Consider the following 221,708-nt stretch of genomic DNA (forward strand, 5'->3'; position numbering starts at 1 on the left):
AGTGGAGCGCGGGACCTGAACTTGTAGTAGTCAAGCGATGGGGTGACGCAGGAGGGTAGCTCCGCCAGTGAGTGGTAGTACTGGTGCAAGCGTGTAGGGCGAGTTGTAGGCAAATCCGCAACTCATTAAGCCTGAGACGTGATGCGTAGCCGATTGAGGCGAAGTAGAGTGATCCCATGCTGCCGAGAAAAGCCTCTAGCGAGCTTTCACGCGGCCCGTACCCCAAACCGACACAGGTGGTCAGGTAGAGAATACCGAGGCGATCGGGCGAACTGTGGTTAAGGAACTCGGCAAAATGCCCCCGTAACTTCGGGAGAAGGGGGGCCGTAGCGCTTGAAGCCTCTTGCAGGCTAGGGCGAGACGGCCGCAGAGACCAGCGAGAAGCGACTGTTTACTAAAAACACAGGTCCATGCGAAGTCGCAAGACGATGTATATGGACTGACGCCTGCCCGGTGCTGGAACGTTAAGGGGACCGGTTAGTCCTTCGGGGCGAAGCTGAGAACTTAAGCGCCAGTAAACGGCGGTGGTAACTATAACCATCCTAAGGTAGCGAAATTCCTTGTCGGGTAAGTTCCGACCTGCACGAATGGCGTAACGACTTCTCGACTGTCTCAACCGCAGGCCCGGCGAAATTGCATTACGAGTAAAGATGCTCGTTACGCGCGGCAGGACGGAAAGACCCCGGGACCTTTACTATAGCTTGGTATTGGTGTTCGATTCGGCTTGTGTAGGATAGGTGGGAGACTGTGAAGCGGCCACGCCAGTGGTTGTGGAGTCATCGTTGAAATACCACTCTGGTCGTATTGGATGTCTAACCTCGGTCCGTGATCCGGATCAGGGACAGTGCCTGGTGGGTAGTTTAACTGGGGCGGTTGCCTCCCAAAGAGTAACGGAGGCGCTCAAAGGTTCCCTCAGCCTGGTTGGCAATCAGGTGTTGAGTGCAAGTGCACAAGGGAGCTTGACTGTGAGACTGACGGGTCGAGCAGGGACGAAAGTCGGAACTAGTGATCCGGCCATGGCTTGTGGAAGCGTGGTCGCTCAACGGATAAAAGGTACCCCGGGGATAACAGGCTGATCTTCCCCAAGAGTCCATATCGACGGGATGGTTTGGCACCTCGATGTCGGCTCGTCGCATCCTGGGGCTGGAGTAGGTCCCAAGGGTTGGGCTGTTCGCCCATTAAAGCGGTACGCGAGCTGGGTTTAGAACGTCGTGAGACAGTTCGGTCCCTATCCGCCGCGCGCGTAGGATACTTGAGGAAGGCTGTCCCTAGTACGAGAGGACCGGGACGGACGGACCGCTGGTGTGCCAGTTGTTCTGCCAAGAGCATTGCTGGTTGGCTACGTTCGGAAGGGATAACCGCTGAAGGCATCTAAGCGGGAAGCTCGTTCCAAGATGAGGTATCCCACTCTTCGTGAGTTAAGGCCCCCAGCTAGACCACTGGGTTGATAGGCCAGAGGTGGAAGACCGGTAACGGTTGGAGCTGACTGGTACTAATAGGCCGAGGACTTGTTACAAAGACGCTACGCATCCACTGTGCGGTTCTGGGAGAACAACCAGAACCGATCGAACCCACCGGCAGGCAAGTGTGCTGCTGGTTCGGGGTTCTAGGTTGTGAATTCCATAGTGTTTCGGTGGTCATAGCGTTGGGGAAACACCCGGTCCCATTCCGAACCCGGTAGTTAAGCCCTTCTGCGCCGATGGTACTGCACTGGTTACGGTGTGGGAGAGTAGGTCGCCGCCGAACATAATTTGCCCTGCGGGTCGAGCGCCACAAGCGCTCCCCGCAGGGCTTTTTCACGTTCAGAACAGCTTGCTCGCATGCGCTGTGACTGCCGGCGCGTCGCAGTCCCGGAGCAGCTTCCGCAGGATCGCCGCGGCCTTGCGGTCGGAGTGGGCGTATCCGAGCTCGGCGATCAAAGCGCCCACCGGACGTCGCCGTCCACGGCGTCGGCCGGCTCCAGCCACCCGCCCGGCAACCGCATCTGCCGTCGGCCGTTGCCGACTCGACTTCAACCCCTGAAGTCACGCCTGCGAGGTCGGGAACACACCGGGTTTCGTTTCCGAGATGTTTCTTCTCCGGATGGACTAGTGCGAAATCCGCCTGAACAGGGTGAAGATGTGGACCATGGAGCACCGAGCCCGCACCTCAGGACTGCGCCGCAGCCGCACGGTCACCACGCCGAGGCTCGGTGAGCTGTTCAACGGCTATCTGAATCCCGCGCGGCCCCATGCCGGTGCCTACGACGAGATGTTCTCCACGGACAGCGGGGTGCGGAGTGCTTACCGCGCGCTGTACGAGTCGGTGGCTCCGTCGCAGGTCAACGAGCTGAACGCGCGTTCCGAAGCGTTGGGGCGGGCGTTTGTCGACCAGGGGATCACGTTCTCGCTCAGTGGGCAGGAGCGGCCGTTTCCGCTCGATCTGATTCCTCGCATCATCACGGCTGGGGAGTGGTCGAAGCTCGAGAAAGGCATCGTTCAGCGGGTGCGGGCGTTGGAGATGTTCCTCGCGGACATCTACGGCGACGCGCAGATCGTCAGGGATGGGGTGTTGCCTCGGCGTCTCATCACGAGCTGCGACCACTTCCATCGGGAGGCGGCCGGCATCATTCCGCCCAACGGGGTGCGCATCCACGTGTCCGGTGTGGACCTCGTGCGGGACGAGCAGGGGACGTTCCGGGTTCTCGAAGACAATCTTCGCTGTCCTTCTGGCGTCTCGTACGTCATGGAGAACCGGCGGACCATGGCTCGGGTGTTTCCCGACTTGTTCGCACGGCATCGTGTGCGCGCGGTGGGGGACTACGCGGTCCATCTGCTCCGTGCGCTCCGCAACGCTGCCGCGCCCAACGCCGCCGATCCGAACGTTGTGGTGCTTACTCCGGGGCTGGGCAACTCCGCCTACTTCGAGCATTCGTTGCTCGCCCGGCAGATGGGTGTGGAGCTGGTCGAGGGGCGGGACCTGTTCTGCCGCGACAACTTCGTCTACCTGAGGACCACGGAGGGGGAGCGGCAGGTCGACGTCATCTATCGGCGCATCGACGACGACTTCCTCGATCCTGTGCACTTCCGGCCCGACTCGGTGCTGGGGATCGCGGGACTCCTCAACGCGGCGCGGGCCGGCAACGTGGTCGTGGCGAACGCGGTGGGCAACGGGGTGGCGGACGACAAGCTCGTCTACACGTACCTGCCGGAGATCGTGCAGTACTACCTGGGCGAGAAACCGTTGCTGCCCAACGTGGACACGTTCCGGTGCTGGTTGACCGACGAGCGGGCGCACGTGCTCGACAAGCTCGACGAGCTGGTCGTCAAGCCCGTCGAGGGGTCCGGTGGGTACGGGATCGTGTTCGGGCCGGACGCCACGGTCCGGGAGCTGAACTCGCTGCGGAAGCGGATCAGGAACAACCCGCGCGGCTGGATCGCGCAGCCGGTGGTGCAGCTGAGCACGGTGCCCACCAAGGTGGGCGACAAGCTGGCGCCGCGGCACGTCGACCTGCGGCCGTTCGCGGTCAACGACGGCAACTTCATCTTCGTGCTGCCCGGTGGGCTGACGCGGGTGGCGTTGCCGGAGGGCAGTCTCATCGTGAACTCCTCGCAGGGTGGCGGGTCGAAGGACACGTGGGTGCTGGCGGCCAAGTCGTCGACGCAGGAACGGGAGCTCGCGGAGCCCGGGCTGGCGGCGACGGCCCAGATGGAGGCCGCGGCGGCCGAGCAGGGGCCGGAGCTGACCACTTCCCAGCAACAGCAACAACAGCAGCAGTAGGGAGGCGCGCGGAATGCTGGCACGCAACGCTGAGTCGCTGTACTGGATCGGCCGCTACGTCGAACGGGCCGATGACACGGCGCGCATCCTGGACGTCTCGGTCCATCAGCTGCTGGAGGACGCGACGGTCGACCCGGACGCCACGTCGCGGCAGTTGCTGACGGTTCTGGGGATCACGCCGCCGGCCGGAGGTGAGCAGTTCGACGTGTGGGCACTGACGGAACTGGTGGCGTACAACAAGGACAACCCCAGTTCGATCGTGTCGTCGGTCAACAGCGCGCGCGAGAACACGCGTGGTGCTCGTGAGGTCGTGTCGACCGAGATGTGGGAGTGCCTCAACGCGATGTGGAACGCCGTCGCGGAACGGCAGACCTACGCGCGCACGATGGGGCCGCACGCGTTCTTCAGCTTCGTGGAGGAACGAGCGGCGATGTTCGCAGGGCTGGCGGACTCCACGATGTCGCGGGACGACGGGTGGCGGTTCCTCGTGCTGGGGCGTTCGGTCGAGCGCGTCGACATGATCGTGCGGCTGCTTCTGGCTCGTGTGGGCGACAAGGCGTCTTCTCCTGGATGGGTCACCGTGCTGCGGTCTGCCGGTGCCCATGACACGTACCTGCGGACGTACCGCGGGGCGTTGGACGCGTCGAGAGTGGTGCAGTTCCTTCTTCTCGACAGGCTGTTTCCTCGGTCGGTGTTCCACGCGCTGAGGCAGGCCGAATCGTGTCTTGAGCAGTTGGAGAACCAACCGTCCGTGCGCGTCGGTGCGCGGGCGGAGGCACTGCGGTTGCTCGGCAAGGCGCGCAGTGAGCTTGAGTTCCTGCGGCCGCACGACCTGATCGACGACCTGCCGAAACGGCTCGCGGCGCTGCAGCGGACCGTTCGCGAGGTGGGCGAAGCCGTTTCGCAGCAGTACTTCCACGTGGCGCCGTGGGTCGCCTGGACGAACACCGAGGTGGGCTGACCATGAGCTGGCGAGTGCGTGTCGTGCACACGACGGGTTATCGGTACGAGGCACCGGTCGTGCAGTCGTACAACGAGGCACGGCTGACCCCGCGTGGTGACCGCAAGCAGAACGTGGTCGTCTCACGCGTCGAGACGACGCCGGCGACTCGTGCGTACCGGTACACGGACTACTGGGGCACGGAGGTCACGTCGTTCGACCTCCATGCGCCGCACAAGGAACTGCAGGTCGTCGCGTCGTCGGTCGTCGAAACGAGCGCGGAGATCGAACCGGTCACCACTGGCACGTGGGGCGATGTGCGTGCGGAGAACATCGTCGACCGCTACACGGAGTTTCTCGAGCCCACGCTCTACACGCCGCGCCACCGCGAGTTGCTCGCGGTGGCGCGTGACCTCAAGAAGGGGCAGTCGCCGTCGGGCGCGGTGCTGGCGGCCTCGCAGTGGGTGTCGGAGCAGTTGACGTACCAGCCCGGCTCGACGGGCGTGCACAGCTCGGCCGTCGACGCGTGGCACGAACGCAAGGGCGTGTGCCAGGACTTCGCGCACCTCAGCCTCGTTCTGTTGCGCGGCATGGGGATTCCGGCGCGGTACGTCTCCGGGTACCTGCACACCAAGAAGGACGGCGCGTTGCGGGAGACGGTGCGGGGCGAGTCGCACGCGTGGATCGAGGCGTGGACCGGCGGCTGGTGGGGCTACGACCCCACCAACGCGATGCCGGTCGGGCCCCGGCACGTGTGGGTGGCGCTGGGCCGCGACTACGCGGACGTGGCGCCGTTGAAGGGGATCTACTCGGGCGGGGCCGCGACGGCGCTGGAGGTCACGGTCGACATCACGCGCCTCGCCTAGGAGTCACCAGGGGAGCGTGCCGTGCGCGGAGAAGAAGCCGCCGGTCGGTCCGCCGGTGTCCTGCGCCGTGCGGACGATGACCTCGGCGCCCTCCTCGACGGTCTGCGTGCCCGTGTTCGCGTTGAGGTCGGTCCTGGTGTAGCCCGGTTCCACCGAGTTGATCCGGATGTGCGGGAACGCCTTCGCGTACAGCACGGTGATCATGTTGACCGCCGACTTGGACGCCGGGTAGGCGACGCCGGGGTAGACGTAGGCGGGTGAGGCCGACGCCCCGCCGATCGAGGCCAGGCCGCTGCTGACGTTCACGACGACAGGTGCGTCGGAGCGGTCCAGCAACGGCAGGAACGCGTGCAGGACCCGCACGACGCCGAAGACGTTGGTGTCGAACATCGTGCGCATGAACTCGCCCGTGGTGTCGGCGGCGTTCACCACTCCGCCATCGGGCGTGCGGACCTCGATGCCGGCATTGTTGATCAGCACGTCGAGTCCGCCCTCGGCCTCGACGGTCTTCGCGGCCGCCGCCACCGACTCGTCGTCCGTGACGTCGAGGACGAGCAGCTTCGCGCCGAGCTCGTCTGCCGCCCGACGACCGCGTTCGGGGTCCCTGCTGCCCAGGTAGACGGTGTGGCCCGCGGCGATGAGGCGGCGGGCGGTCTCGTAGCCGAGGCCCTTGTTCGCTCCGGTGATCAGTGTCGTCGTCATGCGACCCAGAGTCGTCCCGGAACCGCGGGGTCAACCAGTCGACCGGTCTTCCTGGGACTGCCGGTACCAGGCACGACGGCGGGCCGAAGAGCAGAATCGACGGCGTGGCGGCGACGGAGTTCGGACGGGCGGTGCGCCGGTGGCGTGACCGGCTCTCCCCCGAGGCGGCAGGACTTCCGGCAGGCGTGCACCGGCGTGCGGCCGGGCTGCGCCGCGAGGAGCTCTCCGGCCTCGCCGGGATCTCCGTCGACTACGTCACGCGTCTCGAACAGGGGCGCGCGTCCAACCCGTCGTCGCAGGTCGTCGAGGCACTGGCACGGGCGTTGAGGCTGGCGCCGGCCGAGCGCGAGCACCTCTTCCGGCTCGCCGACCTCGTGCCGCCGAACGCGGCCATGGTGCCCGCGTACGTGACGCCGAGCGTGCAACGGATGCTGGACCGGCTCGCGGGCACGCCCGTCGCGGTGTTCGACGCGAGCTGGACGTTGCTGGTGGCCAACCAGGAGTACGCGGCGCTGATGGGCGACCCGTCCGACCTGCGCGGCAACGACCGCAACGGGGTGTGGCGCACGTTCCTCGGCAACGGGGGCCGGGCCAGGCGGACACCGGACGAGCTGGAGGCACTGCAGGCGGCCCAGGTCGCCGACCTGCGCTCCGCCGTCACCCGCTACCCGGCGGACGGACGGCTGAAGCGCCTGGTCGAGGAGTTGCGGGCGGCCAGCGAGAGGTTCGCCGAGCTGTGGGACTCCGGCACGGTCGGACGGCACGCGGCGGCGCGCAAGACCATCGACCACCCGCGGGTGGGTCCCGTCACGCTGGACTGCGACGTTCTCTCCGTGGCCGGCAGCGACCTGCGGATCATGATCTACACGGCGGAGCCCGGGACCGAGGACGCTGAACGACTCGCGTTGCTCGCCGTCCTCGGCACCCAGGACCTGGAGGTTCAGCGCCAGCCGTGACGTTCGCGCAGGGCGTCGACGACCTGGCCGAACGCGGCGGGGGACAGCACGGCACCCTCACGCCGGATGTCGTCGTCCGAGTCGAGGGCGAAGACGCGGTCCAGCCGCAGGTAGGACGGGCGGCCTTCGCGGTCCCAGGCGCCCGCGCCCAGTTCCAGGAAGTCGTCGCGCGGCTCCTTCGAGGAGAGCATCAACGCGACCAGGTCGCCGTCCGCGTGGCCCACGACCAGCAGCGGGCGGTCCTTGCCGCGGGAGGCGTCCTCCTCGAACGGCACCCAGGCCCAGACGACCTCGCCGGGGTCGGCGTCGCCGTCCATCGTGGGGGAGTAGTCCAGCTTCGTGGCCCGTGCCGCGTCGAAGATCTCGCGGACAGCACCCTTCTCGGGGCGGGGGTCCTCACCGTTCATCTGCACGGACGCACCCTAGTGGTGCAGAGCACGCCAGCCTCTATGGGACCATAAGGGGACACCCGTCCGATTTTTTGTTGAGGACTGCCTTGACCACGTTCGCCGACACGACCTTCACGCCGCCGGAGCTCATCCGGAACTTCTGCATCATCGCGCACATCGACCACGGCAAGTCCACGCTGGCCGACCGCATGCTGCAGCTCACCGGCGTGGTCGACGCGCGGGCGATGCGGGCGCAGTACCTCGACCGCATGGACATCGAGCGCGAGCGCGGCATCACCATCAAGGCGCAGAACGTGCGCCTGCCGTGGCAGCTCGAGGGGCAGGACCACGTCCTGCACATGATCGACACGCCTGGCCACGTCGACTTCACCTACGAGGTGTCCCGCGCGCTGGAGGCCTGCGAGGGTGCCGTGCTGCTGGTCGACGCCGCGCAGGGCATCGAGGCGCAGACGCTCGCGAACCTGTACCTGGCGATGGAGAACGACCTCACCATCATCCCGGTGCTGAACAAGATCGACCTGCCCGCGGCGGACCCGGACAAGTACGCCAAGGAGATCTCGCACATCGTCGGCTGTGAGCCGGAGGAGGTGCTGCGGGTCTCGGCGAAGACCGGTCTCGGCGTCGAGGCGCTGCTCGACGAGGTCGTCCGGAAGGTCCCGGCCCCGGTCGGCGCCTCGGACGCCCCGGCCCGAGCGATGATCTTCGACTCGGTCTACGACACCTACCGCGGCGTCGTCACCTACATCCGCGTCGTCGACGGCAAGATCACGCCGCGCGAGCGCATCAAGATGATGTCGACGGGCGCGACCCACGAGATCCTCGAGGTCGGCATCGTCTCCCCGGAGCCGAAGCCGTCGCAGGGTCTCGGCGTCGGCGAGGTGGGCTACCTGATCACCGGCGTGAAGGACGTGCGCCAGTCCAAGGTCGGCGACACCGTCACCTCCGAGCGCAAGGGCGCCACGGAGCCGCTGGCCGGCTACCGCGAACCGCGTCCGATGGTCTACTCGGGCCTCTACCCGGTCGACGGCTCGGACTACCCGGAGCTGCGTGAGGCGCTCGACAAGCTGCAGCTCAACGACGCCGCGCTGACCTACGAGCCGGAGACGTCCGCCGCACTGGGCTTCGGCTTCCGCTGCGGCTTCCTCGGCCTGCTGCACCTCGAGATCACCCGCGACCGCCTGGAGCGCGAGTACGGTCTCGACCTCATCTCCACCGCCCCGAACGTCGTGTACCGCGTCGTGATGGAGGACGGCACCGAGCACGTCGTGACGAACCCGTCCGACTGGCCGGAGGGCAAGCGCGCCGAGGTCTACGAGCCCGTCACCAAGTGCACCATCATCGCGCCGTCCGACTACATCGGCGCGATCATGGAACTCTGCCAGGGCAAGCGCGGCCAGCTCGGCGGCATGGACTACCTGTCCGAGGACCGCGTCGAGCTGCGCTACACGATGCCCCTCGGTGAGATCATCTTCGACTTCTTCGACTCGTTGAAGTCGCGCACCCGCGGTTACGCCTCGCTGGACTACGAAGAGTCCGGCGAGCAGGACGCGGAGCTCGTCAAGGTCGACATCCTGCTGCAGGGTGAGACGGTCGACGCGTTCAGCGCGATCGTGCACAAGGACTACGCCTACGCGTACGGCACGCGCATGGCGACCCGTCTGCGTGAGCTCATCCCCAGGCAGCAGTTCGAGGTGCCGATCCAGGCCGCGATCGGTGCCCGCGTGATCGCCCGCGAGACGATCCGCGCCATCCGCAAGGACGTGCTGGCCAAGTGCTACGGCGGTGACATCACCCGTAAGCGCAAGCTGCTCGAGAAGCAGAAGGAAGGCAAGAAGCGCATGAAGATGGTGGGGCGCGTGGAGGTGCCGCAGGAGGCCTTCGTCGCCGCGCTGTCGACGGACGAGCCGAAGGGCAAGAAGTAGCTTGTGGTCGACCAGGGGCCGGATCCGCTTGTCGGGTCCGGCTTTTTGGTTGGCGTGAACACCGCCGGGGCGACCCAGCAGGTTCAGCTGTTCGAGCGACTGTCGGCGTCTCCGGGCTTTGCCTAACGTCGGGAGTCATGACCTCCGTGACGAGCCATGAGATCGATGTTCGCCGGTTCCAGAAGTGGGACGTGAACGGAGACGGGATCATCGACCGCAGCGACTACGAGGCCGAGGCCCGCAGGATCGTCGCCGCGTTCGGCGAGAGCCTGAACAGCGGGCGCGGACGTGCGGTCATGGAGGCGTTGATCGTCCTCCACAGGCGTCAGGCCGACGCGGCGGGCGTGGGTGCCGGTGGTGCCATGAACCAGCAGCAGTACCTCGCGGCGAACCAGGAGCTGATGTTCGGTCGCGGCGACTCGGGTTTCGACGAGCTGCTGCGGCCTGCCATCGCGGCGATCGCGGACCTGTGTGACAGGGACCGCGACGGGCTGGTGAGCAAGGTGGAGCTGCGGAGGTGGCTCGGGTCCGCGGTGGGGTTGAGCGAGGCCGACTCGGATGCGGCGTTCGACCGCATCGACCTCGACGGGGACGGGAACCTCACGGTGGACGAGCTGGTGATCGCGGTGCGCGAGTACCACTACGGGCGGCTGGACATCGCGTTGCTGGGCTGAGTCAGGTCTGGTGGAGCAAGGGTTCTGGAGCGCTGGCTGCCTGGTGTTGCTGAGTTGGCAACGTAGATTGCCAATCCGGCACGGGGAAGAGCACGGTGGAACCATGACGACCGCACAGGAGTTCTGGGAGACCTTCTACTCGGAGCGGGACCAGGTCTGGTCCGGCAACCCGAACCCGTTGCTGGTGCGCGAGGCCGAACGGCTCGCGCCGGGCAGCGCCCTCGACATCGGGTGTGCTGAAGGTGGCGACGCCGTGTGGCTCGCGAAGCGGGGCTGGCGGGTGCTGGGGGTCGACGTGTCACAGGTCGCGCTCGACCGCGCGATCCAGCACGCGTACGACGCCGGCGTCGAGATCTCGGTGGAGCGGCACGACCTCAAGGCCACGTTCCCCGAGGGCCTGTACGACCTGGTGAGCGCTCAGTTCCTGCACTCGCCGGTCGAGGAGGACGGGGAGCGCAACAGCATCCTGAAGAAGGCCTCGCAGGCCGTGGCGCCCGGCGGGTACCTGATCGTCGGTGGGCACGCGGGCGCGCCGTCGTGGTCCGAGCACCAGGACTACTACTTCCCGACGACCAAGGACGTGCTCGACCACCTGGGGCTCAAGGACAACTGGATCATCATCACCGACGAGGTGGTGGAACGGCCGCTCACGGGGCCGGACGGCCAGCAGGAGATGCGCAAGGACAACGTCCTCACCCTCAAGCGGTTGTTCTAGAAACGCGAAGGCCACCCTCGGCAACGTTGCCGGGGTGGCCCAAGGGATGTCCGTCAGGCGGAACGCAGGAGGCGGTCCATCGCCTGGCGGTTGATGATCGAACGGAGCTCGCTCGTCTCCTCCGCGCTGTGGCGCGACAGGATGGCGTCCAGTTCGAGTCGGTCGCTCTCGGTGGTGTAGCTGGCCAACTGCCGTTCGAGGCTCTGGCGCTTCACACGAGCCGCGCGGCGCGTGGCCAGGCTCGAACGCAGGGACTTCACGGTCAGGTCTTGGCGGGTCATCTCGTCCTTCCAATCTTGGTTACGTTTCGATAATACACCCTGTTCAAGAGACCTGTACCGTTTAAGAAGCGAGTTAGCTCACGTACTCCTCGAGCAACCCGAGGGCCCGCGCGTACTTGGCCTTCAAGCGATCTTGCGTGGCCTCGTCGAGGCGGGCCATCCGGGCGGGGGAGAGGTTGTCGCCGATGTCCGCGTACTTCACGGAGAGTGCCAACGGATTGGCGGCCACGCGCCTCAGGTAGTCCTCCTGCGGCTCCTCCGGCAGGTGCGACAACGCCACGACGGCGTCGACCACGACGGCGGGGCAGCCTCGTGCCGTCAGGTCGGCCGCGGTCACCGGGGTGTCCTCGATGACGTCGTGCAGCACGGCGGCCATCTGCGCGTGCTCGCCCGTCACGGATGCCATGACCCGCAACGGATGTCCGATGTACGGCCGGCCCGACTTGTCGACCTGCCCGTCGTGCGCGGAGGTGGCCAGAGCGATGGCGTCTTCGAGGGTGAACACGACATCAAGCTAAACCAGGGCTTGACCTGACGCAGTGGTCTAGTCCATTTTTAGTCCACTCACAACATGGCCGCCGCATGATGTGTGGAGGTGGACCATGTCCAAGACCAGACGAGCAGCCATAGCGCTGCTCGCCGCGCTCTTCTCGTGCGCCGGTCTGGTGTTGGTGATCAACGGCAGCGCTGCCGCCGCGAACCTCGCGGCCAACAGCGGCTTCGAGGCCGGCAACCTCAGTGGTTGGACCTGCACCGAGGGCACGAGCGTCACCAACAGCACGAAGCGCACCGGCACGTACGCACTGCAGGGCGCACCCGCCGGGCAGAGCAACGCGCGGTGCCAGCAAACCGTGACGGTGCAACCGAACACGGCCTACAAGCTCAGCGCGTGGGTGCAGGGCAGCTACGTCTACCTCGGCGTCACCGGTGGCGTCGAGAAGAACACCTGGACCCCGGGCACGAGCGGCTTCTCCCAGCTGACCGTGGACTTCACGACCGGCAGCGCGACCAGCGTCACGATCTACCTGCACGGCTGGTACGGCCAGCCCGCCTACTACGCCGACGACGTCAGCCTCGACGGTCCCGGCACGCCGCCGACGACCACGAGCACCACGACGTCGACCACCACCACTACGACGACGACCACGACGACCACCACCACGACCGGCAACCCGCCGAACACCGGTCTGCCCAAGCACGTCCTGACGGGCTACTGGCAGAACTTCTACAACGGTGCGCGTGCTCTGAGGCTGGCCGACGTCCCCACCACCTACGACATCATCGCGGTCTCGTTCGCCGACGCCACGGCGGTGCAGGGCCAGGTCGCGTTCAACCTCGACCCCGGCCTGAGCAGCCAGCTCGGCGGCTACACCGACGCCCAGTTCCGCGCTGACGTCAAGACCGTGCAGAACCGCGGCCAGAAGGTGATCATCTCCGTCGGCGGTGAGAAGGGCACGATCAGCGTCGGCAACTCGACGGCGGCCACGAACTTCGCCAACAGCGTCAAGAGCCTCATCTCGTCGTACGGCTTCAACGGCGTCGACATCGACCTGGAGAACGGCGTCAACGCCCAGTACATGGGCCAGGCGCTGCGGGCGATCCACGCCGGCGGCGGCACCGTCATCACCATGGCGCCGCAGACGATCGACATGCAGAACGTCAACGCCGAGTACTTCAAGCTGGCGCTGGCCACCAAGGACATCCTGACGATCGTCAACATGCAGTACTACAACTCCGGTTCGATGCTCGGCTGCGACCAGCAGGTCCACAGCCAGGGCACGGTCAACTTCCTGACCGCGCTCGCGTGCATCCAGCTCCAGAGCGGTCTCCGGGCCGACCAGGTGGGTCTCGGCCTGCCCGCGTCGCCGTCCGGCGCCGGTGGCGGTTACCAGTCGCCGTCCAACGTCAACAACGCGCTCAGCTGCCTCGCCCGCGGTACGAACTGCGGGTCGTTCAAGCCGAGCACGACCTGGCCGTCCATCCGCGGCGCCATGACCTGGTCGATCAACTGGGACGCCTCCAACAACTGGCAGTTCGCCAACACGGTCGCTCCTCATCTGGACTCCCTGCCCTAGATGATGGAACCGGTCGGCGCCACGTCCACAAAGGACGTGGCGCCGGACGTCCGTTCGGAGTAGTCCTTGCGTCATCAAAGACACAGGGCTTCACCAGGCATTTGTCGCCCGATCCAACTAGGTTGTCCTCTATGTTCCACACGCTGGCCGTGCCTGTGATCGCCGCGCCGATGGCAGGTGGCCCCTCCACTCCCGAACTGGTCGCCGCGGTGAACGAGGCAGGCGGGTTCGGGTTCCTCGCGGCGGGCTACCTCACCGTCGAGCAGCTCGCGGAGAAGATCACACGCACGAGCGAGCTCACGAGCAAGCCGTTCGGGGTCAACCTGTTCGTCCCCGGCACCCGGTCGACAGCCGACATCTCGTCCTACGTGCGGCGCATCACGCCCTTCGCGGAGAAGGTCGGCGCGGTGCCGGGCGACCCGCGCTGGGACGACGACAACTACGCGGCGAAGCTCGAGCTCGTGCTGGCGCTGCGGGTGCCCGTGGTGTCGTTCACGTTCGGCCTGCCCGACGTCGACGACGTCCAGCGGCTCAAGGCTGCCGGGTCCACGATCGTCGTGACGGTCACCACCCCCAGCGAGGCACGGCAGGCGCAGCAGATCGGCGCGGACGCCGTGTGCGTGCAGGGGTCGGACGCGGGCGGCCACCGCGGCACGTTCGCCGACGACGGCATCTCGCCCGGCGGCGGTGAGCTGTACGGCACCCTCGCCGCGATCAGGCTCGTGCGCGCCGCCGTCAGCCTCCCGGTGATCGCGACCGGCGGCCTGGTCAACGGCGCCGACGTCGCCGCCGTGCTGGCGGCGGGAGCGGTCGCGGCCCAGCTCGGCACCGCGTTCCTCGGCTGCCCTGAGGCGGGAACCAATGCGGCACAACGGGAAGCGCTCGCTGAAGGAGCCCGCCGCACGGCGCTCACGAGGGCGTTCAGCGGCCGGCCCGCACGGGGTCTCGTGAACAGGTTCCTGATCGAGCACGGCCCGCACGCGCCCGCCGCGTACCCGAACGTCCACCACCTGACGCGCCCGGTGCGCGCGACCGGCGAGGTGGAGGTCATGTCGCTGTGGGCCGGGACCACGTACCCGCTCGCGACGGCCGAACCCGCGGGAGTGATCGTGCGGCGGATCGGTGCGGAGCTCACCGAAACGATCAAGACCTTGGCGGACCGGTTCGGTCGCGGCTAAGAAGGAGGGCGTGACCTCGCTCTCAGATGAGACCTTCCAGGCGATGATGGACTGGAACCCGTTGTTCGCCACGCTCGTCGGTGTTCCAGGCTGGGACGACAAGCTCGAGGACCACAGCCCGGAGGGCCACCGCGAGCTGCGGGCGCGGCTCACGGACGTCCTGAGCCGCGTCGACTCGAGCGACGAGGACGCGGTGTCGCGGGACGTGATCCGGCACCAGGCCGAGTCGATCATCACCATGATCGACGCCCGGCTCGTCGAGCACAGCGTCGCCAGAGGGCTGAACTCCCCGGTGACGCTCCTGCTCAGGAACACCTCGCAGGTCGACTTCTCGCAGCGCCGGCACGCGGTCCCGCACTTCCTGGAGCAGGTGGCGGGGCGGTTGCTCGACACCGACCGCAGGCCGTTGCGCCGGCACGTGGAGAGCGGGGCGGCACACGTCGAACGGTTCCTCGCCTCGCCCCGCCAGGAGTGGGAGGGCGATGCAGACCTGCGTCCGGCGTTCGCCCGCTACCGCGAGGTCCTGCTGGGGCTTCCCGGCCGTGACGACGCGCAGGCGGGCCTGTGCTGGCTGCCCGAGGGCGAGGAGAACTACCGCAGACTGGTCCGCGACTACACCACGACGTCCTACACGCCGGCCGAACTGCACCAGCTCGGGCTCGAGCTGATCGCCGGGCTGCGCGAGGAGTACGCGGAGATCGGGTCGCGGGTGTGGGGGACCTCGGACGTACCGGAGATCTTCCGCCGGTTGCGCACGGAACTGTTGTGGGCCAACGAGGACGACATGCTCACCAGTGCGGCGGAGGCCGTCGTCCGGGCGAACGCCGAGGCGCCGAACTGGTTCGGCAGGCTGCCGAAGGCGCGGTGCGAGGTCCAGTTCACCCCGGAGCAGGACCGCGCCAACGCGCCGTTCGCGTACTACGTCGACGCGGCGCTCGACGGCTCCCGTCCCGGCGTGTACTTCCTGAACCCCTTCGACGCCACCTCGCGCAGCCGCACGCTGTCGGAGGTGACGGCGTTCCACGAAGCGGTTCCCGGCCACCACTTCCAGATCTCGATCGCCGCCGAGACGGAGCTGTCGAACGTGCGGAAGTTCGCGTTCGTCGACGCCTACCTCGAAGGCTGGGGCCTCTACACCGAACGCCTGGCCGACGAGATGGGGCTCTACTCGTCCGACGAGGCACGTCTCGGCATGCTGGGCCTCGACGCGATGCGCGCCGGGCGGCTCGTGGTCGACACGGGACTGCACGCCCTGGGCTGGTCGAGGCAGCAGGCCGTCGACTACCTGCGCGAGAACACCGTGATGGACCACTCGGAGATCGACGGCGAGATCGACCGGTACATCGAGACGCCGGGACAGGCTCTCGCGTACATGGTGGGACGGCTGGAGATCCTGCGGATCCGTGCCGAGGCCCGCGCCGAGATGGGGCCGGATTTCGACATCAGGGCGTTCCATGATCTGGTGCTGGAGAACGGCATCGTACCGTTGTCCACACTGGGCGGTCTTGTTTCCGAATGGTCTGGGAGGGCCTGATGTCACTGGCGGATGAGATGTTCCAGGCGGTGATGGACTCGTCACCGCTGTCCGCCGCGATGTTCGGTCTGCCGGGCTGGGACGACCAGCTGGAGGACCTGGGCGTCGAGAGCGAACAGGCGATGAACGCGCGGATCCAGGACATCCTCGACCGTGCCGAGACGAGCGACGAGGACCCCGTCACGCTCGCCGTGATCAGGCACCAGGGCCGGGCGATCATCGACCGCACGAACGCCAGGCTGGTCGAGCACACCGTCGCGCAGGGACTGACCGCGCCGGTCAACGGCCTGCTCATGATCGCGACGAAGGTCGACGTGTCGCAGCGGCTCGACAAGTTCCCGCGCTACATCCGGCAGGCGGGGCAGCGGTTGCGCGACTCCGACCGCAGGCCGTTGCAGCGGCACGTCGCCGTCGGCGTCGAACGGGTGGAGGCGTTCCTGGCGTCGCCGGTGCAGCCGTGGGAGGGCGAGCACTCCGCGGCGATCCGCGAGGCCGTCGCCGAGTTCCGCGACGTGCTGGCGTCGATCGAGGACGGCCGCAGTGACGAGCACGCCGGCCTGTGCTGGCTGCCCGACGGCGAGGAGAACTACCGCAAGCTCGCCCGCAACTACACGACCACCTCGCGCACCCCCGATGAGCTGCACCGCCTCGGCCTCGACATCATCGCGTCGCTGCGCGAGGAGTACGCCGAGATCGGGTCACGGCTGTGGGGCACCTCTGACGTGCCGGAGATCTTCCGCCGGTTGCGCACGGAACTGTTGTGGGACAACGAGGACCAGATGGTCGAGAGCGCGGTCGAGGCGATCGAGCGCGCCCAGGCCGAGGCGCCGAAGTGGTTCGGCCGCATGCCGAAGACCGACTGCCAGGTACGCCTGGTCGACGAGGCCGGACGCTCGACGGCGCCGATCGCGTTCTACATGCCCGCCGCACAGGACGGCAGCCGTCCGGGCATCTACTGGCTCAACCCGCTGGGCGCCACCGAACGCAGCCGCACCCTGTCCGAGGTGACGGCGTTCCACGAGGCCGTGCCGGGCCACCACTACCAGGTGAGCATCGCGGCCGAGACCGACATGCACAACATGCGCAGGTTCGCGTTCATCGAGGCGTACCTGGAGGGCTGGGGCCTCTACACCGAGCGCCTCGCGGACGAGATGGGCCTGTACTCGTCGGACGAGCAGCGACTCGGGATGCTGGGCCTCGACGCGATGCGCGCCGGACGCCTCGTGGTCGACACGGGCATCCACGCGTTCGGCTGGTCGCGCCAGCAGGCCATCGACTACCTGCGCGAGAACACCGTGATGGCCGAGCCCGAGATCATCTCGGAGATCGACCGGTACATCGAGATGCCGGGGCAGGCGCTCGCGTACATGGTGGGGCGCCTCGAGATCCTGCGCATCCGGTCCGAGGCGCAGGAGAAGCTGGGCGACCGGTTCGACATCCGCGCGTTCCACGACCTGGTGGTGGGGAGCGGCGCGGTGCCGCTCTCCACCCTCGACCAGATCGTCACCGCTTGGGCCGACGCTCCATGACGGAGTGCTTCTTCGAGTAGGCGAAGTAGATGATCAGGCCGATCACGAACCAGACCGCGAACCGCAGCCAGGTCTCCGGGTTGAGGAACGTGATCAGCCAGATCGAGAAGATCACGCCGATGATCGGCACCACGGGCATGCCCGGCGTCCTGAACGTGCGCGGGAGGTCGGGCTGCTTGTAGCGCAACACGATCACGGCCACGCACACCACGACGAACGCCAGCAGGATGCCGATGTTGGTGAGCTCGGCGGCCTCCGCGATCGGCAGGAAGCCGGCGATGATCGCGGAGGCGATGCCCAGCACCCAGGTGATGCGCGTCGGAGCGCGCTTCACCGGGTGCGTCTTCGCGAACCACGGGGGCAGCAGGCCGTCCCGGCTCATGGAGTAGCCGACGCGGGCCGCGCCCATCAGGAACGTGAACAGCACCGTCGTGATGCCGAGGATCGCGCCGACGCTGATGATGATGCCCAGCGCGGGCAGGCCGACGTCCGCGAACGCCGTGGCGAACGCGGACTCCGCGTCGACGTCCTTGTAGTTCACCATTCCGGTCAGCACCAGGCAGGCCAGCACGTACAGGACCATCGACACCGCGAGCGAGTAGATGATCGCCTTCGGCATGTGGCGCTGCGAGTCCTTCGACTCCTCGGCCGCCGTCGACATCGCGTCGTAGCCGAACACCGCGAAGAACACCGTCGCGGCACCCGTGAGGGCGCCCGAGATGCCGAACGGGAAGAACGGGTTGTAGTTGTCGGTGTTGATGTGGAACGCGCCGACGACGATGACCAGCGCCACGACCGCGATCTTCAGGTACACCAACGTGGTCTCGAACCGTGCCGCGTTCTTCATGCCCGTGTTCAGCACGTACGCGATGAGCAGGCACAACAGGACCGCGAACAGGTTGACCTTGTACGTGCCCGAGGCGACGTCGCCCGTCTCGGTGCCGGGTGCGCCCAGCATCCACTGCGGTAGATGGATGTTCAGCAACGACAGCAGCTCGGTGAAGTAGCCGGAGATGCCGATCGCGACCACCGCCACGATCGCGGTGTACTCGAGCAGCAGGTCCCAGCCGATGAACCAGCCGACGACCTCGCCGAGCACCGCGTAACCGTAGGTGTAGGCGCTGCCGGCCTTGGGGATTAGGCCCGCGAACTCCGCGTAGGAGAACGCCGCCGCCGCGCTCGCGATGCCGGCCACGAGGAACGAGATCAGCACGGCGGGGCCGGCCGTCTTGTTCGCGACGGCGCCCGCGAGCGAGAAGATGCCCGCGCCGATGATGCCGCCGATGCCGATCGCCGTGAGCTGCCACAGGCCCAACGTTCTGGTGAGCCCGTCGCCCTTGTCCTCGGCGATCTGTTCTATGGGCTTGCGCCGGAAAACGCCCTGCGTAGTCATGGGACAACTGTCACGCGGTTCGCGCACACCCGCTGACCAGCAGGGCGTTTTGTGCCTTTTACGGGCGGCTGAAGACGATCTTGCCCGCCGTGTCGCCCTCCAGCATCGAGCGGAGGCCCTGCTCGGCGTCCTCGAACTTCAGCTCGGCGCCGATCTGCGGCTTGAGGTCGTTGAGCGCGCAGAACCGCATCAGGTCGCCCAGCTCCTCGCGGGTGCCCATGGTCGAGCCGACGACCCGCAGCTGCAGGAAGAAGAGCCGCTGGAGCTCGGCCGCGGACGCGTCACCGGACGTCGCGCCCGAGATCACCACGATGCCGCCGGGCTTGAGGGCCTTCATCGAGTGCGACCAGGTGGCCTTGCCGACGGTCTCGAACACGGCGTCGACCCGTTCGGGCAGCCGGGCGCCGGACTCGAACGCGTCGTGCGCGCCGAGGGTCTTCGCCAGCGCGCGCTTCTCCTCGCTGCGGCCCGTGACCCACACGCGGAACCCGGCGGCGCGGCCGAGCTGGATCAGCGCCGTCGACACGCCACCCGACGCGCCCTGCACGAGCATCGTCTGACCGGGGCGCAGCCCGGACTTCACGAACAGCATCCGGTACGCGGTCAGCCACGCCGTGCCCATGCACGCGGCCTCGGCGAACGAGAGGTCCGCGGGCTTGGGCAGCGCGTTCTGGGCCGGGACGACCACGTGGTCGGCGAACGTGCCCTGGTGCTTCTCGGTGAGCAGCGTGCGCCTCGGGTCGAGCGTCTCCTCGCCGGCCCAGTTCGGGTCGCCGATGACGGAGTGCAGCACCACCTCCGTGCCGTCGTCGAGCACACCGGCGCCGTCGCAGCCCAGGATCATCGGGAACTGCTCGGGCTTGATGCCGACCCCGCGCAACGTCCACAGGTCGTGCATGTTGAGGCTGGCCGCCTTGACCGCGACGCGCACCCACCCGGCGGGGACCTCGGGCTCGGGGCGCTCGCCCACGCGAAGCGAGGCCAGCGGGTTCTCAGGACTGGGTTCTGCTGCGTAAACGGCGAACATGGTTCGCAACATACCCACCTGGATCGTGGCCAAATGCCGTGACTCGGGTCACGCGACTACTCTCGGGTCCGTGGACTGGCTTGTGCAGTGGTGGGACGGGGTCGAGCTGTGGGTGGTGCAGCTGCCCGTCGCCGTGCAGTTCCCCGTCGTGATGATCGTGGTGCTGCCCTTGTGCCTGGGCGTGGCGCGGCTGATCGACCGGGTCGCTGACTGGGGCGCGAACAACCCGGCGTCGGTCCCGGAGCCCGAGCTCGAAGCGGAGAAGGTCACAGCGTGAGTCCTGGTCGTCGCCTGACCGTCGCACTGGTCGGGCTCGTTGCCCTCGTCGTGGTCGGGTGGTTCTTCAAGGACACCTCCTCGACCTCCGAGACGCCGCCCGCGAGCATCGCGCCGTCGGCCTCGCAGCTCGCCGTCCCCGGCGGGAAGTCCGGGCTGGACGTCCAGGCGCTGTCGAAGCTTCCCGCCGAGGCCGCGAAGACGTGGAAGCTGATCGAGGCGAAGGGGCCGTTCCCGTACCCGCGCAACGACGGCGTGACGTTCCAGAACCGCGAGAAGCGGCTGCCCGCCAAGGACTCCGGGTACTACAAGGAGTACACCGTGCCGACACCGGGAAGTCCCGACCGGGGCGCGCGGCGGATCGTCACCGGGTCGGAAAAGGAAGTCTTCTACACCGGCGACCACTATTCGTCGTTCGTCGTCGTGGACGTCAGCAAATGAAACGGCACATTCTCGTTTCGGAGAAGGTCGCCGCGATCTCGGCCATTGCCGCGGCGCTCGACTTTCCCGAGTGGTTCGGGCAGAACCTCGACGCCCTGTACGACAGCCTGACCGATCTCTCGTGGCTGCCCGCGGGGGAGTACGTGCTGGTCGTGCCCGCGGACCTGGACTCGTCCGTGCTGGAAGTGCTGCGTGACGCCGCGAAGCAGACCGCCGAACCGGGTGACCGGAAAGTGCGCGTGATTCGCACAGAACGGTGACGTGGGCTGCGGGTTTCGCGTCCGGAGTGGACAGTGCCGTTCCATGGGAACGCAATTCCGCCGCTCGAGCTGTGCGCTCGGCGTCGTCGTGGTTGTCTCGATTCTTTGTCCGGCGACGTCGTTCGCCGGTGACCCCGACTGCTCGCAGGAGGGGCCTTTCACGCCGTTCGAGACGATCGACGGCGACAACCCCGTGACCATGCTCAACGGTCGCGTGGTCGAGCTGCGCGCGTCGAACAAGTCCAAGTGCGCGTGGGGCCGCATCTCGCACGGCACGCCGGGCGAGGAGATCTGGACGGACCGCAAGGAACCCTCGGCCAACGGGCACGAGGGCTTCCTCGGCTACACCAGGATCGACTCGGGTTCCGCGAAGTACACCGACGCGTTCAAGAACGACGGCAGGCTCATGCGCGCCTGCGGGTCGTCGCAGGGCCGCATCGAGTGCACCGGCTGGTTCTAGTGGTGTGACTCGGAATGTCGGCGAGGTGATCCACGCTCAGCAGCGCGCCTCGCGGCGCCGCCCCCACGCCCCCCGTACAACCAGTACGAGGACGTGGGGGCGACACCACGATGCACCCGTCTGACCGCGAATCCCCCCGGCGACGTTCCGAGCCACACCACTAGACCGGATCAGCTCTCGGCAGGCACCCAGGAGGGCTTGCGCTTCTCCCTGAACGCGGTGATGCCCTCCTGGCCCTCGGGGCCTCCGAAGTGCTGCGCCGACAGCTTCAGCATGTCCGCGAAGACCTCGCCGAGGTTCGTGGACCGCTCCTGCTGGAGCATCTCCTTGGTGGCGGCCAGCGCGTTGGGGGCGCCGAGCGCGAGCATGTCCGTGTAGCGGCGGACCTCCGCGTCGACGTCGTCGGTCGCGGCGTTGAGCAGGCCGATCTCCTTGGCCCGCTGCGCGTCGAACGTCTCGCCGGTGAGGAACAGCTCGTGGGCCTGGCGGGGGAGCAGGCGCGGCAGGACCGTCACGGAGATGACGGCCGGCACGACGCCGATCCGGACCTCGCTGAACGCGAACGTCGCCTTGGCGTCCGCGATGGAGATGTCGCACGCAGCGACGATGCCGACGCCACCCGCGCGGGCCGGGCCCTTGAGTGCCGCGACGACCGGCTTCGGACTGGTCCAGAGCTGTTCGAGGATCGCGGGGAACTCGTTGACGCCCTGGTCGCCCGCGCTCGCCCCGGCGGCCTCCTTGAGGTCCATGCCGGAGCAGAACACGGAGCCCGTGTGGGTCAGCACGACCACGCGCACGGTCTCATCGCTCGCCGCGCTGTTCAGGTGCTCCTTGAGCTCCCGGCGCAGCTGCGAGGACAGCGCGTTGCGGTTGTGGGGAGAGTCCAGCGTGATCGTCGCGATGCCGCGCTGCACCTCGTAGTGGACCAGCTCGTCTGCCATGCCGCTGACCTTAGCCGGGCGGTTGTTTGACAGCATGCTGTCACTTATGACAGTCTACTGTCATGACACAGACGGTGTACCTCGTTCTGACCGACCAGCTCGCCGACTGGGAGTACGGCCACGTGGCCGCGCAGGTGAGCCTGCAGCAGTTCCAGCAGCAGCCGGGGCGGTACGAGATCCGGACGGTCGGCCTGACCGCGGACCCGATCCGCACGGTCGGCGGTGTGCGGATGCTGCCCGACGTCGCGATCGGGGACGTGTCGGTGGAGGACGCGGCGATGCTCGTGCTGCCGGGAGGCGACGGGTGGGAGACGCCGGCGGTGGCCGAGGCGTTCGGCAAGCTCGCGCGGCGGTTCCGCGAGGCCGGCAAGCCGGTCGCGGCGATCTGCGGGGCCACGGTCGCGCTCGCGGCCGAAGGGCTGCTCGACGACGTGGCGCACACGTCGAACTTCCCCCAGATGCTCGGTGCCTACGGCGGCGCGGCGCTCTACCGCGACGAGCGCGTGGTCCGGGACCAGGGCGTGATCACGGCGGGTGGCGCGTCGTCGCTGGAGTTCGCGCGCGAGGTGCTGGCGGAGCTGGAGACGTTCTCGCCCGGGACCCTGCACGCCTGGTACGAGTTCAACCGCGTCGACTCGGTCGAGGCGTTCGGGAAGCTGGTGGCGAGTGTCCAGGAGTGAGCCGGCGTCCCGGAGCGAGTCGGGTGACGTTCTCACCGACGTCGTGATGAGGACTTTCCGCTTGTACGGAACGTTTCTCGAGGCGGCCGAGGTGATGACGAAGCCGGTGGGCCTGACCGCGGCGTGGTGGCAGGTGCTCGGCGCGGTGCTGCGCGAACCGTTGTCGGTCTCGGGTGTGGCGCGGGAGATGGGGCTGACCCGGCAGTCCGTGCAGCGGATCGCGGACCTGTTGGTGGACAAGGGTTTGGCCGAGTACCTGCCGAACCCGGCGCACGCCCGCGCGAAGCTGGTGCGGCCGACCGAGGAGGGCTACGCGGCCATCGAACGGTTGCGGGACGCGCAGTACGAGTGGGCGAACCGCGTCAGTGCGCAGGTCTCGCTGGAAGACCTGCGCACGACGCTCGCCACCATGACCGCTCTGGTCGCGGCTAGTTCCTGATGCCCGGCAGGGGGTGGGGCACCAGGGACTAGCCGATCGTGGTCGTGGTCAGCACGGGGCTCGGGTCCGGGTAGCCCTTCGCGGCGGCGTTGATCGGGAACCCGATGACCACCACCACGGCGGTGAAGGTGAGGCCCGGGGCGTCGTAGCTGGTGCCGCCCAGCTTCGTGGTTATCGTCCCGGTGCCGCCCGCCTGGAGGTCGATCGTGACGGTCGGCAGCTCGAAGTCGGCGCCGCCCTTGATCGGCCCGGGCACGGTCAGCACGACGTCGTTGCCCTGCAAGGCGACCGTGGGCGTGCCGCCCAGTCCCGAGCCGCCGGACAGCGCCGCGGAGGTGAACTTCGAGTTGGCGGGCACGGGCAGCCTCAGCGCGAGACCCTTGATCTCCCGCACCTGCCGTCCACCGGCCTCGGTGGGGATCTTGTTGGGTGCCGGGTCGATCGTGACCTTGACCGCGCCGTTGGGTGCGACGGTCGCCGGTGCCGACGCGTCGACGCCCTGGTCGAGCGTGAAGTCCGACGACTGCCCGGCGGCACTCGCCCGGAGCTTGTAGGTGATGGTCTGCGGAGCTGCTGACGCGTTGACGGCGAACATCAGCATCGGTACCAGTGCGGCTGCTGCGATTCCGGCTGGCTTCATGGCCTCTCCCCGTTGAGTGGACGAGGGACATCTTCAGCACGCGGCGTAACCAATTGACTACTCATGAGTAGGTTTCACGTCAACAGTTCACACTTCACATCGCCCGAACGGCGCTGTGGGTTCGATCTTGTGGCGGCGGCGGAAAGTGGTGGTTCAGCGCCGCTTCGCGGTGCTGTGGCCCAGCCCGGCGATCGCCGACAGCACGAAGCCCGCGAAGAACAGTCCGAAGCCCAGCCCCAGGTTCGGGCCTCCGACGCTCGGGGACGGGTGCTGACCGGGAACCGGGAAGGCCCTCGCGGTGGTCTGGAACTCGGGTGGCAGCGCCTCGACGGGGAAGTCGGCGGGTATGTCGGCGGTGGGGAAGGCCGGCGTGAGGCGGGTGCTGGCCGGGTCCGGTCCGTCGAACGCGCCCAGGAGGCCGAACACCACGATCCCCATGCCCGCCAGCGCGACGAGGGTGCCCGTCCACAGGAGCACCTTGACCCACACCGGTGCGCCCGACACGTCGTGGCGCCCGGAGCCCTCGCTCGACCGCGGGAAGGGCGGGAAGCGGTGGTGACCGTGGTGGCCGTCGTCCAGGTCCTCGAGGTCGTCGATGCTGCCGTCGAAGATGCCGTCCCGGACGCTGCGGTCCTGGAAGTCGTCGGCGCTGCCGTCGAAGAACCCGTCCCGGACGCTGTTGTCGAACTGCTGCGGATCGCTGGTCACGTCGCCCCCCCGGAGTCGTTCGGCAGTTGGTACCACGCCGGGATCTGGTGCCGGGGTGTTTCGGCGGAGTCCGGGACTCGGGCCGCGACCGTCTGCCGTGCCGGGGCGTGGGGCAGCGGTTGGGGTCAAATGTGCTACGCTGGCCGCATAGCCTCTGCCACTAGGCGGAGGAAGTGAGCCCAGGTGCGCTTCCGGACGGTTGCTGCCTGGGCTTCGCGCTTTTCAGGGTTCGATGCGGGTCACCACGGGGCTGATTCGCCGCACCCAGTCACCACCGGCTCCCAGGCACCACGCGACGGCGTCGCTCACCCACAACGCCGGCTCGGCAGACGACTGGATGTGTTCGTAGACGATGCCCGCGTCGCGAGCCTTGGTGTGCGCCAAGATCACGCGATCGCGAGCATTGCCCGCGTGGTCGCGCGAGTCGAGAACGAGCCTGCTGACCCCTCGATCGACCGCTTCGGTCACCAGTCGTTCGAGTAGAACGGCTCGCGCGGAGTCGCCCTTCCTGCAGCTGGACACCACGACCACTTCGAACGTCCGTTCAACGATGCGCGAGACGATGAACTTGCGGCGGCTGTCCTTCTCCGACTTGAAGTGCACGCGCCGCTCACCGGGCAGCAGGAGGCTCCGCATCAGCGATCGGGTCGAGTGCAGGGCTGCGGGAGCGACGAGCGTGGCGGCCAGTAGGTGGCCGCCACGTTCGGTCTCGTCGACGAACATATGCATCCAAACAGGATCGCAGGTGACCCCGACAATTCCCGCTCGGGTAGTTGCACACAATCCAAGGACTTGCTTACCGCACAACCTAAGCAGCGACGATCTGCCGTGCCAGAGCGGAGTCGTAGCGGTCGAGCACGAGCTGAGCGACCTCCACGTCGTCACCCAGCGGCCGCGCCACGACGGCATCGCCCGCGAGCTTCGCCACCTTGTCCGGCAGCAGACCCGGCGCGAGGAACCACGACGCCACGGCGATCCTCTTGGCGCCCTTCGACTTCAGCTTCTCGATCGCCTCGGGCACGGTCGGCGAGGCGATCGACGCGAACGCCGCCTCCACCCCGGCCCAGCCCGACTCGCGCGCCCAGCGCCGGGCCACGCGGGCCACGGCCTCGTTCGCCGGTGCGTGCGACGATCCCGCACCGGCCAGGACGACACCCAGAGACCTGTCCCCGAACGACACCCCGGTCTCGGAGAGCCGCCGCAACGCCGCCGACTCCAGCCGCGGATCCGGTCCCAGCACGTCGGTCACCACGGCGGGGACCCGGGACTCGGCGACCGCGGCCGGAACGTCGACGCGGGCGTGATAAGCCTTGCCCAGCAACAAGGGCACGACCACGGCAGGCCCGCGCAGCACGTCGCTCAGGCGCGGCGCGCACAGGTCCAGGAAGCACCCGCGGACGTCCAGCTCGGGCCGCAGCGACCGCACCACGTCCAGCAGGGCGTGGATCGACGCGGCCGAACGGGGGTCACGACTGCCGTGCGCGACGGCGACAAGAGGAGTCACAACGCCCCCGTGAGTCCACGCGCCCGCAGCACGGCGCGTTCCAGCGGACGGAACAGCAGCAGCTCGATCCCGATGCCCACCAACAGGATCAGGAAGATCGCCGCGATCACCATGTTGATGTCGTTCAACGACGACCCGTTGTGCAGGTACTGACCGAGCCCGACACCGAGCTGGGGCGAGGTCGCGATGATCTCCGCGGCCATCAGCGACCGCCACGAGAACGCCCACCCCTGCTTGAGTCCCGCGAGGTAACCGGGAAGGGCGGCGGGCAGCAGGATGTGCCGGGCCGAGGCCAGTCGCCCGGCCCCCAGAGCGCGTCCCACCCGAGGCAGCAGCGGCGGGATCTGGTCGATGCCCGCCACCAGCCCGTTGGCGATCGACGGCACCGAGCCCATCAGCACGACGAAGTAGATCGTCGACGGCGTCACGCCGAACCACAGGATCGCGGCCGGAACCCAGGCGACGGACGGAAGTGACTGCAGACCGGTCAGCAACGACCCGATCGCCGCGCGCACCACCCGGACCTTGGCGATCAGCAGACCCAGCGGCGTGGCGATCAACACCGCCGCGAGGAACCCGAGCACCGCGCGGTGCAGCGAGGTCCACAGGATGCCGAACGCCTCGCCGGTGGAGACCGAGCGGACGAGCTCGTTCCACACGTTGACCGGCGCGGGCAGCTGGAACTCCGGCAGGATCGCCGAGGCCCACAACCCCTGCCACACGCCCAGAAGCAGCGCGAAGGCGATGATCGGGGGCACGCCGGTCTTCAGGAAACGCTGCCACACCGACGCCCTGTGCGCCTCGGCGGGCACGTCCAGGGCGTCGAGGCCCGCGCCGACCTTGTCGAGCGTGTCAGGAGGCGTGGCCACTGATGACCTCTCGCAGATGGGTGTTGATCTCGTCCAGGACCTCGTCGCGCGAGTCCTTCACGTCCCACTCGCGCACGACGCGGCCCGGACGTGAGGACAGCAGCACGACGCGCTGGCCGAGACGGACTGCTTCACGCACGTCGTGCGTCACGAAGATGATCGCGGTGTTCGTGGTCTCCCACACCCGGATCAGCTCGGACTGCAGCACGTCGCGCGTGATGGCGTCGAGCGCGGCGAACGGCTCGTCCATCAGCAGCAGGGCGGGAGCGCCGTCCGCGGACACGGTGGTGGACGCCAGCGCGCGAGCCAGAGCCACGCGCTGACGCATACCACCGGAGAGCTCGTGCGGACGCTTGTCCGCGACGTCGCCGAGCCGCACCAGTTCGAGCAGCTCCTGGGCGCGACGCTTGCGCGCGGCGCGGCCGACACCGGCGAAGCGCAACGCCAGCTCGACGTTGCGGGACGCGGTCAGCCACGGCATCAGCGCGGGCTCCTGGAACATCACGGCCGGGCGTGACGTGTTGAGCTCCAGCGAGCCCGACGTCGCGCCGTCGAGGCCGGCGACGATGTTCAGCAGCGTGCTCTTGCCGCAGCCGGACGCGCCCAGAAGGCACACGAACTCACCGGGCTTGACCTTGAGATCAACCCCGTCGAGCGCCACCACGGCCGAGTTGCCGTGGCCGAAAACCTTGCGGATGCCGGTCAGTTCGACGGCCGTATCCACAGTGGACAGAGAAGCGGTCTCGAGCGTGGCGGTCATGGTCGTGTGCCTTCCCCTCGACGTCTCGGAACTACTTCTTGTCCAGGCCCGCTGCTTGGACCTGCGGCTTGCCCTGTGCCTGGAGAACCTTGTTCAGCAACGTGAAGTCGGCGTACCCGGCGACGTTCGCGGCCTCCTTGGCCACGCCCGCCGTCACGGCGTCCTTCGCCAGCTGCGGGAAGTGCTTGGCCTGCGCGTCGGTCGTGAGCTCGATGTTGTCCCACGCGGCATCGAGGATCTTGTCGCCGAGCTTCTTGGACGTGAGCTTCTCGAGGTGGGCGTTCGCGGCCTTCTTGGCCTCGTCGGAGTTCGCCTTCGCCCAGTCGATGGCGGCGACGTGGCCCTTCAGCACGGCCTCGACGGTCTCGGGGTGCTCCTGCAGGAACTTCGTCCGCACGATGACGACGGTGGTCGGGAAGGCCCCGCCCTCCCACAGCGTCTTCTCGTCGAGCAGCACCTTGCCGCCACCCTCGGCGACGATGCGCGCCGACCACGGCTGCGGCGCCCACGCGGCCTGGATGTCGCCCTTCTTGAACAGGTCGAGCGACGCGGCGTTCTCCACGTTCTGCACCGTGACCTGGTCCGTCAGCTTCTTCTCCGCCAGGTACTTCTTCAGCGACACGTCCTGCGTGTTCGCGAGCTGCGGCGTGGCGACGACCTTGCCCTTGAGGTCCTCGATCGAGTTGATCTCCGGCTTCACCACGAGCTGCGCGCCGCCCGAGGTCGCGCCGGCGATGAGCTTCACGGCCTCGCCCTTGGACTTCGAGTAGGCGTTGATCGCCGGGCCGGAGCCGATGTAAGCGATGTCGAGGGACTCGCCCAGCAGGGCGTTGACCTCGTCGGGGCCCGCGTTGAACGTCTGCGTCGTCAGCTTGGTGTTGCCGAGCTCCTTCGCGTACAGGCCCTTCTCGACGCCGATCAGCGCGGCGGCGTGGGTGATGTTCGGGAAGTAGCCGAGGCGGACCTCGGCTGCGGCGCCCTTGGACTCGGCGGCGGGGGTGTCACTGGTTCCGGCACGGCTGCAACCGGAAAGGGCTGTCAGAGCGACTAAAGCGACGGCGATGGCGGGCTTGAGGTTCACAGCGAAAGGGCCTTTCAGGGACCGGGGGAGACGAGGGCGTGGTTGTCAGGGGTAGCGGCGCTACCCCCGGTACAGCTCTCCACGCCGTTCTCGAGGAGCGGCAGCGGAGCCCCGACCAGTCCAGCGGCGAGAGTCGATCCGTCACTCGCGTCGATCACCAGGAAGGACCCGGTGCGCCGGCTGAAGCTGTAGTCGTCCAGCGGTACGGGCTCCGCGAGACGCAGAGCCACTCGGCCGATCTCGTTCAGCTCCAGCGAGGCAGGGCTGTCCACACTGGACAGGTTCTGCTCGTCGAAGCGGTCGCGCAGGTCGGTGACCATCGCCTGCACGGTGCGCGTGCCGTGCTTGACGAGGACTCGGGCGCCGGGCCGCAGCGGCTTCTCCGCGAGCCAGCAGAGGGTGGCGTCCAGCTCGTCGGTGACGTTGGGCTCGTTGCCCGCCACCGAGATCAGGTCGCCGCGGGAGATGTCGATGTCGTCCGCCAGCAGCAACGTCACGGACTGGCCGGCCGCCGCCTCCGCCAGTTCACCGTCCGCCGTGTCGATCTTCGTGACCGTCGAGCGACGGCCGGACGGCAGCACCACGATCTCGTCGCCCGGCTTGACCGTGCCGGCCGCGACCAGACCGGCGTAGCCCCGGTAGTCGAGGTGCTCGGCCGTGCGCGGGCGGATCACGTACTGCACCGGGAAGCGGAACGGGGCGTCGTGCGGGTCGGGCTCGACCGGCACCGTCTCCAGGTGCTCCAGCAGGGTCGGGCCGGAGTACCAGGGCGTGTTCGCGGACTTGTCCACGACGTTGTCGCCCGCCAGCGCGCTGACCGGGATCTCGACGACCGAGTCCTCGGTGTAGCCCAGGGCCGTGGCGTGCGCGGTGAACTCCTTGGCGATGCGGGAGAACGTCACCTCGTCGTAGCCCACGAGGTCGATCTTGTTGACCGCGAGGACGAGCCGCGGCACGCCGAGCAGCGCGAGCACCGCCGCGTGGCGCCGGGTCTGCTCGATGACGCCCTTGCGCGCGTCGACCAGCAGGACCGCGAGCTGCGCGGTGGAGGCGCCCGTGACGGTGTTGCGGGTGTACTGCACGTGGCCCGGGGTGTCCGCGAGCACGAAAGACCGTTTGGGCGTCGCGAAGTACCGGTAGGCGACGTCGATCGTGATGCCCTGCTCGCGTTCCGAACGCAGGCCGTCGACCAGCAACGACAGGTCCGGGGTCGCGAGACCGCGGTCGGCGCTCGCGCGGTGCACGGCGTCGAGCGTGTCCGCGAGCACGGACTTGGTGTCGTAGAGCAACCTGCCGACGAGCGTGGACTTTCCGTCGTCCACGCTGCCAGCGGTAGCCAACCTCAACAGGTCGCTCATTTAGAAGTAGCCCTCCCGCTTGCGGTCTTCCATGGCGGCCTCGGACAGCCGGTCGTCGGCCCGCGTGGCGCCGCGCTCGGTCAGTCGGGACGCGGCGACCTCGGCGATCACCGCGTGGATGTCGGCGGCGTCGGACTCGACGGCACCCGTGCAGGAGCCGTCGCCGACCGTGCGGTAACGAACCGTCTTGCGCTCCAGCGTCTCGCCGTCGCGCGCCGTGCCCCACGGGCCTTCGGCGAGCCACATGCCGTCGCGCAGGAACACGTCGCGCTGGTGCGAGTAGTAGATGTCGGGCAGCTCGATGCCCTCGCGCTCGATGTAGTTCCAGACGTCGAGCTCGGTCCAGTTCGACAGCGGGAACACGCGGACGTGCTCACCGGCGCGGTGCCGGCCGTTGTAGAGGTTCCACAGCTCGGGCCGCTGGCGCTTCGGGTCCCACTGGCCGAACGCCGTGCGCAGGCTGAAGATCCGCTCCTTGGCGCGGGCGCGTTCCTCGTCCCGGCGACCGCCGCCGAAGACCGCGTCGTACTTGTGCTCGGTGATCGAGTCGAGCAGCGGCACCGTCTGCAACGGGTTGCGCGTGCCGTCCGGACGTTCCTCGAGGCGGCCGTCGTCGATCCAGTCCTGGACCTTCGCGACCTCCAGGCGCAGACCGTGTTGTGCCACCACGCGGTCGCGGAACTCGATGACCTCGTCGAAGTTGTGCCCGGTGTCGACGTGCAGCAGCGGGAACGGTACCGGCGCCGGGTAGAACGCCTTGATCGCGAGGTGCAGCAGCAGCGTCGAGTCCTTGCCGCCGGAGAAGAGGATCACCGGCCGGTCGAACTCGCCCGCGACCTCGCGGAAGATGTGGATCGCCTCGGATTCGAGACGTCCCAGGGTGTCCAGAGCCAGTGTCATCCGTGCAACCCACATTCCGTCTTCGACTGACCGGCCCACCGGCCGCTGCGCGCGTCCTGGCCCGGCAACGGCTTCGCGGTGCACGGCAGGCAGCCGATGGAGGGATATCCCTCCTGCACCAACAGGTTCTCGAGGATGCCCTTCTCGCTGATGTAGGCGTTGAACTCGTCGTCGCTCCACGGCGCGATCGGGTTGATCTTCACCAGGCCGTTGCGGTCGTCCCACTGCACGATCGGCGTGTTCGCCCGCGTCGGGGCGTCCACGCGGCGCACACCGGTGACCCACGCGTCGTACTTCGCGAGCTCGCGGCGCAGCGGCACGACCTTGCGCAGGTTGCAGCACGTGGCCGGGTCCGACTGGTAGAGCAGGCCGAACTCGCGTTCCTGGTCCTCCACCGACTGCTCGGCGGCGGCGTTGACGATGCGCACCTCCGGGTAGACGACCCCGACGGCGTCGCGCACGCCGATCGTCTCCGGGAAGTGGTAGCCCGTCTCCAGGAACAGCACGTCGAAGTCCGGCTTCACCTTGGCGGCGAGGTCGATCAGCACGGCGTCCTGCATGTTGGAGGCGACGATGTAGTTGTCGCCGAACGTCCGCGCGACCCACTCCAGCGCCTCTTCGGCGTTCGCGTCCTTCAGCTCCAGCTCGGCGGCCTCGGCGACGATCTTGAGGTCCTCCTTGAGATCGCTCACTTCTTCACCTCCTGCGGCAGGTTGAGCCCGACGAACGAGACCTTGAAGACGCGGCGGCACCCGGTGCACAGCCACGCGTAGCTGGGTTCCTCCTGCGGCCGCAGGTCCTCGTCGCCGCAGTAGGGGCAGTAGAACGGCGTCGCGCGTTCGCTCATCGCAGCGAACCCTCTTCCGCGCGGGCGACCCACTGGGCGAACCGCTCGTCGGTCTCCCGCTGGGCCACGAAGTTCCGCACCACGCGCTCGACGTACTCGGGCAGCTCGTTCGCGGTCACCTTGTGGCCGCGCAGCTTCCGGCCGAAGCCGGCGTCGAGGCCGAGGCCGCCGCCGAGGTGCACCTGGAAGCCCTCGACCTGGTTGCCGCTCTCGTCCGTGACGATCTGGCCCTTCAGGCCGATGTCCGCGGTCTGGATGCGGGCGCAGGAGTTGGGGCAGCCGTTGATGTGCACGGTGATCGGCGCGGTGACGCCGTCGACGATGTCCTTGAGGTTCGCTTCGAGCTGCGTGACGAGGTCGAGGGCACGCGCCTTGGTCTCGACGATCGCGAGCTTGCAGAACTCGATGCCGGTGCAGGCCATGATGCCGCGGCGCCACGGCGACGGGTCGACCTGCAGGCCGAGCTTCGCGAGGTCGCTCTTGAGGGTGGGGATCTCGGCCTCGGGCACGTCCAGCACGATGATCTTCTGCTGGGGCGTGAAGCGGACGCGGCCGGAGCCCGCCCGTTCCGCGTACTTGGCCACCTCGACGAGGATCGAGCCCGAGACGCGGCCCGCGACCGGCGCGGCACCGACGTAGAACAGGCCGTCCTTCTGCTTGTGCACGCCGATGTGGTCGAGCGGCTGGTCCAGCTGCTCGGGCGCCGGGCCGTCGATCATCTTGCGCTTGAGGTACTCGTCCTCGACGACCTGGCGGAACTTCTCCGGACCCCAGTCGGCGACGAGGAACTTGATGCGCGCGCGGTGGCGCAGCCGGCGGTAGCCGTAGTCGCGGAAGACGGAGATGACCGCCTCCCACACGTCCGGCACCTCGTCCAGCGGCACCCAGGCGCCCAGACGCTTGCCCAGCATGGGGTTCGTGGACAGACCGCCACCGACCCAGAGGTCGAAGCCGGGCCCGTGCTCGGGGTGGTTCACGCCGACGAACGCGATGTCGTGGATCTCGTGCGCGACGTCCTGCAGGCCGGAGATGGCGGTCTTGAACTTGCGCGGCAGGTTCGAGAAGCGCGGGTCGCCGATGTAGCGCTCGAGGATCGTGTCGATCGCCGGCTGCCCGTCGATCACCTCGTCCACCGAGATGCCCGCGACCGGCGAGCCGAGGATGACGCGCGGGCTGTCGCCACACGCCTCCATCGTCGTCAGGTTCACCGCTTCGAGCTTCTGCCAGATCGTGGGAACGTCCTCGACCCGGATCCAGTGGTACTGGATGTTCTGGCGGTCGGTGATGTCCGCGGTGTCACGCGCGTAGGTCTGCGAGATCTCGCCGAGAACCCTGAGCTGCTGCGTGGTGAGCGCACCGCCGTCGCTGCGGACGCGCATCATGAAGAACTCGTCGTCCAGCTCCTCCGGCTCGAGCGTGGCCGTGCGGCCGCCGTCGATGCCGGGCTTGCGCTGGGTGTACAGGCCGTACCAGCGGAACCGTCCGCGCAGGTCGGCAGGGTCGATCGAGTCGAAACCGCCGTGGGCGTAGATGTTCTCGATGCGGGCGCGGACGTTGAGCGGGTTGTCGTCCTTCTTGCTCCGCTCGTTGGGGTTCAGCGGCTCTCGGTAACCGAGTGCCCACTGCCCCTCGCCGCGACGCTGCTTGGCGCGCGGTGACGTCTGCGGCGTGGCCATCGCCATCCTCCGGGGTTTCGAGGCGCTCGGTGCGCGTAGCGAAGCCCGGAGGTGCTCGTGGTGGGGGCGTCGTCAGCGCGCCGGGCGCTGACGGGAACAAATCAGCGCGCGGTCATGCCGAACGACGGCACATCGCGCTGGAGACACGACGGAAGTCGACGTGGCGGCGGGCCACGAGGCGGACTCCAGTCGAATGCATGTCCTCAGTGTGCATGCCGTCCAGTGCGTGGTCCACCGCCAACCGAATGCTGGGATTGACGAGGGGAAGTTGACATCCTAGGCTGGTTTCACTCCGTAATACTTCTGTCACCGACAGATACTTCCCCTGGTCGAACACCGCCATTCGGGCCGTGTAGGGGACACTGGGAGTCATGCCCTCCGCTTTGCCCGAAGGCGAGCCCGCGCCCGCTGACGGTGCGCTTCCCGCGTCCGCTCTCGCCGGTGTCGGTTCACGCCCCTTCGGCGTCTACGTGCACGTGCCGTTCTGCGCGACCCGCTGCGGCTACTGCGACTTCAACACCTACACGCCCGGCGAGCTCGGCTCCTCCGCGTCACCGGAGTCGTGGCTGGAGGGCCTGCGCCGCGAGCTCGACCTCGCCGCGTCCGTCCTGGGGACCGCGCCTTCGGCCGAAACCGTGTTCGTGGGCGGGGGAACGCCCTCCTTGCTCGGCGCCTCGGGTCTTTCGGACGTGCTGGACGCCGTGCGCCAGTCGTTCGGCCTCGCCCCCGGCGCCGAGGTGACGACGGAGTCGAACCCCGAGTCGACGTCCGTGCCCTTCTTCGAGGGGATCCGGTCCGCGGGCTACACGCGCGTGTCGTTGGGCATGCAGTCGGCCGCGCGCCACGTCCTGGCCGTGCTGGACCGCAAACACACGCCAGGCCGTCCGGGTGAAGCAGCCCGTGAGGCGCGCACGGCCGGGTTCGACCACGTGAACCTGGACCTGATCTACGGCACACCGGGGGAGCGCCCCTCGGACCTGGCCGCCTCGCTCGACGCCGTGCTCGACGCGGGCGTCGACCACGTGTCCGCCTACGCGCTGATCGTCGAGGACGGCACCGGCCTCGCCCGCCGCATCCGCCGCGGCGACCTGCCGATGCCGGACGACGACGTGCTCGCCTCGTCCTACGAGATGGTCGACTCGGTGCTCTCCGGCGCCGGCTTCTCCTGGTACGAGGTGTCGAACTGGGCCACCTCGGTGGAGGCCCAGTGCCGCCACAACGTCCTGTACTGGAAGGGCGCGGACTGGTGGGGCTTCGGCCCCGGCGCGCACAGCCACGTCGGCGGCGTCCGCTTCTGGAACGTGAAGCACCCGGCCCGCTACTCGTCCCTGCTCGCCGAGGGGCACTCACCCGCCGCGGGCCGAGAGACGCTGACCGCCGAGGACCAGCGAGTCGAACGGGTGCTCCTCGAACTGCGCCTCTCCGAGGGCCTGCCCGTGGACGTGCTGGACTCCGCCGGCCGCGAAGAGGCCGAGCAGGCGATCGCCGACGGCCTGCTGGAGCCCCTGGACGACCGCTGCGTGCTCACCGACCGGGGCCGCCTGCTGGCCGACGCCGTCGTCCGGCGCCTGCTGCCCTGAGATCAGCGGGCGCGCAGGTCGTGCTGGCTGTGCACCTCGGTGATCTTCTCGCCGTCCTTGACGTAGGTCGCGGTGCCCCACCACAACCCGTCGCGCCGGCGGCTCTCCTCCCAGACGACGGTGCCTTCCCACCACGCGTCGTCGCTGTGGACCAGGCACGCTCTCCCCGGTTCGGGACCTTCCTCCTCCGGTGGCCGCAGCCACACCACGTTGCCCACGTTTGGACCCTAGCGAGTGCCACCGACAAAAACCGGAGCCCTGATCGAGCACGACTTCAGAGCGGGCACCGGGCACGAATCCGGCTGGGTAAACTCGGTAGTAGTGGACACGGAGGTGAACAGCGATGAACGCCGATGAACGTCGGTTCGAGGTGCTGCGCGCCATCGTCGCCGACTACGTGTCCAACCAGGAGCCCGTCGGGTCGAAGGCCCTGGTCGAGCGGCACAACCTGGGAGTGTCGAGCGCGACCGTGCGCAACGACATGGCCGCGCTGGAGGACGACGGGTACATCGCCCAGCCGCACACCAGCGCGGGGCGCGTGCCGACCGACAAGGGCTACCGGCTCTTCGTCGACAAGCTGAGCGAGATCAAGCCGCTCTCGCAGGCCGAGAAGCGCGCGATCCGCAGTTTCCTCGACGGGGCGGTCGACCTCGACGACGTGATGCGCCGCAGCGTGCGGTTGCTCGCGCAGCTCACGCGGCAGGTGGCGGTGATCCAGGTGCCGACGCTGTCGCGTGCGGCCGTGCGTCACCTGGAGGTGCTGCCGATCACGCCGTCCCGGCTGATGCTGGTGCTCATCACCGACACCGGGCGCGTCGACCAGCGGATCGTCGAGCTCGGGGACGTCATCAGCGAGGAGCACACGGCCCAGCTGCGCGGTGTGCTCAACCAGGCGATGGCGGGGCAGCGGCTGGCCGAGGCCAGTGCCAAGGTCGCCGAACTGCCCGAGGAGGTTCCGTCGAACCTCCGCGACCCGATGCTGCGAGTCGCTACTGTGCTCATCGAGACGCTGGTGGAGCACCCCGAGGAACGGCTGGTGCTCGGCGGTACGGCGAACCTCACGCGGAGCATCACCGACTTCCCCGGCTCGCTGCGGCAGGTGCTGGAGGCGTTGGAGGAGCAGGTCGTCGTGCTCAAGCTGCTCGCCGCCTCCCGCGACCCCGGTCGCGTGCTGGTGCGCATCGGCGAGGAGAACGAGGCCGCTGAGATGCGCAGCACTTCCGTGGTGTCGATCGGCTACGGCAGCCGTGACAATCCGCTCGGGGGTCTGGGCGTCGTCGGACCGACGCGCATGGACTACCCCGGGACTATGGCGGCCGTGCGCGCGGTTGCCAACTACGTCGGTGAGATCCTGACCGGTCGTTGACCAACATGTACTTGCTAGTTGATGAACATGAAAGTGAACAAGGTGGCCAGGGATTACTACGGCATCCTCGGTGTCTCGCAGGAAGCGACACAGGATGAGATCAAGCGCGCCTATCGCAAGCTCGCCAGGCAGCTGCACCCGGACGTCAATCCCAACGAGGAGGCCCGCTTCAAGGAGGTGACGGCCGCCTACGAGGTGTTGTCGAACCCCGAGAAGCGCCGCGTCGTCGACCTGGGTGGCGACCCGCTCGACTCGGGCGGTGGTGGCCGTCCGGGCGGGGACCCGTTCTCGGGCTTCGGTCTCGGCGACATCATGGACGCCTTCTTCGGCGCCTCGACCGGTGGTGGCCGTGGACCGCGCAGCCGTGTGCAGCCCGGTTCCGACGCGCTGATCCGGCTCGACATGACGCTGGAGGAGTGCGCCGCGGGCGCCTCCCGCGAGCTGACGGTCGACACGGCGATCCTGTGCGACCGCTGCCACGGCGCCGGCACCCAGAACAACTCCAAGCCCGTCCAGTGCGACACCTGCCACGGCCGCGGCGAGGTCCAGTCCGTGCAGCGCTCGTTCCTCGGCCAGGTCGTGACGTCCCGCCCGTGCCCGGTGTGCCGCGGCTACGGCGAGGTCATCCCCGACCCGTGCCAGCAGTGCGCCGGTGACGGCCGCACCCGCTCGCGCCGCACGATCTCCGTCAACATCCCCGCCGGTGTCGCCGAGGGCATGCGCGTGCGTCTCGCGGGCCAGGGCGAGGTCGGCCCCGGCGGTGGCCCCGCCGGCGACCTCTACGTCGAGGTCGAGGAGCACCCGCACGAGATCTTCGAACGCGACGGCGCCGACCTGCACTGCGTCGTGCAGATCCCGATGACGACGGCGGCCCTGGGCGCCACGTTGCCGCTGAAGACCCTGGACGGCGAGGAAGAGCTCCAGATCGACCCGGGCACGCAGCCGAACACGCAGCTCGTCATGACGGGCCGCGGCATGCCGAAGCTGCGCTCCACGGGCCGGGTCGACGGCCGCGGCGACCTGCACGTGCACCTCGAGGTCGTCGTGCCGACGAAGCTCGACGCCGCCCAGTCCTCACTGCTGCGCGACCTCGCCGAGATGCGCGGGGAGAGCGAGCCCTCGTTGTCCCACAACGGCAAGGGCGGCGGCGGGCTGTTCTCCCGCCTGCGTTCCTCGCGCGGCCACCGGTGACCCTGCCCGTCTTCCTCGTTCCCGCGCTGCCGCGGGGCGAGGAGCTCGTGCTGGACGGACCGGAGGGCCGCCACGCCGCCACCGTGAAGCGGATGCGCGTGGGTGAGGAGCTCGTGCTGTCGGACGGCTCCGGTGCCCAGGTGCGCTGTTCCGTGGTGGCGGTGGAGAAGGACGCCCTCGCGCTGCGCGTCGTCGAGCGCTGGGTGGAGCCCGAACCGGCACCGCGCGTCGTGCTCGCCCAGGCCCTGGTGAAGGGCGACCGCGGTGAGCTCGCGGTCGAGCTCGCCACCGAGGCCGGAGTGGACGGTGTGGTGCCCTGGCGCGCCACCCGGTGCATCACCAAGTGGGAGGACGGGCCGCGCGGCGCGAAAGCGTTGGGGCGCTGGCGATCCACGGTTCGTGAGGCGGCGAAGCAGGCCCGCCGGGCGCGCGTTCCGGTCGTCGACGAGCCCGTGAGCACCACTCAGCTTTCTCATCGCGTGTCGTCCTCGGCGCTCACTCTCGTGTTGCACGAGAGCGCCACCGAACGCCTTGCTGACGTCGAGTTGCCCGATTCCGGAGATGTGCTGCTTGTGGTGGGTCCCGAAGGCGGAATCACGCCGGAGGAACTGGATGCTCTGCGATCTTCCGGTGCTCGCGTGGTCCGATTGGGTCCAACTGTTTTGCGTGCTTCCACGGCCGCCGCGGTTGCTCTTGGTGCTATTGGGGTGCGCACGACCCGCTGGTGACCCCGATCACTCCGAAGGTGAACATCGGATGGATTGGCTTGACGGAAGTTGTAGCGAATCGCAGGCGGATGGGGTTACCCTTGGTGGCAGAGGGGCTGATTGGTCTATCCGGAAACGGAGTAGACGATTAGGCTCTTCTGACCAAAAGACTCGCCGGACACCTCCCCCCTCGGTCCGGCGTCGGCGCCTCGCGGCGAAGCGACCCCCAGGCTTCGGACCGCGAGGCGCCCCTTTTGTTTTTCGGGGGTTCTTTCTCACTTCGCGTAAGTTCTGCGTGTGCAGCGAATTGCTTACGGTGACCATCCCAGTCAGTTCGGCGAGCTTTACCTTCCCGAGAACGCGACTCAGGGTGCCGTTGTCGTCATTCACGGTGGTTTTTGGCATCAGCGCTACGGACTAGAACTCGGCCGGCCCCTCGCGGACGCGCTTGTGGCCGACGGGTTCGCCGTCTGGAACATCGAGTACCGGCGCGTGAGCGGCGGCGGTGGATGGCCGCAGACGGGCCAGGACGTGCTCGCCGCGATCGACGCCGTCGACATCGGGCCCGTCGTGACGCTCGGGCACAGCGCGGGCGGCCATCTCGCTGTGTGGGCGGCCAAGCACAGCGCGCGAGTGGTCGGAGCGGTCGCCCAGGCGGCGGTGCTGGACTTCACCCGGCACATCACGCCGCGCGCCCTCGAACTGTGCACCGAGGAGCAGTTCGCGGAGGCCTCACCGGCCGCGTTGGTCCCCATCGGCAAGCCGGTGGTGTGCGTGCACGGTGACCAGGACGAGGACGTTCCGGTCGAGCAGTCGATCGGGTTCTGCGCCGCCGAGCCTCAGGCCGAGCTCGTGGTGGTGGAAGGGGCCGGGCACATGGACATGATCACGCCGGGCACCGAGTCCTGGGAGCGGTGCCGGACGGCTGTCGTCCGGCTCGCCCGCGGCTGCTAGAAAGGGCCGGTGCCGAAGGTTGTCGACCACGAGGAACGCCGCCGCGAGCTCGCCGAGGCAGTGTGGCGCATCGTGCAGCGGGACGGGATAGACCACGCGTCCGTCCGTGCCGTGGCCGCGGAGTCCGGGTGGTCGAGCGGCTCGTTGCGCCATTACTTCCCGACGCAGGACGCGTTGCTTGGCTTCGCGATGGAGCTCGCGTACCGGCGGTTCCTCTCCCGGCTGGAGAAGATCGACACCACCGCCGGGAACCGGGAGGTGGTGCGGTCCCTCGCGCACGAGATGCTCGCGATGGACGAGGACCGGCGCGTCGAGGCCGCCGTGCTCTTGTCGTTCCTGCCGCGCGCGATGGTGGAACCGTCGTTGCACGAGCTGGAGCGCTTCGGCACGCGACAGCTCTGTGACGAGATCGCGCGCGTGCTCACCGCCGCGCAGCACGCCGGCGAACTGCGGCCCGGCGTCGTGCCGTTGAAGGCCGCACGGCTGCTCATCGCGTTGATCGACGGCCTCAACATCCACCACGGCCTCGGGCCCGACGAGGTGACGGTCGAGGAGATGGTCGAAGCCCTCGACGAGCGGCTGGACTCGCTGTTCGGTTGACTCGGGGCATGTCCTGTCTGTTCTGCCGGATCGTCGCCGGTGAGGTTCCCGCGACGATCGTGCACGAGACCAAGACGACGCTGGCGTTCCGCGACATCCAGCCCAAGGCGCCCGTGCACGTGCTGCTGATCCCGCGTGAGCACGTGCCGAACGCCGTCGACCTCGACGGTGACCAGCTCGGCGACCTGTTCGCCGCGGCGAGAGAGGTCGCCGACACCGAGGGCGTGGCCGAGTCCGGCTACCGGCTGCTGTTCAACACCGGCCCGGACAGCGGGCAGGAGGTCTTCCACGCCCACCTGCACCTGCTGGGCGGCAAGCGTCTCTAACCGAGCGCGTGCGACGCGGGCGCGAAGTACCGCGAGCGGTCACCGGGCACGTCCGCGGCGCCCGCCACCATGAGCCTGCACCCACCGTCGCGCTTCTCGAAGCCTTGTCCCGCGAGGAAAGCGCCGACCTCGGCGTTGTCGGTGTCCACCCGGACCCTGTCCTCACCGGCCGCCAGGTCCGCGATCAGCCCGCACGCGGCCGCCGCCGTGGGGGCGATCAGCGGACCGATGGTGACGCCGTCGGGGTTCGGGCGGGTGGCGACGACGCCGTCGTCCGACATCAGCACGCGGTACGGCGACGCCGGGGCGAGCAGCCGTTCCCAGAGCACGGGCCGGGTGTAACCGCTGACCTCGCGGTCGAGCGCCGCGAGCGACGCCGCGTCGGCGGGAGTGGCCACGCGCGTGACGCCGGGGGCCTCGCCGGTGAACACGCCGTGGTAGTCGGCGGTCTCCCCGACGGGGTGAAAGCCGAGCCGCGCGTAGAGCGGTTCCCCCATCGCCGTCGCGTACAGCGCGGACGGACTGACGTTCATCGTCTCGGCCATCAGCCGGGTGCCTATGCCACGGCGCCCGGCCCAGGACGCGACCAGTACGCCGCTGATCGCCTGCATCTCGGGATAAGGCGTCGTCAACGCCGTGCCGAGCAGTCCGGACGAGTCGAAGGCGCCGTACCCCGGACCGAGGGCGAGCATCATCTCCCACTGCGCCGGGGTCCACGTCCAACCGCGGTCCGTGATGAGCTTCATGCACTCGGGTACGTCCTCGACGTCAAGCCTGCGGATCTCCACAGCTCCCGAGCACACACGGTGAGCAATCCGGTAGCCACCCATTTTCGGCCGGACTAGCATCGTCGGCACCAGATCCGAGCGACAGGAAGCAGGCCGGGGCCACGTGGCCGAAGAAACCCAGCAGAGCAACAAGGAAGGTCAGTCCCGGTTCGCCGTGCCGGAAGGTGCGGTGCTCACGCTGCTCGGGTCGCGCGACGAGAACCTCCGGCTCGCGGAGGAACTGCTCGACGCCGACGTGCACGTGCGCGGGAACGAGATCACCTTGTCCGGCGACCCCGCCGACGTGGCCTTCGCCGAACGCGTCTTCTCCGAGCTCATCACCCTCGCCGGCCGCGGCCAGCCCATCGACCAGAACAGCGTCCGCCGCATCATCGCGATGCTCAGCGCGAACGACGTCGAGTCGCCGGCCGAGGTCCTGAGCCTCGACATCGTGAGCCGCCGCGGCCGCACCATCAGGCCGAAGACGCTGAACCAGAAGCACTACGTCGACGCGATCGACAAGAACACCATCGTGTTCGGCATCGGCCCCGCCGGCACCGGCAAGACCTACCTCGCCATGGCCAAGGCCGTGCAGGCGCTGCAGAACAAGCAGGTCAACCGCATCATCCTGACCCGTCCGGCCGTCGAGGCGGGCGAGCGGCTCGGGTACCTGCCGGGCACGTTGTACGAGAAGATCGACCCGTACCTGCGGCCGCTCTACGACGCGCTGCACGACATGGTCGACCCGGAGTCGATCCCGCGGCTGACGCAGGCGGGGACGATCGAGGTCGCGCCGCTGGCCTTCATGCGTGGACGGTCGTTGAACGACGCGTTCATCATCCTCGACGAGGCGCAGAACACGACGCCCGAGCAGATGAAGATGTTCCTCACCCGGCTGGGCTTCGGCTCCAAGATGGTGGTGACGGGCGACACGACGCAGGTCGACCTCCCCGGCGGCCAGCGCAGCGGCCTGCGGGTCGTGCGGGACATCCTCGACGGCGTCGACGACGTGCACTTCTCGGTCCTGACCAGCCAGGACGTGGTCCGCCACCGCCTGGTCGGCGACATCGTCGACGCGTACGACAAGTGGCAGGTCCAGCAGGACGACCTGGACCAGAACGGGCAGCACCACGGACCCGGTGCACGGCGGGGTAACCAGCGGCGAGGACGATAGGCGCCGTGAGCATCGAGATCGCCAACGAGTCGGGCGTCGTGGTCGACGAGGGTTCCATCGTCGCCGCCGCCCGGTTCGCGCTGGACCGCATGGGCGTGAGCCCGCTGGCCGAGTTGTCCGTCCTGCTCGTGGAGCTGGACGTGATGGCCGACCTGCACGAGCGCTGGATGGACCTGCCGGGTCCGACGGACGTCATGGCCTTCCCCATGGACGAGCTGGACTCCGCGCGCCGTCCCGACGCCGCGGGCCTCGGCCCGGCGCTGCTCGGGGACATCGTGCTGTGCCCCGCGTTCGCCAAGGACCAGGCCAAGAAGGCGGGCCACGGCCTGCTGGACGAGCTGCACCTGCTGACCGTGCACGGTGTGCTGCACCTGCTCGGCTACGACCACGCCGAGCCCGCCGAGGAACGTGAGATGTTCACGTTGCAGAACCGCATCCTCGGCGACTTCCGCACGGCGCGGGACGACGCCGAACGGGCCGCGCACCAGCGCAGCACCGACGACAAGGTGCTCGGCGCGGTCGGCCTGGACGAGAAGAACGAAGAAGCCTGACGCGATGACCGGGAACCCTGCCAGTGTGATCGTGCTGGCCGTCCTGCTCGTGCTCGCCGCAGGCCTGTTCGCGTGTGTGGATGCCGCTCTCGGCACCGTGTCACGCGCACGGGTGGAGGCCCTGCAACGCCAGGGGCGCTGGGGCACCGGGCAGTTGCTGCAGGTCCTCAACGACCGGCCTCGGCACGTCAACCTCCTGCTGCTGCTGCGCCTCGCGTGCGAGATGTCGGCGGCGGTGCTGGTCACGACGGTGTTCCTCGACTACGTGGAGCAGGACTGGCTCGCCGTCCTGTACTCGTGCCTGAGCATGCTCGTCGTGTCGTACGTCCTCGTCGGCGTCGGGCCGCGCACCCTCGGCCGTCAGCACCCGTACGGCGTGTCGCTGCTCGCGGCGGGCACGGTCCGGCAGCTCGGCCGCGTGCTCGGTCCGTTGTCGAAGCTGCTGATCCTCATCGGTAACGCGATCACGCCCGGCAAGGGCTTCCGCGAGGGGCCGTTCAGCTCGGAGGTGGAGCTGCGCGAGCTCGTCGACATGGCGCAGGAACGCGGCGTCGTGGACGAGGGCGAGCGCGAGATGATCCACTCGGTGTTCGAGCTGGGCGACACGATCACGCGCGAGGTCATGGTGCCGCGCACCGAGATCGTGTGGATCGAGCAGTCCAAGTCGTTGCGGCAGGCGCTCGCGTTGTCGTTGCGCACCGGCTACACCCGCGTGCCGGTGATCGGGGAGAGCGTCGACGACGTGCTCGGCGTGGTGAACCTCAAGGACCTGATGAGGGCCACGCTCGCGGAGGACGAGGACCCGAAGAGCGTCTCCGAGCTGATGCGTCCGATGAGCTTCATCCCGGACTCGAAGCCCATCGCGGACCTGCTGCGCGAGATGCAGGTGTCGCGCCGGCACATGGCGATCGTCGTGGACGAGTACGGCGGCACCGCGGGTCTGCTGACCATCGAGGACATCCTCGAGGAGATCGTCGGCGAGATCACCGACGAGTCCGACACCGACGACCGCCCGCCGATCGAGCACCTGGACGACGGCGCGGTGCGCGTCAGCGCGCGTCTGCCGGTGGATGACCTCGACGCGTTGTTCGGCACCGAGCTCGACGATCACGAGGTCGAGACCGTCGGCGGCCTGCTGGCCCAGCGGCTCGGGCGCGTGCCGCTGCCCGGCACCGAGGCGGAGATCGCCGGCCTGCGCATGCGGGCCGAGGGCGGCAAGGACGAACGCGGCCGGATCCGGGTCACGACGGTGCTCGTGCGCCCCGCGCAGAAGGAGACCGAGGATGAATGACATCGCCCCCGAGGACGCCAAGCTCGTGACGCTCGCACGGTCTGTTCGTGCGCGTAACGGCTCCAAGGAGGGGGCGGCCGTGCGTGATCTCGACGGCCGCACGTACAACGCGTCCGAGGTCTGGTTGCCGTCGCTGAAGCTGACCGCGTTGGAGGCCGCGGTCGCCGCTGCCGTGTCGAGCGGTGCCGAAGGACTGGAGGCGGCCGTGGTCGCCACCGATGCCGCAGCCCTGGACGAGGAGTCGATCCGGGTGGTGCGCGACCTGTCGCCGAGCGGCCCGGTGATCCACGTGAACGCGGCGGGGGAGTTCGTCGAGCAGTTCTAGGGACCTGGGGGATCGGGTTTGCGGAGGCCAGGGACAATGGACTGATGGATGGTTACCGCTCCGGGTTCGCGTGCTTCGTCGGCCGCCCGAACGCAGGGAAGTCGACGCTGACGAACGCACTGGTGGGCACGAAGGTCGCCATCACGTCCAGCAAGCCGCAGACCACCCGCCACACGATCCGCGGCATCGTGCACCGCGAGGACGGCCAGCTCGTGCTGGTCGACACGCCGGGTCTGCACCGGCCGCGCACGCTGCTCGGCCAGCGCCTGAACGACCTGGTCCGCGAGACGTGGTCGGAGGTCGACGTCGTCGGCTTCTGCGTGCCCGCGGACCAGAAGGTCGGCCCCGGTGACAAGTTCATCGCCGCCGAGCTGGAGAAGGTCGCGAAGCGCACGCCCGTGGTCGGCATCGTCACGAAGACGGACCTGGTCCAGCCGCAGCAGGTGATGGAACAGCTGCTCGCGCTGCAGAAGGTCATGGAGTTCGCGGAGATCATCCCTGTCTCCGCGGTCGACGGCTTCCAGGTCGACAAGCTGAGCGACCTGCTGCTGGGCAAGCTGCCGGAGGGCCCGCAGCTGTTCCCGGACGGCGACCTGACCGACGAGCCCGAGCAGACCCTGGTCGCCGAGCTGATCCGCGAGGCCGCGCTCGAGGGCGTGCGCGACGAGCTGCCGCACTCCATCGCCGTCGTGGTCGAGGAGATGGCGCCGCGCGAGGGCCGGGACGACCTGATCGACATCCACGCGTTCGTGTTCGTGGAGCGGCCGTCGCAGAAGGCGATCATCCTGGGGCACCGGGGTGAGCGGCTCAAGCAGGTCGGCATGGCGGCGCGCAAGCAGATCGAGGGACTGCTCGGCAGCCGGGTCTACCTGGACCTGCACATCAAGATCGCCAAGGACTGGCAGCGGGACCCGAAGCAGCTGCGCCGCCTGGGCTTCTAGATGGCCAACCTGTACCGCGACACCGGAGTCGTGCTTCGTGTGCAGAAGCTCGGTGAGGCGGACCGGATCATCACCTTCCTGACCCAGCGCCACGGCAAGCTCCGCGCCGTGGCCAAGGGCGTGCGCAAGACGACGTCGAAGTTCGGCGCCCGTCTCGAGCCGTTCTGCCACGTCGACGTGCAGTTCTACCCCGGCAGAACGCTCGACATCATCACGCAGGTGCAGACGCTGGATGCGTTCGGCGTGGGCATCGTGAAGGACTACCAGCGCTACACGGCGGCGTGCGCGATCGCCGAGACCGCGGACCGTCTCACGGCCGAAGAGGGCGAGCCGGTCCTGCGGCTGTACATGCTCGTGGCCGGGGCGTTGAAGGCGTTGTCGACGGGGGAGCGGGACCCGTCGCTGCTGCTCGACGCGTTCCTCATGCGGGCGATGGCCATCGCCGGGTGGGCGCCCGCCGTGAACGAGTGCGCGAAGTGCGGCGATCCCGGTCCGCACCGGGCGTTCAGCGTCCAGGCGGGTGGCTCGTGCTGCCCCAACTGCCGTCCCGCCGGGTCGTCGTCGCCGTCCCAGGACACCCTGGCGTTGCTCTCGGCGCTGCTGCACGGGCAGTGGACCGTGGTCGACGAGATCCCGCAGATCGCCCGCCGCGACGCGAGTGGGCTGGTCGCGGCACATCTGCAGTGGCACCTCGAACGGCAGCTGCGTTCGTTGCCGTTGGTCGAGCGGAAGGCGCAGTCGGCGGACGGCTAATGTGGCGCCTACCGACAACGGTTTTCGGTCGAAAGGATGCCTAGCCCCATGCTGCGTCGCCGCCGCTCTGAGCGTGAGAAGCGCGTACCGCGCCCGCCGGAGCCGCACGAGTCCGGTGCGACGCCCCCGGACATCCCCGCCGACCTGGTGCCCAAGCACATCGCGATCGTGATGGACGGCAACGGCCGTTGGGCGAACCAGCGCGGGCTGTCGCGGGTGGAGGGGCACAAGCGCGGTGAGCAGGTCGTGCTCGACGTCGCGAAGGGCTCCATCGAGCTGGGCGTGAAGTGGCTCTCGCTCTACGCCTTCTCGACCGAGAACTGGAAGCGCAGCCCCGAAGAGGTTCGCTTCCTGATGAACTTCAACCGCGACGTGATCGCGCGCCGCACCGACGAGCTCGACGAGATGGGTGTCCGCATCCACTGGGCCGGCCGCTCGCCGAAGCTGTGGGGCAGCGTCATCAAGCAGCTGCAGGAGGCCGAGGTCCGCACGGCCGAGAACGACGTGCTGAACCTCGTGATGTGCGTGAACTACGGCGGCCGCGCGGAGATCGGGGACGCCGCCCGCGAGGTCGCCCGCCTGGTCGCCGCCGGGAAGATCAACCCGGACAAGGTCGACGAGCGCACCCTCGCGAAGTACCTGTACAAGCCGGAGATGCCCGACGTCGACCTGTTCATCAGGCCGTCCGGTGAGCAGCGGATCTCGAACTTCCTGCTGTGGCAGTCCGCGTACGCCGAGATGGTCTACCAGGACATCCTGTGGCCCGACTTCGACCGCCGCGACCTGTGGCGTGCCGCCGAGAAGTTCGCCGGGCGCGACCGGCGCTTCGGCGGTGCCGTCGACAAGCCCGGTGAGGAGGCGGTGTCGTCGTGAACGCGAGTGGTGAGGCCCTGGAGGCCGCACGCAAGGCGTTGGAGCTGTTCCACGACGTTTCCGTGGACGACGACGGAGCGTTGAGCTTCCGCCACGGCGACGTGCCGTGCGCGGTGCAGGGCATGGAACTGGCCGAAGGGCTGACGGTCCTCTCGCTGACGGTCGTCGTCGCGTGGGACCTGCCCGCCGAGGCGGCCGGATGGGTCGCCGAACGCGCCGGTCAGGGTCTGTTCGGCACGCTCGGCGTGATCCACTCCGAGCGCGGCACCGACGTGATGCTCCGCTACGCCTTCCCGGCGGACGGCCTCAAGCCCGAGCCGCTGAGCACGCTGCTCATGCTCGTCGTGTCGACCGCGTCGCAGGTGCGCGGCGAGCTCCTCTCCCGCTTTTCTTGAGAAAGGACCCTTCCATGGGTGGCGTGATCATTTACGAGCCGGAAGAGGACTCGGACGTCAACGAGTTCCCGTGGACCGTCACGTTCGAGCCGTCGGGCGGCGACGAGTGGGACTCGTTCATCTGCGGCCCGTACGAGCGTGACCACGCCGTCGCGCTGGCCGAGGCCGTGGCGCTGGACGACGAAGAGGGCGGCGTGCTCGCCATCGTGAAGCCGATGCTGCCCGCGCTGTCGGCGCAGGACGTCTCCGCCACGATCGAGGAGCTCCGCGAGGCCGCCCTCGAGGAGGAGGCCGACGACGAGGAGACCGTCAACGGCACCCCGGTCGACTTCGACGACGACGACCTCGAGGAGGAAGAGGCGGAGTTCGACGAGCCGCCGTCGCCCGAGGAGATCCGCGAGGGCATGGCGCGCCAGTACCGGCGCCTGCTGGACCTGGACGCGGACGCGGAATGACGATCACCGGCGAGATCCGCTCGTCGAAGCGGCGCTCCGGCGGGCCTCGGCTGAAGATCACGTCGTTGGAGGTGCTGTGCGGGATCCTCGTTCTCGCACTGCTCTTCCAGTCCCGGCTCGTCGACCTGCTCGACGTGCCGAAGCTGCGCACGGCGTCGACCGTGTTCGTGGCGATCTGCGTGCAGGCGATGCCGTTCCTCGTGCTGGGCGTGCTGATCTCGGGCGCCATCGCGGCGTTCGTGCCGGCCTCGGCGCTGCGCAGGCTGCTGCCCTCGAAGACGGCGCTGGCCGTGCCCGTGGCCGGTGTCGCGGGCATCGCGCTGCCGGGCTGTGAGTGCGCCTCGGTGCCGGTGGCCAAGCGGCTCATGCAGCAGGGCGTGGCACCGGCCGTGGCGCTGACGTTCCTGCTGGCCGCTCCCGCCGTGAACCCGATCGTGCTGGTGTCGACCGCGGTGGCGTTCAACGACGCCCCGATGATGGTCGTCGCGCGGTTCGCCGGCTCGCTGCTGACCGCGATGGTCATGGGCTGGCTGTGGGTGCGGTTCGGCAAGATGGAGTGGATCGCCGAACGGGCGCTGGCGCGGATGGCGGATCACACCGGCCGTTCCAAGTGGGCCGTGTTCGCCGAGAGCGCGCGGCACGACCTCGTGGACGCCGGCGGGTTCCTGGTGCTCGGCGGCCTCTTCGCGGCGGCGTTCAAGACGTTCGTGCCGGTCGCGTGGATGCAGACGCTCGGCGGCCAGATCGTGCTCGGGGTGATCGTGATGGCCTTCCTGGCCGTGATCCTGGCGCTGTGCTCGGAGGCAGACGCGTTCGTGGCGGTGGCGTTCTCCGCATTGCCCCTGTTGCCGCGCCTGGTGTTCCTCGTCGTCGGCCCGGCCGTCGACGTGAAGCTGATCGCGCTGCAGGCCGGTGCGTTCGGCAAGTCCTTCGCCTTCCGCTTCGCACCCGCTACCTTCGTGGTGGCGATCTTGTGCGCTGTCGTGAGTGGAGTGGTGCTGCTGTGAGGCGGGAAACCCAGAACATCCTCCTGGTGCTGCTCGGCGGCGCGCTGCTGAAGATCAGCTTCTCCGGGCTGTACCTCCGGTACGTGCAGAAGTCGCTGCTGCCGCTGCTGATCGCCGCCGGCATGATCATGATCGGCCTGGCGCTGTTCGCGATCGTGCAGGACATCCGCAGGGGCAAGGCAGCCGAAGAGCACGACCACGAGCACTCCCACTCGTCGCGTTCGACGTGGCTGATGCTGCTGCCGGTCCTCGCGGTGTTCCTGATCTCGCCCCCCGCGCTGGGTGGCGACGTCGTGAACTCGGCCGCCGACACGAACCAGACGCAGCGCTCCCGCAACCTGCTCGGCGAACTGCCGTCCGGCGGCGTGATCCCGTTGTCGATGACGGAGTTCGTCACGCGCACGGCGTGGGACGAGTCGGGGACGCTGGACGGCCGCCGCGTGAAGCTGACCGGCTTCCTGCTGCGCGCCGAGGGCGAGACCTACGTCGCGCGGCTCGCGATCTCGTGCTGTGCCGCCGACGCGCGGCCGTTGAAGGTCAAGGTCACCGGGGACGTGCCCGCGCTGCCCGACGAGCAGTGGGTCGAGGTGACCGGGCAGGTCGTGCCGAAGTCGGCGAACGAGAAGAACTCCTGGGTGCCGAGCTTCACCGTGGAGTCCTTCACGCCCGTGGCCGAACCGGTCGAGCCCTACGAGAGCTGAGGGCCTACTTCAGGCCCTTGGCCGTGCACTCCGCGCACGTCCCGAAGATCTCAACGGTGTGGCTGACCTGCGAGAACCCGTTCTCCGCGGCCACCCTGTCCGCCCACTTCTCGACGGCGGGACCCTCCACCTCGACCGTGCGCCCGCAGTGCCGGCACACGAGGTGATGGTGGTGGTGCGCCGAGCAACGGCGGTAGATCGCCTCGCCCGAGTCGGTGCGCAGGACGTCGACCTGGCCCGCGTCCGCGAGGGACTGCAGGGTGCGGTAGACCGTGGTCAGTCCGATGCCCTCGCCGCGGCGGCGCAGTTCCTCGTGCAGCTCCTGGGCGCTGCGGAAGTCGTCCAGCTGGTCGAGCAGGTTCGACACCGCGGTGCGCTGCTTGGTGGACCTCAGTCCGGTCACAACTTCTCCTCGACGTGCGTCACAGCGTCCACCACGATGTGCGCCAGGTGTTCGTCCACCAGTCTGTACACGACCTCGCGGCCGTGCCTTTCGCCGTGCACCACTCCCGCCGACTTCAGCACGCGCAGGTGCTGGCTGATCAGCGGCTGCGCCACCCCCAGCGCCTCGACCAGCTCGTGCACGCAGCGGTCGTGTTCGCGCAGCTGCAGCACGATGGCGATGCGGACCGGGGCGGCCAGTGCCCGCAGCAGGTCGCCGGCCTCGGCGAGGGTGTGCGCGGAGCGGGGTGCCGCGGGCGCGGGGGCCTCGCGTTCGGGGGAGTGCTCGCCGTGCAGTTGAACGGTCATGGCGGCGCACCTCACCTGGTAGGGATTTTCACAACCAATTCTACGGTGATGACGAGCAGTACCAGCAGGACCACCACGCGCAACGTGCGTTGAGCTGGGGAAAGAACCTTCCAGGTGGCTGCCAGGAGCACCGCGGCGCCCAGCATCAGCACGCCGAGCAGCACCGCGCCGAGGGTGCCGCCCACGAGGACGCCGGTGATGAACAGACCGAGCACGAGCACGAACGCCACGACGGGACGGACGCGCGCCAGCGGGCCGTCGCCGGGCAGGAGAGGGCGCTTGGAGGTCACCATGCCATCCTTGCACCGTGCTGCTGGTGTGCCGCTTCCGCGTGTCCGACCCCGAGACCTTCACCGTGCGCGTCGAGCAGGCGTTGAAGCTCCTGACGGCCCAGCCGGGGTGCCGCAAGGGCACGTTGGCGCGGTCGACCGACGAGGACGACCGTTGGGTGCTGACGGTCGAGTTCGAGTCCGTGGTGGCCTACCGGCGCGCGATGTCGCCGTTCCCCGTGCGTGAACACGTCATCCCGTTGCTGTCCGAGGCGCTGACCGACGAGCCCGCGATGTACGAGCCGACGCTGACCAGTGAGAACGGCGAGGTCGAGACCCACACGAGCGTGCTCGCCGAGGACGCGTTCACGGTGCGGCTGGGCGAGGCCGCGGGGCCTGCGAACCCGAGGCGATAGCTTCCATCTCCTCGACCCACTCCTCCTGGGAGTCGTGGGGGAGCAGCTCCAGCGCCCTGCGCGCGGCCTCGGCGGCCTCCTCGGTGCGGCCCAGCGCGTGCAGCGTCTTGGCCTTGCCGCTCTCCGCGTACGCCTCGGGCGTCTTCTCGAAGGCCTCCAGCGCTTCCTCGAAGCGGCCGTTCTCGAAGTAGAACCAGCCGAGGTTGTTGTGCAGCGGGCCGAGCCAGCGCACCAGCGCCGGGTTCGCCACGACGATCTCGAGGCCCTGGCGCGTCCACTTCTCCGGGTCGTCGACCAGCGACGCCATGTGCGCGGCGTCGACGGCGAGCGACAGGTCACCCCGGGTCTTCGCCAGGATGAAGGCCGCGACGAACAGCGGTTGCGCTGCCTCCGGGTCGCCTGCGGACCGGTGCAGCCTGCCGCGTTCGAGCAACGCCCGCACCCGGCCCGTCGAGTCGGGCGCGACGAGCACCTCCGCCTCGTCGACCAGGGTGTGACCCGCGGCGAAGTTCTCCCGCAGGCCCTCGACGCGGGCGAGCTGGGTCAGCACCTCCGCGCGCTCGTCCTCGGTCCCCACCTCGCCCAGGAACGCGCGGAACCTCGCCTCGGTGCCGTCCAGGTCGGCGAAGTCCCACAGCTCTCGCAGCCGGTCTTCCATTCGTGCAGGGTAAGGCTCCGGTCGCCCGTTCGGGGCGCAACGTGACGGGCTAGGCTTGGGCCCCCGATTCTCATTCCCCCGATGGAGTTCCCCTTGCCCGCCGATCGCATCGAGACCGTTGTCAGCCTCTGCAAGCGCAGGGGGTTCGTCTACCCGTGCGGGGAGATCTACGGCGGTACCCGCTCGGCATGGGACTACGGACCTCTCGGCGTCGAGCTCAAGGACAACATCAAGCGCCAGTGGTGGAACTTCATGGTCCGCGGCCGCGAGGACGTCGTGGGCCTCGACTCGTCGGTCATCCTGCCGCGTGACGTGTGGGTCGCCTCCGGTCACGTCGAGGCGTTCGTCGACCCGCTCGTCGAGTGCGAGTCGTGCCACAAGCGGTTCCGCGCGGACACGCTGTCCGAGGAGTACGCGGAGCGCACCGGCAAGGAGGTCGCCGAGGGCGACGTCTCCGACGTGCCGTGCCCCAACTGCGGCGTGCGCGGCACCTACACCGAGCCGAAGATGTTCAACGGCCTGCTCAAGACGCACCTCGGTCCGATCGAGACCGAGGAGGGCCTGCACTACCTGCGCCCCGAGACCGCGCAGGGCATCTTCACGAACTTCCTGAACGTGCAGACGACGTCGCGCAAGAAGCCGCCGTTCGGCATCGGCCAGATCGGCAAGTCGTTCCGCAACGAGATCACGCCGGGCAACTTCATCTTCCGCACCCGCGAGTTCGAGCAGATGGAGATGGAGTTCTTCGTCGAGCCCGGTACGGACGAAGAGTGGCACCAGTACTGGATCGACGAGCGCACCCGCTGGTACACGGACCTGGGCATCTCCAAGGAGAACCTGCGTCACTACGAGCACCCGAAGGAAAAGCTGTCGCACTACTCGAAGCGGACGGTCGACGTCGAGTACCGCTTCCAGTTCGGCGGCCAGGAGTGGGGTGAGCTCGAGGGCATCGCGAACCGCACCGACTTCGACCTCACGACGCACTCGAACCACTCGGGCGTCGACCTGTCGTACTTCGACCAGGCCACGAACTCGCGCTTCAAGCCGTTCGTCATCGAGCCCGCGGCCGGTGTCGGCCGCCCGATGATGGCGTTCCTGCTGGAGGCCTACACCGAGGACGAGGCCCCGAACGCCAAGGGCGGCGTGGACAAGCGCGTCGTGCTGAAGCTCGACCGCCGGTTGGCCCCGGTCAAGGTCGCGGTGCTCCCGTTGTCGCGCAACGCCGACCTCTCGCCCAAGGCCCGCGACCTCGCGACGGCCCTGCGCCGCAACTGGAACGTCGACTTCGACGACGCCGGCGCCATCGGCCGCCGCTACCGCCGCCAGGACGAGATCGGCACGCCGTTCTGCGTGACGGTCGACTTCGACACGCTCACCGACCTCGCCGTGACGGTGCGGGAGCGCGACACGATGTCGCAGGAGCGCGTGGCGATGGACCAGCTGGAGTCGTACCTCGCGGCGCGCCTGATCGGCTGCTAGTCCGCCCGACCACCCCGAGGTGGACGGCCTGGCGATGAGCCCGAGCCCGGCCGTCTCCACCGCGGTGATGTTCGCCGGCGTGGAGGCGGACCGGAACGCCGAGCGCGCCGGTGATCCCGGTTCGCCGCCGCGAGCAACATCCTGCGGCTTTCCCGCGTGTCCAAGACATGGCGTGGGCGAGAGGGCAGACGGCGGCGGGAGTGGTGTGCGTCGTCTGGGTGGTGGTCGTCGCGGCGGTGGCCGAGGTGGAGACCCCGCGGGTGTTGCTGGCGTCCGCGGTGAGCGGTGGGCTGGTGTCCCTGTGCGCTGCGGTGGGCGGGGTCGTGGCGCTGCGATCGACCGATGCGGAGTCGGCCGCCCGGCTGCGACACGTGTTCGTGGTGCTGGAAGGGGCCGCGTTGGTGCTCTTCTTCCCGTTCTACTGGTTCGGCTTCGGCGTCGAACCCGTCGGGAAGCCGGGCACCTTCGCTGCGGGGACCGTGCTGCTGGTCGCGGTTCCCGTGGTCGCCGCACTGGTGCTGGTCGTGCGGCGGAGTTTCGTCGTGCACGACCTCGTGCCGGACTCCGGTGAGGGCGCGCCGGTCCAACGGATCCGCGTGCTCGCCACGGTGCTGATCACGGCCGGGCTCGCGCTGTCGGCCGGTGTGGTCGCGGTGGCGGCGGTCGCGACCGAGCACCGGGCGATCCTGCTGGTCGTCGGCCTGCTGGTGACGCTGATGCCGGTGCTGCTCGGGGTGCGGCTGGCCGGCGTGACGGACGTGCACTCGGCTCGCCGCCGCAACGCCGGCAACTACGTCGTCGTCCCCGCCGCAGCCGGGATCGCCGTGTTCGACTTCTCGTCCACGACGGGTCCCGCGGGGACGTTGTTCGGGGCGCTGGCGTTCGGGGCGGTCGTGCTGCTGGTGGTCGCGATCCTCGTGATGCGCGAGTTCACCGGCGAGTGGGACCGCCCGTGGCGGGAGCCGCGGGGACGCTCGGTCAGCCGTTGACGCCCAGCTTCCCGAGCACGGCCGTGGCGACGGCGTTGATCGACTGCCTGGCGGTGGTCCACGACCCCGTCGGGTTCGTGGTGAGCACGGCTACGGCGTAGCGGTTGTCGAGCACGCCCGCGCTGTGCAGGTAGACGTCGCTCGGCAGGTAGTACATCCAGCCCTGCTTGGCGTAGACGCCGGTGATGCCGAGCAGGCCGAACGCCTGGTCGAAGCCGTCGGCGGCGGTGGCGGGGGCGGCGGAGAGCGCCGCGACGATCGTGTCGCGCTGCGGCGAACCGAGGATGTACTGGTAAAGCCGGACCATGTCATTTGCGGTGATGACGACCTCTCCCCACTGCGAGGGGTCGTCAGGAGCGTGAGTGCCTGTAAGGCCCGCTTCGGCGGCGACACGGCCGATGGCGTCCATGCCGTCGAACCTCGTCCACAGCACGTCCATGGCGTTGTCGTCGCTCGCGCTCAACGCGCGGTGGATCAGGTCCTGGTCCTCGTCGGTCAACTGCTGCTGCAGCGCGTCCACGGCGAGGATCAGCTTCGACAACGACGCCGAGTAGAACGGCTTGTCGCCCTGCTCCGAGACCGCCTGGTTCGTCTCCAGGTCCAGCACCGCGACGCCGACGTCGGACGCCCCTCCGGCGGCCGCGACATCCGCTATGCCAGCGGCTGATATATCGGATATCGCCGAGCTGGCGTCCGACACATCGCCGGGATCGAGCGAGCCGTCGCCTGAATCCAGGACATCTGGCCCACGCGATATATCAGCCGCGGGCTTGCCGTGTGCGAGGCACGCCGACGTCTCCGGCACGACGAAGACCGCCGCCACGAAGAAGAGGATCAGAGCCCACCGCACACATCCACGGTCCGTCTCACAGGACCCTGGTGTCGAGCTTTTCCTCCTGTGCGGTTGCTGAAGAATCGTCCCTGACCACCACGTATGCGCCTGAGCCGGGACGTTCCGTCACCGCTTCGACCAGTTCGGTGCCCCGATAGAGCAACCCGACCCCGTCATCGGTGCAGTAGGTCTTCGGCAGCACCCCGGCGGCCACCGCCTCGTGGATCTTCGGGCGGCGCTGCTCCTCCGAGTCGTAGTGCACGCCGTTGCCGTAGGGCAGGAAGCCCAGGCCGTTCGTGACGATCCGGAGGTCCGGGCCGAACGAGTCAGTCGCGCCGCCCGAGTGCCAGCAGATCGAGCCCGCGGACACACCGCTGAGCACCACGCCCGCCTCCCACGCCGTGCGGAAGACCGCGCCGAGGCCGTGCACCTCCCACACCGCGAGCAGGTTCGCCACCGAGCCGCCGCCCACCCAGATGACGTCGTGGGACAGCACGTAGTCCTCGAGGTCGTCGGTCGGCGGCATCGTGAAGAGGTTCAGCACCGACACGTCGACGCCCGCGACCCTGCCCGCCTCCGCCATGTTCGCGTTCATGGCCCGCTGGTCGCCCCCGGCGGTGCCGACGTGGCACAGACGCGGTGCCCGGCCCTCGACGCCGGACAGGTCCAGGGCGAAGTGGATCAGCTTGTTGAACTCGACGAGGGTCCGGCGCCCGGAGCGCAGACCTCCCGACGTGGCGAGGATGGTGGGCTGCTCAGCAGGCATGACGAAGATCCTCGCAGGGGCGTCAACGCACCGTGCGGCCGGTTCTGGAAGCATGCGGGGTGTGCGGACCTCGCCCCTCAGACCACTCGCCCGGATTCGCCGGATCGTGTTGCGCCTCGTTTTCGGGGCGTTGGTCATCGGCGTGCTCGTGGGCGGCGGCACGGCGTTCCGCGTCTGGCAGGTCGCCCGCGTCGACGACTGGACCAAGGCCGACATGGCGATCGTGCTCGGCGCCGCGCAGTACAACGGCGTCCCGTCCGACGTGCTCGCGGCCCGCCTGGAGCACGCGCTCGGCCTCTACCAGGAAGGCGTCGTCGGCTACATCGCGACGACCGGCGGCCGCCAGCCCGGTGACAACTTCACCGAGGGCCAGGTCGGCAAGTTGTGGCTGGTCAAGCGCGGTGTGCCGGAGGACAGGGTGCTCCAGGTCGGTGAGGGCGCGGACACGCTCGGGTCGCTGCGCGCCGTCGCGTCCGTCGCCAAGGAACGCGACCTGAAGACGGCCGTGATCGTCAGCGACCCGTGGCACTCGCTGCGTGCCCGCACGATGGCCGAGGACGCCGGTCTGCGCGCGTGGACGTCGCCGACCCGCAGCGGCCCGAACGTGCAGACGCGCGAGACACAGTGGTTCTACATCAAGCGCGAGACCGGAGCCCTGCTCTACTACCGCCTGATGAAGGCGCACGCCGGCGTGTTCGACGAGCTCAAGCTCCCTAAAATCGGCTGATGGGATACACCGGCCACGACGCGGAGCGCCTCCTCTCCGAAGACCCGAAGAGCGCCGCGCTGCCGGGCGCCCGCACCGACACGCGCACGCCGTTCTCCCGTGACCGCGCCCGCGTGCTGCACTCCGCGGCGTTGCGCAGGCTCGCCGGCAAGACCCAGGTCGTCGGTCCCGGTGAGGGCTCCGAGGTCACCGGTGTGCCCCGCACGCGCCTCACGCACTCGCTGGAGGTCGCGCAGATCGGCCGCGGCATCGGTGAGGAGCTGGGCTGCGACCCGGACATCGTCGACACGGCCGGCCTCGCGCACGACATCGGTCATCCGCCGTTCGGGCACAACGGCGAGAGGGCGCTGAACGAGCTCGCCGGTCCGTGCGGGGGCTTCGAGGGCAACGCGCAGACGTTCCGCATCCTCGCGCGCCTCGAACCGAAGACCGCGCACGGCCTGAACCTCACACGCGCGGTGCTCGACGCGTCGACGAAGTACCCGTGGACGCGCACGCCGGGCACGGTGAAGTTCGGCGTGTACGACGACGACCTCGAAGTGTTCGAGTGGATGCGTGCGGGTGCGCCGGAGCGTGAGCGGTGCATCGAGGCGCAGGTGATGGACTGGTCCGACGACGTGGCGTACTCCGTGCACGACGTCGAGGACGGCGTCCTGGCCCACCGCATCAGCCTCGGCGCGCTGGCCCGTCCCGACGAACGCGGCGCCATCGCGTCGCTCGCCGCGAAGACGTTCTCCGACGAGTCCGTCGCGACGCTCGAAGCGACCGCCGAGGAACTGCTGACGCTGCCGGTGATCGCGTACTGGACCGACCGCGAGTACGACGGCTCGCTCGGCGCGCAGGTGGCGTTGAAGAACCTCACCAGCGAACTGGTCGGCCGCTTCGCCTCCGCCGCCGTCACCGCGACCCGCGCCGTGCACGGCGACGGCGCGCTGACGAGGTACAACGCCGCGCTGGAGGTCCCGAGGCAGGTCGCCGCGGAGGTGGCGCTGCTCAAGGCGATGGCCGTGCGGTACGTGATGAGCGACCCGGCCCGCCTGGCCATGCAGGCGACGCAACGCGATCTGATCACCGATCTGGTGGGCCGCCTGATGGAGCGCCCCACGTTGCTCGACCCCGCGTTCCGCCCGGTGTTCGCGGCCGCTTCGTCCTACGCCGCACGGCTTCGCGTCGTCGTCGACCAGGTCGCGCTGCTCACCGACGCCCAGGCCGTGGCCTGGCACCGCGCATCGGCGTAGCTTCGAAGGGATCCGTGCCGAAGTCCGATCCTTGGGAGAACCTGTGACCGACCAGGCCGACTTCGCCCTCACCCTGCACCGCGTCGCCGTACCTGATCCGTCCTCGAACGCGTGCTGGTCACCGTTCTCGGTGGCCAGTGCGCTCGCGCTGGCCCGCGAGGCGGCCCGCGGCGAGACCCGCGCCGAGCTCGACGGCCTCCTGGCCGGGTTCGACCCCGCGGACGCTCTCGACGTTCCCGAACTCGCCGTCGCCAACACCCTCTGGGCCGACGACGACCTGACGATCGACCCGGACTTCTCGCTCGCCGGCTCGGTGCGGCGCACCGCGTTCTCCGACCCCGCGACCGTCCGCAAGCTCGTCAACACCGACGTCGCCGAGACCACCCGCGGCCTCATCCCCGAACTGCTGACGGACCCGCCGCCCGCCGACGCCGCCGCGATCATCGTGAACGCCCTGTACCTCAAGGTCGGCTGGCTGAACCCGTTCGCGGCCTGGGACACCTCCGCGAAGCCGTTCCACGCGCCCGGCGGCGACGTGGACGTGCCGACGATGAAGGTCACCGAGAAGTTCCGCTACGCCCGCCACGACGGCTGGCAGACGATCGTGCTGCCCGCTGACTCGGGCGTCGAGACGGTGATCCTGCTGCCGGACTCCTCGCTGGAGCAGCCGCTGCACCCGTCCGTGCTCACCGCGCAGACCTTCACCCGTCTCGAGCTCTCACTGCCCAAAGTGGACGCGCGGGAGCGGTTCGCCCTCAAGAACACGTTGCGGCAGCTGGGGGTCGAGCGCATGTTCACGCGCGACGCCGACTTCTCCGGCCTCTCGCCGGACGAGCGGATGTTCGTGGACGACGTCGTGCACGAGGCCGTGCTGCGCATAGACGAGGAGGGCCTCGAGGGCGCGGCGGCCACCGCCGTCACGTTCAGGACGGTGTCGTTCGAGATCCCGGTGGACCCGGTCGTGGTGACGGTCGACCGGCCGTTCCTGCTCGCGGTCCGGCACGCGCGGTCCGGCGCGCTCTACTTCCTCGCGCAGGTCGCCCGCCCGTGACCGACCGGACCACCTTCGCGCTGGATCTCCACCGCGTCGCCGTGCCCGATCCCGGATCGAACGCCTGCTGGTCGCCGTTCTCCGTCGCCAGTGCGCTCGCACTGGTCCGGGAGGCCGCCAGGGGCAGGACCCGGGACGAACTCGATCCGCTGGTCGGCGGGTTCGACCCGAAGGCCGCGCTCGGCGTCCGGAACCTGGCCGTCGCGAACGCGCTGTGGGCGGACGACGGCCTGCCGCTGAACCCGGACTTCCCGTTGACGTCGTCGGTGCGGCGAGCGGACTTCTCCGACGCGAAGACCGTGCGCAAGCGGGTCAACGCCGACGTCGCCGAGACGACCCGAGGGCTGATCCCCGCACTGCTGCCGCCTCCGTCCGGTCCGTACCAGGGGGCGATCATCGTGAACGCCCTGTACCTGAAGGTCGGCTGGTCGACCGCGTTCAAGGCCCACCTGACGGAGCCGAGGCCGTTCCACGCACCCGGCGGCGACGTCGAGGTGCCGACGATGACGACGACGGCCTCGTTCGGCTACGCCAGGACCGAGGGCTGGCAGACGATCGCGGTGCCCGCCGGGCCCGCGGTGGAGGCGTTGGTGCTGCTGCCGGACTCCTCGCTGGAGCAGCCGTTGCCGCCCTCCGCGTTCGACGTGGGCGACGGCCCCGCCCTCGAGCTGTCACTGCCCAAAGTGGACGTTCGGGAGAAGTTCGAGCTGCGGGAGACGCTGGAACAGCTGGGGGTGGGCACGATGTTCTCGCCGGACGCCGACCTCGGCGGTCTCTCACCGGACCCGTTGTTCGTGAGCGACGTGATCCACGAGGCCGTGCTGCGCCTCGACGAGCAGGGCCTGGAGGGCGCGGCCGCGACCGCGGTGCGGATGACCAGGGGTGGGCGATCGGAACCGCCGGAGGACCCGATCGTCGTGCGGGTCGACCGGCCGTTCCTGCTCGCCGTCCGGCACGTCCGCTCGAAAGCGCTCTACTTCCTCGCGCAGGTCGCCCGTCCGTGAACCAATCGCCCCTGATGGGCGAGCGTTTCGCGCGGCGAGATCATGATCATGGCTTTACCGTTCCAGGCATGACCCAGCACGGTGCCGGCGAGCAGCTCGTCGTGCTCGCCGCGGCGGGCGCCACGCGGATCACCTGCTTCAGCGGCGTCACCATTCCCGTCCTGCTCAGAACCGAGTGCTACGCGAAAGCGCTGGCCGGGGCGCTGGGCCTCGCGCCGACGCCCGAGCTCAAGAGCGACGGCGTGCTGCCTCAGTGCGTGTTCTTCATCCACGAGTACGCGCTGCGCACCGTCGTCGGCGGCGACCGGCTGATGGAGGACCAGGTCCTGCACCTGCTGTTCCACGCGCCGTCGATCCGCGTCGTGCCGGCCAGCGCGGGCGGGGCTGCGGCGGTCGGGCTCGACTACGCGCTCATCCAGTACGAGCACGAGCCGCCGCTGGTCTACCTCGCGAACTGGACACTGGCCAGCGACGCGGCGACCGTGGAACGGGCCGTGGCGATCTTCCAGCGCATGCACGCCGTCGCGCTCGACAACGAGAAGTCGCGCGACGTGCTCATGGAGTACGTGGCCGTGTACGACCGCTAGGGCGTGTTGCGGCGCAGGAACAGGCGCATGCCGTCCTCGCCCGGTAGCGCGCACAGCAGCAGTTTGACGTTCTGGTGTCGCACCGGGACCGCGCACGAGTCGCCTGCCAGCAGCGTTCCCGCCAGGAGGCCGGCCGACTCGTGGTCCATGTCCAGCACGAAGTCGTTGCTCATGCAGGGACCCTATGAGTAGACCGCCTCGCGCCCCAGTCACCCAAAGGTGTCACGTTCCGGCGGGCTGTCTCGTCCAGGGTGCATGACGAGGATCAAGGGAGTTGCCCGGAAGAACACAGGCCTGCTGCTCAAGGCCGTGTACTGGTTCGCGCGGCGCGAGTTCGGGGCGGTGCCGGAGCCGGTCACGGTGATGGCGCACCACCCGAAGCTGCTGATGGCGAGCGGCCGGCACGAGCTGGCGGTCAAGAAGGCGATCCACGGGCCGTTGTTCGAGCTGTGCGTCTACCGGACGGCCGTGAAGCTCGGCTGCTCGTGGTGCGTCGACTTCGGCGCCATGCTGATGAAGCACGGGGGTCTCGACGTCGAACGGCTCAAGCACATCGACGAGTACGCCACGTCGCCGCTGTTCACCGACCTCGAACGCAAGGCGCTCGCCTACGCCGACGCGATGACCGACACGCCTGTCGCCGTCACCGACGAGCAGGTCGCCGAGCTGGAGAAGTCGCTGGGGCGCAAGGAACTCGTCGCGCTGACCTACCAGATCGCGCTGGAGAACCAGCGGGCCAGGTTCAACAGCGCGTTCGACATCAAGGACCAGGGTTTCACCAGTGGTGACGCCTGCCGCGTACCGACAAACTAGAGGTGTGGAGAAGATCGCACTGACAGGTGCGCAGGAGACCATGCTCGCCACGCTCTACGGCCGGGCGCTCGACAGCGAGCGCCCGGCGTCCGTTCTGCACGACGACGAGGCCAAGCGTGCCGTGGACCGCATCGACTACGACTTCGGCAAGACGGGGATGAACACGACCAGCGCGGTCGGCGTCGCCATCCGCGGCCGGGTGCTCGACGACTGGACGCGCGAGTTCCTGCGGCGCACCCCGTCCTGCACGGTGCTGCATCTGGCCTGTGGGCTCGACACTCGCGCGCATCGCATCGAACGGCCGGACACCGTGCGGTGGGTCGACGTCGACATGCCGGACGTCGTCGCGTTGCGGCACAAGCTCTTGCCCGAGCCGCGAGGGGACTACCGGCTGGTGGCGTCGTCGGTCACCGAGGAGGCGTGGCTCGCCGAGGTGCCCGCCGACCGTCCGGTGGTGGCGGTGTTCGAGGGCCTGTCGATGTACCTGACGCAGGCCGAGGGGCACGCGTTGATCAGCAGGATCACCAGCAGGTTCCCGAGCGGTGAGCTGCTGTTCGACGTCTACGGCTCCTGGGGGATCAAGCTGCAGAAGCTCGTGCCCGCCGTGCGCAACGCCGGCGCGACCCTGCACTGGGGCGTCGACGATCCGCGTGAGATCGAGGCGTTGCGCACAGGACTGACCACTGTGGACCAATGGCGCAGCGTGGACCTGCCGCACCTGGACGCGTTGCCCAGGTCCGGCAGGATCCAGATGAAGGTCGTCAGCGCGATCCCGAAGCTCCGCGACGTCGGGAAGCTGCTGCGGATGCGTTGGTGAGCTCTGGGGTGGTAGGTCAGATGTCGAGGACGAAGTCGAACTTGGCCGTGTAGCGGTTGCCGACGAGCGGGCCGAGCTCGACCTCGCACTCGCGGTCGAGGTAGGCGTCGCGCCGGTTCAGGTACGGCACGTTCATCCCGTACGCCCTGAGGTTGTCGGGGAAGAACAGCTGCGTGGTGAGGATCCGGCCGCCACGCGGCTGCGCCTTGACGTGGATGTGCGGGGTGCGGCCCGGGTAGTCCTTGGGCACGATCGTCTCCAGCACGTACGCGCCGGAGGCGTTGGTGAACTGGTGACCGCGCATCTTGAACGTGGTGTTGTCGTACACACCGCGGTCGTCCGACTGCCAGAAGTCCAGCAGTGCGTTGGGGATCGGGGCGCACTTCATCGTGTAGACGAACCCGGTGATGCTGAGCACGATCCCGGTGACGCCGGGGGTGCGCAGGTTCGTGCGCTGCGGGGAGTTCCGCTTGAAGTAGGGACCCTCGATGTTCGACGGGGTGTCGTCGTCATCGACGCAGGTCGGGGTCAGGGGGAGGGGCGCGCTGCGCGCCGTGGTGGTGCCGGCGGCGGTCAGTGCGACCACTGCGGCCGCACCGGTCGCCAGGAACGCCCGGCGTGAGGGGATGTCGTGTTCGGGCATGGTTCGAACTCCGGTGGTCGCGACCCGCGGCAGGGGGCTTGGGCAGCGCGTCGGACGTTAGCCACGCCGCGGTCCCGGCTCCAGTTACGGTCCAGACCAAAACCCGTCAGAACGTGACGTGCGTGAGCTTGTCCGGGTTCGCGATGTCGTAGATGGCCGCGACCTTGCCCTCGTGCACCGTGAAAGCCGTCACACGCGACGTCACCTCGCCGTACGCCGGCATGAGCACGCCGATGTCGCCGTTGACGAACGTCGGCCGGTGCTCCTCCGGGTAGCCGTACTTGCGCATCAGGCCGAGGAAGAAGCGAGCGACCTTGTCCGCGCCGGAGACAGTGTGGACCGCCGTGCGCACCTTGCCACCACCGTCGCCGATCAACACCGCGTCCGGGTGCAGCAACGCGAGCACGCCGTCGAGGTCCCCGCTCGCCATGGCCCGCAGGAACTTCTCCAGCACCTCCTGCTGCTCGGCCAGGGCGGAACGGGGCGGCGGCTCGGCGTCCGCTACGGCCTTGCGGGCACGGGAGGCGTGCTTGCGCGCAGCAGCCTCCGAGACCTGCAGCACGTCGGCGATCTCGTTGAACGGCAACGAGAACGCGTCGTGCAGCACGAACGCGACGCGCTGGTCGGGCGTGAGCCTGTCGAGCACCACGAGCGCGGCCATCCGCACGCCGTCGGCCTGCACCACGCTCGCCAGCGGGTCGTCCTCGCCGGTCGTGAGCAGCGGTTCGGGCAGCCACGAGCCGACGTAGGTCTCCCGGCGCACGGCCGCGGAGCGCAGCCGGTCGAGGCAGATGCGGCTGACGACGGTCGTGAGCCAGCCGCGCGCGTCCTGCACGCCCTCGGCCTTGGCGAACCTCGGCCACGCCTCCTGCACGGCGTCCTCGGCGTCGGCGAAGCTGCCGGTCAGCCGGTAGGCGACACCGATGAGGTGCGTCCGGTGGAGTCCGAAGACGTCGGCGGTGGTCACGGTCGGCAGTTTGCCAGGGGATTAGACTCGGTCGTGTGGCAGGACGCATCAGAGAGAGCGACATCGCGTTGGTGCGTGAGCGCAGCCGCATCGACGAGGTCGTCGGTGACCAGGTTTCGCTGAAGCGTGCCGGTGGAGGCGCCCTCAAGGGGTTGTGCCCGTTCCACGACGAGAAGTCGCCGTCGTTCAACGTGCGCCCGTCGCACGGCACGTTCCACTGCTTCGGCTGCGGCGAGGGCGGCGACGTGATCGCCTTCGTGATGAAGGTCGAGCACCTGTCGTTCGTGGAGGCCGTCGAGCGGCTCGCGGACCGGGCGGGCATCCAGCTGACCTACGAGGGCGGCGGCGCCACGATCCAGCGCGACCGGGGCACGCGCAGCAGGCTCATCGAGGCCCACAAGGCGGCCGCCGAGTACTACGCCGAGCAGCTCGCGACGCCCGAGGCGCAGCAGGCGCGCGAGTTCCTGGCCGAGCGCGGGTTCGACGAGGCTGCGGCACGCCAGTTCGGCTGCGGGTTCGCCCCCGGCGGCTGGGACAAGCTGACGAAGCACCTGCTCGGGCGCGGGTTCGAGCTGCAGGAGCTGATCAAGTCGCAGCTCACCAAGGAGGGCCGCCAGGGTCCGATCGACCGGTTCCATCGGCGGCTGCTGTGGCCGATCAAGGAGATCAGCGGCGACGTCGTCGGGTTCGGCGCGCGTCGGATCTTCGACGACGACCCGATCCAGGCGAAGTACCTCAACACCAGCGAGTCGATGATCTACAAGAAGTCGCAGGTGCTGTTCGGCCTCGACCAGGCCAAGCGCGAGATCGCCAAGCGCAAGCAGGCGGTCATCGTCGAGGGCTACACCGACGTGATGGCGATGCACCTCGCGGGCGTGCCGACGGCGGTCGCGTCCTGCGGCACGGCGTTCGGCACGGACCACATGAACGTGCTGCGCCGGCTGCTGATCGACGACGACGTGAACGGCGAGGTCATCTTCACCTTCGACGGCGACGAGGCGGGCCAGAAGGCCGCGCTGAAGGCGTTCGAGGGGGAGCAGCACTTCTCCGCGCAGACCTACATCGCGGTCGCGCCGGACGGCATGGACCCGTGCGAGCTGCGGCAGGCCAAGGGCGACGTGGCGGTGCGCGACCTGGTGGCGCGGCGCATCCCGTTGATCGAGTTCGCGATCAAGGCCCAGCTCAAGGCGTACGACCTCGACTCCGTCGACGGCCGCGTCGAGGCGCTCAAGAAGATGGTGCCGTTCGTCGGGCAGATCAAGGACAGGGCCAAGCGCGACGGCTACGCGACGCGCCTGGCGTGGTGGGTGGGCTGGGACGACGAGGCGATGGTCGTGCGTCGCGTGCGTCAGGTCTCCAGCGGCAAGGGGCCGGTCGCCGCCCCCCAGCGGGTCGACCCGAACCAGATGGCGCTGGGCGTGGAGGTCGACGGCCCGGCCCGGCCGAACCCGCGCGACCCGAGGCTGATCTTCGAGCGCGAGGTGCTCAAGATCGCGCTGCGGCTGCCCGAGTACGCGGGGCCGTTGTACGACTCGCTGCCGGACGAGTCCTTCACGGACCCGGCGTACGTGGCGCTGCACCGGGCCATCCGCGAGGCCGGCGGCGCGTCCTGCGGGCTGGAGGGCTCCGCGTACCTGGACGGGATCTCGCAGGCGTGTTCGCACGCGTCGGTGCGGTCCGTGCTGACCGAGCTCGCGGTGGAACCGTTGGCCGTCAAGCAGAACGACGAGTTCCGCTACGTGTCGATGGTGATCGCGCGGCTGCAGGAGGTCCAGGTCGGCAAGCAGGTCGAGGACGTGAAGTCACGTCTGCGGCGGTTGTCCCCGATCAAGGACGCCGACGAGTACCGGGCGCTGTGGGGCGACCTGGTGGCGCTGGAGGAGTACCGCAAGGCGCTCCTGCAGCAGAGCGCTGGAGTGCTGTAGTGGGGTTGTTCCGACGGTTGTTCGGCAACGGTGCGCCGGACGGGTTCACGGGAGTGCTCGACCCGGAGGAGACGGTGATCGCGCACGCGCCCGTCCAGACCGGCGGGCACCTGGTGGTGACGTCGTTCGGGCTGTGGGTGCCGGGGGAGGAGCCCCGCCGGATCGGCTGGCACCTCATCAGCAAGGCTAAGTGGGAAGGCGCGCTGAGGCTGGTCGAGGCGGCGGAGGCCTCCACGGAGGGGCCCGTCGTGCTGCTGGAGGACCTGCCCGCGCACCGGTTCCCGCTGGAGAACCCCGAACGGGTGCTGCGGGCGATCAGCCAGCGCGTCGAGGGGTCGATCCGGCACCGCGAGCGCGTCGAGTCGCCGGGCGTGTGGATCCTGCAGCGCAAGATCCCCGGCCAGGACGGCGTGGTGTGGCAGGCGCGCGGGGACGCCGGGGTGGACCTGGCGGCCGTGCGCGAGGCCGTGGAGCCGTTCGTCGCGAAGCTTGCGGGCTAACAGTACGCGTGTACTGTTAGCCGTATGTGGGATCCGACGCAGTACCTGGCCTTCGCCGATCACCGGGCGAGGCCGTTCTACGAGCTCGTGGGGCGCGTGCGGGCTGATGAGCCCCGCCGCGTCGTCGACGTGGGCTGTGGGCCCGGCAACCTGACCTCGTCGCTGTCGCAGCGGTGGCCGTCGGCCGTGATCGAGGCGTTCGACTCGTCCGTGGAGATGGTCGAGGCGGCGCGTGAGGCCGGCGTCGATGCTCGCGTGGACGACGTCACGACGTGGGAACCGTTGCCGGACACCGATGTCGTGGTGTCCAACGCGGTCCTGCAGTGGATCCCGGAACATCCCTCGATCGTGTCTACTTGGCTGTCGGCGCTGACTGCCGGCGCGTGGCTCGCGTTCCAGGTCCCCGGTAACTTCGCGGACCCGTCGCACCGCCTGATCCGTGAGGTCGCGGGAGCGGGGCTGGCGCACGTCTTCCGTGCCGACAAGCCGGTTCTGGCCCCCGTGGAGTACGCGGACCTGCTCGGCGACTGCTCCACTGTGGACGTCTGGGAGACGACGTACGTGCAGCGGCTGTCCGGCCCGGACCCGGTGCTCGAATGGGTGAGTGGCACGGCTCTGCGGCCTGTGCGAGCGGCGTTGTCCCCAGCGGACTGGGACACCTATGTGGCGGAACTGGCGCCGCGGCTGCGCGAGGCGTACCCGCAGCGAGCCGACGGCACCACTTGGTTCCCTTTCAGGCGGATCTTCGCGGTGGCCCAGGTGTGAAGACCGTCACACTCGCGGGGTCGTCGCGGGAGGGGTGAACGCCTTGCCGTTCGTCCCCTTCTCTTCCTCCTGGTGCTTCCAGGGAGCCTTCTCGGCCGCTTTACCTGCGGCGTCCGCCGCCTTTCCTGCTGCGTCCGCGGCCAGGTCCTTGGCCTGGACCGCGGCTTCGAACGCCTTGTCCTTCGCCTGGGCCGCCGTCTTGCGCACGGTCGGGTTCGCGGTGAAGCGGTGCCAGAGGCGCACGATCTGGTCGTAGCGCTCCCGCCCGGCCTTCGCGCCGAGCACGTAGCCGACCGCCGCACCGACCAAGATGCCCTTCATGTGACGTCTCCTCTCGCATCTTGCCTGGTCAAAGCCTATGTGGCCGCAAAGTGGGGGGTGCTTGCAAAACCCCTTTCGCGACTCATGTAGAGTTACCCACTGTCAGGAGGAACCAAGCCTGACAAGCTAGAACAACAGAACATTCCCCCATAGCTCAATTGGCAGAGCATGCGACTGTTAATCGCAGGGTTACTGGTTCGAGTCCAGTTGGGGGAGCCAGAGCGGCCGTCAGACTAGATCTGGCGGCCGCTCTTGTTTCTTCGTGGGGTCAGCCCCAGGACCTGACGACCCCAGTCGACCGACTGGGGTCTTTTGCTTTGGCGGGTCTTGCGTCAGCTTGGGGGCATGGCCCGCTTCGCGAACCTCCGCCGCATCTCCGCGCTCGACCCCGTGGCCGACCACGAGGAGATCATGCGCATCTCGGCCGGCCTGGAGTTCCCGTGGGACTACCAGAAGTCGCTGGAGATGGCGCTGTTCCGCACGTACTGCGTCCCGACGATCTCGGGGCTGCTGGAACGCACCGGAGAGTTTGAACGGCGCCCGCAGAAGCGCTACGACGACACCGCCGTCCTGATGGCCGAGCTCGTGGAGCACGGCTACGACTCCCCGCGCGGCCGTGAGGCGTTGCGCGTGGTCAACCGCCAGCACGGCCGTTACGACATCTCGAACGACGACATGCTCTACGTCCTGTCGACGTTCATCTACGACCCGATCGAGTGGCTTTCGCAGTACGGCTGGCGCCCGCTGACCCGCAACGAACAGCTGGCCGGCTTCCACCTCTACCGCGCGGTCGGCGCCCGCATGGGAATCCGCGACATCCCTTCGGGCTACGACGAGTTCCTGGCGTTCAAGACGGCCTACGAGCAGAAGCACTTCGTGTACGCGCCGTCGAACCGCCGCATCGGCCAGTACACCCTCGACCTCTTCTGCTCCTGGTACCCGTCCGTGGCGCGCCCTGTGGTCGCACGGGCCGTGGTCGCGATGCTGGACCCGGCGATGGTGCGCGCGTTCGGGTTCGTGGCGCCACATGCGTGGGTCGGCGCGTTGGGCAGGCGTGCGTTGCGCCTGAGGGCTTTCGTCGTGCGCCGCCTACCGGTCCGCAAGGCCCTGAAACTCACCAGCACCCCGAACCGCACCTACCCGGGCTACCCGCGCGGCTACCGGCCGTCGGACCTCGGCGCGACCTCCAGCACGGCCCGCTGACCGTTGAGGACGAAGCCCAGGGACTCGAGGAACGCGTTGCCGGGCTTGAAGCCGTCGAGCCGCACGTGCACCCGCGAGACCTCCGGAAAGCGCGCGGCCAGAGCCTTCGCCATCTCCCGGCCGATGCCCCACCGCCGCAGGTCCCGCGGCACCAGGAAGAACCCGATGCTCGCCTCACCCGGTGCCGGGTGGTGCAGCACGAGGTCGACGAACCCGATCATGCCCTGAGCCTGCGCGACCAGCAGGTGCTTCTGCTCGAACGCCGCGCCCTCCGGCAACGCGTAGAAGAGGCTCTGCACGTCACCGGGTCCGGACGGATGCCCCGTGGCGGCCTGGAACCAGTCGTCGCAGTCGGCGAACAGCGCCAGCACCTCGGGCTCGTCCGCCGGGGTGAAGTCGCGGAGGGTCAAACGCACGCGTCCACCCTATGTGTCGCTCGCCACGGGGGTGCGCAAGGGCCGTTCGGCGTGATCGGTATTCTCCAGCACGCAGCGTTAGCGGGTCGGGGTCCGCTGCTGCGAGGGGGCAGTAGCTCAACCGGTCAGAGCAGCAGACTCATAATCTGTCAGGTTGTCGGTTCGAATCCGACCTGCCCCACCAGTCTGACCAGCACGGACGGGCCGTTTCAAGATCCGCTAGTGATCATCTGTCCATGTTGCTGTCCATTGACACCGGGTTGACCATGGGCACATGACCAGGTCAAACGGCTCCGAAGACCGCCGGACGCGAGGCAGTATCCGCGTACGCGGCAACTCGCTCCAGGTCCGTGTGTTCTCGGGGAAGGACCCGGTCACGGGCAAGGATCTTTATCTCACCGAGTCGGTGAAGGGCACGGACAAAGCGGCGTACAAGGCTGCTGACAAAGTGCAGACCCGGCTACTCGCTGAAGTGGACGCTCAGCGCGCGACAAGCTCGAACGCCACGTTTGCCTACGCCGCTTCGGAATGGCTGCGCGTGACCGAGCTGGAGGACAGCACGCGCGAACTCTATGAGGGCTACATCAACCGCACGATCAATCCCGCCTTCGGCCCGACGCCGGTCCGGAAGATGACCACGCGGATGCTGGAGAACCTCTACGCGGAGCTTCGTCGGTGCCGCGTGCGCTGCGACCGAAAGCCGTACGTGGAGCACAAGGCCGAAGGCGACCACGACTGTAAGAAGGCCAGGTGTAAGCCACACAAGTGCTCGCCGCTGTCGACTTCGGCGGTCCGGCAGGTCCACTCGATCATCAGCGGAATTCTCGGCGCTGCTGACCGGTGGGACTGGATTCCAGGCAACCCGGCCAAAGCTGCGAAGCGACCGAAGCAGAAGCAGCCACAACCTGAGCCGCCTTCGTCCGCAGATGCCGCACGTCTCGCCGAAGAGGCGTTCCAGATGGATGACGACTGGGGAACGCTGGTCTGGTTCGTCATGACCACGGGCGTCCGGCGTGGCGAACTCTGCGCCCTGAAATGGTCCTCCATCAATCTGGACGAAGGCGTGGTCGAGATCCGCCGGAGCTACCGTCTTCGTCGCGGCGTCGGCACCGAGAAGGACACCAAGACTCATCAGATGCGGCGGATCGCACTCGACACCGAAACCGTCGTGCTGCTCATGGAACACCGCGACCGGTGGCGTGATCGGCTCGCTGAAGCGGACGTCGAACTGACGGACGACATGTACGTCTTCACTGGCGTGCGAAAGGCAGACCCGACCGTCCCGTACTCGCCGCACGCGGTGTCGAGCCGCTACAAGGAGATGGCGGATCGGCTGGAGATCAAGACGCATCTTCATGCTCTGCGGCACTACTCCGCGACCGAGCTTCTCACCGCCGGAACCGACCTTCGCACGGTCGCGGGACGACTCGGACATGGCGGCGGCGGTGCAACGACGTTGAAGGTCTACGCAGCGTGGGTCGCTGCATCCGACCGGAAAGCGGCGGAACTTCTTGGTTCTCGGATGCCGAAGGTCACGCGCAAGCCGCGTGACAAGAAGTCAGCCGACTAGAGCCGCAAGCCGATTGCGCTGACGCACCGAACCCACCTGAGCCGCCAGCAGCCGTGCACGTTCCGCGTGCGTGGCTGCTGCGTCTTTCTCGCCGGTTGTGGTGAACACCTGAGCAAGGTCAACCCGAAGCGTGGTCTCAGCACGGGTAAAGCTCGTGTCGAGCCGCTCCAGCACATCGGAGAGAACGTCAATCGCTTCGGGCGCACCGAGTCGAGCGAGGGCATTGCCGCGCCACCGTGACAGGTGGGTGGCGTCGAAGACGAGATACGGCGTGTCCCCGTTGTCAGTGGTTGGCATGGAGCGCGCGGCATCGTCGAACGCCCGCATGGACCGCGTGTGTTCGCCGTTCGCTGCGCACGCTTCGCCGTAGCCCGCGGAAAGCCATGAGAACAGCAAACTAGGCACGCGCCCTCTCGCTTCTGCGAGCACTTGCTCGGTCAAATCGACGGCTGCCTGTGTCTCGCCGATGTCGAGCAGAACGACTGCCTGCCCTCCACGCGCATAGGCCTCCAGCGCGGGCGATTGCGCGTACCTCGCTGCTCGAATCGCCCGGTTGTAGTTGGCCCACGCATCGCTCGTGAGCCCCTGATCGAGCGACTGCCATCCGGCGAGTGCGGAAGCGTCGACCAACACAGCGGCCAAACGTGACTGCGTGGACTGATCGAGTACATCGTCCAGAACGCCGTCCATCTGGTCGATCTGCGCACGAAGCTGACCGATCAACGCGGCCGCGCCCAGCCTGCGGTCGATCACGCGCGTGATGTCGAGTTGGTGCTGGAAGAGCTTCACGGTCCTTTCGTCGATGTTGCGTCCTGCCGCGATGCGGGCTTGCAGTCCCAGGTCCTCGGACACCGGGGAAAGCGGTACCCGCACGGGTTCCAGTAGCCGGGAGATCGGCAGGTTGAACATCTCTTCGAGTAGGCGGCGCGTGACGGCCCTAGGAGGCCCGAGCGGACGGCCGTCGGCACGGACGCCGGAAGCCAGGCGTTGAACGTGACGCGGGCCGAGTGTGGCCTTCATGCCGCGCTCTCGCGCGAATCGCTCCGTCTCCCTGCTGAACTCCTCAGCCGTCAGCCGGCGCTGCCGCAGCAACTCGCCGAACAGCGTCCCTGGGTGCCCGCTTCGATCTCGCGAACTCATCGGCTGACCTCTCCGTCTCGCTAATGTCAGCGCCAAGGAGTGTAGGTCGTGAGAAGTCGCTATAGGTCTTTGCCTGGTCATTTACATCCGATGTGCTGCTGGCGAAGCTGATGTTGGCGGATCTGATGTCGACAGAGGCAGGTGACGGATCATGGTGTGGGACGCAACGGGGCTCTTGCTGTTCCTCGTCTGGCTGGTGCTGCCTCCGCTCTACGTCGTGGTGCTCGGCAGGCACTACCTCCGCCGCTGCGCTGACGCCGCACAGAAGGCCGTGTGGGCGCGCGAAGAGTTGCGGACGGCACTCGACAGCGTTCGGGCCGTTCTTCGAACCGGGGCGAGGAACTAGACATGCCAAAGAAGATCTCTACCGCGCGGGGGCGGGAGTTCGGCGCTGGCTTGCGGGCGGCCATTGCAGGCGCGGGTCTCACTTCACGCGCGCTCGCCGAAATCCTGGACTGGGACGAAGCCAAGCTCTCGGGAGTAGTGAACGGCAAGGGCGGGGCCAGCCTGCTCGAAATCGCCACGCTGCTGGGTGTGTGCCGAGTCGTTGCCGCCGAACGTGAGCACTTGCTCTCGCTGCACCCAGAGGTGCACATCAAGGGCTGGTGGCAGCAGCACGGCATGTGTGCGCCTATCAGTCTTCGCACGCTCTGCGAAAACCTTGCCGTGGCCGAGTCGCTGACGAGTTGGCACACGCACTTGGTGCCGCCGTTCCTTCAGACCGTCGACTACATGCATGAGGTGCTGCTCGCATCCTCTACGGTGCCGAAGGCCGAGGTGCAAGATCGGGTGAAGGCGCAGTTCGCGATGCAGGAGTTGTTGCGCGGCGGCAAGAAGTGCTTCTTCTTCATCCACGAACTCGCGTTGCACCTGTGCGTCGGCGGTGCCGAGGTACACGCTGCGCAGTTGCTGCACCTCCTACTCATGGCCAAGTGGTCGAACGTTTCGATCCGGGTCTTGCCCGCAGCGCTCGGCGCGCATCCTGGCTTGGCAGGGCCGTTCACCCAGTTGACCTTTGCAAAGTACGAACCGCTGGTGTGGATGGACACCGAGAACTCCAGCCTTCTCGACGAGTCGACGGACGCGATCGCGGGCTACGGGAAGGTCATTCGCGCGCTCGATGAGATGAGCCTGGACGAGGCTGACTCCAAGGACCTGATCGTCCGCCTGTACGACGCTTCGTGCCTTGCCGACGACGAAACGGCAATGCGTAAACCCGTCTGTTGAGGACACAAGAGCTGCCAGCCTCCGGACTCCGTCACACGACCGAGGTTGGCTAGGAGCCGACGCGGCGCCTCACCGCGTCGGCTCCGCCCACGTACTGAGTGAGCCGAGATGCCCAAAGACTTCAAGTCCAACCTCCAGAACCGTGCGGTTGGTCGTTCGCTTGCGTTGTGGCGCAGGGAAAGCGGCTTGAGTCTCGCGGAGGTAGGCGAACGCGTGGGCTGGTCGTCGGCGAAGACGTCGATGATGCAGAACGCGCTCGTCCCGGTCGCCGACGCTGACGTTGTCGCGCTCGCCCTGGTGTACCGGGTCAGCGGTGAGCGACGGAAGCCGGTCGTACTAGGCGCGCAACGTGCGCGCGATCCTCTGCGGTTCGATCTGCTGACCGGTGACGACGCAGCCTGCGTCGGCTGGACATACGACGAAGTCGAGGCCGAAGCGAGCTACGTGCGGGCCGTCGCGCTAGAGGCGTTGCCCCCGTTCGTCCGGACACCGGAGTACGAGGCCGCACTTCGAGGCGCACAAGTCGATGCGGTGGCCGAACAGGACCACCGCCACTACAGCGACGTTCACCGCAAGCGAGTGATGCAGCACCTCAGCAAGGGGCCGTCGCTGCGTCTGGATCTCGTTGTGGGTGAGGCCGTCCTGCGGCGACCGGTGGGGAGCGCACTGGTGATGGCTGATCAGTTGTTGCGGTTGGCCGCGCTTGCCGAACTTCCTGGCGTGCGGGTGTGGTTGATGCCGGACGAGGTCGGCGCCTTCGCGGGGATGACGTCGTTCTCCACGCTGTCGTTCCGTGAGGACGAGTTTGAGGACGTGGTGTACCTCGACACCTTGCACGGCGGGACGTGGCTTGAGGCCGAACGTGAGCGGCGTCCCTACGCGGAGACGTTCGAGCGGTTGGTCAGGATGGCCCTCCCCATCAAGGACACCGTTGATCGGTTGTTCGAGGCTGCCCAGTCGCTGAAGGACAGCGCGGCTGAGTGACGGGTCGGCCGTGTGCTGTGTCCTTCCCGGCAGGCACGGCACACGGCCGTTTCGCAGCGTTTGTGACGGGTCAGCCGTCACGCGTCACACCCGTCACGGCGGCCCGTTCATGCAGCTGGGAACCGGTTTCTGACCCGTCACAGGTTGTGTGACGGCGCGACGGGTCGCTGGGACGGGCTGTGACGGGTTACTGGCCATCGTCGACCACCTCACCGTCGATAGCAGTGGCCTCCCGTGCGCGCTCGATCGCCGCGCGGATGTCGGCGACGTCGTAGCCGCGCACTTGGCGGACGCGGTCTCCGTCGTTCACCCGGTCGCGTGTCGGCCGACAGCCAAGCTCCGCCATCTCACGCCCGAAGGCGGTGGGCTCGACTTCGAGCGCGTCGATGAGTTCTGCGGTGGGCACGAAGTCCCTGACAGCGTCACCGTTCAGTTCGTCCGCCAGGTAGTCCACAAGGGACGCCAGAGGCTCCGCAAGCTGCGCAGCCGGTACGCGCTCGGCCGCCACCGCAGTGCTGCCGATGGCCTTCGCCACGGCGGCGTGGTCGAGCGTTGGCGGGGTGGCTTGTCCTACGGCGTGGCCGGTGAGAGTTCCTTCTTGTTCGCGTAGGGCACGGCCTTGTGCGCAGATCTCCCGCCAGTCCTCGTTGGGCATGTAGAACGTCCGCACCGTCAGCGCCAGCACATCGGCCCCCGCTTGGGTCTCGCCGTCCGGTCGGAGGATGCCGACGCCCTTGTGGGAGGGCAGCAGTCGGCTTGAGTCGTAGCCTCGGGTGTTCATCTGTTCCCCGAGGATGATGTTGCTGTCGCGCCAGTCCATCACCCGGAGCGCGAACCTGGACCCGAGCACCGCCCGCAGCCCGGACGGGATCGTTTTGCCGTCCGGCCGCTGTGTCGCCAGCACGAGGATCACCCCGGCTGCCGGGGCCTTCTTCGCCAGCCACATCAACAACTCTCCGATGTACTCGCCTGCGGTCAGCTTCTTCCCTTGGACCTCCACGGGTGTTCTGTCTTCCAATGGGATCTGGACCTCGTCCACGATCAGCGCGGTGATCGGCATTCCGAGTGCGACGTCTCGGGACATGGCCGGGGTGACCTTCGACTCCGGGCACGTGACGTCGTCCAGGTCCTGCATCCGTCGGTAGCGCGCCTGCACGTCGGCGACCAGTTCCACGAGCCAATCGACGAACCTGAGCACGTACTCGGAGTCGTCGCCCGCCATGAACCGGTGGGCGACCTGTTCGGCGGCTTTCCAGTCCTTTCCGTTCTTGAAGTCGGCCACGTAGAGCCGCACGTACGGGTCCAGGATCAAGCCCGCAGCCGCCAGTCGTTCGGCCATTGTCTTGCCCTGCCTCGGGATTGCGCCGATCAGCACCGACGTCCAGACCATCGGCAGGTCGATTCGCCGGCCGCGTGCGTCGGTGCCGAACGGCACCGGCCGCCACGCGTCCCACCGCTCGACCGCCAGCAACGGTGTCCGGATCGGCGGTGCGGCGTAGGGGTCCTCATCGGCTACCCACATCGCCACCCGTCCGGCGTGGCCGCCGTTGCCCCGGACGCGTTCCACGCTGAGCTGGATCTCATCCACCGCGAGCGCGGACGCCAGTGCGTCTCGGTTCTTCACGACGTCGACCGCCTTGCGGGTGGCGGGGAGATCGACCGTGACCGCCCACCCTTCGCCCTGCCGGGTGGCGCGGTGGACCAGGCGCAGTGTCTCGTCCTTCCCGATCAGCTTGGCGTCCCGGAAGGCGTCCACGAGCACCTGCGGGTCCATCGTCCATGTGAGCGTGCGTGGTCCGGCGAGCACGGCCCGTCGTCCGGGGCTGCCGTCGCGGCGGCGACCGAGCACCGCCAGCGCTACCGCCACGACGGCCCCTGCGATCCACAGCGCACGCGGTCCGTAGAGCAGCCAGCCCACCAGGCCCACGATCGGCACGGCGGCGGTCACGGCCCCGGTGACCTTCCACCGGAACAGTGTCAGCGCGCGGATGTCGGTGAACTTGTCGGCAAGCTTCTCCGACTGCTCGGCAGCCTCCCGGTAGTCCCGCACCGTCACCCACGACCGCCACCACCGCACCCCGACCACCAGGCCTCGCACCACCGCCCCGAGGAACCGGAACGGCGAACGCAGCACAGCCACGGTCACGTCCTTCGCGGCCTGCACCGCGTGAACACGGTCCTTCGCCCACAGCGGCACACGCGGTGAACGCCGCCACGCGTTCATGAACCGCTGCCACCGCGACGGCTGTGGCACGGGCGGAGCGTCGTTCACGAACTCAGCGTTGAACACCTGCCGGACAGGAAGATCGGCATCCGACGTCGATGGGCGGTGGTTCGCGTGTTCAGTCATGACCGCCACCGCTGTCTACTTCGGCCGCCAGCGTCGCCGCCAACCGCGACGACAGCCCGCGCGAGCACCCAGTGACACCACGGACCCACAAGGGGCTCACAGCGACACCAGGCGACCACGCTTCACGCGCGACAGACAGGTACTCCTCGAACGACACGCGTGCTGGTTTCTTGTTGCGCTGCTGGGGTTTTGCAGGTGTGCGGGTGACCTTCTGGGGCAATTCCGCGGTGACCGGTTTCCCGTACCCGGACGCCTCCGTGAACGCTGCCGACACAGCTTCGGTGAGCTTGTCTCGAAGGTCCGTGACCGCTTCGGCGGCGACGAACACCACGAGCGGCGGAACCGAGTGCAGCACCACCCCGGACACCGACCCGGCGGCCCACGAGTGCCACGTGTTCATGACGTAGGTCGCGGCGAGCGTGAACCACTTCGCCCGCCTCGTCCACGGACCCGTGCGCACCCGGTACCGCGCGGTCACCTGCTCCGCGCGCAGGATCGCCAGCAACACCAGCGACACCGTGGGGTCCAGCAGCCATGCCGCTAGCCACGGCAGCGACCACGCCGGCGTGCCTGCTGTCGCGAAGCTCTGGACGTTGGTCATGGTGAAGCCGAGACCGAGCACGATCCCGGACCAGCACAACCGGTCCACCTGAGCGCGAACCCGCTCGACCCGCAGCGCGATGACGTCCGGGTGCGTCGCGTACGCCCGCAGCTCCGCTGCCTCCGCAGCATCGGATGCCAGCCTTGCGGCTGCCGGGGCGGCGGGTGGCCGCCCGAAGGCGGCCACCCCTTCCCGAACCCGTTCCAGCGTCCTCATCGCCGATCACCCCGGCCACGCGGACCCTCATTCGTCGTGATCGTCAGTGCCTTCGTCAGCGTGTACGCCGCGAACAACGCGGGCAGACCCAGCACCACAAGCAACACCACCACGTCGCCCCGGTGCGTGATCACCACCCACTGCACACCCACGATCGCCCCGGCCATCACCAGCACCCGCCCGGTCAGCGACAGCAACCGAGCACCAGCACGAGCCGCGTTCGCCGTGGCCTTCGCCCGCCGGGCACTGGCCCGCCAGACCCACAGCACCACCACGACCACACCAATCGCCGCAAGGATCTGCGTCGGAGTCAGGTTGATCGTCATGACGACTCACCGCCTTCACGGCGAGCACGCCACACCCGGTACACCTCGCGGCGGTCCTCCTGCGACAGACCACCCCACACACCGACCGTGTCCTCACCGGCCGTGCGCAACTCCAGCTCCAAGCACACACCCCGGACCGGACAGCCCGAACACATGCGCGTGGCAGCCTCGCGGTCGGTGATTTCCTCTTCTTCCCACTCCGGGCCGTCGTTCTCGTTGGCCCACAACCACATGCACGCACCGTCCCGCGTCACGATCTCCAACAGGACCTCGTCCGGCACCTTCGCGTAGCGGTCGAGCTCCGCCGCCACGACCTCGTAGTAGTTCTCGGGGTTCACCACGCACCCCCGGTCGCCCGCTCGAAGTCACGGGCGTTGCGGCGGTCGGCCGCCATCTGCGCGACGTCGACAACGCCGCTGGACTCCGCTGCCTGCCGGGCAAGCTCCTCAACCGCCCGTGCCGGAACCACGTACCGGGTGCGCACCCGCACAGCGGGAAACGCGTCCTCCCTGATCGCTCGGTAGATGGTGGCCGCGTCGACGCGCAAGATCCGCGCGGCCTCTGTCACCGTGTAGAAGATCGGCGAGTGCTCACCCGCCGTACTGTTCGATGTCATTGCTGTTAGCCCTTCAGAAGCATGATTTCTTCGATGAAGGCGCTGACATTGGCGGCAATAACTACCGATTCTCCGCTGATGTCTGCGCTAAGTCCGCTTTCTGCCTGCAAGCCGCGCTAATGTCGGCGCTGAGGCGGAGCACGGAGGCGCACGTGGCGGAGGACTGGTCGGCGGTCGCGGAGGCAATCAATGCCCGCGCGGCAGAGCTGGCTTTGAAGCAAAAAGAGATCGCCGAGAGATCCGGCGTATCGCACGCGATCGTTCGCGAGATGCAGCAGGGTCGAATTCAACGCCGGCGAAACCCGCGCACCCTCGAAGCGCTGTCGATCGCGCTCGACTGGCACCCGCAGCACCTGACCGCTGTGCTGCAAGGGAAAACGCCACCCGAGGCGGACGCTCAGACCACGGCCGCGGACGACCCTCTGGTCCCGCTGCTGCAAACCATCATTCGTGAGCTCCGGGGTCTCCGGGCTCAGGTCGGAACGCTGGCAAGCCGTATTGACGATGGGAGCCGTCAAAAGGACTAGCCGGAATTCCTGAATCAGTTGCGGTGTCGCTGTCATGTGAACAGCAGACCGCCGAGAAGGGGGTGGAAATAATTGCTCGCGGTTAGCAAGCCGCGTGTTAGGAGGAGTTAAGTACGCAGGTCACGACCGTTGGGGAACGGGGGAGCGTGACGAAGAGAAAACGGGGAGAACCGCCGCGCACACACTTGCAGGCGGTACGAGAAGAGCTGGGCCACACCCAGGAGCACGTCGTCAGGTACTTCCTGACGCGCGGTCCGCAGATCGGTGTCGCCGTGGCGTCGCAGTCGGCGCTGAACATCATGATCTCGCGCTGGGAGAACGGCCACGTAGAGGTGACCGAGCCCGGCTACCGACGTCTTTTCCGGGAGATCTACGGCCGCTCGAACGAAGAGCTTGGCTTCCCGTCGGAAGTCCTCAACCACTCCGCTGAGGAGCTTCGAGACCGTCTGGTCATCGCGCGGAACGTCGACACAGCAACGCTTGACCTGTTCCAGCGACAGGTCAGCGACCTTCGCAGCTCAGACCGCCGCTTCGGCGCGGTCGTAGTGCTCGACCAACTCAACAGCCTTGTGCGTCAGATCGAGGCCGTGCGGGTCTTCAGTGTCAGTTCGCACCTACGTCAGCGCTTGGCCACGATCCTCACCGATGCGCGGACGTTGGCAGGGTGGACAGCGCTAGACAGGGGTTCGCAACTCCAGGCGTGGCAGTACCACGAGGACGCGAAAGTCTCTGCGAGAGAAGCAGATTCGCCCTATCTGCTGGCGCACGCGGCGGCTCAGCAAGCCGTGATCCTGCTCGACATCGGTGAGGCCGATTCGGCGGTCGAGTTGCTTGAGTACGCGCGGTACGTCGCGGAGAACCGTGCGCCGTCGCTGCTTCGGAGCTGGCTCGCCGCCGCGCATGGTGAGGGCCTGGCAGCAGCCGGACAGCGCGATGCGTCGTTCCGTGCCTTCGACGTAGCAAGTTCTTTATTGCCAACGAATCCGGTCGATCCGGCGATGCCGTTCCTTCTGCTGAACGAAGGTCAGCTCACGCGTTGGCGCGGCAACGCACTTCTCCGCCTAGGGGACCCTGAGGCGATCGTCCAGCTTGAAGCTTCCGTGCGGGATCTCGCCAACCCGGAGTGGTCGGCGGTGCGCGGTCTGACGAACACCTATGTGGATCTGGCGTTCGCGTACGCCGCCGCTGGCGACAGCAAGGGAGCAGTGCAGCACGCGCAGACTGCGCGTCAGCTCGCCAAGCGCATCGGGTCCGACCGTCAGCGGCAGCGTCTCGCGAAGCTGGAGCTACCGAGTCCCAGAGGTCCCGGTGTTGCGTGAGGCTAGGTAGTAGAGGAGGGGGATGATTGCGCCGGAGCCGAGCACTTCGCCGCGCCGGACGAGGTCCAGGACGCGGTCAATCGGAATCCACTCGATCCGCGCGGCTTCTTCGCCGTCGGTGGGTTCACCGACCTTCTCGGAAGCGTGCCACACGTAAGCATCGACAGGCGCATCGATGATGCCGGGCAAAGGCTGGAACGTCCCTATGTGCTCAGGCTCGCCGACCGGACGCCAGCCAGTTTCTTCCACAGCTTCGCGTGCAGCTGTAGCTGCTGGTTCTTCGTCCTCTTCTACGAGACCGCCGATCAGTTCGTATCCCCATTGGTCGACGGCGAACCTGTACCGCCAGAGGGTGAGAACCTCTTCTTTTTCGTTAACCAGAAGCGCTACAGCGACATGGTCAAGGGCAACGACATGGTGTTCAAAGCGACTACCGTCCGGCGGCTCTACTTCAACGAGTTTGACCTTAACCCACCGATTGTCATACACGGTGCGTTCGCCGTGCACCTGCCACTTGAGCTCATCAGGGTACTCCGTCACCCACAGAATCCTAGTTCAAGTTTGGCTGCTGCGATAGCTGTGGTCTCTGGCATTTGATTTTGGAGATTCAAACCCAGTATTTGAGATAGTGTTCATGATGGAAAGCTATTCGTCTACTGAAGGTCGGTGAAGATCTCTAAAGCTCTTTCCTTCAGTTCGTCTTCGCTGGGTGGCGGTGACCAACGCGGTTGCTCATGACCTTCCTCTTCATCAATGTGAAAAAACTCTTCTCTTTCGAACGCGCCTTCTGCTTCCCGCGGCCTGTGATCAACCTCGTGAGGCTCCGGGACGTAGTTCTCGATCGATTCAATCCTTGCTTCGATTTGGTCGAAAGTAGGCTCTAGGTATTCGGCAATTCCTAGATAGTCGCTGACCTCTCTGATGGTTTCGACGCGATCACTGGAGTTGAAGACTTCTTCGTCGCTGCTGTCTGCGATATCGTCAAGCTCCCTTTGGTACCAGTCTTGGGCGGCTTGTTCGAGTCGGTCATCGAGATCACATGAAATGACGATGTAGCTGTATTTGAAGTCTTGACCGAAGTCGCAGATCACGCGCCAGCCATCGTCATCGACGACAGCTTCAATCCATGCATCTACCCAAAACTCGTAAACGGCTCGTTCAAGGCTATCTGGATTATGCCCAACCGAGTTCTCGTGCAACAATTCGACGATCGCATGGACTCCGCTAAAAACTGACGAGTACCGCCTGCCACCGTTTCGGCCTAATGTTGAGATCAATTCGAATAGCCAGTCTTGCCATCCAAGCTTTAGCTCTCTATTGACCTCGATCAGGCTGGCGATCGTCCGCTCAATGCGAAGGAATTCCCCTTGCGTTGCTTCTGCGAGGAGGGGTGAGAACCTGTTGGCTACAGCCTCCCGTATGGATTCCGCGTTGTGGCGAACGTAATTGCCCAAGCCGGTAAACTTCCGTGCGGGAGATTCGGTTGATTGCGCGGCTGAGTATGTGAGTAGTGTGCAGATATTCGATATGTCCAGTTCGTGGTCGAGCAGTGTCGCCACATACTCTGGGTTGATGTCTATGTACGACAGAATAAAGTCGCGGCAACTCGGATTGGCAAAACGAACGACCTGACTGTTCGGGCCTGCTCTGTAAGATTTCTCAATCTTTATCCAGTCGCCTTCCAGGACTCGGAGAGCCTGTGTGTAGCCGATTGGACTGGCTTCTCTGGAGGCTATCTGTCGTAGCTCGGCAACTCCTGCGCCGCCGATTGGAAAAGTAACGAGTGTAAGAAGGACGATGCGCGCGGTCTCGGAGAGAGTGTTCTCGAAACTGGGAGCCCAAAGATCGATTGGCCTGTGAAAGGCATCTTGCAACGCTTTCGCTAGACTATTTCCGGATGGATGAGTTCGGCGAAGTATTTGTTCCACGGTTCTCGGAGTGAAGTTCGCGTGGCGCACTAGCGCCCAAACTGCTTCACGGTCATTCGCTAGCTCACGTACTACGTTTCTGTCTTGGTTGGAGAAGTACAGATGGTTATATAGGACGTAGGATCGCTGCGTGTAGTCAAAGTCTTTGATTTCAACCACGCATTGCAATGAACTTATTCCTGAACGGGCGAGTGGCTCATTTCGGATCTGGGCTTGTCCAAGGATATGCGAGCGCGTCGTCAGGACTAGCCGCTTGTCGGGAGTTGCTGCAACGCGATCAATGAACTTGACTAGGCTAGTTGATTCGTTCTTTTTGCCTGAACGTTCACTTAGGTCGGTTTGGCCTAGAAAGTCGTCGTAATAGAAGATCTGGCGTGTCTCCTTTTTCCAAGTATCCCAACCTTCGTCAATGTCGGAGTTGATGGTTATGACTTGCCAGTCTTCCTCGAAATGTGTCAACATAAGCATCTCTGCCAGCATGCTTTTCCCGACGCCCGGAGGTCCTGTGATGGCCACCACCCTTTGGGTAGACAGCACTTCACTCGCTCTGGTGTAGCTTGCGTTCGTCACATACAAGCGGACTCGGGACTGAATGCTCTCCATCAGAGCTTCTGAACGCTCCCAGATGCCACTTTGCACGATCCGTTCCAAGACGGAACTGGATGCAAGCCATAGCTTGAAGTGATTCTTCTCGACGTTGGGGTGCCTGCTTAGAAGCTCGTTGACATCGGCTCTTCCTATGATATCCGATGGACTCTCTATTAAACCTCCCAAAATTCCGAATAGTTCGTCTCTTTGGCCCCTGCTCAACTCTTGGGTAGTAGCGAAGATGTAGACGTCAGGGTTCTCCGCCTCCATCTTCTCTGCCTCCTTTTTTGCGGCTGTCTTGAGATTGGAAAAGGTTGAACTGGCGTAATGCTTGCACTGCACGATTATCTTGTAGCCATCTACGATGGAGCGTAGGTCTATTCCGCCGTCGGGCCCTCGCGAGAATGTCTCGAAATGAACTTGATGCTCTACTTTGAGAAGGTCGCGCATGAGGATCTCAAAATCGTACGGCGAGAGCGAGGTGAAATCGTAACCGTGCATCGGCGTCCCTCGGGCAGTTGACCTACTGTTGACTGGGTATCGCCGAAATATCAAAGAATGTTACCGAGCTAAGCTGGGTGCTTTGATAACCTGAGTCAGGTGGCTTCCGATCTGCATAGGCTGGTTGTGTGTATGCGTGTTGGGTGTACGAGTCACTCGACAAGGCTGCGGCAACGAATCCCGAGGTGCCTGCAACGCGGTGATGGCTGTTAGTGGTGGCGCTTATTTGGGCAGGGTGCTAAAGATCAAGACGTGCGACAGTGCCACTCATGGACCTAGGTCCAATGTGGACGTGACTGTCCATGAGGATGTCCATGAAGAGGGCTCAGTTGTAGCCCCTGGCGCGACACTTGCTGTGCCGTGAGTCGGCCATTGCCGCAGGCGGCAGGTCTGTGCGGTGTGGCCTTGGACACTCATAATCTGTCAGGTTGTCGGTTCGAATCCGACCTGCCCCACCAAGTCACTCGGTGTGTGGACCGCTCCGCCCGGCTCGGCGAGCCGGAACCGCGATCCCTCTCCGCTCAAATCGCATGCGAGCACACCTGTCCTCTGCGTACTGTGCGCGGGACGAAAAAGGGGGGTGCGGCATGACGAAGCTGAACCAGATCATCGCGGTGGAGAAGAGTGTCAAGGGAGGCACGCTTCGGGACCTCACCGACGCGCACCACGGGCTGCAGAAGCCCGCGCTGCTGGCCGGTATCTCCCGGACGTACCAGCCGAAGGACGAGGACGGCGAGGTGTTGCCGCCGGAGTCCACGCGCGTCCAGGTCAAGGCCGAGGACGTGCTGCGGCGGACCGCGACCGTGATGGCACGGCTCTTCGACGTCACGGCGACCAAGGACTGGGCCAACTGCGTCGCCAAGGCCGACGTCGTGGTCGACGGGCAGACGGTGCTGCGCGACGTGCCCGTGTCGTACCTGCTGTTCCTCGAGAAGCAGCTGACCGACCTGCACACGTTTGTGAAGAAGCTGCCGTTGCTGGACGCCGCCGAGGACTGGAACTTCGACGAGTCCGCTGACTACTGGCGCACCGAGCAGGTTCGGACCATCCGCACCAAGAAGGTGCCGCGCAACCACGTCAAGGCCGAGGCGACGGAGAAGCACCCGGCGCAGGTCGAGGTGTACTACGAGGACATCCCGGTGGGGTACTGGACCACGGTGAAGTTCTCCGGCGCGCTGCCCGCGCGGCGGGTCAACGAGCTCGTCGACCGGGTGGAGAAGCTGCAGCACGCGGTGAAGTTCGCCCGCGAGGAAGCCAACAACATGGAGATCACCGACCAGCGCGTCGGTGACGTCGTTTTCGACTACCTGTTCCGGTAGCGTCCACAGACTCCCCCGCTGGAGCGCGGGGGAAGCGTTCCCGTGCCGGGAGCGCGAAAGCTGAAACTGAACGTCAGCCTGAACCACTCGGTCACAAGTGGGGGTTCGATTCCCTCTCCCGGCACCACCAGGCCGGGATAGCCCAAATGGCAGAGGCAGCCGAGATCAAGATCAGACTCTCGCTCCAGCTTCAGCATCACCGCCGAACGCCAGATCACCCGAGACCGGACAAGACTCGCCGAGGTGCAGGTTCGAATCCTGCTGGCCGCTCTGCTCATGCGGCCGTAGCTCAACGGAAGAGCGCGGCGACCTAAGGACTGATCCGACTCTTAAACGTCGCTGGTGTGCGCAATTGGGCGGACAAGCGGGGCCCCGGACTGGACATGTCCGGGGCCCCACCTCCGTTCTAGGCGTGCACGCCTTCGAGGTAGAGCGACAGGAACCGCTGCCACTCGCCAGGCGAGTCCCGGATCACCTGGGCCATCGCCATCGTCAGGGTGGCCAGGTCCGTCATCGAGTAGTCGGCGCGCAGCACGCCCGCGGCCAGGGCTCGGTCGACCAGGACTCCCGCGTGGCCGGCGCTGCGGTGGCACGCGCTGCGCACTTCGGGCGCGTCCGTCAGGTCCCTGGCCAGGATGTCGTTGAGGCCCCGGTCCTCGGCCTGCAGCGCGTACAAGTCGTTGAGGTAGACGGTGAACGCGCGCCACGGGTCGTCGTCGGCCAGTGCCTTCTCGCCGATGACGTCCAGGGTGGCGAGGCGCTCGGGGAAGATCGCCGTGAAGAAGTCCTCACGGGTCGGGAAGTGCTTGTAGAGCGTGCCGATGCTGACTTCCGCGTGGCGCGCGATGTGTTCCATCGGGACTTCCAGGCCGCGTTCCGCGAACAGCGAGGCGGCCGCTGCCAGCAGTTTCTCCCGGTTGCGTGCCGCGTCCGCACGCAGGGGCCTCGACGCGGTGACCATGGGCGGATCCTACTCGGCGGCTAAGTCGAGGGTGCCCTCAAGTTCTGTGGTAGCGTCGGCCGCGTAAGTCGAGGGTTGCCTCGAATTAGCGTTCGGAAGGACGGAACCCATGTCTCCCACCGCAGTCGTGCTCGGGGCCGGTCCCGGGCTGGGCATGTCCATCGCGCACCGGTTCGGGCGTGAGGGCTACGACGTCGTGCTGATCTCACGACGCAGCGAGCGGCACGCGGGGTTCCTCGCGTCGCTCGCCGACGCCGGGGTGAAGGCGCGGGCGTTCGCCGCGGACGTGCTCGACCGCGAGCAGTTGGCGTCCACTTTGGACTCCCTCGGGCCGGTGGACGTCCTGTACTACGGGCCGGCCGCGACCGACCTCAACGTGCTGCCTCCCGAGATCACGGTGACCACGTCCGACGAGGTGCGGGCCGCCATGGACTCGGTCTACCCGGCGATCGACGTCACCCAGCGGGTGCTGCCCGGCGTGGTCGAACGCGGCGGTGCGCTGCTGTTCGCGGGCGGGCTGAGCGCGGTGCGGCCGATGCCGGTGCTCGGCGCGCTCACGCTGTCCTCGGCGGCTGTGCGCAACTACGCCCTGACGCTCAACGCGGCGCTCGCCGAGAAGGGCGTTTACGTCGGGACGCTCACGATCGGCGGCGTCGTCGAACGCAGCGACATCCACAAGGTGGTGGACGCGAACCCCGAGGAGTTCGGCGGCCTCTCCGAGATGCTGCTGAACCCGGACGACATCGCTGAGGTCGCGTGGCAGATGACCGTGAAGCGGGACCGTGCCGAGGAGGTGTTCTCGGTGCTCTAGAGGTACGAACCCGGGGTGTGGCCGAGGGAGCGGCGGAAGACGTCGATGAACGCGCTCGCGGTGGCGAACCCGCACCGCAGTGCGACGGCGGTGACGGGCTGGCCCTCGGCGAGCAGGCGCAGTGCGTGGTAGAGCCGCAGCTGCGTGCGCCACTGGGGGAACGTCATGCTCATCTCGTCGCGGAACAGCCTGGTCAGCGTTCTGCCGCTCGCGCCGGCCGCGCGGCCGAGGGCTTCGAGACCGCGAGTGTCCGAGGGGTCGGTCTCGAGTGCCGCGCAGACCGCCGCGAGCCTGGGGTCGTGGGCGGTGGGGACGCGCACCGGTTGTTCGGACGCGGTGGCGAGCTGGTCGAGCAGCACCGAGCGCATTCGTTTGCCCGCAGGGGTTTCTCGGTCGGTGAGCTCTGTGTAGGTGATCAGCAGCTCACGCAGCAGAGGGGAGACGGCCAGCGCCGTCGGTTCGTGGAGCTTCAACGGGTTCTGCGTCAGGCCGAGGAAATGCAGCCGTGTGACGCCATACGCGCGGTGCGAGTGCACGGCGCCGGACGGGATCCACAACGCACGGTGCGCGGGCGCGATCCAGCGTGACGTCTCCGTGTGCACGGCCACGACGCCGCGGCTGGCGTAGACGATCTGGTGCTCGTCGTGCCAATGCGCGGTGACACCACTGGCGGCCGCCAGGTCGCGGCTCGTGGTCGGTGCCGCCGGCAGATGGCGAGAATTCGACATACATCGGCAGAATATCGGAATCGCGAACGCGTGGGCGGGGCCACGATCGAGGTGTGGACAACTCTCGCCGGCGCATGTCGGTCCTGGTCGCCGGGCACGTGGTCGACGACCTCTATCAGGGCGCAGTGCCGGCCGTCGTGCCGTTCCTCGTCCTGGAACGCGGGTACAGCTACCTCGCGGCGGCCGGCATCACGGTCGCCGCGACGGTGCTCTCGTCGGTCGTGCAGCCGCTGTTCGGGATCCTGACCGACCGGCGCCCCCTGCCGTGGCTGGTGCCTCTCGGCATGACGCTGGCGGGGGTGGGCATCGGGTTGTCCGGGCTGAGCGACTCGTACCTGCTGACGTGGCTCGCGATCGCGTTGTCCGGCCTGGGCGTCGCCGCGTACCACCCCGAGGCCGCGCGGCTCGCCCGTCGCGTCGCGCAGGACAGCCACGTCGGCATGAGCTGGTTCTCGGTCGGCGGCAACATCGGGTTCGCGCTCGGCCCGGTGCTCGTCACGCCGGTGCTGGCGTTCGGCGGGCTCGCGTGGAGTCCGCTGCTCGCCGTTCCCGCGCTGGTGGGAGGTACGTTCACGATGGTGGCGCTGCGCGGGGTGCAGGGCTCCGCGGCGTCGGTCACGGCGTCGGCGGGCCGTGACGACTGGGGCCAGTTCAGCCGGCTGACGGTGGTGATCGTCGCGCGGTCGATGGTGACGTTCGGGCTCGGCACGTTCCTCGCGATCTGGGTGACCTCGCGCGTTGGCGGCGGTCCGGCGTCGGGGGCCGCGGCGCTCGTCGTGCTGTTCGGAGCGGGTGCCGCGAGCACGTTGCTCGGCGGTGTGCTGGCCGGGCGGTTCGGGCGCGTCCGCGTGCTGCGGGTGTCCTATGCGGTCGCGGTGCCCGCGGTCGCCGGAGTCGCGTTGGTGCCCGGTCCGGCCGTGTACGTGATGGTGGCCCTCACGGCCGTAGCGCTCTACGTCCCGTTCTCGCTGCACGTCACCCTCGGCCAGGACTACCTGCCCAACCGCCTCGGCACCGCCAGCGGTGTGACGCTCGGCCTGGCCGTCAGCGTCGGCGGTCTCGGCTCACCGGTGGTCGGCGCCGTTGCGGGCGTCACGAACCTCCAGTGGGGACTGCTGTCTCTCGTAGTGATGCCCATCGTCGCGTGGGTGGCCGCACGAGGTCTGCGCTCACCCGTGCGCGTCTAGACGCTGTCCTGCAAGTCTCGTCGGGCGAGAGCGGCGGCCGAGGGCCCCGGAAACGGCACCGCCGCAATGCCCGAACACGCCCGGTATGAGGTCATCGCGGCGGCACCGCTTCCGGGACTCTCACCCGCGTCTCTCACCTGACGAACTCGCAGGACAGCGTCTAGCTCGATGCGGCCTCTAGCCCGGATGACTACCGTGGGGCACGTGCGAGTGGCGACCTGGAACGTGAACTCCGTCAAGCAACGCGTGCCCCGCCTGCTGCCGTGGCTCGACCAACGGCAGCCGGACGTCGTGTGCCTGCAGGAGACCAAGCTGGCCGACGACGCCTTCACCACACTGCTGGGCGACGCGCTGAAGGAACGCGGCTACGAGTTCGCGTTGTTCGGCGAAACGCAGTGGAACGGCGTAGCCCTCCTCTCCCGCGTGGGCCTGGAAGACGTCGCAGTGGGCGTAGCCGGCGCACCGGGCTTTCCGCACGTAGAGGCCCGCGCCGTAGCCGCAACGTGCGGAGGCGTGCGAGTCCATTCGCTGTACGTGCCCAACGGCCGTGAGCCGGAGTCCGACCACTACAAGTACAAGCTGGAGTGGCTGGCCGCCCTGCGTGACGTGCTGGAAGCGGGCCCCGAGGACGCGCTGGTGTGCGGCGACATCAACATCGCGCCGGCAGACGCGGACCTGTTCGACCCCGAGGCGTACATCGGCCAGACCCACGTCACCGAACCAGAACGCGCCGCATTGCAGGCCATCGAGGCGTTGGGGTTCCACGACGTCGTGCGCGACCGTTGGCCGACCGAACGCATCTTCAGCTACTGGGACTACCGCGCCGGCATGTTCCACCGCGACCTCGGCATGCGCATCGACCTGATCCTCGCGTCGAGCACGGTCGCGCCGCGGACCAAGGCGGCGTGGATCGACCGGCACGCACGCAAGGGGACCGGGCCGAGCGACCACGCGCCGGTGATCGTGGACCTGGACGAGGCGCCGGACGGGGACATCGGGCCCGTGGTGCCGCCGCCGTCGTCGTCGCCGGGCTCGAAGAAGAAGGTCAAGCTGCCCCAGGCGAAGTAGGCCGCGCCTGCTCCCAGTGCCTGCGCAGCCACTCGCGCTGACCGGCGGTGGGCGTCGCGTGCAGCGGCTCGCCGTGGAACCGGGAGTACTCGTCGTAGCTCGCGAGGCTCGGGTGCACGTCGATGTGCAGGGTGTTCGGGTGCACCGCCAGCAGGCCGTCGTCGAAGAGGCGGTGGATGTCGCGGCGCATCAGGAACCCGCCGTCGGCGTGGTGCTCACCGGACTCGGCGTAGCTGTAGAGGTGCGCCGCCTCCAACACCGCGGGCGGCGCGCTGCCGCTGAACGCGCACTCGTTGCCGTACCTGGTCAGCAGGTCACCGCGGAACGCCTCCTGGCCGACGCGCACCCGCACGTAGGCCTTCCGGTGGCCGCCGGTCCTGCACTTCGCCGCCGCGTCGAGCCGACTCAGGGTCGTCGGCGCGGGGACCGATCCGATCGCCTCGCGGAAGCGGTCGTAGTCGAGCTGGCGGATGCTGTGCTGGGACGTCGGCTGCAGCGCCAGGTCACGGAGCTGCTTGCTGCTCATCCGTCCGTAGAGGTCCATCCAGTCCACGTCGTGCTTGGTGCGGTAGGTGACGACGTCGACCATCAGGGCCGGCAGCTCGTCGAACTCCGCGCCGCACCCCTTGCTGTAGCACTTGATCGGGGGCGACACGGTGGCCCGCGGTTCGACCTTGGAGCTGCCGCACCTCCCACAGCGGTAGGTGGCCTTCTGGCTCCTGCCGTGCGCGATCGACTCGATGACCGACGCACCGAGGAGACGGTTCTTGTCCCGCAACACGATCACGTGGCCCGGCTGCGGACCCTTGTGGTTCGGGACCTTGCTGTCCCAGCTGTAGTGGGACGACGGGAAGTCGTCGTAGCCGTCGTTGCTCGCCCGTGAACGGTCCTCACCTGCGGCCAACACCAGCCAAGCGGTCGTGTCCCCCATGGTGGGGAGATCGCAAGATCAGCCGATCGTGTTAGCGGGTGGCTGCAGCGTCACGGTGAACGCCGCCCCGCCCTCCGCCGCCGGCCCCGCCACGATCGTCCCGCCCATCCGCGTCACCAGCCCGTGCACCAGCGCGAGCCCCACGCCGGTCCCCACCGGCCGGGACTCCTGGTACCGCGCGTGCAGCACCCCGCGGTCGAACGCCACGGGGTAGTCCTCGGCGGCCAGGCCGGGCCCGCCGTCGCGCACCTCCAGGACGCCGGACAGGGCGAGCACGACCGGGTGGCCGGCCGGGGTGACGCGCAGGGCGTTCTCCATCAGGCCGTCGATGACCTGGCGCAGGCGGCGGGCGTCCGCCCAGACCACCGGTGAGGACGCGACCTCCAGCGTGAAGTGCACTCCTCGGGCGTGGCAGCGGGCGTGCCAGACCTCGGCGGCCGAGCGGACGACGGGTTCCAGGGAGAGGGCGGCCATGTCCAGGCGGAAGTCGTCGGCGCCCAGGCGGGCGAGGTCGAGCAGGTCGGTGACCAGGCGGTCCAGGCGGCGGGCCTCGTCCAGGATCACGGTGCCGACCGGCGCCACCTGGGTGCCGGTGACGACGCCGTCGGCCAGGGACTCGGCGAAGCCCGTCACGGCGGTCAGCGGGGTTCTGAGTTCGTGGGAGACGGAGAGCAGGAAGTCGCGTTGGCGGGCCTCGCTGCGTTGCAGGGCGTCTGCCAACGAGTTCACCGCCTGGCTCACCTCGGCCAGTTCGTGGGTGCCGGAGATCGGGACGCGCAGGTCCCGGCGGCCCGTGCTCATCGAGTGGGCGACCGAGGCGACTCGGCGCAGCGGGCGGGCCAGGAACGAGCCCAGGGCCAGGCCTGCCAGGACGGCGACGCCCAGGCCGACGCCGAGGGCGACCATGATGTTGCGGATCAGCTTGCGGTAGGTGCCGGAGGTCTCGGTCTGCTGGACCAGGGCGAAGCCGCCCGCCCCCGACGGACGGGCCTCCACGTTCAGACGGCCGCTCACCCCGGACACGGCAGAACCGGACAGCACCGCGCGGTAGTCGACGGCGCGCACCGCCCGAACTGCCGCGCGGTCGGGGCCCGTGACGTCGCCATCGGCGGTGATCCGGACGATCGCGATGTCCTGGCCCTCCAGGATCTGCTCCACGCGGTTGTTCGAGATCTGGCCCGCGACCACGTCCGCCTGCGAACGCAGGAACTCGCGGCTCACCTGTTGCGACGTCGAGAGCACCAGGCGGATCGACACGAAGCCCGCCACGGTCACGGCCACGAACGCGACTCCCAGACACAGCAACGCGATCCTGCCCGCGAGGTTCACGACGCGTCCGCCGAGTAGCCGACGCCGCGCACTGTCCGAATTGGACTCGACGCGCCGAACTTGGCACGTAGCTGAGCGACGTGGACATCGACGGTTCGTGTGCCTGCCACGGATGAGTAACCCCACACGGCGGACAGCAACTGCTCACGCGAGAACACTTGCCGTGGGTTCTTCATCAGGTACGAAAGCAACCCGAACTCCGTCGACGTCAACGAGACCTCTGCATCACCGGCGAACGCACGTCGTTCGCCCACATCGAGCCGTACGGAACCCACCTGCAGAACGTCCGACACGGCGCCAGAGGACCGACGCAGCACCGTCCGCACGCGCAGCGCTAGCTCGCGCGGGCTGAACGGCTTGGTGATGTAGTCGTCGGCGCCCAGCTCCAGGCCGAGCAGGCGGTCCACCTCGTCGTCGCGGGCCGTCACGAACAGCACCGGCGTCCAGTCGCCGCCCGCCCGCATCGCCCGGCACACCTCGATGCCGTTCAGCACGGGCAGGCCGACGTCCAGCACCACCGCGACGGGCGAGAGCGAGCGGACCGCGGCCAGTGCCGCGTCCCCCGAGGACTCCACGTGCACGCCGAAGCCGTCGCGCCGCAGGTACAGCGCCACCAGTTCGGCGATCGCCGGTTCGTCCTCCACGACGAGCACCAGGCCACGTTCCACGCGTTCACCCCGGCTGGTTGAGATCCGACTCGATGCTGTTCAGCGTTGATTCCACATCATCGAGGTCCGACACCGGAGCCTCACCCCGGCACGCCGTCAGCGCGAACAGCAGAACGACGGCGGCGACCCACCTCACCTGGACCCGCCTCACTTGGACCCGCAGTGCTCGGACTTGAACTTGGCGACGCGCTCGCCGGACTTCGCGAGCTTCACGAGCTGGGCGTCGCGCAGCTTCAGCCGTGCGTCCAGCACGTCCGCGCGCGCCGTGTTGCCGTTCTTGCGGGCGTCCGCGGCCTTCTGCTCGATCCACTTCTTCGAGCCCAGCGTCTCCGCGGTGCCGTTGATCTTGTCGGTCAGCGCCTTGACCTTGGCCTCGACCCGCGGGACGCGGTTCGAGCAGATCTGCTGCACCTTCTCCGGGCTGATCGTGATCGGTTCCTGTGCCGACGCGGTGCCCGCGCCCAGCAGCAGCATCCCCAGCACGAGCCCACCGATTCGCGAAATGTTCATGGCACAGAACGATGACGGGCCACGGTCAGAACGAGGTCCGCCGAATGTTCGGATTCTGCAAAGATCAGCGCCCGCACCGTCAGCGCGGCCGCGTCAGCGCAGGGCGATCCCGCGCGACGCCGCCGTCTGCACCATCGGCCGCAGCCGGTCCCACACGCGCTCCGACCGCAGCTCCTCCGCCGCGTTCACCGCCCGCATCCCCACCGCCTGGCCCTGGTCGAGGTCGCCGTCGTGGAAGTGGCACGAGGCCAGCGAGATGAGGCAGAACGTCCGGCTGCGCGCCATCTCCGGCCCGAAGCTCTCGACCGCCGACAGCAACGCGGGAACGGCCGCCCGCGTGTCCCCGAGCTCGGCGTGGATCACGCCGATCATCGCCGTCAGGTCCGTCTCGTCGTGGAACTGCGCCCAGTCCGGCACGTGCGTCAGATCTGCGCGCGCGAACGAGTCCTTCGCCTTCCCCAACGCCTGCAACGCCTCAGCGGAACGGGCTTGACGGGCGTATGCCCACGCCTCGTTCGACGACATGATGCTCGCCGCCAACGGCGCGAAAGCGCCCCTCTGAAAGTAAGCCAGTGCATCACCCGGTGCGCCGTGATGCAGATGCACGCGCCCACGTCGATAAACGATGTTGGTCGTCAGATCTTCGTCGTGACGGGCGAAATCCAGCGCGCGGTCGAAATGGTGGTACGCCGCCCCGATCTGGCCGCTGTCGAAGGACGTCCACCCGGCGAGGTTGTGCAGATCGGCGACCGCGGACAGCAGACGCGCCCGCACGGCGTCCGACGCTTCGGCGGCCAGCAGCTGCTGGGCCCAGTAGATCCGCACGACGACCGCGTCACGGCACGCCCCTCCGCCGTACCGGTAGTCCACCGAACGCAACGACCGGGTCTGCGCCTCCAGCTGTTCGACATCGCTCGCACCGATGCGGCTGGAGTGCGGGGGAGGGAAGTACGCAGGATCCGCCATGGAGTACACCTCTGCGCCGCCGTTGGAGTCCGAGCGTAGGGCGCGGAAGGGCGGGTGAGAAGGGGTTCTTCGCCGGCTGGAATTCGGTGCGGCCGGCGGTTGAACAGGTATTAATGCGGGTATGCGCGCTCGGCTCGAGGAAGCAGGATCTTCCTCATGAGGCGACGCGCGCACCTGCGGCTGGTGACCTCCTCCGAGGCCGAGGACACGACTCTCACGGCGGTTCTCAGCGCCGAGGACCTGGCCCAGGAACTGGGCCTCGACCCCTGCTCACGGGTGACGTGCGCTCTGCACCGGTGCTGGCTGCACCAGTGCCTCGACGCGGTGGACGCGGCCTCGGACCGCCAGGTTCTCAGGGCCTACCGCACGAGCCTCGCCGCGACGCACGCCCAGTAGACCGGCTCGCCAGAACGACCCGGAAGCGTTAAGCCTGGTGGGTGAACGCCGCCGCCTCCGGGAGGTAGCTCGGGGGCCGTCGGCTGTCCTCCGGCACGTCGAGCAGGGCCCACACGATGTGCCGCCCACCTCCGGCCGGCGTCTCGCCCATCGTGAAGTTGCAGACGGCGATCGACGCGACGTTGCGCCGCATGATGTGCCACTGCTTGAGGTCGAAGCGTGCGGTCGTGCGCACGGCAACGGACAACTTGTCCCCACGCATTCGCAGCAGCAGCGCCATCGGGCTGTCGTCCTCGATGTGCGACACGAGCTCCACCGCCACCTGTGGCGCGACGTCGAGCATCGACTGGACGCCCCACCGCTCGCAGGCGCGTTCGGTGATCCGCTCGGCCACGTGCGGCAGGCAGCGGCACGTCGGCAGCGGCGCGTCCACCCGGTCCTCGTGCTTGTGCCGCACGACGGCGGCCACGGCGGCAGAGGTCGTCGAGTGCATCGGGATGTGCCGGGGCAGGCCGCGCGACTCCAGCGTGGAGCGCAGCTCGTGACCACTGACGACGAGGCTCAGCGAGATGCCGGGCCACCGCGCCGCCGAGAGCCACACGACGTCGAACACCACGAGCAGCGCGGGGGATTCCGCGACCAGCTCGTCGAGCTCCACGACCACACCCACGAGCTCCTTGGTGGCGTAGTCGAGCAGCACGTCCTGCACGCGCATGTACGTCATCCAGTCGAGCCGTCCGCTGAACCGGATGACGACCACGCCGTTCTGCTCCCGGACTTCCACGCCGAGGCTGTCGCCGGCCATGAGTCCCCCTCCCGCAGGCGTGTCCCAAGCCTTCAAGACTGAAGTGGTGACCGCATGCTCCCTAGGGGGTAACTACCCGTGTTTCGCCGTTGGTACCTCCGGGGGACCGCGTTGCAGCAAGAGATCGCGCGCACCTAGGGTGCGGCTGTGGGCGGTTCGCTTTCCCCAGCTGGCAAAGGTAATTTGCCTGCTGACACAACTACTTTCGTCGGCCGCAGGCACGACGTCGCCGAGGTGCGGAGACTGCTGTCCGAGTCCCGCCTGGTCACCCTGACGGGTGTGGGTGGCGTCGGGAAGACGCGGCTGGCGTTGCGTGCTGCCGCCGAGACGAGCAGGGCGTTCCGCGACGGGGTGTGGTTCGTCGAACTGGGCGGCCTCACCGACCCGCAGCTGGTCGTGCACGCCGTCCTGGAGCAGCTGGGCGTCCACAACGACACCGTACGAATGCATCGCACCGTTCTGGTGGAACACCTGCGCGACCGGCAGCTGCTGATGGTCCTGGACAACGGCGAGCACGTCATCGAGGCGACCGCCGACCTGGTGGGCGCGTTGCTGCGCGGGGTTCCCGGTCTGCGCGTGCTCGTCACCAGCCGCGAACGCCTGGGCGTCGACGGCGAACACCTCTGGCAGGTCACACCGCTGCCGCAGGATCCGGCGCTGATGTTGTTCGCCGAACGTGCCGCCGCCGTCGAACCCGGCTTCGTCCTCGACGCGCGCAACCACGCGAAGGTCAGCCAGATCGTCACGCTGCTCGGCGGGATTCCACTGGCCATCGAACTGGCCGCGGTGCGGTTGCGCGTGCTGAGCCTTGACCACTTGTCGTCCAGATTGGACAACACCTTCCGGGTGCTCGCGGACGGCAAGCGCGGCGGCGACCCGCGCCACCAGACGTTGCACGCCGCCGTGGACTGGAGCTTCCACCTCTGCACGCGGTCCGAGCAGATCCTGTGGGCGCGCGCGTCGGTGTTCTCGGGCACGTTCGACCTGGAGGCGGCGGAACGGGTCTGCTCCGGCGACGCCGTCCCGTCCGAGGAGGTCATGCACTCGCTGATGGGCCTGGTCGACAAGTCCGTCGTGGTGTCCGAGCAGCAGCCGTCCGGCACGCGGTTCCGGCTGCTGGAGCCGTTGCGGCAGTACGGCCTGGAGAAACTGCGCGAGGCCGGCCGCGAACAGGTGATGCGCGAACGGCACCGCGACCACTTCATCGAGTGGGCCGAGCGCCGTGAGAAGGAGTGGTTCGGCCCCGCCCAGCCGCAGATCTTCTGCCTCACGCGCCTGGAACACGCGAATCTCCGGTCCGCGCTGGACTTCTGCTTCGACCACGACGGCGACCACTGCGTGCATCTGGCGAGCACTCTGTGGTTCTACTGGGCGGGCTGCGGCATGCTCGGCGAGGGCCGGCACTGGCTCGACCGCGCCGTCGCGAGCGCGAAACCGGGTCCGGCGCGAGCCAAGGCGTTGTGGGTCAACGGCTACGTCTCGACACTGCAGGGAGACCTCTCCGCGTCGATCCGGATGCTGGACGAGTGCCGCGAGTACGCCGTCGAGTCCGGCGACGGGGTCGCGCTCGCCTACGCCACCCACCGCATCGCGTGCACGCACCTGGTCGGCGACGACCTCGACCTCGCGGACAGCGGGTTCGCGGAGGCCATGCGGCTGTACCGGGGCCAGGGCACGGTCAACAGCCACACCATGCTCGCCGGCATCGAGCTGGCGATCTCGGCGACGTTCCGGCACGACTTCGCCGTCGCGGAACGGCTCTGCGTCGAGGCCAAGGCCGTCGGCGAGCAGCACGGCGAACTGTGGGCGCACGCGTACGCGATCTGGGTGCTGGCGCTGTGCGCGTGGGTGAGCGGCGACCTCGCAGACGCCGACCGCCTCGGCCGCGAGTGCCTGCGGATCAAGCGCTCGTTCCACGACCTGCTCGGCATCGTGCTCGCGATCGAGGTGCTCGCCTGGATCTCCGCGTCCCAGGGCGACGCGCAGCGCGCGGCCACGTTGCTGGGTGCCACCAACGAGATCTGGCAGTCCGTCGGCTACCCCATGTTCGGGTCGCGCCACTTCGGGGCGCCGCACGGCGAGTGCGAGTCGGCGACGGTGTCCGCGCTCGGCGAGCACGAGTTCCGGGCCGTGTTCCGCAAGGGCATGGACCTCGAGCTGGAGGACGCGATCGCGTTCGCCATCGGGGAGGAGGCCGCCCGGGAGGAGGCGCCGGTGGTGACGCTCACGCCGTTGACGCGGCGGGAGCAGCAGGTCGCCGACCTCATCGCCGGGGGGATGTCGAACAAGGAGATCGCGGCCCGGCTGGTGATCGCCCGGCGGACCGCGGAGGGGCACGTGGAGCGGATCCTGCAGAAGCTCGGGTTCACCTCTCGGGCCCAGATCGCCACCTGGGTGACCGAGCGCCGCCACTGACGGCGCGGGACCGCTAGTGAATGCAGGGAATGCCGTCGTTGGGCGGCGGTGGCGGCGGCGCGGTCGCCAGTTCCGTCACCTTCGCCCGCACCTTGGCCTGGTCCACCTTGTTCACGTCCAGCCCGCCCAGGTGCGCGCCACCCTCGATCGGCAGAGTGTCGAACCGCACCTCGGTGGGAATGCCGCGCGCGAACTCGACCAGGTCGAACCGCGCGTCCAGCACGACGTCCTCCTTCGCCATGTCGATCATCGCCTGCACCACGCCCACGTCGGCGCCCTTGAGGCGCTTCGTCACGGCGGACAGGAACGCCTGCTGGCGCCGCGTGCGGTCCAGGTCGCCGCCGGGCAGGCCGTGGCGCTGCCGCACGAACGAGAGCGCCTGGCCCGCGTCGAGGTGCTGGGGCCCGGCCGGGAAGTCCGCGCCGGACAACGGGTCCTTCGTCGCGTTGCGCAGGCACACGTCCACGCCGCCCAGGCCCTCGGCGATGTGGAAGAAGCCGATTAGCGAGATCTCCACGAGGTGGTCGATCGGCTGGCTCAGGAACGCGGACACCGTCCGCACCTGGGCGCGGCGACCGGCTTCACGGCCGGCGCGTTCCAGCTCTCGCTTGTCGTGCGTTCCGCCCGCGCGCAGGCGGTCCTCCTCGGCGATCTTGGCCCGGCCGTAGGCCTCCTTGATCTTGCCCTCGCCACCCGAGGACAACGGGACGAGGTTGTCGCGGGGAACGGACATCGCGACCGCCGGGCCGGAAACGGGGATGTGCAACAGGATCAGGGTGTTCGCGTTGTAGCCGCCGCGATCGCTCTCGCCCGCCTGCATGCGCCGCAGCACGTCGTCGGGGAGCGGTTCGCCGTGCCGGTCGAGCCTCGTCGTCAGGCCCATGATCAGGATGTTGCGGCCCGACTCCGACCGCGGCGCGTCGTCCGGGATCGCGTACGAGCGTTCGACACCGGTCGAGATCGTGGAGACGGTGGTCCAGGCGAGGCCGGAGGCGGCGAGCACGACCGCGCTCAGAGCCACCCACACCGTGCGCGTCAGGACGAGGAAGACCGTGCGGTGATAGCCGCCACGTGATTGCATGAACAAGACACCCCCTCCACTATTCTAGGTGGTCATGGGGGTTCAACTGCCCAGTCTCGCCGCGCTCGCGGTGCTGGCGGTGTTCACGCAGACGGGGGTCTGGGTGGACGGGGGCAACTTCGGCTGGGTGTTCGGCGTGTGGTTCGCGGGAGGCACTCTCGTGGCGTCCGCGCTCGTGCGGCGCGTGGGTCTGTGGACGGTGGCACCGGCGCCACCTCTCCTGTTCGTGGTCGTCGCGGTGGGCAACGCGGCGTGGGAACGGCAGTCGAAGAGGCACGCTCCGTGGGGGAGCAGCAAGGAGTTCGCCGCCGACGCGGTCCCGTGGCTCGTGAACGGGTTCCCGTGGATGGCGGCGGCGGTCGGCGTGGCCCTCGTGGTCGCGCTCGTCCGCATCGTCTCTGGGGGGAAGAGGAAATGCAGGTCTTCGTCGACGGCAACGGCGGTAGACGGGTAGCGGCGAGACTGGTCAGCTGGACCGTCGCGAGTGGACTGATCGTGTTCGCCGCCGTGGTGGGCGGCACGCTGCTGGGAGCGTGGTGACGCGCACGCCGCGGCTGCACTGGATCTCCATCCTGCTCGGGTTGCTCGTGTTGCTGAGCGTGGTCTCGTTCCACGCCTACGCCGCGATCAAGCCCGAGCCCGTGCCGCACGCGGGTGCGCACCGGGAACTGCCGGAGGGCACGCTCGCGCTGGCGTTCCACGGCGGCCCGGACCCGAAGTGGACGCCGCGGACACTGGAGAGGCTGGCGGACGCGGGCATCAAGGCGACGTTCTTCGTCACGGGCGCCCAGGTCACGCGGCATCCGGACGTCGCGCGGCGGATCGTCGCGGAGGGCCACCGGATCGGTATCGACGGCTTTCGCGCCGAAGGCGATCACGTGAACCCGCTGGACCTCGCCTTCGCGCAGGCCGCGCTCGCCGACGCGCTGGGCGTCCACACAGGACTGGTGGGTGCCCCCGAACAGGTCGACAGCGGCGACCGCGACCACCAGGACATCGGCACGCTGGTGCGGATGTCGTTGCGGGAGAAGCGAGGCGTCGTCCGGCTGCACGACGACGGCAGCATCGGCGGTGACATAGCCCGTGAGCTCGCGAAGGAGCCCGGCTACAGGTTCGTGCTCGTCGGCGACGAGGTCCCGGTCGAGGCCTCCGCGCGCGAACGGTTCACCGGCGCGGTCACCACGTGGTCGCAGCGCAACGGCGGCATCGTGCTCGTGCTGTTCGGCACGGCCATCGCGATCGCCGCGCTGCTCGGTCTGCTGCGCACGTTGATGCAGCTGGGCCTCGCGCACACCGACCGCCGGCTGCGCCGCGAGAGCGAGCAGGAGCCACCGCCGTGGTTCGCGCCGCCGGTCTCGGTGATCGTCCCGGCGTACAACGAGGCGCTGAACATCGCCGCCACGGTCAGGTCCATCGCCGGGAACAACCACCTCGCCGACGTCGAGGTGATCGTCGTGGACGACGGTTCGACCGATGACACCGCAGCGCGAGCGGAGGAACTGGACCTGCCCGGCGTGACCGTGATCCGGCAGGACAACCAGGGAAAACCGGCGGCCCTCAACGCGGGCGTGCGCGAGGCCACGCACGACGTGCTGGTGCTCGTGGACGGCGACACGATCTTCGAACCGGACACGATCGGCCAGCTCGTGCAGCCGTTCGCGGACGCCGGGGTCGGGGCGGTCTCCGGCAACGCCAAGGTCGGCAACCGGCAGGGCCTGCTCGGGCGCTGGCAGCACCTCGAGTACTGCGCGGGGTCCAACCTGGACCGCCAGATCCTCCACGCGCTGCGCTGCATCCCGACGGTGCCGGGCGCGGTCGGGGCGTTCCGCCGGTCCGCCCTCACCGACGTCGGCGGCGTCAGCGCCGACACGCTGGCCGAGGACACCGACCTCACGATGGCCGTCACGCGTGCGGGCTGGCGGGTCGCGTACCGCCCGGAAGCCAGAGCGTGGACGGAGGCACCGGCGAGCGTCCACGGGCTGTTCCGGCAGCGTTACCGCTGGTCGTACGGCACTTTCCAGGCGATGTGGAAACATCGCGGCGCGCTGGCGGAGAACGGGCCGATGGGCCGGTTCGGGCTTCTGTACCTGCTGGCGTTCCACCTGCTGCTGCCGTTGCTCGCGCCCGTGATGGACCTCTTCGTGCTGTACGGGTTCCTCGTCGCGGACGCTCCTCTCGGGCTGATCGTGTGGACGGTGTTCCTGCTGATGCAGACGGCGAGCGCGGGCTACGCGCTGAGGCTCGACGGCGAGTCGCTCAAGCCGTTGTGGGCCTATCCGTTGCAACAGGTCGTGTACCGGCAGCTGATGTACGTCGTGGTGATCCAGTCGTTGATCACGGCGTTGCACGGCACGCAGCTGCGCTGGATGTCGGTGCAGCGCACGGGCAGGCTCGCCGACGCTCCCGGTACGGTGCACGTCACCTGAGCCGAGGGAGACAGGGTGGGTCGCACGCCTTTGGACGCGCCCGAGCGTCAGCAGGAGGTCTTCGCCGCGGTCCTCGGGGTGCTGGCCGAGGTCGGGTACGCGCGGTTCAACATGGACCTCGTCGCCGGCCGGGCGCGCGCCAGCAAGGCGAGCCTCTACCAGCGCTGGCCGTCCAAGGCGCGGCTGATCACGGACGCCCTGAAGGCGAACCTGCCGCGGCTGCAACAGCCGGACGAGGGCACGTTCGCCGAGGACGTCCGCCAGATCCTGCTGGCGTGGGGCGAGCCGATGCCGTTCGACACGGCCGGGATCTTCCTCGGGCTGCTCGAGGGCAGCCGTCAGGACGCCGATCTCGCGTGCCTGCGCGAGGAGCACGTCGACCGCGCCTACACCGAGCACCTGCGGGTCGCCGTGCAGCGGGGGAAGGCGCGCGGTGAGCTGCCGGAGGACCTCGACACCGAGGTCCTCATCACCGCGCTGGTCTCGACCTTCGTTCTGCGCTCGGAAGAGCAGGGTGTTGTCGAGAGCATCGTCGACGGCCTGTTGAGACCGTTGATCGGTGCTTTTCGGACCAAATAACTCGTCAGACCGTAGTCGTTGCGCTACGTTCGGTCATGGAGTCAACAGAACAGTTCTGTTCTATTGAGGGGGAATCCCGTGACTGAAGCGGCCGTCTGCCCGGTCCCGCACGAGAACCGCACGCATCCGCTGGGGGCGCCCGAGGGCTTCGAGGAGGCCGTCAGCCAGGGCCCGGTGAGGATGCTCTGGCCCAACGGGGTCGAGGCCTGGGTCGTCAGCAGCTACGCCGGGGTGCGTCAGGTGCTCTCCGACCCGCGGTTCAGCGCGAACAAGGACGGCCAGCCCGAGATGCGCACCGAGGGCGAGCAGGTCCTCGGCCGGCCCGAGCCCGGCAACATGAACGTGATGGACGGCGCCGAGCACCTGCGCCTGCGCCGGCCGCTCTCGCGGGCGTTCATGGTCAAGCGCCTCAACGAGATGCGCCCGCGCATCCAGCAGATCGTCGACGAGCACCTCGACGCGATGGAGCGCGCCGGAGCGCCCGCCGACCTGGTGTCGTCGATCTGCCTGCCGGTGCCGTCGCTGGTGATCGCCGAACTGCTCGGCGTGCCGCCGGAGCACCAGGAGCTGTTCCAGGCCACGGCGAGGGAGATGTTCGGCAAGAACGGCTCACGCGCCGAGTACGAGGCGAAGGCCGCCGAACTGGGCGGCGTGCTCATGAAGGTCGTGGACGAGAAGAAGGCGTCGGGCTCCACCGACGACCTGATCGGCCTCATGGTCAACGACACCGACTTCGACATGGACGAGCTGCTGTTCCTCGCCATCGGCCTGCTCGCGGCGGGCCACGAGACGACGTCGAACTTCTTCGGCCTGTTCACGCTCACGCTCTTCGAGAACCCCGACCAGCTCGCGATCCTGAAGCGCGACCCGAGCCGCGCCGACGTCATCGTCGAGGAGCTGATGCGGTACACGGTCGGCAAGCTCGGCGGCGCGGGGCTCGCGCGCAAGGCCGTCGAGGACGTCGAGGTCGACGGCGTGACCATCCGGGCGGGGGAGTGGGTCGCGGTGACGTTCCACGCGAACCTCGACGAGGAGCTGTGCCCGCACGCCGGTGAGCTCGACCTGGAGCGCAGGGCGGTGTCGCACCTCGGTTTCGGGTTCGGCCCGCACCAGTGCCTCGGCGCGAACCTGGCCCGTGCGGAGCTGCAGATCCTGCTCCGCACGCTCTTCACGCGGTTCCCGGACGTGCGTCCGGCCGTTCCCCTGGCCGAGATGGACTTCCGCGAGGACATGATCACCTATGGCGCGGCGACGATCCCGGTGGTGTGGTGATGACGGTCCGGATAGACCAGACGAAGTGCATCGGATCGGGCCAGTGCGTGCTCGCCGCGCCGGACGTGTTCGACCAGTCGGACGACGACGGGCTCGGCCTGGTGCTGGTTCCCGAACCCTCCGCGGACCTGCTGCCGGGCGTTCGTGACGCGGTGGACAGGTGCCCCGCCCAGGTGGTGACCCTGGAAGAGTGAACCGGGCGGCCGATCCGGTGAGGAGTCGTCACGGGGAATGGATTCAGTTCCCGTGCGCTGACACCTCGTTGGCCCCTTCCCGATCACCACGACCGTCCGAAATCGTAGGCGCGACCACCACGGCGTTGTGGCGGTCGCGTCGACGTGTCCCGGGGGAGTCCAAAGACCCTTCCCGACCAGGCCCAGCAGCGGGATGGTGTCGGCGCGCGGTGAGTACCGGCGGTGTGTAACGGGTATTCGTACAAACGAGTGCGCGGCGCACGTCAGGAGGCCAACCATGTTCAACGGCGAGCCGTTTCCAGATCGCGTGGACAAGACCGACGTGCGGCATGTCGAGACCCTGACCAGTGCGTTGCGGGCGCTCGACCACGAGTACGGCGGCGGTGCCTGCCGGGACGCCTGCGTCGCGTTGCTGAACTGGGCGAACCCGCTGCTCGACACCGGCTCGTCCGGCACCGTGCTGCACCGGCTCCAGGTGGCCATCGCGGACCTGCACAACCTGGCCGGCTGGGCGTCGTTCGACATGGGCCTGCTCGAGTCGGCGCACCTGCACTTCGGCCGTGCGATGGGCCTTGCGCGCGAGTCGGGCAACAGCGCGCTGGAAGCGAACATCCACTACCGCATGGGCCGCGTGCACCTGCACTACGACCTGGCCGAGGACGCTTTGTCGTCGTTCCAACGAGGTCTGCCCATCGCGCAGGCCAGCGGGTCCACGCTGGCCGTGTCGATCCTGCACGCCAACGAGGCGTGGGCGTTCGCGAAGATGGGCGCGGAAAGGCAGGCCCTGCGCCAGTTCGCGCGCGCCGAGGACGAGTTCGACCGGTCCGCGGCCGAGGACGCACCGCCGTGGGCGCGTTTCTTCGACCTGGCCGACCTCGTCTCGATCGGCGGCATGGTGCACACCGAGCTCGCGCGCACCTGCGACGTGAAGTACGCGCGGTCCGCGATCCCGTTGCTCACCAGGGCGATCTCCTCCGGAGGAGAGGACGCGTCGCGCAGCCAGTCGTTCCGGCTGGCCGCGCTCGCCGTGAACCACCTGGTGCAGAACGAGCCCGAGCGCGCGCGGGACGTCGGCGAACAGGCGATCGCGCTGTCCGGTCCGATCCGCTCGGCCCGCACCCGCGACCGCATGCGGCCGTTGAAGCAGGAGGCGGAACGGTTGCGGGGCAACGAGGCCGCCGACGATCTGGCGTCACGTCTGGGGAAGTTCATGACGTCGTCGCGTGGTGCGGCCTGACCGGAGGCGCCGCCGGGACCCGAGGAGAGGTTTGGGCTTCGGGCCCCGGCGACACCGTCTGAAGAGGAGCGGCGCCCCGCTGGGGGGCCAAGACGCCGCTCCAGCCTGTGCGTCAGCAGTCGAGTCCGGAGAGCAACGCCGCGAAGGCCGCGAAGGTTGTCGTCCTCATGGGCGAGAAGCATCACGCGGCCCGCTGACATTTCGCTGACACCTCGGGTTACCGGCTGGTTAGGATCGGGCCCATGCAACGGCGGTGGGGGTTCAGGGTTCTCGGATCGTTGCAGGTCATCGACTCCGGCCGCGCGGTGGAGCTGCGCTCGGCCAAGCAGCGTGTCCTGCTCGCCGCGTTGCTGATGAAGGCGAACGCGCCGGTCTCGTCGTACGAGCTGATGCAACACCTCTGGGGCGACGAGCCGTCAGGTGCGGCACGCGCGACCCTGCAGACGTACGTCATGCGGTTGAGACAGGCGCTGGACGACCTGGCGGACCGCAAGCTGGTCCGCACGTGGCCCACCGGCTACTCGATCCACCTGGAGGACGACCAGCTCGACCTGCTGACGTTCCAGCGGTTGCGCGCCGAGGCCCGCCGCGCGCCCGACCTCGAGACCGAGGCCCGCCTGCTCGGTGAGGCCGCCGCGCTGTGGCGCGGCCCGGCCCTGGACCAGGTGTCGTCGCTGCGGATGGAACAGACCGACGTGCAGCGCCTGAACGAACAACGCTGGGAGGTGCTGGAACGCCGCAACGACGCCGAGCTGCAGCTGGGCCGGCACGACCAGATCGTCGACGAGCTGCGCTCGCTCGTCGCTGAACACCCGCTGCGCGAACGCTTCTGGTTCCAGCTGATGCTCGCCCTGCACCGCACCGGCCAGCAGGCGCAGGCCCTCGACGTCTACCGGCGGGCCAGCGAGGTGCTCGCCGACGAGCTCGGCATCGACCCGAACGCGGAGCTGCGCGCGCTGCACATGGAGGTGCTGGCGGGCTCGTCCGCGCCGGTCGCCGTCCAGTCCGGACCGTCGTGGCTGCCGCCCGCGGTCGGCGACTTCTCCGGCCGGGCCGCCGAGGTGGCGCGGCTGACGGCCGGGTTGCGCGCCGGCGGGACGTGGACGATCACCGGACCCGGCGGTGTCGGCAAGACCTCGCTGGCCGTGCACTGCGCCCACCTCGTGCGCGACGGGTTCCCGGACGGCCAGCTGTACCTGAACCTGCGCGGTGGTGAGCAGCAGCCCGTCGAGCCCGCCGCGGCCCTGGACCGCCTGTTGCGCGGCCTTGGTGTGTCGGGTGGCGCGATTCCGTCCACTGTGGAGGACCGGGTCGACCTGTACCGGGACCTGTTGTCGGACCGGCGGATCCTCGTCGTGCTGGACAACGCCGTCAACGAGGCCCAGGTCCGGCCGTTGCTGCCGGGGACCACGTCCGGTGCCGCGCTGGTCACCTCGCGGGCCGCGCTCGCCGGACTGGAGGCCGCGCACGTCGTACCGCTGGACGTGCTGCCCTCCGACGACGCCCTGGCGTTGTTGAGAGCTGCCGTCGGTGAGGCGCGGTGTGCCGCCGAACCCGCTGCGGCACAGGAGATCGTGACGTACTGCGGCAAGCTCCCGCTGGCGTTGCGGGTGGCGGCGGCCCGGCTGGTGGCGCGCCCGCACTGGCAGCTCGCGAAGCTCGCCGACAGGCTGTCGGACGAACGCCGGCGGTTCGACGAGCTGTCGCTGGGTGACCTCGACGTGCGGGCCTCGCTCGCGCTGTCCTACGACGGGCTGGACGAGTCGCACCGGACCGCGTTCAGGTTGCTGTCGCTGGTCGACACGCCGGACTTCCCGGCCTGGGTCGCGTCCCCGTTGCTGGGCCTCGACCTCGACGACGCCGAGGACAACGTCGAGGCGCTGGTCGACGCACGGCTGGTCGACTACGCGGGCCGAGACGCGCTGGGACAGGTGCGTTATCGGCTGCACGACCTGCTGCGCGCCTTCGGCCGTGAGGCCGCGTCCGAGGACCCGGCCGTCGCGCTGCGGGCGTTGTTCGAGCAGTGGCTCGACCTCGCGACACGCGCCGACGTGGAGCTGCCGCACCAGGGCATCAGGATGGAACCCCTTGCGCTGGAACGGTTCGACCTCGGCGACGCGGCCGACTGGTTCGACGCGGAGTGGCTGAACCTCCACGCCGTGACCACGCAGGCCGCCGCGCTGGGGCTCGGCTCGCTGGCCGCCGAGCTGGCGATCAGGTCCGCGGCGTTCTGCGACCTGCGGGCCCGGTTCGACGACTGGGAGCAGATCAACGCGCTGGGACTGTCCTGCGCGCCCGCCGCGCGCCGGCCGATGTTGTTCCAGCAGCGCGGAATCCTCCGCGTCCGGATGCACGACTACAGCGCCGCGTCCGCCGACTTCCAGGCAGCGCAGGAGGGGTTCGCCGCCGCCGGCGACACGTGGAGCGAGGCCTACGCCTGGTACGGCGTGGGGTGGATGCACGAGTGGAGCGGGCGGTCCGCGGAGGCCCGTGAGGCCCATCGCGAGGCCATGACCCGGTTCGCCGCTTCCAGCAACCCGCACGGCGAGATCGAGGTGCTGTGCTCCCTCGGCGCGATCGAACGCCGTGCGGGCGGGCTGGCCGCCGCCCAGGAGTACCTGGAACGGGCCCGGCGGCTGGCCGCCGGCATGGGTGACGAGCAGAGCGAGCTGATGGCGGCGCTGGAACTGGGACGGTTGCACCAGTTCACGGGGCAGCTGGACGACTCCGCCGCGTTCCTGCGGTCCTCGCTCGCCGCGGCGCAGAAGCTCGGGGACCCGGACCTGGCGGCGAACATCCGGTTGTTCCTGGCGGACACGCTGGTCCGCTCCGGGCAGGACTCGCTCGCCGAGGAGCAGCTGCGGCAGGCCTGGGAGTTCTTCGAGGAGCACGACGACCGGCAGGGCCGGATCTGGGTGTGGCGCCTGAGGTCCGGGATGGCCGCGTCCGCCGAAGCCGCACTGGAGCTGGCTTCGAAGGCCGTGGACCAGGCCCGGGAGATGGGGTCGCCGCCGGAGTTCGGGCGGTCGTTGCGGGTGCTGGGCAACGCGCTGGACAGGGCCGGGCGGACCGAGGAGGCCTGGGAGCACTGGCGTCAGGCCGAGGAGACGCTGACGGCGGCGGGGTTCCAGGCCGAGGTGGACGAGCTCCGCCTGGCCACCAGCCCTGGTTCTGGCTGAGCACGGTGTCGCCCGAGGCCGCGCACGTCATGCCGTTGGACGCGCTGGCCGTGAGCGTGCGACTCCGCGCGGACGCCGGCGCCAGGCGACGGGACACCGATGTCGCCTGGCGACCTGACGTGCGGCAGGTCAGCTGACCGTGATGGCGCCCGCCGGGCAGAGACCCGCCGCTTCCTTCGCGGTGGCCTCGTGCTCGGCGTCCGGGTGCTCGACGAGGAGCAGCACCGTGCCGTCCTCCTCGCTCTGGTCGAACAGGTCCGGGTCGGTCAGAACGCACATACCCGAGCCACAGCACTTCGTCTGGTCGACGGAGATCTTCATGCCGACCACGCTACTGGCAGCGAGTGCACTCCGTAGATGCCCATGTCGGTGCGCAGCGGCACGTCCTCGGGATCGATGTCGAGACGCAGGTCCGGGAACTCCTGGAACAGCTTGGTGAACCCGATCCGCATCTCGATGCGGGCGAGCTGCTGGCCCAGGCACTGGTGGATGCCGTGCCCGAACGCCACGTGCCCGCTCGCCGGGCGGCGCAGGTCCAGCTCGTCGGGGTCGCCGGCGAACTTCTCCGGGTCGCGGTTGACCGTCGGCACGTGCACGACCACGGTGTCGCCGGCCTTGATGAGGTGGCCCTCGACCTCCACGTCCTCCACGGCGGTGCGCACGATTCCGAAGTGGAGGATCGACAGGTACCGCATCAGCTCCTCGACGGCGTTGTCGATGACGTCCGGCTCGTCCTTGAGGATCTTGAGCTGGTCGGGGTGCCGCAACAGCGCGAACGTGCCGAGCCCCAGCATGTTCGCCGTCGTCTCGTGCCCGGCGATCAGCAGGAGCATCGCCATGTTCGACGCCTCCTCGTCGGTCGGTTCACCGGTGGCGAGGAGGTCGCTGATCATGTCGTCGCCGGGGTTGACCTTCTTGTCGGCGATCAGCTCCCGCATGAACACCTTCATGCGCCCGAAGGCCTCCATGGCCTCGGCGAACGTCGACTCCAGGTTCAGCATCTTCGAGGTGTCGTCCTGGAACTTGTGCCGCTGGTCGTAGCCGACCCCCAGGATCGCGCAGATCACGAACGACGGCACCGGGAGCGCGAACTCCTTCACCAGGTCCGCCCTGCCGTCGAACGTGCGCAGGTGCGCCAGCTGGTCGTCGATGATCTTCGCGATCCACTCCGACAGCTGGTTCATCCGCCGGACGGTGAACTGGCCCTGCAGCATCCTGCGCAGCCGGGTGTGGTCCGGCGGGTCCTGGCTCAGGAACATGCCGGGCTCGGCCCTGCGCACCGACTTGTCGTCGGGCAGGTCGTTCTGGCCCCGCTTGACGAGGACGTGGTGCTGCTGGGGGTCGGTGGTGAACTTGGTGCTCCCCAGGATCTCGCGCATCTCGTGGTGACCGGTGACGAGCCAGCCGAGGTGCTCGTCACCGAACTTGAGCCTGCTGATGTGGGCCTGCTCGCGGATCTCGGTGAACTCGGCGGGCGGGTCGAACGGTGTCCGGCGCTTCATGGGCAGTTCGTCGGTGATCAGTTCGGTCATCTCGCACACCTCCCAGTGCTCGGTGGAAGACCTGCTTTTGAAGCTACATAAGTTTCATGAATTCGTGAAGTTCAATGCAGGGTGACGGCCCGCCACGAGTCGAAATCTGTCCGCATCTGCCGGTCGTGGGTCGCGACGGCCACGGCGGCGCTGGTCTGCTGAAGCGCCTCGGTCAGCTCGTCGACCAAGGTGATCGACAGGTGGTTGGTCGGTTCGTCGAGCAGCAGGACGTGCGGTGAACCGCTCAGCAGGATCGCCAGCTCCAGGCGCCGGCGTTGCCCGGTGGACAGGCGGCCGACCGGGCGGAGCAGGTCCTTTCCGCTCAGCAGACCGATGTCCTGCACTCGCGGGCACAGCTCGACCGCGGTGGCGTCCTCGTTCTCGAACGCCGACTCCTGGGCCAGCAGCGCGACCCGGCCGACGTGGTGCACCGTGCCGTGAGCCGGGGCGACGCGGCCGGCGAGGACGCCCAGCAACGTCGACTTGCCCGCCCCGTTCGGGCCGGTGACCAGGAGCTTCTCGCCCGCGCTGAGCGAGATCGGCTCGGTGAGGTTCAGTCGTCCGGGTACTTCGAGCGGGGTGGCGTGCAGCAGGCCGCCGCTCGCCGTCAGCTCCGGCGGAGTGAAGCGCAACGGGGGCGGGGGAGCGCCGACGCGCTGGTCGCCGAGCTCTTCGAGCCTGCGGGCGACGTTGCGCATCTTGCTCGCCGCACGCGTCGTGCGCTGGTGCTTGCCCGTGCCCTTGGGAGGCCGCCAGCCGTCCTTCAGGCGGGCCTGGGCGCGGTCGACCTTCTCGGCCAGCTCGTCGTGCTCGGCCTCCTCCTGGGCGAACCGCTGCTCCCACCGCTGCCGCTCGGCGCGCTTGGCCTCCTTGAACGCCCGGTAGCCGCCGCCGTGCAGGTGCACCTCGCCGTCCGGGGACGGGTCGAGGTCGAGCAGCTGGGTGCAGACCTCGTCCAGCAACGTGCGGTCGTGGCTCACGAGCACCACGACACCGTGGTGCTGTTGCAGGCGTTCGGTCAGGAACGCCAGCGCGCTCGCGTCGAGGTGGTTGGTCGGTTCGTCCAGCAGCAGGACGTCGGCTCGTTCGGCGAGCAGGCACGCGAGCCGCACGCGGTAGCGCTGGCCCACGCTGAGCCGCTGGAGCTCCGCCGCCCTGTCGTGGTCGGCGTCGAGGGCCTTGAGCGCGATCTCGGCGCGGCGCTCGGCGTCCCAGGCCTCGATGTTCTCCGCGTGGGACAAGGCCTTCTCGTAGCGCTGCTCGTCGAACGGCGCCGCGGCGGCGTCCAGTTCGGACAGTGCCTCGCGGCTCTCGCGCAACGCCTCCGCCAGCAGGTCGCCGACCGTTTCACCTTGGTGGAAAGGCATTTCCTGCTGCACGAGGCTCAGCGAGCCGTGCCGGGTGACGGTTCCCTGGTCGGGTGCCAGGTCCCCGGCGAGCAGGCGGAGGAGGGTGGTCTTGCCGCGGCCGTTCTCGCCGATGATGCCGAGACGCTGGCCCGCGGAGACCGTCAGGGAGATGCCGTCGACGACGGGCCCGGCCTCATAGCCCTTGGTGAGATCTTGGGTCGTCAAATGAACATGCGAACGCACGGGGATCCTCTTCTGGGTACGCGAAATCAGGACGTGTTGCGCGGCGGCACACGTCCGTTATCAGAGGTAGAAGACCCCGTACCCGAATCCCATGAGACCCACGGTACTTACGGTCGCAACGCTTTTTCGACGGCCGCTTTCAGGTCGCGCACGCTCTCCTCGGTACCCGGCGCCGGCCCGACCGTGCTGCCGCCGCCGACGAGCCGGTAAAAGAGCAGGCCCTCCAGGAACGCCGTGAAATGCGCGCCGGCCCGTTCGGGATCCTCGTGGCCGAGCATCTTCGCGAGCGCCGTGGCCTGCTCGCGCGGGGAGTGGATGAGGATCGACCTCAGCTCCGGGTGGTGCGTGGCCTCGAGCATCGCCGCGTACCTCGCGAGCGTCCTGTTCCGCTCGACGAGCCAGCTGTCGAGCGTGCGCGCGATGCTGCCCGCGACGTCGGCGGGATCGGGCGTCACGTCGAGCCGTTCCTGCTCCGCGAGCCGCTCGACGAACCCCTCGACCAACGCCTTGCGGGTGCGGAAGTACGCGCTGGTGGAGCCCTCCGGCAGCCCTGCCCGGCGGTCGACCGCGCGGTGGGTGAGCCCGCGCATGCCCTCTTCCGCCACGAGCTGGATCGCGGTGTCGGTGATGAGGTCTCTGCGCACTGTGGTCCCAATCTCTCTACAGCTGTAGTCTACAGGTGTAGTGTCCTCTACACCTGTAGAGGAGGAAGCCGTGAAGGCGATCGTGGTGGGCGGCGGCATCGGCGGTCTGGCGACGGCGGTGTCGTTGCGACGCGTCGGCTGGGAGGTCGTCGTCTGCGAGCGTGCGGCCGCGTTCGGCGAGATCGGCGCGGGTGTCGGCGTGATGCCCAACGCGCTGCGAGCGCTGGAGTGGATGGGCCTCGACGACGAGATCCGCAGGCTGGGCACGCCGCGGGTGTCGGGTGGTGTCCGGTCCGAGGACGGGCGCTGGCTCGTGCACATGCCCGACGTGGGGCAGGAGAAGGTCGTCGCGATGCACCGCGCCGACCTGCACGGCGTCCTGCTGCGCGCGCTGCCGCCGGAGATCCTGTTCACCGACGTCGAGGTGACCAGCGCCGACGACCTGGACGCGGACCTCGTGGTGGCGGCCGACGGCATCCACAGCCGGCTCCGCGCGGAACTGCTGCCCGAGGCGCCGGGACCGGTGTACGCGGGGGCGACGGCGTGGCGAGGGGTGGCGCCGGGGCCCTACGACCTGCCCATCTCGCAGACGCTCGGTCCCGGTGGGGAGGCGGGCATCCTGCCGTTGGGGGACGGACGGGTCTGCTGGTACGTCGCGACGGTCGCGCCCGCGGGGGCGGACCTGGACCCGGTGTCGTTGTTCGCCGGGTGGCACGACCCGCTGCCCGAGCTGCTGGCGTCGACTCCGGGCGTGATCCGCCACGACATCCACCAGCTGCCGTTGCTGCCGACGTTCGTGAAAGGACGGGTCGCGCTGCTCGGCGACGCGGCGCACGCGATGACGCCGTACCTCGGGCAGGGCGCCTGCATGGCGTTGGAGGACGCGGTGACTTTGGCTCTGTGCAACGGTGATCTCGCGCGCTACGACGCATTGCGACGGCCGCGCACGCAGTCCGTCTGGAAGGGATCGCGGATGGCGGGACGGTTCGGGATCGAACTGCGGTCGCCGATTGCGTTGGCGTTGCGGAACTTCGTGTTCCGCGTGATGCCACCCTCGTTGGCAATTCGGGGGATGACCCAGTTCTCCTCGTGGGAGGTCCCCGCTGAAGTTCACTCGAACGGGTCGAATCCAGCGGTGAACTGAATCACTGGTCAATCTTTGGTCTCGGCCAGATAACAGTCGAAAACCACCCTTTGTCCCACCCTTTGTCACCCGGTTGCGGTATCAAGTACTCGCTGTGCGTATCGGACGTGCGCTAGTGATCCAGATGGCGTAACGCGACAGGCGGTTCCCGCTCCACGAAAGCGCCACTACGGTCGCTCGCCATGACCCCCGTCCCGACTGATGTGTTGCCCCGTTCCCTCACGGCGCTTCCCCCGGCGCAGGTCGAGAACACCGGCGAGCTCGACATCGCCGAGGCTGAGGACTTCGTCCGACAGCACCACGCCGAACATCCGGACCTCGGTCCGGTCGAGGCCAGGCTGGCCGAGGTGCACGCGGAGATCGCCGCGACCGGCACCTACCGCCACACGACCGCCGAACTGACCTTCGGCGCACGGGTGGCCTGGCGCAACAGCTCCCGCTGCATCGGCCGCCTCTACTGGCGGAGCTTGAAAGTGCGCGACCAGCGCGAGGTGTCGACGCCCGCCGACGTCGCGAAGGAGTGCGTCGAACACCTCCGCGTGGCCACGAACAAGGGCAAGATCCGGCCTGTCATCACGGTCTTCGCCCCCGCGGAGCCCGGCACGCACGCGCCGCAGATCGTCAACGAACAGATCATCCGCTACGCCGCCTACCGCGGTTCCGACGGAGGGGTGCTCGGTGACGGGCGGAACCTGGCGCTGACCGAGCTCGCGATGAAGCGCGGCTGGAAGCCGCCCGCCACGCGCGGCCCGTTCGACGTGCTGCCGCTCATGGTGTCCTGCAAGGGCCAGGAGCCCGCGCTCGTCGAGATCCCCGCCGACGAAGTGCTGGAAGTCCCGTTGTCGCACCCGGACTTCCCCTGGCTGGGCGCGCTCGGCGTGAAGTGGCACGCCGTGCCCGCCATCAGCAACATGCGCCTGCGCATCGGCGGCATCGACTACCCGTCGGCGCCGTTCAACGGCTGGTACATGGGCACCGAGATCGGCGCCCGCAACCTCGCCGACCGCGACCGCTACGACCTGCTGCCGTACCTCGCCAAGCGAATGGGTCTGGACACGTCGTCGGAGGCGACGTTGTGGCGCGACCGAGCCCTGGTGGAGCTCAATCGCGCCGTCCTGCACTCGTTCGCGGAGGCCGGGGTCACGATCACGGACCACCACACCGAGTCGCAGAGGTTCCTGACGCACCTGGAGAAGGAGGAGGCCGCCGGACGCACCTGCCCCGCGGACTGGTCGTGGATCGTGCCACCCGTGTCGGGCGGGATCACGCCGGTGTACCACCGCTACTACGACTCGGATGAACTGCTGCCGAACTTCTTCCCCGCGGACAAGCCCTCGGGGTGCCCTGTCGCACACTGAGCCGTGTGCAACTGGTCAGAAGTCTGACACTGACCGACGCCGTGTTCGTCGGGCTCGGCTCGATGATCGGCGCCGGAGTGTTCGCGGTGTTCGCCCCGGCCGCGGCGGCGGCCGGGTCCGCCCTGCTGGTGAGCTTGGCGGTCGCGGGCGTGGTCGCCTGCTGCAACGCGTTGTCGAGCGCCTGGCTGGCCGCGCGCTACCCGCAGTCCGGCGGCACGTACGTCTACGGCCGCGAACGCCTCGGGCGCGTCTGGGGCGACCTGGCGGGCTGGGCGTTCGTGCTGGGCAAGACGGCGTCGTGCGCCGCCATGGCGTTGACGGTCGGTGTGTACGCGGGCTGGCCGAAACCTGTCGCGGTGGCGGCGATCGTGGCGCTGACCGTGCTGAACCTGACCGGTGTCCAAAAGTCCGCGCTGGTCACCAGAGTCATCGTGATCGCCGTGGTGCTCGTGCTGGTGCTGACCTCGGTCACGGCTCGCGAGGCCGTGCAGTCGGCGGAGTTCCTGCCCGCAGGAATCCTTCCCGCCGCCGCGCTGCTGTTCTTCGCGTTCGCCGGCTACGCGCGCATCGCCACGCTCGGAGAGGAGGTACGAGAACCCGCAAGGACGATTCCACGCGCTGTGGTCATCGCGTTGGCCATCACGCTCGTCGTCTACGCGGTCGTGGCCGTGGTGGCGTTGAACGCGTTGGGCAGTGGTCTGGCCGTGTCGACGCTGGCTGACGTGTCGCCCTCTCTCGCGCCCGTCATCCGGGTGGCCGCGTGCCTGGCCGCGCTCGGTTCGTTGCTGTCCCTGCAACTGGGGGTCAGCCGGACCGCGCTGGCGATGGCGCGCGACCGCAGGCTGCCCGGGTTCCTGGCCGACCTGCGCTGGGCCGAGATCGCGACCGGACTGGTCGCCGTGGGCCTGGTGCTCACCGTCGACGTGACGCGCGCGATCGTGTTCAGCTCGTTCTGCGTGCTGCTCTACTACGCGATCGCCAACGCCAGCGCGTGGACGCTCGGTAAGCGCGTCGTGCCCGCGGTTGGGCTGGCAGGGTGCCTCACCCTGGCCGGTGCAGTGCTCTGGCAATTGTGATGTGGCCCAGGTCACCTTTGATCGCGTAACGTGCGTACGGTGAAAGTGGGAACCCCCGCAGAGTCGCGGCCCGCCGAGCGCCGAGTCGCCTGCGTACCGGAAACGGTGTCGTCGCTGGTCGACGCTGGACTGACCGTGCACGTACAGGAAGGCGCCGGGCGTCACGCCCACGCCCTCGACGCCGCGTACCGCGCGGCAGGGGCGACGGTGACGCCCGAGGACCCGACGTCGGAATCCGATGTCGTCGTGTCCGTGCAGCCCTTGACCATCGACCAGGCCTCCGCCTTGAAGCCTGGCGCCATCACGATCAGCTTCCTGCAGCCAGGTGGCGAACGGGAGCTCCTGGAGGTCTACCGCGACCGCCGGGTGACGTCGTTCAGCTTCGACCTGCTGCCCCGCGTCACGCGTGCCCAGAGCGCGGACGCCCTGTCCTCCCAGGCGTTGGTGGCGGGCTACCGGGCCGTCCTGGTCGCCGCCGAACGACTACCGCGCTTCCTGCCGATGTTCACCACCGCCGCCGGCACCGTGCCACCGGCGAAGGTGCTCGTCCTGGGCGCCGGAGTCGCGGGCTTGCAAGCGATCGCGACCGCTCGTCGCCTGGGCGCCGTCGTCGAGGCGTACGACGTGCGCAAGGCCGCGGGCGAGGAGGTCCGCAGCCTCGGCGCGAAGTTCCTCGAACTGGAGCTGGAGACCCAGTCGGGGGTCTACGCGTCCGTGCAGTCCGAGGAGTTCCTGGAACGCCAGCGAGAACTCATCGGCGAACACGTGGCCGCGTCCGACGTCGTGATCACCACGGCGGCCATTCCCGGCCGCAAGGCCCCGGTCCTCGTCACGACGGACATGCTCAAGGCCATGGCACCCGGCTCCGTCGTGGTCGACCTGGCAGCGGAGTCCGGCGGCAACTACGCCGGATCCGTTGCGGGACAGGAGACCTGGGTCGGCGACGTGCTCGTGCACGGCGCGCTGAACCTGCCGTCGTCCATGCCGGTGCACGCGAGCCGCCTGTACTCGCGCAACGTGCTGAACCTGCTCAAGCTGATGATCGCGGACGGAGCCGTGGCGCCGGACCTCTCGGACGAGGTGCTCGACGGCTGCTGCCTCACCCACGACGGTCAGATCCGCAAGGAGTCACCGTGATCGATCTGCTGACGATCTTCGTGCTGGCCGTGTTCGTGGGCTTCGAGGTGGTCTCGAAGGTGTCCACGATCCTGCACACACCGCTGATGTCCGGTGCGAACGCCATCCACGGCGTGATCCTGGTCGGCGCGATCCTGATCACGGGGTCCGCCGAGAGCACCCTGGAGCTCGTGCTGGGGTTGGTCGCGGTCTTCCTGGCCACGGTCAACGTCGTGGGCGGGTTCGTGGTGACGGACCGGATGCTGGAGATGTTCAAACGTTGACCTTCCCCTTGCTGACGAGGGGTTTCTGCTTCGTCGCCGATCGCCCGCCCGGAGTGTTCCGTTGAGGTCTTGCACCGGCTCCACAGACCGTCACCGCCAGCCCGGCGGCCAGAATGTTGCGTGCCGCGTTCACGTCCCGGTCGTGGATCGTTCCGCAGTCACAGGTCCACTCGCGCACACTCAACGGCATCGTCGCGGCGAGCGCGCCGCGGACCGAGCACAGCTTGGAGGACGGGAACCAGCGATCGACTGCGATCACTTTCCGCCCGTACCAGGCTGCTTCGTACTCCAGCATCTGCCGGAACTGCCGCCACCCCGCATCACTGATGGAGCGGGCAAGACGGCGGTTCCGGCGCATGGTGGACACGGCCAGGTCCTCGATCACGAGCGTTCGGTTCTCACGCACGAGCCGAGTGGTGATCTTGTGCAGGTGGTCGGCACGCCGGTCCGAGATCCGAGCGTGGATTCGGCTGACGGCCAGCGCGGCCTTCACCCGGTTGTTGCTGCCTTTCTGCTTGCTCGTCAGGGCTCGCTGAGCCCTGACGAGCGCCAGCCTGTCACGGCGTTCGTGCCGGGGATTGCTGATCTTCTCCCCGGTCGAGAGCACCAGCAGGTGATCGAGTCCGAGGTCGATCCCGACCTCGGAACCGGTGACCGGAAGCGACTGGACGTGCGGGGCGTCGCACAGCATCGCGACGAACCACCGTCCCGCCGCGTCCTGCGACACCGTGACCGACGAGGGCTCCACGCCTGCGGGCAGCGGCCGGGACCATCGGATCTTCAGCGGCTGTGGCACTTCGGCCGGCGTCAGCGCACCGTTGCGCCAGCGAGATGCCGAACGCGTGTACTCGGCGCTGGATCGCGATCGCTTGCGAGACTTGAAGCGCGGGTGTCGAGCACGCTTGGCCCAGAAGTTGGTGAACGCCATCTGCAGGTGCCGCAGTGTCTGCTGCAGCGGAACACACGACACCTCGTTGAGAAAAGCCAGCTCCTCGGTGCGTTTCCAAGCCGTCGACAACGCCGACGAGGCTTTGTAGTCGATCGGCTCCAGACCTTGCTGCCGCGCTTCCGTTCGTGCCTGCAGGGCCAGGTTGTAGACCTTGCGAACACACCCGAAGGTGCGCAGCAGTTCGGCGGCCTGCGCTTCGGTCGGATAGAAGCGGTACTTGAACCCCCGCTTCACCTGGCTGCTCACAGGTCGAGATCTAGCGAATGCCTTGTGGCTCCAAACGGGCTGGGATTCTTGGAGGGCTCCAGATGACGGTCCAGCTGATGTACCTGGTCGCGTCCGTGTGCTTCGTCCTGGCGCTCAAAGGTCTGAGCTCGCCCAAATACGCGCGCTACGGCAACTTCATCGGCGCGTTCGGCATGCTGGTCGCCGTCGTCACCGCGTACCTCCACGGCGTCGTCCACAACGGACTGTGGATCCTGATCGCCATCGCACTCGGTGTCGTCGTGGGCATCCCGGCCGCGCGTTCGGTGAAGATGACGGCCATCCCGCAGATGGTGGCGCTGTTCAACGGCGTCGGTGGCGCGGCGGCGGCGTTGGTGGCGCTGGCGGAGTTCTTCGCTGTGCCGGAGACGACCGTGCTGTTCCGGCTGGCGACCGTGCTGACGGTGCTGATCGGGTCGGTCAGCTTCTCCGGTTCGGTGGTCACGTTCCTGAAGCTGCAGGAGCTGATGACGACCCGTCCGGTGCTGTTGCCGGCGGGGCAGCAGCTGGCGATCGCGGCAGGGGTCTCGTCGGTCGCCCTGTGCGCGTTGACGATGGCGGTGCCGAACGGGTTCCTGCTGTGGCTGCTGGCGGCGGTCGGGCTCGCGCTCGGTGTGCTGTTCGTGCTGCCGGTCGGCGGTGCGGACGTGCCGATCGCGATCTCGTTGCTCAACGCGTTCACCGGCCTCGCGGTCGCGGCGTCGGGCTACGTGCTGGCGAACACGCTGCTGATCGTCGCGGGCACGCTCGTCGGCGCGTCCGGCACCATCCTGACCCGGCTGATGGCGCAGGCGATGGGACGGTCGCTCGCGAACATCCTGTTCGGTGCGTTCAAGGCGACGACCGTTGCCGTAGCTGGAGACGAGCAGCGGACGGTCAAGTCGGGCACGGTCGAGGACGTCGCGATCCTGCTGGGGTATGCGAACAACGTCGTCGTGGTGCCGGGCTACGGACTCGCTGTCGCGCAGGCGCAGCATGCCGTGCGGGAGCTGGTGTCGACGCTGGAGAAGCGCGGAGTGGCGGTGGCGTACGGGATCCACCCCGTGGCGGGGCGGATGCCGGGGCACATGAACGTGCTGCTGGCCGAGGCCGACGTGCCGTACGAGCAGCTCAAGGAGCTCGACGACGTCAACCCCGGCATCACGTCGGTCGACGTGGCGGTGGTGGTCGGCGCGAACGACGTGGTGAACCCCGGTGCGCGGGACGAGCCGTCCAGTCCGATCTACGGCATGCCGATCTTCGACGTGGATCGGGCGAAGTCCGTGGTGTTCATGAAGCGCTCGATGCGGCCGGGTTTCGCGGGCGTGGACAACGAGCTGCTCTACAACCCGAAGACGACGCTGCTGTTCGGGGACGCGAAGGACTCGCTCACGAAGCTTCTGGCGGCGGTGAAGCAGCTGTAGTCAGGAGCTCGGTGACCTCGGCGGCGGACAGGGCGGGCAGCAGCCCGATCACACCGTCCGCGCCGGCCTGGCGCCAGTGCTCGGCGTCGGTGAGGGTGTGCACCTCGTCGACGCCGAACCGCACGCCGAGGCTGTGCACGGTCGCGATCAGCGCGCGCATCGCCTGGTGCAGCGGGGAGTCCGGGCTCGGTGCGGGCGCGCGGGTGATCACGGAGCGGACCGGCACCTCGGTGAGCACGGTCAGTTCGTCGTGGCCGCCGTGGAACCCGTCCAGCGCCGTCACGATGCCGCTGTCGTGCAGCACCACCGCGTTGTCGTCGCCTGCCAGCACCGACGAGATGTCGAGCGCGATCCGCAGCCGTTCGGGAGGGAGACCGGTGTCGTCCAGCGCCCGTTTGACGTCGGCGACCAGGTCCTCGTCGCGGGACTGCAAGGCGCCCAACGCGATGTGCAGCGTGGGCGCCCGGTCACCGAACTCCTCGACCCATCTCGCGGCCTGCGCGCACGCCTCGCGCAGCAACCACCTGCCGATCGGCAGCGACAGGCCCGTCGAGTCGGCCAGCGCCATCGTGTCGTTGTGGCTCAGGTCGTCCCAGTGCAGCCGGGCGACGGCACCGAGCACCTCACGGGACTCCAGGTCGTGCACCGGCGCGTAGACGATCTCGATCTCGCCGTGCTCCCACGCGCCCGGCATCGACGCGGCCAGCGCGTACCTGCCGCGGCGGCGCGCGTCGTCGTGCGGGTCGTGCAACGCCCACTGCCGCTTGCCGCGCGCCTTGGCCTGGCGCAGGGCGGCGTTGGCGCAGCGCATCAGCTCGGCGGCGGTCGCGAACGACGGCGGGCGGTCCACCACGCCGATGCTCGCCGACAGCGCGATGCCGTGATCGTCCACAAAGGTCGGTTCGCCGAGCGCTTCCTGGATCTCCTCGACGGTCGAGGTGACGTTGTCCGAGACCGTCATCAACGCGAACTCGTCACCGCCGATGCGCGCCAGCACCGCCTTCTTCGCGGCGGCGAGCTCGCCCAGCCGGTTCGCGACGATCTTCAGCAGCTTGTCGCCGGTCTCGTGGCCCAGGCCGTTGTTGACGATCGAGAACGCGTCGAGACCCAGGTGGTACAGGGTGATCGGCTCGCCGTCGAGCCTGCGTTCGACCCGGGAGAGGAAGTGCTGGCGGTTCGACAGACCGGTGAGCGAGTCGTGCAGCAACTGGTGGTCGAGGCTGCGCTGCAACAGGTGCAGCTCGCTGATGTCGTCGACCATCGTCACGTGGTGCGTCGGCATGCCGTCCGCGTCGCGCAGCACGGACACGACGAGCTGCACCCACACCGGCTCGCCGTCCGCGCGGATGAGCTTGCGCTGGTCGCGGAACCTGTCGAGGTGCCCCTCGCTGACCTTGCGGTACGAGGAGCCCAGGGCCGCCAGGTCCTCGGGGTGGTAGAAGTCGCGCAGGTCGCGGTCCGTGAGGTCGCAGCCGGACTCGAGGCCGATGATCTCGGCGAGCTTGTCGTTCGCCTCGACGCACCTGCCGGTGAGGTCGGTGATCGCGATGCCCAGCGCGGCGGAGTCGAACACCTCCTGGAACCGCGCCTGGCTGACCTTCAGCGTGCGTTCGACCCGCTGCTTGGCCCGCACTATCGCGACCTTGATCTGCTCCTGCTGGTCGAACGCGTCCAACCGCATGGCCTGCGCGTACGCGGAGCTCAGCCGGGCCAGCAAGGGTAGTTCGAACGTGGGCGAAAGAATCTCGATCGTGACGCGCAGCGAGTCCGGCCCGGTCGCGTGCAGTGACACCAATCGATAGGCAACCGATTCGGGTGACTCCGGCAGCTCGCGCAGCGAGTCGAGCAGCGCCTGCTCGATTTCGGCGTGGGACAGCGGGATGTACGCGGTCGACGTCAACGCGTGCATCCAGCGGGCGGCGAGTTCCGGAAGTTCCATGCTGTTCACAGAGCGTACGGATTCACCGCCCCGACGGCCAACAACGACAGGCGGACTACAGCTTCCTGCCGACGGCCGCGTAGATGCCCGACTTGTCCGGATCATCGGTGTTCGTGGCCTCGGGCCGCCACAGCGGCGTCGGCACGATGCCGGGCTCCACCAGTTCGAACCCGTCGAAGAGCGCCTCGATCTCACCCTTCGAGCGCGGGTACATCGGGTTCTGGCTCTTCTTCATGACCTCGACGATCCCGGCCATCTCCTCGGGCTGCAGGTCGTGGGTGAACTGCGAGACCGCGAGGTAGCTGCCCGCGGGCACGGCGTCGCGGTAGGCCGCCACGATCGCGTTCGGGTCGGCCTGCGGCGGCACGAAGTGGAAGACGCCGGCCGTGAGCACGCCGACGGGCTGCGAGAAGTCGATCAGACCGCTGTACCGCGCCGCGTCCAGCACCGCGGCGGGCCTGGTCATGTCCTCCTGGATGATCGTCGCGCGCGGTTCGTGCTCCAGGATGAGCTGGCTGTGCGCGACCGCGACGTCCTCGAAGTCCACGTAGACGACGCGGGCCTCCGGGTCGGCCTTCTGCGCGATCTCGTGCACGTTGCCGACCGTCGGGATGCCCGAACCGAGGTCGAGGAACTGGCGGATGCCCTCGTCGATCATGAACAGCACGGCCCGCCGCAGGAACGCCCTGTTGAGCCGGGCGATCGCGCGGCCGTTCGGCTGGGCCTGCAGGAACTTCTCCGCGAGGGCCCGGTCGGCCGCGAAGTTGTGCCCGCCCCCGAGCAGGTAGTCGTAGAGGCGCGCGGCGCTGGGCCTGCCCGTGTCGACGCCTTCCGGAACCCAGCTCACCCGTTCAGCCATGGGGCCCAGGCTACTGAGACACACCTGTGCGCGGCAGTGCATGGGCCCTATTGGAGCAACAGAACCGCTGCTATCACTGGAAAGTGTGAACCAGCAGCGTCGCCAGAGCGACGCCCAGCGCCGTCCCGAGTCCTCGCGCGACGTTGACGAGCCCGCTCCCGACCCCGGCAGACCCCTCCGGCAGCACGCCCATCACCCGTTTTGTGCAGGCGGGTGCGATGATCCCCAGCCCGATCCCCACGACGACGAGCTGAACCGCCAGCGGCACAGGCAGAATCATCCCCACCGCCGCGATCAGCGCCCCGACCTTGATCCCCGGCCTGCTCAGCAACGTGGCCGCCAGTGCGAACCCGAGCGGCAACGCGGCGACCGTGAGTCCTATATGTGCCAAGGGTTGTTTCAGGGTGAACGGCAGCAACGTCATCGGCGCGAACAACGCGGCATAGGTGAGCAACACACCCACCAGCCCCGGCAACACCTTCCACGTCGGCTTTCCCTTGTCACCGCAGGTCTTCGTGCGAGGCAGCAGGTAGTGCCCGGCGATCATGGCCACGACCCCGATGGGCACGTTGATCGCGAACACGGCCTGCCACCCGAAGTTCTCGGTGAGGTACCCGCCGAGCAACGGCCCCGCCGCCAGCCCGGCGGCCTGCGCCGCGGCCTGAATCCCCAGCGCCTTGCGCCTTTGTGAGGGCGCCACCGCCGTGGTCACCAGCGCGACGCTGTTCGCCTGCAACATCGCCGCCCCCACCGCCTGCGCGACACGGGCAGCGATAAGGGTGTCGAACCCCGGCGCGTAGACGCACGCGATGGACGCGCCGGTGAACAACGCGAACCCGTAGATGTAGACGATCTTGCGCCCGACCCGGTCCGCGATCCTGCCCATTGGGACGAGCAGACCCACGAGCGTGATCAGGTAGCTGAGCGAGATCCACTCCGGATCGGCGTGAAAATGCGCGCTCATCGCGGGGAACGCCAACGTGACGATCGAGGCGTCCAACTGCCCCATGAACGCACCGAAGCAGACAGTCGCGATGACCAGCCATGGCGCGTACGACCGACGCGCGATCCACGCCGGCCGAGGCGACTCCGTGACGAACCAGTTCATCGTAAGCCGATTATATCTGACACAGAGCTATTGCCGGGAGTTCAGTATCATTTCCGCATGTCAGACGAAGCCCGCACGCTCACCGACGTCGTCACTCGCCTGCGCCGGGCGTTGCGGACGAGCATCCGGGCCGACTGGCCGTGGGAATCCCTGCCGATGGCGCAGGTAGAGCTGCTGCAGACCCTCGCGGAGCGCCCGCCGATGAAGGTCGGCGACCTCGCCGCGGCCCTCCGTCTGGCCCCCAACACCGTGTCCGGGCTGGTGTCCCAACTGATCGACTCCGGGCTCGTGGTGAGAGGGGGAGACCCCAAGGACAGGCGGGTAGCGCGACTATCCGTCTCACCCCGTGGACACGAACAGCTGCTCGTCTGGCAGCGCGAACACGAGAAGCGGATCGGCGCCGCATTGGGCAAGCTGGAGTCGTCCGAACGCGAGGACGTCGTGCGCGCGTTGAAGGCTCTGGACCACCTGGTGGAGCACCTTGCCGAACCCTCAGCCTGACCCCGGCCTCCGGTTCGTCGCACTGGTGTCGCTGGGCGGTGGGCTCGGCGGGGTGGCGCGGTACGGGCTGTCGGTGCTGGTGCCGGGGGCCTGGGGGCTGTTTCTGATCAACGTGCTCGGGTCGTTTCTCATCGGTGTGTTGATGGGGACCGTGCCTCGGCCGTTGGTTCGGGCGTTCTTCGGGGTTGGGGTGCTGGGCGGGTTCACCACCTTCTCGTCCTATGCCGCTTCTTGGTCCTGGGCGTTGGTGGCCACGCCAGTTTGTGCTGTGGTGGCGGCGTTTCTCGGGTTGCGGGTGACGCGGTGACCGTTCTGGTGGTGTTTCTCGGGGCTGCTCTGGGGGCTCCTGCGCGGTATCTGACCGATCGGTTCGTGCAGTCGCGGCACTCGTCGGACTTCCCGTTCGGGACTCTGGTGGTGAACGTCGTCGGGTGTTTGTTGATCGGGTTTGTCGTGGGGACGTCCTGGATGCCGTTGCTCGGGGTCGGGTTCTGCGGTGGGCTCACGACTTACTCGACGTTCAGCTACGAGACGGTGAAGCTGCTGGAGGCGGAGAAGTACCGTTCGGCGCTGCTGAACGTCGTCGTCAGTGTTGTTCTGGGAGTGGGGGCTGCGGCGATTGGTCTCGTTCTAGCACGTTGATCTCGCCGCGCTTCCAGCTCAGGAGGAACGCGCTGACGGGGTCCGGGACTCCGTCGAAGCGCCAGCTGTCTGGCAACACCCTTTCCTCTGATGCCTCCAGATACGGTAGGAACAGCATCATCCGAAGTCCGTCGTGGTATTTGGAGAAATCTGACAGTCGATCGTTCGTAGGGAGTAGCCCTTGCTTCATCCACGGTGTAGGCGAGGAGCATAAAATTCTGGCGATCGAGTCTGCCTCGTCGTTGGGAATTGAGAGCGTATCTGCCTGAAGGAGCCTATCGGCCGCGCTGTAGAACCATACTCTCGCTGCACTCAATCTTGTGAAGAGGACAACGGCGCCCATTCGACGGATGGCAATCTTCAGGTCTGCACTCCAGCTCGCCCACGGTGTCGAAGTCCGAAGGTCCCGCAGTTCATTCTGGAAACGGAGTTCCAGGTCCTTCTGGACTTCATGTATGGCGTCCATTCTGGTGTCGGTGATGCTGGGAATTAGATGAGGCAACACGTCGATTGCGACGGAGGCTCCGACTTCGCCGCTGGCGATCAGAACTTCTAGCTGCTCAACCACTGTTCGCTCGATCATCTGCCAGTTCATCGGAGATGAGTTGAACACGCAGTCTCTCAGCGATATGTCGGCAGTCCATATGTCGTTGGTGTGGCCGTGGTCAATGCGCGCGCTGATAGGAAAGAGAACGAAACTCTCCAACGCCGCAGTGGTGATCAACCGAACCATGCGATCGCTGGGCGCCACGTGGTGCAAGGCACGAGCGGCGAACTCCAGTCCGCCGTCGGGAAGCGCTTCGGCCAGCAGTTCGTCCACGCCTCCCTCGAAGTTGCGGTCGTACAGCTGCAACACGATCTGAGCCACCACGTCCCATTGCCCGATGTTCGGCTTGAGGACCGCCCACAGCGATGAGGCTGTCCGGTGCGTGCGAACCAGGTACTCGGCGGCGAAGTACTCGAGGAACGTGCGGTGGGTGAAGCCGAACTGCGGTTCGGACTCGGTCGCGCCGACGTCGGCGAGGATCCAGGCCCGGCCGGTGCAATGCGCGAGGAACTCCTCCGCCATGGCAACGGACTCGTCGTGGTCGTCGAGCCTCTTGTCCAAGTACTCCGCGAGGCTGTTGATGACCTTGGTGCGGTTCTGGGGCTTGCCGGACTCCGTCGCGCTGAACACCTTCCACGCGAGGTGCTGTACCGCACCGCGCAGGCGACCGTGGAACTTGATCGGCAGGTCGATGCCGCGTTTCGAGTCCCACTGCTCGAACAACATCAGCGCACACCGCTCGTAGACCTGAGCGAGGTTGTGCGGCAGGTAGCGGTCACTGGAGTACATGGCACACAACAACGTCAGCAGCAACGCGTTGCTGCGCAGCTCGTGGATCTGTGCGCTGTCCTCCATGAAGGAGCCGATCAGCTGGTCCTGTTCGGCCGGGGAGGTGGCTTCGTCGAGCTTGAACCACCGCGACACGTAGTCGGCGACCTGGTCACCGTCGAACTCCGCGATGCGGCTCGAGACGAACAGATCCGTGCTGAGCGGCGCGTCCTCGTAACCGACTTTCCGTGCCGTGACCAGGATCGGCACCAGCGGGTACAAGTGCGCGAACCCCTCCGTCAACGACACGACCCGACGCCGCAACTCGGTCTGCACCAGTTCGTCGAGCCCGTCGAGGATCACGACGGCCCGTCCGGTGCGCAGCAGGTACTCGACGCCGTCCCGCGGCGGCTTCACGTTGTACGGCGCCTGGCACAGCTGTTCCAGGTAGTGCAGGAGATCCCGCCCGCCCTCGTCGAACGACGTGGCGAACTCCCTCAGAACTAACAGGAACGGCACACGACCGCTGCCGCTCACCGCGATGTCGTGGGCGAACTTCGCGGCCAGTGTCGACTTGCCGGCACCGGGATCGCCCTGCACCAGCACCCGTTCACCGGGAGCGCCGAGCCTGAACTCGAACGGTGAGTCCAGGGTCGGTTCGACGTAGAGCTGGTCGTAGCGGACGGATCTGCTCACCCCGACGTGCGGCAGTCGGATCCTGCTGTGCAGCGCGGCCACCTGGTCGCGCATGCGGGCCGCGAAGGAGTGGATCCGCGCGGACGACCTCAAGCGTTTGAGCATGATGCTGTTCCGCGTCGCCGCGGTGAAGAGATCGCTGTGATCGATCTTGGAGCTGGTGCTGCCGAAGTGCGGTGCCACCTCGTTGCAGGCCGCGACCATGACGTCGTGCACGATGTTGATGACGCGGGGCAGCGTGCGGTCGCCCACACCGGCGAGCCGGAGTCCTTCGCGCAACTGGTCCTTCGCGGACTTTCCCGCCATGTTGCCGATGCGCTTCTGCGCCACGACTGTCGCGAAGTCGGGGGAGTCCAGGTAGGTCTCCAACGCCTCGATGTCGGTGCGCTGGAGATCCGTGAAGAGGCCAGCGGTTGCGGCGCTGGTAGGTGCCGGTTCGAAGCGGAGGTCCTGATCGGTGAGGCGGGCAGAGAGCTGGTCGCTCACGTCGACGACGACCCGGATGACCGTCGACTCGATACTGGCCAACGAAAGCTCCTATTCGAAGACGTCGAAGGATCGGGAGGTCCAGCGGGTCAGCAGGTCGGCGGTGTCCTCGGACATGCCGTCCGGCCGTGTCCAGGGGACGCCCGCCGCGACCTCACGATCAGCGGAGGAGAACTCCAGACAGGGCAGGCTGAGCAGGAGTCCGAGCTCGGTGCCGAGTCCCTTGCCGGACGTGAGCGCCGGTGCCCAGGCCGGGTCGTACGTGCGTGCCCAGCTCTCGCGGGAGATCCATGGTCGCGTCGAAGCTCGCACGATCGCGCGAACCAGGTTCGTGACTTCCGTGTGGTCGAACGGGCCTTCCGCGGCCAGCAACGCCGCCGCCGGCGAGAGGACGGTGCCGCCCAGGTACGAGTAGTTCTCGAACAGCACACGCGGGCCGTGTCCCAGCACGAGCAGGAACAGATCGTTCAGGCCGTCCGATCTCAGCCAAGGCCTGAATCCCGGCCGCGGCCGTCCCACCTCGGGCGCGTCCTGGGGCGCGGCGCCGAGCATGCCGCGGAAGAAGCTCTCGAACGCGACGTCGCCGGCCCGGTACAGGGCGGTGGCCTCCTCCAGCACCGTGCGGCGGGCGAACGCGGTGTTGGAGGGCAGGCTGTGGCGCAGGCAGACCTGCAGCGGCACGTCCTCCTTCACCAGGAGGAAGAAGGGCGAGTAGGTCACGCGGTCGTCGACCGGGACGGACATCGCCTCGTGCAGGCAGGCGCGGGTGATCCTGTCCACGACGTCCGGCCGAGGGGTCACGTACTGCAGCGCGCCGGCCGCGAAGCTCGTCCGGCCCTCCTCCAGCGCCAGGGAGAGGACCTCGTCCGCGCCGTCGTCCACGTTGCGGTCGTGCAGCTGCAGCGCGATCCGGGAGATCACGTCCCACGAGCCCTCGGCGATGTGCGGCCGCAGCGCCTCCCACAGCGAGGCCGCGTCGGTGTGCTTGCGCACCATGCGTTCGGCGGCGAAGTACTCCATGAAAGTGCGGTGGGTGAAGCCGAACAACGGCTCGTTGCGGGTCGCGCCCACGTCGGTGAGGATCCAGGCCCGGCCGGTGCAGAACTCGGCGAACTGCTCCGCGGCGGCGGATGCGTCGTCGGTGTCGAACGACTTCGACACCAGGTAGTCGGCCAGGACGCGGACGATGCGGCTGCGCGGGAGGGCGCGGCCGGACTCATGGCTGTTGAACAGGAACCACGCCAGGTGCTGGACCGCACCGCGCAGGCGGCCCTGGAACTGCATGGGCAGTGCGATGCCGCGCATCGAGTCCCAGCGGTCGAACAGCATGACCGCGCATCGCTCGTAGACCTGCGCGAGGTTGCGGGGCAGGTAGTGCTCGCTGGAGTACATGGCGCACAACAGGGCCAGCAGCAACGGGTTGCGGCGCAGTTCGGCGATGTCCGTGCTCTCCGCGACGAACGACTCGGCCAGCCGCGCTCGTTTCGTCACCAGGGTGGCGGCGTCCAGGGCGAACCAGCGCGTCACGTAGGTCGTCACCTGGTCCGTGTCGAACTCGTCGACGGTGCCCTGGGTGAACAGCGACTCGCTCAGCGGGGCTTCGAGGTAGCCGACCTTGCGCGCTGTCACGACGATCGGTGTCAGCGGGTACTGGTGTGCGAACCCCTCGATCAACCGCACGGCCCGCCGCCGCAGTTCGGGCTCCACCAGTTCGTCCAGGCCGTCGAGGATGACGACCGCACGTCCGTTGCGCAGCAGGTATTCCACGCAGTCGCGCGGTGGCGCGAGATTGTACGGGTCGTGGCAGATCCGCTCCAGGTACTTCAGCAGCTCGCGGCCTCCGTGGCGGAACCACTGCGTGAAGTCCCGCAGCACCAGCAGGAACGGGACGCGGTCGTCCGAGAGCGCGAGGTCGTGCGCGAGTTTCGCGGCCAGTGTCGACTTCCCGGCGCCGGGATCGCCCAGCAGCACGGTGCGGCGGCCGGGCAGGCTCAGGTCGTCGACGGAGAGGTTCGGGTTCAGCGTCGGCCGCACGTACAGCTCGCGGTACGGCACGGTGCGGCTGACGCCGATGTGCGGTAACCGCATCTCCGCGTGCGTGGCGACGACCTGCGCGCGCAGCTGGTCGGCGTAGGAGTGGAACTCCGCCAGGGACGGGGCGCGGCGCAGCAGCAGGCGGTTGTGAGTCGCGGCGTTGGCCAGGTGTGCCACGGAGACGGCGGTCGGGGTGTCGAGGTCGTCGGAACGCAGCGGCTCCGCGTCCGACAGGGCGGTCAGCACCGCCAGCGGGTCGCCGGAGACGCCGGCGTGCCGCAGGCCCTGCACTATGTGCTCGCGGAGATCCGCGGCCAACGAGGAGTCGAGCGAGCCCCGCATCGCCCTCCACAGCACGACCTGGCGCGCCACCTCCGCGAAGTCCGGGGACTCGAGGTAGGTCAGCAGGATCGGGTCGACGCCGGGCGGCGGGGGAGGGACGAGCTGGGAGAGCTGGGTGGCGAGCTGGTTCTTGACGGACACCACGATGCGGCCGACCGCCACGTCCACACTCGCCACCCAGGGCCTCCCAAACGTTCGTTACGAAACGTCCTTCAGCCGGGATAGCACATCGGGCAGCGTCGCGGTGTGCACGACGCCGAGTCGTTGCGTGGCACGGGTCAGCGCGACGTACAGGTCCGACGCCCCGCGCGGCGACTCGTCGAGGATGCCCTCCGGGTCGATGACGACGACCGAGTCGAACTCCAGGCCCTTCGCGTCGGTCACGCCGAGCACCACGACCTGGGCCTCTTCCAGCTCGTTGCCCACCGACGAGCTCGGCACCGCGGCGGCGATCGACGCGCCGACCGACGACAGCAGCGCGCCCGGCACGATCACCGCTACCTTGCCGTCGCCGACCGCCGTGGCCTCGCGCGCGATCAGCGCGGGCACCTCGGACGCGTACGACGACACCGAGGACACCCACGGCGCCACGCCGGTCTCGCGCACCGACGTCGGCGGCACCAGAGCGGCGTCGACGGACGCGAGCACGTCCGCGGCCACCTCCATGATCTCGGCCGGCGTGCGGTAGTTGACGGTCAGCTCCGTGAGGCGCCAACGGTTCTGCACGTACGGCGACAGCACGGAACCCCATGAGGTCGCACCGCCGATGTCGCCCGTCTGCGCGATGTCGCCGACGACCGTCATGGACTTGCTGGGGCAACGACGCATCAACGTGCGCCACGCCATCGCCGACAGCTCCTGGGCCTCGTCCACGATCACGTGACCGAACGTCCAGGTGCGGTCCGCCGCGGCACGCTCCGCGGCGGTCTCGTAGCGGTCGACGCCGTGGCGCTCGGCCAGGCGGTACGCGTCCATCAGGTCCGACGCCATCAGCATGTCCGGGTCCGCGTCGTCGTCCAGGTCGAGGATGTCGAGCACCCCCTGCGCGTACTCGACGGCCTGGCGGCGCTGACGTTCGGCGCGGGCCTTGGCCTCCGAGTCGTCCTCGCCGAGCAGTTCCGCGGCCTCGTCCAGCAACGGCACGTCCGCCGGCGTCCAGTCGTCGGTCGACCGCTGCAGCAGGTCGCGTTCCTCGCGGGTGAACTTCGCCATCGCGCGGTTGCGCCGCTTCGGGTTCCGGTAGAGCTCCGAGAGCAACGAGAACGGCGTCAGCACGGGCCACAGCGACGAGATCGCGGCCTGCACCTCCTCGGACTCGCGCAGCTCACGGCGGATGTCGTCCACGTCGGCCTTGTCGAGCAGGTGCCCGCCGAGGCGGTTGACCACCATGCCCGACAGCGACGAGATGATCTCGCGGGCGAACGTGCGGCGCGCCTCGTTGTGCGGGCGGCGGGTCCGGCGGGCCCGGCCGCGCGCCTCGGCGATCACGCGCCGGTCGAGGCGCAGCACGTCGTTGTCGAACCGGATCTCGACGGACGTCGGCGCCTCCTGACGGTCGCGCACGGCCGCGGCGATCACGTCGGCCATCTGGATGCGGCCCTTGACCGCCGCCGCCTCGGAGGACTCGCGGCCCACCGCGGTCAGGCCCGGATACAGCTCGCCGACGGTCGACAGGAGCACGCCCGTCTCACCGAGCGAGGGCAGGACCTGACTGATGTAGCGCAGGAACGTCGAGTTCGGGCCGACCACGAGGACACCGCGTTTCGCCAGCTGGCGGCGGTGTGTGTACAGCAGGTACGCGGCTCGGTGCAGCGCCACGGCGGTCTTGCCGGTGCCCGGTCCGCCCTGCACGACGACGACGCCGTTGAGCTCCGAGCGGATGATCCTGTCCTGCTCGGCCTGGATCGTCGCGACGATGTCGCTCATCTGGCCGGTGCGCGACTCGTTCAGCGCCGCCAGCAGCGTCGCCTCACCGGTCAGGCCGTCCTTCGCCGAGCGGTCGACCGAGTTGATGTCGAGGACCTCGTCGTCGAGGCCGATCACCTTGCGCGAACGGGTCCGCAGGTGCCTGCGCCGGCGCACGCCGTCGGGGGAGGCGGCGGTGGCGAGGTAGAACGGCCGGGCGGCGGGCGCCCGCCAGTCCATCAGCAGCGGCTCGTAATCCTTGTCCTCGTCGAAGAGACCGATTCGGCCGATGTAGAACCGGTCTTCGTTGTGGAAATCGAGCCGGCCGAACGCGAGTCCGTTCTCGACAGCGCTGTACTGGGCCAATTGATCTGTGTACATCGCGACGGACGTGTCGCGCTCGGACCGCATCTGGTGCGTGCCGCCGGTTTGTCGCAACGATTGTGCGAGTCGTTTCGACGTCTGTTCACGGAGGTCGTCGAGCCGGCCGTACAACATGGCCACGTATTCCTGCTCCGGCTCCATTTCGGCGAGCCGGAGGTCATCGGAGGGGCTTGACAACTTGCCTCATTTCTCGATATCATGCGGCGTCGGATTTTATTCCGATTCGCATTGTCCTGCCCGCGCCGGGTTCGCGTGAGCGCAGACTGTCTAATCTACACGCATATCCGCGTGGTGCAGGTAGGCCTTACGCAGCAGTGTGGCCAACGTATCGCGCTCGTGCGGCGTCAACGGCGCCAGCAGCTCGTCCTCGTGCGCCCGAGCCGTCTCCAGGCGTTCACGCAACGCCTGCCTGCCGCCGTCCGTGATCGACACGGTGAACCGGCGCCGGTCCTTCTCGTCGCGCCTGCGCTGGGCGAACCCGAGCCCCTCCAGGTCGTCGAGCACCGACACGAGGTCGCTCGGGTCCATCCGCACCCGGTCGCTGATCCGCTTCTGCGCCACGGCCTCCTGCTCGGACAGGTACGCGAGCACCGTCAGGTGGGGCCCGCGCAGGTCCGCGCGCCCGATGCGGCGAGCTTCGCGCACCAACCCCAGCATCAGAAAGCTGGGAAGACGCAGAAGCTGATCGATGCTCATGTCCTCAGTCTAGAAAAGATCTGTCCCCCGATCGTGGATTGCGCTGCGTGATGAACCGCCTCGGACGAGGTCCGTCAGGGTGAGCGATGGGGTGACGTTTCTCCACAAACCACCAGGAAGCGGCATGGTGGGGGTATGACGCGTGCGGAGATCGTCCGGCTCGCCCGCTGTGTGGTGCGCCGGCCCCGGTGGCAACTCGTCGTCGCCGTCCTGCTGTCCGCGTGGACACTCGCCTGGGTGCTCGGTCAGCTCGCCGCGGAGCCCCCGAGCCCGCTCGGTCTGCTGGCCTGGACCGGCATTCCCCTCGATTCGGCATCCCTATGGGCGAGGGAGCGCGCCGACGTCCTCGCGTGGCTCGCCACGCTCGGCGGACTGAGCTGGGCGGCCACCACCGAGCAGGGTCAGCTGCCCGCGCTCGCCGGGTGGTTCGCGGTGCTGGTCGCGGGGGAGGCGGCCGGGTACGAGCACGCGGTCCAGCGCGCGATGCTCACCATGGTCGTGTTCCTGCTCGTCCTCGCTGTCGTCTCGATCACCGGACGGCACGCGTTCGTCGTCGACCGGGTCGCCGTCATGCCGAAGGACGTCGTCCGGGCGGGCATCACCGCCGCCGTGCTCACGGCCGTGGTGCCGCTCATAGCCCCTGGCCTGGCCCTCACCCGTCTCGTCCGCCCCTACGTGACGAAACCGCCGCGCCTGCTGAGGCGGGTTGAGGCCCCGTTGCTGCGGGAAACCGGGTGAGGTGAGCGACTACCTGCCACCACCCGCGCCTCCCCGCAGTGCGCTGACCTTGAGGTTGTGGCTGGCCGGGTTCGGGCTGGTCTTCAACTCGGTGGCGGGCTGGCTGGCGCTGCGAGCCGACCTCGTGTGGCTCGGAATCCTGCTTTTACTACTCGCCGTCGTCTGCCTCGTGGACTTCGGCTGGGTCGTTCATCGCAAACGCCGCGGAGATCCGGGCTGAAGCCTGTCGGGAACCTGTGCTTGGGCTCGAGCGCACTTATGGATAAAGATGTCGGCGTGCATGAAGATCCGGCAAAAGGCAGGTTAGCCAGGGTGATGCGTCGGCAGCCTGTGCAACAGCGCGGCGCGGCAACTGTCTCCGCGATCCTCGACGCGTGCGCGAGCCTGCTGAACGAATACGACTACGACGACATCACCACGGCTCGCATCGTCGAAGTGGCCGGAGTGCCCATTGGTTCCTTCTATCAGTACTTCCCGGACAAAAGATCCGTTGTGCACGCTCTGGCACTGCGAGGTATGGAGATCTGCCTCCGCGAGATCGAGGAGCTGTTCGCCGCCGACCTGATCGCGGACTCGTGGCGCGAGGCCATGACTCAGGTCATCGCGGTGTACATGCGGATGCTCGTCGAGGTGCCCGGCTTCGGGAGGGTGCGGTTCAGCGACATGCTGGACAGTCATCGCCTCGACTCGAGCGTCGACCAGTACGAGATGATGGCCGAACGGCTGGCGGAGATGTTCGTCAACCGGTTCGGCGCCCACGGCGACGCCCCGGTGATGCTGACGTTCCGGATCGCCGTGCAGACCGCGGACGCGCTGTTCAAGCTCGCCGAACGGGTCGACGAACAGGACCGCGCGCACGTGGTCGGCACGGCGAACGAGCTCCTCGCCGGCATGCTGGGGTCCGTGCTCGACAAACCCCGCGACCCGCTTCAGAGCCCGTAGGACTCCAGCAGTCGCAGCCAGACCTCGCTGATCGTCGGGTACGAGGGCACCGCGTGCCACAACCGGTCCACGGTGACCTCCCCGACGATCGCGACCGTCGCCGAGTGCAGCAGCTCGGCCACGTCCTGCCCGACGAACGTGACACCGACCAGCGTCCGCGTCCGCTCGTCCACGACCATCCGCGCCTTGCCCTTGTAGCCGTCCGCGTGCAGCGACGACCCGGCGACCGCGATGTCCAGGTCGACGACCTTCACGTCCCGGCCCGCCGCCCGCGCCTGTTCGGCGGTGTGCCCGACGAACGCCACCTCGGGGTCGGTGAAGACGACCTGCGGCACCGCCACGTGGTCCGCCCACGCCTGACCGGCCGACCACTGCTTCGGCTCGAAGCCGCGGGACCGCTCCAGGATCGCCGTGCCGACCGCCCTGCCCTGGTACTTGCCCTGGTGCGTCAGCAACGCCCGCCCGGTCACGTCGCCGGCGGCGTACAGCCAGCGTCCGTCCACACCGGACACGAGGCCGGAGTCGTCGATGGTCAGCGGCTTGCCGTCCTTGGTCGCCGGCACCCGTCCGGTCGCGACGAGGATGTGCGACCCCTGCACGACCCGGCCGTCCTTCAGCGTCAGCTCGCCCGGCTTGATCGCCGAGGCTCGCCCGTTGAGGAGGACCTCGACGCCGTCGGCCTCCAGGCCCTCGACGACCAGCGGGCCGACGAACTCCTCCATCTTCGGCAGCGGCCGGTCACCGGACACCACCAGCTTCACCTTCGACCCCAGCCGCGCCCACGCCTGCGCCATCTCGACGCCGACGACGCCACCGCCGAGCACGACCAGTGAGTCCGGAACCTCGCGCGCGGACGTGGCCTCGCGCGAAGTCCACACGGGAGTGTCCTCGATGCCTTCGAGCGGCGGCATCTTCGGCACGCTGCCGGTGCACACCACGACGGCCTGCCGCGCCCGGTGGACCTCGCCGCCCACGGTGACCTCACGCTCGCCGGTGACCTCACCGTCGCCGCGGATGACGTGGATGTTCTCCGACTCGGCCCACTTCACCTGACCGGTGTCGTCCCAGTCGGAGGTGAAGCTCGTGCGCCGCTCCAGCACCGCGGCCGCGTCGAGCGACCCGCCGACCACGCCTTTGACCCGCTTCGCGGCGGCGAGCGCGTGCCCGGAGCGCAGCAACGCCTTGGAGGGCATGCAGGCCCAGTACGAGCACTCGCCGCCGACGAGCTCCTTCTCGATCATGGCGGTGGACAGGCCACCCGCGGCCGTCCGCCAAGCCACGTTCTCACCTACGGGGCCACCACCGATGACGATGACGTCGAAGTCCATGCGGCCCACAGTAGGCCTCGATCAAGAAAGCCACACGAGGCAGAAGGGGTGCCCCACCGGGTCCGCGTACACCCGGAACGTGTCGTCGTTGTCCTTCTGGAGCAGCTCGGCGCCGAGTGCCAGCACCGCGCGCTCGGCCTCCTCGACGTCCTCGACCAGCACGTCGAGGTGGAACTGCTGCGAGCCGCGCGGGTCGGGGAACGTCGGCGGCTCGTACTCGGGGGCGAGCTGGAACGCGATGCGCGTGCCGTCGGCGACGATCACGACCCAGGTGTCGTCACCACCGGCCAGCCGCTCGGCGCCGAGGAGCTTCTCGTAGAACGACGCGAGCGCGCCGGGGTCCGGGCAGTCGAGCACGACAGAACGCAGTTGTCCGACCATGCCCTCCACCCTCTACCGGGTGACGGGCAGCCGCAACGCCTGCTTGGCGATCGGGTCGAGCGCGGGCTCGCCCCCGCCGCCGGAGTACACCGCGAACGCCAGCGTCACGTGGCTTCCCTTGGTGTTGTTCGCGAACGCCGCGCTCTCCAGCGGCTTGCCGTCGAGGCCGTGCACCCCGCCGGACCCCGGCAGCGCGATGATCGCGTGCAACGCCTTCGCGCTGGGCGCGTCGTACAGGTCCATGTCCGCCACCAGCACCGTCACCGGCCTGTTCAGCAACGACGTCTCGTAGGTGGCGCGCAGCATCACGCCGCAGTCGTTCGCGACCAGCCACGCCTTCACGTCGCCGAACGCCTGCGCCTGGCAGTCCTGGTCCTTCTTCATCTCCTTCGGCACGAACGTCGTGCCGTCCACGACCACCGTCGTCGGCTGCGCGGAGGTGGGGGCGGGCGTCGCGTCGGCCGGCGTGTCGTCACCGGGCAGTGCCGCCACCAGCCACACGACGAGGATCAGCGCGAGCAGAGCCGCCCCGGCGAGGTAGGGCCAGGTCAACTTGCCCGGCAAGCGCTTGCGGCCGAGGGCCTGGCGCATCTGGGCCTTGGGGATGAGCATCGTGCTGGCGGCCGCGAGGTCGGGGGAGATCGCGTCGCTGAACCCCTCCGCGAGGAGCGCCTTCGCGTCCGGCGGCGTGCCGGTGGTCTGCAGGATCGCGAGGAGCTTCGCCGCGTGGTCAGCCGTGCACGGCACCGTCGACGTCGCGAGCTCGCGGGCCGCACTGAGCACAGTGGACGGTTTGGGGTGCAGCACCCGCACGCCGCGGTTGAGGTCGACCGTCGGCTGCACGACCTGGCCCACGAACGGGCCGACCGCCACGACCGTGCTGACCGGGAGCGGTTCCGCGCGCATCGCCTGGATCCGCTGCGCCACCGCGGTCGCCGCCGCCACGGCCTCGGTCGCCGGGTTCGCCGTGCCGTCCTTGGCGACGAGCGGCCAGCCGTCGATCTTCCACTGGCCGCCGAGCGGGGCCTCGAGCTTCACCCCGGGGTCGGGCAGGTCGACGCCGACGATCACGAGAACGCCCTTGGGCAGCACGACGATCGCGTCCAGCGGTACAGGACAGTCGGGTGGTTGGACGCCGATCAGCGCGATACCACCCAGGACCTCGGTACCCGCGCCCCACGCCGTGAGGGCGGCACGGACGTCCGCCCCAATGGCCGAGGGTTCAGCGCCCAGACGGATCAGCCGCACGATCCCTACCTTTCCGCACGGGGGGACACCGTAGCGGTCCGGGGTGGGCCAAACGCACTCGGTCGAGACATTCGGTGATGCCCGTCACCGATAAGTGGATCACTCGTTGGATGGATTGCCTGCCAATGTTCACGGAGGGTCCATGTACACACGCGCAGCATCGCTCGCCGTACTGCTGGTGGCCGTCGCCTCCCCTGTCGCGACGGCCGCTCCGGCCTCCACGGTCTACGTCCACGGAACCGACATCGCCGCCGCGGAACGGGCGGTCGAGTCAGCCGGTCTGCAGAAGCTCACGAGCTTCCGCAAGATCGGCGTCGTAGCCGCGCGGGGAGACTCCGCGCGAATCTCCTCCGCCAGGGCCGAAACGGGCGTCACGCGCGTCGAGGTCCAGAAGCCGATCAGGTTCCTCGGCTCGACCTCGCACACCGCCACGCGCGGCCTCGACGCCCGCAACAGCCTCGGGCTCACGGGCGCGGGCGTGTCGGTCGCGGTGATCGACTCGGGTGTCGACCCGACGCACCCGTCGTTCGGCGGCAGGATCGTCCGCAACCTCAAGAGCCTGTGCCTCGACGGCTCGACGCAGACGAACTGCATCGTGCCGGTGCCGAACTTCCTCGACACCGACACGACGTCGCTGGGCGGCCACGGCACCCACGTCACCGGCATCGCGATCGGCGGTGACGTGCAGACCACCGGCGGACCGGTGATCCGCGGCGCGGCGCCGGGCGCGAAGGGCGTCGTGATCTCGACCGGCGCGGCGATCCTCATCCTCGGCGCGGACGCCGCGCTGAACTGGGTGCTGGAGAACCACCGCGCTCCCTGCGGCGCCGGTGTCCCCGCCTCCACCTGCCCGCCGATCAAGGTGATCAACAACTCCTACGGGCCGTCTGGCGGCGGTGCGTTCGACCCTGAGTCGGTCACTGTCAAGCTGCAACGACAGCTGGTGGCCGAGGGTGTCGTCGTCGTGTGGGCGAACGGCAACGACGGAGGTGATGGTTCAGCGAACCTGTCCAACCCGCCGGGCGTCGACCCGACACCGGGCGTGATCTCGGTGGCCTCCTACAACGACCAGGAGACCGGCACCCGCGACGGCACTGTGTCCGACTTCTCATCACGAGGTCTCGCCACGGACTCCGCGACCTGGCCGGACATCTCGGCACCCGGCGAGAACATCGCCTCGTCCTGCCGGCTCTACCTGCCGATCTGCGCGACCGGCCTGAAGCCGCAGAACGGGCCGGGACCGCTCGACCTCGGTACGTTCAACACGATCAGCGGCACGTCGATGGCGGCACCGCACATCGCCGGGATCGTCGCACAGCTGTTCCAGGCCAAGCCTTCCGCGACCCCCGCTGACATCGAGCGGGCGCTGAAGTCGACGGCCCACAAGTACGGCTCCGGCTACCAGCCCGCAGGCCCCTACACCTCGTCGTTCGACAAGGGCACGGGTCTAGTCGACGTCGTTGCCGCGGTAAACGCTCTGTAGATCACGATCAGGCATCACTCGGCCGGGAGATCGGGACTTAAGACCTGTATCTGCCCCGGTCGGGTGATGATCGAGCTGGTTCTTATGGCGGACATGCCTCAAGTCGAGGCAGAATGCAGCGAACGGGTTCCACGGTGATCACCTCACTCTCGACAAAGGCGTAGGGGAAGACGTCCCTCGTCGAGTAGCGGAGGTCAGCAGTGAGCACCCGTGGCAGCACCAGTGGCGTGGTTTACGTCCACTCGTCGCCGTCTGCGGTCTGTCCGCACGTCGAGTGGGCGATCTCGGGCACCCTCGGTGTCCGGGTGGACCTCAGGTGGGCAGCGCAACCCGCGGCACCAGGCCAGTTGCGCGCGGAATGCGCGTGGACCGGAGACGCCGGCACCGGCGCCAAACTAGTGGCTGCGCTGCGCGCGTGGCCGATGCTGAGATTCGAAGTGACCGAGGAGCCCTCCTCCGGTCAGGACGGCGAGCGCTTCTGCTTCGCGCCCGTTCTGGGGCTGTGGCACGCCCGCACGTCGGCGAACGGCGACATCGTCGTCAACGAGGACCAGCTGCGCGCGCTCGCGGTGCGAGCCCGTGGTGGCGAGTCCTTCGCGCACGGCGTGGACGAGCTGCTCGGCGCCGCGTGGGACGACGCGCTGGAACCGTTCCGCCGAGCGGGAGACGGCGCGCCCGTCACCTGGCTGCACCGTGTCGGCTGACAGGCTCGTCTAGTCCGGAGTGGACCCCCGCTCACCGTTTGGGCAGCGGGGTTTCTTCTCGGTGCGTGGGGTCCCACGCCAGCATGAGCTGCCCGTAGAGCGCGGACGTCTTGAGCAGGTGCTCGTGGGTGCCGAGCAACGGCTTCCCGCCGTCCATGACCAGCACGCGGTTCGCTCGCAGCGCCGAGCTCAACCGGTGCGCGATCACCACGAGGATTCCGTCCCGTCGTGCGAAAGCCCGTTCCACACGGGCCTCGGCGGCGGGGTCCAGGTGTGAGGTCGCCTCGTCGAGGATCACGACGCTCGCGGACGTGACGTAGACCCTCGCGAGTGCCAACAGCTGCGCCTCACCAGCGGAAAGTCCTTCTCCGCCGTGGCCGAGCATCGCGTTCAGGCCGCCCAGCCGGTCCAGAAGTGGTGCGGCGCCGACCTTCTTCGCCGCCTCGACCAGGTCCTCGTCCGTCGCCCATGGAGCCAGGAGCGTGAGGTTCTCCCGCACCGTGCCGGTGAAGAGGTACGTCTCCTGCGGGATCAGCGCGATCGCGTGGTGCCGGACCGCGGGCGCCACCTGGTCGATCGGGGCGCCGCCGAACAGCACGGAACCGTGGTCCGGCGGCATCAGACCGGTCAGCAGACTGGCCATTGTGGACTTGCCGATGCCGGACGGGCCGACGACCGCGAGGTGGTCGCCGGGCCGCAGGCCGAGCGACAGGCCTCGCAGCACCGGTTCCGCGTCCGGGCTCCAGCCGAACGTGACGTCCCGCAGCACGAACTCGCCGTTGGCGGGCGTTTCGGAGCCGATCGTCCTGTCGGTGCGCGGGGCCGCTTCCTGAAGTCGTTTGAGAGCGACCATCAGCCGCATCACGACCGTGCTGGTCGTTCGGGCCAGTCCGTGCAACGCGGGGTTGACGCTGTTGGTCAGGTAGACGACGGCCGCGAGGACCGCGCCCGTGGTGAGCTGTCCCGATGCGACGAGCGGCGGAGCGAACGCCACCAGCAGGACGATCGGCGCGAAACCACCGAGCGCGATCACCGTGGCGCGCAACGAGTTCGCCCACGCGACGGTGACCGTGGCCCTGGCCTGCCGGTCGATCTGCCGTGCGACGTCTCGATAGGCCTCGCCACCCGCGTCGCAGGCGGCGACGTCGCGCAGCCCGGTCAGCACCGCACCGGACGCCTCCGCCGTGCGTTCGTCGGCGATCACAGCGTCGCGCTGCCGTTTCGCGAGCGAGGGCAGCATCAACCCGAACAGCACCAGCGCGGCCACGATCGGCAGCACGACCAGCCAGATCAACGCGGCGGCGGTCGTCGCGAGACCGACGAGCGCGGCGACCGTCGTGACCAGCAGGGCACGGGCCTGCACCAGCACGCCCGCGGTGGCGTCGCGGACCACCTCGACGTGCCGCGTGATCATGGCGACCGCGCTGGCGTCCGGGGTGCGGCGGTGCGTCGGGTCGTTCAGCACGCCCTTCACCACCCGCGTGACCAGCGCGTCGCGCATCGGTTCGACGACGGCGCCGAGCCGAGCGAACACCTGCCGCTGTCCCAGGGCGCCCACCACCGCGAGCACCGCGAACGACACCAGCCACAGCACGCCGGCCAGCGGTTTCCCCGCCGCGAAGCCCCGGTCGACGGCGCTGCCGACGAGCCTGCCGCCGAAGAACGCCGGGATGCCCTCGAGCATCGACCAGCCGAGCAGCACCAGGACGCCCTTGCGGTGTCCTGCCAGCGTGGAGAGGTAGAAGCGCATCACTCGCCCCCGGTGAACACGGCCCGGTAGGCCTCGTTGTGCCACAGCAGCCGATGCGTGCCGGTGCCGCGGATCCGGCCGTCCTCCAGCCACACCACGAGGTCCGCTCTCGCGGCCGTCGCCGGGCGGTGCGTCACGACGATCCGGGTCCTGCCGGGGAGCGCGGTGGTGAGCGCCCTGTCCACTTTGGCCTCGGTCACCGTGTCCAGACTCGCGGTGGCGTCGTCGAGCACGAGCACGTCGGGGTCCCTGATGATCGCGCGGGCGAGGCCGATCCGTTGCGCCTCACCGCCGGACAGCGGGGCGTCGGCCACCGGGGTCTCGTAGCCCTGCGGCAGCCGGATCAGCACGTCGTGCACCTGGGCGGCGACAGCGGCGTCCCTGACCTGGACCTCGTCGGCGTCCGTGCCGTAGCCGATCGACCGGCCGATCGTCGTGCCGAGCAGCGCGGGACGTTCGAAGGCGTACCCGACCGAGTCCAGGCCGAGGATCTCGCCGGAGTCTACAGAGGACAGTCCGCCGAGCACCGCGGCCAGCGTCGACTTGCCCGCACCGGAGCTGCCGACGATCGCGGCGAACGTGCCGGCCGGGATCATCAGGCTCACGTCGTGCAGCGCGCCGTCAACGTGGACGTTCCGCAGTTCGATGACGCCGTTGGACCGCTTGGCGGCACGGCGGCGCGGCTCCGGGACGTCGAGGACCTCGGCGATCCTGCCGGCGGACGCGCGGGTGCGCTCCAGCACGGTCAGCTGGGTCATCTGGCCGACGATGCCCATGCCGAGCGCCGCGTACCCGAGGGCGGCGAGCACGTCACCCGTGCTCAGCCTGCCCTGCATCACACCGAACCCGGCGGCGGTGAGCACCGCGAGCTCGACCGCGGGCAGCAGCAACCCGGCCCGCCACATCATCTTCGCCTGGGTGCGCCACATGCCGGCGCCGGCCGCGGCGAGCCGGGGGAGCGGCTCCAGCACGCGGTCCGTCTCGCGGTCGGCGATGCCGGCGGACGCGATCGTGCGCAGGCCGGACACCGAGTCGAGCAGTCGTGCCGAGACCTCGCCGGACACCTCCTGGTACGTCAGGACGTCGTCGGCGGTCATGCGCATGTGGGTGCGGATCAGCAGTCCCGCGAGCGGCACGCTCAGCAGGAACACGGCCGCGAGGCGCCAGTCGAGCAGGGCCAGGGCGATCACGGAACCGACCGAGGACACGACGGTCACCGCGAACCCGATCACGAGGACGGCGATGCCCCCGGCGTTGCCGCAGTCACCGGTGACGCGGCTGACCGCGTCTCCGGGCGCGAACGAGGACGGATGCCCGAGGACGAGGAACTTCTTCGTCAACCGGCGCCGCAACCACGCTGTGGCGCGGGCGGTTATGCCGGCGGCGAGCACGATCCCGATCGCCTCGCCGAGGACCTCGATGCCGGCGAGCACGAGCAGCCACACGATCGTGACCAGCACGAACGTGCCGCCCAATGCCATGTCCACGGCGCCTGCGAGAGCGGCGGGGAGCAGCAGCCCGGCGGTGGTGGTGACGGCGGCGTTGAGGAGCAGGAGCCACGGGCGGTAGTCGCGGGTGGTCGTGGTGAGAAGCAGCCGATCACCGGATTTGCGCATCGGGCTGTTCCTCCGGGGGTGGTGAGGGCCCATCATGAAGCGAGGGCCCGGCAGCTGGCCGGCTGCCGAGCCCTCGAAGCCGGTGGGTGAGCGGCATACTTCGCCTATGCCGCTCACCGGCCGTTCATGCTTGGTGGAGCGAGATCAGCACAGCAGCAGCGACGCACCGCTGTGGCTGCACGGGAGCAGCAGGGAGACGGTCGAGGCCGTCGTCGAGCCGCCGCCACCGCCGCCACCGCTGCCGCCGGCCATCATCGTGGCGGGGGCCTCGGGGGTCTCGAGGTCCTGCATGTCAAGGATGAAACCCATGACAACATCTCCTTGTTTCGAGGGATCGATCTCTTCTTGCTACCGGTCTGCGGAGACCGGCGTTCTGGTGCCCAGGAAGGGCAGAGGTGGGCGGCCGTCCACTGTGGACGCGATGGCGAGCAGCACGCCCGCACCGCCGGTGTTGAGGTCCATGGAGAGCCGGCGCAGCTGCACGCCGGGGAACGCGAGCCCGCCGCCGTAGCGGACGGCGTGCCAGCCGAGTGCCTTCAGGTGCCGCTCGGCGGCGCGCTCGAGCCGTTCGTCGGGGAAGTGCCTGGTGGCGTGGGCGAGCGTGGCGAGCAGCCCGGCCCGGCCCAGCGTGAACGCGGGCTGGATGACGAACTCGCCGGTGCACCCGCCGAGCAGTTCCGGCAGCTTCTCGACGCACGGCCGGTCGGGAGCCTGCTTCGCGAACTCGGTCAGCGCCAGTGCGACACCCGCGCCGCCGATGCCCACGTACGGCAGGCTGCGCAGGTTGCCGTCCCGCACCTGCAGCGAACCGTCGAGCGCGATCATCGTCTCGGCCAGGTCGCGCTCGAGCGCCTGCTCCGCGAGGTCGAGCCAGCGGCGTTCGGTGGTGCGTTCGAACATCCGCAGGAAGAACAGCGCCGGTCCGGACCAGCCGTGCAGCAGGCCCGCCTTCGCCTTGTCACCCGGTCCGGGAGCCTCGGCGAGCTGGCCCGCGAGACGGTCCGCGAGGTGCTCGGCCTGGGCCGCGTAGCCGTCGTCCTGCCGGGCGTCGGCGAAGTGCAGCAGGTTGAGGCCGATGCCGGACAGGCCGGCGCTGAGCCCGTGGTCCTGCGTCATCGGGAGCAGCTCCGCGTACGTCTCGACGATCTCCGTCGCGACGTCGTGGTGGCCGAAGTTCTCCAGCACGTGGGCGATGCCGTGTGCCCCGACGAAGAAGCCCGCCTGCTTCGGCGGCTCCCGGCGGAACGCCTTGACCAGCCAGTCCTCGTGCTCGGGGTAACGGCCCTGCCCTGCTTCCGCGAGAGCGTGCAGCACGCCCGCCGCGCCGTAGCCGAAGCCCGCGCCGCCGACCTCCCACTGCTCGATGTCACCGGGGAACAGGCGGTCCTCGCGGTGCGGTGTCGCGCTGTGCAGGATCGCGGTCGCGATCTCCTTGCGGACCAACGCCCAGTCCGGGGTGTCCTGGTCGAACTCGGTCAGCGCGGGGTCCGACGGCGGGTCGACCCGCGGCGTCAGCACGTCGATGATCGGCCGGCAGTAGTCGTCGCTCAGCCCGAAGCGTTGCTGGATCACGCGGACGTGCTGCGGGATCTTCGCGGGAGCGAGCTCGAGGACGGTGTTGAGCGGCAGGAAGAACCAGAGCCGCAACGCCGCGAGCGGGTACGCGTCGATGTCGAAACCGTCGCGGTCGCGCGGTGCCTGGAAGCCCGGCGAGCCGAGCGTGGGCTTGCGGACCGCCTCGATGCCGGAGCTGAGCTCGAAGTCGATGAGCGAGACCTGGTCGTCGTCGTCCACCAGGACGTTGAGCGTGTGCAGGTCGCTGAACACGACGCCGCGTTCGTGCACCTTGTCCATGATCGACTCGATGCGGCCGACCAGCTTGAGCGCGCGGGCCTTGTACTCGGAGAGCGCCTCGTCGCTGACGTCCATGTGCGTCAGCGGGTAGTGCCTGCCGACCCACTGCCCGAGCGAGCGTCCGGGCATGAACTCCATGGCGACGAAGAGGTGCTCCCACTCGGTGAAGCGGTCATACACCTCCGGAACGCCCTTGATGCCCTGGAGCTTCGTGAGGATCTCGTACTCCCGCTCCAGCCTGATGACCGCGTCCTCGCCGTCGCGGTCGAGCCCGGCGTGCGGCCGGGCCTCCTTGAGCACGACCTCCTTGCCGTCGCTCTTGCGCGTCGCCAGGTAGACGCCGCCACCGTTGGAGAAGTGCAGCGAGTTCTTGATCTGGTACGGGAACGCGGCCGGGTCGCCGGCGTTGCGCTCGTCCAGGTGGGGCTTCAGGAAGGCCGGCAGCTCGATCCACTCGGGCAGGCTGAACACGGGCTTGCGCCTGTCCGGCACGAGCTCGCCGTCGGGCCCGGCGATCGCGAGCACCTGCTGCCCGCCGACCTCCAGCCACTGCTCGACGAACCCGCCGTAGCGGACGTACAGCGGCCCCTTGCCGTAGCGGAGGTCGCTCAGGATGTAGGCGCCGTGCTGGCCGTCGAGGATCTCCGCGAGCTCGGTGAGGATCGTCTCGAGCTGGGCGACGTCCGTCGGGTAGATCGTGACGAGCTTGCCGCTGCCCTCCCGGGGCGCGTACTTCGAGTTGCGGGCCAGCACGATCGACATCGACTGCAGGTACTTGAAGGGGATTCGCCGATCGACGCAGTAGTCGAAAGCGGCCTTCAATACCCGGCCGGCGTTGTCGAGTCCAGCGGAAACGTGGATTTTCCACCCTTGAGTGGGCAGCTGCACCCCCATCGGGTGATGGTGCCGCCACACGTTGCGTTCCACCGTCGCCCAGTCGAGTGGAAGCGCGGGGAGTTCGGTGGAGAAGTCGTCCTGAGGAGTGCTTTCGGTGCTGCTCTGCAGATCGTAGAACTGCCGATCGGCGAAGCAGTACGCCTCGTATCTGAGGTCCACCGAATTCCCCTCCCTGACTCGTTTGCGTTTCTTTGTTGCGGCATATTTCCGCACGATTTCGCAGCTATGGGGAATCCGCCGTTAGGGTCATATGGGTCCCCCGTTCGTGTCCGAAAGACCATCGGTTACCGGTGCGTATGTGACTTCAGGTGATGAGGTTTGGGCCCATCTCACCCGGTTGAGATGTTTGCTGCCGGTCGCTTGATCGGTCTCGCGCCAGGTTTCCGCTAAACGGCACCGAAGCGTTCTGTTAAACGGCGCCTCTGAGCTGGGCAATTCCATCCGGGCCTCGACGTATAGTTGGGCAGGTGCAAACGTCATGCACGCGCTGTGTTGGCTGCTCTTTCCGAGTGAAGCCACAATTGGCTGCTATTGCGCGTTTGGTACGGCCGAACGGCGGTATGGAGACACCCGTTCGAACCCATTCGTAGGATGAGATTGGATTTCCACCTTTATGTAGCAAACATTGTCTTGCTACATGCAACTCACTAAATTTCGGTGTGATGTAATCGTTCGAGTGAAATCCGTGTTTTGATGTAACGCGACACGTTTTGTGTGCAGCCCTCTGCTGCCCGGCGTGTCGTGCGACTAGGCTGCGCGTGTGGGGAGCGTGGCAAGCCGCTGGCTGGTGTCGGCCGTGGTCGTGATCGCCGGAGCCGCCGTGGCGGCCGGGATGGTGGGCCGGACCGTGTACTCGCGCCCCGCCGAGGCTCGTGGGGCGCCGGCGGTCGCGTCCTCGTCCGTCGTCGGGGCTCTGCCCGGGCCCGCGGAGGTCCGGTTGAGTCCGGACTCGTTCACCCATCCCGATCGGACTGCCGTGCAGCGGGTGCTGCAGGCCTACTTCGACTCGATCAACTCTCGCGATTTCGACGCTTGGCGTGAGGTCGTGTCGGCTCGGCGGGTTTCGTCCACGCCTGAGGCCGGGTGGGTCGCTGCTTACGAGTCCACCCGGGATGGCGGGATGGTGGTGCAGCGGGTCGAGTCCGATGTGGTCGGGCGGCGGTTGCGGGTGTTGATCTCTTTTGTGTCCACTCAGGACGTTTCGAAGGCTCCGCCTGCTTTGCCTGAGGGGTGTATCCGGTGGCGGGTGGTTTATGTGCTGGTCTGGGAGGGTGGGGTGTTGAAGGTGGATGAGGCGCCGGAGAACCGGAACCCTCAGATGGAGAAGTGCTGAGCTCGCCTTCGGCTTCGGGGCTTTGTTGCCTGTGCGCGCCGGTTGGGTGGGTCGTCCCCCTGTTGCGTTGGCGGCCGCCGGTTTCGAGTTCGTAGGTCTGGTCGCGTTGCGGGCGTTGTGTTGCGTTGCTCCCTGGGGACTCCGCCCCCAGACCCCCACAATCTGATCAAAGACCGGCCCACGCCACGCGCAGGTTGATGGCACGCCTGATGCGTTGGGCGGAGGCGCGTTGCTTTGCCGGGTGGCGTCGGTGGGGTGGTCCCGTCACGAGTCGCACCCGAGCGGGCCACATCTGAAGGGGAGGGTCAAGTCGACGAAAAGCGTGTCGACTTGACCCTCCCCTTCAGATGCAGCAAGAGCTGAGGTGCGACTCGTGACGGGACCACCCCACCCTTGGCTCTTGGTAAGACGGCTCGCCTTCGGCATCGCGATGGACCAAGCGCCCATCTGTTCCGCCTCGCTCCGCTCCGCCCCATCCGCCCTGCCCTGCCCCGCCCTTCTCCCGCCCTGTCCTTCTCCCGCCTCGCCCTGACCCTTGCCGGACAAGCACAAAGGCCCGGTCCGCAGTGCGGACCGGGCCCCTGAGGTGGAGCGAAGTGGTGCTAGGCCGGAGTGAAGGCCAGGGCCACGTTGTGGCCGCCGAACCCGAACGAGTCGTTCACCGCGGCCTCGAGCTTGATCTTGCGTGGTTCGCCCGCCACCACGTCCAGCGTGACGGCCGGGTCGAGGTTCTCCAGGTTGAGCGTCTGGGGAACGATGCCGTCGCGGATGGACAGCACGGTGACGATGGCCTCGACGGCGCCCGCCGCTCCCAGCAGGTGCCCGAGGGCGCCCTTCGGTGCGGTCAGGATCGGGTGGTCGCCGATCGCCTTGCGGATCGCCACGGTCTCCGCGACGTCGCCCACCGGGGTGGAGGTGGCGTGGCAGTTGACGTGGCCCACGTCGGACGGGTCGATGCCGCCCGAGCGCAGGGACGCTGCGATCGCTCGCGACTGGCCCACGCCCTCGGGGTCCGGGGCCGTGATGTGGTAGCCGTCGGCGGAGGTGCCGATGCCTGCCAGGCGGCCGTAGATCTTGGCTCCGCGGGCCTCCGCGAACTCGCGGCGTTCCAGGACCATGACGCCCGCGCCCTCGCCGAGGACGAAACCGTCGCGGGCCGTGTCGAACGGGCGCGACGCCTTCTCCGGCTCGTCGTTGCGGGTGCTCATGGTGCGGGCCTGGCTGAAGCCCGCCACCGGGATGGCCGTGATGCACGCTTCGGCGCCGCCCGCGACGACCACGTCGGCTTCGCCGGACATGATCATGCGGTAGGCCCAGGCGATGGCCTCGGCGCCGGACGCGCAGGCGGAGACCGGGGCGTGCACGCCCGCCTGAGCCTTCAGCTCCAGGCCCACGTGCGCGGCCGGGCCGTTCGGCATCAGCATCGGGACGGTCAGCGGCGACACCTTGCGCAGGCCGTGCTGTTCCAGGAGGTCGTCCTGGGTCAGCAGGGTGATCGCGCCGCCGATGCCCGTGCCGATGATGACGGCGAGGCGCTGGCGGTCGACGGTGTCGTCGTTGTGGCCCGCGTCGGACCACGCCTGGCGGGACGCGACGATGGCGACCTGCTCGGAGCGGTCCAGGCGGCGCGCCTCTACTCGGGGGAGCACCTCGGTCGGGTCCACCACGAGCTGCGACGCGATCTTGACGGGCAGGTCGTACTTCTCGACCCAGTCGTGGGTCATCGGACCCACGCCGCTCTTGCCCGCCAGAAGCGCGTCCCAGGTGGACGTGACATCACCACCGAGCGGGGTGGTGGCACCCAGCCCGGTGATGACGACCTCGATGCCGGAAGTCACTTGTTGCTGGTGATGTAGTTCACCGCGTCACCAACGGTCTTGAGGTTGGCCAGCTCGTCGTCCGGGATCTTCACGCCGAACTTGTCCTCAGCCTGGACGGCGATCTCGACCATCGACAGCGAGTCGATGTCGAGGTCGTCCACGAAGGACTTCTCAGCGGTGACGTCGTCGGCGGCCACGCCGGCGACCTCTTCGACGATCTCGGCAAGACCGGTAAGGACGTTGTCGCTCACTGAAGTTCCCTTTCGATTGAAACGATGGAAAAACCGGGGGTGGTGCTCACGGGCACCGCACGACCTGTCCCGCGTAGGACAGGCCCGCGCCGAAACCGACCATCAGCACCACGTCTCCGGAGGAGATCTCGCCCGCGGACCTCATGTGGTCGAGCGCCATGGGGACCGAGGCCGAGGAGGTGTTGCCGGATTCGACGATGTCTCGAGCGACCTTCAGGTCCTCGCGCGCACCATTCTTGCGAAGGCGCTTGGCGATGGCCTCGATGATCCTCAGGTTGGCTTGGTGCGGGACGAAGACGTCCACGTCGGACAGCTCGACGCCCGCGAGTTCGGCGGCGCGGATCGCTACCGGAGCGACCTGCGTCGTCGCCCAGCGGAAGACCGTCTGGCCTTCCTGGGTGATGAACGAGTCGCGGTCGTCGATGCGGATGACCTCGGACATGGAGCCGTCCGAGCCCCACGCGACGGGGCCGATCTCGTTCGTGTCGCTGGCGCCGACCACGACGGCACCCGCGCCGTCCGCGAAGATGATCGCGGTCGAGCGGTCGTCGGGGTGCATCCAGTCGGTGAGCTTCTCCGCGCCGACGACGAGGATGTTGCGCACCGTGCCCGCGCGGACGATGTCCGCAGCGGTCGCGACGGCGTAGCAGAAGCCCGCGCACGCGGCGTTCAGGTCGAACGCGGCCGCGGCCTGGATGCCGAGCCTCGTGGCGACCTGCGCGGCGGCGTTCGGGATGGTCGACGGCATGGTGCACGTCGCCACGATCACGCCGCCGATGTCGGCCGCGGTGAGGCCCGCGTCCTCGATCGCCCTGGTGGCGGCGAGGACCGACATGTCCACGACGCCCTCGTCCTTGGCGGCGACGTGGCGGTTCACGATGCCGACGCGCTCACGGATCCACTCGTCCGAGGTGTCCATGCGCGCGGCCAGGTCGTGGTTGCTCACCACGGTCTCGGGCCGGTAGCTGCCGAGACCGAGGATGCGGCACCCGGCGGCTGCGCTCGGGGCCTGGAAGGTCGTCACTTATCGGCTCCAACGGTCTCGAACAGTTCGGAGACCTTCTCAAGCTGGTCGGGGGTCTTCAGGGCGAGAGTGGCGGTGCCCTTCATCGCACGCTTCGCGAGACCCGTCAGCACGCCGGCGGGCGGCAGCTCGACCGAGCCCGCGATGCCCTTCTCGACGAACGTGGCCTGGCAGAGGTCCCAGCGGACGGGGCTCGTCACCTGGGAGACCAGGCGCGCCAGCACCTCGGAGCCCTCGGTGACGACCTGACCGTCCTTGTTGGACACCAGCGGCAGCGACGGGTCGTGCGTGGTGACCTCGGCGGCACGAGCGCGCACCGCGTCTTCGGCGGGCGCCATGTACTTGGTGTGGAACGCGCCCGCGACGGCCAGCTTGCGGATCTTGGCCGGGCCGGGCGGGTTCGCCACGAGCTCGTCGAGCGCGGAGTGCGGACCGGCCGCGACGATCTGGCCGGCGCCGTTGCGGTTCGCGGGCACGAGACCGAGCTCCTCCAGGCGGGCGAGGACCTCCGGCTCGTCGCCGCCGAGCACCGCGGCCATGCCGGTGGGCTCCAGCGCGCACGCCTGGGCCATCGCGGCACCGCGCACGGCGGCCAGCGCGACGGCGTCGTCGGCGCTGATGACGCCCGCGACGGCCGCGGCGGCGAGCTCGCCGACCGAGTGACCGCCGACGATCACGGCGGAGGGCAGTTCGAGGCGCTTGCGCAGCTCACCGAACGCGAGCACGGCGAGAGCCACGACGAGCGGCTGGGTGATCGCGGTGTCGACGATCTCGTCGGCCTCCGCCGTGGTGCCGAGACGCACCAGGTCCAGGCCCGTGATCTCCGACCACGTCCGGACCTGCTTCTCCGCCCCCTCCAGTTCGAGCCAGGGGGTGAGCATGCCGGGCGTCTGGGACCCTTGTCCGGGCGCGAGGAGTGCGATCACGTCGATTACTAAAGCTGGTGAACCCACCGGTACCCCATGCCGTAAAGAACGAAGTACGGCGATCGTATTTGTAGAGACCCTACAAAAGTGTCGTTCAGGTGAACGCTCCCCGGCGTAAGCCCAGCTCAGCGTGGTGCAAGGTCGTTTGGCCCTCACCCTAACGGATGTGTGCGAAGTCCGTCACAACCCGTTCGTTACCACAGGCCACGGGAGCGAGCAAGGCGTCCTACAGACAAAGCGACGCGAAGCACAAGTGCGTCTCGAGCGTCATGTGCATTTCTTCCCGTCATTTCCTGAACGCGCCGAAGGCGATATCTGACCGTGTTCGGGTGCACGAACAGTCTTTTCGCGCACGTCTCCAGCACGCCTCCGACCTCCAGGAAGGCGTCCACGGTCTCCAGCAGCGCGCCGCCCGCGTCCTCCAGCGGCCGGGCGACCCTGTCGACCAGCTGCCACTCCGCCTCCGGGTCGCCCGCCAGCGCCCGTTCCGGCAGCAGGTCGAGCGAGCGGACGGGACGAGGGGCGGCGGGCCAGCCCACGACCGCGCGCAGCCCGCTCAACGCGTCACTGGCGCTGCGATGCGCCTCGGACAGCGACTTCACCGTCGGCCCGGCGACGACCGGGCCCTCACCGAAGCCCTCGGCGATGCGCCCCAGCACGTCCTCCCCGGTCTCCGTCGGGCCGCCGAGCACGACGACCAGCCGTGAGCCCTGCACGGACAGCAGCACCGGACGACCGGCGCGGGCCGCCTTGCTGCGCACCGAGTAGATGATCGCGGGCGGGTCCTCGCCGCCGGGGTTGCCGACCAGCACCGTCGCCTCCAGCGCCGGGTCCCAGCCCAGCGCGGCGCCGCGGGACAGCAGCGACTCCTCCGGGTCGCCACGCACGATGCCGTCGACGACCAGCGCTTCGAGCCGCGCGTCCCACGCGCCACGCGCCTCGGCGGCCGCCGCGTAGGAGGTGGCGGCGGAGAAGGCGATCTCCCGCCCGTACCGCAGCACGCCCTCCATCAGCAGCGCGCGCTCGGCCTCGTCCGCCGCCATCTCCGGCAGCTGCCCCTCGAAGAGCTCCAGGGCTATCCGCACGAGCTCGACGGTCTGGCGCAGGCTCACCCAGCGGGAGATGTCCTTGGGGGCGCTGCGGAACGCGTCCGCGGTCAGCCGGATCGCCTGCTGCCGGTCGTGCAGCCACTCGACGAACCCGGCCACGCCGTTCTGGATCAGCAGCAACACGCTCGCCCGCTGGTCGGCGGGCATCCGCGCGAACCACGGCAGGCGCCGCTCCATCTCGGCCACGCTGGCGGTCGCGAGCGAGCCCGACGCGCGTTCGATCTTGCGCATGGTGCGGGCGGAGAGCGTCGGCGGGTGCTCCTCCTTCGCCTTGCTGCTGGTCATACCCGCAGCTTAGGCGGTCGCACTGACATCACCGGGATGGGTGACAGAACCCATGTGCCCGAGTGAACGGCCATACCTTCGGGCGGCAGAGGTCTTTCGGCACGGCGTGGAGGTTTCGTCTTGCGCAGGTACCCGGCACTGGTCCTAGGGATCGTCGTTCTGCTGACCACGAGCGCGACCGCCTCCGCCGATCCACCCGACCCGCTCGCCGAGTTCCACGCGCAACCCGTCAAGTGGGCGGCGTGCGAGGGGAAGCTCGCCGAGCTGGAGTGCGCGACGCTCGTCGCGCCGCTCGACCACGCCAAGCCGGCCGGCGACCGGATCAACCTGACGATCAGCCGCAAGAAGGCCGCGGCGGCCGATCGGCGCCGTGGTGTGCTCTTCACCAATCCGGGTGGACCCGGCGGCTCCGGGCTCGGCCTGCCGCTGTTCCTGATGAGGTCCGAGCTCGCCCAGGTCTACGACGTGATCGGCATCGACCCGCGCGGCGTCGGCGGTTCGACGGCGCTGAACTGCCGCTCCGCGCCCGCGATCGCCGCGCCGGAGTCGCGGCCCGCCGACGGCGAGTTCGGCAAGTGGGCGGCCGAGGCGCGCGAGGCCGAGGAGGCCTGCCAGAGGTCCGGCGGCGGGATCCGGCAGTTCATCAGCACCGCGAACACCGCGCGGGACATGGACGTCGTGCGCGCCGTGCTGGGCGAGCAGAAGATCAACTACCTGGGCTACTCCTACGGCACGTACCTGGGCGCCGTGTACGGGACCCTGTTCCCGAACCGGCTCGACCGCAGCGTGCTCGACTCGGCCGTGCACCCCGAGTGGATCTGGCACGAGCAGTTCCGCCAGCAGGCCATCGCCTACCGGCTGGACGTCGAGTCGTGGGCCACGTGGGCGGGCGAGCGCAACGAGAAGTTCGGGCTCGGCAAGTCCCGCGACGAGGTGCTGGCCGAGGTCGAGAAGGTCGCCGCGAAGGTGCACGCGACGCCGATCGGCGAGCACAACCGCTCCTCCTTCGACGGCGCCATGGGCGTCGGTGCCCGCTACCGTCCACTGTGGTCGGATCTGGCGTCGATCGTGACCAAGCTGCGGTCGGGGGAGAAGCCCGCCAACGCCGAGGGGGCCAAGGCCGGTCAGGTGCTCGCGAAGACCGGTCTGGAGGAGCTGCGGTCGGGCGTCTTCGACACCGTCACCTGCGAGTCCGACTGGCCGACCGACGTCAGCGTCTACTACGAGGACATGCGGATGTTCCGCGAGCGCTACCCGTACGGCTTCGGCATCGTCAGGGCGGCGCCCATGACCTGCACGTTCCGCTCGTTCACGCCTCCGGAGCCGCCGGTGAAGATCGCCCGCGGCGGCTACCCGATCGGCGTTGTCGTGCAGTCCGAGGGCGACACGCAGACCCAGTACGCGAGCGGTCCGGCGATGGCGCAGCGGCTCGGCCACAACCTGATCACCGTCACCGACGAGGGCAAGCACGGCCTCTACAACGGCGGCAACGCGTGCGTCGACGGCAAGGTCAACCGGTACCTGATCGACGGTGCTCTGCCGGGCAGCAGCTCCGAGTGCGCCGGCGACCCGCGGCCGGACGTGCCGAAGGACGGGCAGGGAGGTGCGGCCCCCACGTTGTCGCCGGAGGGGATCCAGGCCTACCTCGACGGCCGGGGGTTCTCCGCCCGGCCGTGACAGGTCCGGACATGTGGAAGCGCCCGCCACGGAGCGTGGCGGGCGCTTCCCTCTCCCCGGTCCCCACCGGTGGTTCCACTCTGGACTGTATTGAGACAAAAATCCACGTCAGCCACCCTTTCGTGTAGCAGTGTCGAAGTTGTGGAGCGGTGTGATCCGCGAAACGATCAGCGCGTCTGATCTTCACTCACCGCAACTTTTGTTCATTGGAGGGCCCGTGGGCTCGCAAATCACCGAGGGCCTGGGCCAGGCGTGGGCGATGGTCGCCACGTTCGTGCCGAAGCTGCTCGGCTTCCTGCTCGTCCTGGTCATCGGCTGGTTCATCGCCAAGGCTCTCGCCAAGGGCGTCCAGTTCCTGCTCAAGCGCGTCGGCTTCGAGAAGCTCGTCGACAAGTCGGGCCTCAACGGCGCGATGCGCCAGTCGTCGATGGACGCCTCCGGCCTCATCGCCAAGATCGTCTACTACTTCGTGCTGCTCATCGCGCTGCAGCTCGCGTTCGGCGTCTTCGGCGCCTCGAACCCGGTCAGCACGCTGCTCAACGAGGTCATCGCGTACCTGCCGCGCATCGTCGTGGCGATGGTTCTCGTGATCGTCGCGTCGGCGATCGGCACCGCGCTCAAGGGTCTCGTCACCGGTGCGCTGGGCCAGCGCTCGTACACGAAGATCATGGGCAACATCACCTACGGCTTCGTGATGGCGCTCGGCGTCATCGCGGCCCTCAACCAGCTGGGCATCGCGATCTCGGTGACCATGCCGGTCCTGATCGCCGTCCTCGCCACCATCGCGGGCGTCGTCATCATCGGTGTCGGTGGCGGCCTGGTCCGCCCGATGCAGGCGCGCTGGGAGGGCTGGCTGACCCGCGTGCAGGACGAGGCACAGGCCCAGTCCCCGATGCCGCGCGCGTCGCAGGAGATGCCCCAGACCGTGGGCGGACGCATGGGTGACATGCAGACGCCGCCGTCTGGCACTCCCATGAGCTAGAGGTTCTGACTTTTGAGAAGGGGCCCTGCGCAAACATCACGCGCAGGGCCCCTTCTTGGTGTTCTGGGGGTTCTCCAGGGACGGTCCACCGCCCGGACGGAGCCTCGTATCCACCCGAACTGTTCCGTCGCGGTGGAGGACCTATGAAAGCCCTTGTGCTGTCCGCGGGCGTGCGCCCGGCCGGATACTCGCTGCCTCGACAGATCGTCCCCATCGCGAACAAGCCGGTGCTCGAGTACGTCGTGGAGAACCTGCGGGACGTCGGCATCACCGAGATCGGCATCGTCGTCGGTGACGGTGCGCAGGAGATCTCCGAGCTGTTCGGCGACGGCTCGTACCTCGGTGTCTCGATCACCTACATCCAGCAGGACCAGCCGCTCGGTCTCGCGCACTGCGTGCGGATCGCCCGGCCGTTCCTCGGTGACGACGACTTCGTGATGTACATGGGTGACAACGTGCTGGTCGAGGGCATCGGCCAGATCGCGGACGAGTTCGCCCGGCTGCGGCCGTCCGCCCAGGTGCTGGTGGACAAGGTCGAGGACCCGCGGCTCTACGGCGTCGCGGAGGTGGACGAGAACTCGCGCGTGACGCGGTTGATCGAGCACCCGCAGGAGCCGCGCAGCGACCTCGCGATGATCGGCGTCTACTTCTTCACGCCCGCGATCCACACCGCCGTCGACGCGATCGAGCCGTCGTGGCGCGGCGAGTTCGAGATCACGGACGCGCTGCAGTGGCTGGTGACGCACGAACGCGACGTGCGGGCGCGCATGTACTCGGGGTTCTGGAAGGACACCGGGAAGGTCGAGGACGTGCTGGAGTGCAACCGCGAGCTGCTCATGGGCCTGCGGGGCGACATCCAGGGCATCGTCGACGACGAGTCGCGGCTGATCGGTGACGTCGTGGTCGAGGAGGGTGCGCGCGTGGTGCGGTCGTGCATCGTCGGGCCCGCGATCATCGGCGCCGGGACGCTGGTCGAGGAGTCGATCATCGGTCCGTACACGTCGATCGGCGCGGACTGCCGGATCGTCGAGTCCGGGGTGGCCGACTCGATCGTGCTGAACGAGGCCACCGTGCACAACGTCTCGGGCATCGAGACGTCGTTGATCGGGCGCCGGGCCCGCGTCGGTTCGGCGCGCCAGCACCGGCTCGTGGTCGGTGACGGCGCGCACGTGGACGTCGCCGCCTAGTTCGCGCGAACCCAGTCCTGAAGGCGGTCGCACTCCTCGGCGACCGCCTTCTGCCTGCTCTTCGGCTGCGCATCGATGTAGTCGACGGTGACGGTGCGGTCCTTGGTGATCGCCCAGGTTGCGACGACGAAGCCGTCGACGAGGACCGTGGGCTTGCCGCCGATGACGACGCCGAGCCGGTCGTCCGCGATGACGCGGCGGCGGTCGGAGTGGGCGAGCAGGATGTTGTCGAACTCGGGCAGGAGCCGCACCGGGAGCGGGGTCTCCGGGTCGGGGCGCGGGGCGTCGGGCAGGTCGAAGAGCTCCTTGCCGGCCTCGTTCCGGAACGTGACGAGCCGCGGGCGCAGGGCCTCGAAGGTGTCCTTCAGCCTGGTGAGGCCGGACCACTGCTGGGCGTCCATGACGCTCGCCGGGCCGAACGCCTTCAGGTAGCGCAGGACGACCTCTTCCTTGCTGACGGCTTCCTGCGGCCGGCCGAGCCAGTTCTCGACGGTCGTGCAGATCGCCCTTCCGCTGCTGTGCCACAGGCCGCGCGGCGGCAGTTGCACGAGGGCGAGCTTGTTGCGCAGCGCGTTGCCGAGGACGGTGTGCTCGCGGTCGGGCCAGCGTTCCCTGAGCTGCTTGCCGGCGTCCGCGGTGCCCTGCGGGGTGTCGTCGAGGATCTTGCGGCCCGCCTCGGCGATCTCGTCGAAGTCGAGGCCTCGCAGTCTCGCCGCGAACGGGCCGCTCTGCAGTTCGCGGTCGAGCCGGAGCTGGGTGTGGGGGCGCAGGCCGAGCGCGTCGCGTGCGCTGACCAGGTGGATCGTGCCGCGCATCAGCAGGATGCGGACGGCCTCCCGGCCGGTCAGGAGGGTTTCGAGCTCCTGCGGCCGGAAGGCCCGGAGCCGCGTCCAGAGGCCGACGTAGGGCGACTTCGGTTCCTGGGCCTGGATGCCGAACAGGTGCTCGATGGTGGCGAGCGCGCTCAGGTCGGCGCGCTCGCGCAGCATCTGGCGTTCGATCAGTGCCCGGTTGAGGGCGTGCAGGCCCAGGATCCCCATCGGGACAGACTAGAACCTGATGAACGCGAATCCGGTGCCATCGGGGCGTTCTCCGTCGTGGACGACGAGCAGGTTGAGCTTGCCCAGGACGACGTCGGCGCCGTCGGAGTGCTCGACGTCCTTGACGCGGAAGTCCTCGAGGGGCTTCATGTCCGCCTTGCGGTAGGCGACGAAGCGCGAGTCGCCCTGGCTGGAGGCGAGCAGCACGTCGTCCGCGATCGTGAGGCCCTCGGCGTCGGCTTCGAGCCACTTGCCGCCGAAGCCGGGGTTCGGGCCGTCGGCGACGCACTCCTCCGTCTCGGGGTCGTACTTCTGCGGCGCTCCCCAGGTGCGGACCTTGTCGACGAGCTGCGGCTTGCCGAAGCCGTTGGAGCGCAACGGGATGCGCCAGATGCCGACGTCCTCCTGAGCGGCGTACAGGGTGTTGGTCTCCTCGTCGATCACCATGCCCTCGACCTGCGGGCCCTCGCCGGGCTCACCGCACACGGTCCACTGCCGGCCGTTCGGCAGGGTGAAGGTGCTCGGAAGGTCCAGAGTGGACACCTTCTTGGTGTCGTAGGTCTTGCCCTTCCGCACTTGCAGGAGCGCGATGCTCGTCTCGTTGCGGCGGCTGGTCACAACGACGTCCTTGCCGTGGACGCGACCGGCGGCCAGGCCGTACGCGGTGCGCTGCTCGTCGACCTCCGCCTCGGTCTTGCTGAACACCGGCTTCGTGGCGGGGTTCGTGACGTCCTTCGCGCCGTGTTCGTCCACTTGGAACACCCGGATGCGGTCACGGCCCCGGTCGCTGACGAACGCCAGGTCGCCGAGGACGTCGACGTTGTTGTAGCGGCCGGGCTTGGCGTCCGGTGTCGGCGGCAGCGGTGCCGGGTAGACGCCGATCGTGCGGCCGTTCAGGTCGAACGCGGCCAGGCCCCCTTCCTTCAGAGTGCCCAGGACCACACTGCGTTCGGTGTTGCGCGGGTTCACCCAGATGGCCGGGTCGTCCGCGTCGGCGGGCTCCTCGAACGTCTGCGTGATGACCGTCGGTGTGATGACGGGCGGCACAGGAGTGGTCAGGAACAAAGGCACGAGCGCCAGTGCTAAGGAAGATGACATGGTGGGACCGTAGGAAACACCGGTGTACTGCGACTGAACCGCGGGGGAACAACCGTGTGGTACGAGATGGGACTGACGATCTTCGGGCAGAAGATCGCGTACACGGAGCTGGTCGGGCAGGTGCTGGCGCTCGCGGTGGTGTTCCTCGCGCAGCGCCGTTCACTCTTGACCTGGCCTGTTCAGCTGGTCTCGGTCGCGTTGCTCTTCACGGTCTACATGTCGGCGCACCTCGGAGGCCTCGCCACCCGTCAGGTCGCCGTCGGTGCGATCGCCGTCTACGGCTGGTACGCCTGGGCACGCCGGCGTGACCCGGTCTTCGGCGTGGTGGTGCGCAAGGGTTCCTGGCGCGAACGCATCGCCGTCGCGGCCGCGTTCGTCGTCGGCACGGTCGCGTTCGCGCTGGTGCTGGACGCGCTCGACGCCTCGTGGGCGCCGTGGCCGGACGCCGCGATCTTCATCGGCACCATCCTCGCCTTCGCGCTGCAGGGCCTGGGGCTCGTCGAGTTCTGGCTGGTGTGGCTGGTGGTCGACGCCGTCGGCGTGCCGCTGCAGATCCAGTCGGGCCTGTACTTCAGCGCGTTCGTCTACGTGATCTTCGCGGGCCTGGTGGTCCACGGCTTCCTGGACTGGAACCGCACCGCCCGCCGGTTGACACAGGCGGCAAAGTCTCCTCTATGAGGGGACTGTTGATCGCTCTGCTGACCGCTGTCTCGTCGCTGGTAGCCGTTCCGGCACAGGCCGCACCGCCTCTGCGCACCGGATTCGAGCTCACCGGCAAGTGGACCACCGAGGCCGAGGAACAGGCCTACCTGCGCGCCACCGGCCTCCCCGTCTCGGAGATCGGCGTCACCGCTCAGGGCCGCCCGATCCAGCTCGTGCGCGTGGGCACCCGCACCGCGCGCACGGTGGTTCTCTTCATCTGCTCGCAGCACGGCGACGAACCTGCCGGCCGCGAGGCGTGCCTGATCCGCATGCGCTCCCTGCCGCGTTCGTCGTCCGTCACCTACCTCTTCGTGCCGAACGCCAACCCGGACGGCCGCGTCGCCGACACCCGCGGCAACTCCGCCGGCATCGACATCAACCGCGACCACCTGCTGTTGCGTTCGTCGGAAGCCCGCGCGATGGCGTCGGTCATCCGCGACTGGCAGCCCGACGTCATCCACGACCTGCACGAGTTCGGCCCGTCGGCGCCCTACTACGTGAAGGACGTCCTCTGGCTGTGGCCGCGCAACCTGAACGTCGCTGACGGTGTGCACGACCTGTCCGAGTCGCTCTCGCGCTCGTACGTCCGGCCTTCGGTCGAGGCGGCCGGGCGCACGTCCGGCGTCTACGGCATCTACGTCGACCCGGTGACCGGCGAGCCCGTCCGCCAGGTGGCCGGTGACGGCCAGGAACGCATCCTGCGCAACACCGGCGGGGTGAAGCACGGCATGGGTCTGCTGGTGGAGACCAACGTCGACAACACCCCGGCGTACCGGGTCGAGTCGCACCTGCTCGCGCTGGACGGCACCCAGTCGTTCGTGCGCGACAACCGTGCGGGCATCGAGGCGGCCAACGCGGCCTCGCGGGCGGTGCGGACGGGCCCGATCTACTTCGGCGGCGCCGACAACCAGCCCCCGGACCCGTCGGACGTCGTCACCGCACCGTGCGGGTACGTGCTGACCGGCGCGCAGTACGTCGAGGTGCAGGACGAACTGGCGTTGCACGGCATCAAGTCCCAGTACCTGCGCGGCGGCGACCGGATCGTGCCGCTGAAGCAGGAGGCGCGGGCCCTGGTCCCGTTGCTGCTGGACGCCCGCGCCGACGGACCGCTGCTGAGCGCCCAGCCCGTCGCGCAGTGCTGACCGTGGTCAGATGGCGGTGTGATCGACGACCTGCACGACCGGATGGAACGCAACCTCGCCGAGCACGCGTGCCATCTGCACCGCCACCTGCCCGGCGCGACCGTCACCGAGACGGCTGACCTGCTCATCGCGGACAGCGGGCTGCCCGACGACACGTTCAACATCGTCGCGGCGGCCCGCTCCACCGCCGACGTGGCCGGGGCCGTCCGCACGGTCCGCGCCACCGGCCGCCCGTTCTCGTGGTGGGTCGGTCCTGGCCCGAACGGCCTGGGTGACAGGCTGCTGGCGGCGGGGCTCGACCGGTCCGAGACGGAGACCGGCATGTGGCTCGACCTCGACGGGCCGCTCCCGAGCGCCGAAGCCCTGGACGTCCGCCCGGTGACCACGGCGGAGCAACTCGCCTCCTACGCCACCGTGCTGGCCGCGAACTGGGACCCGCCCGCCGAGACGGTCCGCCGCTTCTACGCCGAAGCCGCCCCACACGCGTTGACGAGCAACGCCCGCTACCTCGTCGGGTACGTGGACGGCCGTGCGGTGTGCACGGCTGAGGTGTTCCTGCACGCCGGAGTCGCCGGGATCTACAACATCGCGACCCTCGCCGGAGACCGCCGACGCGGCTACGGCAGTGCGATCACGTTGGCCGCGTTGCGCACCGCACGCGCCGAAGGGTGCCGTATTGCCGTCCTGCAGGCCTCTGAGGACGGCGAGACCGTCTACCGGCGTCTGGGGTTCCGGATCGCCGGTCAGTTCACCGAGTACGCGCTGAGGGCGTGAAAAGGGCCGCCCCGTGCGGAGCGGCCCTTTTCACGACCAGTGACTACTACGCGAGGCCCGCGTCGCCCGTGGACGGGCCAGCGGCCTGCACGTCGTCGATGCGGTACTTGCGCGCCGCCTCGACGACCTTCGACTGCTCGACCTCGCCGCGCCGGGCCAGTGCGGCCAGCGTGGCGACGACGACGGACTCCGCGTCCACCAGGAAGTGGCGGCGAGCGGCCGGGCGGGTGTCGGAGAAGCCGAAGCCGTCCGTGCCCAGGGTCGTCATGTCGGTCGGGACGTACGGGCGGATCAGGTCCGGGATCGCCGACGCCCAGTCGGACACGGCGACGACCGGGCCCTGCACGTCCTTGAGCACCTGCGTCACGTACGGCACGCGCGGCTCGGCGTCCACGTGCAGCAGGTTGTGGCGGTCGGTCTCGACGGCGTCGCGGCGCAGCTCCGAGTAGGACGTGGCGGACCACACGTCCGCCGACACGCCCCACTCCTCGGCGAGCATCTTCTGCGCCTTGAGCGCCCACGGGAGGCCCACGCCGGACCCGAGGATCTGGGCACGCGGGCCACCGGTCTGCGGGCCGTCCTGGTACTTGTAGAGGCCCCGCAGGAGGCCTTCCACGTCCAGGCCCTCCGGCTCGGCCGGCTGCACGTACGGCTCGTTGTAGACCGTCATGTAGTAGAAGATGTTCTCGGCGTTCTCGCCGTACATCCTGCGCAGACCGTCCTTGACGATGTGCGCCACCTCGAACGACCACGCCGGGTCGTAGGAGACGACGGCCGGGTTCGTGTGCGCCAGCAGGATCGAGTGGCCGTCGGCGTGCTGCAGGCCCTCACCGGTCAGCGTGGTGCGGCCCGCGGTGGCACCCAGCACGAAGCCGCGCGCCATCTGGTCCGCCGCCGCCCACAGGCCGTCGCCCGTGCGCTGGAAACCGAACATCGAGTAGAAGATGTAGATCGGGATCATCGGCTCGCCCTGCGTGGCGTAGGACGTGCCGACCGCCGTGAACGACGCCGTGGAACCCGCCTCGTTGATGCCCTCGTGCAGGATCTGGCCCTGCTCGGACTCCTTGTAGGCGAGCATCAGGTTGGCGTCCACCGAGGTGTACGCCTGGCCGTTCGGGTTGTAGATCTTCTGCGTCGGGAACATGGAGTCCATGCCGAACGTTCGTGCCTCGTCCGGGATGATCGGCACGATGCGCGGGCCGATCTCCGGGTCCTTCGCGAGGTCGCGGACGAGCCGGACGAACGCCATCGTCGTGGCGACCTCCTGCTTGCCAGAGCCGCGCTTGATGCCCTCGTAGACCTTGTCGCCCGGCAGCACGAGCGCCTTGGACTTCGTGCGGCGCTCCGGCAGGAAGCCACCCAGCTGACGGCGGCGCTCCAGCATGTACTGGATCTCCTGGTTGTCCTGCCCGGGGTGGTAGTACGGCGGCAGGTACGGGTCCTTCTCGAGCACCTCGTCGGAGATCGGGATGCGCAGGCTGTCCCGGAAGCCCTTGAGGTCGTCCAGGGTCATCTTCTTCATCTGGTGCGTCGCGTTGCGCGCCGCGAAGTGCTTGCCGAGCGAGTAGCCCTTGATCGTCTTCGCGAGGATGACGGTCGGCTGGCCGACGGTCTCGGTCGCCGCCTTGTAGGCCGCGTAGACCTTGCGGTAGTCGTGGCCGCCGCGCTTGAGGTTCCACACCTCGTCGTCGGTCATCGGGTCGACGAGCGCCTTCGTCCGCGGGTCGCGGCCGAAGAAGTGCTCCTTGATGTACGCGCCGTCGTTCGCCTTGTACGTCTGGTAGTCGCCGTCCGGCGTGTTGTTCATCAGGTTGACGAGCGCGCCGTCGCGGTCGGCGTGCAGCAGCGCGTCCCACTCGCGGCCCCAGACGACCTTGATGACGTTCCAGCCGGCGCCGCGGAAGAACGACTCCAGCTCCTGGATGATCTTGCCGTTGCCGCGCACCGGACCGTCGAGGCGCTGCAGGTTGCAGTTGACCACGAACGTCAGGTTGTCGAGCTGCTCGTTCGCGGCGAGCTGCAGCAGGCCGCGCGACTCGGGCTCGTCCATCTCGCCGTCGCCGAGGAACGCCCACACGTGCTGGTCGGACGTGTCCTTGATGCCGCGGTCGCGCAGGTAGCGGTTGAACCGCGCCTGGTAGATCGCGTTCATCGGGCCGATGCCCATGGAGACCGTGGGGAACTCCCAGAAGTCCGGCATGAGGCGCGGGTGCGGGTACGACGGCAGGCCGCCGCCCGGACCGGCGTGCGAGTACTCCTGGCGGAAGCCGTCGAGCTGGTGCTCGGACAGGCGGCCCTCGAGGAACGCGCGGGCGTAGACACCGGGGGAGGCGTGACCCTGGATGAAGATCTGGTCGCCACCACCCGGGTGGTTCTTGCCGCGGAAGAAGTGGTTGAAGCCGACCTCGTACAGCGACGCGCTGGACGCGTACGTCGAAATGTGTCCACCGACACCCACGCCGGGGCGCTGGGCGCGGTGCACCGTCATCGCGGCGTTCCAGCGGATCCACGCACGGTAACGACGCTCCACCTCCTCGTCACCGGGGAACCACGGCTCCCGCTCGGTGGGGATGGTGTTGACGTAGTCGGTGCTCGTCAGCGAGGGCATGCCGACGTGGTTCTCACCAGCGCGTTCGAGCAGACGCAGCATCAGATAGCGCGCCCGCTGCTGGCCGCCGCCCTTGAGCACCTCGTCGAACGACTCGAGCCATTCCGAAGTCTCTTCGGGGTCGATGTCCGGCAGGTGCGCTGCCAGGCCGTCGCGAATGACACGCACCCGCTCGGGGCCGGTGTTCTGCGGGCTCAAGGTGTCTCCTCGGCTTCGTTGGCGGTACTTCGCGCTGGCCCGGCAACCGTGCCACGCGTTCCTATCGTTGTCCTTGCGCGACGACTTCGTCATCGCTACCGGTCGGTAGTTCTGGATCGTGTCGCTCACGCGCGCGCGATAAGAGGTATGTAGAGCGTGCCTCATGCCAGTGTAGGTGTCTTCACAGGGGTGCCCGTTCCGGCGTGTCAAGTGGTCAACAGTTGCGCCGGAGGTAGCTGACAGTGTTCGCTAGCCCGAGTAACGGACTCTGGCGGCAGTCTTAGGGCTGTCGCTCTTGCGTAGTTGGAGGAGTGAAAACCGTGGTCGCCGCGGAAGACGCCGGCAAGCTCGGCGTCGCCGACAAGCTCGGGATCGAATCAGGCATGGTCGTCCAGGAACTCGGCTGGGACGAGGACGTTGACGACGCCTTGCGTGCCGCTGTCGAGGAGCGAATCGGGGGCGACCTCCTCGACGAGGATGCCGACGAGACGGTGGGCGTCGTGCTGCTCTGGTGGCGGGAGGACGACGGAGACCTGGTCGACGCCCTCCTCGAGGCCACCGGCGTGCTCGCCGAGGACGGCGTGATCTGGGTTCTCACCCCGAAGACCGGCCGCCCCGGCCACGTGGAGCCTGCGGACGTCGCCGAAGCGGTCCCGACCGCCGGCCTGTCGCAGACCTCCAACATCAGCGTGGGCGACGACTGGGCGGGCATCCGCCTGGTGTGGCCGAAGTCGGCCAAGGCCAAGCGCTGAGATCGCGCTGACATAGGGTTGATCCACGGGCGTTCGCGCGTCCGTGGTCCCTGTGTCCGGGCGGAGGTTCTTCATGGCGGTCGAGGTCGGTGCACAAGCCCCGGACTTCACTCTGAACGACTACAACAAGCAACCTGTGACGTTGTCGTCGTTCCGGGGCTCGCGGTCCGTGCTCCTGGTCTTCTACCCGTTCGCGTTCAGCGGCACCTGCCGTGGCGAGCTCTGCCAGCTGCGGGACGAACTGGCCGAGTACACGGACGCGAACGTCCAGGTGCTGGGCGTGTCCGTGGACACCCCGTTCGCGCTGAAGGCGTGGGCCGTCCAGGAGGGCTACCAGTTCCCGCTGCTGTCGGACTTCTGGCCGCACGGGGCCGTCGCGCAGGCCTACGGCGTGTTCAACTCGGCCGCTGGGATGGCGGTGCGGGGGACGTTCCTGGTGGACGTGGACGGCGTGGTGCGGTTCGCCGAGGTGAACGGGCCGGGTGAGGCTCGCGATCAGTCGGGCTGGAAGAAGGCCGTCGCCTCGCTTCGGGCATGATGTAGGTGTGCCCCTGCGCTTCGCGGCGCTGGGGTTGGGGCGTGTAGCTCAGCGGAAGAGCACTCGGTTTACACCCGAGCGGTCGCAGGTTCGATCCCTGTCGCGCCCACCAGCCCAAACGGCGCCTCCGATTGGTCCGAAGGCGCCGTTGACATCACCGATTGACATCATTCGGGCTCTGAGAGCCGGTCCATCCGCGTCGCCAGCCTGCGCTTTGCCTCGTCCAGCACGTGGCCGTAGATGTTGGCCGTGGTGGAGATCGATGCATGGCCGAGCTGCTCCATCACCTCCCTGATCGTTGCTCCGTCCATCAGCAGCAGCGTGGCTGCTGTGTGTCGGAGGTCGTGCACGCGCGCCGGATCCAGCTCGGCTCCCTTCAGTAGTCGCCGCAGCATCGTGTTCACGTTGCGAGGCTCAATCACCCTGCCCGTCGCAGTAACAAAGATCAGGTCACTCGGCTGACCTGGTGCTGGGTTGAGCTTTGTTCCCTGCCGCTTCGCAGTCTCCTCTCGGTGCTTTCTCAAGGCGGCTAGGCAGACGCGGCCAAGGTAGAGCGACCGAGTGGACTTCTTCGTCTTCGTTTTTCCGAAGAGCAACTTTCCTCGGACGCGTTGCACCGTCCTGCGGACCTTGAACGCGCCGGTTTCGAGGTCTACGTCCGACCAGGCGAGCCCAAGCACCTCACCCTTGCGAAGACCAGTCGTGATGAGGATCAGCCATCGCTCCCCGAGGCGGCTCGCCACGCTGTGGTCAAGTCCTACCCGCTGCGAGACGTGCGCAGGGCTGCGGTCATGTCGGACGGAGTCACACGCCCGGTGGACCAGATGAGGATCTACTCGTGGGCGGAGTACCTCGATCTCTTGGACAAGCTCGGTCCGGCTGGCCTCATCGAACACGTCCGCTCGATCGAGGTCGACGACCCGGACGGCGAGCGTTATCCGCGAACCAAACGCCACGATGACGCCGCTCTTGCGACTGTCGTTGTCGGGGCTTAGCGTCGAAGTAGTGCCGAACTGAGCTCGTCTTGGGTGCTGGAATTTGAAACAGCAGCTTAGAAGCCTACTGCTGTCATCTGCTACGCGCCTAAGTGGATCCTTTTTCCGGGAGTCGAGGAACCTGTCCAAGGTACTCGAAGCGCTGCACAGAGCAGACAGGGCGCGGAGCTGGGGCAGTTGGTGTAGCGAGTGGGGCCGATTTCGCGACAGTCCTCGTACCTGTGACGGTGGCGGGTAAGGGATTGGACGCTGGAGGTGCTGTGAAACGCCGATGGTGGCGCATCGCTCTGGCTGGGGTGGCGTCGATTGCTGTGATCGCGTTATCGGCGCGGTGGGGACTGTTGGATTGGCTGATCGCCGATGGCGGCGCGGTGCGCAACGTGATGGAAGGCGTGAGCTGGCCCGCGACCGTGGCCGCGCTCGTGTTGGCCATGAGCCCATCAGTCCGACGATGGTTTGCGCCGAGCTCGCATGTTTCCCTTGACACAGGCGCGGTCATGCGCGGCCAAGTCGCCACCCTGGATAGAGAGAGTTCGCTTGTGGGGCGGGCGCTGCACTTGGTTGACGGACGTCTGCCGGAGGTCAGGCAAGTTGGACTGCTGCAGTTGCGAGTTAAGCCTGCCATCGACACTCACAGCGAGGACGGCTCGGATCTGCCTCCGTACGTGAGACGTGATCTTGATGAAGACCTGGAATGGGCGATCGCTGCTGGCGGGATGGTATTGCTTCATGGCCGTGCCGCAGTGGGGAAATCGCGTGCTGGGATCGAGGCGCTCCGGCGGCTGCGTCAACACGACCCGTTGCTGATACCTCGAGACGGCCCGGCCTTGCGCGAGTTGGTTGTGGCAGGAGCGGTTCCGGACGGCGCTGTGGTGTGGCTGGATGACCTAGAGCTCTACCTTGCTGCGGACGGCTTGGACCTGGCATTGCTGCAACGGCTGTGCCCAACCGGCGGGCCGAGCAGGACCGTCGTGGTAGCGACGATGCGTGACGAAGAACTAGCACGCCACACCGCTCCGAACGCTGAGAGCGCTGAAGTAGGTGCGAGGATCGAGCGGGCAGCGGTCGATTTGATTGCACAAGTTCAAGGGCGGCGCCGAATCCCAGTGGCCTCTGATCTCTCTGTCATCGAACGAGAACGCGCTCAGCAAGTTGGTGAGCGTGACGGCCGAGTGCGACGTGCGGTGTTGGCATCGGAAGGGTTCGCGGAGTACCTGGCGGCAGGCACGGCAATGATGGACCGATGGTCGATCGGCGACGGTCCGCTGTTTATGGTGGGCCAAGCATTGATCAGCGCTGCGGTTGACTGCCGCCGCGCTGGATATCACAAACCCGTGTCCACCACATTGCTAAGTGAGCTGCATCGTCACTACATGGCTCCAGCGTGGCGTCACCGCGACGATCTCCCCCCGGCTGCAGAAGCACTGCGGTGGACCCACCAGCCCGTGCTGGGAGCCAGTTCCTGCCTGCAGCCCCGCCCGCAGAGTACGGCCCTGGCCTCTGACTACCTTCTCGACCGCGCGCAGAACGGCCAGTCTCCTCTGCCGGAACGTGTTAGTGATGTCGTGTGGCCTAGGTTGCTGGATACCATCCCGGCTGTCGACGCTCTATCTATTGGCAACGCCGCCTACCACGCGAACCGGTTCGATATTGCTCAAACAGCCTGGGAACACGCGTCCACGGCTAACAGCATTGCTCTGGTCAACCTCGGCATCTTGTTGACAGAGCAGGGTCGCGACGACGCAGCTGAACAGCTCTTTCGTCGCGCCATTGACGCAGGAAATAACAGCGCCGCCTCAAGCGCTCTGGGGGCATTGCTGGCCAAGTTGGACCGCGTAGACGAGGCCGAAGATCACCTCCGTCGCGCAGCCGACGCAGGCGATATTTTCGCCTTGAGCAACCTGGGCGCCTTGTTGGCCAAACAGGATCGGGACGAGGAGGCCGAAGCTCACCTCCGCCGCGCCGTTGACGCAGGCAACGCTACAGCCACAGCCATCCTAGGCGCTGTGGTGGCTAAGCAGGGTCGCGCCGAAGAGGCTGAAGGTTACCTTCGTCGCGCGATTGACGCAGGGGATACCAGTGCGCCGGGCCCTCTTGGCGCCGTGCTGGCCGAGTTGGGCCGCGTCGAGGAGGCCGAAGGTTTTCTCCGGCGTGCCGCTGATGCAGGTGATACCAACGCCATTGGGATCCTGGGTGATTTGTTGATCAGGCAGGGCCGAGAGGGAGAGGCTGCGGACTTCCTTCGTAGGGCTGTTGACGCTGGTAACACAGTCGCTGTTGGCAGGCTCGGCGTCCTACTGGCCAAGCAGGGCCGCGCCGAGGAGGCCGAAGGTTATCTTCGTCGTGCTGTCGATGCAGGTGACACCGTTGCTGCTGGCAATCTAGGCGTCTTGCTGGCCAGACAACAGGGCTGGGACGAGGAGGCAGCGGATTACCTCCGTCGCGCCGCTGACGCAGGTAGCGCAGTTGCTGCTGGCAATCTGGGTGCCATGCTGGCCAAGCAACAGGGTCGGGACGAGGAGGCCGAAGATTACCTCCGTCGCGCTGTTGACGCAGGTAGCACGACGGCCGATGGCAATCTGGGCCTCTTGTTGGCCAGACAGCGCCGCGACGAGGAGGCCGCGGTTTACCTCCGTCGCGCCGCTGACGCTGGCAACACCACAGTCTTTGGCGAGCTGGGGCTCTCGTTGGCTAGGCAGGGCCGCGATGAGGAGGCCGTGGACTATCTTCGTCGGGCCGCTGAGGCGGGCGATAGCAACGCCTTAGGTAACCTGGGTGCTTTGCTGGCCAGGCAGGGCCGCGACAATGAAGCCGAAGATCACCTTCGTCGCGCCGTCGAGGCAGGCAACACCATTTCCTCTGGCAACCTTGGTGTCGTGGTGCTCAGGCAGGGCCGCGACGATGAAGCCGAGGATCACCTTCGTCGCGCCGCCGCCGCAGGAGACACCAACGCCATGGGCATATTGGGTGCCGTGCTGGCCGAGAGGGGCCGCGACGATGAAGCCGCTGGTTATCTTCGTTGCGCCGCTGAGGCGGGCGACACCAACGCTTTGAGCAACCTGGGCGCCGTGCTGGCCAGGCAGGGCCGCGACAATGAAGCCGAAGATCATCTACGTCGCGCTGCGGACGCAGGCAATCCTATTGCTTCTGGCAACTTGGGTGCTTTGCTGGCCAGGCAGGGCCGCGACGATGAAGCCATGGAACACCTCCTATGTGCCATCGACGCGGGCGATACCACCGCCTTGAGCAATCTGGGCACTTTGCTGGCCAAGCAGGGCCGTGATGATGAAGCCGTGGACGCTGCAGATCCGCCCGGCAACGTAGTAGGGGAACAGTTGGAGTGAACAATCACCGGCTGAACGTTCTGGTCGGGCTATAAACCGATGATCGTCTATGTCCTACAGCAACCGTTCGATCGCGTCCGAGTTGCAGTAGACACCGTGTTCAGTTCGGGCAACGAGCCTCACCCCTGTAGCTGGGCCCCCTTGACATCATCGCGCGACATCTACGGCGGTGAACGATTATGGACTGACCTGGTGCGGAGCAAACCTCTGGGGGTATCCGCCTGAGGGAACACGCAGGTCGAGAAGGCAAGCCATCTGATTTACGCCCGAGCGGTCGCAGGTTCGATCCCTGTCGCGCCCACCAGATAGGTCCTTCGTGCCCGGTTGATTTACGTGGGCTGAAATCGCGGTGTCGGCCGTGAGAAGCGACTCGGCGGCGATTGCTTGAGCGAGTCCGTCAATTCGGAGCGCTTCGCACTACTCGCCCCTTAAGTCAGAAGTCCACGCGAACTGGACTGAATCTGCGCTAACGCGCGCATCCTCCTGCCCGATAGGGACATCATCGGAAGGGGAGTGGTCGTGATGACTGGCGCAGCGCCGAACGCCGAGCAGCTCGCTCTCGAGTTCACGGACGACCTGCATGCCGGCTATCGCTACCTCGTCCGCAAGATCCAGTACCGCGCCAAGGCGTTCATCGAGATGGTGGCACTGCACGGAGGTGTTGGTGCTGCGCAGATCCTGCTGCGCGGACCCCACACCCACGACGGGTTCGTGCGGCTGTGGGAAGCCGGCGAACTCGATCACAGTGTCGAGGCGTGCGTTCTTCGGCCGAAGTACGCGGTGCTTTTCTCGGAAGACGAGCGGCGTGTGGCCCGTCAGCGCCTCGAGGACCACGGATTCGCCGTCGACAGGTACGTCGAATCGCTTCCTGACAACTGACAAGTGTTCTGCGATCGGTTCTGGAACGAGCCGCTGCGGTGCCGTACCTTGTTCGAGTTCGTCGGGGATGTTCGGATCAGCCGTCTTTGAAGGACGACCACCTGTGAAGCGCAAGGCCAAGGCCGCCAAGCCCGTCCCCACCACCGTCACGCAGGAGCAGATCAAGCTGCTCGCCCTGGCGGAACAGGGCGGCGTGCACCGCGGCGCCACCAGCTGGTACCTGGAGCACCGGCCCGCGAAGCAGTGGGACGCGGACGACCTGGAGATCCTCCGGGCCCGGGACTGGATCGTCTGGGAGCAGCGCCTGGACCACGGGATGGCCGCGCCGGTCGACATCACCGCTCAGGGGCGGGCCGCGTTGCGGCACCACCTGCCGGAGTGGGTTCTGGGGCGCAAGGCCATTGCCGCAGAGCCGCCTCGGTTGCCCTCCGTCGAGTCGATTCGGGCGTTGGACGCTCTGCAGTAGGGCGGTAGAACGGTCTTAGTCGAATCCAAACGGAGGCGGGACCGGCCATGTCGAACTTGTTGACCGGCGGCGACTTGCGCGCACGTGACCACCACCGGATCGAGGACGACGCACGGGCTGAGGGGCCCCTGCATGCCGTTACGTTGCCCAACGGCGTGAAGATGCAGGTGGTGACGGTTGGGTTGGAGCTGACTCGGCAGCTGCTCGCCGATCAGCGGCTTTCCAAGGACAGTGCGCGGTTGCAGCGCGAGATCAAGCGGCAGCTCGCGGAGTCGGGGAGTGCGCAGGAGAACCTCGCCGGGCTGTTCGGGCCGAGCATGCTCAACAGCGACAACCCGCAGCACGCCCGGCTTCGGGCGTTGGCGGTGAAGGCGTTCAACGGCAAGGCGGTGCAGCAGCTCGCGCCGCGCATCGAGGAGATCAGCTCCGAACTGGTCGGCCGGCTTCCCGAGGGTGAGGAGGTCGACCTCGTCGAGGAGCTCGCGGTGCCGATGCCCCTGCACGTCATCGGCGAGGTGCTCGGGCTGCCGCAGGAGGATCGGGCTCGGGTTCGCGCGTTGATCGAGACGATGATGTCGATGGAACCCGAGGTGTCGCAGCCGGCCAGCGACGAGCTGGGCGGGTACTTTCACTCGCTGCTCACCGGCAACGCGCTGGAGTCCGGATCGCTGTTCGGGGAGTTGGCCAGGGCCGACGACGAGGGTGACCGGCTGAGTCACGACGAGCTCATGGCGATGGCGTTCCTTCTTGTCGTGGCTGGGCATGAGACGTCGGCGAGCCTCATCGCGAACGTGGTGCACGACGCGTTGGACAACGGCTGGTGGTCCAAGGCCGCTGAGGATCCCGGTCTGGTGCCTCGGCTCGTGGAGGAGACGCTTCGTCACAACTCGCCGGTGCGGAGCGCTACGCATCGCATCGCCGTCGAGCCGGTCGAGATCGGCGGTGTGACGGTTCCCGAAGGCACGCTGGTGCTGATCAACCTCGGCTCTGCCGGGCGGTGTCCGCGGGCGCACGAGAAGGCTGACGAGTACCGGCTCGATCGCGAGACGACCGGCCATGCGACGTTCGGGCACGGGCCGCACTTCTGCCTCGGGTCGGTGCTCGCCCGGCTGGAGACGGAGACGGTGCTGCGGCAGCTGGTGAGCCGGTTCCCGCGTGCCGTCTACTCGGGGGACGAGCAGCCGGAGATCACGCACAACGACATCATGGCCAGCCTTAAATCATTACCGGTCGTGCTCGGGCGCTGACACGCTGGTGCGCGTGGAGATCATTCAAGGGGGACCTGGGGACGTCGACGCGGCGGCGTCGATCTGGGCGCACGCGGTCGCCGCGCGGGACGGCTACGACGAGGTGCCGTCGCTCGACGAGGCTCGGCCGGGGGTTGAGAGCGCTCTCGCCCGCGAGCCCGCGCTCTTGTTGCTCGCCCTGGAAGGCGACCAGGCAGTGGGTTTTATCGCTGGAGGTCCACAGGAGACGGACGTCGCCCACATCAACTACGTGGGTGTTCATCCCAGGGCGTGGGGGACGGGGGTTGGTGAGGCGTTGTTGCGGGCGCTGCCCGAAGTGTTGATCAAGAGTGGATACGCGAAGGCCGAGCTGCTGGTCTATGCCGACAACGCCCGGGGTGTGCGGCTCTACGAACGGCTCGGGTGGATCAAGGTCGGCGACCCTGTGCCGCATCCGCGCAACGGCCGTGTGGAGCAGCGTTACGCGTTCTCGGCGGCATGGGGGCGCGGGAGGGTTCAGCCGGGGATTAGGGGATCAACCCCAATGCGGCTGACCAGGGCTATCCCCAAGTCCATTTGAGACCTACCTTTTGCCTATGTCAGTGCGCACCTTCGCCGTGGTGGTCGGTCTCGCGTTCTTGCTCGGCGGGGGTGCGATCCTGTTCGTGATGCTGGCCGTCGAGGCGCCGAGCGGGACGCTGATCCCGTGCGGCAACAGCCTCGGTTTCGGGTTCGACGAGCCCGCGGCCTCCGCGGTCAGTCCGGCCTATGTGGACATCTGCACCGACCTGCGGCACCGGCGGCTGCTCTGGGGGCTGCCGGTCATCGGGCTGGGCGCACTGCTGCTGATCGGCTCTTTGGTCGGTTCCCGACGGGCTACTCGTCGGTAAGGTCGCGGCATGACGTGGATGGTCTACGGCGCCAACGGCTACACCGGACGTCTCATCGCCGAGCTCGCGGTCAAGCGCGGGGAACGGCCGATCCTCGCCGGCCGCTCGCTCGAGAAGGTCGAGCCGATCGCGGCCGCCCTCGGGCTCGAGTTCCGGGCGTTCGACCTGGACCAGGCGCGGACGCACCTCGAGGACGTCGACGCCGTCGTGCACTGTGCGGGGCCGTTCGCGCACACGTCCACCGCGATGGTCGACGCCTGCCTCAAGACGCGCACGCACTACCTCGACATCACGGGTGAGATCGACGTCTTCGAGACCGTCGCGCTGAGGGACGTCGATGCGCGCAAGGCGGGCATCGTGCTGTTGCCCGGCGCTGGGTTCGATGTCGTGCCCACGGACTGCGTCGCCGCGATCCTGAAGAACGCCCTGCCGTCCGCGACGCACCTCGACCTCGCGTTCGTCGTCGGGGGTGGGGCGAGCGCCGGCACGACCAAGACGTCCGTCGAGGCCGCCGCCGTGGGCGGGCGGATCCGCGTGAACGGGGACCTGAAGAGCGTCCGCATCGGGCACCGCAGGCGCACCGCGTACTTCCGGTCGGGGCCGCGCGAGGTCGGCAGCATCCCGTGGGGCGACGTGAGCACCGCCTACCGCTCGACCGGGATCCCGAACATCACGACGTTCACCACCGTGCCGGGTGTGCTCGGGCAGCTGCAGAAGGTGTTCGCGCCCGTGCTGCAGACACCGCTCGTGCAGAACGTCGCGAAGACCGTCGCCGGCAAGGTGAAAGGCCCTGACGAGCGCAAGCGCGCCAACACCAGGGCCGAGGTGTTCGGCGAGGCGTGGGACGCGCAGACGAAGGTCGAATGCGCGGTCACCACCCCGAACGCCTACAGCCTCACCGCGGACTCCGTGCTCCGTGCCATCGCCAAGATCAACGGCGTGGCACCCGGCTCGCACACTCCGTCCAGCGCGTTCGGCGCCGACTTCGTGCGCGAGCTCGACGGCGTCGTCGCGAGTGAAGTCCGCTTCACGTGAGTTAGAGCCTCTAACTTCACGCGGTCAGACCCTCTATCGCTACTTCTTGAGGTGCTTGGCGACGCTGTCGACGACTCCGCCGACGGCGTCCTTCACCTTCTCCACGCCGTCCTTGACGGCGGCCTTCGCCTGGTCCGCGCGGCCCTCGTTGGCGAGCTGCTGGTCGCCGGTGGCCTCGCCCGCGGTCTCCTTGACCTTGCCGCCGAGGTCCTCCGCCTTGTTGCCGATCTTGTCCGACAGCGACATCTCGTCCTCCTGAAGCCGAAGTTCGTCTGACGCTAGTTCGATACCCGTCGCCCCGCCTTCGTCACGCCACTGTCGGGTGAAAACCGGGTGAGGGTGGTCACGGGCGGGAAAACAGGGAACCGCGTGACGTTCAGCGTTCGAACGTGTCCATCAGGTGACGAAGCAATAAGTAGGCGGGGGTGTGCGCATGAGCGTGGCCGAAGCAGCCGCACTCGACGATGCCACGCTGGTGGCGAGGTCACGTGACGGTGACACGAGGGCATATGAGCAGCTCGTGCGCCGTTACCAGGGGCCGATGTACCGGCTGGCGCTGCGCATCGTGGGCAGCAGGGGCGACGCCGAGGACGCGGTCCAGGACGTGTTCCTGACCGCGTGGCGGCGGCTCGGCCAGCTCCAGGACGACGGGGCCTTCCTCGGCTGGCTCTACCGCACCACCACCAACCAGTGCCTGAACGTGCTGCGCAAGCGCAAACCGCACGCCGACACCGAGCTCGACGAACACGAGTCGCCGGCTCCGCGGACCCGGCCCGACCGCGCGGTGGAGGTGAACGCGCAGCTCGACGCGCTGCAAGCCGCACTGCGCGGCCTCACGCCGGAACAGCGGGCGTGCTGGGTGCTGCGCGAGGTCCACGGCCGGTCCTACGACGAGATCGCCGAGGCGATCGGCACGACCCAGCAGTCGGTGCGCGGCAGGCTCGCGCGGGCACGGGCACAACTCGCGGAGGTGATGGCGCCGTGGCGGTGACGTCCGAGTCCGACTACGTCCTGCCGTGTGGGCGGGACGTCGAAGAGGTCTGGGAGGCGATCGACCTCTCGGACGAGCACACGCGTTCGTGCCCGCACTGCGCGGCGGTGCGGGAGAGTCTCCTGGTGTTGCGCGAGGCCACGGACGAGATGGCCCGCGAAGAGGTCGAGCCACCGTTCGACCTGGTCAGCCGTGTGATGTCGGCCGTGCGCGCGGACGTGCGACGTTCCGACGTCGTGCCGCTGCCCGGCGACGGACTGGCTCGGGTCAGCACGCGCGCGGTCGCGGCGGTGCTGCGGTACGCGGCGGACGGTGTCGACGGCGTGCGGGCTCGGGGGTGCCGGGTCGTCGAGGCACCGGAGTCGACCGTGCCGGACCCGGTGATCGAGGTCGAGCTGAGCATCGCGATCACCGCGGGCCGGGTCACGCACCTGGCCTACGACGAGGTGCGGCGCCGGGTGCTGGCCGCGGCCTCCGCACGGATCGGTGTGCGGCTCGCCCGCCTGGACCTCGTCGTGTCCGACGTTCTCGAAGGATGAGCCAGTGATCGAAACAGTCGTGTCCGCTCCGGCGGTGGCGGCGGTCGCGGTGCACGCGGCCGAACGGGTCGCCGGAGTGCGTGTGCAGCCGGGGATGGCCGGCCTGGTGAGTTCCGTGGTGCGCATGGCGAGGCAGCAGATCAAGGGGCTGCAGCCCGCTCCGGTCGAAGGCGTGCGGGTGCGGTGGTCCGGAGCCGTCGCGCTGCTGGAGGTGGACGTGGTGATCTCGGGACAGGACCAGGCAGCGGCCGTGGCCCGTGCCGTGCAACGGTCGGTGCGCGCGCTCGTGCCGGAACTGACCGGCGTCGCGGTGGAGTCCGTGCTCGTCACCATCGTGGACGTCGCATGGTGATCGTGACGGAGTTGTTGAAGGCGCTGGAGAAGATCGACGGTCTGAGGCCGTCGGTGCCCGAGTCCGCGCGCTCGTGGACCCCCTGGGACGTCGACGCGCTGGCCGTCGACGTCGAGGACGCGCTGGTGTGCGTCCGGGTCGTGGCGACCCGGCTGCCGCTGCCGCTCGCGGAGGCCGGTGAGTCGCTGCGGGCTGTTCTCCTTGGTACGCAATGGGAAGACGCCGTTGTGCGGATCGTGGTGACCGATGTGGACAAACGTGCCTTCGATCACCTGAACGGGTCGTGACGTTTCGGCGGGAGCCCGTGTCCATCTGATGTGACCGCTTCGAAGGAAGGAAAAGCGATGAGCGTCCAGACTGTGGAGAAGAACGGTGTCGCGGGCGGAAAGCTGGTGACCGACAAGGGTTCCACCACCATCGCGGACGTCGTGGTGCAGAAGGTCGCGGGCCTCGCCGCACGGGAGATCCGGGGCGTGCACGCGCTGGGCGGCGGCGCGACGCGTGCGCTGAGCGCGCTGCGCGACCGCATCCCCGGTGCCACCGCGAGCGCGGGCCAGGGCGTGTCGGTCGAGGTCGGCGAGAAGCAGGCCGCCGTCGACCTGGAGCTCGTCGTCGAGTACGGCGTGCCGATCGCGGACCTCGCGAAGTCGGTGCGCGCCAACGTGATCAGCGCCATCGAGCAGATCACCGGCCTCGAGGTCGTCGAGGTCAACATCAACGTCAACGACGTGCACATCCCGAGCGACAACGAGGGCGAAGAGAAGCCCGAAACCGCACGCGTGCAGTGAAGGGGAACGCCATGAGCACCACGGCACTGGGCCTGCTGACCGGGCTCGCGCTCGGCCTGGCCGCCGCCTTCGGGGGCTTCAGCGCGTTCCTGCTCGTGCTCGTCTTCGGCGCACTCGGCCTGGTCGCGGGCCGGGTCGCCGAGGGCAAGCTCGACCTCGCGCAGCTGCTGGGCAGGGATCGGGACTGACGATGACGACAACGCTCACCGCACAGCCGGGTGTGACCCAGCCAGGTTTGACCACCGTCGCGGACCGCGCGGTGGGCCGCATCGCCGGACGTGCCGCGCTGGAGGTGCCGGACGTGCTCGACTGCGCCGTCACCGCGAGGGTGACCGGAGGAGTGGCCACCCTCGACGCACGTCTGGACCTGCGCTATCCGGCGCCGGTCGCGTCGACGGCCTCTCGTGTCCGCGCCCACCTGGTCGCCAGGGTCGCCGCGCTCACCGGTCTGCGCGTCTCCGTCGTGGACGTGTCGGTCGGCGTGCTGCGTGCGGACGCGGTGCCGGTGCGGAGGGTCCAGTGACCCGCCGCTCGCGCCGCGTCCTCACCGCCACGCTCACGGCGCTCGTCCTGCTGGCCGCCTCGGTCCTGGTCGCGGTGACGGCCGTCCAGCTCGCTCTCGGCGAACCCCCGTTCCTGCCCTACGACTCCCTCGTCGGCTCGGTGCACGACCTGACCTGGTCGGCGCGGGAGGTGGCCGTGGCGGGCGGGGTCGTCGCGGCCATCGGACTCCTGCTGCTCCTCGCCGCGATCGTGCCCGGACGGGCGCGGACCGCGGCGCTGGACCAGCACACCGCGGTGTCGGTGCGCGGCCTGCGCAACGCGTTGCGGTCCGCCGCTGTCGTCGACGGTGTCGAGTCGGCGGCCGTGAAGGTGCGCCGCCGCCGGGTCCGTGCGGTCGTGCGCACCCGGCGTGCCGTGGTCGACGGCCTCGGCGACACCGTCCGCACGGCACTCGAACACCGGGTCGGCGAGTTCGCCCTCGCCCGGCCGCCTCAGGTCGTGGTTCGGGTCAAGGCACTGAGGAGCACACCGTGAACCGCTTCGTGTTGGGCCTGCTGGGCCTGGTCCTGCTGCTCGCCGGCGGTCTCGCGGTCGCCGTCCACTTCGGTGTCGTGCCTCAGGTGGACCGAGGTGCCTCACTGCTGCCCGGCACGGCGTTGCCACCCGCGTGGGTGCTGTGGGTGGTGGCCGCCGTGGCGGTCGTGCTCGCGCTGGTCTGCCTGCGCTGGCTCGCCGCCCAGGTCCCGCGTCGCAAGGTCGAGTCCTGGCGCTGGGTCGACGAGGCGGGCGCCACCCGCATCAGCACGGCGACGGCCACCGAGCCGTTCGCCGAGGAGATCACCCACTACCCCGGTGTGCGCAAGGTCGAGGCGGAGCTGACCGGCCCGCACACCGCTCCACGCCTGGCCCTCGTCGTCCGCGCCCACGGCGACGCCGATCTGCGGGGGATCCGCCGCCGCATAGACGACGAGGGCCTGCCACGCCTTCGTGAGGCGCTCGGCACACCCGATCTGCACGCCACCGTGGAGTTCCGGATGACGTCCTCCAAGGGCGACGCCCGCGTGCACTGACTCGAACGACGAAGCGGGCCGGCCCCACGGTGGGGCCGGCCCGCTTCGTCGTCGTTCGGGTTCAGCGAGGGGCGAGCAGGCTCGTGATCTCCTGGGACGCCGACACCGTCAGCAGGTGCTGGAGGTTCTCCGGGAGGTCCTCGCCGCGCTTCTGCTTCGCCTGCGCGAAGAGACGGCCGGCGCGGTAGGAGGAGCGGACGAGCGGGCCCGCCATCACACCGAGGAAGCCGATCTCCTCGGCCGTCTCCTTGTGCTGGACGAACTCCTCGGGCTTCACCCAGCGCTCGACCGGGTGGTGCCGCGGCGACGGGCGCAGGTACTGGGTGATGGTGATGAGGTCGCAGCCCGCGTCGTGGAGGTCGGCGAGCGCCTCCGTGACCTCCTCGGGGGTCTCGCCCATGCCGAGGATCAGGTTCGACTTGGTGACCAGGCCGAACTCGCGGGCCTTGGTGATCACCTCGAGGGACCGGTCGTAGCGGAACGCCGGGCGGATGCGCTTGAAGATCCGCGGCACGGTCTCCAGGTTGTGCGCGAGCACCTCGGGACGGGACTCGAAGACCTCGGCCAGCTGCTCCGGGACCGCGTTGAAGTCCGGGATCAGCAGCTCGACGCCCGTGCCGGGGTTCATCTCGTGGATCTGGCGGACCGTCTCGGCGTACAGCCACGCGCCGCCGTCCTCCAGGTCGTCACGGGCGACGCCGGTGACGGTGGAGTAGCGCAGGCCCATCGCCTGGACCGACTCGGCGACGCGGCGGGGTTCGTCGCGGTCGAGGTCGGCGGGCTTGCCCGTGTCGATCTGGCAGAAGTCGCAGCGCCGGGTGCACTGCTCGCCGCCGATCAGGAACGTGGCCTCGCGGTCTTCCCAGCACTCGTAGATGTTGGGGCAGCCGGCCTCTTCGCAGACCGTGTGGAGGCCTTCGCGTTTGACCAGACCTTTGAGCTCCCGGTACTCGGGGCCCATCTTCGCCCGCGTCTTGATCCACGGGGGCTTCTTCTCGATCGGCGTCTCGCTGTTGCGGACCTCGAGCCGCAGCAGCTTCCGACCCTCAGGTACCACAGTCACGTTGCCACCCTACGCTGCGCGCTCAAGTGTCCGGGGTCACGCACTCCCAGGTCAGACTAAGTGTCGAAACCCGGCTCCCGCTGGAGCGGGGCAAGCCTACGGAAGATCTGGAGCGATTCCGGTCAGCTTGATCGTGAGCTCCCAGAGGCGGTTCGCGGCCAGGTCGTCGCGTGCCGCGGCGGTCATCCTGGCGACGGCGGGGTGGCCGCGCAGGCCGTTGAAGCCGTCCGGCCCGTAGAACTCGCCGCCGCGCGCCTCGGGTGACGTCGCCGCGTAGAGCTGCGGCAGCGTGCCCATCTCGACGGACTGGGAGAACAGGTGGCTGATGCGGCCGCCGACTTTCATGACGACGGACTTGTGCGCGTCGGCCATGTTGTTGGTGAGCTCGGTGGTCGTCATGCCGGGGTGCGCGGCGATGGACGTCACATCCGACGAACGACGGTCCAGCTCGCGCGCGAACAGGATGTTGGCGAGTTTCGACTGCCCGTAGGAGCCTTGGAGGCTGTACGGGCGGCGCTCCCAGTTCGGGTCCTCGAAGTCGATGCGCCCGGCGCGGTGCATCAGCGACGAGACCGTGACGACGCGCGCACCGGGCCGGTGCTTCAGCGCGGGCAGCAGCAACCAGGTCAGAGCCGCGTGGCCCAGGTGGTTGGTGCCGAACTGGCGCTCGAAGCCGTCGACGGTCCGGCCGTTCGGGACGGCCATGATGCCCGCGTTGTTGACGAGGACGTCGAGGCTCTCCACCTTCTCCGCGGCGGCGCGCACGGAGCTCAGGTCGGCGAGGTCGAGCTCGAGGACCTCGGCGGAGCCCTGCACGGAACGGCGCGCGGTCTCCCCGCGCTGGACCGAACGACAGCCCATGATCACGTGGGCGCCCCTGGCCGCGAGCACCTGTGCGGTGCGCAGGCCCAGACCGGAGTTCGCGCCCGTCACGAGGACGGTGCGGCCGGTCTGGTCGGGGATGTCGGCTTCGGTCCAACGACTCATGGAGTCATTCCTACCGTCCGGTAACTGCTCAGCGATAGGTGTGCGTCCAGCACGGCGCGCAACACCGGCTCCTCGGCGGCCAGTTCCGCGATGACGCGGCCCTCGTCGACGTGGCCGTTCAGCCCGGCGCTCTCCATGCGGGCGGTGAGCTTGTGCTGCCAGCGGTGGTCGAGCGCCAGCAGCAGTTCGTGCAGTGAGCCGAAGACGTCCGGATCCACGATCAACGGCGCGGACGGGTCCCTGCGGGCGTCGCTCAGGACGGCGTCGAGCGCGTCACGGCGGCGGTAGTGGTCTGCCCAGCCCATGTCTCGTACCCCCGGTTTCTCGCATACCCTCGGTATGACACGACCATACCACCGGTACGTACCACCGGTATGTGAGATACGTTTCGTGTGTGCGAACACGACGTGCCGAGTACTCGGAGTCGACCAGGCAGGCGCTCGTCGACAGCGCCGTCGACCTGTTCACCAAGCGCGGCTACGCCGGCACCTCGCTCGACGAGGTCGTCAAACGCGCCCGCGTGACAAAAGGCGCGCTCTACCACCACTTCAGCGGCAAGCAGGCGTTGTTCGAGGCGGCCTTCACCCAGGTCGAGACGCGCTCGATCGAGTCGCTGACCGCGTTGATCACGGCGGACGGCGACGCGTGGGAGACCGCGGTGGCCGGTCTGCGCGCGTACGTCCGCAAGTGCCTGGAACCCGAGTACCAGCGGATCATCGTCCACGAGGCCCCGGTGGTGATGGGCTGGGAACGCTGGCGTGAGGCGGAGGAGCACTTCAGCTTCGGTCTGCTCCGCACGGCCGTGCAGCTGCTCGTCGACGCCGGCGAGATCGAGGAGGCGCCGGTCGAGATCATGGCCCGGCTGCTGTTCGGAGCGCTGTCCGCGGGTGCCAGCACCATCGCCAGCTCGTCCGATCCGAAGCGCACCGGACGGGAGGTCGAACGCGCGATCCTGCGTGTTCTGGAGGGATTGCGCAAGAAGTAGTCGAGTTCGGCCCTAGCGGCCCGGCGCAACGTCGATCACCACGCGGACAACGAGGTGGTCAGCATCATGATCGAACCTGTCAACACGCGCCTGGGACTCGACGGCAAGATCGCAGTGGTCACGTCGGGAACGCACGGGCTCGGCCTCGCCATCGCGAGCAAGCTCTGCGACAACGGCGCCCATGTCATCCTCACGACCTCCGACGCGGACAACGTCGACCTGGAGCGCGCGAAGCTCGTCCTGGCCGGCAAGCCCGGCTCGGTGAGCGTCACGCAGCTCGACATCCAGGACGAGCACTCGGTGCGGCTCCTGCTCGACCGGGTCAAGGAGGAACGCGGTCAGCTCGACGTGTTCGTCCACCACGCGGTGTCGCCGGACCTCACGCCGTTGCTCAACATCGTGGAGCCGCTCGCCAAAGCGCTCGTCGACGGCGGCCGTGTCGTGATCGCCGGCTACACGGTGACACCGGTGCACGGCGTGATCCGGACCCTGGCGCTGGAAATGGCTTGGTACAAGGTCGCCGTGAACGCCGTCGTCACCACAGTGGTCGACAACGGCCCCATGAACATCGACCCGGACCTGGTCGACCGGCTCGCGATCAAGAGCCCGTCCGGCCGCGTCACCCTGCCCCAGGACATCGCGAACGCGGTCTCGTTGCTCTGCACCGACGAGGCCGCGTGGATCCAGGGTCAGGTGATCACAGTGGACGGTGGTCTGGAACTGCTGGAGCGCTGGGGCGAGACGCGCTGAACGCGCCTCGATGATCGGCTGTGTCGGTTGTTCGCACCCTGCCGCGCGGACCGAATCGCTTGTACCGTTTTGTGCTCGTGCAGTCCTGGAGCCGTCCCGGTCGCCGATTCGGTCCTTGAGCAATCTGTGAGCGAGTGGTGACCCCAAGTCATCCGCCGATAACCCTCATTAATTGCTCCTAGCGCATTTGGAGTAACGCTCGCAGCAGCCGGACTCAATGCTTGTCCTGCATGGTCACCGAGTGTAAGACTCGAAATGGTGACCTGGGGGCAAGCAAGGGGGTCGGATGATCAGAGTGCTACTAGCCGAGGACGTGCAAATGGTCCGCGGAGCTTTGGTCGCCTTGTTGAATCTCGAACCGGATATTGAGGTCGTCGCGTCCGTCGCAACGGGTGACGAAATCATCTCGGCAGTGGAGAAGAACAAACCGGACGTAGCGGTGCTCGACATCGACCTGCCCGGTATGGACGGCCTTTCCGCTGCCACCGTCATCCACGACACCGCACCCGAGACGCGCACTCTCATTCTCACGAGCCTCGGCAGGCCGGGCACTCTGCGCCGCGCGCTCAACGCACGCGTCAACGGGTTCATCCTCAAGGATGCTCCGGTCGGAGAACTCGCTGACGCCATTCGCGGCGTCTCAATTGGTCGTCGCGTGATCGACTCGCAGCTCGCGCTTTCCGCGTGGGACACCGACGAGTGCCCGCTGACACCTCGCGAACTGGAAGTGCTGCGCCTCGCCTCGGACGGCGCGGACGCCATGGAGATCGCCACGACGCTGTTCCTGTCGGTCGGCACGGTCCGCAACTACCTGACGTCGGCGACGGCCAAGCTCGACGCCCGCAACCGTGTCGACGCCGTCCGCATCGCCCGCAAGTCCGGCTGGTTCTGAGGTTGCCCCGCGGGTGAGCCGGTTGGCGGTCCGGTCACCTCGATCCTGATCTTCGCCCTGGCCCTTGCAACGACTCGTTTGACGACGAAGTCCAAAGAGTCATTGCTAAGGGCCAGGTCAGGCGTGTGCGTCAAGATCGTCTGTGGCGTGAACGGTGCCGCGAGCTCGTGCCGGAGTGGTTCGCTGGAGGGCGAACGGGCGGCAATATATTGGTTCTGAGGCGGTCTGCGCGGGCCTCGAGAGCTAGGGCTTCGGGGCTGCCGGAATGGCCGCGTGGACGTGGAACGAGCCGTCGCCGATGTGGCGGGCCGTGAACGTGCCGCCGGCCGCCTTGACGCGTTCGGCCTGGTTGCGGACGCCGTTGCAGTCAATCGAGAGCGCGCGGTCGGCGGCGCCGTCGTTGATGACGTCGAGCAGGATCGTGGCGCCTCGCTGGTGCACGCCGATGGTGCAGGTGCTGGCGTCGCTGTGGCGCAGGACGTTCGTGACGGCCTCGCACAGGACGGCGGCCAGGACGGTCTCCACCGGCTCCGGCAGCGGGTCGTGGGCCAGCTCGACGCGGACGTCGATGTTCGACGCCGCCAGCATCGCCTTGGCCGAGTCCGAGGTGTCCGCCAGGGACAACGGGCGGTACGCGCGGGCCAGGGAGCGCACGTCGGCCAGGGCGTGATGGGTGATATCCAATATATCGGTGATGTGCTCCTGCATGAACTCCCAGCCGTGGTCCGGGCGGTCGGCGACGATCCGGTGGGCCAGTTCGCTCTTGAGCTTGATGGCGCTGAGGCTGTAGCCGAGCAGGTCGTGCAGGTCGCGGGCCACTCGGACGCGTTCCGCGGTCACGGCGGCGGTCGTCGTGACCACGATGTCCACGACGGGTTCCGGTGCGGGCGCCGGGCTCGGTGCGGTAGTGGGGAGCGCGGCGGGCCAGTCGCGGTGGGTCGCGAAGCCCGTGGCCAGGCCCGCGAGGAGCAGGGCGGTGGCCGCGGTGGCCATCATCGCCTCGCCGTGGACGGCCTGGGCCACGCCCGTCGAGACCACCGTCAGGACGAAGGCCGACCAGCCGAAAACCGGGCGCAGGACCAGCAGGGCGTTGCCGGCGACGAGTCCCGCGACCCCCGCCCAGGAATGGCCGAAGAGGACGTACGGCAAGACCAGCAGTACCGCCTGGGCGGCCAGTGCGAGGTGCCGTTGGAGTGCGGTCAGATGCCTGAAATACGACACTTGCAGTAGGACAAGTACCGCTAAATCAATGACCGACACCGCCAATTCGGTGATCTCGCCGGCGAGAAGTAGAGCGCGGGTCAGGTCGGTCAGGCACACCGCGGCGAAGACCGCCACGATGATCGCGCGGTACCTCGGTATCGCTGGTGTTGCATTCACGTGCCCCCCAAGAGCTGACAGCTCCAGAGCAAAGTCTGGGAGTCAACGCCGGTCAAAGACCTCGCACGGCGTGCGCCCAGGCCGAATACTAGACAAGCGAAGGCAGTTCAGGACGGCTGCTGAATCGGTTAAGGATGCGAACTCGCATTGACTCGCGCCTCAATGTCACGCCAATGGACGAGTATTTTTGAGTAACCGTCACGGCATGTGGTCGATCGATTACCGGACGGGACGGTTTGGGTTCGTCCGAGTATATGAATTTCTCACGCCGGGCGCAGTAGTTCGCCATCCGAGAGTCATGGCGGCATACGTGGCGTCCGATAGCCCCGCTCAGGTGAACTTGGTGGCACGACCAAGTCGTCCGCCGCTGAGCAGGGGAGGCTCCAATGGAGATCAAGGTTCTGGGACCGCTGGAGGCACGGGAGAACGGCGTCTCGATCGCACCGAGCGCGGTGAAGCCCAGGCAGGTGCTCTCGCTGCTCGGACTGCAGGCGGGGCACGTGGTGACGGTTCCGACGTTGATCGAAGAGCTCTGGGGAATGACACCGCCGCGCAGCGCTCTCACGACCCTGCAGACGTACGTGCTGCAGGTCCGCCGGCGCATCGAGGCGGCCATGCCTGGAGAGGGTCCCGGTGTCGCGAAGAACGTTCTGGTGACCCGCTACGGCGGCTACATGCTGGACGTGCCGCCGGAGAGCGTCGACGTCCGCAGCTACGAGCGGCTCGCGAGTGCGGGTCAGCGGGCGTTCGAGGTCGGCGACCTGGAGTCCGCGAGCCGGCTGCTGCGCAACGCCGCCGAGGTGTGGCGCGGACCGGTGCTGGTGGACGTGCAGATCGGTGTCCGCCTGGGCATGGAGGTCACTCGTCTGCAGGAGAGCCGCCTCGGCGTGCTGGAGACCCGCATCGAGGCCGACCTGCAGCTGGGCAAGCACCAGTCGCTGCTGTCGGAGCTGTCGGTGCTCACCGCGCAGCACCCCATGCACGAGAACCTCTGTGCGCAGTACATGCTCGCGCTCTACCGGGCGGGCAGGCAGTGGAAGTCGCTGGAGGCCTACCAGTCCCTGCGCGACACGCTGATCGAGGAGCTGGGGCTTGAGCCGTCCGAAAGGCTGCGTCAGTTGCAGCGGGCGATCCTGAGCTCCGAGCCGTCGCTCGACAAGCCGTTGTCGCCTCGCCAGCTGGAGCGCCAGCTCGCGGGCTGAGATCAGTTCGGGGAGCAACCGTGGACACCACCGGTGCAGGTGCGTTGATCAAGGCGCTCGAGGACGTCGGCTGCGAGGTGATCTTCGGAATGCCGGGCGGGGCGATCCTTCCCGCCTACGACCCGCTGTACGACTCGAAGATCCGGCACGTGCTCGTGCGCCACGAACAGGGCGCCGGGCACGCCGCCCAGGGGTACGCGCAGGCGACCGGACGAGTGGGCGTCTGCATGGCGACCTCGGGACCCGGTGCGACGAACCTGGTGACACCACTGGCGGACGCGTACATGGACTCGGTGCCGATCGTGGCGATCACCGGCCAGGTCAACAGGTCGGTGATCGGGACGGACGCCTTCCAGGAGGCGGACATCCGCAGCATCACGCTGCCGATCACCAAGCACAGCTTCCAGGTCCACGACCCGGCCGACATCCCGCGCGTGATCGCCGAGGCGTTCACGCTCGCGTCGTCGGGACGGCCGGGCCCGGTGCTGGTGGACCTGCCCAAGGACGTGCTGGCCACCGCCACCACCTACACACCGGTGAAGCAGGTCGCCCAGGCGCGACCGGTGCTCTCGCCGGTGCAGATCCGCAACGCCGCCCAGCTCATCGGAAGCTCGAAACGGCCGGTGTTCTACGTCGGCGGTGGCGTGATCCGCAGCGGCGCGGCGCACGAGCTGCAGAAACTCGCGGAGAAGACCGGCATCCCGGTCGTCACCACGCTCATGGCCCGCGGCGCGTTCCCCGACTCGCACCCGCTGCACCTGGGGATGCCGGGCATGCACGGCACGGTGCCCGCCGTCGCCGCGCTGCAACGGGCCGACCTGCTGATCGCGCTGGGGACCCGGTTCGACGACCGGGTCACGGGCCTGCTGCCGGACTTCGCCCCGCACGCCGCGGTGATCCACGCCGACATCGACCCCGCCGAGATCTCCAAGAACCGCAAGGCGGACGTCGGCATCGTCGGCGACTGCCGCGACGTCATGGCAGCGCTCTCCGCCGTCATCACGCGGAAGACCGATCTCACCGGCTGGTGGAACTACCTCGGTGGCCTGCTCACGACCTACCCGCTCGGCTACGACTGGCCGGCGGACGGCGCGCTCGCCCCGCAGTACGTGATCGAACGGATCAGCAGGCTCACCGGCCCCGAGGCCATCTACACCGCGGGCGTCGGCCAGCACCAGATGTGGGCCGCGCAGTACGTGAAGTACGAACGCCCTGGCTCGTTCATCAACTCCGGCGGCGCGGGCACGATGGGTTTCGCGGTGCCGGCGGCGATGGGCGCGCAGGCGGGAGCGCCGGACCGCACGGTGTGGGCCATCGACGGCGACGGCTGCTTCCAGATGACCAACCAGGAGCTCGCGACCTGTGCCGCCGAAGGCATCCCGATCAAGGTCGCGATCATCAACAACGGCAACCTCGGCATGGTCCGCCAGTGGCAGACCCTGTTCTACGAGGGCCGGTACTCCAACACCCGGCTCGGCACGCACCAGCGCCACCCCGACTTCGTGAAGCTGGCCGACGCGCTCGGCTGCGTCGGGCTGCGCTGCGAGAGCCAGTCCGAAGTGGACGGGACCATCCTCGAGGCGATGGCGGTCCGCGACCGGCCCGTCGTCGTCGACTTCGTGGTGGGACAGGACGCCCAGGTCTGGCCGATGGTCGCCGCGGGCACGGGCAACGACGAGATCATGGCCGCGCGGGGCATCCGGCCCCTGTTCGACGAGGACGAGTGATGACCAGACATTCGCTTTCCCTGTTGCTGCGCAACGAACCCGGAGCGCTGGCACGGATCGTGGTGCTGTTCTCCAGCCGGGGCGTCGACGTCGAGTCGCTGAGCCTCGCGCCGGCCGAGCGGGGCGACCTGTCCCGTCTCGACGTCGTGGTGGACCTGCAGCCCGGCCGCACGGTCGACCAGCTGATCAAGCAGCTCGGCCGGATCGTCGACGTCAAGAACGTCGTCGACCGCGCGGACGACGAAGCGCTGGAGCTCGGCGCCTAGAGACGACGAGAAAACGGCCGCCCCGGAGGCTTGGGGCGGCCGTTCTCGTTGTGCCTGAGAGGATTCCGGGCCTCTCAGGCAGCCTTCGGGATGTGCTTCTCGATCACGCGGGCGTACGTCTCCAGCGTCTCGCCGGGCGACGGGCCGTCGAGCGCCTTGTGGATGCCCTCGGCGATGTCGCCGTGGCGGTGCAGGTCCGCGTGGGTCAGCGTGACCTTGGTCGTCGTCGGACCCACGACCTCGAAGTCCACCTTGATGAACGAGGCCTTCTCGTCGTCGAAGATCGGCTGCCAGTACGGGCCGACCCGCCACGTCATGACGAGGCGCTTCGGCGGGTCCCACTCGGTGATGGTGCCCCAGGCGATCTCCTCGCCGTCCGCGCCGCGTTCGAAGTAGCGCCCGCCGACGAACGGTTCGATCGTGATCGCCTGGCGGTCCTTCACGAACACGTGCGACTCCGGCCACCACTCGATCGGCTTCGACGCGAAGATCGCGAACGCCTGCTCGATCGTCGCCTCGACCGTCACCGACTTGGCGACATCGGGAGTTGAGGCCATGTGGCCCTCCTCGCGCAATAGATAGGGGAGATGTCACCGACGACCGTGCCCGGTTTGTCTCGACCCCACCTGGAACCGGGGTCGAACCAGGACGGCTCGACCGGATGTCCAGCGCCCGCACCCATATTCGCGGTAGCCAAACCGGCAGACCGAGGAGTTGTCGTGTCCCCTGTCAATGTTGCGGTCCACATCGAGGTCCAGACGTTCTACGCCCAGCAGATGCGGCTGCTCGACGCGTTGGACGTGGAGGGCTACGCCCAGACGTTCACCGAGGACGGGGTCACCGACCACGCCCACCGGAGCGAGAAGGTCGAGGGCCGGGCGGCCCTGATCGCCGGCGCCAGCGCCGCGCTGCCCCGTTACAAGGGCGTCGCCGTGCGGCACTGGAACGACCACTACCTGATCGAAGAGGTCGACGAGAACACGCTGAACGTCAGCTACGCGTCGCTCGTCACCCGCACGACCGCCGAGGGCGTCGTCAGCTTCGAGCCGACCTTCTCCATCGAGGACGTGCTCGTGCGCATCGACGGCAAGCTCTACACCAAGTCGCGCACGATCCACCGCGACCTCCCCGTCCAGGCCGCGTAGAACCGCTTCTCCAGGAGGTGACGAGGTGAGTGTTCAGAACACCGGGCTGGCCACGGTCGCGGAGAAGGTGAAGCTGATCGCCGCCGAGCACGCGGCGCAGGCCGACGCCACCCGCAAGCTGGCTCCCGAAGTCGTGGAGGCACTGCGCGAGGCCGGGTTCGCGCGGCACTTCGTCGCAGCCGAACGCGGTGGTGCGCAGGGTTCGTTCGCGGAACTGACCGAGGCGGTGTTCACCGTCGGGCAGGGCTGCGCGTCGACGGCGTGGTGCGCCTCGCTGTCCGCGCTGTCGTCGCGGTTCGCGGGGTTGTTGTCCAAAGAAGGCCAGGACGAGATCTGGGCGAACGGCCCGGACGCGTTCGTCGTGACCGGCCAGCCGCCCATGGGCAAGGGCACGGTCGTGGACGGCGGGCACCGCCTGAGCGGCCGCTGGCTCTACGTCAGCGGCGTGGACTTCGCCGACTGGGCGCTGCTGTGCGGCATGGTCGGCGAGGAAGGCCGCTTCTTCGCGGTTCCGCGCAGGGACTTCACCGTCCTCGAGACGTGGGACAGCGTCGGCATGAAGGCCACCAGCAGCCACTCCGTCGTGGTGGACGACGTCTTCGTGCCGTCCCACCTGTCGTTCGACCGGGTGGATCTCCTCAAGGGCACCAGCTGGTCGCCGGTGCCGAGCCACAACGTCCCGTTCCAGGCGGTCGGCGGCCTCACGTTCGTCGCTCCGGCCGTGGGAGCGGCGATGGGGGCACTGGAAGCGTGCATCGCGGTGCTGTCGGGGAAGAAGCAGTCCGTGATGAACGCGGTGGACCTGGTCCGCGCGTCGGGGCAGGTCGAGTCGGCGAGGCTGCTCGTGGAGCAGAACGCCCAGGTGCTCGACGATCGCGAGTTCACCCCGGCGGCGATGGCGCGCAACGAGCGCAACGTCGCCTACGTCGCCGAGGTGCTGGTCGACGCGGTGGGTGGCCTGGTGCGGGCCGCCGGCACCAGCGGGCTCGCGGAAGGTTGTGCGCTGCAACGGTTCTGGCGTGACGTGGTGAGCTGCTCCAGCCACGTGGCGCTGCGGTACGAGACCGCGTCCGTGCGCACCTATCCGGCGTCGGTCCTGCACTGACCCGGAAGCGAAAGGCCCTGGTGCCCAGCTCCCCGGCACCAGGGCCTTCGGCATGCGCGCGAAACGCTCCGCCGCGACCTGACCGGGACTCAAGCGGAGGGGATCACCCTGAAGGTCATCGACCGGCAGTCGTTTTTCAGGCAGGAGGTGGGACCTCGTTCAACTCGACCGGCTTCACGCCACAACGAGTAGTCCTGAGCCATCGCCTGTCGTGCGCAGCGAAATCAAGTCCTCTGAGGAGAAATCGTGACCTCCACCAACACCAACCACGACCTGGAGTCGCCGTCGGCGACTGCCGGCGCGCAGGCGGCTCCGGTCGTTGACGCACCGGCAGCGGCCGACCCGCGGCGCTGGATCGCGTTCATCATCATGACCGTCGCGACGTTCATGGACATGCTGGACGGCAGCATCGTCAACGTCGCGCTCCCCGCGATCCAGCACGGCATGGGCGCGAGCTTCGTGCAGCTGCAGTGGATCACCGCCGGGTACGTGTTCGCGTTCGCGCTCACACTGATCACCGGTGGCCGTCTCGGCGACATCTACGGCCGTCGCCGCATGTTCCAGCTCGGCGTGCTCGGCTTCGTCGTCACGTCGTTCCTGTGCGGTATCTCGGTCAACCCCGAGATGCTCGTCGCCTCGCGTCTCGCGCAGGGTCTCGCGGCCGGCCTGATGGTCCCGCAGGTCATGTCGATCATCCACGTCACCTTCCCCGACAAGGAGAAGGGCGCGGTCTTCGCCATCCAGGGCACCATCGGTGGTCTCGCGGCCACGATCGCCCCGCTCGTCGGTGGCCTCCTGGTCGCGTGGAACGTCTTCGGCTGGGACTGGCGGACGATCTTCCTGGTCAACGTGCCGATCGGCATCATCGGTTACGTGCTGGGCTGGAAGTACATCAACGAGTCGAAGGCCCCGAGCCGCATCCGCCTCGACCTGATCGGCGTCGTGATCGCGACGGTCAGCCTCACCGCGCTGCTGTTCCCGCTCACCTTCGGCCGTGAGCTGCACTGGCCGGCGTGGGGCTTCGTGCTGATGGCCGCGTCCGTCGTCGGCTTCATCGGCTTCGTCGCCTACGAGAAGGCCAAGCAGCGCAAGGACGGCATGCCCCTCGTGCCGCTGAACCTGTTCAAGTCCCGCAGCTTCTCCGCGGCCCTCGCGCTGATGCTGGGCATGTTCAGCTTCACCGGCATGTTCATGCTGGCCCTCTACCTGTACCTGCAGGAGGGTCTGGGCTTCTCGCCGCTGCGGACCGGTGTCACGCTGCTGGCGTTCTGCGTCGGTGCGTTCATCACCGCGTCGGCCTCGGTCATCGCGCTGGTGCCGAAGTTCGGTCGCGCCGTCCTGCAGGCCGGTGCCGTCGTGATCGCCGTCGGTGTCGCGGTGCTGCTGTTCTCGGTCAGCCCGGACATCACCAGCTGGGGCCTCGTGCCCGGACTGCTGCTCATCGGTCTCGGTTTCGGTATGACCGCGACCCCGATCGCGCTGTTCGCCCTGCAGGAGGTGCCGCACGAGGACGCGGGTGCGGCCTCCGGCCTGATCAACACCAAGCAGCAGCTCGGCTTCGCGGTCGGCATCTCGGTCGTGACGCTGGCGTTCTTCGCGCCGCTGGCCTCCAACGGCGCCACGAACGCCGAGTCGCTGGCTCCGCAGTTCCGCCAGGAGATCGTGGCGGCCGGTGTCGCGGACGCTCGGGCCACCGAGCTCGCGGGTGCCTTCCAGAGCTGTGCCGCGAGCACGTTCTCCGGTACGCCGGACGCCGCGGCGTGTGGTGCGGTCCAGGCCGACCCGCAGGCCAAGGCGATCGCCGACAAGTACACGCACCAGGCCGCGGGCCAGTCCTTCACGGACGCGTTCCGCACCACGCTGTACGTCGGCTTCGGGTTCGCCGCACTGGCGTTGCTGCTCGCCTCCTTCCTGCCTCGCTGGCTGAAGCAGGAGGAGTGGGGCGCGCCGGCCGAGGAAGGTGCCGAAGAGGGCGCTGAGGACACCGCCAAGGCGTAGTTCCCCTCCCGCTGGAATCCTGAGGCCCCAGGCGATGCGCCTGGGGCCTCAGGCCGTTTCAGGGCGACTTCGTCGTGAACGCGAAAGGCCCCCTCATACGCGCGAGGGGGCCTTTCGCGTTGCAGAGCTTCAGATGCGCTTCGCGTCACCATCGACGTTGACGGGACCCTGCCACGGGGTGCCGTCGTTCATGTTGATGTACGTGTGCGCCTTGGTGGTGAACTTCTTCTTGTTGGCGCTGATCTTGCCCAGGTGGCTCGCGTTGATCGAGCCGACCGGGTTGCCGTTCTCGTCCCGGTGGGCGTGGTGCGTGATCCAGAAGCTGAACTGCCCGTCCTTCTGGGCCGTCCAGACGCCACGGCCCTCGAGCTCGTCGGGGTAGCCGGGCTTGGTCACGCAGTGCAGCTGGTAGTCGGCGGTGAAGTCGCAGAACAGCGGCGTGAGCAGCGGCGGTTCCTCGATGTGGATGGTCACCGTGAGGTCCCAGCGGCCGACGAGCGCGTTCTCGTAGTTGGGCTTCGCGGTGGCACCGGCGGCGGCGACGACGGGGACCGCCAGCGCTGCGGCGGCCACGGCGGCCAGTGCCTTCTTGCGGACGTTCATGGGGGATTTCGCCTCCGGTTACTGGGGCAGCGGACGCGCTGAGTGTTGTTCGGGCAGCTCAAACACCCCTGTAGCGCCAGTTGTGACCCGAGGAGGAGTCGAGGTGGCTTGCGCAGGATGGGGGAAAGCGAGAGGAGCTGGGCATGTCTGCATCGGTGACCGACGCGTTCCGCTGCCGGGCGGCCAGAACGCCCGACGCGGTCGCGCTGTCCGCGGAACGGGGTTCGGTGAGCTATGCCGAGCTGGACAGGTGGTCGGACGCCCTGGCCGGTGAGCTCGTCGAGTCCGGAGTGCGGCCCGGCGACCGGGTCGCGGTGTGCCTGGAACGGTCGCCGCAGCTCGTCGTGGCACTGCTGGGGGTGCTCAAGGCCGGCGCCGCCTACGTGCCGATCGATCCGGAGGATCCGGAGTCGCGGGTCTCGATGATGCTCGCGGACGCCGACGTGTCGCTGGTCATCGGCCGGTTCTTCGCCGCCTACACGACGCTGAAGGTGCCGCCGCCCGGCACGAAGTCCACTGTGGAGCTTCCGGTCGTGGCGCCGGAGGACCTCGCCTACCTGATGTACACCTCGGGGTCGACGGGCCGGCCGAAGTCCGTGATGGTGGAGCACCGCAACATCACGAACCTCGTCACCGCGCCCAACTACGTGCACATCACGCCGGAGGACCGGCTGCTGCAGCTCGCGCCGGTCGCGTTCGACGCCGCCACGTTCGAGATCTGGGGCGCGCTGCTCAACGGCGCCCGCGTCGTGCTCGCCCCGCCCGGCGTGGTGCAGGCCGAGGAGCTCGGGGACCTGCTGCGGTCCAACGAGATCAGCGTCCTGTGGCTGACCGCGGCGTTGTTCCACCGGCAGATCGACGTCGACGCCGACGCGTTCAAGGGCCTGCACACCGTGCTGACCGGCGGGGACGTCGTGTCCGTGCCGCACGTGCGCAAGCTGCGCGAAGCGGTGCCGGAGCTGCAGATCGTCAACGGCTACGGGCCCACCGAGACCACGACGTTCGCCACCTGTCACCGCATCGGCGCGGACGAGGACCTCGGCGGCGCGGTGCCGATCGGTACCCAGTTGCAGAACGTCGAAGTCGTCGTCGTCGTGGACGGAAAGCCGGCTCCCGAAGGCGCCGACGGCGAGCTGTGGATCGGCGGCGCGCAGGTCGCGCGCGGCTACTGGAAGCGCCAGGACCTCACGGACGAGAAGTTCGTGCGCGGCAGCTGGAACGGCGAGCGCTACTACCGCACCGGTGACCAGGGGCGGAAGCGCGCGGACGGCGTGGTCGAGTTCCTCGGCCGCATCGACGACCAGTTCAAGCTGCGCGGGTTCCGGATCGAACCGGGCGAGGTCGAGAACGCGCTCACGGAGCACCCGCAGGTGCGCACCGCGGCCGTGAGCCTCCGCGTGCACCCGAGCGGTGACCGCAGGCTGATCGCGTGGGTCGTGAAGGCCGGCGAGGAGCTGGACAAGCGGGCGCTGAAGGCCCACATGCGCGCGAGCATGCCCGAGCACATGGTGCCGGCCGGGTTCGTCGTCGTGGACGAGCTGCCGATCACCAACAACGGCAAGACCGACCGCAAGGCGCTGCCGGAACCGGACTGGAGCTCCAAGTCGCTCTACGTCTGAGCGCACGCGAAAGGGCCGGGCTCGCAAGGTGAGCCCGGCCCTTTCGCGAGTTCGTCAGACCCAGGAGGGCACTTCGAGGATCTCGATCACGGCCGCGGTCCAGACGTAGCCCGCGCCGGAGGACTGCAGGACGATCAGGTCGCCGGGCTTCGGGTCGCGCTCGGCCAGCACGTGGTCGAGCCCCAGAGCGATGTCCGCGGTGCCGACCATGCTGTACTGCTTGGCCCAGTCGTACGTGGTGGAGGCCCGGTCGACGCCCAGCAGTCCGCAGATGCCGTGCGTGACGATGGTCTCCGCGAGCTGCTGGTGCAGGAAGAAGCGCGCGTCGGCGAGCTCGATCTCCGCCTCGTACAGCGCCATCTTGAGCGAGTGCCGTACCCCGCCGCCGATGCGCGCGATCATGTCGTCGAGGTCGACGTCGGCGTTCTGCAGGAAGTCCTCGACGCCGCTGTTGAGCTGCAGGGTCTGGCCGTCCGCGAACGGCCCCGTGGTCCACGGCTGGAAGCCGCGCGACATCTGCTCGAGCGTGGAGTCGGCGTGCGAGTGGATCGAACGGATCCGGGCGAAGCCGGACCGGTTCGACAGGACGAGCGCCCCCGCGCCGTCCCCGTTCACGTTCTGCTCCTCCGAGGCCCACCGGTCGAAGTAGGGCAGGTGGAACGCGTCGCCCGCGGTCACCAGCGCCGCCGGCAGGTCCCGGTGCGAGGAGAGGTACGACGCGGCCAGGTCCACCGCGGCCATGAGGCCGTTGCAGCCCTGCTTGACCTCGAACGCGGGCCCGGTGCCGCCGACGGTGTTGGCCTGCACGTAGCTCGCCGGCGTCCACAGGTCGAGGCCCTGGTGCGACAGGGAGGCGTGCACGGTCAGGCCGAAGTCCAGCGGGCTCAGCCCGGAGCGCTCCACCGCTTCCAGGCCGGCCTTGGCGGCCATGACGGGACCGGTCTCGCCGGGAGCGGCGACCCGCAGCTCCCGATAGCCGTTCATGGCCTTCTTCTCTTCTGTGTACCGGCCGGCCGCGATGGCGTCGTCCACCGTCTCGACCTGCTCGGGCAGATATGTGCCCACACCGGCGATGTACAGGTCATTCCATCGCATCTCGAACTCCTAGGCTGCCTGGTCCAGCTGCTTGGCGACGGCACGCGCCGTCGGGTCCTCGTAGAAGCTGCGCAACGGGACTCGGACGCCGTACCGCTCGTGGACCTGCTTGACCAGCTTCGACGCCAGCAGCGAATGGCCTCCCAGGTCGAAGAAGTGGTCCTCCGGTTCGATCCCCGGTACCCCGAGCACCTCCCCGAACAGCTCGCAGAGCTCTGTCTCGCGTTCGGCCACGGCGTCCTCCCTGTCAGCTCATGAGTAACGAAAACTTTGCGTTACCCGGGTCGAGATGAGCTTGGGCCGCACCGGAAACCGGCGTGTTCGAGCCGTTCTGAAGTTTGCGTCGAGAGGAGTCGTCCACGGTTGCGCGCGTCCGTCGCACGCCACCTGGATCAGGAGCCACACAGATGCAGACGTTCACTCCGAAACGTTCGGCCTTCTACGCGCGCATAGGAGCGATCACGGCCGTGGTCCTGCTGGCCTTGTCCGGCATGGCGACCGCGGCGAACGCGACGTGCACACCCGTCGGCAACTGGACGGGGTACGTGACCCGCACGGACGGCGACCACCCGACGCAGCTGCAGTTCAAGGCCAACGGCAAGGTGTTCGTCACCAACGAGCAGAACACCACCACGCAGGGCACCTGGTGGGTCACCGGCGTGAACAAGTTCCACTTCAAGTTCCGCGGCGAGAAGGTCTACGACGAGAACGGCGCCTACTTCGCGTACGTCGACTTCGACCAGGACGCCGTCCAAAGTGGAGCGAACAGCTTCACCAGCGTCGGCCCGTCCACGTTCTTCCTCGCGGACGGCACGAACCTGGGCACCTCGAACATCACGTTCACGATGTCCCGAGTGTGACGCGCGACCGGTGCCGGGACGGGTCCGCCGCCCTCGTCCCGGCACCGGAGGCACGAGTCAGGCCCCAGAATCAAACGAGGAACGAGGCGTGCTCTTCCACCCACTGGCGGAAGGTGCGGGCCGGCTTTCCGGTGATCCGCTCGGCGGTGGCGCTGGTGTCCGCGACGACGCCGACAGCGGCCTCCCACTGGTTGAGCAGCGAGGTGAGCACGGGCGGGGGCACGAAGTTGCTCATCTGCGCCTCGCCCTCCTCCCGCGTCAGCCCGTTGATCACGAGCTTGCGGCCGAGCACGTCCCCGACGATCTCCAGTTCCTGGCGGAACGTCAGCGACTCGGGACCTGTCAGGTCGACGATCTCGTCCTCGAGCTTCTTCTCCGTCAGCGCGACGACCGCCACGTCGGCGATGTCGTCCTCGTGCACCGGGGCCACCTGGGCCTCGGGGAAGACCTGGTCGATCGTGTCGCCCTGCTGCAGCGAGTAGCTCCAGCCGAACGCGTTGCTCATGAAAGCGCCGGGCCGCAGGATCGTGTAGTTCAGGCCGGAGGCGATCACGGCCTCCTCGACGAGCACGTGGTGGTGTGCCAGCGGGTCCTGGTCGGCACCCGGCAGCCCGACGGTGTTCGACGACAGCAGCACGACCTGCTCGACGCCGGCCTTCTCGGCCTCGTCGAGGAACTTCACGATGCCGTCCGGCTCCGCGTAGAGCAGGACCTTGGAGACACCGGCGAGGGCCGCGACGAACGTCTCCGGGGCGTTGAGGTCGAGAGCGACGGTCTCCACACCTTCTGGGACCTCGAGCTCCGCGGGATTTCGGCCGGACGCGCGGAGGCTGTGACCCGCCGCGTAGAGCCGCTGGAGCACACGGCGGCCAACGTTGCCGCGCGCTCCCGTGACGAGGATGGTCATGTGGATCTCCCGGATTGGGGTGGTTCGCCTGGATGGCCGATCACGCTCAGCGTTCACCCGGTCACTCGAACGGCACTAGATCGTGCTTCAGGTCAGGGCTCCTAACCTGCGAAAACAACCCCCTAGTCGTCGAGGAGCGCACGGTGGTTTCCTTTCCCGTTCCCGGATCCAGCTACCGCGGTCCGGCGCCGGAGTTCGCCGGGTTCCGCGCGTCGAGCCCTGTCGTGCGCCTGCCCGCGAACGGCGGCGGCCACTGCTGGATCGCCACCACCCAGGACTCGGTCCGCGTCGTGCTCGACGACGTGCGGTTCTCCCGCGCGGCGTCCTACGACCCGGCCGCGCCGACCTTCCCCGGACTGTTCCAGGCACCGCCCGGGATGATCATCTCGCTGGACCCGCCCGCGCACACCCGGCTGCGAGACCTGGTGTCGCAGGCGTTCTCGGCCGACCGGATCGAGTCCATGCGACCGAGAATCCAGCAGCTCGTGACAGAGTTGCTGGACCGAGCGGACGAGGACGCCCTGGAGGGGCCCGTCGATCTGCTCGGGAAGTTCACGTTCCCCCTCGCGATCATCGCGATCAGCGACCTGTTGGGTGTGCCCGCCGGCGACCGCGACACGTTCGCACGGCTGATCCGCGAGTTCGCCGCCGTCGACGCGCCGGAGCTCGCGGCCGCGGCGGGGGAGCAGCTCGGCGAGTTCATGGCCGGGCTGGTGTTCGCGAAGACGGCCGCGCCCGGTGACGACGTGCTGTCGGCGCTGACCGAGGCGCGGATCGGTGACGACAGGCTCGAGGTCGGCGAGCTGATCGGCCTCGGCTACACGTTGCTCGGGGCGGGCGGCGACTCCACGGCCTGCCACCTGGCCAGTTCGGTGCTCACGCTGCTGGGGCACCATCGCGACGTCTGGGTGCGGCTCGGCGAACGGCCCGGCGAGGTGCCGGCGGCGGTCGAGGAGCTGCTGCGCTGGATCACGTTGTCCACCAACGACACCACGGGCCTGCCGCGGATCGCGACCGAGGACGTGACGCTGTTCGGCGTCACAATTCCCCAGGGGGACGCGGTGTTCGTGTCGACGAACTCGGCGAACCGCGACGAGACGCTGTTCACCGACCCCGACGCGCTCGACTTCGCGCGGACCGACAACGCGCACCTGGCGTTCGGGTACGGCATCCACCGCTGCCTCGGCGCTCCGCTCGCGCGCATCGAGCTGACCACCGCGTTCGAGGAACTGACCCGGCGCTTCCCGGCCGCACGGCTCGCCGTCGCCGAGGAGGACCTGGAGTGGCAGCGGGCCGACATGAACCACCGGCTCGTCGCACTGCCCGTCGACCTGCACGGCAAGGGTTTCTGAGAACGGGAACGGCCCCCTCGGTGCTCCGAGGGGGCCGTTTCGCTGTGCAGGCTATTTCTTGCGGGGAACGGCGAGTGCCGCGAGCGCACCGCAGAAGGTGAAGGCGGCGGCACCGAGCAACGCGAGCCCGTACCCGGAGCCGAGCGAGTGCTGCAGAGGCTCGCCCTGCGCCAGCAACGAGTCCGCCCGGGCCGACGACATCGTCGCGAGCACGACCAGGCCGATCGCGCTGCCCATCTGGCGGATCGTGTTGAGCAGCCCGGACGCGAGGCCCGCCTGCTCGCGCGGCACACCGGACGTCGCGGCGTTCGTGGTCGCGTTGAGCACGGCTCCCATTCCGAGGCCCAGCAACGTGGTCGGCACCAGGATCGAGCCGAGGAACGTCGACGTCTCGTCCGCTGTGGACACCCAGAGCAGCCCGACGGTCGCGGTGAGCAGGCCGGCGATCAGCACCGGCCGCGGCCCGATCTTCGGCACGATCCGCGCGACGCCGAACCCGCCGAGCGCGATGCCGATCGACAACGGCAGGTAGCCGACGCCGGTCGCGAGCGCGCTGAAGCCCATCACCTGCTGCAGCACCAGGGTGAGGAAGTAGAAGGTGCTGAACAGGGCGGCGATCGCGAAGAACGCCACGATGTTCGTCGCCGTCACCGCGCGGTTGCGGAAGATGCCGAGCGGCATCAGCGGGTGGTCGGACACCGTCTGCTGGCGCAGGAAGAACGCGAACAGGACCACGGCCAGCGCGAGTGAACCCGCGACCTGCCAGGAACCCCAGCCCAGCTCGTGCGACTGCGCGATGCCGTAGACCAGTGCCATCAGGCCGATCGTCACGGTGATCGCGCCCGGCACGTCGAGGCTCTTGCGGCCGCCGCCACTCGGGGTCTCCGGCACGGCCCTGCGGATCATGGTCACGAGCGCGATGCCCAGCGGCACGTTGATCAGCAGCACCCAGCGCCAGCCGAGCGACTCGGTGACGATGCCACCGAGCAGCACGCCGACCGCCCCGCCGGTACCGGACACCGCGCTCCACCAGCCGAAGGCCTTCGCGCGGGCGGTCGGGTCGGTGAACGTGGTGCCGAGCACCGTCAGCGACGCCGGTGCCATCACGGCAGCGCCCAGACCCTGGAACCCGCGGGCCGCGATCAGGGTGCCGGGTGAGGTCGCCATGCCACCGACGGCGCTCGCGACGGTGAACAGCGTCGCGCCGAAGAAGAACACCCGGCGTTGCCCGAAGAGGTCGGCGAGCCGGCCGCCCAGCAGCAGGAAGCCGCAGACCGCGATCGTGTACGCGCTGTTGACCCACTGCAGGTCGTGCCGCTCGAACCTGAGCTCCTCGAAGATCGAGGGGAGGGCGACGTTCATGACCGACGCGTCCAGCACGTTCATGAACTGCGCCAGGCAGCAGACCGCCAGAACAAGCCCGAGCTTCGTGCCGGGCCTGTTCAGCGTCGCCGTCATGCGCGCACCAGCCGGAAGAACGTCCGCAGCTCCTCGACGAGGACGACCGGGTTCTCCAGCGCCGGGAAGTGCCCGCCGGACGGCATCTCCTTCCAGTAGCGCAGGTCGGTGAACCGGTGCTCGGCCCACGCCTTGGGCATCCGCGCGTCGGCGGGGAACACCGAGAAGCCCGTCGGCACGCCGACCTGCGTCAGCGGCGACTTGTTGTAGCTCTCCCAGTACAACCGGCCCGACGACGCGGCCGTGGCGGTGAACCAGCACACCGAGACCATGTCGAGGATCCGGTCGCGGGAGATGATCTTCTCGGCGTCACCGTCGTGGTCGCTCCAGGACCAGTACTTCTCGCCGGCCCAGCCGAGCTGGCCGATCGGCGAGTCGGTGAGACCGTAGGCCAGCGACTGCGGCTTGGTGTTCATCACCGCCGCGTACGCGGACTCCTTGGCGGCGAACTCCTTGAGCGCGCCGAGACCCTTGTAGTCCTCCTGCGTCAGCTGGACCTCGGCCTCGGGCGCGGAGGCGAACGGCATGACGAGGTGGATCGCCTCGACGTGCTCCGGCGCGATGTGACCGAGGATGCCCGTGATGAACGAGCCCCAGTCGTTGCCGTGCGCGTAGAACTTGTCGTAGCCGGCGCGGCCCATCAGCGTGACGAGCGAGGCCGCGATCTTCTCCAGCGTCCAGCCGGTTCCGGTCGGCTTGTCGCTGAAACCGTAGCCAGGCAACGAAGGCGCGACGACGTGGAACGCGTCGGCCGGGTCCGGCGGGTTGGTCAGCGGCTCGATGACGTCGAGGAACTCGGCGACCGAACCGGGCCAGCCGTGGGTGAGCAGCAACGGCTTCGCGTTCGCGTGCGGCGAGCGGGCGTGCAGGAAGTGGATCCCGACACCGTCGATCTCGGTCTTGAACTGGGGGACGGCGTTGAGCCGCGCTTCGGTGGCGCGCCAGTCGTACACGTTCGCCCAGTACTCGGCCAGTTCCTTGGCATAGGCCAGGGGCATGCCCTGCGACCAGTCGTCCACGGTCTCCGCGTCCGGCCACCTGGTCGCTGCCAGCCGCCGCGTGAGGTCCGCCAGTTCGGAGTCGGGAACCTCGACCCGGAACGGCACGAGTGCAGTGTCCATGAGCGCGAAGGTAGGGACGAAACCTCGAACCCCGGTCGACATCCAGGTTTCGAGCCACCTTCGAGGTGCGGGTAGCAAGGTTCGGCGCGAGGCCAGGCCGAATACTCCGGAGGTGTCCCGTGCTGCCCCTTGAACTGGACGAGGTGTTCCCGTTCAGCGGTTCCTCCTACCGCGGCCCGGACCCCAAGTACGACGAGCTTCGCGCCAAGTGCCCGGTGGCCAAGGTGCCCACCAACTCCGGCACGCCGACCTGGGTGATCACCAAGTACGAGGACGTCCGCGCCGGGCTCGCCGACTCCAGGCTGAGCCGCGCGTTGACGTGTGCCGAGGGTGCTCCCCAGGTCGGCGGCGCCATGACCACCACCCCCGAGATGATCATCTCGCTGGACGGCGCCGAGCACTCCCGGCTGCGCAAGCTGGTGATGGGCGCGTTCACCGTCCGCAAGGTCGAGGCCATGCGCGCCGGCGTGCAGAAGGTCGCCGACGAGCTGCTGGACGCCGTCGAGCTCGAAGGCGGCCCGGTCAACCTCGTCGAGAAGCTCTGCGTACCGTTGCCGCTCACCATCATCGGCGACCTGCTCGGCGTGCCGACCGAGGACCTGAAGATCTTCGAGACGGACGCGCGGGCGTTCGCGACGTTCGACGAGAACGACCCCGAGGCGCCGATGCGGGCGTTCGGGCGGCTCGCCGGGTACGTCATGGGCCTGATCGCGCAGAAGCGCGAGAATCCCGGCCAGGACATGCTGTCCGACCTGATCTCCGCGCGGGACAACGACGACAAGCTGAGCGAGCAGGAGCTGGTGACGTTCGCGTTCACCCTCATCGGCGCCGGCTTCGACACCGCCGCGAACCAGATCTCCAACTCCGTGCTGGCGTTGCTGCACGACCACCCCGACACGTGGAAGCGCCTGGTCGCCGACCCGTCGCTGATCCCCGCGGCCGTCGAGGAGCTCCTGCGGCACGTCAACCTCTTCGCCACCGACACCACCGGCTTCCACCGCATCGCTGCGGAGGACCTGGAGCTCGGCGGGCAGAAGATCGCCAAGGGCGACTCGGTGTTCTTCGTGCTGTCGTCGGCGAACCGCGACGAGGACGTCTTCGAGAACGCGCGGCAGCTCGACATCGACCGGGCCTCGAACCCGCACATCGCGTTCGGGCACGGCGTGCACTACTGCCTCGGCAAACAGCTGGGGCGCATGGAGATGGCGATCGCCATCGAAGGCCTGACCCGCCGCTTCCCCGACCTCCGGCTGGCCGTGCCGTACGAGGACCTGAAGTGGCACCAGGGCGAGATCAACCACTCACTCGTCACCTTCCCCGTCACGTGGGGCTAGAAAACAAGGAGAGCCATGAGCATCCCCGAGAAGCAGTGGGAGGTCAGGCTCGCCAAGCACGTCGAGGACGACCTGACCCTCGAGCACTTCGACGTCGTCGAGGTGGCCGTCCCCGAGATCGGTGACGGAGAGGTGTTGGTGCGCGTCGACTACGTGTCGGTGGCCGCCGCCTTCAAGGAGTTCATGAGGTCCGACTGCCAGATCCCCGGCGTGCCGCCGTGGAAGGTCGGCGAGCCCGCCGGTGCCGGTGGTGTGGGCACCGTGGTCAAGTCGAACAGCCCGGATCTCGCGGTCGGGGACCTGGTGCAGTCGTTCGGGCCGTGGCAGGAGTACTGGTCCGGTCCGGCGCAGCAGTTCATCAAGCAGAACGGCCAGTACGTGCCGTCGCCCGTCTACTTCCTGTCGCAGGGACCGACGGCGTACTACGGCATGGCGACCCTCGCGCAGGCCGGTGAGGGCGACGTCGTGTTCGTCACCGGAGCCGCCGGTGGAGTCGGGTCGCTGGCCGGGCAGATCGCGAAGGCCCGCGGTGCCAAGGTGATCGGGTCGGCCGGCAGCCAGGAGAAGGTCGACTGGCTGGTGAACGAGCTCGGGTTCGACGCCGCGTTCAACTACAAGGACGGCCCGGTGGCCGACCGGCTGCGCGAGCTCGCCCCGGACGGCATCAGCGTGTTCTTCGACAACGTCGGTGGTGAGCAGTTCGAGGCGGCGGTCCAGGCCGCTCGCCCGCACGCCCGGTTCGCGTTGTGCGGTGCGCTCTCCAACCAGAACGACGGCGCCGAGAACCCGCGGATCGACCTGATGACGGCGATCACCAAGCACCTGGAGATCCGCCCGTTCGCCTGCTACCACCTGCCGGAGCAGATCCAGGACTGGGTCGTCCACTTCGGACAGTGGCTGCAGGAGGGGAAGTTCGTCTTCCCGCACACGATCGTCGAGGGTGGGGTCAAGACCGCGCCGCAGGCGTTGCTGTCGCTGTTGGCGGGCAAGTACACCGGCAACGTGACGGTCAAGTTCTCCTGACGCGCGCTTTGCAGAAGGGGGCGCCTGATCTGGCGCCCCCTTCGAGGTGTGTTCTCACCCGAGACGTTGCGCGGTGATGCTGATCGCCGCCTCACGTGCCGTGGTGCCGTTCGCCAGGCGCACCACCGCGTTGCCGTTGCTGACGAACTCGTCGCCGCGCAGCACCGCGTCCTGGGCGATCTCGATCGTGCCCGGTGCCTCGGTCAGTTCCTCGTTGATCCGGTAACTGAACGTGTCGGGCCCCGTCTGGGTCCACGTCCCGGATCCCGTGCCGCCCACGACGAGCATCGCCGTGCCGTCGCGCGCGAACTCGAACTCGCTCTCCGTGTGGCCGCCGGGTCGGCCGACCCGTGCGCGCCACCTGCCCACCGCAAGGATTCCCATGCTCTCCAGGGTTTCCGCCCCAGCTAGACCTGGACTCAAGGTTCAACCAGCAGGGTTGACGGTGACTGCACTGCCGAGTGGAAAGAAGCTGGAGGCGTCATGTCGGACGCACCATTTGCCGGACAGCAGGTCGTCGTGACGGGTGGGGGAACCGGCATCGGCCGCGCGGCGGCGCTGGCGTTCGCCGACCTCGGCGCCGCGAACGTGATCATCACCGGCCGCCGGGAGAACAGGCTCACCGAGGTCGTCGCCCTGCACCCCGCGATCACCGCCGTCGTCGCCGACGTGACGACCGACGAGGGCGCGCAGAAGGTCGCCGATGCCGTGAAACTGGGCGGCGGCAAGGTGGACGTGCTCGTGCACAACGCCGGCATCTTCCGCTTCACGCCGGTCGCCGGGTTCGACCTCGCCACCGCGCGCGACGTCCTGGAGACCAACCTGGTCGGCCCGCTGGTGCTGACCGCCAAGCTGCTGCCGCAGCTGACTTCGCCGGGCGGCAGCATCGTGTTCGTCTCCAGCAACGCCGGGCACATCGCCGTGCCGGGCGGTGGCGTGTACGGCGCCAGCAAGGCCGCCGTGGACAGCCTGGTACGCAGCTGGGCGCTCGAACTGGCCCCGCAGGGCATCCGCGTCAACGCGGTCGCGCCCGCCGCGGTGCGCACCGAGGTCTACGCGGCCAACGGGCTGAGCGCCGAGGAGGTCGAGGGCTACTTCGGTTTCCAGGCCTCGCAGACGCCGCTGGGACGCACCGGCGAGGTCGATGACGTCGTTCCGTGGATCACCCGCTTCGCCGAGCCCGCGAGCTCGTGGGTCACGGGTCAAGTCATCACGCTCGATGGCGGCGCTGATCTGGCGTGAGCCACCCTTTCGACTAGGAGGAAGACCCAGATGACCAGCACCGCCGAGCCGGGTGTGGACACGTTCCCGTACAAGCGCACGTGCCCGTTCACGCCGCCCGCGCAGTACACGCAGATGGCCGAGGAGGACGTCGTCGAGGTGACGCTGACCGGGTCCGGTCTGCGGATCTGGACGATCAGCGGCTACCACACGATCAAGCAGCTCCTGACGGACCCGCGGATCAGCGCGTCGCGCAAGCACGACAACTTCCCGTTCTACTTCATCGCGCCGCCGGAGTTCCGCACCGAGACGTCGTTCATCGGCTACGACAACCCGGAGCACACCAAGACCCGGCGCAAGGCGGCCGTGACGTTCACCAACCGCCAGGTGAAGCGTCTGCGCCCGCGCATCCAGGAGATCGTCGACGAGTACATCGACAAGATCCTGACCATGACGCCGCCGATCGACTTCCACCGCGAGTTCTCGCTCGCCGTGCCGATGACGGTCATCTGCGAGCTGCTCGGCATCCCGCAGGACGAGCACGATTTCTTCATCGAGCACGGCACGTGTCTGCTCGGCGGTCACTCGACGCCCGAGCAGCGCCAGGCCGCGATCGTCGAGGTGAACGCCTACGTCGACAAGCTGATCACGTTGAAGGAGAAGGAGCCCGGCGAGGACCTGCTGTCGCGGGCGATGGCCGAGTACGCCGCGTCCGGCGAGGAGTACACGCGCCGCGACCTGTTCAACATGATCCGCCTGCTGATGAACGGCGGCCACGAGACCACCGCGTCGATGCTGTCGCTGGGCACCGCCGCGCTGCTGGAGCACCCGGACCAGCTCAAGAAGCTGCTCGACGACCCCGAGGGCATGATCGAGCCGGCCGTCGAGGAGCTGGTGCGCCTCGCGACCATCGGTGACACCGCCATCCCGCGCGTCGCGCTGGAGGACATCGAGATCGCCGGCAAGACCATCAAGGCGGGCGACGGCATCCTGTGCCTCGGCCTCAACGGCAACCGCGACCCGGAGATCTTCCCGGAGCCGGAGAAGCTGATCCTGGAGCGCGGCACCCGCAAGCACCTCGGGTTCGGCCACGGCCTGCACCACTGCATCGGTGCCGACCTGGCGCGCCTGGAGATGCAGCTCGTGTGGTCGACGCTGTTCCAGCGCATCCCGTCGCTGCGCCTGGCGAAGCCGTTCCTGGAGATCCCGCGCAAGGAAGGCGCCGTGATCTACGGCCTGTGGGAGCTGCCGGTCACGTGGGACATCCCCGCCGAGGACTGAGCTTCACGAGAAAGGGCCCCGCACCTCGGTGCGGGGCCCTTTTCGTCGTGCTGTCAGTCCTTCGGGATGTTCGGGCGCTGCACGTGCCCGGGAACCCTGGTGTGCTTGCTCGCCGGCAGCACACCGTCGACGAGGTAGTCGTCGACCAGGGAGTCGAGCACCTCGTTGCCCGCCAACCCGTACACCTCGTGGTCGCCGGAGTCCTCGATGAGGACGAGCGGGTGGTCCAGCAGCGCGGCCAGTTCGATGCCGCCCTCGACGCGGTCCATCGGGTCGCCGTCCGCCTGCACGACGAGGCCCTTGGGGTAACCGGGCTGCGCCAGCTTCGTCGGCGGCTCCAGGCTTTCGAACGTCCGGAACGCGCCGACCCACGGCTGGGCCCGCAGCACGCCGTACCCGTACGGGTGCTCGGCGCGGTGCTTGCGGACGTCGGCGTAGTAGACCTCCAGGTCCTGAGGCCAGTAGGTCTCCAGCGTGATGGCCTCCAGCACACCGACCCGCAGGTCGCCCTCCGAGTCCTGCGGCCGCCAGGTGGCCTGCCCGACGATCAACGCCCGCGCCTTCTCGAAGTTGGCGTCCTGCAACGTGGTGCGCAGGTCGCCTACGAGGTAGCCCAGCGAGTCCCACTGCCCGCGGTCCGTGGCCCGCGTGCCCACCGCGCCGTCGAACAGCGTGCGGAGCTGGATCTGGTCGCCTTCTTCGAGCTTCGCGACGACGGCCTCGATCTCGGCGATGACGGCTGCCGGGGTGTTGCCGAGGTGGAAGTGCCCGTCGCGCTCGGCGGTCCAGTCCGCCCACAGCGCGACGTTGCGGTAGACCGCCTCCGCCTGGGTGACGAACTGCTCGCGCCAGGTCCACTGTGGATTGATGCACGAGTCGAAGACCGTGCGATCGAGGTTCTCCGGGAACATGGTGCCGTAGACGGCGCCGACGTACACGCCGTACGCGTACCCGACGAACGAGATCTTCTCCTCGCCCAGCACGACGCGGATCAGGTCCATGTCACGGGCGGTGTTGCGGGTCGTGATGTGCGGGCGCAGGTCGCCGCCGCCCTTCTCACATCCCAGCTCGCGCAAGCGCATGTCCTCGGCCAGCTGCTCGAAGAGCGAGTCCGGCGGCCGGGAGTCGAAGGGTGCCTTGGGAATCGTCACCTCGGCGTAGAGCTTGGTGGACTCGCCGTACCCGCGCGGGTCGAACCCGATGAGGTCGTAGGCCGTCCTGACCCTGCTGCCGAGGCGCTTGATCAGCCCGAGGCCGTCGCCGCCGTCGCCACCGGGGCCGCCGTTGACGGCCAGCAGCACGCCGCGGCGCCGCGTCTTGTCCGTGGCCTTGAGACGGGCGATCGCGATGGTGAGCTTGGGACCGTCCGGGTCGGAATAGTCGCGTGGCACGACGACCGTCGCGCGTTCAAGGCCGTCCTCGAACGGCGGTGACCAGTTCACCTGCTGGTCGTAGAACTCCTTGAGGGGCACGGTGGAACCTCCGCGTGTGGGTGTACGCCGACACCGCAGCGTCGCAACACCTGCTCGAATGCCAGCGGAGCAACGGGCCAGGTGCCGGGTTTGTGCGCAGACGGGGTGTTCGAGGTCAACGCCCCGTGGAGCCGTCGATCAGCTCGCGGATGACGTCTGCGTGCCCGGCGTGCCGGCCGGTCTCCTCGATCATGTGCGCGAGCCGCCACCGGACGTCCTCGGCGGCACTGCCGTCGAGCACCTCGTTCGCCTGCTTCACCGCCTCCCGGTAACCCGCCACGACGTCCGCGACGCTGTCCCCGTCGGGCACGTGGAACGTCGCCTGCCAGCTCCGCGGCTTGCTGCCGAGGAACGTCGCCCGCTCCACGAACGTGAGGTGGCGCAACAACCCCAGCAGGTTCGTTCCCGATGGGACCATCGCCGTCCGCACCTGGGGTTCGGGCACACCCTCCACCTTCGCGATCACCGCCGTGCGCAGGTAGTCGAGGAACCCGCGCAGGACCTCGGTCTCACTGCCGCCGCTCTTCGGCGGCGGCTGGTCGCGTTTCCCGGGCATGGCTCGATCCTCGGTCGACCCGGAGCCGAACGCACGGGAAGTTGCCGTTCCGGCAAGGTCGTGAACGCTCAAGGTGGTCTCCACCACGTGCAAAGCGCCGGCGTTCAAGGTGAACCACGTCCGGCGAGCCGCAGATCCGTGGGAGAACTGCCATGCCAAAGATCACTTACGTAGCGCACGACGGTGTTGAGACCGTTGTCGACGTTGCCCAGGACGACACCGTGATGCGCGGCGCGGTTCTCAACGGCATCAAGGGAATCGTCGCCCAGTGCGGCGGCGGCGCCTCGTGCGGTACGTGCCACGTGTACATCGATCCCGAGAACACCAAGCCGCTGTCGCAGATGCACCAGGTCGAGGACGAGCTCCTCTACTTCACGGCCTGTGAGCGCAAGGACAACAGCCGGCTGAGCTGCCAGATCCCCGTGACCGAGGAGCAGGACGGGCTCGTCGTGCACATGCCTGAGAAGCAACTCTGAGGGAGAGAAGAAGCATGAGCCAGCGACGGGTCGCCCTGGTCACGGGCGCTACCAGCGGTATCGGTCTCGAGGTCGCGCGCAGCCTCGGCAAGGAGGGGCACGCGGTCTTCGTCGTGGCCCGCAACGCCGAGAACGTCACGACGACGGTGAAGCAGCTGAGGGAAGAGGGCATCGAGGCCGACGGCGCGGCCACGGACGTCACGTCCACAGAGGACATCCGCACCGCGGTGCAGAAGGCCGTCGACGTCTTCGGGCCCGTCGAGATCCTCGTCAACAACGCCGGGCGCGGTGGCGGCGGCATCACCGCCGAGCTGGACGAGGACCTCTGGCTGGACGTCATCGACACCAACCTCAACGGTGTCTTCCGCTTCACCAAAGAGGTTCTGAGCACCGGCAAGATGGTCGAGCAGACCTGGGGCCGGATCATCAACATCGCCTCCACCGGCGGCAAGCAGGGCGTCGTGTTCGCCGCGCCCTACTCGGCCTCGAAGCACGGCGTCGTCGGCTTCACCAAGGCCGTCGGCATCGAGCTCGCGAAGTCCGGCATCACCGTCAACGCGGTGTGCCCCGGCTACGTCGAGACGCCGATGGCCGGCCGGGTGCGCCAGGGGTACGCGAACCACTGGGGTGTCACCGAGGAAGAGGTCCTCGAGAAGTTCAACGCCAAGATCCCGCTGGGTCGGTACAGCACGCCGGAAGAGGTCGCCGGTCTCGTGACGTACCTGACCACGGACACCGCGTCCTCGATCACCGCCCAGGCGCTCAACGTCTGCGGCGGGCTGGGCAACTACTGACATGCGCGGCGAGTCGGTAGTCGTCGTCGGGGCCGGGCAGGCGGGCTGCCAGGTCGCGGTGTCCCTGCGCGAACAGGGACACCGCGGCCCCATCACGCTCATCGGTGACGAACCTGTGGCGCCGTACCAGCGGCCGCCGCTCACCAAGGCCTACCTGGCGGGGGAGACCGACCTCGCCGGGCTGGTCCTGAGGCAGGACTCGTACTACGACGACCACGGCATCAAGCTCGTGCACAACGAGCGGGTGATCGGGGTCGACCGCCAGGCGCGGGTCGTGGTGCTGGGTTGTGCCCGGACGATCAGCTACGACCACCTGGTGTTCGCGACGGGGGCGCGGCCGCGGCCGTTGCCCATACCCGGCGCCGAGCACGTGCTGAACCTGCGCACGGTCGCCGACGCGGACGCGATCCGGCAGCGGCTCGAAGGGCAGATCGGGCTCGACGTCGTCGTCATCGGCGGCGGGTTCATCGGCCTCGAGTTCGCCGCCGTGGTCAGGAAGCTGCGCCACGAGGTGACCGTCGTCGAGGCCCAGCCGCAGGTGATGCAACGGGCGGTGTCGGCCGAGACGGCCCAGCACCTCGTGAGCCGCCACCGCAGCGAGGGCGTCCAGATCCTCACCGGGACGGGCGTCGCCGCGGTCCGGGAGGGCCTGGTGGAGCTCGCGGACGGCACGGTGCTCGTCGCCGACCTCGTGGTCGCGGGCATCGGCGTCGTCCCGAACACCGAGGTCGCCCAGCGCGCCGGCCTCGCGGTCGACAACGGCATCGTCGTCGACGCGCACCTCGGCACGGTCGACCCGCGGATCTACGCGGTCGGCGACTGCGCGCGGTTCGCCAGCACGCACGCCGGCGGCCTGATCCGCCTGGAGTCGGTGCAGAACGCCACCGACCAGGGCACCACGGTCGCGGCGGCCATCCTGGGCAGCGCGGAGCCCTACACCGCCCTGCCGTGGTTCTGGAGCGACCAGTACGACGTGAAGCTGCAGACCGCCGGTCTCACCAACGGCCACGACCGCACGGTCACCGTCGGCGACCCGGCCGAGGGCAGGTTCTCGGTGTTCTGCTTCAAGAATGACAAGTTGATTGGAATCGAGGCGTACAACCGCCCCATCGACTTCCTGATGGGGCGCCGGATCCTCGAGGGCGGCAACTCGCTCACGCCGGAGATCGTGGCCCAGCCGGGCTTCGACCTGCGGGCGAGCCAGCAGAGAGCAGCCTGACGGATGCCATCCGCAGTGGCGTGGGCCGAAACGTGGCCGTGTGAATTCGTGCTCAGACGGGCGCATCGTGGTGCCGCGCCCACATCCTCATACCGGAGTCGTATGGGGGTGTGGGCGCGGTGCCGCGAGGTGTCCTGCTGAGCACGAATTCGCCGCCCACGTTTCGGACCACGCCACTACAGCCAGCCGGCTTCCTCGGCGATGCGGATGGCGTCCACCCGGTTGCGCCCGTTGAGCTTGGTCATGATCGTCGTCATGTAGTTGCGCACGGTGCCGACCGAAAGCGACAGCGCGACAGCGATGTCAGGCGCGTCGGAGCCGTTCGCCGCCAGCCGGAGGACCTCCAGCTCGCGGTCGGTCAGCGGGCACTCGCCGCGGTCCCACGCGGCCAGGGCGAGCTGGCTGTCGACGACGCGTTCCCCGGCGGCGACCCGGCGGATCGCGTCGGCGAGCTCCGTCGGTGGCGCGTCCTTGAGCAGGAAGCCGTCCACGCGGGCCGCCAACGCCTTGCGCAACGTCCCCGGACGGCCCAGCGACGTCAGCATCAACGTCCTGACCTGCGGCATCGTCTCGCGGATCGTCGCCGCGGCACTCAGCCCGTCGAGGATCGGCAGGTCGATGTCGATCACGCAGACGTCCGGCGCGTGCTGGCGCGCGGCCGGCACGATCTTGTCGCCCGAGCTCACCTCGGCCACGACCTCGATGTCCGGTTCGAGGTTGAGCAGCGCGATGAGAGCACCGCGCACCATGTGCATGTCCTCCGCGAGCAGAACCCTGATCATCGCGCCCCTCCGCGCGACACCCTATCTCCCAACGTTCATGTCGCGCTCCACGCCGCGTCAAGGCGGCCCGGCGAGGGTGAACCGAGCTGCCTCGCGAAGGGATGCGTCATGGAACGCAGCGTCAACGTGACGGTCGTGTACTACTCGTCGACGGGAACGATTCACCGGCTCGCCTCGGAGATCGCCGAGACGGCCGAGAAGCACGGCGCCGAGGTGCGGCTGGTGCGGGCTGCGGAGCTGGCGCCCGAGGCGGTGTGGCGGTCGCGGCCCGCCTGGGCGGCGCACCTGGAGGAGACCGCGGACGTCCCGGTCGCCTCGGTCGACGACGTGCTGTGGGCCGACGCCGTCGTGCTCGGCACGCCGACCCGGTTCGGCAACGTGTCCTCGCAGCTCAAGCAGTTCATCGACACGCTGGGGCCGGCCTGGTTCAGCGGTCTGCTGGCGGACAAGGTGTACAGCGCGTTCACCTCTGGCGGCAGCCTGCACGGAGGCATGGAGACCACCCTCGTGTCGATCTACAACATGGTCTGCCACTTCGGCGGGATCATCGTGCCGCCGGGCGGGAACCTGAACCCCTACGGCACCTCTCACGTCCTGGGCGCGGACAACGTGCCGGTCGACGAGATCGCGCTGCAGGCGGCCCAGGTCCAGGCGGAACGCGTCGTGCGCGTGGCACGCGCGCTGAAGGAGGTCTGACCGCGGTGCGAGTCAAGGATGTTTTCGTCAACGGCAGCGGTGTGCGCCTGCCCTCGACGCTGAACGTCGCGGACGCGATCGCGTCGGGGGAGTGCGAGCCGAAGCTCGTCGCGCGGACGGACGTCGAGTCCGTGTCCGTGTCCCCGCACGAGTCCGCGGCCGAGATGGCGGTCGAGGCGGCCAGGGTCGCGTTGGCACGGGCGGGATCCGAGCCCGACGACGTCGACCTGATCCTGCACGCCACCACCTACCACCAGGGCCAGGACCTGTGGCCGGTCGGGTCCTACATCCAGCGCGAGACGGTGCGGAACTCCTGTCTGGCGCTGGAGATCCGGCAGATGTCCAACGGCGGCCTGGCCGCGATGGACCTCGCCGTGTCGTACCTGATCGCCCGTCCCGGCAGGGACGCCCTCCTCACGTCCTCGGACCGCTTCTGCCTGCCGGGGATCGACCGCTGGAGGACCGACCCCGGAACGCCCTACGGCGACGGCGCGTCGGCTCTGGTTCTGTCCACAAGGGGCGGTTACGCGAAGCTGCTTTCGTTGGCCATCAACGCGGACAGCGATCTCGAACCGCTGCACCGCGGCGACGTGCCGTTCGGGCTCGCGCCCTTCTCACACCGCATCCCGGTGGACTTCGAGGAGGCCAAGCACACGTTCAGCCGCGAGTTCGGGCTCTCCTACGGCATCAACAAGGCCAACGCGGGCCAGGCGCTCGCCGTCGAGCAGGCGCTGTCCGACGCCGACATGAAGATCGGCGACGCGGACTGGATCATCCTGCCGCACTTCGGCCGCCGCCGGCTGGACGTGAACTACCTGCGCCCGTACGACATCGAGCCGGAACGCACCACGTGGTCGTGGAGCCGCACGGTCGGGCACCTCGGCGCCGGCGACCAGTTCGCGAGCTTCGACCACCTCGTGCAGACGGGCAAGGCGACCTCGGGCCAGCGGATCGTGATGTTCGGTGTCGGCGCGGGCTACAGCTGGGGCTGCGCGGTCATCGAGATGCTGTGAGCGGGATCTCGGCACGCAACCGGTAGGTGTGCTCGGGCGTGGGACCTGCGTGCAGGTCCCCGCCGAGCGCGCGGACCCTCGTCGTCAGGTTGCCGATCCCGCTGCCGTCACGGGACTTCCGTTCGGTGGCGGGGATCCCGTCGTTGACGATGTCCATCGTGACGAGGTGCGGCGCGCTCGAGAGGACGATCTCGCAGTGCTCGGCCTTGCTGTGCCGCAGGAGGTTCGTGACTCCCTCGCGCAGCACCGTCGCGAGCGCCACCTCCACCTCGGTCGGCAGTTCCGCCACGTCCATCCGGACCGTCACCTCGACGTCGGCCGCGGACAGCAGCGCCTGCGCCGACCGGGTCTCCTCGTCGAACGAGAGCTCGCGGTAGCTCAACGCCACCGACCGGACGTCCGCTAGCGCCTGCCGGGAGATCTCCAGGACCTCGGTGAGCTCCTGGCGGGCGCGGTCCGGGGCGATCGAGACCAGCCGGTGGGCGAGCTCGCTCTTCAACGTGACGGCCGAGAGGCTGTAACCGAGCAGGTCGTGGAGATCGCGGGCGAACCGCAGCCGTTCGCGCGTGACCGCCGCCGTCGCCAGCTCCTCCCGGGCCTCCTGCAGCTCGGTCACCATGGACCGCAGCCGGGTCAGCGCGTAGAGCACGAGCCCGTGGTTCGTCGCCGCGATCAGGCCCCACACCACGTCGGTGGGCGGGAAGTCCCACACGGCCAGCAGGACGGCTTGGCTCGTGACGACCGCGGCGAACGCGGACCAGCCGGCCCACCTCGGCAGCACCAGCAGCGCGGAGCCCGCGAGGAAGCCGGGGACACCGCCCAGGAACGGGTTCTGGGACGCGAACTGCGGGACGTACACGCAGAGCGCGATCCCGGCGAGCGCCGCGAGACCGTGCGCCGGGCGGACGTGCGGGCGGCTGACGACCCCGAGCACCAGCGCTCCGATCACCGCGCTGCTCACGGCGGCGACCGCGAGCGTGCCGACACCACGCATGTCGTAGGCCGCCAGCAACGTCGCCATCACGCCGTACCCGACCACCACGGCGGTGAGCAGCACCTGAGCGAACCGCGTCGGCAGGGTCGCGACGCCCTCACGCGGCGCGGAACCGCTCGCCTCGGCGGGCGACGGCTCGCGGTAGCTCGACGCCACCGCCCGCACGTCCGCCAACGCCTCGCGGGACATCCCGATGACCCGTGCGATCCCGCCCGAAGCCCGGCCGGTGTGCTCGCCGAGCGCGCGGCGGGCCTGCCCGGCCTTCAGCATGATCGTGGTGAGGCTGACGCCGACCAGGTCCTGCAGGTCGCGGGCGAACCGCAGGCGTTCCCGCGAGACGGCGAGGTCGGCGACCTCCGAACGGGCGTTCTCCAGGCGCAGCACGAGCGAGGGCAACCGGGACAGGCCGTAGACGGCGAGGCCCGCGGTCGCCGAGGACGCCACGTAGTAGGCCAGCACGCCGGCGGGGATGCCGAAGGGGAGCTTGGAGGCGGGGTTGGCCAGCGCCACGGCGGCGAACGCCCACCACCGCACCCGGCCGGGCAGCACCAGCAGACAGCTGCCCGCGAGGAAGACGGGCATGCCGCCCCACGCGTTGGGGAAGAACGGCACCGGCGCGAACACCAGCAGCGTCATCGCCGCCAGCGCGAGGTGCGCCCGGCCGGAACGCAGGTCCGTGCCCGGCCGGGAGAACACCCCGAGCTGCAGGTACCCGATCGAGAGCAGGCAGGCGAGCGATCCCGTGATCCGGGCCGGGGTCGCGCCGGCCTCCAGGACGTACAGGAACGCGTTGGCCAGATAGTTCGCGAAGACAACGGTGATGACGGCGTACGCCAGCCGACGGGACACCGATGAGTGTTCCTGCCGCCGCGCCACGGCGGCATGATAGGCGCGCCACCTGGGGGTTCCGGTGTACTGCGAGGGCCTCAGTTGAACGGCAGCGGAATCTCGGCGCGCAGCCGGTAGGTGTGCTCGGACGTGAGCCCGGCGTGCAGGTCCCCGCCGAGCGCGCGGACTCGGGTCGTCAGGTTGCCGATCCCGCTGCCGTCCCGCGACCGCTGCTCGATCGTCGGGATCCCGTCGTTGGTGATGTCCATCGTGACCAGGTCCCGCGAGCTCGAGAGGACGATCTCGCAGTGCTCGGCCTTGCTGTGGCGCAGGAGGTTCGTGACGCCTTCGCGCAGCACCGTCGCGAGCGTCACCTTCACCTCCGTCGGCAGCTGGTCGCACGCGTCGATCTTGACGGTGACCTCGATGTCGGCCGCGGACAGCAGCGCCTGCGCAGACTGGGTCTCCTCGTCGAACGAGAGCTCGCGGTAGCTCAGGGCCACCGAGCGGACGTCCGCGAGCGCCTGGCGGGAGATCTCCAGGACCTCCGTCAGCTCCTGGCGGGCGCGGTCCGGGTCGATCGACGCGAGCCGGTGCGTGAGCTCGCTCTTCAACGTGATCGCGGAGAGGCTGTAGCCGAGCAGGTCGTGCAGGTCGCGGGCGAACCGCAGCCGTTCCTGCGTGACCGCCGCCGTCGCCAGCTCCTCGCGGGCCTCGTGCAGCTGGTTCACCATGGACCGCAGCCGGGTCAGCGCGTAGAGCACGAGCCCGTGGTTCGTCGTCGCGATCAGGGCGTAAGCGACCGCCACGGTGCTCTCGCCGAGGACGCTGTAGATCACCCCTTGCAGGCCGACGACCGCGAGGAACGCCATCCACCCCGCCCGGCGGGGCAGCAGCAACGCGCACGCCCCGGCGAGGAAGCCGGGTACGCCCGCGAGGTAGGGGTTGCCGAACATCAGCGGCGGCACGTAGACGCACACCGCCAGCCCGGCGAGCACGCCGAGCCGCAGCGGCAGGCTCAGCCGCAGGTGCGGGCGCGTCACCACGCCCAGCACGAGAGCGACCGTGCCGGCGATGCCGACGGCCGCGACCTCGATGCCGAGGACACCGACGGGGTAGTACGTCACGAGCGTCATCGCCATGGCCGCGTACCCGATGACCACGGCCGTGAGCAGGATCTGGGCGAACCGCGTCGCGATCAGCGGACCCGCGAAGCGCGGCGTTCTCGCCTGCTTCTCCGGTTCCGGGTCGACCGGCACCTCGGCGTGCAGCCGGTACCCGCCGTCCGAGGTCGTCTGGGCGAGCAGGGAGCCACCGATGGCGGTGGTGCGGGTGGCGAGGTTGGTCAGGCCGCTGCCGCGTTCGCCGGAGATCTCCTCGGGCGTGCCGTCGTTGACGATGTCGATCGACGCCAGCCGGTCCGTGACGGAGATCGTGATCGTGCAGCGGGTCGCCTCGCTGTGCCGCAGCAGGTTCGTCACGCCCTCGCGCAGCACGGTCGCGAGCACGGTGCGGGAGCGGGGGGAGAGCTCGGGGTGGTTCGCCTCGATCGTGGCGCGCACCCCCGCGGCGATCAGCACCGACCGCGCCGACTCGATCTCGTCGGCCAGTGACAGCTCCCGGTAGCTCGACGCCACCGCACGAACGTCCGTCAGGGCCTCGCGGGCGATGCCGAGGATCTCGACGAGCTCACGCGTGGCGCGTTCGGTGTGGGTGCCGAGCATCCTGATGGCCAGTTCGACCTTCAGCGTGATCGCCGAGAGGCTGAAGCCGAGCAGGTCGTGCAGGTCGCGGGCGAACCGCAGCCGTTCCTGCGACACCGCGAGGTCGGCGAGGTCCGAACGGGCGGTCTCCAGCTGCTTGACCAGCGACGGGAGCCGCGAAAGGCCGTAGACGACCATGCCGGCGACCATGGCCGACACCGCGTAGTAGGCCAGCTGGGCGGGGTCGGAGACGAACTGCGCCTTGATCAGGCTGTTGCTGAGCGCGACCGCGAAGAACACGAACCACCGCACACGGCCGGGCAGGACGAGCAAGGCACTGCCCGCCAGGAACCCCGGCATGCCGTGCCAGGCGTTCGGGAAGAACGGGTACGGGACGTAGACCAGCCCGGCCATCACGCCCAGCGCCAGGTACGCCTTGCCCGAGTGCAGGTTCGACCCCGGCCGGCTGAACACCCTCAGCTGGAGGAACCCGATCGTGAGCAGGCAGGCGAGCGAGGTCGCGATGCGCACGGGGGTCGCGCCGGCCTGCAGCACGTAGGAGAAGGCGTTGCCGAGGTAGTTGGCGAAGACCACGCTGACGACGACGTACGCCAAGCGACGGGACACGGACGAGTGTTCCTGTCGTAGCGTCACAGCAGCGGCTCCCACACGAGGGTCGGGACGCGGCCATGATACGGGCGCTTCCTGGGAAATCTCGCGTTTTGCGATCCGCGATCGGAGCAACATGGCGGCGGCTCAACGCCTCTGGACGACGGCGAGTCCAGCTCCGGCGAGATAGGCGACCACGTCTCCGACCAGGTTCTTCTCGACCTGCAACGCATCCGCCACCTGAGCGATCGTGGTACCGGTGTGCAGCAACGACTTCGCAATCTCCGTCGCCGGCGCGCTGTGCAGGATCACCTGGTAGGAGAGGCCGGGGCAGGCCAGCGCCTGGTCTCCGTTGAGCCGCTCGATCTCGGTGCGCGGCCGCATCGTGACGACCTCGTCCTCCTCGATGTGCGGCAACGCGAACACGGCGTCACGGGCCACCGCCACGACCGACAGGATCGGTCCGGCGCCGTCGTTCAGGCCGAGCGACGGCACGACGCAACCACCCAGTTGGTCGAGCGTGTTCTTGAGCTTGCGCCAGATGAGGCACGGTCCGGAGCCGGTCTTCCAACGCACGAAGTTCTCGTGCAGCGCGGAGATGTTCTCCAGCGCCACCGGGCCGAGGCTCATGCGGTGCAGTGCCTCCCGCACCAGGGGGCTGGTGTCCGCGATCTCGATCGCGCCCCAGCGCCCGTACACGGTGAGGTGCTCGGCCCCCTCGTCGACGAACGTGTCCTCCAGCAACGACCACAGCGGCCGGCCGGCCGGGATGTGCGACTGGGTGGGCACCACAGCGCCTCCGCTCTGGAAGTCACATGAACAACGGGATGGGGTTGAGCTCGTCGTAGCCGTGTGGCCGGGGAAGCCTCCCCAGTTGTACAGGCACGTCGTAGAGGCGCCCTTGAGCGAACCTCGACCAGAAGTGCCGCAGTCCCGGCACGACCACGCGGACCACCGGAAGGCCGATGTCCGGCCTGGTCTGGTCGAGGACGAGCACCTCCATCCCCCTGGCCTCGAGCGTGGCCTGGATGGCGCGGACGTCGTCCGCCAGGTCCGCCCGGTGCGTGTAGCCGATGTCCCGGACGTCCCGCGGGGGTCGCGCCGGGTCGGGGGCGAGCCACGGGTGGTCGGCGATCCTGGTGTTCTCGAACCAGTTCCGGACGTCGACGTCGAGGCCGCTCAGGTCGGAGCCCCCGCACACCATCGGCATGCACTGGTTGAGCTCGGTGAGCGCCCGGCGCGCGGCGATCCGCGGGTCGAGGTGCGCACCGCAGCCGAGCATGACGTCCTCACGCGGCCCGCCGGTGCGGCGCGACACCGCGACCATCACCGGCACACCGAGGTCCGCCGTCACATCGAGCAGCCACACCTCACGGCCGAGGCTCGCGTGCACCTCGCGGTTCTGGGCGATCCACGGGTCGTGGAACGAGTCCAGGTCCATGCCCGGCATGGGAGTGCGGTTGTACCACCAGATGGCGACCGCGTCGCGTTCGACGAGTTCCAGAAGTCCTTGCAGGACGGCGTCTTCCAGGCTGCTGCCGGCCGCGCACCCGTTGGAGTTGGCTGTCACGCTCGGCGGGCAGGGGGCGCCGAAGTACAGCATGCCGGTGGGCAGGAGCCTGTGCCGCCGCTCGGTGAGCGACCACAGGGGAGTCCAGTCCATCACCTCGTCGTCGTCGAACGGCGTGGTGACGTGCTGGAAGTTCGAGTGCGCCGCGTTCCACAGCTCGCGGCCGGCGAACTGGCGCGGGTGGTACTGCTGCACGGTGTCGGGGTGGACCGCCCGGTCCGCGAGGGACCGGTAGCTGCCGCGCACCCGCGCCTCGTCGCCGACGAACGCGCCGCTGCGTCGTTCCACGGCCTCGCACAGGGCTCCGACCTGGGCGTCCAGGGCCGTCACGCCCTTGCCGCCGGTGTCCGCGCGGAGTGCCGAACGGAGCCCCTCGATGCCCTCACCCGCGGCGATGTTCGAGCCGGAGCGGAAGGAGTTGAAGAACTCGGGGCCCTCGGTGTTGCGGCGGATCTCCTTCACGATCCCGGTGACGGGGCCGATCAGGTGCCGGTAGGCGTCGAGCACGTCCTGCGGCGGCGACGACCGGTGGCCGCCGCCGTCGCAGGAGTGTTTCACGCGACTGACGAGTTCGACCGGCTCGAACGTCCTGCGCGCGACAACTTCGGGGTCGCCGCAGCCCGAGCACTGCGGGCGGACCCGCACCTCGTGCTGCGCGACCTTCATGGTCAGGCTGTCGTAGCTCCAGATCGACCGCTGGGCGTCCTGGCGGATGCCGGCGAGCCACTTCGCGGTCTCCACGGACGCGATCTCCAGCGCCATCGACGTGAGCGACGGCAGTCCGATGAGCGGTCGCGGCGCGGGACCCTCCTGCCCGCACCGGCGCCGCACGTGCGCCTCGGCCTTGCGGTTGGCGGAGAGCCTCGCCGCGAGGCAGCGCCAGCACGGGCCGTCGCCCGGGGTGAAGAAGGGACCGACGGACACTTCCGCGCCCACCGGCTTGACCAGCAACCACGGCCTGCCGGCCGCACGGTGGGCCTCGTCGATGTGGCGCAGTTCGGGTGCCAGGTAGTCGGCACACGCCACGACCGTCAGGTCACCACTCCCCGAGGTGACCGTGAGCTCGTTGCGGTGCAGGGCGTCCACGAGCGCGTCGCGGTCGAGGTCCCCGATCGTGACGACGGAGACGAGCGACGTCGTTGTCGCCGCCACCGCGTCCGCGGGGTCGAGGCCCGCCGCGTCCCAGTAGGCGAGGGTGGCCTCGGTCGTGGCCGAACCGTCCTCCTCGCAACGCCGCCCGATCAGACCGGCGGCGGCCAGCCTGGTGAGCATGCGGCTGACCGTGTCCTCGGTCAGGCCCGCGGGCAGGTCGCGCAGCACGGCCGCGAGGTCGCGGGTGCCGTCGAGCAGAGGGGCCAGCGACTCGACGTGCGTGCCCTGGATCGCGGTGACCCCGGACTCGCCGATCAGGTAGACGGCCTCGCCCCGCACGATCTGCGGGCGGAGGTGACGCCGGAACCCGATGCGCCGCTCGTCCGGCTCGGCCAGTTCGGGTCTCATGCCGCGAGGGCCTCATCGGTCGCGCAGAACGTGCCGGGCCGGCACGACGTCCACGCGAAGTCGACGGTGAAGTCCGCCGAGGCCTCACGGTCGAACCGGTAGATCTTCATGTCGTCGGAGTCGCCCTCGGCGGTGGTGACGGAAGACAAGTGCTCCACGGTGGCGGTGGGGTACATGTGCATCTCCGATGTTTGCGTGTGATTTGTTGTGGGTAATGATGCGGACCAGCGCTAATGGATCGGTAGTTACCGGCTAATGCGCCCCGATATGAAGTTTTCATACCCACCACGGGCAGAACTCACCTGACATCGATGGCCTGTGCACTAACGCCGCCTCGTTGGGCCGAGCAGACTAACGGTGTGCTCGGAACCGAAGGAGGGGTCGCGATGCAGATCAAGGTCCTGGGGCCCGTCGAGGCCAAGGTGAACGGTCGCTCGGTGACGCCCACCGCGGCCAAGCCACGTCAGATCCTGGCGCTGCTCGCGCTGCACTCCGGGCAGGTCGTGTCCGTCCCCACCCTGATCGAGGAGCTGTGGGGCGACCGTCCGCCGCGCAGCGCCCGCACCACCCTGCAGACCTACATCCTGCAGCTGCGCAAGCTCATCGGCGACGCCCTGGCGACGTCCGGCGAGGGCGCGGCCAAGGAGGTGCTGGTCACGAGGTACGGCGGCTACCTGCTCGACGTGCCGCCGGAGGCCGTCGACGTGCACGAGTTCGACCGCCTCTCCCGCGCGGGTCAGCAGGCCTACGAGGTCGAGGACTTCGCGTCCGCGTCCCGGCTGCTGCGCCAGGCCCTGGAGATGTGGCGCGGCGCCGCGGTCGTCGACGTGCGGCCCGGCATGCCGCTCGGCATCGAGATCGTGCGCCTGGAGGAGGCCCGGCTGGGCGTGCTCGAGGCCCGCATCGACGCCGAGCTGCGGATGGGCAAGCACAAGGCGTTGCTCTCCGAGCTCTCCGTGCTGACCGTGCAGAACCCGATGAACGAGAACCTGTGCGCGCAGTACATGATCTCGCTGTTCCGCGCGGGCCGGCAGTGGCAGGCGCTCGACGCGTTCAAGGCGCTGCGCAACACCCTGATCGAGGAGCTCGGCGTCGAGCCGTCGTCCCGGTTGCAGGGGCTGCAGCACGCGATCCTGACGTCCGACCCGCGCCTCGACAGCGCCGAAACCCGTCAGTTGCAACGACTCCTGGCCTAGATCACAGCTCCAGCGGCCCGCGCCACACTGTGGCGCGGGCCGTTTTTGCTTGTCGCGCAACGGTTTCTTCGAGAATCTCTCCACCGAGTTACAGGCGCGCGGTGACAACCTCAGTCGTGGGCGCGCGGAAATCGCCCGCTGGAGGAAAGGAAGCTAGCCGTGAGCGCACTGACCATCGAGGGCCTCAAGGAGATCCTCAACGAGGCCGCGGGCGACGACGACTCGTTCAAGCCGGGCCAGGACATTCTCGACCTCCCGTTCCTCGAGCTGGGCTTCGATTCCCTCGCCCTGCTGGAGACGGTCGCACTGATCAAGCGCAAGTACGGGGTCTCCGTCGCCGACGACGAGATGGCGTACATCGAGACGCCGCGTCAGCTGCTGGACAAGGTCAACGGACAGATCGCGGCCTGACGCCGGCGACTCGGATACGGAGACGGACATGACGCACACCACCACGCACACGGTCATGATCGGGGCTCCCGCCAAGGTGGTGTACGACCTGGTCGCGGACGTGACGACCTGGCCGTACATCTTCGGACCCACGGTCCAGGCCGAGGTGTTCGAACGGGATGGCTCGACGGAGCGGTTGCGGTTGCACGCGTTCGCCAACGGTGACGTGCGCACGTGGACGTCCCGGCGCGAGCTCGACCCGGCGAACCTGCACATCAAGTTCGAGCAGGAGCGTTCGGCTGCTCCGGTGAAGACGATGGGTGGGGAGTGGCGGATCGTCCCGATCGCCGACTCGGCGACCCGGGTCGATCTGCTCCACCACTTCACCGCGGCGCAGCCCGAGGCGGTCGATCTCATCCTGAACGCCGTCAACAACAACAGCGACGCCGAGCTCGCCGCCCTCAAGCGGGCGGCCGAGTACGGCGACGACTACGACAAGCTGGTGCTGTCGTTCTCCGACAGCATCACGATCCACGCGAGCCGCAAGGACGTCTACGAGTTCCTGTACCGGTCCGACCTGTGGCCGGAGCGCCTGCCGCACGTGGCACGGCTGGACCTCACCGAGGCCGTCACCGGCGTGCAGTCCATGGAGATGGACACGCGCAGCCCGGACGGGTCGATCCACACCACGCACTCGGTGAGGGTCTGCACCCCGTACGACGGCATCGTCTACAAGCAGACGCACACGCCCCCGATCATGGCGGCCCACGTCGGCAGGTGGACGTTCAAGGACATCGGCGACGGCATCGAGGCCGGCATCGAGGCGACGTCGCACCACACCGTCGTCATCCGGCCCGAGGTCATCCCCGAGGTGCTGGGAGCCGACGGGACGATCGAGCGCGCTCGTGAGCTCATCCGTCACGCGTTGGGCACCAACAGCCTCACGACGCTCCGGCACGCGAAGGAATTCGCCGAGAACGGATGAGGTGACGCGATGGGGTTGGGTGGCGCGGACTTGCTCACTGCCGCTGCACGCGCTGCAAGCCGCAACGGACTTTACGTGGTCTCCATGTACCTGGAGAAGGCCGCGGTCGAGCACCAGCGCAAGGGCTGTCCTTCCGAGGTAGGGCATTGCGCTTACGAGATCGAGGCCTCACGCGTGCTGCTGTCGGGCTTCTGAACGTCGAAGCGCGAGGGGTTCTGGATGAAGCTCTACGACATCTCGCTGCGTCGCACCGGCCTGTCCATTTCGGACAGACTGGTCGCGGCGCGGCGCCTCGACGCGCTCGGCGTCACGTTCGTCGACGGAGGAAGACCCGCCCGGTCGTTCTACCACCGGGCGGCGATCGAGCTCCGGTTGCGGATCGCCACTCTCATCGCATCAGGTGGTGCGGAGGACGTCGACGCACTGCTGGCCGCGGAAACCTCCGCGGTGGCGGTCGTCGTCCAAGGGCACGGCATCTCGAAGGTCAGAGACGCCGTGCGTCAACTCGTGCGCGCCGAACGACGAGTGATCGTCGAGGCGCGGGACTTCTTCGACGGCTGGCTGATCGACCCCGAACACGCTTTGGAGGTCGTTCTGACAGCCGCGGAGGCTGGGGCGGAAACCGTGTTGCTGCACGACACAGCGGGCAAGCTGTGGCCGGACCAGATCGGCGAGATCATCTCGGCGGTCGCGGAAACCGGTGTGCCCCTTGGTTTTGGGTGTGACGACGAAGGCGGTTCGTCGGCGAAGCAACTGTTCGCCGCGGATGCGGGGGCCGGCCTCGTACAGGGGTCCTACGCCGTCGTTCGAGGTGGCCTCGATCGGGCCGTTTCACCATCGGTTCATTCGGCAGAGACAGGTATCGCTCCCGTGCCCTGTCCGAGATTGGAGCAGACCGTGTCCGCACAGAAGGCGATTGGAGGTGTCCGATGAGTCGTCGCGCCGTCATCACCGGGGTGGGCGTGGT

General features: G+C 68.4%; 231 protein-coding genes, 3 tRNA genes, 2 rRNA genes and 1 pseudogene (2 of these 237 running past the window's edge). 139 read left to right on the forward strand and 98 right to left on the reverse strand.

Features of this window, described 5'->3' with window-relative positions:
* The 5 genes from ACWF7A_RS26710 to ACWF7A_RS26730 form a co-directional block, all read left to right on the forward strand.
* Positions 1 to 1,516 (forward strand): 23S ribosomal RNA (locus ACWF7A_RS26710); it begins 1,351 nt to the left of the window's first position.
* A gap of 113 nt (positions 1,517 to 1,629) precedes the next feature.
* Positions 1,630 to 1,746: ribosomal RNA gene (gene rrf / locus ACWF7A_RS26715) — 5S ribosomal RNA — on the forward strand.
* 381 nt (positions 1,747 to 2,127) lie between these two features.
* Positions 2,128 to 3,759: a circularly permuted type 2 ATP-grasp protein gene (locus tag ACWF7A_RS26720; protein WP_452253238.1), complete on the forward strand. Its 1,632-nt coding sequence runs from the start codon at positions 2,128 to 2,130 to the stop codon at positions 3,757 to 3,759.
* A gap of 13 nt (positions 3,760 to 3,772) precedes the next feature.
* Positions 3,773 to 4,720, forward strand: a complete 948-nt coding sequence (locus tag ACWF7A_RS26725; RefSeq protein ID WP_452253239.1) for an alpha-E domain-containing protein — start codon at positions 3,773 to 3,775, stop codon at positions 4,718 to 4,720.
* A gap of 2 nt (positions 4,721 to 4,722) precedes the next feature.
* On the forward strand, positions 4,723 to 5,565 hold the full coding sequence (locus tag ACWF7A_RS26730; RefSeq protein WP_452253240.1) for a transglutaminase family protein: 843 nt from the start codon (positions 4,723 to 4,725) through the stop codon (positions 5,563 to 5,565).
* Positions 5,566 to 5,568: 3 nt separating this feature from the next.
* Here the strand turns inward: ACWF7A_RS26730 and ACWF7A_RS26735 are convergent, their stop codons facing one another.
* A complete protein-coding gene (locus tag ACWF7A_RS26735) occupies positions 5,569 to 6,267 on the reverse strand; it encodes an SDR family NAD(P)-dependent oxidoreductase (protein WP_452253241.1) in 699 nt (232 codons plus the stop codon).
* A 104-nt stretch (positions 6,268 to 6,371) separates the two neighbouring features.
* Between ACWF7A_RS26735 and ACWF7A_RS26740 the strand changes: the two genes are divergently transcribed.
* Positions 6,372 to 7,223 carry a helix-turn-helix transcriptional regulator gene (locus tag ACWF7A_RS26740; protein WP_452253242.1) on the forward strand — a complete coding sequence of 284 codons (852 nt, stop codon included), beginning with the start codon at positions 6,372 to 6,374 and terminating at the stop codon, positions 7,221 to 7,223.
* Here the strand turns inward: ACWF7A_RS26740 and ACWF7A_RS26745 are convergent.
* Positions 7,208 to 7,630, reverse strand: a complete 423-nt coding sequence (locus ACWF7A_RS26745) for a type II toxin-antitoxin system PemK/MazF family toxin (RefSeq protein WP_452253477.1) — start codon at positions 7,628 to 7,630, stop codon at positions 7,208 to 7,210. The genes ACWF7A_RS26740 and ACWF7A_RS26745 overlap by 16 nt on opposite strands.
* Positions 7,631 to 7,719: 89 nt before the next feature.
* On the opposite strand from ACWF7A_RS26745, the gene lepA reads away from it, so the two are divergent.
* From lepA to ACWF7A_RS26760, 3 genes are all read left to right on the forward strand, one after another.
* Positions 7,720 to 9,555, forward strand: a complete 1,836-nt coding sequence (gene lepA, locus ACWF7A_RS26750; RefSeq protein ID WP_452253243.1) for a translation elongation factor 4 — start codon at positions 7,720 to 7,722, stop codon at positions 9,553 to 9,555.
* A gap of 137 nt (positions 9,556 to 9,692) precedes the next feature.
* Entirely contained in the window at positions 9,693 to 10,229 is a 537-nt protein-coding gene (locus ACWF7A_RS26755; protein ID WP_452253244.1) for an EF-hand domain-containing protein, read from the forward strand.
* A 103-nt stretch (positions 10,230 to 10,332) separates the two neighbouring features.
* Positions 10,333 to 10,944, forward strand: a complete 612-nt coding sequence (locus tag ACWF7A_RS26760) for a class I SAM-dependent methyltransferase (protein WP_452253245.1) — start codon at positions 10,333 to 10,335, stop codon at positions 10,942 to 10,944.
* A gap of 53 nt (positions 10,945 to 10,997) precedes the next feature.
* On the opposite strand, the gene ACWF7A_RS26765 is transcribed toward ACWF7A_RS26760, so the two are convergent.
* Complete coding sequence (locus ACWF7A_RS26765) at positions 10,998 to 11,225, reverse strand: hypothetical protein (RefSeq protein WP_452253246.1); 228 nt, start codon at positions 11,223 to 11,225, stop codon at positions 10,998 to 11,000.
* A 73-nt stretch (positions 11,226 to 11,298) separates the two neighbouring features.
* A complete protein-coding gene (locus ACWF7A_RS26770) occupies positions 11,299 to 11,730 on the reverse strand; it encodes an HD domain-containing protein (protein WP_452253247.1) in 432 nt (143 codons plus the stop codon).
* A gap of 97 nt (positions 11,731 to 11,827) precedes the next feature.
* On the opposite strand from ACWF7A_RS26770, the gene ACWF7A_RS26775 reads away from it, so the two are divergent.
* The 4 genes from ACWF7A_RS26775 to ACWF7A_RS26790 all read left to right on the forward strand — a co-directional run bounded on the left by ACWF7A_RS26775 (position 11,828) and on the right by ACWF7A_RS26790 (position 17,541).
* Complete coding sequence (locus ACWF7A_RS26775) at positions 11,828 to 13,300, forward strand: chitinase (RefSeq protein WP_452253248.1); 1,473 nt, start codon at positions 11,828 to 11,830, stop codon at positions 13,298 to 13,300.
* A 131-nt stretch (positions 13,301 to 13,431) separates the two neighbouring features.
* A complete protein-coding gene (locus tag ACWF7A_RS26780) occupies positions 13,432 to 14,478 on the forward strand; it encodes an NAD(P)H-dependent flavin oxidoreductase (protein WP_452253249.1) in 1,047 nt (348 codons plus the stop codon).
* 10 nt (positions 14,479 to 14,488) lie between these two features.
* The gene (locus ACWF7A_RS26785) at positions 14,489 to 16,012 is read left to right on the forward strand and encodes a DUF885 domain-containing protein (RefSeq protein WP_452253250.1); all 1,524 of its coding nucleotides are present in this window, start codon (positions 14,489 to 14,491) and stop codon (positions 16,010 to 16,012) included.
* Complete coding sequence (locus ACWF7A_RS26790) at positions 16,012 to 17,541, forward strand: DUF885 domain-containing protein (RefSeq protein WP_452253251.1); 1,530 nt, start codon at positions 16,012 to 16,014, stop codon at positions 17,539 to 17,541. The genes ACWF7A_RS26785 and ACWF7A_RS26790 overlap by 1 nt, the downstream gene beginning before the upstream one ends.
* Here the strand turns inward: ACWF7A_RS26790 and ACWF7A_RS26795 are convergent.
* Both ACWF7A_RS26795 and ACWF7A_RS26800 read right to left on the reverse strand, forming a co-directional pair.
* The gene (locus tag ACWF7A_RS26795) at positions 17,516 to 18,934 is read right to left on the reverse strand and encodes an amino acid permease (protein ID WP_452253252.1); all 1,419 of its coding nucleotides are present in this window, start codon (positions 18,932 to 18,934) and stop codon (positions 17,516 to 17,518) included. The genes ACWF7A_RS26790 and ACWF7A_RS26795 overlap by 26 nt on opposite strands.
* 58 nt (positions 18,935 to 18,992) lie before the next feature.
* A complete protein-coding gene (locus ACWF7A_RS26800) occupies positions 18,993 to 19,961 on the reverse strand; it encodes a zinc-binding dehydrogenase (RefSeq protein WP_452253253.1) in 969 nt (322 codons plus the stop codon).
* A gap of 70 nt (positions 19,962 to 20,031) precedes the next feature.
* On the opposite strand from ACWF7A_RS26800, the gene ACWF7A_RS26805 reads away from it, so the two are divergent.
* From ACWF7A_RS26805 to ACWF7A_RS26820, 4 genes are read left to right on the forward strand one after another with little or no spacing between them, the layout of a single operon-like run.
* Complete coding sequence (locus tag ACWF7A_RS26805; protein WP_452253254.1) at positions 20,032 to 20,238, forward strand: hypothetical protein; 207 nt, start codon at positions 20,032 to 20,034, stop codon at positions 20,236 to 20,238.
* Positions 20,235 to 20,678, forward strand: coding sequence for a ribonuclease domain-containing protein (locus ACWF7A_RS26810; protein ID WP_452253255.1), 444 nt, complete (start codon positions 20,235 to 20,237; stop codon positions 20,676 to 20,678). The genes ACWF7A_RS26805 and ACWF7A_RS26810 overlap by 4 nt, the downstream gene beginning before the upstream one ends.
* Complete coding sequence (locus ACWF7A_RS26815) at positions 20,675 to 20,938, forward strand: barstar family protein (protein ID WP_452253256.1); 264 nt, start codon at positions 20,675 to 20,677, stop codon at positions 20,936 to 20,938. Before ACWF7A_RS26810 ends, ACWF7A_RS26815 begins: the two co-directional genes overlap by 4 nt.
* A 43-nt stretch (positions 20,939 to 20,981) precedes the next feature.
* Complete coding sequence (locus ACWF7A_RS26820) at positions 20,982 to 21,398, forward strand: hypothetical protein (protein WP_452253257.1); 417 nt, start codon at positions 20,982 to 20,984, stop codon at positions 21,396 to 21,398.
* Positions 21,399 to 21,568: 170 nt separating this feature from the next.
* On the opposite strand, the gene ACWF7A_RS26825 is transcribed toward ACWF7A_RS26820, so the two are convergent.
* Positions 21,569 to 22,339 carry an enoyl-CoA hydratase family protein gene (locus ACWF7A_RS26825; protein WP_452253258.1) on the reverse strand — a complete coding sequence of 257 codons (771 nt, stop codon included), beginning with the start codon at positions 22,337 to 22,339 and terminating at the stop codon, positions 21,569 to 21,571.
* A 62-nt stretch (positions 22,340 to 22,401) separates the two neighbouring features.
* Here ACWF7A_RS26825 and ACWF7A_RS26830 point away from each other — a divergent pair, with 62 nt between their 5' ends.
* Both ACWF7A_RS26830 and ACWF7A_RS26835 read left to right on the forward strand, forming a co-directional pair.
* A complete protein-coding gene (locus ACWF7A_RS26830; protein ID WP_452253259.1) occupies positions 22,402 to 23,019 on the forward strand; it encodes a DJ-1/PfpI family protein in 618 nt (205 codons plus the stop codon).
* Positions 23,020 to 23,080: 61 nt separating this feature from the next.
* Positions 23,081 to 23,458 (forward strand): MarR family winged helix-turn-helix transcriptional regulator, encoded by a 378-nt coding sequence (locus ACWF7A_RS26835; RefSeq protein ID WP_452253260.1) that lies wholly within the window; start codon positions 23,081 to 23,083, stop codon positions 23,456 to 23,458.
* Positions 23,459 to 23,486: 28 nt separating this feature from the next.
* On the opposite strand, the gene ACWF7A_RS26840 is transcribed toward ACWF7A_RS26835, so the two are convergent.
* The 12 genes from ACWF7A_RS26840 to ACWF7A_RS26895 form a co-directional block, all read right to left on the reverse strand.
* Complete coding sequence (locus ACWF7A_RS26840) at positions 23,487 to 24,098, reverse strand: cyclase (RefSeq protein WP_452253261.1); 612 nt, start codon at positions 24,096 to 24,098, stop codon at positions 23,487 to 23,489.
* Between the two features lie 153 nt (positions 24,099 to 24,251).
* Positions 24,252 to 24,806 carry a hypothetical protein gene (locus ACWF7A_RS26845; RefSeq protein WP_452253262.1) on the reverse strand — a complete coding sequence of 185 codons (555 nt, stop codon included), beginning with the start codon at positions 24,804 to 24,806 and terminating at the stop codon, positions 24,252 to 24,254.
* 222 nt (positions 24,807 to 25,028) lie between these two features.
* Positions 25,029 to 25,535 carry a hypothetical protein gene (locus ACWF7A_RS26850; protein ID WP_452253263.1) on the reverse strand — a complete coding sequence of 169 codons (507 nt, stop codon included), beginning with the start codon at positions 25,533 to 25,535 and terminating at the stop codon, positions 25,029 to 25,031.
* 79 nt (positions 25,536 to 25,614) lie between these two features.
* On the reverse strand, positions 25,615 to 26,310 hold the full coding sequence (locus tag ACWF7A_RS26855; RefSeq protein ID WP_452253264.1) for a sirohydrochlorin chelatase: 696 nt from the start codon (positions 26,308 to 26,310) through the stop codon (positions 25,615 to 25,617).
* A complete protein-coding gene (locus ACWF7A_RS26860) occupies positions 26,307 to 27,179 on the reverse strand; it encodes an ABC transporter permease (protein ID WP_452253265.1) in 873 nt (290 codons plus the stop codon). The genes ACWF7A_RS26855 and ACWF7A_RS26860 overlap by 4 nt, the downstream gene beginning before the upstream one ends.
* Entirely contained in the window at positions 27,163 to 27,939 is a 777-nt protein-coding gene (locus ACWF7A_RS26865; protein WP_452253266.1) for an ABC transporter ATP-binding protein, read from the reverse strand. The genes ACWF7A_RS26860 and ACWF7A_RS26865 overlap by 17 nt, the downstream gene beginning before the upstream one ends.
* Before the next feature lie 31 nt (positions 27,940 to 27,970).
* The gene (locus tag ACWF7A_RS26870) at positions 27,971 to 29,020 is read right to left on the reverse strand and encodes an ABC transporter substrate-binding protein (protein ID WP_452253267.1); all 1,050 of its coding nucleotides are present in this window, start codon (positions 29,018 to 29,020) and stop codon (positions 27,971 to 27,973) included.
* A gap of 14 nt (positions 29,021 to 29,034) precedes the next feature.
* Positions 29,035 to 30,378, reverse strand: a complete 1,344-nt coding sequence (locus tag ACWF7A_RS26875; RefSeq protein ID WP_452253268.1) for a sulfate adenylyltransferase subunit 1 — start codon at positions 30,376 to 30,378, stop codon at positions 29,035 to 29,037.
* On the reverse strand, positions 30,379 to 31,278 hold the full coding sequence (cysD, locus tag ACWF7A_RS26880; protein ID WP_452253269.1) for a sulfate adenylyltransferase subunit CysD: 900 nt from the start codon (positions 31,276 to 31,278) through the stop codon (positions 30,379 to 30,381). It lies immediately after the preceding gene.
* The gene (locus ACWF7A_RS26885; protein ID WP_452253270.1) at positions 31,275 to 31,970 is read right to left on the reverse strand and encodes a phosphoadenylyl-sulfate reductase; all 696 of its coding nucleotides are present in this window, start codon (positions 31,968 to 31,970) and stop codon (positions 31,275 to 31,277) included. Before ACWF7A_RS26885 ends, cysD begins: the two co-directional genes overlap by 4 nt.
* A complete protein-coding gene (locus ACWF7A_RS26890; protein WP_030472080.1) occupies positions 31,967 to 32,125 on the reverse strand; it encodes a hypothetical protein in 159 nt (52 codons plus the stop codon). Before ACWF7A_RS26890 ends, ACWF7A_RS26885 begins: the two co-directional genes overlap by 4 nt.
* Positions 32,122 to 33,801 carry a nitrite/sulfite reductase gene (locus ACWF7A_RS26895; protein WP_452253271.1) on the reverse strand — a complete coding sequence of 560 codons (1,680 nt, stop codon included), beginning with the start codon at positions 33,799 to 33,801 and terminating at the stop codon, positions 32,122 to 32,124. Before ACWF7A_RS26895 ends, ACWF7A_RS26890 begins: the two co-directional genes overlap by 4 nt.
* Positions 33,802 to 34,172: 371 nt before the next feature.
* On the opposite strand from ACWF7A_RS26895, the gene hemW reads away from it, so the two are divergent.
* Positions 34,173 to 35,381, forward strand: a complete 1,209-nt coding sequence (hemW, locus tag ACWF7A_RS26900) for a radical SAM family heme chaperone HemW (protein ID WP_452253272.1) — start codon at positions 34,173 to 34,175, stop codon at positions 35,379 to 35,381.
* Positions 35,382 to 35,383: 2 nt separating this feature from the next.
* On the opposite strand, the gene ACWF7A_RS26905 is transcribed toward hemW, so the two are convergent.
* Positions 35,384 to 35,599, reverse strand: coding sequence for a hypothetical protein (locus ACWF7A_RS26905; RefSeq protein WP_452253273.1), 216 nt, complete (start codon positions 35,597 to 35,599; stop codon positions 35,384 to 35,386).
* Between the two features lie 125 nt (positions 35,600 to 35,724).
* Here ACWF7A_RS26905 and hrcA point away from each other — a divergent pair, with 125 nt between their 5' ends.
* From hrcA to ACWF7A_RS26935, 6 genes are all read left to right on the forward strand, one after another.
* Positions 35,725 to 36,747: a heat-inducible transcriptional repressor HrcA gene (gene hrcA / locus ACWF7A_RS26910; protein ID WP_452253274.1), complete on the forward strand. Its 1,023-nt coding sequence runs from the start codon at positions 35,725 to 35,727 to the stop codon at positions 36,745 to 36,747.
* Positions 36,748 to 36,789: 42 nt separating this feature from the next.
* Positions 36,790 to 37,938: a molecular chaperone DnaJ gene (gene dnaJ / locus ACWF7A_RS26915; protein ID WP_452253478.1), complete on the forward strand. Its 1,149-nt coding sequence runs from the start codon at positions 36,790 to 36,792 to the stop codon at positions 37,936 to 37,938.
* On the forward strand, positions 37,935 to 38,666 hold the full coding sequence (locus ACWF7A_RS26920; RefSeq protein ID WP_452253275.1) for a 16S rRNA (uracil(1498)-N(3))-methyltransferase: 732 nt from the start codon (positions 37,935 to 37,937) through the stop codon (positions 38,664 to 38,666). The genes dnaJ and ACWF7A_RS26920 overlap by 4 nt, the downstream gene beginning before the upstream one ends.
* A 276-nt stretch (positions 38,667 to 38,942) precedes the next feature.
* Positions 38,943 to 39,599 (forward strand): alpha/beta hydrolase, encoded by a 657-nt coding sequence (locus ACWF7A_RS26925; RefSeq protein WP_452253276.1) that lies wholly within the window; start codon positions 38,943 to 38,945, stop codon positions 39,597 to 39,599.
* A gap of 9 nt (positions 39,600 to 39,608) precedes the next feature.
* Positions 39,609 to 40,199, forward strand: a complete 591-nt coding sequence (locus tag ACWF7A_RS26930; protein ID WP_452253277.1) for a TetR/AcrR family transcriptional regulator — start codon at positions 39,609 to 39,611, stop codon at positions 40,197 to 40,199.
* Positions 40,200 to 40,207: 8 nt separating this feature from the next.
* The gene (locus ACWF7A_RS26935) at positions 40,208 to 40,525 is read left to right on the forward strand and encodes a histidine triad nucleotide-binding protein (RefSeq protein WP_452253278.1); all 318 of its coding nucleotides are present in this window, start codon (positions 40,208 to 40,210) and stop codon (positions 40,523 to 40,525) included.
* On the opposite strand, the gene ACWF7A_RS26940 is transcribed toward ACWF7A_RS26935, so the two are convergent.
* Entirely contained in the window at positions 40,522 to 41,271 is a 750-nt protein-coding gene (locus ACWF7A_RS26940; RefSeq protein WP_452253279.1) for a GNAT family N-acetyltransferase, read from the reverse strand. The two genes, ACWF7A_RS26935 and ACWF7A_RS26940, sit on opposite strands and share 4 nt — an antisense overlap.
* Before the next feature lie 145 nt (positions 41,272 to 41,416).
* On the opposite strand from ACWF7A_RS26940, the gene ACWF7A_RS26945 reads away from it, so the two are divergent.
* Genes ACWF7A_RS26945 through ACWF7A_RS26995 form a run of 11 tightly spaced genes read left to right on the forward strand, consistent with a single transcriptional unit; the run spans position 41,417 to position 49,758 of the window.
* Positions 41,417 to 42,466 (forward strand): PhoH family protein, encoded by a 1,050-nt coding sequence (locus ACWF7A_RS26945; RefSeq protein ID WP_452253280.1) that lies wholly within the window; start codon positions 41,417 to 41,419, stop codon positions 42,464 to 42,466.
* 5 nt (positions 42,467 to 42,471) lie between these two features.
* Positions 42,472 to 43,017 carry an rRNA maturation RNase YbeY gene (gene ybeY, locus ACWF7A_RS26950; RefSeq protein WP_452253281.1) on the forward strand — a complete coding sequence of 182 codons (546 nt, stop codon included), beginning with the start codon at positions 42,472 to 42,474 and terminating at the stop codon, positions 43,015 to 43,017.
* Between the two features lie 4 nt (positions 43,018 to 43,021).
* Positions 43,022 to 44,308, forward strand: a complete 1,287-nt coding sequence (locus ACWF7A_RS26955) for a hemolysin family protein (protein ID WP_452253282.1) — start codon at positions 43,022 to 43,024, stop codon at positions 44,306 to 44,308.
* Complete coding sequence (locus ACWF7A_RS26960) at positions 44,301 to 44,633, forward strand: cytidine deaminase (protein ID WP_452253283.1); 333 nt, start codon at positions 44,301 to 44,303, stop codon at positions 44,631 to 44,633. The genes ACWF7A_RS26955 and ACWF7A_RS26960 overlap by 8 nt, the downstream gene beginning before the upstream one ends.
* Positions 44,634 to 44,677: 44 nt before the next feature.
* Positions 44,678 to 45,574 carry a GTPase Era gene (gene era / locus ACWF7A_RS26965; RefSeq protein ID WP_452253284.1) on the forward strand — a complete coding sequence of 299 codons (897 nt, stop codon included), beginning with the start codon at positions 44,678 to 44,680 and terminating at the stop codon, positions 45,572 to 45,574.
* A complete protein-coding gene (recO, locus tag ACWF7A_RS26970) occupies positions 45,575 to 46,327 on the forward strand; it encodes a DNA repair protein RecO (RefSeq protein WP_452253285.1) in 753 nt (250 codons plus the stop codon).
* A gap of 48 nt (positions 46,328 to 46,375) precedes the next feature.
* Entirely contained in the window at positions 46,376 to 47,200 is an 825-nt protein-coding gene (locus ACWF7A_RS26975; protein ID WP_258950884.1) for an isoprenyl transferase, read from the forward strand.
* Positions 47,197 to 47,595, forward strand: a complete 399-nt coding sequence (locus ACWF7A_RS26980) for a YbjN domain-containing protein (protein WP_189159908.1) — start codon at positions 47,197 to 47,199, stop codon at positions 47,593 to 47,595. Before ACWF7A_RS26975 ends, ACWF7A_RS26980 begins: the two co-directional genes overlap by 4 nt.
* A 23-nt stretch (positions 47,596 to 47,618) precedes the next feature.
* On the forward strand, positions 47,619 to 48,050 hold the full coding sequence (locus ACWF7A_RS26985) for a hypothetical protein (RefSeq protein ID WP_452253286.1): 432 nt from the start codon (positions 47,619 to 47,621) through the stop codon (positions 48,048 to 48,050).
* Complete coding sequence (locus ACWF7A_RS26990; RefSeq protein WP_452253287.1) at positions 48,047 to 49,057, forward strand: permease; 1,011 nt, start codon at positions 48,047 to 48,049, stop codon at positions 49,055 to 49,057. The genes ACWF7A_RS26985 and ACWF7A_RS26990 overlap by 4 nt, the downstream gene beginning before the upstream one ends.
* A complete protein-coding gene (locus ACWF7A_RS26995) occupies positions 49,054 to 49,758 on the forward strand; it encodes a TIGR03943 family putative permease subunit (RefSeq protein ID WP_452253288.1) in 705 nt (234 codons plus the stop codon). Before ACWF7A_RS26990 ends, ACWF7A_RS26995 begins: the two co-directional genes overlap by 4 nt.
* A 4-nt stretch (positions 49,759 to 49,762) precedes the next feature.
* Here the strand turns inward: ACWF7A_RS26995 and ACWF7A_RS27000 are convergent, their stop codons facing one another.
* Genes ACWF7A_RS27000 through ACWF7A_RS27010 form a run of 3 tightly spaced genes read right to left on the reverse strand, consistent with a single transcriptional unit; the run spans position 49,763 to position 50,798 of the window.
* Positions 49,763 to 50,161: a Fur family transcriptional regulator gene (locus ACWF7A_RS27000; protein WP_191304953.1), complete on the reverse strand. Its 399-nt coding sequence runs from the start codon at positions 50,159 to 50,161 to the stop codon at positions 49,763 to 49,765.
* Positions 50,158 to 50,508, reverse strand: coding sequence for an ArsR/SmtB family transcription factor (locus ACWF7A_RS27005; RefSeq protein WP_189159914.1), 351 nt, complete (start codon positions 50,506 to 50,508; stop codon positions 50,158 to 50,160). The genes ACWF7A_RS27000 and ACWF7A_RS27005 overlap by 4 nt, the downstream gene beginning before the upstream one ends.
* Positions 50,509 to 50,519: 11 nt before the next feature.
* On the reverse strand, positions 50,520 to 50,798 hold the full coding sequence (locus ACWF7A_RS27010) for a hypothetical protein (RefSeq protein ID WP_452253289.1): 279 nt from the start codon (positions 50,796 to 50,798) through the stop codon (positions 50,520 to 50,522).
* Positions 50,799 to 50,815: 17 nt separating this feature from the next.
* Between ACWF7A_RS27010 and ACWF7A_RS27015 the strand changes: the two genes are divergently transcribed.
* The gene (locus tag ACWF7A_RS27015) at positions 50,816 to 51,193 is read left to right on the forward strand and encodes an antibiotic biosynthesis monooxygenase family protein (protein WP_452253290.1); all 378 of its coding nucleotides are present in this window, start codon (positions 50,816 to 50,818) and stop codon (positions 51,191 to 51,193) included.
* Here ACWF7A_RS27015 and ACWF7A_RS27020 read toward each other — a convergent pair.
* Positions 51,144 to 51,851: a tetratricopeptide repeat protein gene (locus ACWF7A_RS27020; protein WP_452253291.1), complete on the reverse strand. Its 708-nt coding sequence runs from the start codon at positions 51,849 to 51,851 to the stop codon at positions 51,144 to 51,146. The two genes, ACWF7A_RS27015 and ACWF7A_RS27020, sit on opposite strands and share 50 nt — an antisense overlap.
* Positions 51,852 to 51,944: 93 nt before the next feature.
* Here ACWF7A_RS27020 and ACWF7A_RS27025 point away from each other — a divergent pair, with 93 nt between their 5' ends.
* Together ACWF7A_RS27025 and ACWF7A_RS27030 are read left to right on the forward strand one after the other, a co-directional pair.
* Positions 51,945 to 53,330: a glycine--tRNA ligase gene (locus tag ACWF7A_RS27025; protein WP_093600740.1), complete on the forward strand. Its 1,386-nt coding sequence runs from the start codon at positions 51,945 to 51,947 to the stop codon at positions 53,328 to 53,330.
* A gap of 167 nt (positions 53,331 to 53,497) precedes the next feature.
* A complete protein-coding gene (locus ACWF7A_RS27030) occupies positions 53,498 to 54,319 on the forward strand; it encodes a hypothetical protein (RefSeq protein ID WP_452253292.1) in 822 nt (273 codons plus the stop codon).
* Here ACWF7A_RS27030 and ACWF7A_RS27035 read toward each other — a convergent pair.
* Entirely contained in the window at positions 54,309 to 55,169 is an 861-nt protein-coding gene (locus ACWF7A_RS27035) for a serine hydrolase (protein WP_452253293.1), read from the reverse strand. The two genes, ACWF7A_RS27030 and ACWF7A_RS27035, sit on opposite strands and share 11 nt — an antisense overlap.
* Before the next feature lie 16 nt (positions 55,170 to 55,185).
* Positions 55,186 to 55,917, reverse strand: coding sequence for a Type 1 glutamine amidotransferase-like domain-containing protein (locus tag ACWF7A_RS27040; RefSeq protein ID WP_452253294.1), 732 nt, complete (start codon positions 55,915 to 55,917; stop codon positions 55,186 to 55,188).
* 52 nt (positions 55,918 to 55,969) lie between these two features.
* On the opposite strand from ACWF7A_RS27040, the gene ACWF7A_RS27045 reads away from it, so the two are divergent.
* The 5 genes from ACWF7A_RS27045 (at position 55,970) to ACWF7A_RS27065 (ending at position 60,524) form a co-directional block, all read left to right on the forward strand.
* Positions 55,970 to 56,644, forward strand: a complete 675-nt coding sequence (locus tag ACWF7A_RS27045; RefSeq protein WP_452253295.1) for a YdcF family protein — start codon at positions 55,970 to 55,972, stop codon at positions 56,642 to 56,644.
* Positions 56,644 to 57,882 (forward strand): deoxyguanosinetriphosphate triphosphohydrolase, encoded by a 1,239-nt coding sequence (locus ACWF7A_RS27050; RefSeq protein WP_452253296.1) that lies wholly within the window; start codon positions 56,644 to 56,646, stop codon positions 57,880 to 57,882. Before ACWF7A_RS27045 ends, ACWF7A_RS27050 begins: the two co-directional genes overlap by 1 nt.
* 43 nt (positions 57,883 to 57,925) lie before the next feature.
* On the forward strand, positions 57,926 to 58,933 hold the full coding sequence (locus ACWF7A_RS27055) for a serpin family protein (protein WP_452253297.1): 1,008 nt from the start codon (positions 57,926 to 57,928) through the stop codon (positions 58,931 to 58,933).
* Positions 58,930 to 59,937: a serpin family protein gene (locus tag ACWF7A_RS27060; RefSeq protein WP_452253298.1), complete on the forward strand. Its 1,008-nt coding sequence runs from the start codon at positions 58,930 to 58,932 to the stop codon at positions 59,935 to 59,937. The genes ACWF7A_RS27055 and ACWF7A_RS27060 overlap by 4 nt, the downstream gene beginning before the upstream one ends.
* 68 nt (positions 59,938 to 60,005) lie before the next feature.
* A complete protein-coding gene (locus tag ACWF7A_RS27065) occupies positions 60,006 to 60,524 on the forward strand; it encodes a Scr1 family TA system antitoxin-like transcriptional regulator (RefSeq protein ID WP_452253299.1) in 519 nt (172 codons plus the stop codon).
* Here ACWF7A_RS27065 and ACWF7A_RS27070 read toward each other — a convergent pair.
* Complete coding sequence (locus ACWF7A_RS27070) at positions 60,521 to 60,697, reverse strand: hypothetical protein (protein WP_452253300.1); 177 nt, start codon at positions 60,695 to 60,697, stop codon at positions 60,521 to 60,523. The two genes, ACWF7A_RS27065 and ACWF7A_RS27070, sit on opposite strands and share 4 nt — an antisense overlap.
* Before the next feature lie 82 nt (positions 60,698 to 60,779).
* Here ACWF7A_RS27070 and ACWF7A_RS27075 point away from each other — a divergent pair, with 82 nt between their 5' ends.
* Entirely contained in the window at positions 60,780 to 61,337 is a 558-nt protein-coding gene (locus ACWF7A_RS27075; RefSeq protein ID WP_452253301.1) for a carboxymuconolactone decarboxylase family protein, read from the forward strand.
* Positions 61,338 to 61,341: 4 nt separating this feature from the next.
* The gene (locus ACWF7A_RS27080; protein WP_452253302.1) at positions 61,342 to 62,154 is read left to right on the forward strand and encodes a class I SAM-dependent methyltransferase; all 813 of its coding nucleotides are present in this window, start codon (positions 61,342 to 61,344) and stop codon (positions 62,152 to 62,154) included.
* A 16-nt stretch (positions 62,155 to 62,170) separates the two neighbouring features.
* On the opposite strand, the gene ACWF7A_RS27085 is transcribed toward ACWF7A_RS27080, so the two are convergent.
* Both ACWF7A_RS27085 and ACWF7A_RS27090 read right to left on the reverse strand, forming a co-directional pair.
* Positions 62,171 to 62,797, reverse strand: a complete 627-nt coding sequence (locus ACWF7A_RS27085; protein WP_452253303.1) for a dioxygenase family protein — start codon at positions 62,795 to 62,797, stop codon at positions 62,171 to 62,173.
* A gap of 106 nt (positions 62,798 to 62,903) precedes the next feature.
* The gene (locus ACWF7A_RS27090) at positions 62,904 to 63,773 is read right to left on the reverse strand and encodes a sigma-70 family RNA polymerase sigma factor (RefSeq protein ID WP_452253479.1); all 870 of its coding nucleotides are present in this window, start codon (positions 63,771 to 63,773) and stop codon (positions 62,904 to 62,906) included.
* Between the two features lie 26 nt (positions 63,774 to 63,799).
* On the opposite strand from ACWF7A_RS27090, the gene dnaG reads away from it, so the two are divergent.
* The 3 genes from dnaG to ACWF7A_RS27105 are packed head-to-tail and all read left to right on the forward strand — an operon-like array spanning position 63,800 to position 66,954.
* Positions 63,800 to 65,689, forward strand: coding sequence for a DNA primase (gene dnaG / locus ACWF7A_RS27095; protein ID WP_452253304.1), 1,890 nt, complete (start codon positions 63,800 to 63,802; stop codon positions 65,687 to 65,689).
* A complete protein-coding gene (locus ACWF7A_RS27100) occupies positions 65,689 to 66,189 on the forward strand; it encodes a hypothetical protein (protein WP_452253305.1) in 501 nt (166 codons plus the stop codon). Before dnaG ends, ACWF7A_RS27100 begins: the two co-directional genes overlap by 1 nt.
* A gap of 24 nt (positions 66,190 to 66,213) precedes the next feature.
* Positions 66,214 to 66,954, forward strand: coding sequence for a trans-aconitate 2-methyltransferase (locus tag ACWF7A_RS27105; RefSeq protein WP_452253306.1), 741 nt, complete (start codon positions 66,214 to 66,216; stop codon positions 66,952 to 66,954).
* 6 nt (positions 66,955 to 66,960) lie between these two features.
* Here ACWF7A_RS27105 and ACWF7A_RS27110 read toward each other — a convergent pair whose 3' ends face one another.
* Positions 66,961 to 67,275 carry a hypothetical protein gene (locus tag ACWF7A_RS27110; RefSeq protein ID WP_452253307.1) on the reverse strand — a complete coding sequence of 105 codons (315 nt, stop codon included), beginning with the start codon at positions 67,273 to 67,275 and terminating at the stop codon, positions 66,961 to 66,963.
* A 143-nt stretch (positions 67,276 to 67,418) separates the two neighbouring features.
* On the opposite strand from ACWF7A_RS27110, the gene ACWF7A_RS27115 reads away from it, so the two are divergent.
* A tRNA-Asn gene (locus ACWF7A_RS27115) sits at positions 67,419 to 67,494 on the forward strand.
* Positions 67,495 to 67,620: 126 nt separating this feature from the next.
* Positions 67,621 to 68,478 (forward strand): oxygenase MpaB family protein, encoded by an 858-nt coding sequence (locus tag ACWF7A_RS27120; RefSeq protein ID WP_452253308.1) that lies wholly within the window; start codon positions 67,621 to 67,623, stop codon positions 68,476 to 68,478.
* Here the strand turns inward: ACWF7A_RS27120 and ACWF7A_RS27125 are convergent.
* Entirely contained in the window at positions 68,433 to 68,894 is a 462-nt protein-coding gene (locus ACWF7A_RS27125; RefSeq protein WP_452253309.1) for a GNAT family N-acetyltransferase, read from the reverse strand. The two genes, ACWF7A_RS27120 and ACWF7A_RS27125, sit on opposite strands and share 46 nt — an antisense overlap.
* Positions 68,895 to 69,000: 106 nt before the next feature.
* Here ACWF7A_RS27125 and ACWF7A_RS27130 point away from each other — a divergent pair.
* Positions 69,001 to 69,078, forward strand: a tRNA-Ile gene (locus ACWF7A_RS27130).
* A 90-nt stretch (positions 69,079 to 69,168) separates the two neighbouring features.
* Complete coding sequence (locus tag ACWF7A_RS27135) at positions 69,169 to 70,464, forward strand: tyrosine-type recombinase/integrase (protein ID WP_452253310.1); 1,296 nt, start codon at positions 69,169 to 69,171, stop codon at positions 70,462 to 70,464.
* Here the strand turns inward: ACWF7A_RS27135 and ACWF7A_RS27140 are convergent.
* The gene (locus tag ACWF7A_RS27140) at positions 70,453 to 71,484 is read right to left on the reverse strand and encodes a hypothetical protein (RefSeq protein ID WP_452253311.1); all 1,032 of its coding nucleotides are present in this window, start codon (positions 71,482 to 71,484) and stop codon (positions 70,453 to 70,455) included. The genes ACWF7A_RS27135 and ACWF7A_RS27140 overlap by 12 nt on opposite strands.
* 271 nt (positions 71,485 to 71,755) lie before the next feature.
* Between ACWF7A_RS27140 and ACWF7A_RS27145 the strand changes: the two genes are divergently transcribed.
* The 3 genes from ACWF7A_RS27145 to ACWF7A_RS27155 all read left to right on the forward strand — a co-directional run bounded on the left by ACWF7A_RS27145 (position 71,756) and on the right by ACWF7A_RS27155 (position 73,815).
* Entirely contained in the window at positions 71,756 to 71,950 is a 195-nt protein-coding gene (locus ACWF7A_RS27145; RefSeq protein WP_452253312.1) for a hypothetical protein, read from the forward strand.
* A 2-nt stretch (positions 71,951 to 71,952) separates the two neighbouring features.
* Complete coding sequence (locus ACWF7A_RS27150) at positions 71,953 to 72,831, forward strand: helix-turn-helix domain-containing protein (protein WP_452253313.1); 879 nt, start codon at positions 71,953 to 71,955, stop codon at positions 72,829 to 72,831.
* Between the two features lie 108 nt (positions 72,832 to 72,939).
* The gene (locus ACWF7A_RS27155; protein WP_452253314.1) at positions 72,940 to 73,815 is read left to right on the forward strand and encodes a helix-turn-helix domain-containing protein; all 876 of its coding nucleotides are present in this window, start codon (positions 72,940 to 72,942) and stop codon (positions 73,813 to 73,815) included.
* Between the two features lie 187 nt (positions 73,816 to 74,002).
* On the opposite strand, the gene ACWF7A_RS27160 is transcribed toward ACWF7A_RS27155, so the two are convergent.
* Genes ACWF7A_RS27160 through ACWF7A_RS27180 form a run of 5 tightly spaced genes read right to left on the reverse strand, consistent with a single transcriptional unit; the run spans position 74,003 to position 77,924 of the window.
* Positions 74,003 to 76,165 (reverse strand): FtsK/SpoIIIE domain-containing protein, encoded by a 2,163-nt coding sequence (locus tag ACWF7A_RS27160; protein ID WP_452253315.1) that lies wholly within the window; start codon positions 76,163 to 76,165, stop codon positions 74,003 to 74,005.
* Positions 76,158 to 76,982: a hypothetical protein gene (locus tag ACWF7A_RS27165; RefSeq protein WP_452253316.1), complete on the reverse strand. Its 825-nt coding sequence runs from the start codon at positions 76,980 to 76,982 to the stop codon at positions 76,158 to 76,160. Before ACWF7A_RS27165 ends, ACWF7A_RS27160 begins: the two co-directional genes overlap by 8 nt.
* The gene (locus ACWF7A_RS27170; RefSeq protein WP_452253317.1) at positions 76,979 to 77,308 is read right to left on the reverse strand and encodes a hypothetical protein; all 330 of its coding nucleotides are present in this window, start codon (positions 77,306 to 77,308) and stop codon (positions 76,979 to 76,981) included. The genes ACWF7A_RS27165 and ACWF7A_RS27170 overlap by 4 nt, the downstream gene beginning before the upstream one ends.
* Positions 77,305 to 77,646 (reverse strand): WhiB family transcriptional regulator, encoded by a 342-nt coding sequence (locus ACWF7A_RS27175; protein ID WP_452253318.1) that lies wholly within the window; start codon positions 77,644 to 77,646, stop codon positions 77,305 to 77,307. The genes ACWF7A_RS27170 and ACWF7A_RS27175 overlap by 4 nt, the downstream gene beginning before the upstream one ends.
* Positions 77,643 to 77,924 carry a helix-turn-helix domain-containing protein gene (locus ACWF7A_RS27180; RefSeq protein ID WP_452253319.1) on the reverse strand — a complete coding sequence of 94 codons (282 nt, stop codon included), beginning with the start codon at positions 77,922 to 77,924 and terminating at the stop codon, positions 77,643 to 77,645. The genes ACWF7A_RS27175 and ACWF7A_RS27180 overlap by 4 nt, the downstream gene beginning before the upstream one ends.
* On the opposite strand from ACWF7A_RS27180, the gene ACWF7A_RS27185 reads away from it, so the two are divergent.
* Complete coding sequence (locus ACWF7A_RS27185; RefSeq protein WP_452253320.1) at positions 77,918 to 78,451, forward strand: helix-turn-helix domain-containing protein; 534 nt, start codon at positions 77,918 to 77,920, stop codon at positions 78,449 to 78,451. The two genes, ACWF7A_RS27180 and ACWF7A_RS27185, sit on opposite strands and share 7 nt — an antisense overlap.
* Positions 78,452 to 78,597: 146 nt before the next feature.
* Entirely contained in the window at positions 78,598 to 79,770 is a 1,173-nt protein-coding gene (locus tag ACWF7A_RS27190) for a tetratricopeptide repeat protein (protein ID WP_452253321.1), read from the forward strand.
* Here ACWF7A_RS27190 and ACWF7A_RS27195 read toward each other — a convergent pair.
* A complete protein-coding gene (locus tag ACWF7A_RS27195; protein ID WP_452253322.1) occupies positions 79,738 to 80,310 on the reverse strand; it encodes an NUDIX hydrolase in 573 nt (190 codons plus the stop codon). The two genes, ACWF7A_RS27190 and ACWF7A_RS27195, sit on opposite strands and share 33 nt — an antisense overlap.
* Before the next feature lie 113 nt (positions 80,311 to 80,423).
* Positions 80,424 to 82,787 carry an nSTAND3 domain-containing NTPase gene (locus ACWF7A_RS27200; protein ID WP_452253323.1) on the reverse strand — a complete coding sequence of 788 codons (2,364 nt, stop codon included), beginning with the start codon at positions 82,785 to 82,787 and terminating at the stop codon, positions 80,424 to 80,426.
* 587 nt (positions 82,788 to 83,374) lie between these two features.
* On the opposite strand from ACWF7A_RS27200, the gene ACWF7A_RS27205 reads away from it, so the two are divergent.
* Complete coding sequence (locus ACWF7A_RS27205; protein ID WP_189159937.1) at positions 83,375 to 84,106, forward strand: DUF7873 family protein; 732 nt, start codon at positions 83,375 to 83,377, stop codon at positions 84,104 to 84,106.
* A 406-nt stretch (positions 84,107 to 84,512) separates the two neighbouring features.
* On the opposite strand, the gene ACWF7A_RS27210 is transcribed toward ACWF7A_RS27205, so the two are convergent.
* The gene (locus ACWF7A_RS27210) at positions 84,513 to 85,067 is read right to left on the reverse strand and encodes a TetR/AcrR family transcriptional regulator (RefSeq protein ID WP_452253324.1); all 555 of its coding nucleotides are present in this window, start codon (positions 85,065 to 85,067) and stop codon (positions 84,513 to 84,515) included.
* Positions 85,068 to 85,176: 109 nt separating this feature from the next.
* Here ACWF7A_RS27210 and ACWF7A_RS27215 point away from each other — a divergent pair, with 109 nt between their 5' ends.
* Entirely contained in the window at positions 85,177 to 85,878 is a 702-nt protein-coding gene (locus tag ACWF7A_RS27215; RefSeq protein ID WP_452253325.1) for an SDR family NAD(P)-dependent oxidoreductase, read from the forward strand.
* On the opposite strand, the gene ACWF7A_RS27220 is transcribed toward ACWF7A_RS27215, so the two are convergent.
* Entirely contained in the window at positions 85,875 to 86,606 is a 732-nt protein-coding gene (locus ACWF7A_RS27220; RefSeq protein WP_452253326.1) for an AraC family transcriptional regulator, read from the reverse strand. The two genes, ACWF7A_RS27215 and ACWF7A_RS27220, sit on opposite strands and share 4 nt — an antisense overlap.
* A gap of 53 nt (positions 86,607 to 86,659) precedes the next feature.
* Here ACWF7A_RS27220 and ACWF7A_RS27225 point away from each other — a divergent pair, with 53 nt between their 5' ends.
* A complete protein-coding gene (locus ACWF7A_RS27225; protein WP_452253327.1) occupies positions 86,660 to 87,793 on the forward strand; it encodes an MFS transporter in 1,134 nt (377 codons plus the stop codon).
* A 195-nt stretch (positions 87,794 to 87,988) separates the two neighbouring features.
* Positions 87,989 to 88,861 (forward strand): exodeoxyribonuclease III, encoded by an 873-nt coding sequence (locus tag ACWF7A_RS27230; RefSeq protein WP_452253328.1) that lies wholly within the window; start codon positions 87,989 to 87,991, stop codon positions 88,859 to 88,861.
* Here ACWF7A_RS27230 and ACWF7A_RS27235 read toward each other — a convergent pair.
* The 5 genes from ACWF7A_RS27235 to ACWF7A_RS27255 all read right to left on the reverse strand — a co-directional run bounded on the left by ACWF7A_RS27235 (position 88,839) and on the right by ACWF7A_RS27255 (position 93,265).
* On the reverse strand, positions 88,839 to 89,792 hold the full coding sequence (locus ACWF7A_RS27235; RefSeq protein WP_452253329.1) for an HNH endonuclease: 954 nt from the start codon (positions 89,790 to 89,792) through the stop codon (positions 88,839 to 88,841). The genes ACWF7A_RS27230 and ACWF7A_RS27235 overlap by 23 nt on opposite strands.
* Before the next feature lie 18 nt (positions 89,793 to 89,810).
* The gene (locus ACWF7A_RS27240) at positions 89,811 to 91,121 is read right to left on the reverse strand and encodes a HAMP domain-containing sensor histidine kinase (protein ID WP_452253330.1); all 1,311 of its coding nucleotides are present in this window, start codon (positions 91,119 to 91,121) and stop codon (positions 89,811 to 89,813) included.
* Positions 91,118 to 91,789 (reverse strand): response regulator transcription factor, encoded by a 672-nt coding sequence (locus ACWF7A_RS27245; protein WP_452253331.1) that lies wholly within the window; start codon positions 91,787 to 91,789, stop codon positions 91,118 to 91,120. The genes ACWF7A_RS27240 and ACWF7A_RS27245 overlap by 4 nt, the downstream gene beginning before the upstream one ends.
* 147 nt (positions 91,790 to 91,936) lie before the next feature.
* The gene (locus tag ACWF7A_RS27250; protein WP_452253332.1) at positions 91,937 to 92,299 is read right to left on the reverse strand and encodes a hypothetical protein; all 363 of its coding nucleotides are present in this window, start codon (positions 92,297 to 92,299) and stop codon (positions 91,937 to 91,939) included.
* A gap of 93 nt (positions 92,300 to 92,392) precedes the next feature.
* On the reverse strand, positions 92,393 to 93,265 hold the full coding sequence (locus tag ACWF7A_RS27255) for a hypothetical protein (RefSeq protein ID WP_452253333.1): 873 nt from the start codon (positions 93,263 to 93,265) through the stop codon (positions 92,393 to 92,395).
* 156 nt (positions 93,266 to 93,421) lie between these two features.
* Here ACWF7A_RS27255 and ACWF7A_RS27260 point away from each other — a divergent pair, with 156 nt between their 5' ends.
* Complete coding sequence (locus tag ACWF7A_RS27260) at positions 93,422 to 93,661, forward strand: hypothetical protein (RefSeq protein ID WP_452253334.1); 240 nt, start codon at positions 93,422 to 93,424, stop codon at positions 93,659 to 93,661.
* Positions 93,662 to 93,689: 28 nt separating this feature from the next.
* On the opposite strand, the gene ACWF7A_RS27265 is transcribed toward ACWF7A_RS27260, so the two are convergent.
* Complete coding sequence (locus ACWF7A_RS27265) at positions 93,690 to 94,466, reverse strand: hypothetical protein (RefSeq protein WP_452253335.1); 777 nt, start codon at positions 94,464 to 94,466, stop codon at positions 93,690 to 93,692.
* Between the two features lie 183 nt (positions 94,467 to 94,649).
* Between ACWF7A_RS27265 and ACWF7A_RS27270 the strand changes: the two genes are divergently transcribed.
* A complete protein-coding gene (locus ACWF7A_RS27270) occupies positions 94,650 to 96,881 on the forward strand; it encodes an ATP-binding protein (protein ID WP_452253336.1) in 2,232 nt (743 codons plus the stop codon).
* Between the two features lie 13 nt (positions 96,882 to 96,894).
* Here ACWF7A_RS27270 and ACWF7A_RS27275 read toward each other — a convergent pair whose 3' ends face one another.
* Positions 96,895 to 97,962, reverse strand: coding sequence for an LCP family protein (locus ACWF7A_RS27275; protein ID WP_452253337.1), 1,068 nt, complete (start codon positions 97,960 to 97,962; stop codon positions 96,895 to 96,897).
* Positions 97,963 to 97,996: 34 nt separating this feature from the next.
* Between ACWF7A_RS27275 and ACWF7A_RS27280 the strand changes: the two genes are divergently transcribed.
* From ACWF7A_RS27280 to ACWF7A_RS27310, 7 genes are all read left to right on the forward strand, one after another.
* Entirely contained in the window at positions 97,997 to 98,416 is a 420-nt protein-coding gene (locus tag ACWF7A_RS27280) for a DUF6542 domain-containing protein (RefSeq protein WP_452253338.1), read from the forward strand.
* An 82-nt stretch (positions 98,417 to 98,498) separates the two neighbouring features.
* The gene (locus ACWF7A_RS27285) at positions 98,499 to 100,388 is read left to right on the forward strand and encodes a glycosyltransferase (protein WP_452253339.1); all 1,890 of its coding nucleotides are present in this window, start codon (positions 98,499 to 98,501) and stop codon (positions 100,386 to 100,388) included.
* 15 nt (positions 100,389 to 100,403) lie between these two features.
* Positions 100,404 to 100,967 carry a TetR/AcrR family transcriptional regulator gene (locus ACWF7A_RS27290; protein WP_452253340.1) on the forward strand — a complete coding sequence of 188 codons (564 nt, stop codon included), beginning with the start codon at positions 100,404 to 100,406 and terminating at the stop codon, positions 100,965 to 100,967.
* A 78-nt stretch (positions 100,968 to 101,045) separates the two neighbouring features.
* Entirely contained in the window at positions 101,046 to 102,239 is a 1,194-nt protein-coding gene (locus ACWF7A_RS27295; protein WP_452253341.1) for a cytochrome P450, read from the forward strand.
* Positions 102,239 to 102,433 (forward strand): ferredoxin, encoded by a 195-nt coding sequence (locus ACWF7A_RS27300; RefSeq protein WP_452253342.1) that lies wholly within the window; start codon positions 102,239 to 102,241, stop codon positions 102,431 to 102,433. Before ACWF7A_RS27295 ends, ACWF7A_RS27300 begins: the two co-directional genes overlap by 1 nt.
* Positions 102,434 to 102,710: 277 nt before the next feature.
* Positions 102,711 to 103,670, forward strand: a complete 960-nt coding sequence (locus tag ACWF7A_RS27305; protein ID WP_452253343.1) for a transcriptional regulator — start codon at positions 102,711 to 102,713, stop codon at positions 103,668 to 103,670.
* Positions 103,671 to 103,912: 242 nt separating this feature from the next.
* Positions 103,913 to 106,849, forward strand: a complete 2,937-nt coding sequence (locus ACWF7A_RS27310; RefSeq protein ID WP_452253344.1) for a BTAD domain-containing putative transcriptional regulator — start codon at positions 103,913 to 103,915, stop codon at positions 106,847 to 106,849.
* Positions 106,850 to 106,978: 129 nt separating this feature from the next.
* Here ACWF7A_RS27310 and ACWF7A_RS27315 read toward each other — a convergent pair whose 3' ends face one another.
* The 4 genes from ACWF7A_RS27315 to ACWF7A_RS27330 form a co-directional block, all read right to left on the reverse strand.
* The gene (locus ACWF7A_RS27315; RefSeq protein WP_189159952.1) at positions 106,979 to 107,170 is read right to left on the reverse strand and encodes a ferredoxin; all 192 of its coding nucleotides are present in this window, start codon (positions 107,168 to 107,170) and stop codon (positions 106,979 to 106,981) included.
* Positions 107,167 to 108,381, reverse strand: coding sequence for a cytochrome P450 (locus tag ACWF7A_RS27320; protein ID WP_452253345.1), 1,215 nt, complete (start codon positions 108,379 to 108,381; stop codon positions 107,167 to 107,169). Before ACWF7A_RS27320 ends, ACWF7A_RS27315 begins: the two co-directional genes overlap by 4 nt.
* 71 nt (positions 108,382 to 108,452) lie before the next feature.
* Positions 108,453 to 109,955 (reverse strand): ABC-F family ATP-binding cassette domain-containing protein, encoded by a 1,503-nt coding sequence (locus tag ACWF7A_RS27325; protein WP_452253346.1) that lies wholly within the window; start codon positions 109,953 to 109,955, stop codon positions 108,453 to 108,455.
* A 125-nt stretch (positions 109,956 to 110,080) separates the two neighbouring features.
* Positions 110,081 to 110,617, reverse strand: a complete 537-nt coding sequence (locus ACWF7A_RS27330) for a TetR/AcrR family transcriptional regulator (protein ID WP_452253347.1) — start codon at positions 110,615 to 110,617, stop codon at positions 110,081 to 110,083.
* Between the two features lie 70 nt (positions 110,618 to 110,687).
* Here ACWF7A_RS27330 and ACWF7A_RS27335 point away from each other — a divergent pair, with 70 nt between their 5' ends.
* The 5 genes from ACWF7A_RS27335 to ACWF7A_RS27355 all read left to right on the forward strand — a co-directional run bounded on the left by ACWF7A_RS27335 (position 110,688) and on the right by ACWF7A_RS27355 (position 115,595).
* Positions 110,688 to 111,761: an FAD-dependent monooxygenase gene (locus ACWF7A_RS27335; RefSeq protein ID WP_452253348.1), complete on the forward strand. Its 1,074-nt coding sequence runs from the start codon at positions 110,688 to 110,690 to the stop codon at positions 111,759 to 111,761.
* A 182-nt stretch (positions 111,762 to 111,943) separates the two neighbouring features.
* Positions 111,944 to 113,119 (forward strand): nitric oxide synthase oxygenase, encoded by a 1,176-nt coding sequence (locus ACWF7A_RS27340; RefSeq protein ID WP_452253349.1) that lies wholly within the window; start codon positions 111,944 to 111,946, stop codon positions 113,117 to 113,119.
* The gene (locus ACWF7A_RS27345; protein WP_452253480.1) at positions 113,116 to 114,195 is read left to right on the forward strand and encodes an APC family permease; all 1,080 of its coding nucleotides are present in this window, start codon (positions 113,116 to 113,118) and stop codon (positions 114,193 to 114,195) included. Before ACWF7A_RS27340 ends, ACWF7A_RS27345 begins: the two co-directional genes overlap by 4 nt.
* A 39-nt stretch (positions 114,196 to 114,234) precedes the next feature.
* A complete protein-coding gene (locus ACWF7A_RS27350; protein ID WP_452253350.1) occupies positions 114,235 to 115,332 on the forward strand; it encodes an NAD(P) transhydrogenase subunit alpha in 1,098 nt (365 codons plus the stop codon).
* Entirely contained in the window at positions 115,329 to 115,595 is a 267-nt protein-coding gene (locus ACWF7A_RS27355) for an NAD(P) transhydrogenase subunit alpha (protein WP_211335646.1), read from the forward strand. Before ACWF7A_RS27350 ends, ACWF7A_RS27355 begins: the two co-directional genes overlap by 4 nt.
* On the opposite strand, the gene ACWF7A_RS27360 is transcribed toward ACWF7A_RS27355, so the two are convergent.
* On the reverse strand, positions 115,585 to 116,790 hold the full coding sequence (locus tag ACWF7A_RS27360) for an RNA-guided endonuclease InsQ/TnpB family protein (protein WP_452253351.1): 1,206 nt from the start codon (positions 116,788 to 116,790) through the stop codon (positions 115,585 to 115,587). The two genes, ACWF7A_RS27355 and ACWF7A_RS27360, sit on opposite strands and share 11 nt — an antisense overlap.
* A gap of 62 nt (positions 116,791 to 116,852) precedes the next feature.
* Here ACWF7A_RS27360 and ACWF7A_RS27365 point away from each other — a divergent pair, with 62 nt between their 5' ends.
* Positions 116,853 to 118,211 carry an NAD(P)(+) transhydrogenase (Re/Si-specific) subunit beta gene (locus tag ACWF7A_RS27365; protein ID WP_452253352.1) on the forward strand — a complete coding sequence of 453 codons (1,359 nt, stop codon included), beginning with the start codon at positions 116,853 to 116,855 and terminating at the stop codon, positions 118,209 to 118,211.
* On the opposite strand, the gene ACWF7A_RS27370 is transcribed toward ACWF7A_RS27365, so the two are convergent.
* The 3 genes from ACWF7A_RS27370 to ACWF7A_RS27380 form a co-directional block, all read right to left on the reverse strand.
* Complete coding sequence (locus tag ACWF7A_RS27370) at positions 118,177 to 120,150, reverse strand: diguanylate cyclase domain-containing protein (RefSeq protein ID WP_452253353.1); 1,974 nt, start codon at positions 120,148 to 120,150, stop codon at positions 118,177 to 118,179. The two genes, ACWF7A_RS27365 and ACWF7A_RS27370, sit on opposite strands and share 35 nt — an antisense overlap.
* A 55-nt stretch (positions 120,151 to 120,205) precedes the next feature.
* On the reverse strand, positions 120,206 to 121,009 hold the full coding sequence (locus ACWF7A_RS27375; RefSeq protein WP_452253354.1) for an SAM-dependent methyltransferase: 804 nt from the start codon (positions 121,007 to 121,009) through the stop codon (positions 120,206 to 120,208).
* Positions 121,010 to 121,082: 73 nt separating this feature from the next.
* Positions 121,083 to 122,117 (reverse strand): MFS transporter, encoded by a 1,035-nt coding sequence (locus ACWF7A_RS27380; RefSeq protein WP_452253355.1) that lies wholly within the window; start codon positions 122,115 to 122,117, stop codon positions 121,083 to 121,085.
* 57 nt (positions 122,118 to 122,174) lie between these two features.
* Between ACWF7A_RS27380 and ACWF7A_RS27385 the strand changes: the two genes are divergently transcribed.
* The 3 genes from ACWF7A_RS27385 to crcB are packed head-to-tail and all read left to right on the forward strand — an operon-like array spanning position 122,175 to position 123,260.
* Positions 122,175 to 122,618, forward strand: coding sequence for a MarR family winged helix-turn-helix transcriptional regulator (locus ACWF7A_RS27385; RefSeq protein WP_189159962.1), 444 nt, complete (start codon positions 122,175 to 122,177; stop codon positions 122,616 to 122,618).
* Positions 122,599 to 122,925, forward strand: coding sequence for a fluoride efflux transporter FluC (locus ACWF7A_RS27390; RefSeq protein ID WP_452253356.1), 327 nt, complete (start codon positions 122,599 to 122,601; stop codon positions 122,923 to 122,925). The genes ACWF7A_RS27385 and ACWF7A_RS27390 overlap by 20 nt, the downstream gene beginning before the upstream one ends.
* Entirely contained in the window at positions 122,922 to 123,260 is a 339-nt protein-coding gene (gene crcB / locus ACWF7A_RS27395) for a fluoride efflux transporter CrcB (protein ID WP_452253357.1), read from the forward strand. Before ACWF7A_RS27390 ends, crcB begins: the two co-directional genes overlap by 4 nt.
* On the opposite strand, the gene ACWF7A_RS27400 is transcribed toward crcB, so the two are convergent.
* From ACWF7A_RS27400 to ACWF7A_RS27415, 4 genes are all read right to left on the reverse strand, one after another.
* Positions 123,205 to 125,799: an NACHT domain-containing protein gene (locus tag ACWF7A_RS27400; RefSeq protein ID WP_452253358.1), complete on the reverse strand. Its 2,595-nt coding sequence runs from the start codon at positions 125,797 to 125,799 to the stop codon at positions 123,205 to 123,207. The genes crcB and ACWF7A_RS27400 overlap by 56 nt on opposite strands.
* Before the next feature lie 9 nt (positions 125,800 to 125,808).
* Positions 125,809 to 128,310, reverse strand: coding sequence for an NACHT domain-containing protein (locus ACWF7A_RS27405; protein ID WP_452253359.1), 2,502 nt, complete (start codon positions 128,308 to 128,310; stop codon positions 125,809 to 125,811).
* Positions 128,311 to 128,331: 21 nt separating this feature from the next.
* A complete protein-coding gene (locus ACWF7A_RS27410; protein WP_452253481.1) occupies positions 128,332 to 130,563 on the reverse strand; it encodes a HelD family protein in 2,232 nt (743 codons plus the stop codon).
* Positions 130,564 to 130,689: 126 nt separating this feature from the next.
* Positions 130,690 to 131,118 carry a MarR family winged helix-turn-helix transcriptional regulator gene (locus tag ACWF7A_RS27415; protein ID WP_452253360.1) on the reverse strand — a complete coding sequence of 143 codons (429 nt, stop codon included), beginning with the start codon at positions 131,116 to 131,118 and terminating at the stop codon, positions 130,690 to 130,692.
* Positions 131,119 to 131,253: 135 nt separating this feature from the next.
* Between ACWF7A_RS27415 and ACWF7A_RS27420 the strand changes: the two genes are divergently transcribed.
* The 3 genes from ACWF7A_RS27420 (at position 131,254) to ACWF7A_RS27430 (ending at position 132,798) form a co-directional block, all read left to right on the forward strand.
* Entirely contained in the window at positions 131,254 to 131,856 is a 603-nt protein-coding gene (locus ACWF7A_RS27420) for a hypothetical protein (protein WP_452253361.1), read from the forward strand.
* 1 nt (position 131,857) lies between these two features.
* Positions 131,858 to 132,076 (forward strand): DUF6343 family protein, encoded by a 219-nt coding sequence (locus ACWF7A_RS27425; RefSeq protein ID WP_093600266.1) that lies wholly within the window; start codon positions 131,858 to 131,860, stop codon positions 132,074 to 132,076.
* A gap of 95 nt (positions 132,077 to 132,171) precedes the next feature.
* Complete coding sequence (locus ACWF7A_RS27430) at positions 132,172 to 132,798, forward strand: TetR/AcrR family transcriptional regulator (RefSeq protein WP_452253362.1); 627 nt, start codon at positions 132,172 to 132,174, stop codon at positions 132,796 to 132,798.
* Here ACWF7A_RS27430 and ACWF7A_RS27435 read toward each other — a convergent pair.
* Genes ACWF7A_RS27435 through ACWF7A_RS27445 form a run of 3 tightly spaced genes read right to left on the reverse strand, consistent with a single transcriptional unit; the run spans position 132,786 to position 135,755 of the window.
* Positions 132,786 to 134,126 carry a dihydrolipoyl dehydrogenase family protein gene (locus ACWF7A_RS27435; RefSeq protein WP_452253363.1) on the reverse strand — a complete coding sequence of 447 codons (1,341 nt, stop codon included), beginning with the start codon at positions 134,124 to 134,126 and terminating at the stop codon, positions 132,786 to 132,788. The two genes, ACWF7A_RS27430 and ACWF7A_RS27435, sit on opposite strands and share 13 nt — an antisense overlap.
* A 21-nt stretch (positions 134,127 to 134,147) precedes the next feature.
* On the reverse strand, positions 134,148 to 134,507 hold the full coding sequence (locus tag ACWF7A_RS27440; protein WP_452253364.1) for a VOC family protein: 360 nt from the start codon (positions 134,505 to 134,507) through the stop codon (positions 134,148 to 134,150).
* A gap of 12 nt (positions 134,508 to 134,519) precedes the next feature.
* The gene (locus tag ACWF7A_RS27445; protein WP_452253365.1) at positions 134,520 to 135,755 is read right to left on the reverse strand and encodes a hypothetical protein; all 1,236 of its coding nucleotides are present in this window, start codon (positions 135,753 to 135,755) and stop codon (positions 134,520 to 134,522) included.
* Positions 135,756 to 135,897: 142 nt separating this feature from the next.
* Between ACWF7A_RS27445 and ACWF7A_RS27450 the strand changes: the two genes are divergently transcribed.
* The gene (locus ACWF7A_RS27450) at positions 135,898 to 137,238 is read left to right on the forward strand and encodes a S8 family serine peptidase (RefSeq protein WP_452253366.1); all 1,341 of its coding nucleotides are present in this window, start codon (positions 135,898 to 135,900) and stop codon (positions 137,236 to 137,238) included.
* Between the two features lie 200 nt (positions 137,239 to 137,438).
* On the forward strand, positions 137,439 to 137,942 hold the full coding sequence (locus ACWF7A_RS27455; protein ID WP_089922398.1) for a DUF3145 domain-containing protein: 504 nt from the start codon (positions 137,439 to 137,441) through the stop codon (positions 137,940 to 137,942).
* A gap of 31 nt (positions 137,943 to 137,973) precedes the next feature.
* On the opposite strand, the gene ACWF7A_RS27460 is transcribed toward ACWF7A_RS27455, so the two are convergent.
* The 4 genes from ACWF7A_RS27460 to lanKC all read right to left on the reverse strand — a co-directional run bounded on the left by ACWF7A_RS27460 (position 137,974) and on the right by lanKC (position 144,218).
* A complete protein-coding gene (locus tag ACWF7A_RS27460) occupies positions 137,974 to 139,692 on the reverse strand; it encodes an ABC transporter ATP-binding protein (protein WP_452253367.1) in 1,719 nt (572 codons plus the stop codon).
* Entirely contained in the window at positions 139,692 to 141,308 is a 1,617-nt protein-coding gene (locus ACWF7A_RS27465) for an ABC transporter ATP-binding protein (protein ID WP_452253368.1), read from the reverse strand. The genes ACWF7A_RS27460 and ACWF7A_RS27465 overlap by 1 nt, the downstream gene beginning before the upstream one ends.
* 144 nt (positions 141,309 to 141,452) lie before the next feature.
* Positions 141,453 to 141,617 (reverse strand): SapB/AmfS family lanthipeptide, encoded by a 165-nt coding sequence (locus ACWF7A_RS27470; protein WP_452253369.1) that lies wholly within the window; start codon positions 141,615 to 141,617, stop codon positions 141,453 to 141,455.
* Between the two features lie 39 nt (positions 141,618 to 141,656).
* Positions 141,657 to 144,218 carry a class III lanthionine synthetase LanKC gene (gene lanKC / locus ACWF7A_RS27475; protein WP_452253370.1) on the reverse strand — a complete coding sequence of 854 codons (2,562 nt, stop codon included), beginning with the start codon at positions 144,216 to 144,218 and terminating at the stop codon, positions 141,657 to 141,659.
* Between the two features lie 601 nt (positions 144,219 to 144,819).
* Here lanKC and ACWF7A_RS27480 point away from each other — a divergent pair.
* A complete protein-coding gene (locus ACWF7A_RS27480; protein ID WP_452253371.1) occupies positions 144,820 to 145,392 on the forward strand; it encodes a hypothetical protein in 573 nt (190 codons plus the stop codon).
* 602 nt (positions 145,393 to 145,994) lie between these two features.
* On the opposite strand, the gene ACWF7A_RS27485 is transcribed toward ACWF7A_RS27480, so the two are convergent.
* Genes ACWF7A_RS27485 through ACWF7A_RS27500 form a run of 4 tightly spaced genes read right to left on the reverse strand, consistent with a single transcriptional unit; the run spans position 145,995 to position 149,413 of the window.
* Positions 145,995 to 147,230: a beta-ketoacyl-[acyl-carrier-protein] synthase family protein gene (locus ACWF7A_RS27485; protein ID WP_452253372.1), complete on the reverse strand. Its 1,236-nt coding sequence runs from the start codon at positions 147,228 to 147,230 to the stop codon at positions 145,995 to 145,997.
* Positions 147,227 to 147,463 (reverse strand): acyl carrier protein, encoded by a 237-nt coding sequence (locus ACWF7A_RS27490; protein WP_089950824.1) that lies wholly within the window; start codon positions 147,461 to 147,463, stop codon positions 147,227 to 147,229. Before ACWF7A_RS27490 ends, ACWF7A_RS27485 begins: the two co-directional genes overlap by 4 nt.
* A 46-nt stretch (positions 147,464 to 147,509) precedes the next feature.
* Entirely contained in the window at positions 147,510 to 148,487 is a 978-nt protein-coding gene (locus tag ACWF7A_RS27495) for a beta-ketoacyl-ACP synthase III (protein ID WP_452253373.1), read from the reverse strand.
* Entirely contained in the window at positions 148,484 to 149,413 is a 930-nt protein-coding gene (locus ACWF7A_RS27500; protein WP_452253374.1) for an ACP S-malonyltransferase, read from the reverse strand. Before ACWF7A_RS27500 ends, ACWF7A_RS27495 begins: the two co-directional genes overlap by 4 nt.
* A gap of 133 nt (positions 149,414 to 149,546) precedes the next feature.
* On the opposite strand from ACWF7A_RS27500, the gene ACWF7A_RS27505 reads away from it, so the two are divergent.
* Entirely contained in the window at positions 149,547 to 149,732 is a 186-nt protein-coding gene (locus ACWF7A_RS27505) for a TraY domain-containing protein (RefSeq protein WP_452253482.1), read from the forward strand.
* On the opposite strand, the pseudogene ACWF7A_RS27510 reads toward ACWF7A_RS27505, so the two are convergent.
* A pseudogene (locus ACWF7A_RS27510) lies at positions 149,656 to 150,807 on the reverse strand (PucR family transcriptional regulator); the annotation flags it as partial. The gene ACWF7A_RS27505 and the pseudogene ACWF7A_RS27510 sit on opposite strands and share 77 nt — an antisense overlap.
* Before the next feature lie 120 nt (positions 150,808 to 150,927).
* Between ACWF7A_RS27510 and ACWF7A_RS27515 the strand changes: the two are divergent.
* The 3 genes from ACWF7A_RS27515 (at position 150,928) to ACWF7A_RS27525 (ending at position 154,653) form a co-directional block, all read left to right on the forward strand.
* Positions 150,928 to 152,484 (forward strand): alpha/beta hydrolase, encoded by a 1,557-nt coding sequence (locus ACWF7A_RS27515; protein WP_452253375.1) that lies wholly within the window; start codon positions 150,928 to 150,930, stop codon positions 152,482 to 152,484.
* A 217-nt stretch (positions 152,485 to 152,701) separates the two neighbouring features.
* The gene (locus tag ACWF7A_RS27520; protein WP_452253376.1) at positions 152,702 to 153,466 is read left to right on the forward strand and encodes a mechanosensitive ion channel family protein; all 765 of its coding nucleotides are present in this window, start codon (positions 152,702 to 152,704) and stop codon (positions 153,464 to 153,466) included.
* 143 nt (positions 153,467 to 153,609) lie between these two features.
* On the forward strand, positions 153,610 to 154,653 hold the full coding sequence (locus tag ACWF7A_RS27525) for a glucose-1-phosphate thymidylyltransferase (protein WP_452253377.1): 1,044 nt from the start codon (positions 153,610 to 153,612) through the stop codon (positions 154,651 to 154,653).
* Here the strand turns inward: ACWF7A_RS27525 and ACWF7A_RS27530 are convergent.
* Both ACWF7A_RS27530 and ACWF7A_RS27535 read right to left on the reverse strand, forming a co-directional pair.
* Positions 154,650 to 155,693, reverse strand: a complete 1,044-nt coding sequence (locus ACWF7A_RS27530; protein ID WP_452253378.1) for a winged helix DNA-binding domain-containing protein — start codon at positions 155,691 to 155,693, stop codon at positions 154,650 to 154,652. The two genes, ACWF7A_RS27525 and ACWF7A_RS27530, sit on opposite strands and share 4 nt — an antisense overlap.
* A 9-nt stretch (positions 155,694 to 155,702) precedes the next feature.
* Entirely contained in the window at positions 155,703 to 156,791 is a 1,089-nt protein-coding gene (locus ACWF7A_RS27535; RefSeq protein ID WP_452253379.1) for a phytase, read from the reverse strand.
* Positions 156,792 to 156,857: 66 nt separating this feature from the next.
* Between ACWF7A_RS27535 and pnuC the strand changes: the two genes are divergently transcribed.
* The 3 genes from pnuC to ACWF7A_RS27550 are packed head-to-tail and all read left to right on the forward strand — an operon-like array spanning position 156,858 to position 159,409.
* A complete protein-coding gene (gene pnuC, locus ACWF7A_RS27540; RefSeq protein WP_452253483.1) occupies positions 156,858 to 157,469 on the forward strand; it encodes a nicotinamide riboside transporter PnuC in 612 nt (203 codons plus the stop codon).
* Positions 157,466 to 158,635: a M14 family zinc carboxypeptidase gene (locus ACWF7A_RS27545; RefSeq protein WP_452253380.1), complete on the forward strand. Its 1,170-nt coding sequence runs from the start codon at positions 157,466 to 157,468 to the stop codon at positions 158,633 to 158,635. Before pnuC ends, ACWF7A_RS27545 begins: the two co-directional genes overlap by 4 nt.
* A gap of 18 nt (positions 158,636 to 158,653) precedes the next feature.
* Positions 158,654 to 159,409 carry a GNAT family N-acetyltransferase gene (locus tag ACWF7A_RS27550; RefSeq protein ID WP_452253381.1) on the forward strand — a complete coding sequence of 252 codons (756 nt, stop codon included), beginning with the start codon at positions 158,654 to 158,656 and terminating at the stop codon, positions 159,407 to 159,409.
* A gap of 46 nt (positions 159,410 to 159,455) precedes the next feature.
* Here the strand turns inward: ACWF7A_RS27550 and aceE are convergent, their stop codons facing one another.
* Positions 159,456 to 162,215 carry a pyruvate dehydrogenase (acetyl-transferring), homodimeric type gene (aceE, locus tag ACWF7A_RS27555; protein ID WP_452253382.1) on the reverse strand — a complete coding sequence of 920 codons (2,760 nt, stop codon included), beginning with the start codon at positions 162,213 to 162,215 and terminating at the stop codon, positions 159,456 to 159,458.
* 320 nt (positions 162,216 to 162,535) lie between these two features.
* Between aceE and ACWF7A_RS27560 the strand changes: the two genes are divergently transcribed.
* The 3 genes from ACWF7A_RS27560 to ACWF7A_RS27570 all read left to right on the forward strand — a co-directional run bounded on the left by ACWF7A_RS27560 (position 162,536) and on the right by ACWF7A_RS27570 (position 163,617).
* Positions 162,536 to 162,967: a DUF3052 domain-containing protein gene (locus ACWF7A_RS27560; RefSeq protein ID WP_452253383.1), complete on the forward strand. Its 432-nt coding sequence runs from the start codon at positions 162,536 to 162,538 to the stop codon at positions 162,965 to 162,967.
* A 73-nt stretch (positions 162,968 to 163,040) separates the two neighbouring features.
* The gene (locus ACWF7A_RS27565; protein ID WP_452253384.1) at positions 163,041 to 163,505 is read left to right on the forward strand and encodes a peroxiredoxin; all 465 of its coding nucleotides are present in this window, start codon (positions 163,041 to 163,043) and stop codon (positions 163,503 to 163,505) included.
* A 37-nt stretch (positions 163,506 to 163,542) separates the two neighbouring features.
* A tRNA-Val gene (locus ACWF7A_RS27570) sits at positions 163,543 to 163,617 on the forward strand.
* Positions 163,618 to 163,672: 55 nt separating this feature from the next.
* Here the strand turns inward: ACWF7A_RS27570 and ACWF7A_RS27575 are convergent.
* A complete protein-coding gene (locus ACWF7A_RS27575) occupies positions 163,673 to 164,629 on the reverse strand; it encodes a tyrosine-type recombinase/integrase (protein WP_452253385.1) in 957 nt (318 codons plus the stop codon).
* Between the two features lie 212 nt (positions 164,630 to 164,841).
* Here ACWF7A_RS27575 and ACWF7A_RS27580 point away from each other — a divergent pair, with 212 nt between their 5' ends.
* From ACWF7A_RS27580 to ACWF7A_RS27610, 7 genes are all read left to right on the forward strand, one after another.
* Positions 164,842 to 167,844, forward strand: a complete 3,003-nt coding sequence (locus tag ACWF7A_RS27580) for a tetratricopeptide repeat protein (protein WP_452253386.1) — start codon at positions 164,842 to 164,844, stop codon at positions 167,842 to 167,844.
* Positions 167,845 to 168,366: 522 nt separating this feature from the next.
* The gene (locus tag ACWF7A_RS27585) at positions 168,367 to 168,723 is read left to right on the forward strand and encodes a hypothetical protein (RefSeq protein WP_452253387.1); all 357 of its coding nucleotides are present in this window, start codon (positions 168,367 to 168,369) and stop codon (positions 168,721 to 168,723) included.
* A 103-nt stretch (positions 168,724 to 168,826) separates the two neighbouring features.
* Positions 168,827 to 169,189 carry a hypothetical protein gene (locus ACWF7A_RS27590; RefSeq protein WP_452253388.1) on the forward strand — a complete coding sequence of 121 codons (363 nt, stop codon included), beginning with the start codon at positions 168,827 to 168,829 and terminating at the stop codon, positions 169,187 to 169,189.
* 170 nt (positions 169,190 to 169,359) lie between these two features.
* A complete protein-coding gene (locus ACWF7A_RS27595; protein ID WP_452253389.1) occupies positions 169,360 to 170,436 on the forward strand; it encodes a cytochrome P450 in 1,077 nt (358 codons plus the stop codon).
* 13 nt (positions 170,437 to 170,449) lie between these two features.
* Positions 170,450 to 170,995, forward strand: a complete 546-nt coding sequence (locus ACWF7A_RS27600) for a GNAT family N-acetyltransferase (RefSeq protein WP_452253390.1) — start codon at positions 170,450 to 170,452, stop codon at positions 170,993 to 170,995.
* A 16-nt stretch (positions 170,996 to 171,011) separates the two neighbouring features.
* Positions 171,012 to 171,305: a hypothetical protein gene (locus ACWF7A_RS27605; RefSeq protein ID WP_452253391.1), complete on the forward strand. Its 294-nt coding sequence runs from the start codon at positions 171,012 to 171,014 to the stop codon at positions 171,303 to 171,305.
* Between the two features lie 9 nt (positions 171,306 to 171,314).
* Positions 171,315 to 172,340, forward strand: coding sequence for a saccharopine dehydrogenase family protein (locus ACWF7A_RS27610; RefSeq protein ID WP_452253392.1), 1,026 nt, complete (start codon positions 171,315 to 171,317; stop codon positions 172,338 to 172,340).
* A 39-nt stretch (positions 172,341 to 172,379) separates the two neighbouring features.
* On the opposite strand, the gene ACWF7A_RS27615 is transcribed toward ACWF7A_RS27610, so the two are convergent.
* Positions 172,380 to 172,586: a CsbD family protein gene (locus tag ACWF7A_RS27615; RefSeq protein ID WP_089922531.1), complete on the reverse strand. Its 207-nt coding sequence runs from the start codon at positions 172,584 to 172,586 to the stop codon at positions 172,380 to 172,382.
* 187 nt (positions 172,587 to 172,773) lie between these two features.
* Between ACWF7A_RS27615 and ACWF7A_RS27620 the strand changes: the two genes are divergently transcribed.
* The 9 genes from ACWF7A_RS27620 to ACWF7A_RS27660 are packed head-to-tail and all read left to right on the forward strand — an operon-like array spanning position 172,774 to position 176,584.
* Entirely contained in the window at positions 172,774 to 173,331 is a 558-nt protein-coding gene (locus ACWF7A_RS27620) for an RNA polymerase sigma factor (RefSeq protein ID WP_452253393.1), read from the forward strand.
* A complete protein-coding gene (locus ACWF7A_RS27625) occupies positions 173,322 to 173,870 on the forward strand; it encodes an Asp23/Gls24 family envelope stress response protein (RefSeq protein WP_452253394.1) in 549 nt (182 codons plus the stop codon). The genes ACWF7A_RS27620 and ACWF7A_RS27625 overlap by 10 nt, the downstream gene beginning before the upstream one ends.
* Before the next feature lie 4 nt (positions 173,871 to 173,874).
* Positions 173,875 to 174,222, forward strand: coding sequence for an Asp23/Gls24 family envelope stress response protein (locus tag ACWF7A_RS27630; protein WP_452253395.1), 348 nt, complete (start codon positions 173,875 to 173,877; stop codon positions 174,220 to 174,222).
* A gap of 2 nt (positions 174,223 to 174,224) precedes the next feature.
* Positions 174,225 to 174,509, forward strand: coding sequence for a hypothetical protein (locus ACWF7A_RS27635; RefSeq protein ID WP_452253396.1), 285 nt, complete (start codon positions 174,225 to 174,227; stop codon positions 174,507 to 174,509).
* Between the two features lie 57 nt (positions 174,510 to 174,566).
* Entirely contained in the window at positions 174,567 to 175,010 is a 444-nt protein-coding gene (locus tag ACWF7A_RS27640) for an Asp23/Gls24 family envelope stress response protein (protein WP_452253397.1), read from the forward strand.
* A gap of 11 nt (positions 175,011 to 175,021) precedes the next feature.
* Positions 175,022 to 175,198: a hypothetical protein gene (locus tag ACWF7A_RS27645; protein ID WP_093600157.1), complete on the forward strand. Its 177-nt coding sequence runs from the start codon at positions 175,022 to 175,024 to the stop codon at positions 175,196 to 175,198.
* 2 nt (positions 175,199 to 175,200) lie between these two features.
* Positions 175,201 to 175,533, forward strand: a complete 333-nt coding sequence (locus ACWF7A_RS27650) for an Asp23/Gls24 family envelope stress response protein (RefSeq protein WP_452253398.1) — start codon at positions 175,201 to 175,203, stop codon at positions 175,531 to 175,533.
* Positions 175,530 to 176,048: a DUF6286 domain-containing protein gene (locus ACWF7A_RS27655; RefSeq protein WP_452253399.1), complete on the forward strand. Its 519-nt coding sequence runs from the start codon at positions 175,530 to 175,532 to the stop codon at positions 176,046 to 176,048. The genes ACWF7A_RS27650 and ACWF7A_RS27655 overlap by 4 nt, the downstream gene beginning before the upstream one ends.
* The gene (locus ACWF7A_RS27660) at positions 176,045 to 176,584 is read left to right on the forward strand and encodes an alkaline shock response membrane anchor protein AmaP (protein ID WP_452253400.1); all 540 of its coding nucleotides are present in this window, start codon (positions 176,045 to 176,047) and stop codon (positions 176,582 to 176,584) included. Before ACWF7A_RS27655 ends, ACWF7A_RS27660 begins: the two co-directional genes overlap by 4 nt.
* A gap of 61 nt (positions 176,585 to 176,645) precedes the next feature.
* On the opposite strand, the gene lipA is transcribed toward ACWF7A_RS27660, so the two are convergent.
* The 3 genes from lipA to ACWF7A_RS27675 all read right to left on the reverse strand — a co-directional run bounded on the left by lipA (position 176,646) and on the right by ACWF7A_RS27675 (position 178,939).
* The gene (gene lipA / locus ACWF7A_RS27665; protein WP_452253401.1) at positions 176,646 to 177,647 is read right to left on the reverse strand and encodes a lipoyl synthase; all 1,002 of its coding nucleotides are present in this window, start codon (positions 177,645 to 177,647) and stop codon (positions 176,646 to 176,648) included.
* Between the two features lie 96 nt (positions 177,648 to 177,743).
* Positions 177,744 to 178,634 (reverse strand): oxidoreductase, encoded by an 891-nt coding sequence (locus tag ACWF7A_RS27670; protein ID WP_452253402.1) that lies wholly within the window; start codon positions 178,632 to 178,634, stop codon positions 177,744 to 177,746.
* Positions 178,631 to 178,939 (reverse strand): hypothetical protein, encoded by a 309-nt coding sequence (locus ACWF7A_RS27675; RefSeq protein WP_452253403.1) that lies wholly within the window; start codon positions 178,937 to 178,939, stop codon positions 178,631 to 178,633. Before ACWF7A_RS27675 ends, ACWF7A_RS27670 begins: the two co-directional genes overlap by 4 nt.
* Before the next feature lie 89 nt (positions 178,940 to 179,028).
* Between ACWF7A_RS27675 and ACWF7A_RS27680 the strand changes: the two genes are divergently transcribed.
* From ACWF7A_RS27680 to ACWF7A_RS27690, 3 genes are all read left to right on the forward strand, one after another.
* Positions 179,029 to 179,619 carry a TetR/AcrR family transcriptional regulator gene (locus ACWF7A_RS27680; protein ID WP_452253404.1) on the forward strand — a complete coding sequence of 197 codons (591 nt, stop codon included), beginning with the start codon at positions 179,029 to 179,031 and terminating at the stop codon, positions 179,617 to 179,619.
* A gap of 66 nt (positions 179,620 to 179,685) precedes the next feature.
* Positions 179,686 to 180,369 carry an SDR family NAD(P)-dependent oxidoreductase gene (locus ACWF7A_RS27685; protein WP_452253405.1) on the forward strand — a complete coding sequence of 228 codons (684 nt, stop codon included), beginning with the start codon at positions 179,686 to 179,688 and terminating at the stop codon, positions 180,367 to 180,369.
* Positions 180,370 to 180,655: 286 nt separating this feature from the next.
* Positions 180,656 to 181,261 (forward strand): response regulator transcription factor, encoded by a 606-nt coding sequence (locus ACWF7A_RS27690; RefSeq protein WP_452253406.1) that lies wholly within the window; start codon positions 180,656 to 180,658, stop codon positions 181,259 to 181,261.
* A gap of 243 nt (positions 181,262 to 181,504) precedes the next feature.
* Here ACWF7A_RS27690 and ACWF7A_RS27695 read toward each other — a convergent pair whose 3' ends face one another.
* Positions 181,505 to 182,482: a sensor histidine kinase gene (locus ACWF7A_RS27695; protein WP_452253407.1), complete on the reverse strand. Its 978-nt coding sequence runs from the start codon at positions 182,480 to 182,482 to the stop codon at positions 181,505 to 181,507.
* A gap of 545 nt (positions 182,483 to 183,027) precedes the next feature.
* Here ACWF7A_RS27695 and ACWF7A_RS27700 point away from each other — a divergent pair.
* From ACWF7A_RS27700 to ilvN, 3 genes are read left to right on the forward strand one after another with little or no spacing between them, the layout of a single operon-like run.
* A complete protein-coding gene (locus tag ACWF7A_RS27700) occupies positions 183,028 to 183,843 on the forward strand; it encodes an AfsR/SARP family transcriptional regulator (protein ID WP_452253408.1) in 816 nt (271 codons plus the stop codon).
* A 20-nt stretch (positions 183,844 to 183,863) separates the two neighbouring features.
* A complete protein-coding gene (locus tag ACWF7A_RS27705; protein WP_452253409.1) occupies positions 183,864 to 185,570 on the forward strand; it encodes an acetolactate synthase large subunit in 1,707 nt (568 codons plus the stop codon).
* Positions 185,570 to 185,836: an acetolactate synthase small subunit gene (gene ilvN, locus ACWF7A_RS27710; protein ID WP_452253410.1), complete on the forward strand. Its 267-nt coding sequence runs from the start codon at positions 185,570 to 185,572 to the stop codon at positions 185,834 to 185,836. The genes ACWF7A_RS27705 and ilvN overlap by 1 nt, the downstream gene beginning before the upstream one ends.
* Positions 185,837 to 185,910: 74 nt before the next feature.
* Here the strand turns inward: ilvN and ACWF7A_RS27715 are convergent, their stop codons facing one another.
* Positions 185,911 to 186,393: an SRPBCC domain-containing protein gene (locus tag ACWF7A_RS27715; protein ID WP_051768599.1), complete on the reverse strand. Its 483-nt coding sequence runs from the start codon at positions 186,391 to 186,393 to the stop codon at positions 185,911 to 185,913.
* Positions 186,394 to 186,555: 162 nt separating this feature from the next.
* On the opposite strand from ACWF7A_RS27715, the gene ACWF7A_RS27720 reads away from it, so the two are divergent.
* The 3 genes from ACWF7A_RS27720 to ACWF7A_RS27730 all read left to right on the forward strand — a co-directional run bounded on the left by ACWF7A_RS27720 (position 186,556) and on the right by ACWF7A_RS27730 (position 190,084).
* Positions 186,556 to 186,981 carry a nuclear transport factor 2 family protein gene (locus tag ACWF7A_RS27720; RefSeq protein WP_036013177.1) on the forward strand — a complete coding sequence of 142 codons (426 nt, stop codon included), beginning with the start codon at positions 186,556 to 186,558 and terminating at the stop codon, positions 186,979 to 186,981.
* Positions 186,982 to 187,006: 25 nt separating this feature from the next.
* On the forward strand, positions 187,007 to 188,086 hold the full coding sequence (locus ACWF7A_RS27725; RefSeq protein WP_452253411.1) for an acyl-CoA dehydrogenase family protein: 1,080 nt from the start codon (positions 187,007 to 187,009) through the stop codon (positions 188,084 to 188,086).
* A 246-nt stretch (positions 188,087 to 188,332) separates the two neighbouring features.
* Positions 188,333 to 190,084 carry an MFS transporter gene (locus ACWF7A_RS27730; protein WP_452253412.1) on the forward strand — a complete coding sequence of 584 codons (1,752 nt, stop codon included), beginning with the start codon at positions 188,333 to 188,335 and terminating at the stop codon, positions 190,082 to 190,084.
* 129 nt (positions 190,085 to 190,213) lie between these two features.
* On the opposite strand, the gene ACWF7A_RS27735 is transcribed toward ACWF7A_RS27730, so the two are convergent.
* Positions 190,214 to 190,687, reverse strand: a complete 474-nt coding sequence (locus ACWF7A_RS27735; RefSeq protein ID WP_452253413.1) for a hypothetical protein — start codon at positions 190,685 to 190,687, stop codon at positions 190,214 to 190,216.
* Positions 190,688 to 190,830: 143 nt separating this feature from the next.
* Here ACWF7A_RS27735 and ACWF7A_RS27740 point away from each other — a divergent pair, with 143 nt between their 5' ends.
* Entirely contained in the window at positions 190,831 to 192,306 is a 1,476-nt protein-coding gene (locus ACWF7A_RS27740; protein ID WP_452253414.1) for an amino acid adenylation domain-containing protein, read from the forward strand.
* Between the two features lie 54 nt (positions 192,307 to 192,360).
* Here ACWF7A_RS27740 and ACWF7A_RS27745 read toward each other — a convergent pair whose 3' ends face one another.
* Positions 192,361 to 193,401 (reverse strand): ketoacyl-ACP synthase III family protein, encoded by a 1,041-nt coding sequence (locus ACWF7A_RS27745; protein WP_452253415.1) that lies wholly within the window; start codon positions 193,399 to 193,401, stop codon positions 192,361 to 192,363.
* 9 nt (positions 193,402 to 193,410) lie between these two features.
* Positions 193,411 to 193,635 carry an acyl carrier protein gene (locus ACWF7A_RS27750; RefSeq protein WP_093600101.1) on the reverse strand — a complete coding sequence of 75 codons (225 nt, stop codon included), beginning with the start codon at positions 193,633 to 193,635 and terminating at the stop codon, positions 193,411 to 193,413.
* 173 nt (positions 193,636 to 193,808) lie between these two features.
* Between ACWF7A_RS27750 and ACWF7A_RS27755 the strand changes: the two genes are divergently transcribed.
* On the forward strand, positions 193,809 to 194,261 hold the full coding sequence (locus ACWF7A_RS27755) for a hypothetical protein (RefSeq protein WP_452253416.1): 453 nt from the start codon (positions 193,809 to 193,811) through the stop codon (positions 194,259 to 194,261).
* Positions 194,262 to 194,331: 70 nt separating this feature from the next.
* Here the strand turns inward: ACWF7A_RS27755 and ACWF7A_RS27760 are convergent, their stop codons facing one another.
* Positions 194,332 to 195,168, reverse strand: a complete 837-nt coding sequence (locus ACWF7A_RS27760; protein ID WP_452253417.1) for an NAD(P)H-binding protein — start codon at positions 195,166 to 195,168, stop codon at positions 194,332 to 194,334.
* 143 nt (positions 195,169 to 195,311) lie between these two features.
* Between ACWF7A_RS27760 and ACWF7A_RS27765 the strand changes: the two genes are divergently transcribed.
* A complete protein-coding gene (locus ACWF7A_RS27765; RefSeq protein WP_452253418.1) occupies positions 195,312 to 196,520 on the forward strand; it encodes a cytochrome P450 in 1,209 nt (402 codons plus the stop codon).
* A 51-nt stretch (positions 196,521 to 196,571) separates the two neighbouring features.
* On the opposite strand, the gene ACWF7A_RS27770 is transcribed toward ACWF7A_RS27765, so the two are convergent.
* On the reverse strand, positions 196,572 to 197,978 hold the full coding sequence (locus tag ACWF7A_RS27770; protein ID WP_452253419.1) for an MFS transporter: 1,407 nt from the start codon (positions 197,976 to 197,978) through the stop codon (positions 196,572 to 196,574).
* Entirely contained in the window at positions 197,975 to 199,099 is a 1,125-nt protein-coding gene (locus ACWF7A_RS27775) for an epoxide hydrolase family protein (protein WP_452253420.1), read from the reverse strand. The genes ACWF7A_RS27770 and ACWF7A_RS27775 overlap by 4 nt, the downstream gene beginning before the upstream one ends.
* A 119-nt stretch (positions 199,100 to 199,218) precedes the next feature.
* On the opposite strand from ACWF7A_RS27775, the gene ACWF7A_RS27780 reads away from it, so the two are divergent.
* On the forward strand, positions 199,219 to 200,433 hold the full coding sequence (locus tag ACWF7A_RS27780; protein ID WP_452253421.1) for a cytochrome P450: 1,215 nt from the start codon (positions 199,219 to 199,221) through the stop codon (positions 200,431 to 200,433).
* A gap of 15 nt (positions 200,434 to 200,448) precedes the next feature.
* The gene (locus ACWF7A_RS27785) at positions 200,449 to 201,456 is read left to right on the forward strand and encodes a zinc-binding dehydrogenase (protein ID WP_452253422.1); all 1,008 of its coding nucleotides are present in this window, start codon (positions 200,449 to 200,451) and stop codon (positions 201,454 to 201,456) included.
* Between the two features lie 54 nt (positions 201,457 to 201,510).
* Here the strand turns inward: ACWF7A_RS27785 and ACWF7A_RS27790 are convergent, their stop codons facing one another.
* Positions 201,511 to 201,840, reverse strand: coding sequence for a hypothetical protein (locus tag ACWF7A_RS27790; protein WP_452253423.1), 330 nt, complete (start codon positions 201,838 to 201,840; stop codon positions 201,511 to 201,513).
* A gap of 99 nt (positions 201,841 to 201,939) precedes the next feature.
* On the opposite strand from ACWF7A_RS27790, the gene ACWF7A_RS27795 reads away from it, so the two are divergent.
* Positions 201,940 to 202,698 (forward strand): SDR family NAD(P)-dependent oxidoreductase, encoded by a 759-nt coding sequence (locus ACWF7A_RS27795; RefSeq protein ID WP_452253424.1) that lies wholly within the window; start codon positions 201,940 to 201,942, stop codon positions 202,696 to 202,698.
* 30 nt (positions 202,699 to 202,728) lie between these two features.
* Positions 202,729 to 203,958: a cytochrome P450 gene (locus ACWF7A_RS27800; RefSeq protein WP_452253425.1), complete on the forward strand. Its 1,230-nt coding sequence runs from the start codon at positions 202,729 to 202,731 to the stop codon at positions 203,956 to 203,958.
* Between the two features lie 53 nt (positions 203,959 to 204,011).
* On the opposite strand, the gene ACWF7A_RS27805 is transcribed toward ACWF7A_RS27800, so the two are convergent.
* Both ACWF7A_RS27805 and ACWF7A_RS27810 read right to left on the reverse strand, forming a co-directional pair.
* A complete protein-coding gene (locus ACWF7A_RS27805; protein WP_452253426.1) occupies positions 204,012 to 205,430 on the reverse strand; it encodes an alpha/beta fold hydrolase in 1,419 nt (472 codons plus the stop codon).
* 115 nt (positions 205,431 to 205,545) lie between these two features.
* A complete protein-coding gene (locus ACWF7A_RS27810) occupies positions 205,546 to 205,986 on the reverse strand; it encodes a DinB family protein (RefSeq protein WP_452253427.1) in 441 nt (146 codons plus the stop codon).
* A 152-nt stretch (positions 205,987 to 206,138) separates the two neighbouring features.
* On the opposite strand from ACWF7A_RS27810, the gene ACWF7A_RS27815 reads away from it, so the two are divergent.
* Genes ACWF7A_RS27815 through ACWF7A_RS27825 form a run of 3 tightly spaced genes read left to right on the forward strand, consistent with a single transcriptional unit; the run spans position 206,139 to position 208,475 of the window.
* Positions 206,139 to 206,462: a 2Fe-2S iron-sulfur cluster-binding protein gene (locus ACWF7A_RS27815; RefSeq protein ID WP_189159224.1), complete on the forward strand. Its 324-nt coding sequence runs from the start codon at positions 206,139 to 206,141 to the stop codon at positions 206,460 to 206,462.
* Positions 206,463 to 206,476: 14 nt separating this feature from the next.
* Positions 206,477 to 207,256 carry an SDR family NAD(P)-dependent oxidoreductase gene (locus ACWF7A_RS27820; protein WP_452253428.1) on the forward strand — a complete coding sequence of 260 codons (780 nt, stop codon included), beginning with the start codon at positions 206,477 to 206,479 and terminating at the stop codon, positions 207,254 to 207,256.
* Position 207,257: 1 nt separating this feature from the next.
* Entirely contained in the window at positions 207,258 to 208,475 is a 1,218-nt protein-coding gene (locus ACWF7A_RS27825) for an NAD(P)/FAD-dependent oxidoreductase (protein ID WP_452253429.1), read from the forward strand.
* Between the two features lie 176 nt (positions 208,476 to 208,651).
* Here the strand turns inward: ACWF7A_RS27825 and ACWF7A_RS27830 are convergent, their stop codons facing one another.
* On the reverse strand, positions 208,652 to 209,257 hold the full coding sequence (locus ACWF7A_RS27830; protein ID WP_452253430.1) for a response regulator transcription factor: 606 nt from the start codon (positions 209,255 to 209,257) through the stop codon (positions 208,652 to 208,654).
* 108 nt (positions 209,258 to 209,365) lie between these two features.
* Between ACWF7A_RS27830 and ACWF7A_RS27835 the strand changes: the two genes are divergently transcribed.
* Positions 209,366 to 209,953 carry a flavodoxin family protein gene (locus tag ACWF7A_RS27835; protein ID WP_452253431.1) on the forward strand — a complete coding sequence of 196 codons (588 nt, stop codon included), beginning with the start codon at positions 209,366 to 209,368 and terminating at the stop codon, positions 209,951 to 209,953.
* A 5-nt stretch (positions 209,954 to 209,958) separates the two neighbouring features.
* Positions 209,959 to 210,966 carry a ketoacyl-ACP synthase III family protein gene (locus ACWF7A_RS27840; RefSeq protein ID WP_452253432.1) on the forward strand — a complete coding sequence of 336 codons (1,008 nt, stop codon included), beginning with the start codon at positions 209,959 to 209,961 and terminating at the stop codon, positions 210,964 to 210,966.
* Here ACWF7A_RS27840 and ACWF7A_RS27845 read toward each other — a convergent pair.
* The 5 genes from ACWF7A_RS27845 to ACWF7A_RS27865 form a co-directional block, all read right to left on the reverse strand.
* Positions 210,950 to 212,809, reverse strand: a complete 1,860-nt coding sequence (locus ACWF7A_RS27845; protein ID WP_452253433.1) for a histidine kinase — start codon at positions 212,807 to 212,809, stop codon at positions 210,950 to 210,952. The two genes, ACWF7A_RS27840 and ACWF7A_RS27845, sit on opposite strands and share 17 nt — an antisense overlap.
* A 77-nt stretch (positions 212,810 to 212,886) precedes the next feature.
* A complete protein-coding gene (locus ACWF7A_RS27850) occupies positions 212,887 to 215,118 on the reverse strand; it encodes a sensor histidine kinase (protein WP_452253434.1) in 2,232 nt (743 codons plus the stop codon).
* Between the two features lie 129 nt (positions 215,119 to 215,247).
* Positions 215,248 to 215,889, reverse strand: coding sequence for a hypothetical protein (locus ACWF7A_RS27855; RefSeq protein WP_452253435.1), 642 nt, complete (start codon positions 215,887 to 215,889; stop codon positions 215,248 to 215,250).
* Positions 215,890 to 215,911: 22 nt separating this feature from the next.
* Positions 215,912 to 218,170 (reverse strand): TOMM precursor leader peptide-binding protein, encoded by a 2,259-nt coding sequence (locus ACWF7A_RS27860; protein ID WP_452253436.1) that lies wholly within the window; start codon positions 218,168 to 218,170, stop codon positions 215,912 to 215,914.
* A complete protein-coding gene (locus ACWF7A_RS27865; RefSeq protein WP_452253437.1) occupies positions 218,167 to 218,319 on the reverse strand; it encodes a hypothetical protein in 153 nt (50 codons plus the stop codon). The genes ACWF7A_RS27860 and ACWF7A_RS27865 overlap by 4 nt, the downstream gene beginning before the upstream one ends.
* 237 nt (positions 218,320 to 218,556) lie before the next feature.
* On the opposite strand from ACWF7A_RS27865, the gene ACWF7A_RS27870 reads away from it, so the two are divergent.
* The 5 genes from ACWF7A_RS27870 to ACWF7A_RS27890 form a co-directional block, all read left to right on the forward strand.
* Positions 218,557 to 219,366, forward strand: coding sequence for an AfsR/SARP family transcriptional regulator (locus tag ACWF7A_RS27870; protein ID WP_452253438.1), 810 nt, complete (start codon positions 218,557 to 218,559; stop codon positions 219,364 to 219,366).
* A gap of 159 nt (positions 219,367 to 219,525) precedes the next feature.
* A complete protein-coding gene (locus ACWF7A_RS27875; protein ID WP_452253439.1) occupies positions 219,526 to 219,777 on the forward strand; it encodes an acyl carrier protein in 252 nt (83 codons plus the stop codon).
* A 28-nt stretch (positions 219,778 to 219,805) separates the two neighbouring features.
* Positions 219,806 to 220,741, forward strand: a complete 936-nt coding sequence (locus tag ACWF7A_RS27880) for an aromatase/cyclase (protein ID WP_382439690.1) — start codon at positions 219,806 to 219,808, stop codon at positions 220,739 to 220,741.
* A 219-nt stretch (positions 220,742 to 220,960) separates the two neighbouring features.
* Positions 220,961 to 221,674, forward strand: coding sequence for a hypothetical protein (locus ACWF7A_RS27885; protein WP_452253440.1), 714 nt, complete (start codon positions 220,961 to 220,963; stop codon positions 221,672 to 221,674).
* Positions 221,671 to 221,708, forward strand: the 5' portion of a protein-coding gene (locus tag ACWF7A_RS27890) for a beta-ketoacyl-[acyl-carrier-protein] synthase family protein (protein WP_030474579.1). Its footprint extends 1,231 nt past the window's final position; 38 of the gene's 1,269 nt are visible here — the first part of the coding sequence; it begins with the start codon at positions 221,671 to 221,673; the stop codon falls past the right edge of the window. The genes ACWF7A_RS27885 and ACWF7A_RS27890 overlap by 4 nt, the downstream gene beginning before the upstream one ends.

The organism is Lentzea sp. NPDC055074, from assembly GCF_053608005.1.

Excerpts from the sequence above, each read along its gene's own strand:
- ACWF7A_RS26720 (WP_452253238.1), top strand. The coding sequence starts at position 2,128 with ATGGAGCACCGAGCCCGCACCTCAGGACTGCGCCGCAGCCGCACGGTC.
- ACWF7A_RS26725 (WP_452253239.1), top strand. The coding sequence starts at position 3,773 with ATGCTGGCACGCAACGCTGAGTCGCTGTACTGGATCGGCCGCTACGTC.
- ACWF7A_RS26730 (WP_452253240.1), top strand. The coding sequence starts at position 4,723 with ATGAGCTGGCGAGTGCGTGTCGTGCACACGACGGGTTATCGGTACGAG.
- ACWF7A_RS26735 (WP_452253241.1), bottom strand. The coding sequence starts at position 6,267 with ATGACGACGACACTGATCACCGGAGCGAACAAGGGCCTCGGCTACGAG.
- ACWF7A_RS26745 (WP_452253477.1), bottom strand. The coding sequence starts at position 7,630 with ATGAACGGTGAGGACCCCCGCCCCGAGAAGGGTGCTGTCCGCGAGATC.
- ACWF7A_RS26755 (WP_452253244.1), top strand. The coding sequence starts at position 9,693 with ATGACCTCCGTGACGAGCCATGAGATCGATGTTCGCCGGTTCCAGAAG.
- ACWF7A_RS26760 (WP_452253245.1), top strand. The coding sequence starts at position 10,333 with ATGACGACCGCACAGGAGTTCTGGGAGACCTTCTACTCGGAGCGGGAC.
- ACWF7A_RS26765 (WP_452253246.1), bottom strand. The coding sequence starts at position 11,225 with ATGACCCGCCAAGACCTGACCGTGAAGTCCCTGCGTTCGAGCCTGGCC.
- ACWF7A_RS26775 (WP_452253248.1), top strand. The coding sequence starts at position 11,828 with ATGTCCAAGACCAGACGAGCAGCCATAGCGCTGCTCGCCGCGCTCTTC.
- ACWF7A_RS26780 (WP_452253249.1), top strand. The coding sequence starts at position 13,432 with ATGTTCCACACGCTGGCCGTGCCTGTGATCGCCGCGCCGATGGCAGGT.
- ACWF7A_RS26790 (WP_452253251.1), top strand. The coding sequence starts at position 16,012 with ATGTCACTGGCGGATGAGATGTTCCAGGCGGTGATGGACTCGTCACCG.
- ACWF7A_RS26795 (WP_452253252.1), bottom strand. The coding sequence starts at position 18,934 with ATGACTACGCAGGGCGTTTTCCGGCGCAAGCCCATAGAACAGATCGCC.
- ACWF7A_RS26800 (WP_452253253.1), bottom strand. The coding sequence starts at position 19,961 with ATGTTCGCCGTTTACGCAGCAGAACCCAGTCCTGAGAACCCGCTGGCC.
- ACWF7A_RS26815 (WP_452253256.1), top strand. The coding sequence starts at position 20,675 with ATGAAACGGCACATTCTCGTTTCGGAGAAGGTCGCCGCGATCTCGGCC.
- ACWF7A_RS26820 (WP_452253257.1), top strand. The coding sequence starts at position 20,982 with ATGGGAACGCAATTCCGCCGCTCGAGCTGTGCGCTCGGCGTCGTCGTG.
- ACWF7A_RS26825 (WP_452253258.1), bottom strand. The coding sequence starts at position 22,339 with ATGGCAGACGAGCTGGTCCACTACGAGGTGCAGCGCGGCATCGCGACG.
- ACWF7A_RS26830 (WP_452253259.1), top strand. The coding sequence starts at position 22,402 with ATGACACAGACGGTGTACCTCGTTCTGACCGACCAGCTCGCCGACTGG.
- ACWF7A_RS26840 (WP_452253261.1), bottom strand. The coding sequence starts at position 24,098 with ATGAAGCCAGCCGGAATCGCAGCAGCCGCACTGGTACCGATGCTGATG.
- ACWF7A_RS26850 (WP_452253263.1), bottom strand. The coding sequence starts at position 25,535 with ATGCATATGTTCGTCGACGAGACCGAACGTGGCGGCCACCTACTGGCC.
- ACWF7A_RS26865 (WP_452253266.1), bottom strand. The coding sequence starts at position 27,939 with ATGACCGCCACGCTCGAGACCGCTTCTCTGTCCACTGTGGATACGGCC.
- ACWF7A_RS26875 (WP_452253268.1), bottom strand. The coding sequence starts at position 30,378 with ATGAGCGACCTGTTGAGGTTGGCTACCGCTGGCAGCGTGGACGACGGA.
- cysD (WP_452253269.1), bottom strand. The coding sequence starts at position 31,278 with ATGACACTGGCTCTGGACACCCTGGGACGTCTCGAATCCGAGGCGATC.
- ACWF7A_RS26890 (WP_030472080.1), bottom strand. The coding sequence starts at position 32,125 with ATGAGCGAACGCGCGACGCCGTTCTACTGCCCCTACTGCGGCGACGAG.
- ACWF7A_RS26895 (WP_452253271.1), bottom strand. The coding sequence starts at position 33,801 with ATGGCCACGCCGCAGACGTCACCGCGCGCCAAGCAGCGTCGCGGCGAG.
- hemW (WP_452253272.1), top strand. The coding sequence starts at position 34,173 with ATGCCCTCCGCTTTGCCCGAAGGCGAGCCCGCGCCCGCTGACGGTGCG.
- hrcA (WP_452253274.1), top strand. The coding sequence starts at position 35,725 with ATGAACGCCGATGAACGTCGGTTCGAGGTGCTGCGCGCCATCGTCGCC.
- ACWF7A_RS26935 (WP_452253278.1), top strand. The coding sequence starts at position 40,208 with ATGTCCTGTCTGTTCTGCCGGATCGTCGCCGGTGAGGTTCCCGCGACG.
- ACWF7A_RS26940 (WP_452253279.1), bottom strand. The coding sequence starts at position 41,271 with ATGAAGCTCATCACGGACCGCGGTTGGACGTGGACCCCGGCGCAGTGG.
- ACWF7A_RS26955 (WP_452253282.1), top strand. The coding sequence starts at position 43,022 with ATGACCGGGAACCCTGCCAGTGTGATCGTGCTGGCCGTCCTGCTCGTG.
- ACWF7A_RS26960 (WP_452253283.1), top strand. The coding sequence starts at position 44,301 with ATGAATGACATCGCCCCCGAGGACGCCAAGCTCGTGACGCTCGCACGG.
- era (WP_452253284.1), top strand. The coding sequence starts at position 44,678 with ATGGATGGTTACCGCTCCGGGTTCGCGTGCTTCGTCGGCCGCCCGAAC.
- recO (WP_452253285.1), top strand. The coding sequence starts at position 45,575 with ATGGCCAACCTGTACCGCGACACCGGAGTCGTGCTTCGTGTGCAGAAG.
- ACWF7A_RS26975 (WP_258950884.1), top strand. The coding sequence starts at position 46,376 with ATGCTGCGTCGCCGCCGCTCTGAGCGTGAGAAGCGCGTACCGCGCCCG.
- ACWF7A_RS26990 (WP_452253287.1), top strand. The coding sequence starts at position 48,047 with ATGACGATCACCGGCGAGATCCGCTCGTCGAAGCGGCGCTCCGGCGGG.
- ACWF7A_RS27005 (WP_189159914.1), bottom strand. The coding sequence starts at position 50,508 with ATGACCGTTCAACTGCACGGCGAGCACTCCCCCGAACGCGAGGCCCCC.
- ACWF7A_RS27020 (WP_452253291.1), bottom strand. The coding sequence starts at position 51,851 with ATGGAAGACCGGCTGCGAGAGCTGTGGGACTTCGCCGACCTGGACGGC.
- ACWF7A_RS27030 (WP_452253292.1), top strand. The coding sequence starts at position 53,498 with ATGGCGTGGGCGAGAGGGCAGACGGCGGCGGGAGTGGTGTGCGTCGTC.
- ACWF7A_RS27040 (WP_452253294.1), bottom strand. The coding sequence starts at position 55,917 with ATGCCTGCTGAGCAGCCCACCATCCTCGCCACGTCGGGAGGTCTGCGC.
- ACWF7A_RS27045 (WP_452253295.1), top strand. The coding sequence starts at position 55,970 with ATGCGGGGTGTGCGGACCTCGCCCCTCAGACCACTCGCCCGGATTCGC.
- ACWF7A_RS27050 (WP_452253296.1), top strand. The coding sequence starts at position 56,644 with ATGGGATACACCGGCCACGACGCGGAGCGCCTCCTCTCCGAAGACCCG.
- ACWF7A_RS27065 (WP_452253299.1), top strand. The coding sequence starts at position 60,006 with ATGACCCAGCACGGTGCCGGCGAGCAGCTCGTCGTGCTCGCCGCGGCG.
- ACWF7A_RS27070 (WP_452253300.1), bottom strand. The coding sequence starts at position 60,697 with ATGAGCAACGACTTCGTGCTGGACATGGACCACGAGTCGGCCGGCCTC.
- ACWF7A_RS27075 (WP_452253301.1), top strand. The coding sequence starts at position 60,780 with ATGACGAGGATCAAGGGAGTTGCCCGGAAGAACACAGGCCTGCTGCTC.
- ACWF7A_RS27085 (WP_452253303.1), bottom strand. The coding sequence starts at position 62,797 with ATGCCCGAACACGACATCCCCTCACGCCGGGCGTTCCTGGCGACCGGT.
- ACWF7A_RS27105 (WP_452253306.1), top strand. The coding sequence starts at position 66,214 with ATGTGGGATCCGACGCAGTACCTGGCCTTCGCCGATCACCGGGCGAGG.
- ACWF7A_RS27110 (WP_452253307.1), bottom strand. The coding sequence starts at position 67,275 with ATGAAGGGCATCTTGGTCGGTGCGGCGGTCGGCTACGTGCTCGGCGCG.
- ACWF7A_RS27120 (WP_452253308.1), top strand. The coding sequence starts at position 67,621 with ATGGCCCGCTTCGCGAACCTCCGCCGCATCTCCGCGCTCGACCCCGTG.
- ACWF7A_RS27135 (WP_452253310.1), top strand. The coding sequence starts at position 69,169 with ATGACCAGGTCAAACGGCTCCGAAGACCGCCGGACGCGAGGCAGTATC.
- ACWF7A_RS27140 (WP_452253311.1), bottom strand. The coding sequence starts at position 71,484 with ATGAAGGCCACACTCGGCCCGCGTCACGTTCAACGCCTGGCTTCCGGC.
- ACWF7A_RS27145 (WP_452253312.1), top strand. The coding sequence starts at position 71,756 with ATGGTGTGGGACGCAACGGGGCTCTTGCTGTTCCTCGTCTGGCTGGTG.
- ACWF7A_RS27150 (WP_452253313.1), top strand. The coding sequence starts at position 71,953 with ATGCCAAAGAAGATCTCTACCGCGCGGGGGCGGGAGTTCGGCGCTGGC.
- ACWF7A_RS27155 (WP_452253314.1), top strand. The coding sequence starts at position 72,940 with ATGCCCAAAGACTTCAAGTCCAACCTCCAGAACCGTGCGGTTGGTCGT.
- ACWF7A_RS27160 (WP_452253315.1), bottom strand. The coding sequence starts at position 76,165 with ATGACTGAACACGCGAACCACCGCCCATCGACGTCGGATGCCGATCTT.
- ACWF7A_RS27165 (WP_452253316.1), bottom strand. The coding sequence starts at position 76,982 with ATGAGGACGCTGGAACGGGTTCGGGAAGGGGTGGCCGCCTTCGGGCGG.
- ACWF7A_RS27170 (WP_452253317.1), bottom strand. The coding sequence starts at position 77,308 with ATGACGATCAACCTGACTCCGACGCAGATCCTTGCGGCGATTGGTGTG.
- ACWF7A_RS27185 (WP_452253320.1), top strand. The coding sequence starts at position 77,918 with ATGTCATTGCTGTTAGCCCTTCAGAAGCATGATTTCTTCGATGAAGGC.
- ACWF7A_RS27180 (WP_452253319.1), bottom strand. The coding sequence starts at position 77,924 with ATGACATCGAACAGTACGGCGGGTGAGCACTCGCCGATCTTCTACACG.
- ACWF7A_RS27200 (WP_452253323.1), bottom strand. The coding sequence starts at position 82,787 with ATGCACGGTTACGATTTCACCTCGCTCTCGCCGTACGATTTTGAGATC.
- ACWF7A_RS27205 (WP_189159937.1), top strand. The coding sequence starts at position 83,375 with ATGACGAAGCTGAACCAGATCATCGCGGTGGAGAAGAGTGTCAAGGGA.
- ACWF7A_RS27210 (WP_452253324.1), bottom strand. The coding sequence starts at position 85,067 with ATGGTCACCGCGTCGAGGCCCCTGCGTGCGGACGCGGCACGCAACCGG.
- ACWF7A_RS27215 (WP_452253325.1), top strand. The coding sequence starts at position 85,177 with ATGTCTCCCACCGCAGTCGTGCTCGGGGCCGGTCCCGGGCTGGGCATG.
- ACWF7A_RS27220 (WP_452253326.1), bottom strand. The coding sequence starts at position 86,606 with ATGTCGAATTCTCGCCATCTGCCGGCGGCACCGACCACGAGCCGCGAC.
- ACWF7A_RS27235 (WP_452253329.1), bottom strand. The coding sequence starts at position 89,792 with ATGGGGGACACGACCGCTTGGCTGGTGTTGGCCGCAGGTGAGGACCGT.
- ACWF7A_RS27250 (WP_452253332.1), bottom strand. The coding sequence starts at position 92,299 with ATGAACATTTCGCGAATCGGTGGGCTCGTGCTGGGGATGCTGCTGCTG.
- ACWF7A_RS27255 (WP_452253333.1), bottom strand. The coding sequence starts at position 93,265 with ATGGCGGATCCTGCGTACTTCCCTCCCCCGCACTCCAGCCGCATCGGT.
- ACWF7A_RS27260 (WP_452253334.1), top strand. The coding sequence starts at position 93,422 with ATGAGGCGACGCGCGCACCTGCGGCTGGTGACCTCCTCCGAGGCCGAG.
- ACWF7A_RS27265 (WP_452253335.1), bottom strand. The coding sequence starts at position 94,466 with ATGGCCGGCGACAGCCTCGGCGTGGAAGTCCGGGAGCAGAACGGCGTG.
- ACWF7A_RS27275 (WP_452253337.1), bottom strand. The coding sequence starts at position 97,962 with ATGCAATCACGTGGCGGCTATCACCGCACGGTCTTCCTCGTCCTGACG.
- ACWF7A_RS27280 (WP_452253338.1), top strand. The coding sequence starts at position 97,997 with ATGGGGGTTCAACTGCCCAGTCTCGCCGCGCTCGCGGTGCTGGCGGTG.
- ACWF7A_RS27300 (WP_452253342.1), top strand. The coding sequence starts at position 102,239 with ATGACGGTCCGGATAGACCAGACGAAGTGCATCGGATCGGGCCAGTGC.
- ACWF7A_RS27305 (WP_452253343.1), top strand. The coding sequence starts at position 102,711 with ATGTTCAACGGCGAGCCGTTTCCAGATCGCGTGGACAAGACCGACGTG.
- ACWF7A_RS27310 (WP_452253344.1), top strand. The coding sequence starts at position 103,913 with ATGCAACGGCGGTGGGGGTTCAGGGTTCTCGGATCGTTGCAGGTCATC.
- ACWF7A_RS27315 (WP_189159952.1), bottom strand. The coding sequence starts at position 107,170 with ATGAAGATCTCCGTCGACCAGACGAAGTGCTGTGGCTCGGGTATGTGC.
- ACWF7A_RS27320 (WP_452253345.1), bottom strand. The coding sequence starts at position 108,381 with ATGACCGAACTGATCACCGACGAACTGCCCATGAAGCGCCGGACACCG.
- ACWF7A_RS27340 (WP_452253349.1), top strand. The coding sequence starts at position 111,944 with ATGACCCCCGTCCCGACTGATGTGTTGCCCCGTTCCCTCACGGCGCTT.
- ACWF7A_RS27365 (WP_452253352.1), top strand. The coding sequence starts at position 116,853 with ATGACGGTCCAGCTGATGTACCTGGTCGCGTCCGTGTGCTTCGTCCTG.
- ACWF7A_RS27370 (WP_452253353.1), bottom strand. The coding sequence starts at position 120,150 with ATGGAACTTCCGGAACTCGCCGCCCGCTGGATGCACGCGTTGACGTCG.
- ACWF7A_RS27375 (WP_452253354.1), bottom strand. The coding sequence starts at position 121,009 with ATGGCTGAACGGGTGAGCTGGGTTCCGGAAGGCGTCGACACGGGCAGG.
- ACWF7A_RS27380 (WP_452253355.1), bottom strand. The coding sequence starts at position 122,117 with ATGAACTGGTTCGTCACGGAGTCGCCTCGGCCGGCGTGGATCGCGCGT.
- ACWF7A_RS27385 (WP_189159962.1), top strand. The coding sequence starts at position 122,175 with ATGTCAGACGAAGCCCGCACGCTCACCGACGTCGTCACTCGCCTGCGC.
- ACWF7A_RS27410 (WP_452253481.1), bottom strand. The coding sequence starts at position 130,563 with ATGGAGCCGGAGCAGGAATACGTGGCCATGTTGTACGGCCGGCTCGAC.
- ACWF7A_RS27415 (WP_452253360.1), bottom strand. The coding sequence starts at position 131,118 with ATGAGCATCGATCAGCTTCTGCGTCTTCCCAGCTTTCTGATGCTGGGG.
- ACWF7A_RS27420 (WP_452253361.1), top strand. The coding sequence starts at position 131,254 with ATGACGCGTGCGGAGATCGTCCGGCTCGCCCGCTGTGTGGTGCGCCGG.
- ACWF7A_RS27430 (WP_452253362.1), top strand. The coding sequence starts at position 132,172 with ATGCGTCGGCAGCCTGTGCAACAGCGCGGCGCGGCAACTGTCTCCGCG.
- ACWF7A_RS27435 (WP_452253363.1), bottom strand. The coding sequence starts at position 134,126 with ATGGACTTCGACGTCATCGTCATCGGTGGTGGCCCCGTAGGTGAGAAC.
- ACWF7A_RS27440 (WP_452253364.1), bottom strand. The coding sequence starts at position 134,507 with ATGGTCGGACAACTGCGTTCTGTCGTGCTCGACTGCCCGGACCCCGGC.
- ACWF7A_RS27450 (WP_452253366.1), top strand. The coding sequence starts at position 135,898 with ATGTACACACGCGCAGCATCGCTCGCCGTACTGCTGGTGGCCGTCGCC.
- ACWF7A_RS27460 (WP_452253367.1), bottom strand. The coding sequence starts at position 139,692 with ATGCGCTTCTACCTCTCCACGCTGGCAGGACACCGCAAGGGCGTCCTG.
- ACWF7A_RS27465 (WP_452253368.1), bottom strand. The coding sequence starts at position 141,308 with ATGCGCAAATCCGGTGATCGGCTGCTTCTCACCACGACCACCCGCGAC.
- ACWF7A_RS27470 (WP_452253369.1), bottom strand. The coding sequence starts at position 141,617 with ATGGGTTTCATCCTTGACATGCAGGACCTCGAGACCCCCGAGGCCCCC.
- ACWF7A_RS27525 (WP_452253377.1), top strand. The coding sequence starts at position 153,610 with ATGAAAGCCCTTGTGCTGTCCGCGGGCGTGCGCCCGGCCGGATACTCG.
- ACWF7A_RS27530 (WP_452253378.1), bottom strand. The coding sequence starts at position 155,693 with ATGGGGATCCTGGGCCTGCACGCCCTCAACCGGGCACTGATCGAACGC.
- ACWF7A_RS27535 (WP_452253379.1), bottom strand. The coding sequence starts at position 156,791 with ATGTCATCTTCCTTAGCACTGGCGCTCGTGCCTTTGTTCCTGACCACT.
- pnuC (WP_452253483.1), top strand. The coding sequence starts at position 156,858 with ATGGGACTGACGATCTTCGGGCAGAAGATCGCGTACACGGAGCTGGTC.
- ACWF7A_RS27545 (WP_452253380.1), top strand. The coding sequence starts at position 157,466 with ATGAGGGGACTGTTGATCGCTCTGCTGACCGCTGTCTCGTCGCTGGTA.
- ACWF7A_RS27565 (WP_452253384.1), top strand. The coding sequence starts at position 163,041 with ATGGCGGTCGAGGTCGGTGCACAAGCCCCGGACTTCACTCTGAACGAC.
- ACWF7A_RS27585 (WP_452253387.1), top strand. The coding sequence starts at position 168,367 with ATGACTGGCGCAGCGCCGAACGCCGAGCAGCTCGCTCTCGAGTTCACG.
- ACWF7A_RS27605 (WP_452253391.1), top strand. The coding sequence starts at position 171,012 with ATGTCAGTGCGCACCTTCGCCGTGGTGGTCGGTCTCGCGTTCTTGCTC.
- ACWF7A_RS27610 (WP_452253392.1), top strand. The coding sequence starts at position 171,315 with ATGACGTGGATGGTCTACGGCGCCAACGGCTACACCGGACGTCTCATC.
- ACWF7A_RS27615 (WP_089922531.1), bottom strand. The coding sequence starts at position 172,586 with ATGTCGCTGTCGGACAAGATCGGCAACAAGGCGGAGGACCTCGGCGGC.
- ACWF7A_RS27620 (WP_452253393.1), top strand. The coding sequence starts at position 172,774 with ATGAGCGTGGCCGAAGCAGCCGCACTCGACGATGCCACGCTGGTGGCG.
- ACWF7A_RS27640 (WP_452253397.1), top strand. The coding sequence starts at position 174,567 with ATGAGCGTCCAGACTGTGGAGAAGAACGGTGTCGCGGGCGGAAAGCTG.
- ACWF7A_RS27645 (WP_093600157.1), top strand. The coding sequence starts at position 175,022 with ATGAGCACCACGGCACTGGGCCTGCTGACCGGGCTCGCGCTCGGCCTG.
- ACWF7A_RS27650 (WP_452253398.1), top strand. The coding sequence starts at position 175,201 with ATGACGACAACGCTCACCGCACAGCCGGGTGTGACCCAGCCAGGTTTG.
- ACWF7A_RS27670 (WP_452253402.1), bottom strand. The coding sequence starts at position 178,634 with ATGAGTCGTTGGACCGAAGCCGACATCCCCGACCAGACCGGCCGCACC.
- ACWF7A_RS27675 (WP_452253403.1), bottom strand. The coding sequence starts at position 178,939 with ATGGGCTGGGCAGACCACTACCGCCGCCGTGACGCGCTCGACGCCGTC.
- ACWF7A_RS27685 (WP_452253405.1), top strand. The coding sequence starts at position 179,686 with ATGATCGAACCTGTCAACACGCGCCTGGGACTCGACGGCAAGATCGCA.
- ACWF7A_RS27690 (WP_452253406.1), top strand. The coding sequence starts at position 180,656 with ATGATCAGAGTGCTACTAGCCGAGGACGTGCAAATGGTCCGCGGAGCT.
- ACWF7A_RS27700 (WP_452253408.1), top strand. The coding sequence starts at position 183,028 with ATGGAGATCAAGGTTCTGGGACCGCTGGAGGCACGGGAGAACGGCGTC.
- ilvN (WP_452253410.1), top strand. The coding sequence starts at position 185,570 with ATGACCAGACATTCGCTTTCCCTGTTGCTGCGCAACGAACCCGGAGCG.
- ACWF7A_RS27715 (WP_051768599.1), bottom strand. The coding sequence starts at position 186,393 with ATGGCCTCAACTCCCGATGTCGCCAAGTCGGTGACGGTCGAGGCGACG.
- ACWF7A_RS27735 (WP_452253413.1), bottom strand. The coding sequence starts at position 190,687 with ATGAACGTCCGCAAGAAGGCACTGGCCGCCGTGGCCGCCGCAGCGCTG.
- ACWF7A_RS27740 (WP_452253414.1), top strand. The coding sequence starts at position 190,831 with ATGTCTGCATCGGTGACCGACGCGTTCCGCTGCCGGGCGGCCAGAACG.
- ACWF7A_RS27745 (WP_452253415.1), bottom strand. The coding sequence starts at position 193,401 with ATGCGATGGAATGACCTGTACATCGCCGGTGTGGGCACATATCTGCCC.
- ACWF7A_RS27755 (WP_452253416.1), top strand. The coding sequence starts at position 193,809 with ATGCAGACGTTCACTCCGAAACGTTCGGCCTTCTACGCGCGCATAGGA.
- ACWF7A_RS27760 (WP_452253417.1), bottom strand. The coding sequence starts at position 195,168 with ATGACCATCCTCGTCACGGGAGCGCGCGGCAACGTTGGCCGCCGTGTG.
- ACWF7A_RS27770 (WP_452253419.1), bottom strand. The coding sequence starts at position 197,978 with ATGACGGCGACGCTGAACAGGCCCGGCACGAAGCTCGGGCTTGTTCTG.
- ACWF7A_RS27775 (WP_452253420.1), bottom strand. The coding sequence starts at position 199,099 with ATGGACACTGCACTCGTGCCGTTCCGGGTCGAGGTTCCCGACTCCGAA.
- ACWF7A_RS27785 (WP_452253422.1), top strand. The coding sequence starts at position 200,449 with ATGAGCATCCCCGAGAAGCAGTGGGAGGTCAGGCTCGCCAAGCACGTC.
- ACWF7A_RS27790 (WP_452253423.1), bottom strand. The coding sequence starts at position 201,840 with ATGGGAATCCTTGCGGTGGGCAGGTGGCGCGCACGGGTCGGCCGACCC.
- ACWF7A_RS27795 (WP_452253424.1), top strand. The coding sequence starts at position 201,940 with ATGTCGGACGCACCATTTGCCGGACAGCAGGTCGTCGTGACGGGTGGG.
- ACWF7A_RS27800 (WP_452253425.1), top strand. The coding sequence starts at position 202,729 with ATGACCAGCACCGCCGAGCCGGGTGTGGACACGTTCCCGTACAAGCGC.
- ACWF7A_RS27810 (WP_452253427.1), bottom strand. The coding sequence starts at position 205,986 with ATGCCCGGGAAACGCGACCAGCCGCCGCCGAAGAGCGGCGGCAGTGAG.
- ACWF7A_RS27815 (WP_189159224.1), top strand. The coding sequence starts at position 206,139 with ATGCCAAAGATCACTTACGTAGCGCACGACGGTGTTGAGACCGTTGTC.
- ACWF7A_RS27820 (WP_452253428.1), top strand. The coding sequence starts at position 206,477 with ATGAGCCAGCGACGGGTCGCCCTGGTCACGGGCGCTACCAGCGGTATC.
- ACWF7A_RS27825 (WP_452253429.1), top strand. The coding sequence starts at position 207,258 with ATGCGCGGCGAGTCGGTAGTCGTCGTCGGGGCCGGGCAGGCGGGCTGC.
- ACWF7A_RS27830 (WP_452253430.1), bottom strand. The coding sequence starts at position 209,257 with ATGATCAGGGTTCTGCTCGCGGAGGACATGCACATGGTGCGCGGTGCT.
- ACWF7A_RS27835 (WP_452253431.1), top strand. The coding sequence starts at position 209,366 with ATGGAACGCAGCGTCAACGTGACGGTCGTGTACTACTCGTCGACGGGA.
- ACWF7A_RS27860 (WP_452253436.1), bottom strand. The coding sequence starts at position 218,170 with ATGAGACCCGAACTGGCCGAGCCGGACGAGCGGCGCATCGGGTTCCGG.
- ACWF7A_RS27870 (WP_452253438.1), top strand. The coding sequence starts at position 218,557 with ATGCAGATCAAGGTCCTGGGGCCCGTCGAGGCCAAGGTGAACGGTCGC.
- ACWF7A_RS27880 (WP_382439690.1), top strand. The coding sequence starts at position 219,806 with ATGACGCACACCACCACGCACACGGTCATGATCGGGGCTCCCGCCAAG.
- ACWF7A_RS27885 (WP_452253440.1), top strand. The coding sequence starts at position 220,961 with ATGAAGCTCTACGACATCTCGCTGCGTCGCACCGGCCTGTCCATTTCG.